Source organism: Solibacillus sp. FSL H8-0538 (assembly GCF_038003525.1).
Taxonomy (GTDB): Bacteria; Bacillota; Bacilli; order Bacillales_A; family Planococcaceae; genus JBBOPI01.
Map to the genome: position 1 here is coordinate 2018158 of NZ_JBBOPI010000001.1, position 230686 is coordinate 2248843.

Consider the following 230686-nt stretch of genomic DNA (forward strand, 5'->3'; position numbering starts at 1 on the left):
ATAACGGATATCATAATCATACTGCGTTAGAAATGTGACGCCCTCTTGATGAGGAATATACTTCCAATAGCCTTTTCCTTCTGCAATCGGTGAAATTCTCTGGTCTGTTCCAAAATGCAATGCTGAAGTTCTCGTACCATTATTTTTATGATGTGTGCCTGTACTTTTTCCCCAGCCTTCTACCGTAATGCCTGGTATGACTTTTGTTTTATAAGTAAATGTTTGTAGTGAATATTCACTATTTTTACCATTATATGTAATCTATGAAAAGCGCAAATCCCACTGCTCATGTAAACGCGGATTTTGGGTATAATCCCAAACCTCTTCAATCGGTGCATGCATCTCAATTTCAACGTATATCGGTTTCTTTTTCATGCTATCTCCTATACTAGTAAGTTTCGTAAAATTAAATAGTTTTTTAAGAATTAATCCCCCCCGCCGCCATCACTTCCTCCATCACTACCATCCCCGCAACTATCCATCAAACCGCACATGTCAAAAAGAAGATCACCTGCATCGACAAATAGATTATCCTCGATTTCAGTAATCTGTGTAGCCGTATAAAGCTGGGCGGCAATGAGTAGTGTATTTTCGTATTTCGGATTGGCCTTTAATAACGTAACAATTTCTTCGTGTAGCGCAAATAATTTAGGAAAGTCATCCTTTTTAAAGTTTGCTAATGCCAGTAAACAGATGACCGCATAATGCCGATCCTGTAATTTCACATTTAGTTGCTGGATAAGCTGTGCTAACTCACGTATACGATCACATAACTTTGCATCGAATGTCCCCCGTATAATAGTCAGCATCAATGTCACATGTTGTAACTGATCACCACGTTTAAAATCTTTTCTCAGCGTGCTGTAATAATGCTCGGTAGCTTCAGCAAGTTGCTCTGGCATTTCTTCTCTTGCGGATAACATTGCAGTCAATTGCAGTGTAGGAGATGCAAACTTATTACTGGATTGCTGTTTAAGCGCACGAGATGTTGCATCCATTTTTTTCGCATGTCCTGCATTCTTTATGTATAGCGCTGCCAAATAGCTTTGTACAGATCGACGAAAGCCAACATCTTTTAGTAATTTTTCAGTAGCAAACAGGTCAGCTACTGCGGTATGTTTATTAGTTGCTGTTACGAGATGCACGTAATAGCTATTCGTAATACTCATATTCATACGTGGTAACTGATACCATTTCGTCTGTTGTTTGATTGCTTGCTGGACTTGTTCATATGCTTCAAAATGAAACCGGTGACCCCGAATCGTTAGCTGCGTAGCCATGGTTCTTTTAAATGGGGCAGCGTTTGTACCGAAAAAGAGTCCAATTTTCTCTAAATTGTCACGAAAAAGTGATATGATTTCCTTCATTGTCTTCCCCCTACCTTTTGGCATTTAATGTATATACGCAATGCAACCCCTTTAGTTTCAATTTTCCGCTTTTTTAATTTTCTACTTTCCTTAGACGAACTACTTTTTCAGCTCCAACGCATTCTTAAGTGCATAATTTATAGAGCTACCTTAATGGATGGATGGTTTGTTAAACTCCACAAAATGCTCGTCATTCAATCCTCTGCATCTATAGTTCTAATTAGTAGTATATCCTTGTTATTTTACCTAGATGTAAATTTGAAAATTCCTGTGTCATATTCCCTATTTCTAAGTTATCACGATTGCATTATATTAAGTCTATCGCTTTTTTAGTTGACCTGTTACTCTCGATGAAAAATTCCATCTAAAGTAGCCTGTTTTTTCTATATAGAAGGCATTTAATTTATAGAGTGCAACATTTTTCTCTCCACTTTTTCTCTACCTTTCTCTATACTTAAAGTAGAAGATGCCGGAACAGAGAGAGCCATGCGTAAACGAATATTCATTCTCGAACAAGAAATACAAGCAGCGATGAAAGAAACAAAAGATGCCCGAATGTATCGACGCTACCAAGCCATTTGCATGATGCTAGAAGGCGAGTCTTATGAAAAAATCAGCTCATACACAGGGTTATCACCTGCTACCATTTTTAATTATCGAAATGCTTACTATGAGAAAGGCTTAGCGGGTCTTGAACGAAAACTTGCCACGGGTCGTCCGAAGTTTTTAACACCTGAACAAGAGCAACAGGTATATTAAACCGTTGTCGAACGCACGCCTGTGGATGTTGGTTTTCCCATGGAAATGAATTGGACAGCACCGTTAGTTCGCAAATGGATTCAACAAACGTTTCAAGTCAAGTACTCCGACCGCGGTACACGTGATTTACTCTATCGCCTAAACTTAAGCTATACGAGACCAACCTATACACCGGAAAAAACCGATGTAGCCAAACAGGAAGCGTTCAAAGAAGCATTTGAAACAGTAAAAAAAGCTCCTTAACGGACAGATGTTTGAAGATGAGTCCATGATTCGCGATTATCAAGTGATTTCGAACACTTGGTTTGCGAAAGGAAAACAAAAAAGATTCCTACATACGGTCGTCATCAAGGCGTGAAACTGATTGGTGTACTAGATTATGAAACAGGCGAAGTATTTTGCATACAGGAGGAACAGTATACAGCCGTTGAATTCTTAGCCTTTCTTAAAAAAATGTGGCGAAATACCTAGGCAAACGGATTGAGATGGTATTAGATAATGCCCGTATTCATCATGCGAAGCTGCTTCAGCCGTTTCTAGACGCGTATCGAGATGTCTTGACACTGATGTTCCTGCCTCCGTATAGCCCTGAATTGAATATAATTGAGGGTATATGGAAATGGCTGAATGCAACAGTAATTCAAAATGTATTTTTTCATAACGTTCAACAAATACGTAAAGCGGTTCAGGCATTTTTTCGCCAGATCAATAATTCGCCTGAGATTATGGTAGAGATCTTTGTCTGTAACTATAAATATTTATCGCCGTATATATAGTTAGAATTAGTGATTCCTATATAAAAAAGGGTTGAAGCGTTTTACAACACTAGAAGAGATGGAGACACCCTATGAAAAAACAACCGACAGTCATTTTAATATTCAGCTTCCTTTCATTAATTATTATTGGGACGTGTTTACTGAAATTACCCTTTGCTGTTGAATCCACTCAGTCGATTGGCTGGTTGGATGCTATATTTACCGCTACCTCAGCTGTTTGTGTGACAGGATTAGTCGTCGTTGATACAGCGGATACCTTTTCATTATTCGGAGAAATCATTATTATCACCCTCATTCAACTGGGTGGACTTGGATCTATGACAGTCGCTTCGTTTATATTTTTACTTTTTGGGCGTTCTATTTCCTTTAAAGAAAAACTTATTTTGAGAGAAGCGTTTAACTTAGATTCGATGAATGAAATTTCACGGCTTATTAAACGGATTGTCATATATGCTATTACAATTGAAAGTATTGGCGCTCTATTATTAACGAGTCGTTTCATTCAAGATATGCCATTTTCAAAAGCAATTTATTATGGCATTTTTCATTCCGTTTCAAATTTTAACAACGCCGGGTTTGATCTATTCGGTCAATTTCGAAGCTTAACATCCTATGTAAATGATCCCGTTGTATCATTAACAATTATGTCCCTCATTATTTTAGGTGGGCTTGGATTTCTTGTATTGGATGATCTCGTGCTTTATAAACTTCGACGCACCCTTTCTCTACATTCTAAAATTGTGTTAAGTATGACTGGGTTTCTCATTACAATTGGGACGCTGGCGATTTTATTTTTTGAATGGAGTAATACGGAAACCATTGGGACCTTTTCTCTGCCCGAAAAAATATTAGCAGCACTTTTTCATAGCGTCACTCCGAGAACAGCGGGAGCGAACACTTTGCTCATGGATGAACTGACGATTCCAACGCTTGCAATTACCATTGTGTTAATGTTTATTGGGGCAGGTTCAGGTTCTACGGCAAGTGGCGTTAAAGTATCCACCGTTGCCATATTAGCTGCAACCGTTTGGAGCCAATTAAAAGGTGAGCCCGAAACGATTTTATTTAAACGTGCGATATCCACAGAGCTTATTTTAAAATCCTTTACACTCGTAAGTTGCAGTGCTTTGTGGGTTTTCTGCGTAACGATTGTTTTAAGTATCACTACAGATGGCTACCCGTTTATCGTCTATTTATTCGAAGCAACTTCTGCTTTTGGTACAGTCGGATTGTCATTAGGACTTACACCTCATTTAACCGATGTCAGTCAGTGGATGATTATTGCGACAATGTTTATTGGACGAATTGGTACATTAACGATTCTCTTTGTCCTGTTACAAAAGAAAAAAAATAGTTACCGTCATCCATCCGGTACGATTTATATTGGCTAAAGGAGAGAACAATATGTCAAGAACATTTGCAGTAATTGGCTTTGGCCGTTTTGGTCGAAGTGTGGCTTACAAGCTTGCTCGTGCAGGAGAACAAGTCATGATACTAGATCAAAGGGCTGAGCTTATCCAAGAAGTAGAACAGGATTTTACACAAGCGTATATTGCAGATGCAACGGATGAACGCGTTTTAAAGTCCCTTGATATTACGTCATTTGACTGTGTTATTTTAGCGATTGGGCATGATATCCAGGCCAGTATTTTAACGGCTATGTCCCTGAAAAACTTTGGTGCTCGTTCCATTATCGCCAAAGCACTCGATGAACGACACGGGCAAGTGCTTCAAAACATTGGGGTCGATTGGATTGTGTACCCCGAAAAGGATATGGGAGAGCGTGTCGGGAATCAAATTTTAAATCCACGTTTGTTAAATTATATTGAGCTATCTGATAAAATAAGCATAGAAGAAATAACCGTCCCTACACGTATGATCGGCCACACAATTAAGCAAATTGGTATTCGTGCCAAATATGATGTGACTATACTAGCGGTCATTCGAAACGGTGACATTTTAGTATCAAATATTATCGATTTACCACTTGCAGAAGATGATCTAATCGTCATTCTCGGTTCAATCGAAGCCCTCCGCAGTATTCAGAAAGTGTAACTATTGATTGCATCTTCATTACAAAAGTACAGGTAGAATCACTTGTGATTCCACCTGTTCCTATCTCATTATTTTAGGCATTGTTAAATTCCATAGTTGATAATCACAAGATTCCTTAAATCCAGCATGCGCGCCTCCCACACCGTATGGCTAGCACGAATGCATTGCAGTAAAATATCAACAGTAAGATATAACAGCACCTTATTTTATTGGCACTGCCTTTATTATCTATTCACAGCCATTCTTCCAAGCGGGCCATCTTCATTAATAATATCCATTAAATCATAGACAGAAATCGGAAACATTGGGAAACCGGACGAATACGGAGTTATTTCATAAAGTTGGAAATAAATCACAAGAGCTTTGTCTGCAATGTAGTAATCTTGATCTGGTCGAATCACCGTAAATTCACCGAGCAACTGAATGTCCCGTTCCTTTATTTGTATGTGAATTAATTCAGAAAGCCTTTTCACATAATCACTTCCCGGCTTGAATAAATCCTTCAATTCACAAATCTTCTGTTTTTCCATATCGAATGTCAAAGACTTGATGTAGGTCATACCATGTGCCGCATGATAATGATACGTGTAATTTGAGAGAGATAGGCTTAATACCTCCCGCTGATTGTTTTTTATTTCATATGAGCCAATCATCTCATCCACAGTTGTTGGCAAATTCCCCATTTGCATGAGCATAAGTTTCTTAGTCTCCATGGCAATCGCGCTATTTATTGTATGTTGCCACGGGAAATTTACTAGCCCCATTACCTGAGGATAAAAGACATTTTTATCCGCACCCCCACTTATTTGAAACGTATTTATACATACCGGAAATACTTGAGCCATCGTTCCCCATCCTCTAAAGTTTTTACTAAATAATATTCATTAAAAAGTTTTATGTACTTAATGAAGCATTAGAAAGACACATCTCGCCCAAAATAGGGCGAGATGCTGTCCTTACTTATGGAGATAAGAAAGTTATACTTTCTTATCTACTGGAATAGGGACGCACCCCTCCTCATTATGTCGCATAGATTAATAGGAACGAAAAACGGAAAGAAGGTATCCGTCATGAATCCTTTTAATCAATCAGATAGCAATATGGATCCATTTTTCAATGTAAACCCACTGCGACCAGGTGGTGGACCGGGTGGACCAGGATTTCCAGGGGGACCAGGGTTTCCAGGGGGACCAGGGTTTCCGGGGGGACCAGGGTTTCCGGGGGGACCAGGGTTTCCGGGGGGACCAGGGTTTCCGGGGGGACCAGGGTTTCCGGGGGGACCAGGGTTTCCGGGGGGACCAGGGTTTCCGGGGGGACCAGGGTTTCCGGGGGGACCAGGGGTTTCCGGGGGGACCGGGTGGACCAGGTGGACCGGGTCATCCAGGGGGACCGGGTGGACCGGGTGCAATGCCAATGGGACCGCCACCAAGTTTCTCACCGCCAATTCCAGCATGGCAAGTGCATCCAAATAATATGCGTGGCTGTTTGTACCGCAACACATATGTTTGGCTAAGAAATGGTGATAGCTACTGGTTCTTCCCCACTTTTGTAAGCAGGTCAATCATCATGGGCTTCCGTTGGGGTAGATTTGGCTGGATATATCACGTAATAAACCCTGATAGTATAAGGTCGTTTCAATGTTTTTAAGAAATCTGTTGATGAATCATTTAGAAAGACACAACTCACCCATAATAGAGCGAGTTAATGTCTTAACTAATGTAGATAGGAAAGTTATCCTTTCTTATCCCCAAATATAATGCGCAAAGCTTACTTTGAAAATTGGAAACTTACTAATAGCCACAACCTAACATTTTATATTGTTCTATACATCTGCAGTTCCCTATTATATATTAAAATATGGTGATGATATGAAAACAAAAATTTATTTTGACAACGAAAAATTCATCTCAGGAATGACTCTTAAAGACGTAGCCGAAAGCGAACAAAATAATATGGCGCTTCATTCCTGTGAAAACCTTGAAGATATTTTGGAAAACCGCAAAAAGTTAGCTACTACCCTACAGTGCGAGCTAGGCAATTTCGTTTGTGCAAATCAAACACATAGCGCAAACTTCTACCACGTTACACTGGCTGATAAGGGTTGTGGTGCAGATCGACTAGATACCGCAATTAAAGATACCGACGCCCTATATACTTATGAGCCAAACACATTATTGTGCAGCTTTACGGCCGATTGTGTGCCTGTCATTTTTTTCAACGAGGTGAACGGTTTGATCGGTATTGTCCATTCAGGCTGGCAAGGGACCGTGAAAGAAATTACGCCAAAACTTATTAACCATTTAACAAAAGCTGAAAAGTGTAATCCGTGTGATTTTAATGTTTACATTGGTGCAGCTCTTAGCCAGGAAAAATTTGAAGTGGACGAAGATGTATACGTGAAGTTTTTAAATCTTGGCTACGCAGATGATTTCATGTATTACAACTACAAAACGGATAAGTATCACATTGACAATCAACAAACCGTGAAAAGACAATGCGAGCTAGCAGGTATCCCCGCTGATCAAATTACGGTTGATGCAACGTGTACGTATATAAGTGAGGATGGTTTCTCCTACCGTCAAGACAAAAAAGCTGGACGGCATATGAGTTTTATTATGAAGAAATGACAATATGTGCTGGCCACCTGCTATACGAATAAGTTTTCTTTTGAAGGAAAAAACAAGCAAGAGAAATCTCAATTGATTTCTCTTGTTTATTTTGTATTTTAAAATAAGGATTATTCAGATTTTTTTCGGTTTCATACTAAGTGAATAATAGATTTGAATGAATAATAAAATGACGCCAATGCCAATAATACTAATTAGTTGAGAGTTTCCCGTAAAAATCGAATAAAACATTAAAGTAAACCCTAATAATATTAACGTCGCAATAATCCAAAAATATAACTTATATAAACTTTTCAGCATGACATACTTTTCACCATCATCATAGCTATCAAAAAGCTCTTGTTGATAGGTTGGTGACTGTGGATCAGGCAGTTTAAACTCTGGATGTGAATAGCGCAATAAATACGTAAGTAACACTAAACCTACGAACGACGCAACAAATAACACCGTTGCATACAATGATATTAAAGGATTCGTATCACGTTCTAGCAACAAGGCAGCTAGAAACGTAACAAATGAAATCGAGAATGAAGCCTGTGCCCACGTAACCGCTGAATATGCTCCGCGTTCAATAGACAATTGCCACGCGTCTTCCAGCTCCACCTCTACATGCTGTTCCCCTTTCACATGTACATAGACGCTATATAGACTAGCAATTAATAAGCTATATAAACCAATTAGAATGGCAATACAAATTCCGTTATACGTAGCAGTTGGTTGTTTTGCAGTGCCTACTAATTCGCTTAGTAAATAAAGAAAAATAGCTTTTATGAACATAGGTATTAAAAGCTTTTTCATGACAATTCCTCTTCAGAAAATCGAAAAAAGTTTTCAATCGGCTCTTGAAATACTTTGGCAATACGTGCTGCGATGAGGAGTGATTGCAGGTACTCCCCTCGTTCGATTAAACTGACTGTCTGCCTTGATATTTTTGCACGTTTCGCAAGCTCCGATTGATTCATCCCATCTCTTGCCCGTAACTCCTTTAATCGATTTTTCATCACATCTTTTAAAAAGAGATGTTTGTTGATGGTTTGAGAAAAGCCGTTATATTCGTCAAACTCACGAAATAAAAATTGCCCGGTATCCGAGGATAGATCGCCTCTATCGTTGGATAATTACAGTTGGCGATTGAAATGAAGTGTCATTTGCGGTAATCAAATTATTAGAAGAATCCTTTCTATTGGTTAATTTTTATTCGATTAAACCTTATCAGAAACGGATACTTTTTTCATTTTTTTAATGAAAAAGAGAATCCCGCCAAAAAGCTGACGTGATAGCTTTTTGGCGAGATTTTGTGTAGGTTGATGAATAATCTAGGTGAATTCATCCAATTTCTATTCCTAATTTATTTTTTCTATCTTTCTTTTAAACGTTTCAACTATAATAAAAGGTATTCGATATTTTTTAGAGATTTCGAAACTATTTACTTTAGGATTTTCTTCTAATTCTTTATTAATCAATTTGATAATATCTTTTTTTTCCAATTGAATCACCTCTATTTGATTGTTTGTTCTTATTAAACTAGATATCACTTAGATAGTAATTGGGGTAATTGCTATCCCATTATTCCCGATAGAAATATTCCCAACTATAAGGGAATCAATGACAGTATTAGTAACAGTATTGATGACGGAAACCGTTCTAGACTCCACGTTTGTTATATAAGCACGAGAACCATCTGGTGTGATAGCAATTCCTGCAGGTCCATTTCCTTCGGGAGCAAGAGGAATGAAAATCAGAGAAATATTTGTAGCCAATATGATAACTGTAACTGTGTCGTTAAGGATATTCGTAACATAGACGCGGGAACCGTCGGGCGTGACAGCAATCCCAAACGGGCCTATTCCCGAAGTGAAGAAATCGATAGTAGACAAAACCGTATTTGTTGTCGTACTAATGACAGAAACCGAGTTATTTTCTGTATTTGCAGTATAAACATGGGAACCGTCGGGGGCGATAGCAATGGCTAAAGAACCTTCTATATCTGGACCGAGAGAAATAGTAGGCAGAACGGTATTTGTTTCCGTATTAATGACGGCAACTCCCCCAAATGCAGTTGATACATAAGCGCGGGAACCGTCGGGAGTGATAACAATTCCTGTAGGAGCCTCAACATCAGAACCGAGAGAAATGGTAGTCAGAACGGCATTTGTTGTCGTATCAATTACAGAAACCGTGTTGTTTCGAAAGTTTGCAGTATAGGCCCGGGAACTGTCCGGAGTAAAAGCAACGGCATTAGGTCCTGATCCATCGGGAGCGAGAGAAATAGTAGTCAGAATTTTATTTGTTTTTGTATTGATGACCGAAATCGTATCTGCGTTAAAATTTGGTATATAGACATTGGAACCATTAGGTGTGATAGCGGGCATAATAGGTAAATCTCCAACAGGAATTAAATCGAAAACCGTGTTGGTAGCTGTATTGACCACATGGACAACATTTTCATTGAAGTCTCCTGTTACATACGCAAACGGACCAAAATCGATGGAGCTAATCGAACAGATGGGGATGATGCGTGTTCCGAATACACCAACGAGAATCAGTTTTCCTTCATCTACTCTGTAAATACGGCCTTCTAGAGTTTCACAACTTTCCGAAAGCCTAACCGAAATAAACTGGCCTTCTAATTCCTGGAGTGTCATCCTTAAATCTTGAAAACATATACTTTCCGGCTTTATTGGTCTTATTCCCAAAATATCACCTCTTTTTTTCTTGTTAATCTTTAACATTGTATGTATTGAAATCAGTAGCGTTACATAAATAAATTAACTTGTTCCTAGATTATTCACCGGCCAACGCAAAATACCTTACATTTCAACCGTCCCATTAAATTATCCAATGATGGAGGCGCACTTTCATCTGATACAGGTGAATTGATTTTCCGTGAGTTTGACGAAAAAATCGGCTTCTCGAATACCATTGCTAAACATCTCCAGTTGAAAGATGAACGTACTTACTGTATTCACAAAAATGAACAGCTACTTCATCAAAAAGTCTACCAAGTAATCACAGGCTATCACGGTACGTGAGTTTTCGCTTTTTCTCTAAACTTAAATGTAAAATTATCGAATTTTTAATAGGTCAAACCCAAGTTATGGTGTTGAACCCATTTAGTATAGAAATATAAAAAAATAGCTTGTGAAAATCACGAAGATTTCACAAGCTATAGGCTATTCGTTCATCATTGCTCCGTCTTTTTCCCTGTAGCCAATTTGTCACGTTTGCCAATACCAAATCCATAATAGCTAAGAACAATGATAGTTAGGAATATAATCCCGACAATGAGCGAGGCACGTGTGTCATCATTGAACCACATGCCGACTAACACCATTAGCAAGAAGGCAATTGTTAAATAATTTGTTACAGGTGCAAATGGCATTTTGAACGGATGGTTTGCCATTTTTGCGCCTTGTTTTTTTCTAAATTTAATTTGACTAATTAAAATTACAAACCATGGCACCATACCAGGTAGTACGCTTGCGCTGTACACATACACAAATAAGTTATCTGGTGCAATATAGCTTAGCACGACACCAATGAATAAACCGAGGATTACACCAAACGTACCAACTAAAGGTACACCATTTTTCGTTAATTTCGTAAAGAATTTTGGTGCCTGGCCATTCACACCTAATGTATAAAGCATGCGCCCTGCACTATATATACCGCTGTTACAGCCAGACATTGCCGCTGTTATAACAACAAAATTAATAATTCCGGCAGCTGCTGTAATTCCAACTTTCGCAAATGTCGCAACAAACGGGCTACCAAGTGTACTTAACTGATCCCATGGGTAAACCGTTACAATAACAAAAATAGCACCAATATAGAAGATTAATATACGCCAAATAGTACTATTGATCGCTTTTGTTAATGTTTTTTGTGGATTGTTTGTCTCACCCGCTGTAATTCCGATTAGCTCTACACCTTGGTAAGCTGCTACAACTAGCGATAGTGCAAAGAAGAACCCAGTCAAGCCACCTGCAAAGAAGCCACCATTTTCCCAGAGATTTGATAATCCAATGGCGATTCCTTCGTTTCCAAAACCGAAGAAAATAATTCCAAACCCAGCAATAATCATTAAAACGATTGTGACAATTTTAATCATTGCAAACCAAAATTCAAATTCACCGAATAATTTAACTGATACTAAATTCGCAGCCCCAAGAATAATCATTGCAATTAGACCTGGAATCCATGTTGGTAAATCTGGGAACCAATACTTCATATACGCCCCAACTGCGATAATTTCTGACATCCCAACGATTACCCATTGGAACCAGTTACTCCACGCTGTTATATAACCAGCTAATGGATGGATATATTTATAGCCCAATGTCGCAAATGAACCGGCACTTGGTTCTACATACAACATTTCGCCCATTGCACGCATAATTAAAAAGATAAATATCCCCGAAATAGCATAAGCAAGTAGTACGGATGGGCCTGTCCATGCAATCGTGCTAGCTGAACCCATGAATAAGCCAACTCCGATTGTCCCCCCCAAAGCGATCATCTGAATATGACGTGCTTCCAAACCTCGCTTTAATTCTTTGTTTTCCACTTGTCTCACTCCTCTTACATTGTTGACTAACACTTAAGCAGTGGATAAGATCGTTTAACTTTCCCATCCACATAAGGAAGGACATCAACTCGCCCTATTTTGGGTGAGTTGTGTCTTTCTAACTAAGTGCTCTAAATTGAAAGACTCATCATCTTTCCTTCGTAACAAAATCTATTTTACTTATATTATAATAATAAATCCTCAAGAAAAACACAAATGTATTTTTAGGAAAAACAGTGTTTATTCAATATTTACAAGGTCAATAGTGATGTTACCGCTATTCAAAGTTAATTTATTTATTATTTTAAAATATTTTTAATGTTACAATAAATCAAATAATATGAACGTAAAATTGAACAGTTTAACTGCATTGGTTATTATTAGGAACAGCAATTGTGAGTGGATCTATTGTCGCGATTATCAACAGTAAACTTTAATAGCGCCAAAAATATAAAGAGCAGAATAGAAAAATATTCCATCCGACTTAGTTTGCACTTAATAAAATCTGTTCTTATTGTTATTGCAATCCATCATTCAAGTGCGGATCTATTACTTTTCCATACTTTCCCCCACCGCCAACCGTGAAGGACAGCTCACCTTTTCTAGCCAGATCAATCATACGTGCTAGTTTTAAAGGCACGACTTCAGTTAATTCCTCAATAGTTGTTCGATGCAAAATATTCATTTCAGTGCCAAATACGTGCAGTAAACGTTCGAATGTTTTCGGACCAATACCTGGAATAAAATCTAGTGGTACTTGATGAATATATGGTGGGCGCACGCGCGGAGGTTGTTCACTATCGGATAATTCCTTAATGCGTGCCGCCACACCTTTAATGAGATTGTGCCTGTTACACGCGGGACACTTCGTTGCACTTTCTTCTACTTGAACGCCGCAACTTGCACATACTGTTTGATAATATTTCCCAAGCAATGGATTTAAACCATAGTTTGCAGCAATTTCCCGGTCGTCTTGTTGTTGGAGTGCTTTTTGCAATTCACTGAAGCTTGCTTGTTGAAGCTTTATTTTTTGGTATTCCCGCGCCATTTTCCCTACTGAATGTGCATCTGAATTCGTCAGGAAGGGATAGGCTTGTAGCTCACTTATGCCACTTACCATATGTGTGTCCGAACTAAGGCCTAGTTCAATTGCATCTATATGCTCTGGATCAAATACTTCGCTCACGCTTGACTTAACGCCTTTGCCATACAAACTTTTAAACGGTGTAAACACATGCGCAGGAATAAATAAACCTCCAAGCGCCTTTACCTTTTGTTGAAGTTCAATTCCCCCGCAATAAATACGTTGCGTGCTTAAATTGATATTTTTCACATGGAGACTCATCCAATTTGAAAAAGCCTTCATACAGTCAAGCGTTGGAAAATACGCTAAAACGTGAATCGGACCGAGACAATACTGATCATAAACTTCAATTTCTGAACCTAGTATTAATGTTGTGTCCTGAAAACGTAAGCCTCCGCCAGCTACTTCCGTCATTTCTCCTCTGCGTAACAAATTTTCAATTTCTATCATTACTTCTGGAGAGTGACAGTCAATAATACCAATCATATCGAGCCCTTTACGATGACTCGCCGCTTGTAATATCCGAAGAAGTGTTAACGTCCTACTACCTGTAATTTTTACAGAACGCCCACCTTCTGTACGTCCGATATGAATATGTAAATCTGCATAATAATCGTTCATCTATTGTTCACTCCAGTTAGAAATTCAGTGTACATGTAGTGTTATGCTAAAGCAGCAAATCCACACCTATTAATTTTCCAGCGCAATTATCTAAAAGAGTGTTTTTACTTCTTAAAATAAGAAAAGTTCATTCTCTTGGGAATGTCTAGACATTACTAAAAAGTTATACTTTATTACCCACAAAAAAAGGTAAGACACTCATCTTTAGACAAGTGCCTTACCCTATTTTAAGCAGCCGTTAATTACATGAAGAAATCCGTTCCTTTGCTTTCTTTTCATTCTTATGTTTATACATATCATTATCCGCTTCGATAAATAGTTGGTCCATTTGCTGTAACGAACTCCCCCGGTATGCTTGGCCAATTGACATGCTAATTTTGAAGTTGCCTGCAGCAGCGTTAAATTCTCTAATTGCTATATGAATACGGGCAAGTAGCTCGTCCACTTGAGCCTGCGTTATATCAGTGAGCACAATTGCAAACTCATCGCCGCCGATGCGAGAAACGCTACCTTCATCATCAACAACGCTTGTTAATAGCCGCGCACTTTCTTGAATGAACACATCCCCCACTCGGTGGCCGCAACTGTCATTCATTTTCTTTAAGTTGTCTAAATCACAGATGATGATGGCAATAGGCGCATTCATTTGTTGATCGTAATATTCAAACTGCATTTCAAAATAATCGTGGTTGTAAATAGCCGTTAAACGGTCATGTGTTGCTTTGTACTCGAGCTTTTTATGGAGCTCCATTGTGGTTTCGATGTTGCGGAAAATGCCCTGAATGGCAACAATTCTTCCATTTTCATAAATTGGCGTGGCGTATTCCTCAAACCAAATATAGTGCCCTTCATTATTTTTCAAACGCAAGCTGATGGGCTTACAATAATCGAGCTGACCGTGTTTCTTTTTCTTTAACGTATCGTAATCTTCCGGGTGGACCATGTCAAAAATCAAATTAGGATTTGCCAAGTGCTCGTTCCATGCATTCGGTCCGATTATATGATTAATGGCTTGACTTAAATATCGGTACTTCATCACTGGATATATTTCGCAGTAATATAGAATGTCTCGCATATTGTCAACCACCTGAATTAGGGGGACTAAACAATTTAGCTGCTTTTGTATGCGGCGACGTGTCACATCTAAATAAACACAAAGCCCCATGAGAACTACTATCCCAACTATTAGCACAATCATCATCCCCCTATTCCCTTCCACTTCCATGCCAAACCAATTAACTTATACATCTAAATTTCCAATTATTTATATTCATTATAACGACTTTTTTACTATTTTCATAGACCAAAATACACATATAGCAATGCTATTATAATTATACTATTTAAAATTTGCCTACTAAGCGTAAATTAAAGCATTAAATAATAAAATTTGGATAATTTTATTATTTAATGCTAATGTTGTTATTTCTATTTAAAAAGGATTCCATTAGTTGAGTAAGGTACTGAAAATGCTTCGTCATTATCAAATGTAAGGTTTTCAATTTCCTTTTAGTTTAGTCCAGTAAATTTCCCGATTTCCATCTCTGTCTTAAAAACTCAGTTGGCGAAACATCGAGAAATTTAGTAGTTGTGCGATGGCTTTTCGTATCCATTTTTTATTCAAACTTTACAATTTAGCTTCATATTTCTTCGCAGTCCTCACTTCTACTGTCAGAACGCCATGACCATAAATTGTTGTTATTAATAAAGGGGCACCACTTATATTTTGAAATCTGAAATCTAATGTGCCATAGGAAACGGTAGCATCTCTTCCTTGTGGCACGTAGCCTACAGATAAAGAATGATGATGTCGTTCAACAATGTTAACTGGGACATGATCAACTGCGTTAAATAAGGTTGAGGACGTTTGGCAAATACCACCACCAATGCCCATGACAAGCTTCTTATTGACTATTTCCGGTGCAGGTTGGTAACCAGTTGCTTCAGTTCTCGGTCCTACCATTGTATTAAAAGAAAAATGATCCCCACTGCCAATGATGACATTATTTAAAGCCTTTGCTGAAAGTTCAATATTTTTATTTCTGCCTACATCAGAGGGATTAAAATAGGTCGTAAAAGAGGCAACAATCACCTCATCTAAAGAAGGAATGTCTTCGGTTTTATAATTACTTTCGGTTACATACAAGGGCAATTCAACGTCCTCACCTGAAATTGATGCCGCCAAAATCTTTTCCACCAGTTCACTTTCTTTTAAAATAACTAATGGGCTTCCGTTAATGACCTGACCATCTTCACCCAGTTTATCAAGAATCATTTTTTGGTCGTATCCTTGTTCTGTTTCTGTACCTCTTGCTAACTCTTTCGCTATTTTCTCAAGTTTCAGTTTATAAAATTCAACATCAGTTTCATAGCCTAACTCTTTCGGTGATAATGTGTGAATTATTTCTAACGTAATTGGATCAACTATCGTTACGACAGCAGGCTTTGTTACTTGAGGAATTTCTTCTTTTTCATCGGGAATTGTTTCCTCTATATGTTGTTCTAGTTCAGCATCCTTTTTCTCTACAGCTGCTTCATCATTCTCCGATTTTTCTAAACAGCCTGTTAACCCCATTAAACTGATAAGAAACAGCGTCACAATCCATCTTTTCATCGCAATCAACCCCTATTTTTAAAATGGGCACTTATTTTCGCTAAACTTAACTAATTTATTCTCGATTGGATGAAAGTGTGTTTGCAAGTTAGAATGTGTCGGTACACGAAAAAAGCCAGGAAGCGTTGATGATCAACGCTTCCTGGCATACTATATATATTCTTATTTTTTGATAAACATTTGTGTCCAGTAGTTGCCGTCCTTCACATAGCCTACTCCCATATGAGTATAGTCTTTGTTAAGAATATTTGCTCTGTGGCCTTCACTGTTCATCCAAGCTTCCACTACTTCAGCAGCTGTTCTCTGACCTTGTGCAATGTTTTCACCTGCAGCTTTATAGTTAATACCAAAACTTTTCATCATATCAAATGGAGAACCATATGTTGGACTTGTATGGCTGAAATAGCCTTTGTCATGCATGTCTTGAGATTTGTACTCTGCCACTCTAGCAAGTTCCCAATCATTTTTTAAAGCAGGAAGACCAGCGTTTGCTCTTTCTACATTAACAAGTCTTAGTACTTCTTGTTCAACAGTAGTGCCTTCTTGTGTAGGAACACTAATCTTTTGTCCCGGGTAAATTAAATCAGGATTTGCGATTTCTGGATTTGCTTCGATTAACTCAGAAACGCCAGTGTGTGTTTTTACTGCAATTTTCCAAAGTGAATCTCCTGAAACTACTGTATATGAATTAGCCGCTAAAGCGGAAATAGGTACTAATAAAGATAATGATAATACAGCAGCACTTGTAACTTTAAGAACTTTTCTAAACATCTAATCAATCCTTCCTGTTTCGTATACATTTATGATAAATAGTTTTGTAGAATAATTCATCACTAAATATATGGATGGATTTTTACAATTTCATTACACAGGGAGGGATTAGATTGAAGAATGTTGAAATACCACAGTTCTTACCATTTAACTTGTTAATAAACTTGTAATATAATTGTAATAGGTAAATATTACTGCATAAAAATATATAAATCTACGTAAAAAAGCAACTCCTCTCTTTAGAAAAGAGATTGAGTTGCTTCATTAAACCATTTTTATTTTGGATAATTGACGTTGAACATAGTATACAAAACGCAGACTTTTTGCTACATATCCGTTATTATTAAAATTCCCTATGATATAAACATCCATAACAGGATTGTACAGCATAAAGGAACCAGTAGATCCTAAATGTCCCCATACACTGTATTTTTTAATAATTGGTAGCATCTGTACCTTCATTAGCCCATAACCATATTCTACACCTATCCACAATTTTCTCCATTGCTTCATTTGCATAAGCGATTGTTGTTGAATGAGCTGGTTTTCTACTAGCGCTTTCATACATTTGAATAAATCCTCAGATGTACTCACCGTTTGTCCCCCGGCATAGAAGCTACTGAAACTACGATGTTGTTCAACATTTATTTTTTTGTTTTTTAGATTAATAGATGCAACAGCAAACTCACTTCGAATAACAGGCGTTGAGTATTGAGATAAATAGCTACTGTTCATTTTTAAGGGTCCGAAAATGTATTCATGCAGTACTTCATGATACGGTTTTGACATGACACGTTCGATAATCAATCCTAACAAATTATACCCCGTATCTGTGTAATGACACTTTTTACCTGGGGGAAAACGAGCATCCATATTCTGCTTGGTCCACTCAATCGTCTCTTGTGCTGTCCAAAAACGTTCAGGCTCATCTAGCAGAAGCTGTAAAAATGACTTTCCAGCATGTGGTTCATCCTCAAAAAAATCAGGTAAGCCAGATGTATGACTGACTAAATGCTCGATGCGAATATCGTTTGTATAGTCCTTGCCTTTATACACATGTAAACCATGTATTAAATCTTTATCTAAATACTTCGAGATCGGATCATCATAGTGAAGCATTCCCTCTTCCACTAATTTTGCAATAATAATAGCGGTAAAAGTTTTGCCAATGCTTGTTGTATGGTACGGTTGCTTTTCATTTGCAGGTGCGTCTTCAGTATGTCCAAATGCCATATTCCAATGAATGTTAAGCTTATCGGAATGTACGAGCAAAAACGCATTGCTTAAATTGGCATCTGATTCCACCATCTTTTGCAGTTTATTTTCTACTGCTAGTTTAACTTCTTCTATTTTCATCATTCGCTCCCTTTCGTCAAACCCCTTCATAACTGAATATTGTATTGGTGAGAATGAATAATAAGAACAAAAGGGCTTTTAGGAAGGTTCCTGTTCGGTTTTTAATTATGTAGAATTGGTAAATACTATTGCGTACGTTAAGTACCTTTAGCAAAAGAAAACAGAAAGTGTAGATGCATTAACTCCATTAATGGATACAAATGAACATAGCTGAGGTACAGTTCGTTCTCATGGTGAAGGTGGGCTTGCTGATTCAATCGTCTTACAAACGTAACCCTCTCCGTCTAAAAAAGAGGATGTGATTTAAGCAATGAACGAAAATCTAGTTGCTTATTACATAGTTTGAGTGAAGATTTATTTAATGCTGTCATTGCAAATAATAATCGCAAAGGACATATCCTAACATACAAGAAACTTCAACACATTTCTACATTATTTTCATTTTAAATCGATAAAAAGCCCCTTTAAAAAGCAATTAGTTCATTACTTTTTAAAGGGGACAAATAAATTTAGCAGCTTGTCGGTGCGTAGCCTAGTAGTACTAGACCGATGTTTCCGTTTTCTTCTTCTGCGTGAATTGTTACGTCTGTTAATTGGGCTTCGATTGTTGGGTCAACCGCTACTGCGATGCCTTCGATTATTTTTACTTTATCTGTTTCTTGGGCAGGATCAAGTGCCACACTTAAATTCATCCCGCAGCAACCTTGTATGCCAAAGAAACGTAATGATTTTACTTCTGACTCTGCTAATACTTGCGTTAAATAAGTTTTACCTTCTGGACTAATTTTCACTTTACAGTCTCTCCTTTAAGTGCGTGTAAACCTGTAACGCCAACTGGGGCTTCTTTCACCCAGGGAATTGCTACAAAACGGTCACCGCTCTTTTGTTTGATTTCTTCTAACCATTTAACCTCAGCAAGGCGCTTAAGTAAAAGTATCTTACTTTTTGTATCAACCAGAGCGAACGATTGATTTACAACCCACCAATCTACATTTAAACCTGCGCGAAGTAGGTCTTGTTGTAAGCGTGTTGCCTCGTATACTGGCGTTGCTTCTGGTAGCGTTACAATCGCGACACTTGTATAGTTTTTATCACGTAATCGCGGTAAAAGCTTGGCAACAGAAATAGGAATGTCGCCTTGTGAACGACTAATTTCACGGTGATAGCTTTCCGTTGCATCTAACAACAGCAGTGTATGACCGGTTGGCGCAGTATCAATAATAATCACTTTATCTTGATGTTCTTCAACAACATTGGCAAATGCACGGAATACCGCGATTTCCTCGGTACACGGAGAGGCTAAATCTTCTTTCACAAAGGCTAGCCCTTCCTCATTCATCGTTTCACTCGCTTTTGCTAATACTTCAGCCTCATAATTGGCAATTTCGACTTTGGGATCAATACGACTTACTGTGACATTTTCAATTTGGTCTTCACCAAGTGTCCAGTTGATATGTGCTGCTGGATCCGTTGTGGTTAAATGCACACGCATCCCTTCTTCTGCCAAACGCAAAGCAATATAAGAAGCTACCGTTGTTTTCCCAACGCCGCCTTTTCCCATTGAGAAAATAATTTTTGGTTTACGAGTTAAATAATCCGCAATCATTTCTTCCACATGTGGAATCAAAAGACTATTACTCCCTTGTTGTACATGTGCAACAGGTTCATCTGTCATCCAAGCTTGCATTCGGTCAATACTTGATAGAGAGTAAGGTACAAACGGTAAGCTATATTGTTTAAAACACTTTAAGTCTATTGACATAGTTTCAAGTGCAGCCGATTGACGACTAATAAACGCTTTTTCAACAGCATCTTCACTGCTAGATTGCATTAAACCATTAACAATGAGTACTTGATTTTCTATGCCTATTTCAAATAACTCACTTGACGCACGAGCTGCTTCCTTTAACGGATTCGTTTCAGGGCGTGTCACAAGCATTAACGTTGTCTGGTCGCCATTCGTTAATTGCGCAACAGCATCTTTATACATTTCACGCTGAGGCTCCAGTCCTTTTAGTGGCCCTAAGCAAGACGTACCTGTTGTGTTTTCATCTAAAAATGTAGACCAAGCAGATGGCAACTGTAATAAGCGTAGTGTATGACCTGTTGGTGCGGTATCAAACACGATTGTATCAAATTCATCCACGATTTTAGGATTCGTTAATAATGAGGAAAATTCATTAAATGCCGCTATTTCCACCGTACATGCGCCAGATAGTTGCTCCTCCATGTTTTGAAGTACAACTTCCGGAAGTTTGCCACGATAAGGGCCAACCATTTGCTCTTTATAGTTTGCTGCTGCTTGTTCAGGATCTAAATTTAAAGCATATAAATTATCCGTGCCTTTCACTTTCGTCGGTGAGTTCAAAAGCGTTTGACCGAAAATATCTTGTAAATTAGAAGCCGGGTCTGTACTAATAAGTAATACTTTTTTTCTTTCACTGGCCATTGAAATCGATAAGCTACACGCAACAGACGTTTTCCCTACCCCACCTTTACCTGTAAAGAACAAAAAAGGTGTATTCGGAAAACGATTTCTCGTGAAACGTTCCATGTTTACGCATCCCCTTTAAACGACAGACGTACTTTCGGTTTTTTCACTAATTCCTCTTCTGAAAGTCCTGACCACTCGGCAAACTGCGCGTTCGTTGGGTAACCGCCTTTTGTCACAAGCTCCCCATCAACAAATGTAGCGGGTAAGCAGTCCATACCTTCTGCCATTAGTAACTCATTGATCGCTTGATGTTCTACAAAGACATTCGGTTCATTCGTTAAATTAAAACGAATCGCCTCGACGTCTGTATTTTTTAAGTTGTTCATAATAAAGGACATTCGCAGTAATTCTGGATCAATTGATGGACCACAAACACCAGTAGAACAGCACATCGCTGGCTCGTAAATATGGATTTTCCCCAACTTATTTCAGCTCCTCAGCTACGAATTGTTCAATACGTTTTCCGATTCCATCACGTACTTGTTGGAATACAGCCCATTTCTCTTCTTCTGATCCAGTTACTTTTGCTGGATCTTCAAAACCCCAATGCTCACGACGAACAGAGGCAGGTGTCATTGGACATTTATCCGCTGCGTCTTCACAAAGTGTCACGACAAGCGTTGCGTTATTTAACGTTTCAGAATCGATAATATCTGATGTGTTATTTGAAATATCAATACCGACCTCATTCATCGCTTTTATGGCGTTTGGATTAACACCATGTGCTTCAATACCAGCACTTAAAACGCGCCAATCAACTGGCAGTAATTTCTTCGCCCATCCGTCCGCCATTTGACTACGGCATGAGTTCCCTGTACATAAGAAATAAAGTGTTTTTATTGTCATAATAATCCTCCTTTAGAAAAGTAGTAATGAGATATAAAGTCCAACTAATGTAATGATAAGAATTGGTATCGTAAGCACGATCCCTGTTTTAAAGTAAGTCCCCCATGAAATTTTCACATCTTTTTGTGATAACACATGAAGCCATACCAATGTCGCTAGTGAGCCAATTGGTGTAATTTTCGGCCCTAAATCAGAACCAATCACATTCGCATAAATTAACGCTTCACGAATGACACCTGTTGTATCCGTTTCAGCAATTGCTAATGCATCGATCATGACAGTCGGCATATTATTCATCACAGAAGAAAGAAATGCTGCAATAAAGCCCATTGAAATGGTTGCTGCAAATAAGCCTTTATCTGCTGTATATTCGATGACACTTGCTAAGCATTCCGTTAATCCCGCATTCCCAAGCCCGTACACAACAACGTACATCCCAATCGAGAAGAAGACGATATTCCACGGTGCACCTTTGACAACTGCTGCTGTATTTACCGCTGCACTACGACGCGCCATTATTAAGAAGAAAATCGCGACAAGCCCAGCAATTAGTGAAACAGGCACGCCAATAAACTCGCTTGCGAAATAGCCAAATACTAAAATGGCTAGCACACCCCATGAAAGCTTGAACATACGATGATCTCGAATCGCTTCATGTGGCTCTTTTAACATCGATAAATCATAGTTTTTTGGAATCGATTTTCTAAAGTAAAAAAGTAATACTGAAATTGTTGCGATAAGCGAGAATAAATTGGGAATAATCATACGAGATGCATATTCAACAAACCCAATACTAAAGAAGTCTGCAGATACAATGTTAACTAAGTTACTGACAACAAAAGGAAGTGATGTTGTATCGGCAATAAATCCACTCGCCATAATAAACGGAAAAATCATTTTTTCACTAAATTTTAAGTTTCGTACCATTGCGAGTACAATCGGCGTTAAAATAAGTGCTGCTCCATCATTCGCAAATAACGCAGCAACAATCGCTCCCAGTATACTTACATAGACAAACATTTTAATACCGTTGCCTTTTGCTGCACGGGCCATATGTAATGCCGCCCATTCAAATAAACCAATCTCATCTAAAATCAATGAAATTAAAATAATCGCGATAAACGATAACGTTGCATTCCAAGTAATATCAACAACTGCTGCGACATCACTAAATCCAACAACGCCTACTATTAAGGCAAGTATTGCTCCGCCACATGCTGACCAGCCAATATTAAGTCCTTTAGGCTGCCAAATCACAAAAATCAGCGTTACAATAAAAATTAACGAGGCTAAAACTAACATATTCACTGGCTACTCCTCCACACATCCGCATTGTATTTTACAATCACATGTTGAAAGTGGCGCAATTTGTTGTAGAATTCCTACCATGAGTGCTGTTTGATCCTCGACAATACGATAATGCTTCCACGTGCCGACTTTGCGTTCTGTAATAATGCCAGCCTCTTTCAATTTACGTAAATGTTGACTGACTGCTGGCTGTGAGATACCTAGCACATCGACAAAATCGCAAACACATACTTCGCCTTTTTTCAAACAGGCAAGTAATTTTAATCGATTTGCGTCAGCAACTGCCTTTAACTGTTTTTCCATAAAATCCAGTTCCATAAAATCCTCCTTGATTGATCGTTGATGTGAAATAACTTGTTCGCATTCAAACATCATTATATAATAATGTACTTATATTATAGCGAAACAGCGTCATTTTCAATACATTTTTGAAAGACTGAACTACGCTTTATTTCATCCGTTTGGAAAAAGACGTTGTACTGCTTCTTGCATTTGAGGTATTTCATTTCATTTTTCACCTTATTAGAATATTAAAAAGCCAAGGAATCTAATCATTCCCTGACTTCTGATCTAACGCATCTTTTAGTTTTCTACCTTCCCAAAAATCGTTAGCCCTGAATTTTTCATTCCATTAATAGTCCTTTTAATTCTCTGCAAATTTTTGCAATATCACCGTATGCCGTATGCTGAAATTCCACTGATGTATTTATTTCTTCGCCATTGATGAGCACGGCATTTGCAGTCTCATTTTTTTCATAGACTAATTCATTAAAAGGTGCTACTTGTAAGGAAGTGCCGACAACGATTAGTAAATCTGCCTTTTGCACAGCTAGAATGGCCTCATCATATTGGTGAACTGGATCTCCAAAAAATACAACATTCGGCCGTAAATTAGATCCGCACTCGCATTTTGGCACATGATGCTTTTTCAATACTTGCACTAATGGATAGGTCATCTGACACTTCAAGCAAATACACTGATGCATATTTCCATGCATCTCAATGACTTTTTGGCTGCCTGCTATTTTATCCAAGCCATCCACGTTTTGCGCAATAATTGTTACATCCTTATGCAGATCGCTCTGTAGCCATTCAAAAAAGAAATGTCCAATATTTGGTTTTATCGCATTGATTGTTGCGAGCAATGCTTCTTGGGTAGGAAATGGTGAAATGGGAGAGAGTGTTTCTTCGCATAAGTGATAAAATGCATCCCAAAATGTTTCAGGTTCATGTTCAAAAGTTAATTGATTTAATTTCTCTAATACAGATGGATTATTTCTCCACATGCTCTCTGCTGATGAACGATAATCTGGGATGCCGCTAATCGTACTCATACCTGCACCTGAAAGTATGACAATGTTGTTCGCGTTTTTAATCAAATAACTCACTTCTTTAACTTCTGAAAGCGTGTTTTCAGTAAGCTTTCTTCTATATTTAAAGGATTTCTCTCTCACACGATTTTCTACAGCAAATTTCATCCCCTTTTCTATGCTGAAAAGGGCATCTTCTGTAAAATCAGCATACGGAGCCCCTTCTTCGTTGTAAGCAGGAATTTTCCAATACGCACTATCTAATGAAGGAAGCCCATCAATTGTCTCGATAAGCCTTGTATGAAAATGATCATGCTGACTAAAGGAAGCTTCTGCATTTCTCGCCCCATCATGGAATACTAATTGCCACGTTTCTTCATACGTCATTCCCGTAATTTCACCGAACACATGATTTTTCACAAAAAATCCAATGCCCCCGAGCAAGTTCCGGTAATGTGGAATATGAATGCTGCCGAGTATTTCAAATGGATTCGTTGGACTAGCTAGAACACCCGAATTTTTTGTCCACATAGTATGACTTTCTCCTTCTCCAACAAATTCACATAAAATAAATGTCCCGAATTCGTTAGTGAAATTCATATTTATTACATGTAGGGACCCTTCAAATACTGGCACATGATCCCCTTCATGTATGTCCTTTTTATAAAAATCCTCCAGCACCTTCAACACCGGTTTGCCCAAATGTTGTCCCCCTTTGTCAAAAAGTTACTTTCTATAACCACTATAAAATAAACAGCGTAATAGCCTGTATTACTTTATCAAAAGCGCAGTTTTCAGGATTAGAAAGAGTATTGTGCTCCCAGACCCACCCGCTCGCTACTTGCTAACGAAATACTGGCATACGTTTTAAAGGTCCAATCTAGCTGTTACACTCTAACTTGAACTTTCACTAAAATTCGGTGAAATATGCTCCTTCGTTAGTTTTTCTAAACCAACTAAACCAATAGTATAGTGATTAAAAAAATCACTTAATAAAACTGTAATTGTTCTATTTTCTAATTGAATACTTGCTTTAAATAATTCTACTTTCTCTTTCGTTAGTGAGTACTCTTCAAACTGCGCATTTGAAAAATATTGCTCAAAAAATCTTCTTTTTGAATCTTTATCGCCAATACCAACAATTAAATTGGCATGTGATTGTTCAATAGCCCGTTTTAAAATGCCTGCTCTCGTATCTCTAAGCTCTTTATAAAAAGGTTTTAGTTTAGATTTCAGATTAAATTTGAATGCATTTAAATATTGTAATTTATCTAAGTTTGAATAGGGCCATTGATCTTTTTCATTTCTGCGAGGAAATGGCCGGAAATCCATTAATGTTATATTAAATTGAGAGTTATTATTATATAAGTTCTTTTGATAGTAATTTTTTATAATGTTATAGTTATCTTTATTAATTCCTTTTTTTACAAACCACTCTTTATCAGGTTGTAGGAAGTGCAGCACTATTCTCGCCTGAAATTCAAGCATTGGTGCAAATAAACTAGTGTCCTCCCGAAGCTCTCCTCTTAATTTTTTCATCACTTTTTTATACTGTTCCTCAATATTTTCTGGAATTTCATAATATCCATCTTTCCAATAATTCGGATTTAAATAACAATCCGGATTATTTCCAAACACCTCACAGTTTGTTTGAATGACATTTTGGAGCTCATATCCACCTAAACCTTCTTCATTACCTAAAAAGATTATTTTACTCTTATTATTATCACCATAACCTACAAAAGCTAAAAGTTTCGCGGTCTCTTCCGTCGATAAATTGTATGTCCCTTTGGAATCGTTGTTGTTATTCGTCTTTTCTTCCTTTTTGTTGCTAAAGACGATATCTTCAACAATTTCATCGCCTTCAAGTAAAATGCCAATATATTTTTTGTCTTTCTTTCTATCCGTTTCTATTTCTCCGAAAGCTAAATTATTTAAATACTTCATATGTTGATAAAGCGCAGAATCCGTACGATTTTCCAAAATACTATACTTATCTAACATAGAGTTAGCAAATTTCTTGCCATGCTTCCCCATCTTTCTATTTTTTGCATTGCTCATATGCTTTCTAAAATCTGGTAACTCTTGGATACATACCTGATTTTCTACTTCTTTCCACGGTCTCTTACTTCCCATTTAATCTCCTCCATTTTTTAGTCCAAAAATCCTTTTTCCCAAACACTATAGTCGGCTTACTAAAAGCATACCCTTTCCTGCGTAAAAGCCCCTATTACGGCCTTTTTATTATGATGTAGTTGTGCTTAAAAATAATGAAAAGGGAGTGGGGTTAATGGTTAATTTATATACAGTCATTGATCAGTATCAACGAGGGTATACGAATGTATTAAACAGATTGATCGTTTTCAGGAAGGAACAAATTTCTTTTAATAATAGCGACTTAAACCATCTTTATAGACAATTCACTTCGACAAATCCTTCTAATAATGCTTCTGATTTTTTACAATTTCTTCAATCGAACTTTTCCTCTCTTTCTCTTTCTCAATATCGAACACATCAACAAATCGTTTCATATTTAAAAGAAGAAATCGAAAAATCTGCTTAACACAAAAGTCTAAATCAGATTTTTTTCTGATTTGGACTTTATTTCTTTTTCTACTTCTTGCTTGTCCGAACAGTGTTAATCTGCCGGTTTGATCAAATAAGTTTCACCTTGAAATGCCCATTGGTACTTATTATTCGAATCCGTTACTAATACTTCTTTCCGAATATTTTCCCGTTTGGTATGCAACACCTGTGCTAATTCTTGTCTCGTATTTAATAAAAAGTTCCTCATATTATCATCGCTTTTGCTTCCCGAAAAACAAGAATTATTAATTTGCTCTAGTGATTTAGATTCGTTGCTTTCAAGCAAATACTCTAAAATTTGCTTGCGATCTTCCGATTTAATCGAACTTGTCTTTTTAGGTCCAATAATTTTCAGATGATCCATATCGCGAAAATCAAAGAAAATTTTCAGTTGTTGAAGCGTACTACGCTTGTCCTCATAGTCACTTATTAGCTGGTCCACCGCTTCTGAATTTAATAACTTTGTTTCATATCCAATTTGATGTACATAGGAATACTTTAAATTACTCCCAATATTCACGTGCACTCTTGCTGAAAAAATTTGTTCCTCAAATTTATTGTCTATATCTAGGGCAATCGCTTTTTTTAGCCACCGCTCTGCCGCTTCTGCTTCGTTGACGTATGCATTTGCTGCTGCATAAATTAAACAAAATTCAATTTTAGCGTCCCTACCACTTATCCTTTCTAATCTGTTCACTAAACTGGATAATAATTGATGCGCTTCGGGCCATTGTGATTTGAGAATATGAATATTTGCCTTTCTTAATACAGCATCAAAATGTTCCGAATTTATTTTTAATACATCGTTAAAAACTCGAAAGGCTTCATCAAGTTGATACGCTGTTTTAAGCGTTCTTCCCCTTGCCATCTTTAATTTTGCTAAAGAATATTTATATCGCTCATTTTGGGGACGGACCTTTACTAAATTCGAATACACATCGTTCAGTTGATCGGTCGCCTCTCTTTTCGTTATTAAACCATCATCCTGATTATCATAAATTACTGCTTCATGCTCTAATAAAATATTTTCGATTTCAGACCTGATAGCGTTATTTGTAGGTTCATACTGAAGTATTTCAAACCCGATTTCGACTCTATTCATCAGTACCTCTTCATGTTGTTGCTGACTTGATAATTCGTTTTCTAATGTTGCCAGTAAATGCAGCCACTCCGTCCGGTAAAGTTCCATTGTCGGGTCAAGTCGAATACATTCCTTATACGAATCTTTTACTCCTTCATATACTTGCAATAAAGGTATGCTCGTATCGTTTACTTCTTTTAGAATGTTAAAATGCTTTAGTTGTGCTAGTTTTCTATTGTAGATTTTTTGCGATGCGTCGGTTTTATTTAAAATTGTTAGATAGGTTTCTAAATCATCAAATTGCTCGCTAGATAAATTTTGTAAGTCAAGCAAATCTTCGGTAAATAAGCGGTATAACCATTCTGCTTTTTTAGGGTAAAGGGCTTTTGCGAGCAATTTCTGTAGCGCTTCAAAGGAATTATTTGGAGCATGCTGCGTATAAATATTTTTCGCTAAGCCCTCCTTAAACCGCATCAGCGTACTTAAGTTGACGAGCTCCATATAAATCTCTGTTTCCTCTTCAAGTGATAATTGTTCACTTGCCAACCTTTTTTGCAGAACATCTGCGAGCGCTTGTTGACATCTTTCATGCGTTGGATTTGCTCTTAAAAATCCACGTAATATTATTTCCTTCTTTACTAAATACTCTTGGTTTGTAATTACTTGCTCATTTAGTTGTTTATAAAAAAGCAATGAATGTTCTTGTATCGCCGCCCATTCCAAAATTTCATTTCCCACTAAACCACCCTTTTTCAAAAATATAGTCCTCTCTTTTTGAAAAACAATTAAACTATGATATGTGCGAAAAAATTTATATATGTATACCGAACAAAAGCGTTGGAGCGTCCGAAGTGAAGGCACGCTCTTTGCCTTCGCCAACAGAACAGACTGCGATCTTAAGAGGCTTGCACTTTTGCTTAGAGGTTGCATGTCCTTTTTTAAATGTTTTCCACATGGCGAGATTTTTTAATTTCTTTCACAACAAAAAAATCCACTCAATTACTGAGTGGATTTTCAATATTACATACAACTAAGGATTTGTGTTAAAGGCTGAGACGTCCTCATCCAATACAAAGCTCGTACCTCGTTTTTTGTGTGCAGCGATGAAGAAGATTGCTGTAATAACTACTGCTACAATCGCTCCTCCAATATAAGAAGCAGTTAATGGCATACCGAAGCCCATTGTTGGTTCATAGAAAATATAAACAAAAACCATGCTAGTTACGAAAACGGCTGGTATTATAGCAATCCAGTGATTTTTATGTTTCAAGAATAAATACATAGCTTCAACCCATAACGCAATAGCCGCTGTCACGCCGTTTGCCCATGAGAAATAACGCCATAAAATATTGAAATCGATTTTTGTTAACCCATATGAAATGACGAATAATGGAATAGCAATCCATAAACGACTAAGAAGTTTCACTTGATTGAATTTGAAATAATCAGCAATAATCATACGCGCTGCACGGAACGCTGTATCGCCTGATGTAATTGGTAATACAATAACTCCTAAAATGGCGATTGTTCCACCGATAGAGCCCATCATTAATAATGATACTTCACTAACAACCGCTGCCGGTCCACCAGCTGCTAACATTTCACTTAAACCCCCGTAGCCATTGAATAAACTCATTGCCGCAGCTGCCCAAATCATCGCTATAATTCCTTCTGCAATCATCATACATTAGAAAATTTTGCGTCCTTGATTTTCATTTTTCGTTGTACGCGAAATGATCGGCGTCTGTGTTGCATGGAAGCCTGATAACGCACCAAAGTATGGATACAGTCGACCAATAATTTTGTCCACTGGTAATAATGTTGCCAAAATGTAGTAAACAAATATTACTCCAACGATCAGTGCAAGCGCTACTTTACCATCTAGTAAATTATTTATTAGCATTGCTGATGATGAAACGAATACCGTTCCAACTAAAATTAATAATAGAAGTGCAAAAATATTTACAATATGCTTCATGACATTGCCTAAAAATTTGGCCGCAAGCTCTGGTAAATGTGCACCTTTGTTACGTATCGAAATCATGCCCGTCAAGTAATCGTGCACAGCACCTGCAAATATACAGCCAACAACGATCCAAATAAATGCTACAGGACCGTATAAAGCACCTGCAATCGGACCAAATACCGGCCCAGTTCCTGCAATATTAAGCAGCTGAATTAACGAGTTTTTCGGTGTAGACATCGGTACATAATCTACTCCATCCGCATTTACATATGCAGGCGTCGGACGCTTATCTTCTTTACCGAAAACTTTCTCTACATACTTTCCATATGTAAAATAACCAACAATAAGTAACACAATACTAACTAAAAATGTAATCATTTGAACACCTCTCTATTAATTTATTGTTTATTCACTATATTAATGATGTTAACACCCTTGTTATAATACAGAAATACTTTTTTATATTTTTGTATAACAGTTTGCGAAAAAATCCTCTAGCTTCGATTAGCTAGAGGATTTTTTATTGTTCTTATCTACTTTTGCAATGAACCGATGTACCTTTACAAGGCAAGGCTACGCTTTTTGTATTGAAACTCACAACATGTTTTTTACAGAATACTCTTGATTGATTTACCGCAATGACAATTGTAGCTACCTCTTGCGGAAAAGTTCTGCAGCAGCAATCTAATTCCCTTACTTTCCCTACTAATAACCCTGTCAAAACAATCCACTATCTTACCCCATTACTGCTACTATTTGGTTGTTAGATCGCATTATCTAGGGGTAAATAGCTAGCAAAAACAAGATGCAACTTTGGGTCTTTATCAAAACATGTCCTTTGCTTTAAAAGAAAGTGTACTATTTTATAGGCACATGGAACGGAAGGCGGCGAGTGTAGCTGACGGCATTCGCCTTTCGCTACAGAGCAAAGCTTCCTGCGGGAAAAGCGTGAGCCTTGAGACCCCGCACGAAGCGTTTAGGAACGAAGGCTAAGAACGCCACGTCCTGTGGCAACGCCTTCGTGACCAACATCGTGTTGGCCCGAGGAGGGTCAAGCCACGCCCGCGGAAAGCGACCACCTGGAGTGGAATGTGCTGTCAAGTTCAGATTTTGGTGTAGTGCCTTAACTTTTACTAAATAAATAATTCGAAATTGAATAGAAGCACCCAACTTAGTATTTCTCAAATAAAGAGGAAAAATACAACACTGAAAATTCTTATTTAGTGCTATGTAATTTCAGTAATAAAAAAACGTTTTGAAGCCATATTAAGAAGGATCCAAAATGAAGGGAGAGATCAATATGGGCAGAGACAATAAACAAGGTAAAAGCAAGAACAAAGGTTCATTACCTCAAACACCTAAAAATCAAAAAATTGCTCCAAATAAGGTGAACGAAGAGTTTTCTCAAGAATTAACTGCGCTTGAAAAACTGGTTGCTAATAATATACCCAAAAAATAGGGGGTCATTATTTTGGAATATCAACGTGCACAAGAAATTGTCGCCTCACGATCAGAATTTGAAGTGACCTACAACGACGTTTCTGTATGGATCGATAAGCTACACGATGATGGCAAAACAGCAACCGTTCATTTAAGACGTTCATTAGAAGAAAGGTCTGAAGTGGATATTTCAGAATTAAAAGAAGAATACATGGCGCATTAAACAGACCATCCCACTGGATTAGTATCCCGTGGGATTTTGTCATTGATACGTTAAAAAGAAAAAACAGCTGAACAAATTATGCTAGACTGATTCATTTCGCAACACTTGCTACTGTTATAGCTAAGTTTATATGCGGGATAACTTTTTAATGTTCATTTCACGAAAGAATTTTCACTTCTCTACTTTTCTAAAATAACTATAAATTTTATCTAACTTTTTCGCTTGTAGTCCCTTTGGATTTTCCATATTACCAAATTCAAAAAATTTCACTTTTTTAATACCCACAAAATTAAATACGGCTCTTTTCATCAATACTTTATGTGCATTATTCAATAGAAATAGCGGATACCTCGCAGGCCCCTTCATAGTAGAGATACACACTACTGACTTTCCCTTCAAAAGTCCCTCTGATAAGTATTTCCCTTTATCCTTGTAAGCGAAATTAGAAGCAAACATTTGGTCTATATATCCCAGCAACATTGCTGGCGGTCTCCCCCACCAAATTGGATAGACAAATACAATCTTATCTGCCCACATTAATTGTTTTCGATACTTTTCCAAGTTCGGATCACAATGCATATCACGTCTTCTTTTTTTCTCATTAAATTCAAGGCTTGGATTAAACCCCTCTTCATATAAATCCAATACCTGTAATTCATTTATAAGTGGATTTTCATTACATCCTTTAATAACTTTTTGCATAAATGCATAACTCAAACTATTATGATTAGGATGCGTGTAAATAACTAGCATTTTCATCATATTCACCCCTTACTTATCATTTGATAAGTAAATAATAACCACATATATTTTAGTTGTCAATTGATAATTGTTTTTTGATAACATTTTTGTTATCTTGTAAATAGGGAGGTGGAAATTGTGAATAAGAAAGAGCTTTTTCTTAAATTTGTATCATTTACAACTTCTGTGCATCATGTTACACATGAACTAACAAAAAACGCAAAATCAGATACAATCACGTCTGTTCAGTATAGTATCCTTGAATATATATTTATAAGTCAGCCCGTTACCCCTAGTCAAATTAGTGATTGTCAGAATATGTCTATGCCAAATACAAGTCGAGAGCTAAAAAAATTATTCGACAAAAATTTAATAGAAAAATCCGTTGATGAAGAAGATCGAAGAAAACAATACATTCATCTATCTAAGGATGGTGAAATAATGATGAACGCCGCCTTTACTTTAATAGAGACTAATTTTCTAACTCGAATACAAGGTGCTTCTAAAGAAGATTTAGTAGCCATTGAACAAGCACTAGATACTCTTCAGAAAAAAATTTTTTATTAAATTACCATAAACTTTTGTCAATTCTAGAGGAAATTCTTACTGTACCTGGATTTAGTTATGAAACCTATAAATCAAAAAGATGACACGTAAGAAATTACTTCTTAATGTCATCTTTTTAGTTTTATGTGAATGGGAAGAGGATACTTTCTTATCCACATAAAAGGAAGTGCTCTATTTAATTTTTAGCAAAATAAAACTACACCGAGATCAGTCAGTGTAGTATAAAACTATAATTGCATGCGGTAAAACAATTTATCCACCGCCACTAAAGGAAATGCTCCCGGTAATTCATTTTCTGCGATTTGCTCAAAGCCATTTTTCTCATAAAAACGGTGAGCTGCTTTGAACTGCGGCGTCGTACCTAGAAAAATTGTCGCCGTCCCGTGTTGCTTTGCCCACTCAAGCGCCGTATTTAATAAATGTTGGCCTGTTCGATGCGGAGCTCCTCGAAATTCAGAGTCAACGAACATTTTCTTTAGTGCGACTTCATCATTCCTAATATTTACAAGGCTAATCGTACCAACGACTTTACCCTCATGTACAGCGACCCAAAAGTTGCCGCTTCCTTGCTGATACACTTCTTCTATTTTTGCTAAATCCGGCTGATCCTCTTTTGTAATTGCTACACCGAACTCCTGCTGCTGAATCGATAAAATAAGATCCAACACTTGTTCTTGATATAATACCTCATATTGCTGTATTGTTATTTCGCTCATGTCATCACTCCCTTAAAATTAGTATGAAGGGATTTTTTGTAATGAACAAGCATTAAATTATTTTAATAGACGCTTCAAATCAGTTGTCAATGATTTCGACAACGCTCCGTTATTCCCGGTTTCCTCATTAATAATTGTCGCCTTGCCGCCATTTTCATACAACACACGATAGCTTTGCACCGCACCCTGTTCTTCCATATATAAGCGAAGCTCTACATTTGCCAAACTAAGTATTTCCTTCGCATCTTCATTCCACTTAATTCCTTCTAAAATATCGCGTAGTTTTTCTAACTCTTTCTCCTGAAGTAGTGTTTTCACTTCATCGCTATCTTCATATACATACTCTACTCGTGTTAGCCCTTCATAACTTGAAGCATTTGACGAGCATGCGACTAATAAAAGTGTCATAAAAATGAGTAGTAAAATTTTTTTCATATTGTTCTCCTTTGCAGTTAGACTACGAGTAGTATCACCCTTTCCATTGTCCTTCCCCTTTTTAGCCTTTTTTAGACGTGCAGGTTACAATATAATTTAGAAGAATCCTTTTTTTGGATATTTCGTTTAGTATAAAAAATGGGGGTGCTGAATGTGAAAAAATGGAGCCTTTATGTAGTTGTCGGTGTTGTCATTGGTGCGCTCGGCGTGTATAGTTGGCTCGGTTCTGAAATTCAACAGGGGCAAAAACCCGTGGCGGACGGTACAAATGATTACCTGATCATTCTCGGCGCCAAGGTAAAGCCTGGTGGAGTTCCTTCCTTGTCACTGAAAAACCGCCTGGATGTGGCGATTGACTATTTAACTGACCATCCGCATGTTCAAGTCATTGTGTCTGGTGGGCAAGGTATGGATGAGGAGCAAACCGAAGCGTCACTTATGTATGATTATTTAGTGGACAGAGGCATTGTGGCTGAACGCATTTTAATCGAAGACCGCTCGACGTCCACGTATGAAAACTTAGCATTTTCAAAAGTGCTATTACCAGACAACGTTTCGGCGATTACAATTGTATCAAATAATTTTCACCTGCACCGTGCAAGTTATTTAGCACACACACTTGGTTTAGAATCGGATGTTGTTGCCGCGCCAACGCCGAAATCGGTACGTTTGAAATCAGGGATTCGTGAACGACTCGCCCTACTAAAAACTTATCTTCTAGGCTCATAATTTTACAATTGAGTAAAACTTCGATACGCTAAATAAAATGGTGTTTTGGGAGGGATTTTAGTTGAAATTAAGTATTTTAGATCAAGTACCTGTCGCAAAAGGTGTTACGTCCACTGAAGCCTTACATAGAAGCGTAAAACTTGCACAACTTGGAGACGAGCTCGGCTTTGAGCGCATGTGGCTTGCCGAGCATCACAACACAACGTCACTTGCAAGCTCGGCACCAGAAGTAACAGCTGCCTATTTAGCTGCAAAAACAGAACGCATTCGTGTAGGCACGGGTGGCATTATGATGATGCACTATTCCCCTTTTAAAATTGCCGAAGTGTTTAAAACACTTGCAGGACTCGCACCCGGGCGAATTGATTTTGGTGCGGGCCGTGCTCCTGGTGGGGACGGAGCTGCGATGAGCGCACTTGCTAGTGGTCGCCGTCCCGAAATGACAGAGCAATACGATAAACTAGAAATTATTTTGCGCCTCATGAACGAACAACCCACGGGCGAGTCGGTATATGATGCAGTCGTTGCGTCCCCTGCGAAAGTCCAGTTGCCTGAAGCATGGCTACTAGGCTCGAGTGGACAAAGCGCGGTTCAAGCAGGACGTGCGGGTATTGGCTATTCGTTTGCACAATTTTTCAACGGTCAAGCGTCTCGAGCAATTTTCGACGCGTATAAAACTGCCTTCCAGCCCTCATATTATATGGAAAAGCCGCAAATTATCGTCACTTATGCAGCGAGCATTGCGGAAACACGTGAGGAAGCAGAGTATTTAGCGCGCCCTATCGAAATTTCACGCCTGAACTTAATGCGAGGCCGTATTGTGCAGGGCATTTCCCCTAAAGAAGCGAAGGATTACCCGTTAACGGAAATGGATAAAATGATTATAGAAAATAACCGTCATCTCATGTTAGTTGGGACTGCTAAGGATGTCGCAGAACAGCTTTACCGCGAGCAGGAACAATTTGGCTTTGATGAAGCCATGCTTAATTGTAACCAGTTCGCACTGGAAGATCGATTGAACTGTTATAAACTGATTGCTAAAGAGATGCTTTAGAGAAGAGGCGGTTCGAGTCCTTTGTTTGGAGGTTACACCAAATGAACGTGAACTCTAGGTACTTTATCTGCAATCATTGTTTTTATCTTTTATAATTGATGATTTTAACAATCAAAGAAGGCAGAGAGCAAGCTCCCTACCTTCTTTAATTATTATTTGTTATTTGATTTTTTATTGTCCGGAGTTGCTTTTTGATTGCATCGCCATTTGAACCAATCGTTTAGTAATCTCTCCCCCAACTGATCCGTTTGAGCGAGCAGATGAATCTGGACCAAGATTTACACCAAACTCTTGTGCAATCTCATATTTCATTTGATCAACTGCTTGTTGTACACCTGGTACTGCAAGCTTATTTGAACTACGGTTATTTGAAGTCATTTCTCTCACCTCCTTATGACATTAGAATGCGCTAGGTTTTTTTATTAATACATTTCGCTATAAGGTAATTATTCAATCTACATACTGTATTATGGAGTTTTGGAACCATAAACCTATCTATGAATCGACTTCCAAAAAAACAAAAGCGGTTCAGAAATTACTTCTGAACCGCTTTTCCATTTTATACTGTTGCCTTTTCACCAATAACTACTGGATTAATCTTCGCGACGACAATGCTATTAATCGCATTAATGTATGCCATTGCAGAAGCTTTTAAAATATCCGTATCCGCTGCTTTTGCGATATACTTTTCGCCTTCATGTTCAACGATGATTTTTACTTTACCTAGTGCTTCTTGGCCGCGTGAAACAGAGCTAATATTATATTCCACAAGCTTCACGGGAATTTGCGTTACTTCAGCAATAGCTGAATACAACGCATCAATTGGGCCTGAGCCAACCGCACTTGTTCTAAACACTTCTGTTCCTTTGCTTACTTTCACACTTGCTGATGGGAACGAAGAGTTTGACACGATTTGCAGGTCATTAATTTCATAAAACTGGTCAGAATAACATTGTGAATTGGGGTTATTTTTTTCTGTTTTTTCATAATAGTTTTCTACAATTACGTATAAATCGTGATTATACACTTCTTTTTTCGAATCCGCTAATTTTAAGAAGCCTTCGAAAATGCCTTCAAATTCTTCTTCAGAAAAATCTTTAAAGCCAAGTTTCGATAATGCATTTTTTACCGCATGACGACCAGAGCGTGCTGTTAATACTAGTTCCATATCATCTAGACCCACATCTTCTGGATGTACAATTTCATATGCATCACGAGATTTCAACAGGCCATCTTGGTGAATCCCTGATGAGTGTGCAAAGGCATTATCCCCTGTGATTGCTTTATTTACCTGTACGTCTAGACCCATGAAGCTTGATACTAGGCGAGATGTGTTCATAATTTCCTTCGTATTAATGCCTGTATAGATGTCATAAATATCACCGCGTGTTTTCATGGCCATGACCACTTCTTCAAGTGCCGCATTCCCCGCACGCTCGCCGATTCCGTTAATTGTACATTCTACTTTATCTGCGCCGTTTTTGATTGCTGCTAGTGAGTTTGCTGTCGCCATACCAAGGTCATTATGGCAGTGAACCGATAGTAGCACAGAATCATCTAGGTTTTTCATACGGTAGTTCAGTTTCGCGATCATTTCACCCCACTGCTCTGGCTCCGCGTAACCTACTGTATCTGGTACGTTGATCATTGTTGCGCCAGCTCTCATAACTGCTTCGATTGTTTTCCAAAGGTATTCAAAATCAGAACGAGATGCATCTTCTGTTGAATATTGTACTTGTGGTAATAAGGATTTTGCATATTTCACGGCATCTACACCGATTTGTAAAATTTGGTCTTTTGATTTACTGAATTTTTTTTCTACGTGGATATCAGATGTTCCAAGCACCATATGGATCATTGGGTTTTCTGCATATTTTACTGCATTGTACACAGAATCAATATCCGATTGCACTGCACGCGCTAACGCTGTAATCATAATATCACCTGTGTTACCTACCTTTTCAGCGACCGCTTTGACGGCTTCAAAATCGCCTTGAGAGGAAGCAGGGAAACCAGCTTCGATAATGTCAACGCCAAGCTTTTTGAGTTGCTGTGCGATCTCTACTTTTTCGTATAAATTTAATTTTGCTCCTGGCACCTGTTCGCCATCACGTAACGTTGTATCAAACACCCAAATTTTTCTACTCATTTCCAAAACTCCTTTTCAATTTAGATTTGAACCCTCGTGAGCCCGCTTTTGACAATTAGAAAGATACCTTTAGCCCCTAAATAGAGTAAGATGATGTACTTTCTTAACCAAAAAAAACTCGCCCCTACGGAAAAAAAATTTCCATAGAGACGAGATTCACTCGCGGTACCACTCTAGTTTGAACGCACATTACTGATACGTTCCCCTTATCAACAGCTATCACTGTCTAGCCCGTTAACGGAGGCAACCGACATCCCCTACTATTATTTCAAGGAGTAGCTCATGGACGAGTTCGAAATACGTGTCTACCGGTTCACACCATCCACCGGCTCTCTTGAAGTACACGGGCATTCTACTATTTCCAATCGAGGCTTCACTGTTCTCTTGTTTGAAAGTTTAAAACAGTTTACCCCGAATTGTCAACATTTTTCAGAAAATAAATACTTTTCTTTATTAACTAATTTCTTTAGTTAAACAAGAATCTCGTTATTAAATACGATCGCCGTTAAAGATCGAGTTTTTCACTACAACATAATCTACATTGCGAATCGCATCTAGTTTTTTACCGCCAGAATACGAAATAGCTGATTGTAAATCTTGCTCCATCTCGATTAATGTATCTTTTAAGGCACCTTTATGCTCAACGAACATTTTTTTACCTTCGACGTTTTTCTTCTCGCCTTTTTGGAATTCAGATGCTGAACCGAAGTATTCTTTTACTAATTTGCCGTCTACTTCGATTGTTTGGCCTGGTGATTCTTCGTGACCAGCAAATAGTGAACCAATCATAACCATAGACGCACCAAAGCGAACAGATTTTGCGATATCGCCGTTTGTACGGATCCCACCGTCAGCAATAATCGGTTTAGATGCAGCTTTTGCACACCAGCGAAGAGCCGCTAGCTGCCAGCCGCCTGTACCGAAGCCTGTTTTAATTTTTGTAATACAAACTTTACCTGGCCCAATACCGACTTTAGTTGCGTCCGCGCCAGCGTTTTCTAATTCACGAACTGCTTCAGGTGTACCAACATTACCAGCGATTACAAAGCTCATTGGTACATGCTTTTTAATATGCTGAATCATATCGATTACTTGATTCGAATGACCGTGCGCGATATCGATTGTAATGAATTCTGGTACAAGACCTTCTTTTGCAAGCTCTTCGATAAATTCGTATTCTTCATCTTTTACGCCAACACTAATTGACGCAATAAGATTTTTTGCTTGCATTGTACGAATAAACTCGGCACGCGTTTTAGGATTGAAGCGGTGCATAATATAGAAATAACCATTTGCTGCTAGTTTTTCAGCAATTGTTTCATCAATAATTGTTTGCATATTAGCCGGTACGACCGGAAGTTTAAATGTGTGCCCACCTAGCGTTACCGAAGTATCGCATTCTGTGCGACTCTTCACGATGCATTTTGCGGGAATCAACTGAATATCTTCATAATCAAATACTGTATCCATAAATAACACTCCTAAAAGACGAATAATATTATATTTTTTTAAAAAAACGTTCGCCATCTGGTAATTTACCGTATATTTATATAATTGTCAACGGGTTTTCATGAATTCGCTTACATTTTCAATAGATATTATTTTCAAAAAGTAATTTTTCCACAAAATGTTAACAATCCCTTATTGAATGCGCTTAAGCATACGAATGTAAACCAGCAATAACAAGGTTTACGAATACTTGATTGAAAATAATGATGCCAAACCCGATGATCACCATCCAAGCTGTCCGTTCCCCTTCCCAGCCCTTGGATAAACGGAGATGTAAAACCACTGCATAAAATAAAAACGTAATAAGCGCCCACACCTCTTTAGGATCCCAGCCCCAGTAACGGCCCCATGCAATTTGTGCCCAAATCATTGCAAACATTAGTCCCCCAAGCGCAAACAGTGGATAACCAATTACTACAGCGCGGTACGATATTTCGTCCATTAATGCGGGATTGACCTTATTCGTGAGCGGCTTCAATAATATGGCCAAGCTTTTGCGGGTGATTAGTCGAATAAGTGCATACAACGCTGTTCCAAAAATAAATGCCCATACAATAGTATTGAGTTTACGTGCCTCAATTGAATTTGGTATTTCAACAAGTCCGATTGCATCGCCTTCCGCTGTCAACGCTCCGTCGTTTACAATCAGTGGAAACATGGAATAAATCGTTTTCTCCTGACCTTGAACCCCTTCAAAAAATAGCGTTCGATCATCCATAGTGACGCTAAAAATTGTAGCCGCGCCAATGAATCCAATTGTCACAACTAGTCCATACAGCACTAACTCTAATGCCCGTGTGCTTGTCGTTTTTTTGTGTACATCTAAAACGCGTAGTAAATAGATAATTCCAGTTGCAAACGCGACGGACAAAATCGCACTTGAAAAAGCAACCGTAATCACATGGATGGCCAACCAATTACTCTGAAGAGACGGAACAAGTGGCGACACTTCCTTTGCAAATACGCCACCATAGCCAATAATAATGAGTGACACTGGTAGCGAAAACAACGCCACAATTGTTTGCTTATACAAATGATACAAAATTAACGTACTGCCAGTGAGCATAATTCCAAAGAACGTCATAAATTCATACATATTACTGACTGGAGCATGTCCAACCGCCATCCATCTAACGAGAAAATACGTAAGCTGCAGTAAAAATGCTGCGTAAGTAAGCGCCAGTCCCACCCGTTCAAAAAGCTTACGAGAAGACTTCACCGCTAGTCCAAACGGAAAAATCGCTATTAATAATAAAATAAAGGCGATAAATAGCACGTTACTACTTAAATTTAATAATTGATCTGCATTCACTTTTATAACCCCCTAAATTGATTGAAGTTTTCACCTCAAGCATTAGAACGTTATCAAATTAAAAAGTATCCTTATATCCCTATAAATTACATTCCAAACAATTATATTGTGAAATTTTTGTTAACTATTAAAGGAACATATTTACTTCCACTCCGAGATAAGTCTATTGTTTTTTCGTTAACTACATAAAATTCATAGTTGACACAAATATATTTATTACTTATTATTTGTGTTAACCTTATTTGAATATAAAGTTTACTTAATTCAATTTTACTATTCATAAGGTAAAAATATTTTTTTCGAGGTGTTATTGTGGAAACAGTATCAAAAGCTAATTCAACATGGCGAACAATCGACTTAGCACATTGCGGACTATTTGCAACGCTAATGATGATTGGTGCCAATATTACTTCGTTTGCACCATTCCTTGTTGTAGGTGGCGTACCGATTACCTTACAAACATTTTTTGCAGTTCTTGCAGGGTTGGTACTTGGCAGTAGAAAAGGTGCCATCGCATGTACGGTTTATATGCTAATTGGTATAGCTGGAGCCCCTGTATTTGCAAAATTTAGCGGCGGCTTTTCTTCAGTCCTATTGCCGACTTTCGGATTTATTGTTTCATTTATTTTTAGTGCATTTGTAGCAGGTTGGATCGTTGAGCGTTATAAAACTCTCCCTTCTTACATAATTGCAGCGCTTGTCGGAACGGCTATTAACTATGTTTTCGGTACTAACTGGATGTATTTTGCGTATACATTATGGGCGGGTGCCCCAGAAGGCTTCACTTACAAAATGGTTTGGCTTTGGATGGTTGCACCAATTCCAAAAGATATCATCTTAGCAATTTTTGCGGGCTTCTTTGCTTATCGTTTACAAAAAGTGTTAAAAATAATCCCTATAAAATAATGGTTAAAATATTTTAGAAAGACACAACTCGCCCAAAATAGGGGGAGTTGATGTCCTTACTTATGTGGATGAGAAAGTTATTCTTTCTTATCCATCAATGAAAAGAGGCAAACATTATGAACTGGCAAACACTAGCCGAAGAAGTTATTACTGGTAAAGAATTAACAAATGAAGAGGCTCTGGCCATTTTAACAACAGAAGATGATGAACTGCTTCCCCTACTGCAAGGTGCTTTTACGATTCGTAAGCATTACTACGGGAAAAAAGTGAAATTAAATATGATTATGAATGCGAAAAGCGGCTACTGCCCAGAAAACTGTGGTTATTGTTCGCAATCTTCAGATTCAACGGCGCCAATTGAAAAATACCCATTCATTTCAAAAGAAGAAATTTTGGCAGGAGCGAAACGTGCATTTGAAAACCAAATCGGCACGTACTGTATCGTCGCAAGTGGACGTGGACCTACACGTAAAGACGTTAATGTTGTCAGTGAGGCTGTAGAAGAAATTAAAGAAAAATATGGCTTAAAAGTATGTGCTTGCTTAGGTCTTTTAAAAGAAGAACAAGCCGAACAACTTAAAAATGCGGGTGTCGATCGTTATAATCACAACTTAAATACATCTGAACGCCATCACGATTATATTACGACTTCACATACATACGAGGATCGAGTGAATACAGTGGAAATTGCCAAAAAACATGGTATTTCTCCATGCTCAGGTGCAATTGTTGGGATGAAGGAAACGAAGGAAGATGTAGTAGATATCGCGCGTGCACTTCGCCGTTTGAATGCAGATTCTATTCCCGTTAACTTCTTACACGCCATTGATGGTACAAAACTAGAAGGTACGAAAGAACTGAACCCGCGCTATTGCTTAAAAGTACTGGCACTGTTCCGTTTTATGAATCCAACAAAAGAAATTCGTATTTCAGGTGGCCGTGAAGTGAATTTAGGCTCGCTACAACCATTGGGACTCTATGCTGCCAACAGTATTTTCGTCGGGGACTATTTAACAACTGAAGGACAAGAAGTAAATAAGGATTATTTAATGCTACAGGATTTAGGTTTCGAAATCGAGCTTGCTGAAAAACAGGCTAAACTGATTAACGTCTAAACTTTGAAACACAACTCGAAATTATTACAGCGCGTATGATGTGGCCCCTTTACTTAAATTCATGTTCGCCATCATTCCAATCCGCCAATATTGAATTAAAGCAGTACATCTTTACGCAAGGCACAAACGATGCCCTTCCCGTGACACGTAAATATATGTATCAATACTAAAACTAAACCTGACTTTTGGCGTATGATGCTGAAGTCAGGTTTTTACAAATGTATGGCTACATTAAAGCTGTTTCGAAATAGAATTAAGCATATTGAGTCACCTTTTAATTTCTGCTGGTAGTTGTATAAAGATTTATATCTTTGAGAGGACCCAGAGATTTAGTGCGTTCGAGACCTGGGTTAGTGCGTTCACACTAAGTTAGTGCGTTCGGGACCTCGGTTAGTGCGTTCACCCTGGCCTTTAGTGCGTTCAGAACCTAAGTTAGTGCGTTCACCCTAATCTCGTTAGCCGGATACCCCAAATTCAATTCATCCACGAACTTATTTAGAGCGCTACCCTAAAAAATTTCACTTTCTTCTCCACCAAAAAACCGCCCCCACTACCAAAATCGGCAATGAAAACGGTCTTTCTAAAACAGATTATTTCTCTGAAACGTGTATAGTCGCGCCTTCTGTAATGGTATTCCCGATTGTACAAGCACGCTCCACAATGACTAATAATTTTTTCTTATACTTTTCTTCCATATTTGCTGGCATTTCAACCGTTGTCTCAAAATGTGTGAAACGATTTGTTACGCCCTCTGCTTTAGAAGCCTTCACTTCGATTTTTAAATCATTTAAATCCACGTTCATTTCATCGCGTTCTAAAATCTTTTCCATTGAAATCGATACACATAAAGCTAATGCTGCTTCTAATAATTCCTTCGGTGATAGCCCTGCTTGATCAGGTGCTTTACTACCGATTATTTGCATGCCTGCACCATTTGAAATTTCATTTTGTCCTTGCTTCCATTGTAATGTTGTCATAACTTCGTCTCCTAATAATCAATTCGAACTTGGCAGAATTTTATTTGCTACTCTATTAAACTAAATGACAGGCTACTTTTTGTTGCGGCTTAATTTCGCGCAATTCCGGTATGTCTGTTTTACACTGTTCTGTTGCAAATGGACAGCGGGTATGGAATACACAGCCTGTTGGTGGATTCAGTGGTGACGGAATCTCCCCCTTTAACACAATGCGTTCGCCAAGCCCAGCATTTGGCACGGCTGAAAATAGAGCCTTTGTATATGGATGCAATGGCTCAGCAAATAAATCATCCGTCAATGCCTCTTCCACAATTGTGCCCAAATACATAATGCCAATACGGTGTGAAATATAACGAACTACGCTAATATCATGCGTGATGAAGAGCATCGTTAAGTTCATATTCTTTTGTAGTGCCTTTAAAATATTTAAAATTTGCGATTGAATCGATACGTCAAGTGCTGAAACAGGCTCATCACAAATCATCACTTTCGGGTTCAAGATGAGTGCTCGCGCGATTCCTAAACGCTGGCGCTGACCACCTGAAAACTCATGCGGATAGCGGAAATAATGCTCCGCCTGCAAGCCGACTGTTTCTAAGATGTGAAACACCTTCGCTTGGCGCTCCGCTGAGTCCCCGATTCCGTGAATGATAAGTGGTTCTTCTAAAATAGAACCGACTTTTTTACGAGGATTCAGTGAAGAAAACGGATCCTGGAACACCATCTGCAGGTCTTTGCGGAACTTACGCATTTCACTTTTAGAAAGCTTCGTTAAATCCTCCCCCTTATAAAGCACCTGTCCCCCACTTGCCTCCGTTAAACCGAGTAGCGCACGTCCAGTCGTACTTTTACCAGAGCCGGATTCGCCTACTAGTCCGTATGTTTCACCTTCATATAGCGTGAGCGACACATCTTTCACGGCACGCACATTTTGCTTCACGCCGCCAAGCTTGCCGAATGCACCGTAAACGGGGAAGTTTTTTTGCAATGAAACGACTTCAACGAGTGCCTTTTGTTCTGTCGTCATGCGCCAAAACCTCCTTTTTCTACATCATATAGCCAGCACTGTACGCGACGCCCTGGCTCCACTTCAACAACTGGAGGCTTTTCCGCACGGCATAACTCCGTCGCAAACGGACAACGCGTCGAGAAATTACAGCCCTTTGGAATATTTGTTAATGAAGGAACGGTCCCCTCAATAACATGTAGTGGTGCATGACGATCTAGATCTAACTGCGGAATTGACTGAATCAACCCTTGTGTATACGGATGCAGTGGCTTGTCAAATAACGCTGTAGTTGGCGATTCTTCGATAATTTGCCCTAAGTACATGACCTTCACACTCGTACAAATATCCGCAACAACGCCTAAATCATGTGTAATAAATAGCACACCCATGCCGAGCTGCTTATTTAACTCCACCATTAAATCTAAAATTTGCGCCTGAATCGTTACGTCAAGCGCCGTCGTTGGCTCATCCGCAATGAGCAATTTCGGACGACAAGCAAGCGCCATCGCTATCATTGCGCGCTGCTGCATCCCGCCTGATAATTCATGCGGGTAATCATCGACACGGCTTTCCGGCGAAGGAATTCCTGTTAACCGAAGCATGTCAATTGTCCGTGCACGAGCCTCTTTTTTCGATAATTTTTGGTGATAACGCAAAACTTCACTAATTTGGTTGCCAATTGTGTAAACCGGATTCAATGAAGTAAGCGGATCTTGGAAAATGATTGAAATGTCATTGCCGCGGATTTTTTGAAGCTTCTTTAATGGTAATGCCAGTAAATCTTCCCCCTCAAACAGCACTTCCCCGTCATATTCAACGGGGTCCGTATGTTCAAGCAGGCGTACAATGGACTGAGACATAACACTTTTACCGCAGCCCGATTCACCAACAATCCCGATGATTTCACCCTTTTCCACTGTAAAACTTAAGCCATTTACAGCAGTTACACGTCCTCGCTCTGTATGAAAATGTGTTTTTAAATTTTTCACTTGTAGTAGAGGCGTCGTTGTCATAAAAGTGCCCCCTTAGCCTTTTAGTTTTTTTCTTTTCCTAGATGGAATGTTTTTCGTACGCGGGTCTAAATAATCTCGCAGTCCGTCCCCTAAAAGATTTAGGCTCAGCACGGCTAATACAATAAATACCCCCGGCACAACAACCATCCACCATGCTTTATAAATCACAAGCTTCCCGGCCTGTAAAATATTGCCCCAACTTGGCTCTGGTGCTGGAATTCCTGCACCTAAAAAGCTTAACGCCGCCTCTGAAATAATCGCTTCGGCAAAGACAAATGTTGCCTGCACAAGTAGCGGTGATAATGTATTTGGCATAATGTGCAACCAAATAATGCGTGAATTACTCGCCCCTTGCGCATGCATCGCTTCAATATACGTTTGCTCTTTAATCACAAGCGCTGAAGCCCTTACGACACGAGCGATATTGGGAGTAAAGACAATCGTTAACGCAATAATTACGTTCAGCGATGACGCACCCAATGCTGCCATTAATGAAATCGCTAATAAAATCCCCGGAATTGCGATTAACCCATCACAAACCCGCATTAAAATATGATCAAGCGGTTTATAATAACTCGCATAAAGTCCGATAATTAATCCGAACAACGATGACAATAATGCCACTGTTACTCCGACAAATAGCGATACGCGAGCTCCGAAAATAATGCGCGTCAATACATCACGGCCAAACTCATCTGTTCCAAAAAGATGTGCTCCACTTGGTGCTAGTAAACGGTCCACAATCGACATTTCATACTGATCATAGCTCGTTACATACGGTCCGATTACGGCCATCAACACAAGCACAAGGAAAATGAAACCGCCGATGAGTAAATTGTAATTTTTTCTGAAACGTTGCCAATTTAACTTACGCTGCTCCGCTTTAAACGTTTTACGTAGCTGGGCAACTGTTTCTTTATCTCGTACTGAAACCATCTGTTACCCCTCCTACTTGCGATCCAGTCGTACGCGCGGATCAACAACGCCGTACAGTAAATCGATTAGTAAATTAATCATGACATACATAAATGTTACCGCGAGAACGACCCCTTGAATAACCACAAAATCACGGCGCACAATCGAGTTCATAATGAGCTGGCCAAGTCCTGGTATATTAAAAATCGTTTCTACGACAACCGCCCCTGTCACCAATGTCCCAAATGTTTGACCAATGACTGTCAAAATCGGTAAAAAAGCATTTCGGAACGCATGCTTCATTAGCACATTCCATTCCTTCATGCCTTTTGCACGTGCTGTTTTAATATAGTTTAAATTGAGCACATCCAACATTGAAGAACGGGTCATCCGTGTAATAAGTGCGGCTTGAATGGTGCCAAGTGAAATCGCCGGTAAAATTAAATATTTGACATGCTCCCATAAACCGTCCTCTAGCGGTGCATATCCGGCAACGGGTAACCATTGCAGCTTCACCCCGACGACAAGCATTAACAATAAACCAAGTAAGAAGCTGGGTACGGCCATCCCAAATAATGACATGCCCATTAATGTAGCGTCTGTCGCGGAGCCGCGTTTATAGGAGGCAATAATCCCGAACGGAATTGCTAACACTAAGGCAATTACTTGTGCGATCACCGCTAGTGAAAAAGTTGGTCCAACATGCTCGGCAATCGCCTCTGTGACCGGCATTTTCATAAAGAGTGAGTTGCCAAGGTCGCCTTGCAGTAACCCTGCTACCCAACTAATATATTGTTCGTGAATTGGTCGATTAAACCCTAGCTCTTCATTGAGCGCCTCAATTTGCTCCTGTGTCGCCTCCATCCCTAATATCGTAGCAGCAGGATCCCCTGGTGTAATATGAATAATGAGGAAAATAACGATCGACACAACGAAAAGAACGGGAATAATCGATAAAAGTCGTTTAAAAATATAAGCAAACATTGACAATTCCCCTTAAATAAATAGTGGTAAAAATAGTATAACTTGCTAGAAAGTAATTGGAAATGGATAAAGAGGTTGTCTTCAAGAGACAACCTCTTTTTGCGGCAAAGGCCTAGTTAAAAGAACAGGACCGCTATTATTTAGCTAATTTTGCATTCCATACAACTGGTGCTTCAAATAGCTCAAAGCCTTCTAAATCTTTATTAATTGCAACAACACCGTTATAGTGGCCGATGACTGTTGATGATGCATACTCATACATATACGTTTGTACTTTTTCCCACTCTGCTTTTGCTTCTTCAGGAGTTGAAGCTGCACGCGCTGCCGCTAAACCAGCCTTAATTGTTTCGTTATCAAGTCCAGCCCAGTCAGGTGTTACTGCTAATAATTGTGCAGGTGTAATTTGGTAACCTGTGCTCGCTACGAAAATATCCCAAGTAGATCGGTCATTTTTCGTTTCTAACCACGTTGGGAAGTCGAAAGTTTCAACTTTAACATTCATGCCGATTTGGCGTAATTGTTCTTGGATTACTAATGTAGCTGTGTACATCTCGTTATAATCTTTTGTTGTTAATAATGTAATTTCTTCACCGTTATAACCCGCTTCAGCAAGTAATTTTTTTGCTTTTTCTGCATCTGCTTGGTTATAGTACTCAGCGCCCGCTTCTGTTGACCACTGTGTTTGGTTTTGGTTTAAATAACCTGGTGCTAATGCATAAAGCTCTGGTTTTGCAAAGCTTGCTAACATAATTTCTTCGTTGTTAAACGCTGCTAGTACGGCTTGACGAATTTCTTCATTTGCTAACACACCTTCATTTGTATTGAAGAAAGCTGTTAACGTACCACCTGGGAATGTTTGAAGTTCGACATTTGGATCCGACGCTAATTGGTCATAGTTTTCGATTGGAATACTATCCGCGATATCATACTCACCAGTTTGAACACCCGCAATACGCGTAGAGTGATCTGTTACGAAATGATAGTAAAGATTTTCTGTTGGTGCTGTAATTTCACCCGTAAAGCCGCTTGCATCGCCTTCAAGTGATACGTAATCAGCGTTACGTACTAAATGGATATACTGATCTTGCTTCCACTCTTGGAATTTATAAGCACCTGTTCCGATATACTCAGAGAACCCTTCTGCAGTAGCTGATTCAACAATTTCTTTAGGCATAATTGCTGGGAATTGTGCTTGAGAAGCCATCAAAATTAATACATCTGAAGTAGCTGTTTTCGTTGTTAATTCAACTGTATATGGATCAACTTCTGTAAAGTTTGCGCCTTCTAAAAGTGCTTTTGCACGAGACGAAGTGACTAACCAACGATTCATTGATGCAACAACGTCCGCTGCAGTCATTTCGTTGCCGTTATGGAATTTAACGCCTTCACGTAATTTGATTGTGTAGGTTTTGCCATCTTCGCTCACTTCATAAGACTCAGCTAATACTGGCTGTGGTTCATAGTTTTTATCCAGTTGGAATAATTGTTGATAAATATTCCCAGCGATATCAAGAGCAACAGCTGATACAGTTTGCGCTGAATCCAGTGTTGGTGGTTGTGCAGTTAATGCAATGTTTAGTGTGTCACGGTATTCTACTGCTTGATCTGCTTGCGATGTTTCATTTGTGCTAGTAGAAGATGAATCTTTGTCGCCACATGCAACTAATGCCGTTGATAATAGTAATGCTGCAAGTGGTAATTGCCATTTTCTTAACTTCATAATCGAACTCCCTTTTCTTGTAATTATTAGCTTATCTTAAAAACATATCAGTTTACTATGTTTTAATATGAATTAATAATATGTTAAATTCATAATGATTGTCAACAAAATCTTAATAATCTTTTTGTAATTTTTGTAAAACGTATTCGAAATGCCTATTCGTGCCCGTTTACACGCGGGCACGCTGCTTGAGAGCCCGAAGTGAACGTAAACGCTCCACCACTTGAGGGCAGATTGCGACTTCGAGCGTGCGGTACGAATGACTAGACATTACTAAAAAGTTATACTTTCATATCCACTAAAAAAGAGCTCTACCGCATGCAGTCGGTACAACCCTCTTCCTAAATTATTCTTCTAGATATGAGCAGCAGTAATCCGTTACCGCATGCACTTTTAGTTGGAACTTATCATTCGCCGGCACGTAAAAAATGCCGCTGCCTTCGATTGTTTGCCACTCGCCATCTGTTAGTTTATATGAGAGATGCCCTGCTGTAATTGCCATTTCTTCCTTAAGTGCTGTTGAAAATTCATATTCCCCTGGCAACATAATGCCTAATGTTTTTTTCGTGCCATCCGGTAAAATGGCAGTTCGGCTCGTCACTTTCCCGTCGAAGTAAATATTTGCTTGCTTGTCTAATGTTACGTTTACTAATTGTGTCATAATTCCCATCCTTTTTGCTTAATTAATTCACTATAGCATATTTACGAAATGAAAATTCAGACTATTTTTAGATGAGATTAATGCTAAATAGGGATGTTATAACAATCCATCCACCTCAGCCAATACATCCCCTACTTTCCCTTGGATGACGAGGTCAAAATCATGTGCATGCTGTGCAACGTCTAAGTTAATATACACTAGCTTGCCGCGCGTCATGGCTGGTAGCTGGTTGACCGGATATACTTCTAAGCTCGTACCGATGACAATAACTAAATCAGCCTGCTGAATTGCCCGCAGTGAATTTGTCCACGCCCTTTCAGGCAACGTCTCGCCAAATAGCACAACATTTGGACGAAGTGGACCACTACAATACGTACAACACGCATCCGCTAAAAATCCACCTAGCTGACCCGGCTTGCCGCATTCACGACAACGTACTGTTTGAATATTGCCATGTAGCTCTTCCACCTGTTCACTACCTGCTAGTTGATGGAAGCGGTCCACATTTTGCGTAGCTACAAGCGCTACAAGCCCACGAAGCTCCCAGTTAGCAAGAATATCATGCCCTGCATGTGGCTTGCAATTAGCCAGTGCCTTTATCCGCATTTGATAAAACTCACGGAATAACGGGTAATTATGCTCCAGTGCGTCAACACACGCTACTGTGCGCGGATCAATATTACGCCACCAGCCCGACTCAGAACGAAAATCCGGCACCCCGCTTTCAGTTGACATCCCGGCCCCCGTTAGTACAACGGTATTAGTTGATGCTAAAAGCCAGTCCTTTAATGTAGATATTGACATCGGTCTCACTCCTTCACGTAAATGGGTGACTATTTCATACCTAATATTTTCCACCATCTAACACGCTAACACAATTAAAAAGATATATCTCACCTAAAGTAGTAATTGTTTAAACAAAAAAAGACCTGAGTCCGGTATTAAACCGGATTCAGGTCTTTAAACAAATTCCGAAGAATTAAAGTTTTACGATGTTTGTTGCTTGTGGTCCACGGTTGCCTTCTTCTACTGAGAATTCAACTTTTTGACCTTCGTCAAGTGATTTGAAACCGTCACCTTGGATAGCTGAGAAGTGAGCGAATACGTCGTTTCCGCCTTCTACTTCGATGAAACCGAAACCTTTTTCTGCGTTAAACCATTTTACTGTACCTTGTGTCATTTGAATGACCTCCAATAATAAATTTAAAAATACTCGTTTTTTCAAGGGATCAAAAAAATTCACTTATTACAAAAAGTACCGAACAAACACGATTACTCTTTGTAATAGGTGAATTCAATTTTTCCTATTGAAGGAATATAATTATTACCCTTATAGTATAACAGCTTAACCAATTTGTCAAACATAATTTCGGGATTTTTTTTGAGTACCTTGTGAACATCGGCTTTTCTTTCTAATTGGGGTGAGCGGATTGTGGATGAGCATGGCGAGATAATATGTACTTCAACGTAAATTACTTGTAATGCTACCTAACCGACTTTTTAGGAAGGACTGCGATGATCTGCCTTTGGAATATATACATTATATAGCCCACGCTGATCATCTGGTAAAGAACGAAGCGCCAAAAACGAAAAGTACTCACCACAGACGCCCTTATTCGTAAAAATTTTACCAAGCGAATTCCCCGACTGTTCGCGGTATGTTGTATGCGCCTTTACTAAATTATTTTCTTTTATTGTCTTAGCAATCTTTTTTTTAAGCTTTTTAAAGAAACTCATGATCTCGCTCCTTACTATATTTTTTTCGGGTTCTCTGTCTCGTATGGAGGGCCGAAATAATTACGTTTAATTAATTTTTATTAAATTTATTATGGCCATTTGTTCAAATAGCCATAATTGATATACGACTTATTTGAAATTAAGCGCCCATGACACATATTTACGGATAAGTTGTATCTAGAATTGGTCAATCCGCACATTTTGTTAAAAAAATTCCGTCAATAATATAACTTTACTTAAAAAAAGATTGAGCAATTTGAATTTTAGAGATGACCGTTTTTTATGCGATTATCCTTTTAGATGCTAAAACACTCATTCTTCTTCAAAATTATGGGTATGTAAGGGAGTGAATCCTGCTTTAGATAGTGAGCAAATGTAAATTTTGTCCTTCCATTTGTTTTATGGATCGCCTTTGATTTCTTGAGTGGTTAAGGGTGTGCCTCTGCATCTTATTAATTTAGTTTCGTATATTTTAAACTTAAAAAGCTAACAATGGAATTAATATGGAGTTTTACCGTTCTTCCAAAAATGCTTTTTTACATATAGAGGTGAGGGATGTACATGTTTTGGAAAAAACAATCAAATGAAAATAAGCATGATTCTCAATCAAACGCAGAATCAGAATTATCAATAGAAGCTCTAAAAAAAGCCCTCGTTCAAATGGATGATGCGGAATTTGTGGAAATCAACATTTCTGAAAATCGAAATGTTGATCTTATCTACGTAAGAACCCTTATTGACCAAGAAAGATTAAATGAAAGCATTGTAAAACCTTTATCTAACTGTTCCAAACAATCCATTCAGGAATGCAATGTTCACTCAACAATAAACTCTATTTCCACTTTTAAAGAAGCAAAAAAGCAGCTGTTTAAAGGAGCAGTCTTGTTATTTGACTCTTCGTCAAACCTTTGGTTCGCTATCCCTTTAGAAAATCCACTTGGACGTGCAATTGAACCATCCGATACTGAAACCATCCTTTTAGGAACAAAAGACAGCTTCAGTGAACAGCTAGAACAAAATATTACGCTCATTCGTAGACGTCTTCCAACACATGATCTGAAAACAGAGAAGTTCACCGTTGGTTCTTTAAGTGAGACAAATGTGGTCTTATTATACATAGAAGGGCTGACCAATCCAGAATTTGTTTCAACCGCCAAAAAGAAGATTTCGGAAATTAATTATGATCTCTTCTTTGATTCTTCTCAAGTAGCGGCATTCATGGAGGAACATCATGACAGTATTTTTCCTCAGTTTCAGCAAACTGACCGACCTGATGTTGTTGCTTATTCTTTGGGATTAGGAAAAATTACGATTTTGGTAGATAATACGCCTTTTGCTCTCGTTGCCCCAATTACTATTTTTCATTTGTTCCAATCACCAGAGGATAATATTAATCGATGGGTAGTTGCCAGTTTTTTGCGCATCATCCGATATGTAAGTTTTATTCTGTCTATCACATTGATACCATTCTACGTGGCATTAACAACTCATCACTATCAAATGATTCCTTTACAAACACTTTTCGTCCTGGTGGAGTCAAGGAGCAAGCTTCCGTTCACTCCTTTTTGGGAAGCATTTATCATGTTGATTTTTATTGAAATTATAAAAGAAGCAAGTTTAAGGATGCCAACAAAGACCGGTCAAACACTTGGGGTTATTGGGGGCATTGTAATTGGTCAAGCAGCAGTTGAGGCTGGTTTGGCAAGTAAGGTGTTAATTGTCATGATAGGGATTTCAACTATCGGATCCTTTCTTGTTCCTAATTACCTTGTGACAAAGGCGAATTCATTGATTCAATTCATTCTTCTTGTATTTTCTTCGTTTCTTGGGATAGTAGGGATTATTCTGGCAATGATTATCATTTTAGCCCACCTTAATAGCTTGTCTTCACTCAAGCAGCCATATTTATCCCCTGTTGCCCCTTTCTACGGAAAAGATTGGCTTGACCTATTCATTCGAGGGCCTTTAGTCAAAATGAAGGAGCGTCCAGAACATCTTAAACCGCTGAAGATGAAGAGATATCAAACTAGGAGATGAACTGATGGAAGCCCTTCAATTATTTAATAAGAATGAAACCTATAATGGGTTCTATGTCATGTTGATGGTAAATCGCCTCCAAATGCTTTACTTTTTTTTGATTATGCCAAGATTTTTGATCCATTCATATATGATTTGGGTGATTATAGCGGTCGGCATATTGTCTCAACTAAACATTCTTCTTTTATCCAAATGGTTTTTAACCCGGTTTTCTAGCGAAGGATACAACGGATTTGTCCAATTATTCGGAAAAAAACTTGTACGTCTCCTCTCATTCATCGGGTTGTTCTTTATCCTGCTTAAACTTTTCGTGATTGTGTTAGGATTCTCAGAAATGGTTCAAATATTTATGTTTCCAGCTACAGATTCAAATTGGCTTATCTTTTTTATTCTGTTGTCTTGTTTGTATGTAGCATGGAAGGGCGTTGAAAAAACTATACGTTTTGTCGTGATTTCATTTTTGTGTACATTTTGGATGTTCTTATTCTTTGCTTTTTTCTTCTTTCCTCCAATAGCGCAACTCAGTGATTTGTATCCGATTATTCCAATGGAATTAAGCTGGAATTCCTGGAAAGGAATATTTTTAATTTTATCTTCATTTTCAGGGCCTGAATTTCTGGTATTTTTGGGACCGTGGTTTAAAACAAATAATAAGACATTTCGCTATTTGTCTTATGGCAATGCTCTAACCGTTATAGAGTATGTATCCTTATATATGGCGTCCTTATTCTATTTCGGTTCCAATTATTTAAGTAAAAGTCAATTCCCAATTGTCACTATGGCCCGTTATTTTCAAAATCCAGTAATTGAACGTATTGATATGGTCATGCTTTCTTTGGAATTATTTAACATCGTCTTTGCGGTTTCAATTTTTCTACTGCTGTTTTATGGAGCATCTAAAATAGCTACTGGGAAAATGGAGAGACCACCGAGTCGAGTAGGCTTTTTATTCAGTGTATTCATTATTTTAATTGGAATGATTCTTGTGAATGAATGGATTTGGAAGTCAGATGAAAAGCAGGTTATTTTACTTAATCTTCAAATTTTAGCAGGAAGCTTAAGTTACTTAGTGGTTCCAATTATTATTATCGTAGTGATGAAGATAAAGGGGTTTAATAAACATGAGACTACGAAAGAAGATGGCTAAAAAATTGTCAATCATATTTATGGCATTATGGTTAACTGGATGTGCCCCTTTTACTGAAAATAACATTATTGAAGAGCTTACTCCAGTCACATTTTTATCACTTAGTAAAGGGGATGAAGGTAAAATAAAAATCAGTACTATTTTGCCTTCCCTAAGCAAAGAAAAAAAGAGTGTAATGACGCAAGAAGTAAGCTTAATAAAGGAGGGATTAAGGAATTTTAATTTAAACTTCTACCAGGAAATGAAATCTGGGCAAATGCGAATGCTGATAATTAATGAAGACCTCGGAAAAGAGGGGATTATGTCCATTATTAATGTGTTCTTGACTGATCCGGATATTTCTTTGAGGATGTATTTAGTTATCGTAAAAGGAAATTTTGAAGAATACTTGGAAAATCAATTGGACAAACAAGAAAATCTTGATTACTCTTTTTACCGAATGCTGAAGCACTATGAGGAAAAAAATCAGGGAGAATTAAGTGTCGTTAATCTACATGAATTTAAAAATTGGTTATATACTCCTTATTCAGATCCTTTCTTACCTGTATTCAATATAGAAAATGACGCAATCAGCTATGAAGGTACAGCCCTGTTTCAAAATGATAAACTAGTTGAAATAATAACAACTTTTGATGATCGTATCTTCCAGCTGTTAAACAACGATCACTACTTAGCAGTTTTACCGATCCCAGAACTAAAAGTTGTTTTAGGTCATGTTAGGTCTAAAACGAAAGTGGATATCAATAAAAGCTTGTCTACAATGACCTATACAGTGAATATAGACTCAAGAATTGAAGAATACCGGGGAGAAAAGCAATTATTTGACCCAAAGGATTTAGAAGATTTGAAAAAAAATATCCAATCCAATCTTGAAAAACAAACTCAAGAACTAGTAAAAAAGATGCAAGAATTGAATGTGGATCCATTACAGCTAGGCATCCATACATTAAAACCATTCTCAAAACCAATGGATGAAAAAAAATGGATTGGACTTTTCGAGAAGATGGACATTAAGATTGATTATCAGTTTAATATTGAGCCTTTGACGGATTCAAACGCAAAAAGTTAATTACAATAAAAGCAAAAAACGCACTCACGTGTATGGTAAAGTCTTTTTATAAAACTAAAGATTGCTTATTAGAGAATAAAAAAAGCGATTTAAATCCCACCGTAAAACCCAATAGAAAATATAATAAATGAAAAATCATTTTCGGTAAAGATTTGAGAAGGACCTTCAACTATAAGATTCTCTTTTACTGCAAGTATTTTAAATTCGGCAGAGTTGAAAGAAATGACGATTAAATAAGTCACGTCAAATACCTATATGTATACATCATAGCTACTAGTTGTCCTGTAGAGGAGAGAAAGCGAAGCGCGGTAGGAAAGATGAACAATATCTACTCTAGGAAAAGAGCAATATGCGTCAACAAATCATTTTTTATCATATCCCAAGTAAATCTTTGCCCCTCTGTCTCTTTGAGTTTTGAATCAACATTAGGTAGCATCATTATAATAAGTGCCGAAAATAATAAAGCCACTACATTCACATGGATGGCAGTATAAGGAGTACCCAACCAAAATAAAATCCCAGCAATGGCGGGACCTATTAGTGAACCACACGAGTTGATAAAACTTCGCAGTGCATTAAAGCGTTGCCGATCTTTTTCAGGTATTAGTTTAGTCATATAAACCATAGATGTAGGTTGAAAAAGGCATTTGCGTCTTCGGTTGTTTTGGATATTTTATATTGCGAGGAGTTCTTTAGTACCCCTCCCGCTCCTCCGCTACTTGTGTCAGCCAAGGTTGCACTTCTCCGTACTTCATTGCTTTTTGCAGTCTCATTTTAATATACTGTTGCAGCTCAGGATCTGTACAGAAGATAAAGCAACCTTTTTGCCCACGTGTCATGAGGGTCCGGTATGTGTTACGAATGATCGGATCAGCTTGGCGCATCGCTTCTTTAGGATTTTCCTTCATCATCTTCTTGATACCTTTGAGGGATTGGTCGGTTTTAGCTCGTTTTGTGTGGTCTGTGATGACTTGTCCATTTTCATAGCGTAAATCGTCACCGATAATCACGCCAACATAGTCAAACTCAAGTCCTTGAGCCGTGTGAATACAGCCCGCCTCTCGAACCGAATTATTTTCGATCGCCCATGTGTTGTGAATGTTCCAGCTGATACTGAAATCTTGTTCAGGGATCGAGATATCAAAATGATTTGCATCAGTGCGCCCTTCTTTTGGCCATTCCCAGCAATAGCCTGCCATAATGCGCGATTTATTGTTACTATTATTGAGCTGTTCAATTTCTTTTAGCAACTCATTCGGATTATCAAATACACGCACATCATATTCCATTCCATAATCATGTGTATTAGCTGTTTCACGAATTTCAAGAACATCGTCAAGCCATGCAATATAGGCATCTGAGCCGTCGCATCTGAACTGAGAAGTCAATTGCCCTGAAATGACCTCTGCTTGAAATTCTTTCGCATACTGTTTGATCACATCAACGCTACCAATATCACTTAGCGTCACCTTTTGATTTTCATCAATGAAGAACAGGCTAAACTTCGCCGCCTTAATAAGCTCCTTCACCTGATTTTCGCCTTTATTTTTGAACATACCGGACTTTTCATTTAGACGGTGCGCTTCATCTATAATAATGACATCTATTTCGTTCAGCTCGGCTTCAGTAAAGCTTCCTGACCCCTTGAACAAATTATCGATATGCGTTTTGCGGAATGTGCCCTTTAGTTTTGTCGCATACACATCACGAGGTGCAGAATTTTTAGACACATAGAGAGTCATTAGCCCTTGATTAATAAGATTCACAAGCAAATTTATCGCCATCACGGACTTACCTGTACCCGGTCCACCTTCAATAACCATCACTTGCTTCTTATGATTCTGCACACAATCCAAAGCCAAATAGAGTGCATCCTCGTAAAACACCTTTTGCTCATCAATCATGATGAATTCCTCATTACCCTGTAGCATATTGCTTAAGTAATCTTGAAGTGATTTCGACGGTCTAATGCGCCCATTTTCAATTTGAAAAATAAGCTGATTTTGATCGCCCTTACGAATATATTTTTTAATAAAATCACGTAATCGCTGAATTTCACCTTTTGTAAATACAGGTGCCTTCTCTAAATGCTCAGCATATATTGCATCCGTTAACGGATCTTCCTCCGTCTTACGGTAATTATGTAAATAGGCGCAGGGATTTAATCTAATATGTTTATCTTGTACGTTTTCATTGAAATCCTCTATTAGCGCTGCATATGACCAAGCCTGATACGATGGATGCGTGACCTCACGCAAACCACGTCCTAGCGCAGTCCGCACCAGCGCATCTTTGCCGCTAACTTTTTCTACTTCCGTCCACTGCTTTAGCTCCACAATAACAACATGATCCTGCGTTCCATCATTGCCCGCCACAATAAAATCTACTCGCTTTGACGTATTCGGAATCTTAAACTCAATCGCCACTGCCGCATCACTCGGAATATCCTGATCCTGCATCACATTCGACATACGCTGCAACGAATTTTCCCACGACAAAATCTCCTGCTTCGACGTCCGGCCAATCTTCTCCTGATACGAGGAATACAAACGCTCTACTAACAATTCATTGGTTACGTCAGATATAAACTCGGTTTTTGTTGATTCGTAAATGATCACAAGTATCACATCCTTTCATTAATATTCCTACGTTAAATGCTCATTTATCTAATCATAACAGAATTAAAATGGAAAATACCCACAAATGCCGTTATATCAACATTTGCGAGTATTTCAATTTGTATTAAAATGATTTTGATTTGTTCTAAGAATACCAGTATTCAGGACATAAAAACCCTTGTAAATACTGAATTTACAAGGGTTTTAGTGGCGTGTGTAAAATTTTTTTAAATGATTTGGCAATGTAAATCTCGAAAGTACATATTTCTCTTTCTTTAATAGTGTCTTGCCTCAAGCATAAATTTTTTCGCTAATTACATCATACTGCTCATAAAGCGAAAGTGTACAATATCTTTAACGATGTGTTCCAAAAGTGCGAGATATCAAGGTTTGTAAAAATCAGAGGTATAAAATTTTTAATAAGGTATTATCGTTTCCCACTGAATTGCGTTAGCAAAATGTTAACAACTAGTTACACACACCACCTGTGTGGAGTGTATGTGGCAACACATGAGATGTCGATGAGTTTAAGTAATTGGCTAGCTACAGTTTTTTTAATTTCTTTATTGTATCGTTTTTGGCTCATAAAACAGACACGTCCTATCTCGGTTTTTATAATACCCGTTAACCAAAATGTGTCTATGAATTTAATCTACATTCACCTGAATTCCCCTTGGTTATTAACGCGTCCGCATCGAATTAGTATTAAAGCATTTTCAAAAAAGAACATATTCATTCATCTTAGGTGTATTCCCATCAACAAACGTTTTTTAGAATACTACATAATAAAAGAACACATCCATAGTCATGAATCCGTTCATAAATGATTTTACTTGTTCAACCAAATGTCGTCCTGCATCTTTCTATCTCTCTCCATTATTGACTCAATATAATTTGCCAATCGCATGACTACTTTGCAATGTGTAAATCCATTTTGCTTAAAAAGGGCTCTATGCACTCCTAAATCTATGATTACTGACCGTTCTTCATGTTTTCTTGTGCTATTTTTACTAGCTCCTTAACCATACTCCCCCCGATTTTCCCACCTATTTTGCCTGCATGAAATGAAGTAAGTTGTCCGTTATATCCATCTTCCAGAGGAATACCTAATCCTTTTGCTACTTCAAATTTTGCATCTTCAGGTTTATTTGTACCGATGATTTCCACTTTTAATGCATTAAGCGCCTGTCTTGCTTCAGGTACAAGAATTTTATTTCGACTTTTCCTTCCCATCGAATCCCTCCCTTACTTTTTAGCGTAACCAGTAAAAGCATAAAAATGTTAAGTAGATAATGTAAGTCATTCATCATTTATGTAATTAGTGTTCAAACTGATTTCAAAAGTAAACCAGTTTTTAAAATCAGAATATTTTTAAAGTTTAGGTAAAAACAGCAGCTTTATTCATCTATCTGTTATATAATAGAAAAAAATAAATTAATTGTTATATATCAAAAGGGAGGGATTTTAAATGATTTCAGAACAAGAGCGTCAAAATATGGTTCATTTTTTAGTTATGTATTTTGGATCAGATCTAAATCAGTTGAAAAATTTGAGTGATTCTATGTTAGAAAGCACATACGAATTCGCCTATACTAGAACATTAATGGAATGTGATTTCTAGAAAAGAACCCAAATAGCAAAAAATAAACGCTGAATTCACAAAAAAAAATGCGTATGGAAAAATAAAAATATTTAATACTATTAAGGATTTCACTTCAAATTCAATGACTAGGAGGGTTAACCCGATGAGTGCGAATGATCGTTATCTCTGAAGGACCATCAAAACTGAATAAAGCTAATGTACAGTTTTCTTAAGTAAATCTTAAGATTCCATGCAGTAGTGAGGCAGTTTGTCATGAAGGAATATAAGTAAGTGGTAATCAAACCCGGAATTTAATTCCGGGTATTTTTTGTTTTGGTACTACTATACAAAGGAAAAAAGAACAAACCCCAACAAAGAAATCTGTTCTAAATTACTCACTATTCTAATTGCAATCACACCACCGCTTCACATGTGGTACCTAGACAGATAAACTATTATTTAAAAAGCACATCCCCTTCTAACCATTCAGCGATAAGAATGCCACAGTCCTTATACTAGTTTTTTATTCAACTAGCACCCGTAAGCCCTCCACGCAGCAAAAAGAATGGAGTTGTTTTTTCGATATATCTATCAACTCAATATAATCACACAGAAGGCTCAGCCATTTTGGTTTTAGCTAATTAATAAATACCTTTAAGAAGCTCTTGATATTCTATACGAAACTTTATTATAACGACTTCTTAATGGTCTCGGTTTATAATATAATTCAAAAAATGCTTTAGGAAAGTAGTATTACGTGGCATCTCTTGCAATGCTTCCATTGCAGTACAGTAATTTTCCCACATCTCCTTTTTGGCACCTTCCTGACCCAATATTGATACGAAGGTTGAGTTATTGTTTTCCGCATCCTTGCCTATGGGTTTTCCAAGTAAGGTTGTATCTCCCTCAACATCAAGCAAGTCATCCTTAATCTGAAACGCAATGCCTGCATGACGGGCAAATTTTTTCAAAACTTCCATTTCTACTTCATTTGCTTGGGCGAGAATTGCTGGCATTATAAGTGAAGCTTCGAAGCCTATGCCTGTTTTATAAAAGCACATCATATTTAATTGTTCCAGTGTCAGTTGTCTCCCTTTAGAATCCAAGTCCATCGCTTGCCCTATACACATATTTGCTGTTGTTTGGGCCGAGTATTTTATTAGCTTAAGAACAGTCTTCGAATCGAACTGATCAAGAGATGTTTGTTCTTCAATAGCCTTTTGAGTTAGAAAAAGACCAGTTATCTCAGATATGGCAATGTTGTACACCTCATGGAGAGTTGGACGTCCCCTACGAGTGGATGAATTATCCTGGGACGGTAGATCATCAAAAATTAGAGATGCTGTATGCATATATTCCAATGATCTCAAAAGTGGCTCGATTGCCGATTCATTTAATCCATACGCTTTTACGCCAATGAACCAAGTGACTATCGGCCTCAATCGCTTTCCATCACCTTCTAGACTGTAATTTGCAGCATCAATTATCGGCACTTCCATCAAAGTCATATTCTCCATTTTAGGGTTATTTAATATGTTGTTGATCTGAAGGCGTAATGTTTTAATTGTATTTATAAAGTCTTCCTGTTCTTTCCGTTCAATTTTCAAAATGGTAATCATATGGTCACGAAGCAGTTTATCAAAGAAATCTACATCATCTGCATTTCGAACCATGTCTTGGATAAGTCTATTAAATTTACGATTTCCTGAAGCAAATATGCCCATAACTTCGTTGTATTTTTCATTACCCACTCGTTCTTTAAATCGTTTCAGTCCGTTTATAGCCCGATCCAAAATTACCTCACGAGTCTTAATGTCTGAGTTATACACGTTATGAATCAAATTGGAGATAACCGTCCAGTACAATTCAAAGGGGTTTATTAGATCCAAACGTTTATCGTGATATTTTAAATAATAGGTATAGGGTGTTACCGCACCATCCCTCATGTCATCAAACATATCTGCAAAATCATCAGCCAGTTGATTGTAAATGCCATAAAAGAAAGTTCGGTTGTTCAATTCCTTATCCTCTGGAGCACCAATTACTGAACGGACAATTAATCTTGAAGAAGAGGATTTTAAAATGACAGGAATATAAAGCTCTTCATTGGTGTAATTTGCATTAGATAAATCCTTTACACGGTCCACTTCCTGGGAATTAAAAAACACATAGGATTGCTCTAAAAAATTATTTTTTGTCTCTCGTCGCTGATGTTCCTTAATATACACAAAGGCATCGCGGAGTTCCGAATGAATATATCTGATCAAGCCCACGTTAATTCCAGTCCACTCTCCCAATTCGGGAACAGATCCTGTGATAAGTGTTGTACGTATTAAATCGGTGTATTGTTTCTCCTCTCTATCGGATAAAATTTTCGCATCTAGAAGATCATCAATAAATGGATAGGTTAGACCATAGGAATAGCCAAGCCTAATAGCTTTATCAAGTCTCCGAGTACGTTCTTCAGGAGATGTTTCATCCTCCATTTCTTCAACCTCTTGCATGATAATTCCAGCAATTATTTTAATGAGTTTTCTCTGGGCTTGCTCAACATCCATCTCCTTTGGAATGTTGGAGGATACAGTCTTTAGTTTGTTTATCACCCAGATTAGGCTCGATTCCACACCTTCCTTCTGGGCAATCCGGTACAACTCGACCATGCTAAACGTCTCGTCTTTGTCTCCTTGATTTGTTGCGGTAGAATGTATTAGGTGATTTTTCAAACTATCAACTACACGGCAAATCCTTTTCAATGTTTCGGGTGAGTCAAGGGCTTTGCCAAAATCTCGCATAAATATATAGGAAATGCTTCGATCTAGGTAATTATCTAGTTTGCCTGTGTAATTTAGCCATTGGATATAATTGTGATATCCCTGAGAATCAGGTTTGCCCTTTCCACGCGAAAACAAGGATAATAATGAAGGATAATGAATATGTTTGTGTTTCCACAATCGTATATCTTCAGTTAGGGTTGAGACATAAGTCTTTTCCATGACTTGCGCATAAAGTGAATTAAAATAGTGAGCAGCCTTCTGCTCAGCTTGCCGATAGCATTCATCGGCATTTATTATTAACTCCTCATTCATTCGATAACACACCTTCACTTTAAGTTCTCTTTTATCCTTTTTGAAAAACAATCTGAACCAATATTAGAATCCTATCTAAAAGATATAATATTTTCCAATTATAACATCTGACATTTTCTCTAACTTGTTTTCTACTTCTCGACTTATGGTCATTATCCTCATACCAATTAATTATCTGATTAACAATCTATTCTTCTTTAAATCCCTAAATTCCTATTTTGCACCCGAAAGCACTTTATATGGAGCTTTTATTCATTGAAAAATAAATATGCATGTCGATTTATGTACAATAGGTTCAACTTAAGACTCTCATTCCCTTTCAGTTTCCCATTGAGCTATCATTTTTACCTCATTCATTAAGTACTCTACAAACTGATCATCCTTTATCAACCATGCTTCATAATTTCGTTTTAAAAACCGTTCGCCTTCTTCAAAACTTGTAACGGCTTGTTCCATTACGGTTTTATTTTTTTAATCCTCCAGTCCTGATCATTTTGGATAAAAAACCTCCGTTTCATAGTGATTAACACAAATTTGATAGGATTTAAAAAATTGGTAAACAATCGGTTTCATTTGACTATTCATTAACATAAGATGTTAGGGTGAGTGGTTGTTATCTACTCAATATATATTATTGGAGAGTGATTCAATGGCGGAAAGATCAAAACTTATTGTGGAAGTAGTTCCATTTGGACCAGACCAAGAAACAATGAATCAATTAAGAAGTATCTGTGACAATCATCCTATTATCCAACCGTTTTTACGTGGAACCAGGCATCTGTTGCTATCGTTTGAATTGCTTGATCTTGAGGATATTCCAGGAAACAAATCCATAAACCACCCCAAAAGTTCTAAACCTACACCACCAAGTAATTTTTTAGCCACATACTATGACTACACCAACAATCGTACAGTAATAGCCACTGGACCCATTCATGATCCTGGATGTATCAGTGCCTCCCAGTTAGATATGCAGCCGTTGCCAAGTACTGAGGAGTTTGAGTTAGCTCTAAATATTGTTCGAGATCACCCTGAGCTCGGCTGCTTAATTCGAGAAAATCTTGTGCGTCCTTACAGAGCAATGCCGGCACTCATCGATACAGAGCTTCCAGACGGCCGTATTGAAAGGACCCTTGCGGTTGGACTTCTTCCTGTTGAGGAAGATTCAGAGGATAGAACACAGAATACCGGAGAACCTTTACATCAGATTGTCGGAGTTAATATGATTAGACGTGAAGTAATCTTATATGAAACTGGTGCACCGCCATTTTCAACAGCAAGTGTTCAAATCTGTGAGCCCCCGCCCGATGCCAATCAACCTACGGCAAGAAGAGGAACTTTGGGCCAATACCAAGTAAGAGTGTTGCAAGGCGATACTGAGGTATGGAGTTTCCTTGCAGTGAGACCGGCTGCTTCTTCAGGTATAGTTGGTTCAGGTATCGAACTTCGAGATGTGCTGTATCGTGGAAAAAAAGTATTATCCCGTGCTCATGTACCAATCCTTAATGTTCGCTACGATAATGATGTTTGCGGCCCTTACCGTGATTGGCAGTGGCAGGAAGGGAGGTTTGAAGCTATTGGAACAGATATTGCGCCCGGATTCCGTATGTGTTCCACCCCTGCAAGAACCATACTAGATACTGGCTTCGATACTGGTAACTTTTTCGGTGTAGCTATCTATGTTGATGGGGATGAAATAGTATTAGTTAGTGAATTGGAAGCTGGCTGGTATCGATATATTAGTGAATGGCGCCTCCACAACGATGGTACGATTCGCCCACGATTTGGATTTGGGGCAATAGCCAATTCGTGTACATGCAACCCTCATACTCACCACGTATATTGGAGATTTGATTTTGATATTCGGACTGAGGGTAACAACTTTGTACAAGAGATCAACGAAAAGCCAAGTACCGGAACTTCGATTTTTCGAACTTTGAATTACGAAATTAGAAGGTCCCGTGATACTTTTCATAATAGACAATGGCTAATTTCTAACAAATCAACGGGTGAAGGATATACTTTGATCCCAGGTAAGAACGATGGTTCAGCAGATAGTTTTGGCGTTGGGGATGTATGGTTTCTTCGCTACCGTAGTTCTGAATTAGATGATGGACAGGGTTTCACAACAAATTTAAATAAAGCAAGAGCTAATTTAGACAAATTCCTTAATAAGGAGAATATTAACGGTCAGGATATAGTGGTTTGGTATGCAGCACATTTCAGACATGATGAAACAAGTGAAGAGAACGTTTCGCACATTCTTGGTCCAGAGTTAAAACCTCGAAACTGGTAGTGATCGATAAAAATCTATTAGTATATAGCTAAATTTAAACTAGAAAAAATAGGCAGTTCAGCGATGACTGCCTCTTTCAGTGGGATGCTCTTGCACCTATACTCCTATACTACGAATATGCGATAAGCTATTGTATAGGAGTTAGGTGCAGATTTTTGATAGAACCTTCTTATTTAAACATTTTTGCCATTTAGGAAGCCCTAATGACCATTCCCAGATATGATTATTAAATTCCATATATTAACTCCCCTGACCATAACTTAAACCATTCAACAAAAGAGAACAATATATTTTTGAAAACCGTAGAAAAATCACACAATTATATACCTTTATAAAGAATGATAAGTTGAATATAAGAATCGAGCTATATACGGGTTTTATTATGGTTAATTTAAATGTGATTGACCTTCTCCCTTACAATTTAGAGCTATACTTCCCCAATCTGGAATATATACTCAACATATAAGATTGTGAAGAAATATAATTATAGTAACAGGTGCTTCGTATTATTAGGTTAACCAGTTTTTAGGTTTGTGGGTGTTTCTATATTTTGGGTAATTCGATTGAAAACGAGGTAGTCGGGATCGAACTGATACACCAAAAGGAAAAAGATTTTTAAATGTACGAGGCTTAGATAAACTCTTCCACTTATTTGTAAACCTCACCCGGCTCCCACAACACCGTATACCCATTGATAATCGAATAATCATACAAATCCACTAGCTTCTTATCTTCATATGTATAAAAATCACTAGTCTCCCCTACCACTGAAACGAGGCTTTCATTTCGTTCCAACATTGACTCTAAAAATAGGCGGGTTGTGATTTTATCGCTTTTCTTTGTGTTACAGTCGCTGCACGCTAGGACGAGATTCCATAGGTTGTCGGTTTGGACGAAACTCCATGGAATGGAATGAAATGGTCAACATGTGTTTTACGGCGGCTTTGAGATAAGTCCCTATTGCAGTAGAAGCAGCGGTTTTGATCGAATTGCGTGAGCACCTTGTAAAAGGATTCTAAGGAACTGCGCTTGGAAATGACTTCAATTTTGGATAGTAGGATCATGGTGTTTGTAGCTTCATTTACTTTTTCAAGATATTTGACTAAGTGATAGTTTGTTAGGTTGATAAGAATTCGTTGATATTTTTTCAAAAATTGATAGACTGCTGGGTTGAAACGAAAATACGCTCGTTTAATATCAAATTCATAAAATACCCCTACTGTATCGCCGTAGAATGCGCCAATGACATTTTGCTTGCAATCACGTTTTACTTCGTTAGCGATCTTTAGCTGCAACGAGTCAGCTAGTTGGTCAAATTGCCAATCTGATGGAATGCCTTGTTCGTTTGCGTATTTCTGCAAAATCGTTTGTGCGCGAGCTGGCTTATTTTTGTTTGGCGATTGTTCCAAGTCATGGTGGATGACCAAATTCCAATATATCGTCGTGAAGGAATAGAAAATCTGGTCATAGCTGAGCGACAAATCATCACCCACATTGTACAAATTCTCCAACAGCGACTTGAAAAACACGTACTTATAAGAAGTAGAGACCGCCGAGCGATAATAAAAATTATTTAAGTGCTGCCAAATGACATCCTCTGTCACATACAGTTCGCGTATTTCACCAATCTTCAAATCATGTGACATGCTCAGTCCTCCACTTCTAATAAATATACCCCTTCAGCAAACCCGCCGCGCTTGTCCTTTTTATGCTGGCGAACAGTTTCCAGTTCCTCGTAAGAAACGCCGTACACCTGAAGTGCCGCGTGAACAAGTTCTAAAATGTCCGCGAGTTCCTCTATTGCATCCTTTTCTGTTGCTGCTTCCTGAAACTCAAGTGCCTCTTCTTGCATCTTTGCCTGTATCTCCTCTAAAAGTTCATTTGATGCTAAAATCTTTGTTGTGCATGTTTTCCCACTTGCTTCGATAACTTGTGGGATGCGGTGTCGGACTAGTTTGTTGTAGGTAGGCATGTGTTTTGGCTCCTTTATTTGTATAAATCAACAACCCTTTTTACCAAATTTATTCCATCATAACAAAAATCCCGTTGTCGTGGCGATAGCGGGATTTGTGTAGAAGAATTTAATTAACCTTTGAATAGTACTTTATACAAATAAATATAGACAAAGGGGTTGATAAAGGACCATGACATTATTTATATTATTCGCTGTTTTTATGGTATCCGTTTATTGGGTAGTAAAACACATTATAAATAAATAGGATTTTAAGGTGGACATCTCTGGCCTGAGAAAAATGGCTAAGAGAGTATAAAATATTTTGTATAAATGAATTAAAAGACAAAAAAGAAGATTTTTTCTTGCTAGAATTACGTCACCACAACCAATCCTATTTATCTCAATGGAGAATTCAAAGTCATCGAGTAAAACTCCGAATGAACAAATAGAATACTTATCCATCTAAGCATGATTGGTTTTAGATGTTATAATCCCCATATATACCATACTAATAACAAGGGCACTGAAAAACCCCGAAGCAGTATTTTTTCATAGTATTTTTATGCTTCTGTTTTATTTTATTCAGAAAGCATTGGTGCGGCGGCGCTAGACTCCTGCGGGAAAAGCGGTACAGGTGAGACCCCGCAGGAGCGTAGCGACGAGGAGGCTCGCCACCGCCCGCGGAAAGCGAGTGCCAGAGCACCAATGACCTATCGCTATTAAGCACATACTTATTAGAATTTTCAGTAGAGATTAACTTTTTCAGTGCGCTCCTAATAACAAAGGATTGATTTGAGATGAAATCACTGAAAGCGAAAGTAAATGATTGGATTGTTTCAATATACGAAGACTATTTAACGAACAATCATGAAAATATAATGATCCGAAATCCTATCTATTTTAAGTTAGATGGATTTGCTGATGAACCAGAAGTATACATACTCGCTACGGATGAGGGATTGGAATTTGGGTATGAAGCAACTTTCTGGGATGGATATATGCCAGCACCATTACCTGGTATTTTTAAAAAGCATTCATCGTCTTGGCAAGAACTGCAGTCATTAAGTACCGCAGAACAGCAAGAAATAATACTCAAACGAGTCATGAAGACGATTAACTCAAGAAAAAGACAGTATCGAAAGTGCCTATTTTGTGGAGAACATGTAGCAGCCGAACATCGATTTAATAATGATACATGCCATGGATGTGCATCAGCGTATTTAGGGGTTGTATATTAAACTTTGCATTAAACATAAGTTACGAAGATCTTGCAGACAATTTATGCAAGATCTTTTTTAATTGAAGCACATCATTTTCACTAAGTAGAGATTACGTCCCGTAGAAATTTTAATACTGCAATTAAATCTTTTTCTTCTGAAGGGTTTCCACAATCGTCTCGATCAGTTGGTGTTATTCTACGTATCATTTCGCCATCCCATTTAATATCTCTTAATCGGTCAACAGCCCAATCAAATTCGTGAAGAGAAAAATTGCCCCCTCTTACATCATAGTTTGCACTAGATGCTAATTGTTTTTTCAGAATGACTTACATTTTTTAAAATGAATGATTTCGATATACAACATATTTTTAAATAAGCGCCATTTTAGATCTTTACTCCCTATTTGGCACATAGTTCTATTTAAGTTGTATATCAATTTTGGCAACTGGGCTTTTCGACATTTCAAAGAATTTTTTTTTTTTGCGAATTCGCTTTTAAAAATGAAAGGACCTCACGATTTTGACGTACTTAGAATTGCTTTAAATATTTTGCAAAGATAGATTTTGATATAATGGCCATTTTTTCAGTATTAAACTTTCTTCCTTTCCTCCCATTTCCCTGCAATGTTTCTTCTATCTAAACAGTATTTAAACACTCATCAAGGAATTTGCGATTCGTTCACTTCCCGTACTTCTGCTGAATCGTTTGGATATGCTGCTTTTTCACTTCGTCTGAGACTTGCATTTGAGGGAGTAGTTGATTATATATTTTTTCAATATCGCCTTGTGTGAAAATTTGCTTTGCCGATTGATTTTGTGCTTTGATAAAACGCTTTAATTTTTCACGCTTTAATACATGCACATTTGGTGAAGTCACCTCAATAGCTTTTAACTGGCAACGTTCGCTAAAGACGATGACCGAATGAATCGCTTCGTTTGGTAGCCCAAGGAAATGTTGAATGGCCCGGATATGTGTGGCATTTTGGCGTATGGGATTATAGAATTTGAATTTTTTCTTATTGGGCATCGTTTGGGTCCAGTTTTGCTGGGCTTCATTGCCATAAATCCAGCCGCTATAGTTTTTCGATTCGATGACATATATACCTGTTCGATCGATGTATAGTAAATCGAGCTCTGTCATTTCTTCTGAATTTCTTTTGGGCACATAGACATTGACTAATTGCTTATGACTTTTCAGTGCATGCTTTTCTATAATACGCGATGTTAAATACTCGCCGTACTTACCTTTATTGAACTTAACTGCAAGCATGTTGCTGTTCGTTAGCTTATAATACGCACTATTCTTGAAATCCTGCTGCTTCACATAAAGGATAATTATCCCCATAAGTAGACAGAGTACTAAAAACATTTACCCACCTCTTTTCCAATATATTGTAACACCTTAATCCCTCCGTATCATTATTGATTTTGATTGCCACTAAGTTTTCCCTTTCTGCAGCTAGTCGTGAAGGAACTGTGTCTTTTCCCTAGTACCTTTCGCCGACTACCTACTCGAAATTTTGGACGCTATTTACTAGATTCCTTATAATGGTAGCAAGGGGGTGCTTTGAGATGAAACAATTAGCTTTTTACCGGATAGTCCGAATTGTGTGGATGTCGGTGAAATTTTTTACGCAAGTGATGCTTTTTCAAAAGCGCCACAAGGGCTATTTCACGCCGGCTGTGCAGGATAAGTGGGAGCGTCTTGTGACCAAGCAGGCGCGGGAGTTTAATAAGACAGCACTAAAACTTGAAGGTTTGCTCATTAAGGTGGGGCAATTTCTTTCGACGCGGGCTGATATTATGCCCCCTTCTTTTATCGCTGAACTTGAAGGGCTAACCGATCGAGTGCCAGCCGTCGCAAAAAAACACGCCGTTTCCATATTAGAGGAAGAATGGAATACAGCGACTAGCGCTCATCTTCTTTCACTATCTGAGACACCGATTGCTTCTGCTTCCATTGGTGAGGTGTATAAAGGGGTGCTGCATAATGGCACAGCGGTTGCCATTAAAATTCAACGACCTCATATTGAGCGCATTATTCGTGTGGATTTTAAAGCGATGAGAATCGTCATTTGGCTTGCAAAAAAATTCACTTCCTTTAGTAAGCAAATTGATTTTGACTTGCTTTACAAGGATATGGTGCAAATTATTGGAGATGAGCTAAATTTTTTGCAGGAGCTTCGAAATGGCCGTAGTTTTGCGGAGCGTTTTGCGACAATGCCTGGTGTAGGCTTCCCTGTTTATGATGAAGAGCTGTCCACACGACGGGTCCTCGTGATGGAATGGATTGAAGGGTCACGTATTACGGATTTAGCATTTTTGGAGAAGCATCATTTAGATCGAAAAGTATTATCGGAACGCGTTTTTCGTTTGTTTTTGGAGCAGGTGCTTGAGGGCGGGCAGTTCCACGCGGATCCACATGGGGGCAATATTCTAGTTCAACCGGATGGAACGGTGGTGCTAATTGACTTTGGGATGGTAGGCAGTATTACGCCGCAGCAGGCAAATGATGTGCTGCAAGTTGTGAAGGGCATCGTTTTAAGACAGTATGACGAGGTGCTGGATGGCCTGGAATCTTTACATTTTTTACTACCAAACGCCAATCGCCAATTACTCGCGGATGCCATTGCACGAATGGTGCGTGCATATGAAACTGACGAGCTCAAGCAGATGAATAGCTTAGTCATTGACCGCTTGCTTGCAGATATTAAAGAAATAGTACGGAAAGAACCTGTCCAGTTACCAGCGGAGTTTGCCTTTTTTGGAAGGGCTATCTCTACATTCGTCGGTGTGCTACATGGCCTTGATCCAAAAGTAGATTTACTGGCCATTGCAAAGCCTCGTATTTTGGAATGGGCACGTTCACGGAACGACAAGGAAGAAGGATTTTTCTCTAAGGAAGAAGCCCTACGATTTGCAGGAAATATCCTGTTGCCATTAAAAGATCTGCCCACTAAGCTTTCCACCTATTTAGAAGAGCCTACCCGCATGCGCCAATACATAGAGCAACGGGATGTCGCGCAACAAAAAGAACATCGACTTTTACAAACACGACTTTTCGCTGGCATGACGTCCATGTTGTCGCTTGGGGTTTTATTTTTTGCCGTATGGTCAGGGCATCAGCCACTAACCCTCGTATCGGGGGCCAGCTTACTTGGCACACTTTGGTTTTACTGGCGTACGTAACTGGACTAATTTAACCTACAGATCGACGTCTAATTTTAAAATGTAGTAGTGGTACATCACTGATTTAGGCAAAAAAACTAGGAACATTAGCGAAAGTCTGCGTCTATTCACATGGTGACAATGCCTTTTTAGAACTCATCAGGCATTGCTGGCGGGTTTTAGTTCGTACTTATATATTTTGAATATAAGGCATATCTTATAGTGGCATGCTCGACTCTTCTCTCTAATAAATAACATAAAATACACATGTATCCAATATTGATATGCTAGTATTTTAGAAATAACTTTCTAGTATCGTTATAATTTTTATGTGTGTCCTAAAAAGGAGGGTTTTTAATGAACTATGATTCTTATAATGGTGAGCTTGATTCAATCTTGAATGATCCAATTGCTGCAGGTTTCTTTGTGATGATTATTTTAATAGGTCTTGTATTCGGTTTTATCGCTTACCTGATTTCGGCACTAATTTATTTCAAAACATCTAAAACAAATGGCTTTGGCGATGTTGCTTATATCGGTTGGATTCCACTACTGAATGCCTACAGTTTATTCCTATTGACAGCCAATAGTGATGATGACACAACAAATCGTGCCATTGCGAAGAAGAACACGCTGATTTATTTCGGGTTATTTATAGCTTCCTTTATTCCAGTAATCGGTTTTATCGCTTCACTCGGATTGGCTGGTTTTATTCTTTATTACATGTATCGATTATTGTATCGTTGGTCAGGCGATACAGGCAAAGCAGTCTTTTACATCATTTTGACGTTTTTCACTAGTGGATTATTCTTTGCGATTTACGGCTTAATGCGCATGAGTAGACCGTTCAAAGCGTAGTTACTTGCTCCAATTTGACTGCATAAAAAAATCCTCTTTTCGTCATCGAAAACGAAAAGGGGATTTTTCGAGTTTTTAAAATGATTAGCAAAATGTCGTTGCTTGTCTTAATGTAGCATGACATAATCCTAGTTCAAGTCACGAAGAGAATCAACACAAGCAAAAGGCAATATCGAAAGCGACAATTTTGTGTTTAGCGACATTAGTAAAAGAACCGGACCCCTCCGATTCTTTTACGTGTGGTTCACAAATATTCTCTGCTATTCATTAAGAAAATAATATCTTACTTTAGCTCTATTTAAGTTTTCACGCTGTAACTAGCGGGAATCTATTCCCACGCATACTGATCCGGTGATTTCCCTTTACTTTGTCGAATACAAGCGTGTGTACCCTCTCTTCCCTCTGTAATTTTTACAACCGTAACAGAAAATTCCCATTCATCACCAAAGTCGAATAAATATAGAAATTTTTGCTCTTCATTTGAACTACTCACTACTTAAAACCCTTACTGGTTGCTTGAAGTGGGAGATTCCTAAGAACACCGGCGTAACCGCCAGTTATGGATTAGGCGATCCCCGCAGTCCCTGCGGTTAGAAGCCTTATCGTTTCCTTTTTAAGATTGATTCCTGCGTTAATATCACGATCGTGCTGAGTATGGCAGTCTGGACATTCCCATTCACGCAATCCAAGTTCTTTAACGTCTTTGTTTTTATAGCCACAACAAGAACATAGTTGACTAGAAGCAAAGTTTTTTGCAACGGTCACCATTTGTTTGCCGTACCATTTCGCCTTGTATGCAATCATGGTTTTGAATTGTGACCAAGATACTTCGCTAATGGCTTTGGCAAGATGCCCATTTTTAAGCATGTTACTTACCGACAAATCTTCCATCCCGATGATGTCGTGGTTTTTGACAATTTCTATTGAAATTTTGTCTAAGTAGTCTTTTCGTGCGTTTGCCATTTTTTTATGGATACGAGCCACTTTGATTTTAGCTTTGTACCAATTCGATCCGCCTATTGTTCGTCTACTCATGATTCGTTGTGCTTTGGCTAATTTTCCTTCTAAAGTGCGGAAAAACACTTTGGATTAGAGTAGATTTTTCCATCTGAGAGGATTGCAAAGTGTTTTAAGCCAACATCAACACCAACAGCAGCGTTTGTTTTTGGTAATTCTGCTACTTCGGTTTCAGTTGCTAACGAAACAAAATACTTTCCTGATGGATTACGTCTAATGGTAGCACTCATGATTCGACCTTCAACTTTGCGGCTTTTCGCAAAACGAACTTTCCCTAGTTTTGGTAACTTAATATGACGATCCACCACAGCGATATTTCCGTTCGTATGTTTAGTTGTGTACGATTGAACAGGATTCTTTTTAGACTTAAATCGAGGTTTCTTGTTTTGCCTTTTGTAGTAGCGATCATAAGAATCGGCTAAGTTTTCTACCGATTTTTGCAACGCAATGCTATCAACTTCCTTTAAGAACTCATAATGTTTCTTTAGTTTAGGAAGGGATTTAACGGTTTCGTTTTTATTGAAGAATTCACCTTTCCAATTATTTGTTGGAAGATGTCCATTCTGTTTCATTTCTTCGCAGATATACCAGTTAGCATCTTTGTCTTTTTGCTTGCCAAGAAAGAAGTTAAACACGAATCTTGAGCAGCCAATAGTTTTATTGATAAGTTCAATCTGTTTTTTGTTTAGATAGATACGGAACTTATAGGCTTTATTGACTAGCATGACTTTCACCTCAATTTAATAGGAACGTTTGTTCTTATTGAACCATAGCGAGGAAAGTTTTGGCTAACGCCAACCGCCATTCATCTCCTACCTACTCACTGGGCTTCTCCCTTCTCATTCCTTGAGGTGGGAGTCTTCTTTCGGAAATGATAAATGCAAGTCACTAATTTTTGTTTTATTGGCATATGGTCCATGAAGATTTATCGGGGAATAATAGCAATGTTTATTGAATTTTTTCCATCTCAAACAAATGATTATCATCAAACTCAACCGATTTTGTAATTAAAGGAATTAATCAACTTAACCTACGCTGACCGGGAATGAAAAAATACGCGATTTCGGTTTAGTTAGTTGTAGGTTGGCGATGCGTTTTGTGTCCTTTATGTAAATAAATAAACAATCTAATTCTCCAAATTTATTCTACCGCCACAAAAATACCACTACCATGGCGATAGTGGTTTACGATCAATATTTAATATCTCAAAACTTTCTTTTTGCAGATAAGAAGGCCAGTGCAGATTCATTGAATCCTTTAACAAGGAGCCATACTGCTAAAATCATTTCATTCGCTGCTATTGGCAGTGCCATAATACCCCACACAGAGATTTGTTCCACTACACCGAACAGTACTAATAAGGCATTTATAAGTTAGAAAAGGGATGGCCTCAAGTATTTAGGAGACAGTCCTTTATTTGTAGTGAAAGCAATTCTCAGCTATAGTTACAATTTCGCTGACGTAAATAAATTATTTATTATAACGATACATGATTCTACATTTTTTGAACCATGTTATAAAGGTAGTAAATTGTAGCGAGGAGTAGATTAAATGCCAGATACACATCGACAAGGTGCTAGTAATAAAAAAGGGTCTTTAGCTAAAAAAACAAAGAACGATAAGGAAGAAATTTCTTTAGAGTTAGCCGAACTAGGTAATTTGCTACCTAAACAAGAACCAATGACTCCAAATCAAAGAGAGAAAAGTGAACGAGAAAAATTTTACTAACGAAAATGGCCGCCCTTTGGAATTCGTCTATTCCAGAGGGCGGTTTTATTTGTGGATCAGAAAGGATACCTTCCCATCCACATCAGTAAGGACATCAACTTGCCCTATTTTGGATGAAGTTGTGCCTTCTAATTTAACGCTGTTATACCTGGCTGTTGAATTTCCTTACTATTATGCATTCGCACAGGTTTCATACTTATCTTCTTGTGGTACGTGAGGCACGAATGCAATAATAGCTTTTCATTATTAATGCAGCCTCATAATTTAACAGCGCCTAATTATTAAAATTCACTAGTTATACTTGTCATAACAAAAATACGACTACCTTGACGATAGTGGAACTAGCTTTATATTTCTAGGTATTGTTATTGTGGCTTTGAGATAAAGGTCGATAATTTATAAAAAAGTTTGAACAAAAGTCCTGTATGATATGCAGGATTTTTTCTTGTTCCACAAACGGGCCAGATTATTGAGAAGGTAGTTTAGCATTAAATGTGGGGAACCGTATCAGAAGTAAATGAGGTTTTTTTAGAAAAATAAAAAGCCAAAAATGAACAAGTTATGAATAGAAACTTGATTATTTTTGGCATTAATAAGGAAGGTCAGCATCCGTTACATTAATAAAGCCTTTCTAATTAAAAATGAAAGGAAAAGTAAATGTAACGAAAGCCGCCCAAAGTCCGTAGACTGGCAAATACTTAGTAACCGCATCTTGAATGAGTAAAGGTCCGGTCTTGTTTTGTAGAAAACGCATATAGGAGACCATAATCCAAATAAGATTTCCCCAGATAAGTATGTTTACACCTAAAACAGCAAGTCTGTTTGGTGTAATCCCATAAGAAGAAAGTCTGAATACTATGGCTGACAAAGCCACACTGTCAATGATAAGAGCAAGAACAATTAGGGCAAAATTTATATAATCAGAAATGTTCTTTTTCTCATCTGTGCCGCTTTCGGTAATTGAAAATATGGTAACGGCCAAGACACCAAGGAGTATTCCGTTAAATGCTATCAGGAAATTTCTGTCCAAGAATGGATTTTTTCCGACCCAAATTACCGTTATAAGATAGACCAACAAAGTGGCCAGGACAAGAGGACTAAAAATTTTAGCGATATATGGTGTAATATTCTTAGCAAGTTTAAGATTCATTGACACCAGGTAGGTAGCCACAATAGCGAGAGCGGCAGCACCAAATAACACAACATTTCTAAAATAGAAGTCTTTTATATCCAAATCGACAAAGCTAAATAACTGCATAGTTAATGCTGCTAACAGTATTCCGCAAATGGCCATGCTGGCGTAGAGTATGCAAAGTTCCAAATTGAATTTAAGATAGGCTAATCTTGTGCTGCCTTTTGAATATTCATTTCCTGTAAATGCAAGCCCTATCAATCCCCATAAGAATATGGGCAGGTGTAAATAAGCAAGGATCGTACTGTCCTTATCATTTAATGGCAGCATATTAAGATACAAACCGGAGATTAGGAACAACAATGCAAGTGTGTAAAGAACCTTTTTTCGGGGTTTATTTTTGTATACAAAATAGACTCCAATGAAGGGAAGAATCCCAAAAGCAAGGTTAATTGGGGCGATTGCTTGCTGTTCGACAAAATGGAAAATGATCCTGGTGCTTACCCCGGCCAAAATGGCTAAAATGCCCATGAATAAGAAACCTTGCTGAAGCAAGGAAGCTTTTTCTGTATGTGCCGTTTCCTTGAAATTCAATCTTTCATACCATACAGCAAGAACCTGCGAATCAGGATTTTGTTCCCATGCGTAAGAGAATGACTTTTTAAAGGCTTTGGGGTCATTACTAAACATTCTCTCCAGCTCATGGGGGTTAGAAATATTTTCAATAATCCAATTGTTACTGTCCACGTTTATACCTCCCCTAATAATTGTTAAATTATCTTTAAATGTATTCATCACTTTTGTATTCTATAATATCCCCAGGCTGACATTCTAAAGCCTTACAAATCGCATCTAGAGTTGATAATCGAATCGCTTTTCCTTTCCATTTTTCAATATAGAAAAATTCGCCATCGTGATTCCAAACTTTTCAGAAAGTTCTGTTACGCTCATTTTCCTTTTCGCCAACATCACATCAATATTGATAATAATTGCCATTGGTTTCACCTCATATCGTTAAATCAATTTCTGATTTTATATCGATGGCATTTTTTAATAGCTTTTGAAGAACAGCAGCAAAGACTACAATCACTATTGAAGTAAAAAGAACGACCAATCCAACAAAGATGACACCTGGGGCATCGTCTTTCTCCGCAAAGAAATAAAAGAGCGGCAAGAGTAGCACATGCAAACTACTGATTGTGATGGCACAGAATTTGATATTTCTCAAAGCATTTACAGATAATTGTGAGAAAGCTTTATTTTTGTCAATTTAGCTTAAAAGTTTAAACGCCTGATACAAAGCAAAGTAAAAAGGAATTGCCGATGCATCAAAAACCATAGAAACGAGGTATCTAATCAAATCAAACTCTGGAAGCAATTTTGCTACAATATTACCTAACTCAGGTACCAAAAAGATGCATAAAGCAAGAACTGGAAAGCCCATAAGAGCAACAGCTAACTTAAAAAAAATAGTGTTTTTGGTTTCATGAAAAGCACCTCTCTTAAGTATTGTTTATTAGATATTAACATGTCGTTTATCGATAAACAATAAATTTTTATTGATTATTATAAGATTATTGTTGTTAATAAGTTAATTTGGGCAAAAATAAAAAGCATTCCTCTTTACAAAGAAATGCTCTATATGGTGTATCTCATGAGCCGCAAATGAGCCAAATATAAATGGAAGCACCTCATTTAGTTGTGTCACGGTGAACCGTATCATAAGGAAAACCTTAAGTGTGGGAAAGAACACCTTAAAAAGAAGGAAGAATATTACTCAGAATAAGAAAATGCTGTTGAAAATATACTTAAGAACAGAAACCAATCTTCCACAATCGGGCGCTTTACTTCAATATGGTTCACTATTTTTCACCCATCCCTAAATCTATTGTAGAAACGAAGCAAGATGTAAAATCAAAAAACTGCATCCATTTGGATACAATCTTATTTTTTTCTAATCAGTGTATCCCCAAGAGGGATTCCAACCACAACAACCAAAACCGTTAGAATTACCAGGGCTTTAAAAATAAAATACGCAACTTGATCGAACATCGTATCTCTCCTTCTTTTCTTAATAATTCTTACCTTATATTCAGTAATTATCCAACTCCTATTGAAGAGTCAAACTAAACTAATAAAGCACAAAGTCAATTGTTCTTTATTAGTTTAGTTTATTTCATTAAAACGTATGTATGCAGTCGTCACTTTTTATATTTTGTGATTTTCAACAATCGGGCCATTTAATTGAGTAATAGGTCGCAAAAAACACACTTTTTTATATAATTTTCTTCTTACTACACAAATGTCATTAATACCAATGCTCCACGTAATGCCGTTCATGTGATAGACGGATTGGCAGTACCACCATTAGAGCTTTTTATTCTAAAAAAGGAAAACGCTATCCAAAATACATCGGATAGCGTCTTGATATTTCGAATAGTTCTATTAAGGGTTCGTCGACCAAAGTCCTGCATGTTTTAATACAACACGTGGATGAAGTTTTAGCTGTGCAACCATTAATTCTGCCAAATCTTCTGCTTGCATCACTTTTTCTGGATTACCGTCTGTTAAACTTAGCTCAACAGCCATATCAGTCGCAACCGTACTTGGCGTTAACGTTGTAACGCGAATATTTTTCTTACGCACTTCAAGCATTAATGACTCACTTAGTCCAATAACTGCAGCTTTTGAAGCCGAGTATGCACTTGTAATTGGTGCACCTTTTTGACCAGCTGTTGATGAGATGTTAATGATATCGCCTGTGTTGCGCTCTATCATTTCTGGTAATACTGCACGTGTTGTGTGGTACACACCTTTTACGTTGACATCGATAATATTTGTCCATTCTTCAGGCGTTAAGTCCATGAAGCTACCGAATTTTGAAATGCCGGCATTATTTACTAAAATATCGATTGCACCAAGCTCGCCACGAATCGATTCAACTGCTGCTGTGATAGAATCTAAATCCGCTACATTGGCTGCAGCGATTGCTACCTTCACGTCATATTGTTTAAGTTCCTCTGCAACTTGTTGTAAATTTTCAAGCGTACGTCCAACAAGACCTACGTGAATACCTTCCTGCGCAAAAGCTATTGCTGTTGCACGTCCAATTCCACGCCCTGCTCCTGTAATTAATGCCACTTTCCCTGTGATTGTTTGCATGTTTTTTGCTCCTTTAGATAAGATAGATTTATTATTAAGACCGTTTGTCAAATTAAGTGCAACAGTTCTTCTTGAAACGCCTCGTATGCAGTTTTCCAGTTAAGGCATTTCCTTGGTCGATTGTTAATAAGATCGAGTGCTTGCTTCATCTCATGGGGTGCGACGTTATCGAAATTCGTTTTCTTGGGGAAGAACTGCCGCAGTAGGCCATTCCCGTTTTCATTACTTCCACGTTGCCAAGAAGAATAGGCATCCGCAAAATAGACCTGGATGTTTAGTTCTTTCTCTAGCACGTTGTAACAGCTAAATTCTTTCCCGCGATCCGTTGTAGCGGTTTGGATCGCACCTTTGGGTAATTGCTGATGTAAAAATTTGACGGCTGCTTCCATTGATTTCGCCGAACGGTCTGGTATCAAAATCCCCTTGTACCAGCGTGTTTTACGTTCAATGAAAGTAGCGACGCAGCCCTTTGCTTGCCCACGTCCGGAAACGACCGTATCGAGCTCCCAATGACCAAATGTTTCGCGTTTACGAACTTCTTTGGGGCGTTTTGAGATAGGTGTACCAATGTTAAAACGACCTCTTGTTTCTCGCGGTTTCTGGCGTTTTCCTTTTTGACGAAGGACCGTCAATGGCACTTCTAATAAGCCCTGATAAATCCAACGATAGATGTTCTTAAAACTCAGCTTTCCTTGATACAAGCGGCCGACAATCTGTTCCGGTGACCAAGTTTTACCCAACTTTTCTTGAACAGCTTCTTTTAACTTGACTGTCAATTTTGACTTCGCACCACAGTTCAATTTATTGGCGTGATAGCGTACCTGTGCTTCTTCAGCTGTACAATTGGCATGTCTTCTTAATTCACGTGAAATGGTAGAAGGCTGTCGATTTAATTGTTTCGCAATTCCTCGGATCGAATAGCCTAGTTCAAGTAACGTCTCTATTTTCGTACGTTCCGATATGGTAAGATGTTTATAGCTCATAACGATTTCCTCCGTTCAAATGTTGGCGTGGTAACTACATTTTACACGAGGTCGTTATGGGCTTCTTTTATTTACTCTTGGGTGTTGCACTTAATATTACAATTCGTCTTAACGAAATAAAGTGTATTAAACTAAAAAAATTAATACTTGAGTAAGGTGTGTTTGATAAAACCGTTCTGATGGTATAATTAATTACGCTGTTTTACTCGGAAATGATTTGTCTTAAGACTAACTTCATTCTACCTACAGTTTTCTCTATTGTGAAGAACGCACTTTTTTGTGCGGAGGTTACCAAACGGTTACTACTATAAGTAAAGGAGTAAATGTCCATGTCAGATACATTAAGAAAAGAGATCCAAGAAAGAATATTAAATCAAGATTATCATTGTGAAAAAGAACTTACCTTATCGATTATTAGCGGGAAATGGAAAGTTGTTATTTTGTGGCATTTAGGTGTAGAAGGGACACATCGATTCAGCGAACTTCAAAAACTTTTCCCGAAAATATCCCATAAAATATTATCAAATCAATTACGAGACCTGATAGAAGATGGAATTGTTCATAGAGAAGTGATTCCAGAAGTTCCTCCGAAAGTCGAATATTCAATGACTGAACTTGGGATGACGTTATTACCAATCGTTGAGATGATGTATGAATGGGGGAAAAAACGAATAGATCAAATTAAACAAGAAGAAAATTATCTCAAATAATGGAAAAACCAAATCATTTACGATGATATAAATCGCCTGTTCTGGCGGAAAAAGTAATATTGAATATAAAAAAAGATGTTTTGTTGTATAAAAAATCTCGGACATATTCTTTACTTATGTTAAAAGGGCAGAAAGAAAATTAAGGTTTATCTTGTTCCATAATCGGGCGCTTTAATGGAGCAAGGGGCACAAAAATAATCAAACTTTTTTATAAAACCGATACTTAAATCTGCCGGATATGAATCCATTTTGATCAATCTTTTTTCAAAATAGATTCTTTTTATTTATCGTAAAATACTGGTTTGTCAGGTATCTTTGATCAAACTTTATTACAAATCAACAGTTGTATCCACTCAAACAAAGAAAGACAATAACTCTTTTGACACTATTACTTTTCGTTTTAAACCCTGATTTAATATTACTATTAATAAATTATCTTAAACCTTTTTGTTAAAAAATCTACCATTTTTAGACTTTATTCTTTCGTGCCAAAAGCAAGCCTGAGCGATTCAAATAAAATTCCGCTCGCTCTCTTTCACTTATGCTACACTAACTTTGAAAGAGGAGGTTTTCACTATGCAACAGCTACAATTTGAAGCGTCTTGGAATAAAGCATTGGCTACTCAGGACCGACATACTATTGAAAAAATCTTTACTGAAACAAAGCAGCCCAACAGTTCCTGCATTCTTTGCTCCCCTATACGACAAGCAATCAACCATAAACAAGAGCTATTAGTTACCGTATTAGTCCATAACTTTACGGATCAACCCCTTACTTTTAATAAAACGCGAATAGTCTACCGCATGCAAGATGAGGTCATTGCAGACGAGAAATTCACTCTTCCCACATTAATAATCCCACCCCAAGTTAGCTTGCCTTGGACGTTTATATTTCCTAGTCTCAGCTATAGTCCGCTTGCTTCTTTTGAGAATGGGCGGTTAGAAATACTTTAAACTCGAACCCAAAGAAAAAAAGCGCTGCTGAGAATTCTCATGCGGCGCCTTTTTGAGTATGGCTTTCATTGGTTAATTTGCTTCTTGGGCGATACTTGTTTTTACATAATTTATAAGTAAATGGAGGAGTTCCGGCATTTCTTCTAAGCCGCTCTTCACGTGGAGCCTTTCTGAAATTTGATGCGGATCTTTTCCAAATGGGCCAACATTTAAAACAGGTGCATTAAATGTTGCAATGCTATCAAAAGGAATACTATACGTTTCTCCCCATACAGGTGTATTTTTTTCATACGTTTCCCACGTAGCATCCGTATTCAATTGACAGTAGCTTAAATCACAAATACCATTAAAATAATGAATTTGCTCGAGAGGAATATTCTTTTTTTTCGCTTCTCCTAGTAATAGCTGAATGGCCCCCTGAATAAGTGGATGATCCGACGAGTTGGCTGGCGGATAAAAAGGTGGCGCAAATAATAGGACAACTGCTGGTGTTAACTCCTGGCAATAAATAAGTAGCTGGTCAGCAATGCGCAACGATTTTTCGCGATCGTCTAGTAGATCATTTGCAATTACTTTCGAGATGATTGTTCGAACCTTTTCGTCGCCTAGCTTATCCAGCGCATATTGATACAACTTTTCAAAACGTATTGTGCGTATTTCCCCTACACCGTCCACCCTTTGCTTTTCACACATACTGTCATAGCGTGCTTGGCATTTTGACATAGCCTCTGTTGCTACTTCTTCAAAAATCATCATAATATCCTCAGCACTACGTTTCATTAAAAAGACATTATACATCGCTGTCGCTCTATAAGGTGTTTGCGTTGAATAGCGGTCTTTTAAATCTTTCAGTTGTAATGAAACCGGTAATGGCGTGAACTCTCCATGTACTTCCTCAGTAAAACGCTCATTCCATTCCATTTCCGCCGTTAAAAATGCACTCATGAATGGTGCCGTTATACCTTTTAGTGGCTCGCCCACATGTGTTTCCTTTCCATAGAAGAGTGCTGCTGGCAAGATTTTACCAATTGAACCTGAATAAATGTATTCCTTTAAATCTCCTGGTCCTTGTGTAAAGGAAGGCTCACTATTTAAAAATAACTTAACATCTAGATCTAGCTTTGTATTTAGTTCTGCAATATATTTTACCGCCTCACGCATCCCTGCTGAATTGACCTCTTCATCTGGGACCGTCACTAGTAGTATATTAATTGTCCATTGTTCATTAATTGCTCGTTCTAGTAATTGCATATGAAGGGCAAGTCCCATCTTCATATCCATGACACCACGTCCGAATAAGTACTCACCCGAAGCAACATCTTTCTGGGCAGATTCATTTAAAATACTCGGATTTTCATAAAAGGCTTTTGTCAATTCTTTTGGGTTTGTCGCAAGCGGCATTAATTCTCCGTATTCCTCAATTTGTACTGTGTCAAAATGACTAATTAGTACAACTGTTTCTCGAACCCCCTCAGTCTTATACAAAGCCGTAAGAAATTGTCTCCCCTTATCTACATCACAAATTGTTAAATACTCTGGGTAGGACTGAAAAAAAGAGAGCTGCTGCAATTTTTGAAGCAATTTTTCAGAAAAAAGACATTCACCTTCTGTTAAAGTCTCACTTTCCCAACTAACAAGCTCATCCAATAGCACACGTAGCTTCTCTGACGTATTCCACATCATAACCCTTCACCTTCCTCACTTGTGATTGATTTAGACAATCTATTTTTATTATTCTAATGTTATCATTCGATAATTATTTCCAGATACCTTTTAATCCATTTATAAAATACCACAGCATTGAGGTTTGGCTCGTTACTGATTCATTGCTATTTTTTTAAGTGGCAACAAACCTTTTATAAAGTGTATTTGAAAGACATCACTCGCTCAAAATAGGGCTTGTTGATGTCTTTCTTATGTGGATGAGAAACTTATACTTTCTGATCTACCAAAAATGAGCTAGTAATTAATTACTAGCTACAAATTGTCTAATTTTATTTATTCGATTACATAGAAAATTTTCAATATGATAGGGAGCTAAGTTCTGAATTTCTTCTGGATACACGAGCGGATCCAGTACAGGATAGTCCAAATCCCCCATAAAGTAATATGCTATTTTTGCAGTATAATCCTTCCCTAGTAATAATTTAGTGCCCTCTTTGCTTCCTGCATGAATATAAACCATTTCAGGATAGATCCCCATGTATACGCCGATTCTTAAAGCGGTGTCATAAACCCCTACAGGTCCAAATCCTTCGATTCTATGTTCATACACCCATTGCATGATTTCTTCAAAAGTAGTGGGCGTACCTAAAGCGGCCCATGATTTTTTTAGCCTCATAATCATTTCATCACGTACTCTGTTTTTGCCTGCATAACTTCGGTGGCATACTCTTAACTTCGGTGTTTTGGTGTATACCGCATATTCAATGACTTCATCAACTGGCCTTTTTCCTGCCTTACATTCGCTTAAAATCCAGTCATAATTATTATTTCGTTGATAAGCAGCGATTTCATATTTTAAGCTTATGAATTCCCCTCCGTTTTAATTTCTCTTATACCATCTTATAAATTAAGTGAAGCAATTATGCCTCAGACCGTTCCGATAAATTCTGTGGATTTCTACGCTACCATCGTCCGCCTACTGAAAATCTGTATTTTTCTAAAAGATATAGGCGTTGATTGAACATTGCGCCAACGAAACGAGGTTCATCCTCACCCAATTTTTTTCACCCCCCTTCTCATAAAATCTATGTTATTATTTTTCTAGCTAATGTTATTTTTAAGGAGGTTCCTCAATTGAAATTAAGAGTGTCTGCTGTACAGTACCATCTACATACGATCAATCGTTTTGAGGAGTTTGAGGCACAGGTGACGCATTATGTGAAGGCTGCGGCTGAGTTTAATACGGAGTTTATTTTGTTTCCGGAGTTTTTAACGACACAGTTATTGTCGATTTCGACTAATGGCGAGGGGCAGCCGATTCACAATCTGCCAAATTATACGGAAGCTTATTTGCGTTTATTTTCTTCGCTCGCTGCGGAATATGGCGTCTATATAATAGGAGGAACGCATGTAATCCGCAGAGAGGGCCGTTTGTACAATGTGGCGCATCTCTTTTCACCGGATGGGCATATTGGCGAGCAGGCGAAGCTTCATTTGACACCGACAGAAGTGACGGACTGGGGCATTACGCCGGGTGAGTCTTTGCGAATTTTTGAGACGGCTAAAGGGAAAATTGCCCTACTAACATGCTATGATATTGAGTTCCCAGAAGTGGTGCGCATGGTGCGGGGTATGGGTGCCGATGTGATTTTCTCTCCTTCTTGTACGGATGACCGTCACGGCTTTAATCGCGTTCGCTTTACGAGTCACGCGCGCACGATTGAAAACCAAGTGTATGTTGTATCGACTGGAACGGTTGGGTCACTTCCGAACGTGGACTTTATGCGTGGCAACTTTGGACAGGCTGCGGTAATTACACCAAATGATGTACCCTTCCCACCAAACGGCATTTTAGCGGAAGGTGAAATTAATAACGATATGATCATCACCGCCGATTTAGATGTGGCGCTTTTACAGGAAGTACGTGAGCGCGGGTCCGTGACGACTTGGCGAGATCGTCGCTTTGATTTGTACCCGGATCTTGGCAAAGTAGATGCAATAACATCAATGACAAAGGAAATTGTGTTCAACAAGGTAAACTAGTTTTTCATACTTATTAGGGGGAGTGTTTGACATGGAATACGTTCAAATTAACAATATTGAGGATCCTTTATTTCCAAAAATGCACAAGCTAATGCAAAATGTTTTTCCTGCGGAGGAAGTACTGGAGTATGAGTTGTGGAGAGAGCCTTTATTGGACCCGACAATTCGTATGTTTGTGGCAGTAGAAGAAGGCGAAGTTGTGGGCGCAACGGAATACCGGTTTTATGCTGACAAAAAGTTGTCCATGACCGACTTTACGATGATTGGTAAAGAAGGCATTGGCGTTGGTCCATTCCTTGCAAAAAAACGACATGAGGATTTAATGCAGCTGTCAAAAGCGCATAACGTTGAGTTAATCGGGGTGTTTGCGGAGATTTACGACCCATATCGCATTGGTAATCATGCATTCGGCGGTATTCAAGCAATGAATCCATTCGTGCGTCGTGAAGTGCTTGCACATCTAGGCTTTAAACGATTGAATTTCTCGTATGTACACCCTTCCTGGACAAATGAAGGCGATGCGGTAACGGACTTAGATTTTTGTTTCCTTCCTTATCAAGAAATAAACGAATTAAGCGGACTTTTTATTGCTAATTTCTTAAAAGGCTATTATGCGATTTTATCTCACAAACCGGACGCATGGCATTTGATGATTGCTGCATTAGAATCAAAAGAAGAAGTTGAATTGCTTCCATTATAATAACAAAGTAGGCGTCTCAGGGAGTACTTTGAAACGTCTTCTTTCGCGATTATTTTGTTAAATGATTTTTTTATCCACTTAAATGTGTTCATTTTTTTCTACTAATAGTTGAATGAACTGCTCTCAGTTTTTTGATGAAATGAGCACCATCAGCATCTAGGCTCGCCCTCAGAAAAGCGTTCGCCACAACGGAAATCAACGACATCTAAAACAAAAGCCAGTGCTTAAACGATGTCTCGTTCAAGAACTGGCTAAACTACTTTATAAACTTTTTCAATGCCCTCAAAATAGCTTGTGATTTTGTATAATCAGAAAGCCGTTTTCATCAAACTTAACGTTATTTAAACGGATTTTTCCACTCCATTAACAAACCGTAATTATGTGATTCTTCATCGTCTAAATAGTTGGGCACGACACATATTGGCGTACGTCCGCATCGCAGTAAAAAGGTAATGACGGGATCTTTTAATTCACCTGAAAGAACACACTCCACATATTGTTCAGGTGTTAGTTGCTCTGCATATTTGTGATAGCCAGGCATTCTTCCCCCTCCTAGGGCCCGGTCGAGTTGGTCATGAACTACACGCTCATACACCGATTGCATTAATAACTTCCCTAGGTCTAGCTTACGGTAGGCCGGCTTTACAGAAATATCGACAATATATAAGGTCTTCCCACTATTCTTATGATTTCGAATGGAGCCGTGATCGGTCGCTTCTTCCCACGTATGGAATGGGTTGTCCGGATCAAAATCAACTAATAAACCGGTAATCGAGCCGACAATTTCTCCGCCTATCTCTACACATAAAGCCCCTTCTGGATAATGCGTAACATGACTTTCTAGCTGCGCTTCACTCCACCAAAGCTCAGAAGGAAATGGCGGAGGAAAACATTGTTGTTGAATCATAATCAAGTCTTTGAAATCTTTTTTCTCATAGTTTCTCACTACTGCTAAAATGGGCTTTCCATCTTGAAATACATAGCCTTCTTTTCGATACACCAACAGCTTCCTCCCCAAGTCATCCCTTTATGATTCGCTTTTCAAATTTTTCATATAGTCATCAAAATCCTTGATATTCAATGGTTTACTAAAATAAAACCCTTGGCCAAATACGCAGCCATCTTTACTTAGTTCATCGACATGTTCTTGTAATTCGATCCCTTCAGCAATGACATTTAGACCGATTGTATTCGCTAAAGTTAATACAGCTTTTACAATTGCGCTGCTCTCTTCATTCGTATGAATATCCTTGATAAAGGAGGCATCGACTTTCAACGTATTAATAGGTAGATGTTTAAGGTAACTGAGCGAGCTATACCCTGTTCCAAAATCATCAACAGAAATATGGACACCCAGTTTTTGGATCTCTCTTAAAACGGGCAACGTACTTTTAACGTCAGCAAAAATACTTTCGGTCACTTCTAATTCTAGCCATTTTGGATGTAATTGAGTTTCTTTTAAAATTTCTTCAACTACATGAATAAAATTCGGCTCCACTAACTGACGGACCGAAACATTAACAGATAACGTTAATGGCGGAAACCCATTTACCTGCCATTGTTTTGTTTGTCTGCAACTTTCTCTTAAAATCCATTCTCCTAACGGGGCAATTAAACCTGTTTCTTCTGCCAAGGGTATAAATTTCCCTGGAGGAATTATTCCTAAATTCGGATGATTCCACCTCACCAAAGCTTCCATACCAAGTAGTTCATTCGTAGATATATTTAGTTTTGGCTGATACTCCAAATAGAACTGTTGCTCTTTAATCGCATTTCTTAAGGCAGTTTCAAGTAAATTACGTTCTAACGATTGATTTTGGATCGTTGTATCGAATAGGATAAAATTATTTTTGCCACGTTCTTTTACATTATAAAGTGAATCATCTGCATTTTTGATTAGTTCTTCTGGAGATTCTCCATGTTCAGGGTAATTTGCTATGCCAATACTGCACGTGATTAAATGTTCCTGACCGTTAAATATTATAGGCGTTTGAAAATTCGTTAAGATGCGCTTAACAATTGAAATTGTATCTTCCTCATCTGGCACATCTTTTAACAGGACAATAAATTCATCGCCCCCTAATCTGGCAGGCACGTCCGATTGGCGAATAGCCCCTCTGATTTTTTGTGCAGCTCCTATAATAACCGCGTCTCCTGCATCATGACCCCATTGATCATTAATTGATTTGAAATTATCTAAATCAATAAAAAGAACCGACATTTTGGATCTCGATAATTTTCTATCCTCAATTTCAGTACGAAGCTGATTCATAAATGAACGTCGATTTGGAAAATTAGTCAAAGCATCATGATAAGCTAAATGATAAATTTTCTTTTCAATTTCTTTGCGACTACGTGTATCTCGTATGACCACTAGTAACAATTCATTCATTGAATAATTAGAACTGCTAATACTACTAATATTTGCTTCAACTTCGAAATACTCTCCATTAACATTCCGAATTCTAAATTCTACAAGCCTTGTTTCTTTTTTTCTTCTAAAATATGAGTCAATTTCTTTTTTGACAATTTCTACATCATCCGGGTGAATCAATTCAAACAAATTACTGTTTTCTAATAGCGCAAGGTTAATCTTTAATAAGGTTTGAAAAGATGGGGATACATATTGAAAAGATCCGTTTCCTTCTATTAAAGAGACAAGATTAACTGTATTTTCGGCAATCAATCGATACTTTTCATTGCTTACCATTACTTCTTCCTCTAATTGTTTTTGCTTCGTAATATCAGTACGGATTGAGATGTATTGATACGGTATTTTCTTTTCATTCAAATATGGGACAATTGTTGTTTGTACCCAATACATGGATCCATCTTTTTTTCTGTTCTTAATTTCACCTTTCCAAATTTGACCAAACCCAATCTGCTTCCACATTTCTTTGAAAAATGACTTCGAATGATAGCCCGAATTCAATATCCGATGATCTTGTCCAAGCAATTCATTTCGGTCATATTGGGATACTTCACAAAAATGATCATTCACATAGGTAATCATGCCTTGTTGATCCGTAATCGCAACAATTGAAGATTGATCTAAAGCATATTCAATATCTTGAAGGGCTTTTATTTGTTTGGTCATATCCTCAACTCGGTTATTATTATTATATTTGTTGTCCATTGGAATTAATGCTCCTTTAAAAAAATAGCTACACATTCCCTACTTTGTATACCTTTAATTAATAAAAACGAATCCTATATCAGATAATTATATCATTTTTAAGGCGAATATATTAACTGTCAGTATTAAAAGTCTTATAAACACAAAAAAAGTACACGACTACAAAATCGTCACGTACTTCCATTCAGTAATATACGAGGAATATTCCCTTTTTTCTTCAAGCGATTCCACAGGAAAATCGTGTATACGAATAGCACACTATTAATCACAAAAGGAAAATCGTGTATACGAATAGCACACTATTAATCACAAACGAGTGCAACACCGAACTTTGGGTATTGTCCAAAAGTTCGAAAAAAACCACGAAAGAACATGTTCATAATAATCGATTGACGATCAATAATTCGAAGTGAAAGCACAATTCCTACAAGCAGCGGTTACACAACTTGGATAATGGTGTGTCCTCAACTGTCTGACCCCATCTAGAACCTCAACTAGCAGGCTCCCTTATTGCCCCCTATTCCATCTCCCCCTCAGACTTGAACATATACCCCTCATACGATTTTTTAATTGATAACACGAGACCGATTAACATCATATTCGATAGCAATGAACTACCACCGTAGCTAAGGAAAGGCAATGTCACACCCGTCACTGGTAATATGCCCATTGTCATGCCGATATTTTGGAATATTTGAAACGTTAGTAAGCCAATAATACCCGCGCCGGTTACGTAAGAAAAGTTGGTTTTCGCATGTAAAACGAGAATGACAATCCTATGTAACAATAAAAAATAAATAAAAATAACGAGCGCTCCACCGATAAAACCCATTTCTTCCGCAATTGTTGAAAATATAAAATCAGTATGCTTCTCTGGAACATATACTTCATTTTGTAAATAACCTTTCCCTGCAAGTTCCCCCGAGCCAATCGACAGAATTCCTTGCCGCGTTTGGTAGGCGGAATCACCATACTCAAAAGGCTGTAACCACCCGTTAATTCTCGAAATTTGATGCGGAGATAGCTGACCCAAAACATTTTCCGTATAAAAGCTATTGAAGTGAACATACATAACGACAATGATGCTAATAATCGTTACAGGAATTAACGTTAACGTCAATAATAATTTTTTATTTAAGTTTGAAAAATAAATCATGGGGATTATCAACGCTAAATACAGCATGAGCATACCTGTATCTGGTTGTTCATAAACGATGAGCATTGGCGGAATTGTAATTATCCCTATTTTAAACAGCAGCCAGCAGCCTTGTTGTACAGTTGCCGCAATGAATTTTTCATCGTGTTTTTCGATGACGATTCCAACAACAAGTAAAAAAGCAAACTTCAAAAATTCAGATGGCTGAAACGTACCAATAAACTTAATCTGATACCACGCTTTCGCTTCATTTATAGGACGTGCAATGCTCTCAGGTGCAAAAATTAAGCCAATTAACAATAAAGTGATGATCGCATAAAAATACCAAGAAACCTTTTTCAACTGGTCTAAGTCAAAAGAAGCTACACAAACTATAAGCACAATTCCTAAACAATAAAAAATGAGTTGCTTTAATACAAATGCCCCTGAATACTGTGAACTCATCACACTACTTGAATAGATAAAAAAGCAACTAATGATAGCTAAAACACATACGTATAACAAAATAGGTCTATCCACTATTTTAAGAAACACGGAATTTTCTCCTCTACTAAATAATTATCCAATATTTAGACGATAATGGTTCAATAGAGTTCCACATAATATGAATATTCCGACATTTCAACTAAGCTCAATAATTATCTACTGTTCAGTTCCTTTCATTCCAAAACCTTCACCGAATTTTATTGAGTGTAATTGTCCGTTTGAAGCCCAATTTTCTCTTTCATACTCATCAAAAATAACGGTCACCCATTCTGCTTTTACATGTAATTTTTCCGCAGCTTCTTTAGTAATCGCTTCAACGAAATTTTGCTTTTGTTCAATCGTTCTACCTTTAGCTATTTTCACTGTGATTATAGGCATATTACCAATCCTCTCTCATTTATTTTTGCTCACTACTGTCCCTGTATTCCCAATAAAGAACCATGTATTTTTTGAATTATTTTATATACTTCCTCACTTCTTCAATGAAACCCTTTTAGTAAAAAAACAACCCAAGAAAATCATGATGATTTCTTAGGCTGTCGCAGTTTATTTTTCTTCAATTTAACCCTTATTTTTTCCCGCTTGCAATCGATAAATAGCCGACGAATAACAGCATAAGTGCAACACCGACGAGCTGCCACGTCTGCATAATCGACCCGAGCCAGATCGCCGAAATGACCATTGCTGTTAACGGTTCGAAGCTTGATAGAATACTCGTTTCCACTGCTGAAATATACTTCATACTACTTAGGAATAAGACAAAGGCAGTGGAACCAAGGAAAATAAGCGCCCCCATCATCCACAACATATTAGCATCCGCGAGTAGTGTCCATTCTGGCGTTGACCAAATTTGTCCCAGGATCGCGAATACAAGGCCACTAATCACCATGCCCCAGCCCACAACGGTTAGTACGCCCCATTCGTTCATTAAACGGACGGGATATAATGTATAAAAGGCATATGTAAAACCTAGTAAAACACCCCACATAAGCGCTTTCTCACTCACAAGTAACGTTGATAGTGAGCCATTCGTTAATAATAAATAAAGCCCCACTAGTGTGCCGACAATGCCAATAACCTGACTTCTCGGCGGTAGCTTTTTCTGCATAAAGGCAACATATAAAATAATAAATATCGGTGCTAGAAATTGCAGAAGTGTGGCAACGACTGCATCACTTTCTTCAATTGCCTTAACAAATGTGTATTGCAAGCCGACCATTCCAATAATACTAAAAACCAGTAGCTGATTGCGCCACGCAGGTATTTTCCATACTTCAAATACCGGTTCCTTACGCACACCGATTAAGCATAGAATAAGCGTTCCTGCAATAATTAACCGCACAGCAAGCATAAATTCTGCCGACATCTCTGTATTGTGAAGCATCCACTCCATCATTGGGCCAGTAGCACCCCAAAACATAGCGCCGACAACAACCATAATAATTCCTTTCAAACGATCCACAAAAAATCCTACTTCCTTTTCATTAGAAAAACCATAATATTAATATTTTTAGGTAGTTTACGAATCTATTTTATCACGTCTCGACCTACTAGGAAAAGTGGATTTCATGCCAAAACATCCGTCTCAATGTAATTTTGTCCCTTCATATTAAAGAAATAGATGATGAGCATTACGTACGCAAAGAGCACTGCAACAAGGAGAAATATGGCTGCCACACCCCCAGCTATTGACGAGGAATGTGTGAATACCTCAGGAGTGATCGCTACAATGAATAAAACCGTTAAAAAAAGATACTTGATTTTCTTTGTATACGCTTCCTGTCCAATAGGTCGTGCAATTTGCAGGCAAACCCTGAATAAATAATAATAGAAACTAAGCGATAACAAGGCATTCCCTAAGCCTAACAATGTCCACCCTAATGATAAATCTTGCTGTAAAGAACTAATAGTAAACATATAAATAATAATAATTGTACCAAGTAAAATCGCTAGCCACTTTGCTACAACGGACCCCTCAAAGTGCTCAAGCTTTCCAAAGGCTGCTGCCATTAAAAAGAACCCAACAAAATCAGGAAGCCAGTCTATACCGATATTGATATCCAAGAAAATAAGAAAATGCCCGATAATTAGCGTTGAAAAAAAGTTTTGCATTCAGTCAACTCCCTTTTTTAGTAGCTCCAGGATGACGTTTTCCGGTGGATAATTTAACGTCTCTCCGAATACGACCTGTGTCAGTGGTTCACCCTTCTGATCCACACCACTTAAAATAATATTGTGAAATGACTCATGCGCAAAACGGTAGTTATGTGTGTATTGAATGACTAGTTTTTCATTTGGTGCTGTTTCATACGGGAGCGTTAGCACTTCACCAGATGAATTTTCTAGAACGAGCTCAGCTGTCTTAATCGTTGACGTCAGTGCTTCAATCTGAATTGATTCCGCAAGCGTCATGCTTAACTCTTTTTTATGTGAATTAATTTCGATTAACAGTTTACTCTCGCTGTTCACGAAACTTATTTGTAAAGGAACTTGTACTGGTGCACTCTTTACGAAATGAAATTCCGCATACTGCAACTCATCCCGATGCTGTTTTAAAAAAGCAACATCCTCCAACGTTAAGTAAAAAACGGCATCCTTTAGCGCAACATATGTATAGTTTTCCCTTACTGGTATATAATCAGGATCCCAAAACTAGATAAACCCATCTCCTAAATGGTAAAAATTACGCCCCCCAACTACGAAGAATTGTAGTACAACCGCGTCGCCACGATTCATTAAATAGCTTATGTCGAGTTGATTTTTTTCATAATCTTCAAATAGGATATGCTCTGTCACATCTAATATAAACGGCTTATCTAACTTTTGCTCTTCTCCATACCAAATACTCACGCAAATAACAATGGCTGTTGCACATAAACAGGCGATAAAACGTTTACTCAACACATCGGCCCCCTTTGCAATAGTGTAGCATAGACGGCAATTATATTGGAAAAATTAACAATATATAGGTATAACAGCACGTGAAAGTTGTTAATAGTATATGGAGGAGTGGATGACATGTATCGAACAATAGATGAACGTTTTGAGCTATTAGAAAAACAGCTTGAGAAGCAGGCATTTCAAATTAAATTAATGCAAAAAATAATTGCGGATCAACAGCAGTATGCACTATATGATTTAATAATTTCAGCGAATATTTCAGAGGAAACATTTAGTGAACTGCATACCTTAACAAAACGCTATGAGCAGAAGCAGGAGCAATTACTTCCTGTTACGCTCAGTGATTTCGTTTATGATTTTCAGCGCATTATTGCAAAAGACGAAACAAACGCATATCCGCGCGATGTGTCGAGTTTGATTCCTCGCTGGCTCGGGGGGAATGCGGGTAATTTCGGCTTTTCTCAGAAGCTGTACGAGCAATTTTATGGAGATTAAACCTTCCTATAGTCAAACCAGACAAAAAATCCCCGACGCACTATATCGTCGGGGATTGCTTGTTTTATTTACGGAGCTTTGCCATTTTTTCTTCAAGCCAAGCCATAAACTCATTTCCTTTAGAGCCTTCATACGCATCATACACATCTAAGCGCGTACGTTTTAATTTGTCTGCAAAATCTGCAACAGTCGAATCTTTCGGTAAGCTTTTTAAAATACGTATTAAAATTTTGTCCGTGCCCTTAATTAAATCGTATTTATGTGGCTGTGGTTTGGCCGCATTTTGACCAAAACCAACTAGTGCTTTATGTGCAGCTTCACGTACGGCTTGCACTGTGTCATTTTCTAGACGATTATTTAGTAAATCGATTACTTTATCATCTTTATAGTTTGACAATTCCTTCACTGCATCTAAACGATCGCGCCAGCTAGAAGTATAGTTTGCCTTCTTTTTTAACTCTACATAGTTTTCTGGTAATTCTGTTTGAAATTTCGTCATTATTATAAACTCCTCATATAGGCCATTTTAGGTTAGCCCAGTCTTTCTATTATAGAGGGTAACAGCCAAAAATGCAAAAGACCCCCAAAACGATGCCTTTCATTCATTTTTTTCTATCTACTATTGTTCACTACGATACCTTATCATGTAGTCATGAAAAATAAGCCTGAGACCATTGTAATAATACACGACACAATATCATGTGCATGCATAGCAAAAATATTTCCCCTCAGTATGGATATAAAGCACGTTCTGAAATATACAACTTACATCATGCAGCAATTAATATAACAAAGGCTTTAATTCCATCTTATTAGAAGGCAGGTTGCTATTTCACATAGATTTTCCGTTGTAAAAAGTCCCCGATTTTATCAATCGTTTCATTTATTTGAACTGTGAACGTATCGTTTTTTGTAAAATAACTATGCACAAGACCTTTTGCAATCGTAAGTTCTGCATCAACGCCTGCACTACGCAGCTTGTTTCCGTACTGAATTGCTTCATCTCGCAGTACATCATTTTCAGCAACAACGATAAAAGCTGGTGGTAAATCCGTAAAGTCCTTTGCGTGCAGCGGAGCCACTAATGGATTTTTCGCATCTTCCTGAGACCGGATGTAATAGTTACCAAACCACACCATTACATCCTTATCTAAACCATACCCATTTCCAAACGTTTTATACGAATTACTGCTGTAGCTCAAATCTGTCACAGGATAAAGTAATAGCTGAGATGCGATTGCGCTCGGCTGCTCTTTTGCCAGTAAAGAGACTGCAATCGCTAAATTACCACCCGCACTATCGCCAGCAACTGAAATAATTTTTGGATTGCCGTTATACATAGCAGCATTTTCTTTTGTCCAGATGAATGCATCATAGGCATCATTAACAGGTGTCGGAAATTTAAATTCTGGTGCAAGACGGTAATCAACCGACAACACAATGCTGTTTGTTTCATTTGCAAGTAACGCACAGCTCACATGGCATGTATTTAAATCATTTAACACCCAACCACCGCCATGATAATAAATAATAGTAGGAAATGGTCCCTCCCCTATTGGAGTATAAATACGAACTGCAATATCCGCACCGTCACGAGCAATAAACTGCGTATCCTCAATAGACGCAAGAGGTGGAAGATCAGGTGTTGCTAGTGGCAAACAAGCACGCATACGACGCGCCTCAGTTGCTGTCATCGTTGTAATTGAAGGAAGTTTATTTGCTTTATATAAATAGCTTATTGTAATGTCCAGTAAGTACGTCATTGTCGTTCACGATCCTTTTGTATGAGAGTTCATATGAATCCCTTTAATTCCAATTAACTTAGTATGTTATTAGTTTAAACTATTTAGAGTGAAATTACAAATGGGGAGTTTACAGTTGTTTTTGACATGATGCTCGCAGTACTAAATCGCTGCCTAGGGGATCAATCTATTATGGTGGGGTGGGTATTTATCTAATCTTCGCGGTTATCTATCAAACTCCAAAATCCGAGTAAATAAATAAAAACACCCCGCGAGTTGCGAGGTGCCATAATTTACATTTTCTTTAATTTTTCATATTCTAGTTGCAGCTGTTCAATGCGTTTCCGTCCTTCTTCACGGTTACGCACTGTTTCGGCTTGAATTTGTTTCGTTTCTTCAATGCCGGCCATAATTGTTTGCCACGTTTGTTCAATCGTTTCAATTTTAATGCTTGGACTACCTGCTTGACGTGCAATGTCCACAGAATTTTTACGGACATTTTCAGCATTGCGAACGAGCATCTCATTTGTACGTTTATCAAGCTCCGCCATTGAGTCCGATACAAGCTTTTGACGTTGCATTGTTACTGCGTGGACTAGCCCTTGCTTAAAAATCGGAATCGTCGTGACAAACGCCGAGTTAATTTTACCGATTAAGTGGTTATTCCCTTGCTGCATTAAGCGGATTTGCGGAGCAGATTGGAATGATACTTGCTGCGCCATTTCTAAATCATATCTACGTTGCTCCAGTAAATCAATCGCGCGATGGAACGTTTCTAACTCTAGAGCTGCTTGTTGATCTCCTGCTTCAGTTCTTGATTTTAGCGCAGGTAGCTGTTGTTGTAGGTGCTCTACCTTCACTTCAATTGCCGCCACATGCTCACTTAATGAATGGAAATAACTTAAGTTCTCGTCATACATTTGTTCAAGCTGCACTGTGTTGCGTTTCATTTCGATTTCGTATTTTTGAATCTCTGTATAAACCGCATCCACTTCTTTATTCATCGTGTCGTATTTTGATAAAATGCGCTCTAGCTGTTCTTTACTTCTCGAGAACAGACGTTTAATGAAGCCGCCCTTTTTCTCCTCAGAAAAATCTTTCGGATCAAAGCGGTCCATAATTTTATTTAAATTATTCAGTAATGACGTCGACTTTTCTAAATTACTTGTTTTAATTGTTGCGAGCATTCGATCTGAAAACGTCGAAATCCCCGTTGCCGTTTCTTTACCAAACTCTAGCACAGCGATTTGATTTTTTATATCAATTTTTTGTGCGAGAGTTTGCACTTGGGGCTCCTGTTTCAACGCTTCTTGACGCTGGCGAATTTGGGAAAGTTCTTCTGTAGATACTAATGCCTGTGGTGCTGCTTCAATAATTTCATTCACTGGTTCTTGTGTGCGTTTATCTAAATCTGCGAATAATGGATTTTCTGACATATAAATCCCCCGTTCAATACTTAATTTGCTCCACTACTGTTACGTATGACTGTGTAAAAGGTTTCACTTTTCGACATTCACTATTATACAATGTATGCCATGCGATCCGGCATAAAATTTATTTAGAGCCCCGACGCCAGCTCATGCCCCAGCCGTACGCATTATCGAGTTGTTGATGACCGTCAAAATATTCAACTAAGCGCTCTACTTTAAATGTTTCATTATTGATATTTTCAATCATCGCGATTGCGCACATCCCTAGTCCTGGACGTGATTCATTTAAACGTACTTCAATATCTTGGCCACCAGGATACGTAACTGTCACGATGCCATCTGCTTGCGCCCAGTTAGCCACACCTTCATAAATGAACGTATAGACGACTAAACGTTTAATTTGCTCTACTTTATTTCCATTTATACGTAAGTTTTCGCCGCCACTCACCGCACCAGTGCGATCATCACCGTCCAGTTGAATAAATGGCGCACTGTTGTATTGGCCAAATGCATTTCCCAACGCTTGCACACAGCCTTTTTGTCCGTTTTTTAATTCATATAAACATCCGAGATCTAAATCAATCCCATTGTTTTTGCCGAGTAGGCTTGATAAAAAGCCGCCCGATTTTTTTTGCTGATTCCAGTTTAAATTCACAACAATTTCACCTAATGCACCTTGCTTCTTTTCTAAACTAATCGACTGCCCCTTTTTCGTTAACTCAATTTTGTTCAGATTTACCATTACATAACCCCCCCTATTTATTGTGTAAGATTTCGATTAAGCAATGCTCCGCAAATGCTGCGCCGCTTTTTTTAATAATTTCCAGTTCTTTGTAGGAGTCTGGATACCTGACAATTTCGCCATGCAAAGGTACAAAGCTGCGATTTGCATTGTAGAGCATCGTTAAATCCATCAATGAATCCCCCGCTGCGTAATGCTTGTCGAACTGTAATTTCCCCTTAACATAATCAACTGCTGCACCCTTTGTTAGAACCTGTGGCAAAACGTAAAATTTCCGCCCGTGAACATAGCTCTCCCAGCCCTCAGAAAGTAAAGCCGTATGTAACAGCTGAATTTCTTCTACATCAATCGTTGCCTCGTCCAGTGCGAACATATAAAATAAATTTTCAACTTTATGTGTCCGTAAAAAATAAGGTTTACTTAGCTCGGTAGCAAAGCGTTTTGGAAGCTCGTCAAACGCAAGCGCCTGCTGCTGTATACGCCCGCGTAAATCCGCATCCCACGCCAAGTCGAGCTTGCCATCTTGTAAAATAATCCCACCATTTGCTACAACGACATATTTTGGTAGGATCTCCTGCTGAAATAGCGTTATGCGATTATACTGTATGAGTGACCTCGTTGTTACCGGAATAAAATGCGTCGTCTTTTGTAGCTCCTTTAAATCGGCAATTGCGGCTGGAGTCATAAACGACTGCTCCCTGCCCTCAAACCATTCAATACAAATTCGCTTTTCGGGCGCTGTGTTAACGGTGCGCTCCGAAAAAATTAAGGTTCGGTCTAGATCCGACGTAAAAAGATTCATTTATTCAGCTCCTTTATAAGCCCACAACACGCGTACGTCATATCAGTATATGTCTCCACCTCTACTCCGCGTTCTTTTGCAAGTAAGTAAATATGCGATAAATCATGTTCATACACTGGATTCACTAATATTTTCCACGGAACACGGCGTAACAGCACACGTGTCGTTTCACCGATTCCGGGTTTAATATGATGACTATTCGCGATGCCAAAATGCTGCTGAATCGTACGCACAGATTCCATCCCTTTCCAAGAAGGTTCTGGCTCATTCAAATCAATTTTATCCCCATTATTCGTTACGTTCGAAAACTGAGCCGCAATAGTATCAATAAAATAATTCGACATGTCTACATTTTGTAGCTCTTTATAATATTTTGCCCCATGGAAATCACCTGACTTAATGAATGCTGGATTAAGTACTGTACGACTGACGAGCCCGGACACAGTTGCATTTAAACATGCGGATGGAATTAAAAAATCATCACGTGTGCCGTAAATTTTCACGCTATGTCCTGGATCTGCAAGCACAGCTAAACTGGGTTCAAGCGTGATGCCATCCGTTTCCTGTAGCAGCGCACATGCCTCCGATAGCTCATGAGTAATTGCGCCTTTTCCTGTCCAGCCATCGACAAATTGTATTTGGCCAGTTGGATGCTGATGCAAAATATAGCGAATGGCCGTTTCGTCGATTCCACGACCACGAATAATGGAAATAGAATAGTGTGGGACCGACACCTCGTATTTAAATAACAAATAGCGCTTAATTAAAATTCCAATTGGCGTCCCGGCTCGCGCTAAGCTAACAAGCACCAAATCATTCAAGTTTTTCAGCGCCATGATTTTTTCGGCAACAGTGACAACTGCTTTTGATAGGCGCTCTGCGTACTGCGTCAAACTATGGTGAAATAGCTGAATATATTCCGCACTTGGCTGATACTCTACGGGGAGCATTTCAGCATAATGCGTACCTGATTGAATCCGTTTTTCTCGTTCTGCAGTTTGTATTTCTACGTTCATATGGCTAATGTCGCGTAGTAAAAATACAACATCTTCTCTAGCATAACTACCTAGTTGATCCGGTTCATATTTCAGCATCTCGTCACTCCTCCTAGTCATTTGTAAACGTAATAATATGAACGGAACGACACTGCTTTTGCAATGCCGCTACGAGCTCACGTAGCGCCCCTTCATCTAAAATCCTTTCAAACATTAGGAAAATATCATCATAGTCATGCGTTCCGATATTGTATAAGTAATTAATAACTCCAGGAAATTCTGGGCTATGAAACACAAATTTATTGTAAATAAGTGACTTTTCATGTGCATAAATCGGGCTTCTCGTCGTCGATTGATAATACACATCCGGTCCCATTTGAGATGCCACATACATCGGGTTATACATAAACTCTCCTGTACCAATAACTAAGCATTTCTTCCCTGTTCGCATTGCCACAAGCTTCGGAATAACAGTCTGTAGTCGCAGCGACATCTCCCCTTGCTCGATAGACGTTAAACTAAAGCGACCACTTCCCATGTAGTACGGAATCTTATACTCCTCAAGTTGTGAACATAATGAACTCTCTTGCACTAGCTCAGATGCTACATAGTCTGCTATTGAAAAATAGTGCAACACATCCGTTTTCTCCCCAATCAAAAGCGACTGTGGCTCAGGTAATGTACCAATATTTTTTGCATCAAAATGGCCGCTCATCAATGCCACGCTATGAATCTTTATATTTAGCTCCTGCGCTAGTTGTTGGACTGCTTCTTGGTGCTCTGCATTGCGCCAATCCAAAATAGCTACTAAAGTAAACACTTTTAAATGTGGAAAACTGGTATGCAGCTGACGAATAATATTCAAATTTGTTTTGCCAGTTGTCATTTCATCGTCTACTAATACGACTTCTCCGTCACCATCAAAAAACGCAGGATTATGCAAATACACACGGTGACTAGAAGCATGGGAGTGCTCTTCTTCAAATGTAATAACTGGTGCCCGACACGCGAGTTGTTCACGTGTCGTATGCACAAACTGTACATCCCCTGTAAATGCATTAAAAAATGCGTGCCCAAGTGCGGTAGCCGTTTCAGCAAAGCCAATAATTTTCAGTGGCGTTGCTGAATTTAGTGGTGAATTTCTAATTTTTTCAATTGTCTCCTGCAACTGCTCTTGCGTTTTTAATGCTTCGACAATAGCTGCTGTCTGTGCGTTTTCTTGCTGCTGTCGTAGTTCTATAAAGCGACGTGCTAGTAACTCACTCGTTAGAATTGGTAGCTGTGGCGCAATCGCTAAATGCTTGCCAAGCACTTTACTAACGAATAGGAAGCGACGTTTTTCATTAATGCGCATCGCCATATCAAATAGCTGATGTTCTTCAAATTGATACGGATTGTTGACCAGTTTTATGGATGCTTCAATCTTATCTAAAATGTTGTAACTACTCACGCTTTCACCTGCCCCATTAGTAAGCTCAAATAATTTACTTGCGGATTATACACCCCGTAAACTTGTGCACGCATTGAGATTCGTTGTGCCCATAACACATGTGGATTCATTTCGTTCATTTTGTTATTGTAGGCACTTTTTTTGACGCCTATTTGCCCATTTGAATGGTGTAAAACTTCAACGGCATCCAAATATTCCTCGTGCGTCACAACATAAAGTGCATTCACTGCCGTAATATGTGTCGGGTGAATGATTGTCTTGCCAATAAGCCCGTTTAACTGATCAAGTTGAACTTCACGGATTAATCCTTGCAGTGGTACATTGGTAGCAATCTCAGAATCCTCACTCGAAAAGTACTCCCAAACTGGACCGGACAACACAAAATCCATATCCGCACGATTAAATAGATTAATTATATCTGTCAAGCAGTCTCGGACAGGCGCAATATCATAAATTGTCGTATTTACTTTGCGTCGTATACCGTATAAACCACTAAAATCTGTCGCACCTACACGAATATTTAAAATATAATCATAATATTCGGTTAATATAGTTTTGATTTGTAACAATGCTTCCAATCTTGTTTCTTTATACATAATGTCTGCTGACTCTAATATCGGCATTGCATACAAACAGTAGCCAAGTTCATTTTGTTGTGCAACTAATTCTAAAAAGGCACGGCCATTAGACGCCGTAAATTTAGGTAATACATAACCCGTGAGAACATGCTGCGAGTCTCCGAGAAGCTCAATCATTTCCTTAAGTTGCTGCGGACTGCGCACACGCATAAAAAGCAACGGTAACTGCTCAATTGTCAACTGTCCATTCTTCATCGCATCGTCTAGCTGACGGAATGTCTTTACTAAATTTTCTTTACCAGCAGCCACTTGCAAATCACCTAACGCATCCTCTAAATCAATGACAATGGATGTTAAAGATGAGAATTTCCGATTTATTATATCTGCCGCAATGGACTGTTTAATTGCAGGCATATAAAGCGCTGCACCTACACAATAACGTAGCTGTTCTTTTGGAGTATATTTTGTAAAATCAATAGGTTGTTTAAAAAATACACGATCCACTTCAATTTGGTCGTCCAGCTGAAAAAGGCGCATATCCTCATCTCCTTAAAGTATTAAAAAACTACTGCTGATAGGGCAGTAGTTTTAGTTTGTGAATTTAACTAGTGTGACAATTGCACTTACGCGACTTTCTTTTTGTTCATATAATGCACAACGAACGTGCCAGCAAATGCTAAAATAAGTACAACGAAAAATGCGTAATGTGATATGTGAACACCAAATACGCCGAGTAGCATTTTCAGTGCAATAATTCCGATTAAAATGAATGCTGTGTTTTCAAGCTCTGGTATACGATCAATCAACGTTACGAAAACACCAGCAATTGTACGCATCATTAAAATCCCAAGCATACCACCGACTAATAGCACCCATACTTTGTCTGAAATTGCAAAGGCCGCTAAAATAGAATCTACAGAAAAGGCAATGTCCATCAGCTCTACTGAAATAACCGTAGCCCAGAACACACCAAAAATCCTTACGAGTGGCGTATTTTTTTTGAATTCCTTTGCATCATCGTCCTGAGCTTTATTTATGAAGTGTGAAATACAAATCCAGCCTAAATAAGCAGCACCAAACAGCTTCACATACCAGAATTTCACTAAGTAAACACCGATACCTATGAATATAAAGCGGAAGACATAAGCCCCAATCATTCCATAAAGTAATGCTTTTTTACGTTGTTTTTCCGGTAGATGCTTAACAAGCACGGCTAAAACAAGCGCATTATCTGCAGATAATAATCCTTCGATAATGACTAATGAGAAAATTAACCCCCATGAAACAGGATCCGATAATACTTCTCCCCACATTTGCCAATCAAAGAACATGGCATATGTTTCAAAAATTTGCTTAATTACGTCCACCTATAGACCTCCGATGATTACGTTAAATTTGATTAAACACTTAGACCATAAGCGTTAACTAAAGCTCCTAGACCACCTTGATAGCCTGAACCGATTGCATTAAATTTCCAATCTGAACCATGACGATAGAGTTCACAAAATACTACTGCTGTTTCAATTGAGAAATCTTCGCCTAAATCAAAGCGCAGTACTTCAGTTCCTAAATCTTCATCTACTAAACGCACGAATGCATTGACAACTTGTCCGAAATTTTGACGACGGCCTTCTGCATCATGAATCGTTACTGTAATTGCAATTCGATGAACATCTGAAGGGACTTTATTTAAGTGGATTTTAATTTGTTCATCATCCCCGTCGCCCTCACCAGTACGGTTATCCCCTGTATGTTCAACAGAGCCCTCAATACTTTTTAAGTTGTTGTAGAAAATGAAATCAAGATCTTGACGACATTTGCCCTGGTCATTTAATAAAAATGCACTTGCATCTAAGTCAAACTCAGCCCCGCCATCAAAGTTTTTCACATCCCAGCCAAGTCCAATAATAATATTTTGTAAAGCAGGATTATCTTTTGTTAAATCAATCCGTTGCCCCTTGCTTAATTGAATCGCCATCAGACATTCTCCTCTCTCTATTTGTATTATTAGCCTACTTGTAAACCAAAGTCATTACATAATGCAGCAAGTCCACCTTGATAGCCTGAGCCAATCGCAGCAAACTTCCACTCGCCGCTATGACGATATAATTCACCTACTACTAACGCTGTTTCAATGGAGAAATCTTCGCCTAAATCGTAACGGATTAGCTCACTTGATTCATTGAAAATACGAATATAAGCATTAGATACCATACCGAAATTTTGACCGCGATTTTCCGCATCATGAATTGTTACGGCAAACGTAATCTTTTCAATGCTTGCTGGGACAGCTGCTAGATCGATTTTTACTACTTCATCATCCCCATCGCCATCACCTGTTAAATTGTCACCTGAGTGCACAACTGAACCGTTGCCACCAACTGTATTATTATAGAAAATAAAGCCTTCTGGTCCAGCTACCTTACCGCTTGCTTCTAGTAAAAAGATTGTTGCGTCTAAATCGAATTCATTACCGCCGTCGTATTTATTGACGTCCCACCCTAAACCTACATTTACCTTTGTCAAACCTGGATTTGTTTTTGTTAAGTCTACTTTTTGTCCTTTTGCTAATGAAACTACCATAAAAAATCCCTCCCTATTTTTATATATTTAATATCTTTTGCAAATATCACTAATTGAAGCATCTTGTGTGCCTGTTCCTACTGCCGCAAACTTCCATTCATTGTCATGACGATAGATTTCACCTGTTATAAGCGTCGTTTGGTCTGAATAATTATCTGACAAATTATATTTTAGTAACTCCTCTTTAGTAGCAGGGTTTACAATACGAATATACGCGTTTTGGAGCATGCCAAAGTGTTGCTTACGACGTACACAATCATAAATATTTACGACAAAAATAAGCTTATTGTAGTTTTGCGGAACTGCATTTAACTCGATGTAAATTGTTTCGTCATCGCCGTCACCATCTCCTGTACGATTGTCTCCCGAGTGTGTCACCGAGTCATTCGCACCTTTTAAATTACCGAAGTATACGACATCCGTCTTATCTTGTAGTCGGTCATTTTGAAGCATAATAACAGACGCATCGCAATCAATGTCAATCGGTGTTTTACTGCCAAGAAGTCCGCCTAATAATCCTCCTGACTTTTGTTGTACTGGATCCCATCCGAGGCCAACTATGATTTTATTTAACCCGGCATTGCCCTTTGTTAAATCAATCCGCTGACCTTTTTGCAAATTAATAGACACCATTAAATCCTCCCAACAGAAAATATTTAACATCACTTCTTAATTTTACATATTTTAGCATCAATTAACAAACATTCATTCCTATCATTTCAACTTTTTTGAAATACGACGGAACATCGTCTTTAAATCGAGCTTTCTTTCGGGTTCCCCCTGCGCAATTTGCACATGTAATACATCACTTAACTTTTCGTCAAAGCTAATTTTCTCGAGCCGGTGCGTATCTAGTAGCTCGCCGGCAATAAAATGTTCAATACTTAACGAGCCACCCGGACTACAAATAATGACATCAAAGCCGAGCATGCTAAGGAACATCAAGAGAATCGCATCCTGCCTTTGCATTTGCCCACTTTCTTCTTCTTTAAACACAAGAAACGTTGGATTCAAATAACTATAATCAAACTGCTGATACAGACGAATCACTTCATCTGGAATGAGCAGGAGCTGACCGAATAAATAGGTTTCATATTTTTTTTTCGATTCTTGCGGTAGGAGCTGGATATAGCCGCTTTCAATTAAACGAATGATCGTTCTGGCGACATTTCGCTGTGCCCCTAGTTGTAAATTTTTAAATGGCCAAACCGATAACCGAATCATCTTTTCAATATCTAGCTGACCATTCGTGCTCGCATCCCGCATATGAAATTGCATATTCCCCTTCTGCAATGGGAGTAGCGGGAATGTTGTAGCAGTATACGTTGTTTTTTGATCGTGCAAGTATTTAATTTTAGTTACATAGTCTTGTCTGTTCAGCGATACGCCCTCAATTTTGGCAAATAATACAGGTAAATACACCGTATCATCTTCATCAGTAAAGCCGTCACGTAAATATAATTGCGCATCAGATAAAATGAAAAGCTCATCGTATGTTGTATTTAATATGCGCGTGCGCGTTTCATAATCTGCATATTTCCACGGGTAATTCAGCGCTGGGTTTGTATAAAGTTGCTGACTCACCTGCTCGGACGCGCGTGATGTAATCGTTTGCACCCGTATCGGCTTATCGTAGGGAAAATCAAACACTTCAGTTGTTGTAGCTAGCTGTTTTGTCGGAAAATCTTGGATGCCGTAAGACGTGAAAATATCTTCACCATTCGGCTCCACTACTACGATGTCACAGCCAAATAAATATAAGAAGTATAAAAAATATACTTCACTTTCCTTAGCAGGACCGTACCAGAAAATCTTTGGCATCTCGACTTCAAACGGAGACTCCTGCAGCCATTCCGGGAAATAATGATTGGACCACTTCACAAAATCCAGTAAAATCCGTTGCATTAGATTACTTTGCAGTCGAGGAAACCGCTGCTCTAAAAATTCGAGCCATTTCCGAAGCGTCTGGGCAAAGTGATCGCGGTACGGACTGTTCATTAACGGCAGAAGTTGCTTGCCTGCAAAAAACGCCATAAAGCGGTTAATAGATAGCGGATTAACTTGATGGATTTGCAAAATATTCACAATCTCTGTGCGTTTTTGCGGGCTAATCAGTTTCGGCATATTGTCAAAAAGCAGCGTCCAATTAATGCCTTTATTTGTTATCGCGTATATATATTCCTGCGCTTCATATTCATTGTCTTCTATGCCTAGCAGTTGTATCGCAACACGCGTATGCAGTAATTCTCCATTTCCTTTTAAAAAAATCGGTCGCATAGACAATTTCAATGCGATCATTTCCTCCCAATGCTGAAGTGCTGTTTCTTCAAAATTCTGCGGTTTAAATAACACGAATGAATTCCCTCCAGTCTATCTCAAAAATGTTATGTAGAAATTTTACCGATGTATTATTAAATTATAAGTTATTTAATGCCTTTTTCACACGAAAGATGTAATTATTGAAGGAAATATCATTGTAAACAGCAGAATTCATCGTTCACTAGTGTAAATATTCCGAAAAATTAGAAACCAAGCAATATGTGTTACTATCAATATTAATCAAAAGTAAGGGGGCAATTTTTTTGAAATTATCTATTCGATGGCGCATTATTGGTCTTGTTATTTTAATCGTCATCGTCGGCTTAGGCAGTTTAGCAACAATCAGTTCCTTAATAATTACGAATAAAACGGAAGAATCCGTTGTAAACCAAAGTGAGACGTTAGTGACACAAGTTTCGACAACGATTACAACCTTTTTATCTACATATGAAAAAGGTATTTCAGTTTTAGCTGCATCTGAAAATATTAAACAATTTTCTAATGCTGATCGTACATATAATAGTGAAGCAGATCAAGTTTATCGACAAGAGTTAGCAAACTTTTTAAAGAGCTTTGATGCTGCTTCGTCAGTTTATTTTTCTGATGGTGTAGAGACAATTATTGAACCGCATTTTGACGGAATTATTGGCTTTGACACGACGACACGTAGCTGGTATCAAAACAGTATGAAAAACCCGGATTCTGTGCATTGGTCAGCACCATATATTGATGAGTCAACGGGCGAATATGCCATTACCGGCTCAATAGCAGTAAAAGAAGGCAATCAAATAATCGGTATTATGGGTGTCGATTTACTATTATCGAACTTAACGGAAACGGTTTCTTCAATTGAACTTGGTTACGGGGGCTACCCGATTATTTTTGATAGCGCTGGTTCAGCAATCGTCCACCCAACGCTTGCTGGAGAAAATATGAGTAGTGAAAATTACGTTTCTAAAATACTGAAGGATCGTGAAATAACGAAACAACTGAAAACAGAAATTGGACAAAAGGATCATATTATCGCCTACACAAAAATCCCAGAAATTGGTTGGACTATTGGTGCGGTGTATAACCAAAAAAACCTTCAAGAAACAGCGAGCAGTATTCAAAAAATCATTTTCATTATTACGGTACTGATTTTAGCCGTGACATTTATTGTACTGTACTTCTTCATTTCACGTATGGTCAAGCCGCTTTATACACTTGGCACATTAATGGAACGCGTATCAGACGGGGATCTAACCGTTCATATTGAAGTAAAGACACAGGATGAAATTGGCCGTCTTGCTCATCATTTCAATGACATGATTGGTCACATGAAAAATATTATTCGTGTAGTGCAGCATTCTGCAACAAACGTAGAGGACCGTTCACATCACTTGAGTGCGATGGCAGAGCAAACGAGTGCATCAAGCATTGAAGTGTCCATGGCAGTAAATGAAATTGCCGTTGGTGCCACAGAATCGTCTGAAAATGCAGATGAGGTAACGGAGCAATCCGCATCACTAGGCAATCAAATTAATCGCATGCATGAACAGACAAGCGCTGTTCAAAAAGTGACGATGGAAGCAGGTCAATTAAATGGTACGGGTCAGGAAAAAATGTCTGCCCTTCTCACGAGCTTTGATAGTTCAGAAAAAGACTTACACGAAATGGCTCGTGTTGTAAGTGCACTTGAGGCAAAAATTACATCGATTGATTCTGTTATGAACGGTATCTCTGCGATTTCAGCGCAAACAAATTTACTCGCACTAAATGCATCAATTGAAGCTGCACGTGCCGGCGACCATGGCAAAGGCTTTGCCGTCGTAGCCGATGAAGTCCGCAAGCTAGCTGAACAATCTGCGGCATCAACAGAGCAAGTAAAAGCAACAATCACAGAGCTTCAAAAAGAATCACATTCCGTTACTTCACAAATGAAGGAAATGGAGGAAACTTTCCATAATCAGGGCAGTGTTGTTGAGGATACTAACGCTGTTTTCAATCAATTGTCATCCTTAATCGATACAATTGAAGACTCGTTTGTCTCGGTTACTGAAGAAATACAAGGCATTATCGGCTATAAAGATCAAGTGGTCCATACTATTGAGCATATGGCGATTACTGCACAATCCTCTGCTGCTGCATGTGAGGAAGTAAGTGCTGCATCAGATGAGCAACTACGTGCCATCCAGTCTGTTGCCGAAGCATCAGAGCAGCTAAATAACTTAAGTAATGAGCTTTCTGTCGCTGTAAGTAAATTTAAATTATAGTTTTAGGAGTTGTGCGGAATATTGTCGCGCAACTTTTTATATTAAAAATATTTCAACGTTTATGAAAATATAGTAAAATAGGGACCAGTCAATAACGAAAGGATGAATACTTTGGCACTTAATGCTTCATTAAAAACAAAAATTTTAGTCCCCCTACTATCCTTACTTGTCATCTCTTTTACCTTGCTTATTATCATTCTATCTAGTTCCAATGGTAAAGCACTAAAAGAAAATACTATTTCACAAAGCTCTACAATGATTGATAGCACGTCTGAAACAATTACTTCCTATTTTGCTCAATATAAAAATGGAATGAATTTACTTTCTCAAAATAAAGAGCTAATAACCGTTGCATCTGAATCGGTTTCATCAGATTCCCTTCAAGTTGACGCACTTTATGAAGCACTTGTGCCGTTTACGGATATTTATAATGGAGTATTAAGTACATATGTTGGTTTGGCAAATAAGCAAACTGTCATTACGCCCAATAACACAATTCCGGAAAACTATGATCCGCATTCCCGTGATTGGTATAAAGATGCTGTACAGGCAAATGGTCCAGTCTGGAGCGAGCCATATATTGATGCATTTACAGGAGAGAAAGTCATTACAATCTCTCAACCGATTTATAAGGGAGATACTTTTTTAGGCGTGATCGCAACAGATTTAAGCCTTTCCTCTTTAATGGAAATGGTGCAAACCATTGATCCGGGCTACAAAGGCAATGTGATCCTTATAAGTTCACTTGGTAATGCAATCGTCCATGAGTCCATTGAAGAAGAAAACTTATTCGAAATTAATGATTACGCCTTTTTAGAAAAATTACAACAAACTGACGAAGACATTCATACAGAAGAAACGACATCTGGAATAACCATCTATAAGCGCGTATCAGATTTAAACTGGATTGTCGGAGCAGAATATGCAGAGAATAACGTAAATGCGCTTTCCAACTCAACAACGAAAACGCTTATCATTACCAGTGTTGTTGTGCTGATTCTAATGGCAGCTTTAATTTTATACATTGTCGGACGCCTCGTAAAACCAATTAATCATCTAGAAAAGCAAGCACAACAAATTGCGACTGGTGATTTAACGGTTGAAATGGTGGCAACAAGCGCAGATGAAATTGGCCGACTGTCAACATCCTTTAATGAAATGGTGACAAAAACGAGCGCTACACTCCACCAAATTCAAGAATCTGTCAACCAGCTTAGCCTTTCCTCTGAAAGCTTAAATGCCTATTCAGAAGAAATGAATGCAGTAAGTGATGAAATTGCTAAAGCAACGTCTTCTATTTCAGAAGATGCGTCGATTGTCAGTCAGGAAGCAGCGAATGCGGCCAGCTCATCTGCTGTTTTACAGGTGCAAATGGAAACTATTAATGAAAATACAGGGGTGCTCTCTTCTACTGCACATAATGTAGATTCAATTAGTCAAGAAGCGTTACAGCAAATTGAACATTTAGATCATGCGAACCATTCAATGCAGCAAAAAATTGGGCATATGCAAGAGGTAATCTCATCATTAGAAACAGGCATGGTAACTATCGAAAGTATTACGACGATGATTACAAACATTTCATCACAAACAAATTTACTTGCACTAAACGCGTCGATTGAAGCAGCACGAGCTGGTGAACATGGGAAAGGCTTTGCTGTCGTAGCCGATGAAGTACGGAAATTGGCGGAGCAATCTGCTGAAGCTGCATCAAATGTTCAGTTAGCTATCCAAGGCATTTTATCGAAAACAAAAGAGGCTTCATATGAAATGCGTCAAACGAATGAGCAATTCGACGTACAGCTACAAGCAGTAGATCAAACGACTACTGCATTCCAGCAAATGTCAGCTCAAGTAACTGATATGCTTCAAGCCATTCATACAATCAATGAAGAAGTGTCAACCGCTACCGCCTCTTCTGCACTAATGCAAAAGCAAATGGCAGAAATATTAAGCGCTAGCGATCAAACCCTTGCCGCAACAGAGGAAGTGACAAGCTCTACTCACGAGCAAAGTCAGGCTACACATACAGTCGCAACAGCTTCTGAAGAACTGCTTGGCATGGCACACGAAATGAAACGCCTTATCGACCAATTTAAAATGAAATAATAAATGGAGAGGACTGCCTAGTAGGTAGTCCTCTCTTCGTCTTTAGAATATTGTAGTATTTAAACGTATGTAGAAAGATGAGAATAACACAACTCGCGCAAACTAGGGCGAGTTGATGTCCTTACATATGTGGAGAGGAAAATTATTCTTTCTTATCCACATAAAAAAAATGCCCTTTTATGCGCAAAAGGACATTTAAATCAAGTCTACTATTAGGGGAAGACTTTATGCCACTCTTTATTAATATAGAGGGGGTTACGTTAGTATTTTACCCAAGAAATTGAAAATGGATACTTTTGTTTTTAATGTAAAAATTCTTTCGGTAATTTTTGTTTAATATGTGCTTTTGTATGTGTAGAGTCCACAATTTTTTTTACTTTTGATAATTATCTTTCTAGTGCGATTTCTACTTTTTTTCGATAACCAAGTCTAATTCGCTTACATCTTGAACACGAAGCCTAAGGAATTTTATTAGTAAAATCGGAGCAATTTTGGAATCTTCTGGTGCCATATCTATGAAATACTTCAACGTCCTATTGTATTATTAACGTTTGTCAATATCAGTATCAGATACTTCAAAAGTACCTTTTAATTATAGGTAATGTAAATTAACTCTGTTGTTTTTATGAAAATAATGATTAGTAGTGAAAACTTACTACAACCGTGCCTTGCACAAAGCGCGAAGACGAACCGTAGGAGACCACTTCAGTGGGATCATGCGGTTTGTGCGCTTAGCAGGGTTGGAATTAGCTAGTACAACAACAGTAGCCTTTAAAAGCACTAAATGAAAAAAGCGAAGTATTCAACGATTGAATCGCCGAATACCTCCCTAAGCTAAATTATATGGACTTTTTCAGCGCCCTCAATACCCATATGGATGGTGACTTAGAAAGTTTTCAATTTAACGGTCCCAACCTACACCCTACGCACAATCTTCACGTGCTCTAAATTCACATACGTATTAGCCATTCTCGCTGATTGCATTTCAATAAATGGTCCATCCATTTTCATGATTTTTCCGATATGATATGGCTTTGTACTTTGATTCAAAATGACAAGCTCGTTTGTCATTTTCGCTAACTGTGCTGCTAATGTTGGTTCCAAGTCGGAAGGTGCTGCATTATCTCTATGCAGTCCGTAAGGCAATTGGTTGTGCGGATATGGAATAAGCGATTTCAAATGCTTACTTGCAATATACATCGTCTTATAAATCGGTGAATGGAATACAAAATAGTCCTGTAATACATGCGTAATATATCCGTGCAGGGACTCGTTACGCATGACATAAAGTTCTGTATAGAACCCTAGTGCTTGGGTAAGGATACCTGGTAAAGTCAATTCGTTTTTATTAATACTTGGCAACTCAGAGGGCTCTACCACAGCCTCATTCTCATTACTTGCTTTTGTAACATGCTGAATATGTTCAACCGGAATATACAAAAAATCAATTCCATTAAACAACACGACTATGTCACGACTTAAATCAATAATTGATCCTTTAATCAATGTATTTCCCGAAAGTTCAAGTGTAATCGTTTCTTTACCTGCATACTGAAGTAAATTGATCACGCTCCCCCTCCCTCTCATTCAAATAGCCACATCGTCCATGCATATAAACTAAATAAACTCACAATTAATCCAATTGGAATAACATAAACCGTAACTTTGAGATATTTCCCCCATGTGATGTGAATGCCGTTTTTTTTCAATATAAACATCCAAATAAGCGTTGCGAGTGTACCAATTGGCGTTAGGAGTGCACCGATATCACTTCCCAATACATTTGCTAAATATGCTATTTGTAACAGTAGTGGGCTTAAGTCCATATCCATAATGGAAAACGTACCAATCATGACAGCTGGAAGATTATTAAATACGTTTGAGAGTACAGTAGAAAGTACGCCAAACGCAATTGCAGCATTCATTGCATCTTGCTCAGCAAAGTCTTTAAGTAAGCGAATAATCATGTCATTGAATCCGACATTTTGTAGACCGTATACAAGGACATACATGTTGAAGGCAAATAAAAAAATATGCCAGGGCGACCCTTTAACTATATCAATTATTCCCGTTCTCGTTTTCATCCACCTGTAAGCAATCAAAATCAATGCACCTACAAGGCCAATCCATTCAATTGATATGCCTAGTGGGGTAAGCACAAAAAAGCTAGTTCTCGTCGCTACGACAATGATTAAACAAATTTTAATCATTTGCCAATCGATCACTTCTTCTTCCCGATTCGTACTAAGTGGATGGGCTGATGGATTCATTGTGTAGTGATGAGGAATAAATGTAATTTTCTTCGGCAGCTCTTTGTGAAAATACAAATATAAAAGCAATGCAATTATACAAATGCCAATCATCGACGGAACGAACATCATATTGACATAACTATTTAGGCTGAGGCCAATCATTTTTAGTGCGATTAAATTTGAAATATTGCTGACGGCGATTGGAGCACTTGCTGCAGTGGCAATGAGAGCACCCGAAATTAAATACGGGAAGATTTGGTGAGGCTTAAATCGGAGAAGTTTGACGATATGAATAATGATTGGTGTTGTAATTAAAATGCTCCCGTCATTATTGAACAGCATTGTTGTAAAGAAACATAGTAAATTCGTATAAATGTATAGTCGAGTGCCCGAATTCTTAGACTTGATAATGATATTATAAGCAATCCATCGAAAAAAACCGATGCTTTCAAGTACAATGGACATCATAATGGTAGATAGAATCGTTATTGCAGGGCCGCTGACAATTGTAACGATGCCCGAAACATCTTGCCACGAAACAATGCCCGTTATTAAAATAATGCCCGCACCAATTGTTGTGGGTATTACTTCATTGATGCCAAACGGTCGCCACAACATGAATAATATTGTTAGCATAAAAACAACCATCATCAATGTAACCGAGCTATCCACCATGCAAATCAGCCGCCTCATGCTTTGGAATTGTTGGTTTTGTAATTGGAATGCTTGGTTTCTTTTCGCGCGGAGTAGTCAAAAACAGCTTATAAAAAACCGCCCCAACTATTGAAAAGTAGAGTAACATGAGCATAAAATCCCCCCTTTCTCTCCAATAGTTGCGAACTTTTTATTTACGTCTATATGAATTTTTTGTTTGTTTACTATTACCTTTTTCTTCGTTTGACTCTTTAGCTTTCGAACCTGCGCTAATGTTGCGAATATGGTACATCGATAGACGAATAACCTCACCATTTGAAATAATTGTGACGTAATCCTTTGTTATTTCATCTAAAATGCCTTCAATCATTTCCGGACCGCCGCGATTTACCTTAATCCAATGATGATACAGGTTGCCTATTACCGATACAAAATCCGCATCCTGTAAATATTCAAGTTTTTCCGGCATTTCCATATTAAATTTCAAGCCTGATTTCGTGTCAATTGTAAGGCTTTTAATATGTTGTGTTTTATAATAAACAACACCATCTTCTTCTGTAATTACTGTAAAATAATCATCCCCTGCAGCAAGGAGCTTTCCAATCCGAGATTCCGGTCCACCACGGTCTACTTTAACCACTTTATCCATTAGCGACAGCAACATTTCCTTGTTCATTTCTAGCCCTCCTGTTTTTATTGTCTTGCTATCTATATGTAACTCTGACTACGGGCTTACTGTCAAAGGCCTATGTTTATCATAATTTGCATGTTGTTAAGACTCAGGGAGGTTTATTTACTATATTTGAGGAATTATTTGGGGCATTGACGACTTTCTTTGTGAATTGTGAAAAAAAGTAGAAAAACACAACTCGTCTAAGATAGGCCGAGTTGATGTCCTTACTTATTCAACAAAAAAAATCTGCCCCCAGCGTCTCCTAGGGGCAGATTATGTAACCAATTTGGTTATTATTACCTATTTTTCACCCTCTGGCTACTCAATAGATAAGGTGCTGCAATTGTGCATCGCTGTACAACGCATATTGAATGCTTTTTGAAAATTGTTTCGGTAATGGGTACCTACAGACAAGCCTTCGCTTTTTCAAGTTGAACCTTTACTTGCTCGAAGCCCGTGCCTCCAAGAGAGTTACGTCGACGAACAGCTGCTTCTGGTGCAAGCACGTCATAAATGTCAGCTTCAAGTAGCTCGCTCTCTTTTTTCATTTCTTCAATTGGTAAATCTAATAAATAGATGCCTTTTTGAATACATGTGAAAACAAGTTTCCCCGTTACTTCATGTGCTTCACGGAATGGCATACCTTTCTTTGCAAGGTAATCCGCTAGCTCTGTCGCATTACTAAAGTCACTATGCACCGCGTCATGCAAGCGTTGCGTATTAACCGTCATTGTGCGCACCATACCTTCAAAGATTTTTAGAGCGCCAAGGATTGTTTGCACTGTGTCAAACATCCCCTCTTTGTCTTCTTGCATATCTTTGTTATACGTAAGGGGTGTACCTTTTAGAACTGTTAGTAAGCCCATTAAATTCCCGTACACACGACCTGTTTTCCCACGAATTAGCTCAGCCATATCCGGGTTTTTCTTTTGTGGCATAATAGATGAACCCGTTGAAAAGGCATCATCTAACTCGATAAATTTAAACTCATCAGTTGACCAAAGAATAATTTCTTCGGCAAAACGCGATAAGTGCGTCATTAGCAATGAAGAATTTGATAAAAATTCGACGATGAAATCACGGTCACTAACGGCGTCCATTGAGTTTGCATAAACGTTCGCAAAGCCTAGTAGCTCAGCCGATTTCAGGCGGTCAATCGGGAAAGTCGTCCCTGCCATTGCACCAGCGCCAAGTGGTAAAATATCAATACGTTTAATCGATTCCGTGAAACGCTGCTTGTCACGCTCTAGCATCCAGAAATACGCCATTAAATGATGTGCGAATGAAATAGGCTGCGCACGTTGTAAATGCGTATAGCCAGGTGCGATCGTTTCAATATGATTCTCTGCTTGTGCTAAAAGTGTTTTTTGGAAGTTTTCGATTAAGCCGATTACTTCTACGACACGTTTTTTTAAGAACAAGTGCATATCCGTTGCTACTTGATCGTTACGTGAGCGTCCGGTGTGTAGCTTGCCACCAACTGGCCCGATTAAATCGATTAACATTTTTTCTAAGTTTAAATGAATGTCCTCGTTTGCCACCGTAAACTCCAGTTCGCCGGCCTCTGCCTTTGCGTTTAACTGTTTAAGCCCGTCAAGAATTTTTTCTACATCTGCAGCAGGTAAAATTTCTTGTGCGCCAAGCATAGTTACGTGAGCAACTGAACCTTCAATATCTTCCATTACTAATTGTTGGTCAAAGCCAATTGATGCGCCGAATTCGTCTACCCAAGCCTCAGCTGATTTTTGGAAACGGCCGCCCCATAATTTCGTCATGAATTACACCTTACCTTAGTTAAAAATGTGAGCGATACGCAACTTGCGCTCGCTCATCATTTGTCATTATTTTTTGTTTACGCCTGCTGCAACTACTGTTGGAAGACCCCATAATTCGATAAAGCCTACAGCTGAGCCATGGTTGAATGCATCATCTTTAGAATAAGTTGCAAGTTTTTCGTTATATAGTGAGTTCGGTGATTTACGTCCTTCCACAATTACGTGACCTTTGAATAGTTTCACGCGAACTGTACCGTTTACATATTGTTGACTTTCGTCAAGGAATGCTTGTAGTGCTGGACGTAATGGAGAATACCATAAACCATCATAGATTAACTCCGATAGTTTTTTCTCGATTACTGGTTTGAAGTGAGCAAGCTCTTTTACAAGCGTGATATCTTCAAGTTCTTTATGTGCAGTTAATAATACTTTTGCACCTGGGATTTCGTATACTTCACGAGATTTAATCCCAACTAAACGGTTTTCAACGTGGTCAATACGGCCAACACCGTGTGCGCCAGCAACTGCATTTAATTCTTGGATTAAGTCAGCAAGTTTCATCTCTTTACCGTTAAGTGAAACTGGTTTCCCTTTAACGAATTCGATTTCGATAACTTCAGCTGTATCCGGTGTGTTTTCGATTGCTACCGTTAAACCGTAAGCTTCTTCTGGTGGTGCAACCCATGGATCTTCCATAACACCCGCTTCGTTTGCACGGCCCCACAAGTTTTGGTCGATTGAGAATGGTGAATCAAGTGTCGCAGGAATCGGCACATTATGCTTCGCTGCATATTCGATTTCTTCGTCACGGCTCCAGCCCCACTCACGTACAGGTGCAAGAACTTCTAAATCTGGGTTTAATGCTTTAATAGAGATTTCGAAACGAACTTGGTCATTCCCTTTACCTGTGCAACCATGTGCTACAGCATCAGCATTTGTTTCGTTTGCAATTTCAACTAACTTTTTTGAAATTAATGGTCGGCTAAGTGCAGATACTAATGGATACTTTTGCTCATACCAAGTATGTGCTTGTAATGATACTAAAGCGAAATCTTCTGCGAATTCGTCTTTTGCGTCGATCATGTATGATTCTACTGCACCTACTTGAAGTGCTTTGTTTTTAATAAATTCTAGGTCTTTACCTTCACCAACGTCTAGGCATACTGCGATAACGTCCCAACCTTGTTCTGTTAACCAAGGAATTGCTACTGATGTATCAAGTCCACCTGAATATGCTAATACTACTTTTTTATTTGCCATGTTTCTTGCCCCTCCGATGTTTCAACTGTATGTTTATACATTTGTTTAAAAGTTTATACACGAATAGTACCATGTTATAAAAATAAACGCAACTGTATTTATATAAAATTTTAGACTTTTTTGTGATATCTAAAAACTTCTTTTTCATTGGGTTTTTTCAATACTCGCTCACGCATTTTTTCGCTATTCTTTACAATTTCGCGCTTTTTTCTATTTATTCATTTACGTGCATAAAAAAAGAACAATCAATAATCTTAGAAAGAACTGTAATGATTTCGTAAGAAGGACACGATTTCTTTATTATGTTCCTTCTTATCAGTACGAAATTGCGCTCGTTGCTTTGACTTTTCATATAAGTAGCGCTCTTCTCTTGTTTGAGGCACAATTTGTGGTACAGTCGCAGGTTTCCTGTCAGCATCAAGTGCGATAAATGTGAAGTACGCAATCGAAGCGACTTTTGATTCCCCTGTTTTCATATTTTCCGCATACACCTTAATAAAAACCTCCATTGAACTTGATCCTGTCCAAATAACAAACGATTCGAATGTTACCGAGTCAGACGGGCGAATTGGATGAAGAAATTCCACCGTATCCACGGAGGCGGTTACACATTCTAAACGGCTATGCTTCGCTGCAGAGATCGACGCAACTTGGTCCATATCACTTAACAGCCTTCCCCCAAACAAGGTGTTGTGATTATTAAAATCATTCGGGAACACCCGACTCGAACGAAACACCCTTGATTCATGACAAAATTTTTCCATTATACTACCCCTCAGTCTAAAAAACTTACATTTCTTATCGATTATACTATTATTTTCTAAAAAAACTATGAAAATCGCTATTTTAATATATAAAAGGACCGCTTAAGTTCAAGCGGTCTTCTAGTTTACTTCTTATTAAAAAATCCTCTACCTACAAATTCAATGAGCCGCGGTGCTACAGCATAAAATTTACTTGTTAACCCCATCACCCGTGGTAAATTCACCTCTCGTACTGGTTTTTGAATCGTTTTTATAACCGCTTCGGCTACATAATCTGGTGTAATAAGAAATCGTTCAATCGAATTACGATAAGCATTCGTCGCATCGGCCTTTTGTAAAAACGGCGTGTCGATTGGTCCTGGATAAATAGCTGTGACAGGAATATGATGCTCTGCTAACTCTAGACGGAGTCCGTTCGCAAAGCCTGTCACTGCATGCTTACTCGCTGCATAAACGCTTGCTTTACGCGTTGCTACTTTACCCGCTTGCGAACTAATGAAAATGAAATGTCCGTGTCCTTGTGTAATCATTCTCGGTGCTAACCGTTTTGTTAAGTAAATCGGCGCTTTGACGTTTACTTCAAGCATTTGGTTAATGTCCTCGTCCTCTAAATCATAAGCATTGGCGAAAATGCCTAGACCTGCATTTAGAATTGCTACATCAATTTTTGGCAGCTCACTTACGACACGGTCAATGTCTTCAGTAACACGCAGATTTGCTTGGATCACATGTGCGCCAAGCCCCTTTAATGTAGCTAATGCACTTTCATTACGGCCTGTCGCATAAACTGTGTAGCCTTTTGCAATGCATAATTCCGTAATTTTACGGCCAATTCCGCTCGTAGCCCCTGTGACAAATACTGTTTTTTTATTCATTTTTGTGTATACCCCTTCCACATACCGTTTACTCTATTTTACAGAAGAGACGGTAATGTTAGTAGGTATGATTTTGTTTTTTAAATAACAACAGTGATAGGACTAAAAAAACGATAATACTGAAGATTAAATAGCTAATGCTCATTGAGGAAGAAAGAATGCCGCCTTGCCATTCAAACACAACACCGAATATTTTTTCGTACTCGGAACGAACAACCGCTTCAGTAAACACCGTCTCCAGTGAATCGCCCATCATTTCCTGACGCAATAGTGACGTATAATGACTAATTGGGAAGGCCGTAATGATTTTTTGAACAAACTCCGGTAGCACGCCAATTGGCACATATACCCCACAGAAAAATCCAATTGCTGTGCCGACGATTGTACCAAGTGTTGAGAACGAAGATTGACGGTTAGTAAACAAAATGAGTACACAGTTCATGGCACTACTAGCCGTCACCCCTAGCGCAAGGAAGCCAATTACCTTCAGCATAGCCGGAAACGCCAGAACATCTCCGCCGGTAGCGACAATAAATACTTCGCACAGCGCGAGACCAATAAGTGAAAAAGCCATACCGATTATCCACGCATTGATGACATAGCTTAGCTGTAGTTGCAGTGCTCGCATCGGTGTTGTTAGTAAATCAAGGAATACCCCTTCTTCACGGTCACGCACATATAATCCGAGGGCACCTAATGTTGTTGTAACACCCATAATGGACAGAATACCTGCGACCATCCATTCATTGACCAGTATTTTGACCCCACTAGTCATTGGAATCATAGACTCGATCGCATCAAGCTGTGATTTTTGTAGAAACAGAATATAAAGAAATAACACAATAAACACAGAGAGCAGCGAGAAAAATACTTGCGTGCGATCCCGTCGAAATAGTTTATTATTACGCTGTAACAGATGTAGCAGTCCGATCATTAGCTGTTCCTCCTTCATTTAACTGAATAAACACATCATCCATCGAGCCCTTGATCACTTCAAAAGATTGGATATATGATTTGATGTCATTTAATATGTCGAGTGCATGCAATGTAGACGGCACAGAAAATGTTACTACATCGCCTTTTTGTTCAAACTCCGACTGAATAATTTGGCTCACTTTTTCAAGCATAAATGGATTTTGAAGTGTAACCCGTACACGGTCAAGTGCATAGCGGTCCTTTAATGCATCCGGAGTCCCCTCTGCAATGAGCTGGCCTTCCTTTATCACAACGATGCGGTCCGCCACTACAGCTTCTTCCATATAATGCGTCGTTAAAAAAATCGTCATATTCGTTTCCTGTTGCAGGCGGCGAATGGCTTCCCATACAAAAATGCGCGTATGTGGATCGAGTCCCGTTGTCGGCTCATCTAAAAATAATATGGTTGGCTTGTGAATAAGCGCTCGAGCAATATCCGCGCGTCTCCGTTGCCCACCTGAAAGCTTTCCGTAATACTTCGCGGCAATATCCTCTAACTGTAAATAGGAAGATACAAATGCATAATTCTCTTCAAATTTCGCTTTTGACAGGCCGTATAACATGCCGCGGTGCCATATATTTTCATAAACCGTTAGCATATTATCAAGTGGATTTTTTTGTGGAACAACACCAATGCTTGAGCGAATTGCATGTTGCTCTTTCGCCCCTGTTAGCGTTACGCCATTCATTTTTATCGTACCGCTATCTTTTTCAATTAGCGTACAAAGCATTGAAATTGTTGTAGATTTTCCAGCGCCATTCGTTCCGAGAAAAGCAAATAAACTACCTTGAGCGACTGTGAATGAAATATCTTTTACTGCTTGAAATGTCCCATAGCTTTTCGTTAAATTTTGCACCTCAATTATTGGCTTACTCATTGTGATCGCTCCTTTAATAAAGAATTAATTTCACTAACATCACGCTGTACAAGTACAAGTAAAATCGCCCAAACGATTACATAGGTAATTAACGTTGTAAAAATAAGTTCGAAAATAGATGCTAAGTTTTGCTCAAACCAGTTTCCAAACATACCGAATAAAAATACAAGACTATTTACTGCGGCATAATGAATAATGAGCAGGACAAGTATTGGTTTTTCAAGCGAAAATATTCGGCTAACTAAACCGATTGCAATTCCAAGCCCCGCGCCAAGCACAGCCTGTTGTAAGAGAAACTTGCCATCAACTACTCTTTCCACCTCATGGTAAACGTTGAGCGACATAATAATATACGTACATGATAACCCTAATAATAAGCCGATCAGTGCGGATTGAACCCATTTAAGCATGCTTCCCCCTCCTTAGCATTAAGCGTTCCTTTAAGAGCTTTAAATATTTTCGACTAATCGGCACCTCTACCCCATTAGATAAAACAGCCACCGTGGAAGAGAGCGCACGAAACTGAATTGACGTTATCCGATTAAGCTGAATGAGTATCGACTTACTCGCACGTATAAAATCATCCTCAAACATAGCTTCAAGCTCGTAAATTTTATATTTCGTTTCATATTCGGCCTCATCAAGTTGAAGAAATACTTTATTGTCCTCGGCATAAATCGTATAAATATCTTGTGGCTTTACTAAAAAAATCCCTTCCACATCATAGCCTTCAATTACTGATACTTTCGGCGTCTTTAAGCTTTCAACAAGCTGCGCCACTTTGTCCGTGTATTCATTCGTATGAATATGTACTTCCAGCTCTGTATATTGTTCTTCGATTTTCAAATGAACCTTCATCTATGCACCTCCCTTAACAATAGTATAGTGGATTAATATCTGATTTTTCATATTTTTCTATAACAGGTTGTTTTTACTAGGTAAGTGGTTAATAAAGCGCCTTAACATCTTAGAAAGGCATAACTCGCTCAAAATGTGGCAAGTTGATGTTTTTGCTTATGTGGATGGAAAAGTTCTTCTTTCTTATCCACAAAAAAAACATGCATCCAGAAAATGGACTGCACTGAAAAAGTCTATAAAGTAGTTTAGCCAGTTCTTGAACGAGACATCGTTCAAGAACTGGCTTTTTTCTTCGATGTCGTTGATTTCCGTTGCGGCGAACGCTTTTCTGGGGGCGAGCCTTGAGCCGCTTGGGGGAAATATAGGAACAAAGGCTAAGTACGCCACGTCCTGTGGCAACGCCTTTGTGACCAACATCGTGTTGGCCTCATTCCAGGGTCTCAAGCTGCTCGCTAATCCCCTAGAAGTCGTCGCCTCCACTCCAATCAACTTGTATCTGTTAAGTATAAATTCGTCATTCACTTATCTAAAATGAGCATTCCTTTTATAATGAAAGGAACGAATACTATCCAAAGTCAAACATACTATTTTGAAATTGAATAGTGAATTGAAAAACGGACATGGGTACGATACCGTATCGGCTACGGGTCTATTTGGTATGGAAATTCAAGGTGCCACAACCATTTTTGCTGTAAGTCTGAAACGAATATTGAAGCTACTAAATGAAATAGAGTAAGGGATAGAGAAAGAAATAAGGCACTTTCCTGTTCAAAATTGAACAGGAAGTGCCTTATTTTAATTTGAAAAAGATTCGTTATAATTAAAATGGGTCTTTACCAAAACATGTGCTTTACTTTAAATGAAAGAGTACTACTTTATAAGCACATGGAACGGAAGGCGGCGACTCCTGCGGGAAAAGCGTGAGCCTTGAGACCCCGCACGAAGCGAAGCGGAGGAGGAGGCTCAAGCCACGCCCGCGGAAAGCGTCCGCCTGGAGTGGAATGTGCTTTCAAGTACTGATTTTGTTGTAGAGCCATTAATGTAAGTTTTTCAGTGCCCTCAGTAAATAGACACATGCCTTTTGGTTAATGGCTATTTTATTTTAAGGCTAAGTGATTTTAATAAAGACAAGATTCCAAAACCCCGTGCAATTACGCCTTGTTTAAGAACGGTTTGCAGTTATAAAAACAATGGCTTTTCAACAACATCTATAAAACGGGTTGGCTCTTCTGTTGGTTTGGCAAAATAATAACCTTGAAACAGTTCATAGCCAATTTTCTTCAGCCATAAAAAATCCGCGTACTCTTCAATTCCTTCTGCAAGTGGCACCGCACCAATTTCACAAGCCTTCAGGAAAAACTTGATTGCTACGCGCTGCTTGACGATATCATTTGAAACACCTTGTACATACTTTTTGTCCAGCTTCATGTAATTCGGTTTCAATTCAACTAATAAATCAATCGTACTAAAACCCTCTCCAACATCATCTAATGCGTAAGCAAAACCTTTTTCGTGATAATATTTTAAAATATTCTTTAAATGCTCGATATCTTCCACATACTCTGACTCTACCACTTCGAAAACAAATTGCTTCGGGTCAATATTTAATTGCTTAGCGAGAGTGACTGTTGATTGTAAGCAAAATTTTGGAGCATAAATAGACGTCGGAATAAAGTTAATAAATGTTCGCTTTTGCAATACAGCCGCATAACGTACGGCTGTCAAACGACATAAACGGTCAAGTGCATACAAGCGGCCGCGTAATTTCGCTGCATGGAACACTTCGTTTGGATACAGCATCGTCCCGTCCGCATTGCGAAAGCGTGCAAGTACTTCATACCCAAATATCCTTTGCTGTGCGTCTACAATTGGTTGCGAGTAACAAATTACCTGTTTATTTCGAATGACCTCATCGATCCAGTCAAGAGCGACAACCGTTCTCGCCTCTGTAATTGGTTGCCACTTGCCATCTTCAACTTTGAAATAAACGTTGTCAGCTTCCATTTCATCTAAACAAAAATCAAGAAACTCGCTCATGCCTGATTCCGATATTCGAAACGTATTTTGATTAAATATTATTGTCAGATTTCGTCTAGTAAAGTGACTTTTTATCGCCTCTTTCATCGCCTCGTTTTTGTCGCCTTCCAGTTTGATATCATATTGTAATTCCGTTATTATGCAGTTTTTACAACCCATCATATTCCCTCCAATATTTCTATTAAGTTATTCGCTATTTTTAAAGGGTAGACTGTTTTCATTTGCAATTGTTGTAATGCTCCGGCTCCGCCCAAATAAAATTTTCTAGCAGGTAACTACACTGCAAACTGATCGAGCTGTAGTTAAAAGTCTGGGTACAGTGTAAATACAACGCTTGTTATGGCCGACAATAATACTACTTTTTGGTTGAAATTTCTCTTCTACTCGATCCATTGAACAGACATTAGGCTAGCTCCAGATTAAAAATATTTGCCAGTCGTACACCATGGCTTGTAGAAGTAAAATATAAACAAGAACCTCAAGCTGTCCATCGCATTGCACCGATTTTTCTAAGTACCTCACCATACATTATTGTGAGCAATTTACCTCAGTCTGCTCCTACACCTCCTCCTTTTTTACATATGCTTAATTGATTGCTTCTATTATCGAACATCCTGTATTAGATAGATTCTTCACTTTTAATATCAATTGGGGATGCTTTGTTTGTTAAATACGACGGCCATTTTCTAAACGCTCTGGTTCAACGACGTTACATCATTCTTTCCATTTACAAATTACTTGTTTCGACGAGCCCCACATTCATGAAACTTGTTAAATTGTATAGGGCTTCACTCTATGTTCTCTATTTCCAAAAATTGTACAAAAACAAAAATTAAGGAGAATCATTTGAAAATAACTTGACTAAACATTGTACAAACATTATACAATAGTTATACAACAAATGAAAAGGTGGAATATAAAATGCTGCAATTTTTCACGAAAAAAAAAGTAAGTATGCCGATCAATAGTGAGTTGATGACATTTCACCCTGTAATAAAGTTACACAATATGCCTGAATTACAAAAACAAATGAAGCTAATCGGAATGACAGAAGATGATTTGCGGCGTTTAAAATCATATCAACCGTTTATTCAAGCGGGTATTCAAGATATTACCAATGTCTTTTATGAACATGTGTTGGCGGTCCCATCACTGAAGGAAATTATTGAACAGAGAACGACCCTTGAGCGCTTAAAAATGACGGTGGGCAATTATTTTATTGCAATGTTTGATGGGGTATTTACTGAGGAAATCGTTGAAACTAAACGTAAGATGGCACGTATGCATTTTAAAATTGGGCTCGCGCCAAAATGGTATATGGGAACATTTCACCATATCCAAAAAATTATGTTTGAGTTAATTGTTAAAGACGTAAGCGATTCAAATGCTCGAATGGAAACGATGCATACCCTATCAAAATTTATTAACTTAGAAATGCAAATTGTACTAGAGGAATATGAACAACAAAATATTCAACTGCGTAACGAGCAGTATAATGCAGTGAAAAATGAATTGAAAAGCAATATTTCAGCGATTAGTGAAGATGTTGCAGAACTAACGGCAGAAACAAATAGCTCCCTTCAACAAATAAATGATTATACAACTAACTTAAATTACAAAATTGAGGAAAATGTTGAAATCGTTCATCATATTTATACGAATGCTAAACTGGGCAATGAGGACGTCAAACATCTTGAACAAGAGATGAAGCACATTGAATCAAGTACGAATGAATTAGATGCACTCATTGTAAAACTGAAGCAATCGTCTGAGGAAATAATTGATATTGTATCAATGGTAAAGTCAATCGCCGACCAAACGAATTTATTAGCATTAAATGCATCGATTGAAGCAGCCCGAGCAGGGGAACATGGAAAAGGCTTTGCCGTTGTAGCACAAGAGGTTCGCAAACTTTCCGAACAGTCTAAACAATCGGTTGAAAGCATTACAATCCTTGCAAAAACGTCTACTACATTAACATCAAAAGCAGTCGTAACGATTGAAGAAGTAAAAGGACAAGTACTAAGCGGCTTGGATGTATCGATCTCTACGCAATCAAAATTCGATCATATTTTATACGAAATCGAGCAAAATGAGTTACGTATAAAAGAAATCGAAAGCGATATTACGAGTTTAAGCCATATTATCCGTTCGATCGGCGATGACACGAGCACCATGGCTGACAAAGCAACGAACTTATACGACACCGCGATGAATTTATAACAAATTAAAAAGGGCTATGTCCAAGTCGATTTTTTCGTCTTAGACATAGCCCTTTATTCTTCAATACCTAAAAGCTTTAACAACGACTCTTGTGAATGCAAGAAATCCGAAAGCGTATATTTATCAAGCACCGCCAAATACGCTTGAAGTGCTTCATATAATACATTTTTCAACTGGCACTCGGACGAAATTTTGCATAAGTTATTTTCTGGATTAAAGCACTCTACTAAATGGAAATCTTCTTCTGTCTTGCGAACAACAGCGCCAATATTAATTTCCTCTGGAGGGAGCGCTAGACGGATGCCACCGCCTCGCCCGCGAATCGTTTCAATGAGTCCATGCTGTCCTAGATCATATGTGACTTTCATTAAATGATTTTTAGATATTTGATACGTATCTGCTATTTCTTGAATCGTCGCTAAATGATTTTGACCACGGATGCCAAGATACAAGAGCATACGCAGTGAATAGTCTGTATAGACGGTTAAGCGCACTATCTCCACCAACTTTCTATTTACTAGTATAACATCTTCCATCGTCACACATAATAAATGTGCCTGAAACTTTAAGATGTATTTTAAATACATCATTTGTGTCTATTTTGTTAAAGATGCATTTTATATATTGCTTTAAATTTCCAATAGATGTATATTTATTACTGAAAGGACGTGGTCAAACATGTTACAACAAAAAATAATTGATACGATTAAAGCAACAGTCCCTGTACTAGAGGTACACGGTGTGGCAATTACAAAAACTTTCTACTCGAACCTATTTAAAGATAATCCAAGTTTACTAAACATTTTTAATCACACAAACCAAAAGAAAGATCGTCAACAAACAGCACTTGCTAACACGGTTTATGCAGCAGCCGTACACATTGAAAATTTAGAGGCAATCGTCCCAGCTGTAATGCAAATCGCACACAAACACCGCAGCCTTGGGGTATTACCAGAGCATTACCCAATCGTTGGTAAATACTTACTTGGTGCGATTAAAGAAGTATTAGGTGACGCAGCAACACCTGATATCATCGACGCTTGGGCTCAAGCATACGGTGTAATTGCGGACATCTTCATTTCAGTTGAAGAAGATTTATACAGAGCATCAGAAGAAAGCGGCGGTTGGAGAATGTTCAAACCATTCAAAATCGCACGCAAAGAAGTGGAAAGCGATGTTGTTACTTCGTTCTATTTAACACCAGAAGATGGTTCTACACTTCCACTATATACTGCTGGTGAATACATTAGCGTACGTGTAGCTGTGCCTGGTGAGGAATATTTAATGATCCGCCAGTACACAATTACAGAAGGAACTGATAATGAATTCCGTATTTCAGTAAAACGTGAATCCGATTCTGAACCTGTTGGAGTTGTATCAAACTTCTTACACAGCGCAGAAGTTGGTACAGTAGTCGAGGTAAGTGCACCAGCTGGATTATTCACACTAGTAAAAAATGATTCACCTGTATTATTCATCAGCGGCGGCGTTGGTGTAACACCATTACAAAGCATGCTACAAACAATCGAAGGTCGTAATGTTTCATTTGTCCAATGTTCACGAAATGAAAACGTGGCTGCATTCACAGAAACAGTACAAGCAAAAGTGGCTGAACTAGGCGGTACGTACAAAGCGTTGTACTCTGATACTGGAGGCTTTATTACAAAAGATATGATTGAAAAATTACTAGTTGCGGACACAGAAGTTTATGTTTGTGGACCAGCGCCTTTCATGGAAGCCGTTATTGCACTTCTTGTTGAAATTGGCGTAGGAGCAGATAAAATTCACTATGAATTCTTCGGCCCTGCAATGGCATTACAAATTAAAGTAACTCGCTAATTCGTAGTCCCCTTGCCTATTTGTGGCGAGGGGATTTTTTGTTGTGCCATAAGTTTGAGAGAGGGCAAGATGATGTCATTTAACAATCCTGTAAAAAAAACCTGCTCAAAACTCACTTTTGAACAGGTTCATTTTAGTTTTATGCTTTTTGATAATAATAAACATCGCCAGACTTTTCATATGTGGCAAGGTTTTCATCCACCAAATAATCTAGCTGGCCGAGCGTTTCAGATAGCGTTAATCCTGGCTGTCTCGTATAAATTTTTGCAAATAATTGCTGTGTTACTTCAAAAACAGATTTTGGCTCTTGTATCATTTCACGTACTTTTAATGCACGCTGCGCCTGACGTTCTAAACGCTCCTGAACGAGCTCCGATACATTGTATACTTCGTCCCCGTGACCTGTATAAACTTTCGATACATTTAAATCGCTCAGTTTTTTCAGCGAGGCATTATATTGCAGCAATGATTTAGGGCGCTCACCGGCTAATTCAAATGGTGGCTCCACTAAAGGATTAGACGAAACCTTCTCTAACAATAAATCGCCGCCAATGCATTCGCGTGTTCCATCTTCAACAAAAATGAGATGACTTTGTGCATGGCCAGGTGTTTCATACACTTGAAGTCCTGGATGCCCCGGCACTTCATCTCCCTCTGCTAAAAACTGAGTTAATGGCGTCGTACCGAATAACTCAATTTCTCCACGCACCTTAATGATTTGATCAATATAGTTTTGCGGCACGCCTTCTAAGATCAACTGTTGGATGTAAAATTTAGTATGATATTTTAGAAAGTCATCCGTTTGGCGCATCCAGTGATCGACGTATTTATGCCCAAGCACCGCGGCATCTGGAAACGCGTCGACCCAACCGGCATGATCCGGATGGTGATGCGTCAATACTACTTGCTCAATATCCTTCATATCATAGCCCGCAGCGCGAATCCCCCATTTTAAAGCCTCATAAGCTTCCTCTGTTTTCGGGCCGGCATCGAACAGCGTTAATGCATCGCCCTTTACTAGAAAAGCATTTACATCGCCAACCGCGTATGGCGTTGGAATAATAATTTTATGTAATTCCATTAAAACATCCCCTTTGTATCTCTAAAAATGAATGGTTGTTCAGTCTATTTTACTCTTTTTTTAAAGTTTCGTCACGCAATAGGTTGACACTTTTTCATTACACTTATATAATTTTCGATAATTCCAAATTAATGCGACGACGAAAACAAGTAAATTAATTGATGGTTGTAGAGAGTGTCGAACTGGTGAAATCGACATAGCCCGCTCAATTAATCGAACCTCTTTCTGAGCAGTTATGACAACATAACCGTATCCTTTGCGATAAAAAGGCTTGAAAGTTGCACATTTATGTGAACTAAGGTGGTACCGCGGAAACTAGTAGCGTTTTCGTCCTTATATAAGGACGAGAACGCTTTTTATTTGTGTTTAAGGAGGATTTTACATGCAAAAAATTGTATTTATCGGTGCAGGATCAATGGCAGAGGCGTTAATTCATGGTTGGGTAGTAAACGAAGTAGTTCAAGCAAAGCATGTGTACGTATCGAACCGCTCTAACCGAGCAAGACTTGAAGAATTAAATGTGCGCTACGGTGTACAAATGTTAGACAATATGGAGGAATTGCATGAAGCGGATTTAATTATTCTAGCAATGAAACCAAAAGATGCGAAAACGGCAATGGCTTCAATTGCACAGTATGTATCAGCGGAAACAGCCGTTTTGTCTGTCCTTGCCGGAATTTCCATCAATACGGTTGAGGAATGCCTTGGTGCCCGCGCGATCGCACGCGTAATGCCGAATACATCCGCAACCATTGGCATGTCGGCATCCGGTATCGCCTTCAATGAGCGCGTAACGAAAGTACAAAAAGCATTATACATGCAAATGCTTGAAGCGGTTGGCATCGTTATTGAAGTAGAAGAAGATAAGCTTCACGCAATCACAGCTCTTTCAGGTAGTGGTCCAGCCTATTTGTATTATTTACTAGAAGCATTCGAAAAAGTTGGATCAGAATTTGGCCTTCCAAAAGAGTTAGTTCGCAAGCTTATGGTCCAAACACTCGCTGGCTCCGCTGAAATGTTAAAAACAGTGAAGGAAGAGCCTGAAATCCTTCGCCGTAAAGTAACGAGCCCAGGTGGAACAACAGAGGCCGGTATTCGCGCGTTAGAATCGATGCATTTTAATGATGCCATTGCGAGCTGCATTCGCAGTGCTGAAACACGGTCACGTGAACTAGCTCGTGGTGAATAAGAATAGTATTCTACTAGTCGAGAGGACCCGAAAATTTAGAGCGTTTAAGGGTTAATTTAGTGCGTTTGGGGACGGGGTTAGTTCGTTCACCCTGGTCTTTAGTGCGTTCGGGTAACCGGTTAGTTCGTTCACTCAAATTTAATTAGTTCGATACACCAAATTCAGTTTATGAACAAATGCTTGAAGCGCTACAACCTACTCCAGCAAAAACAACAAAAAAAAACGAGAAGCGACTTAATTCAAGCTTCTCGTTTTGCTTATTTAAAGTACTCCTGCTTTAATGCGTTTAACGATGGAATATGTAGTATAGACTGCCATTGGACCTAGGACAGCAGCGATAATAAGCCAAACATTTAATGCGTCGGCTGCTTTTAAAGCTTCTAAATTTGTTCTAATATACACGACAACACCAAATAGTAATATATAGCTCATAAGATTTGGAAAAATAACAAGTAACCTTAATACAGCCGGTTTCATTCGTGGTTGGTTCATAAATCCTTCCCCCTTTTTTTCATTATAACGAATATCCGCTCGGTGCATCCATTATTTTCTAAAAAGAATTTCGAACGTATTAAAAGAAGCTGTTCTAAGAAGTGTATTTTTCACTTTCTAGAACAGCTCTAATTATAAATTTATAATTTATATTTACCTGTTGTATTTTGTAGTTCATTCGAAACATTGAATAATGAATCGACGGATGTAGCCATGTCATTCATACTCGTTACTTGTGCTGTCGCATAATTGGCCATTGAGTCCACTCGATTTGTTGTTTGTTTTGATAATAGTGCAACGTCTTCAAAAGATGCGGTAATCTCCTCCGTGCTTGCGGCCATCTCTTCTGATGCGCTTGATACTTGGTCCACTTGATCGGAAATGACTTTAATACCCTCGGCAATTTGATGGAATGAAGACTGCGCATTATTTGCAATGTTGCGGCCTGCTTCTAATACTTGTGATGTTGATGTAATCGCATCAACAATTTGCACCGTTTCATGCTGTACGTCTGATACAACCGCCGAAATGCGCTCTGCTGCGACTTTTGATTCTTCGGCTAGTTTGCGAACTTCCTCTGCTACTACTGCGAAGCCTTTACCTGCCTCACCAGCACGTGCCGCTTCAATCGAAGCATTTAATGCAAGTAGGTTCGTTTGGTCTGAAATGCCTGTAATAACAGTCGTAAAGTCGCCAATCATATCCGACAACTTCACTAATTCCTTGGTACGTTCTACAGATTTCTCTGTTTTGTCATGTAATTTTGATAATTCTATTAATAAGTTTTCTACAACATTTACACCATTAACGGCGTTTTCCTCTGTATCATTTGAAATATTGGAGATTTCCATAATTGATTCTGTAATGTGCTGAATGCCCCTTGCCAGTTCTTCCATTGCAAATGCGCTATCTTCAATGCTTTTCATCTGTGTTTTCGAGTCATTTGCAACCCCTACTGCTTCAGTCTGAATATCTCTCGAGGATACTGTCGTTTGCGATGCGTGATTATGAATTTCATTCGTTGACTGATGGATAATTGTTGAGCGCTCTTTTAGCTCGAGCATAATACTTTGGAAGTTATCCATTACAGCATTACTTGCGGTAACGAGCTGACCAATTTCATCACCCGAATGAAGATCAATTCGTTTTGTTAAATCCGCTGCGCCACGACTAATGTCATTTAATGAATCACGAACACTTGTAATACGCTTAATTTGGCGTGAAATTGTTACATCTGTGATTCCCATTAAAATAGCAACCGCAATAATCGCTGCAATAATTGTTGCAATTAAAATGGTTGTTAATACTTTATTAGAAATTGTAATAGCTAAATATGTACCATCAGAAAGCGGCATCACGTAGTTCATTACGCGTTCACCACTAAATTTTGATTTTTCATACTTCAAAGTCGTGATGTTGAAAGCAGAAGTTGCAAAACCAGCAGCCTCTAATGACAATTCTTTTGTTGCTGCAAGCACTGCACCAGCTTCATCAACGACTGCTGCGTATAAAACCGTTTCATCTAAGTATTGATTTAACTCATTCATGTAGAATTCTTTCCCGATTTTTGCTTCTAAATCCAGTAGCATTTGTCCGTTACGCGCCACTTGGATAATTTTTGGGTTTGCAGGGTCCCAAGAGCCGACACCTACAAATTTGTAGAACTCACCGTCCACATCACGAATTTGTGCAGGTTGTGAAATCTCTGCTACGTCGTTATTTAGAAGCTGCATATACTCGTATGCTTGGCCTGCTGGATCTGATCCAAAGTTAAAATCAATGTTCGGCGCAATTGACGTCACCGTTGTATTTCCCTTATCGTCTGTGCTCCATATCTCGTCAATGCCACCACGTTCAGCTAACGCCTTTAAATCTTCATGTGTGCCACCATTTTCTAATATCCATGAAATAAGTACAGATTCTGAGACCATTTCATCTTCCATAATGTTCTCTGACACTTCACGAGATAAAATGGCACCTTCTATTCCCAGGCGAATCGATTCAACTACTGCCTGGCCTTGCTTTTGAATGCTGTCATTGGTTGTTTTGTAAATAAAAGTTGCAAAAGCTGCGATAATAAAGACGACTGATACTAAAATTGGAAACATCATTTTCCATTTCATTGATTTAAACATATACGATCCACCAACTCTCTCTATTTCCTATATTTTACTTTACAATAGCGAATAAATTAATAAAATATTCAAAATCAAAAGTAAATAATTTAAGAGAAATTGATAATTTTCACAAAAATTTCGCTAACACACCATTTACTAACTTAAAAATATGTGTCTATACCTATTTATCCGATATAAAATAGGTATTTTATCGTATATTTATTCAAAGTAATTATTATAATAATAGTAATTTCCCATGCTTCCAGTCAAACGTACTGTAATCATTGGCGATAAACGTTGACGTGAAAATCGTACGGGCATCGCTTACTAAAGTTTGTAGGTCATGCGCTAGGAAACGTGCGCTAATATGGTTCAGTATGAGCGCTTTTGCATTAGCGTCATGAGCAATCCATGCCGCCTCAGTATTCGTGGAGTGTCCGTATTGAGCAGCAAGATGAATCGTTGCGTGATCAAAGGTTGCTTCGTGGATAACAATGTCTGCATTCTCGCTTAGCTTTTGCGCGTTGACACAATATTTTGTATCGCCTAACACGGTCAGAGTAAAACCAGGCTTCGGCGGAGATGTAACGTCTGTACTATACACAATCGTACCATCATCTAAAGTAATATTACGTCCTGCCTTTAGTTGACCAAGAAGCGGACCTTTTGGCACACCAAGTTCTCTAGCTTTATCAATTAATAATTCACCTGCTAAAGATTTTTGTTCAATACGGTAACCAAAGCATTCAATGACATGCTCCAGCGGCATCGCAGTTACAGTAAATTGCTCATCCTCAAAAATAATACCTTCCTGCACTTCAACGAATTGAACTGGATATGATAAATGTGTTTTTGATAGCGCAAGTGTCATTTCGACCCATTCTTTTAAACCTTTTGGACCGTAAATTGTGACTAGCTCGTCTCCTCCTTGAAAGGACCGAGAACTTAAAAAGCCAGGTAGACCAAAAATATGGTCACCATGTAAATGCGTGATAAAGATTTTATCGATTTTGCGTGGCTTAATCGTTGTATGAAGGATGCGATGCTGTGTTGCCTCACCGCAATCAAATAACCAAATGGTGCCGCGTTCTTCTAGCAACTTCACTGCAAGAGCACTCGTATTGCGCTCCTTTGATGGCATTCCTGCTCCAGTTCCTAAAAATTGTAGCTGCATATCGTTCTCTCCTGTCTGTTTTTCGTATGATTATTATATGAATGAAGGCAGGGGTTTGTCTATTGTTAGTGGTCGTTAGGCTTTTATTCGGCGGTTGGAGCGGTTTATTCAGAGCCTCAATATTTTTATTCAGAACTCCCCTCTCTTCAAACGAAAAGAAAACCACCTCGCATACCTGCGAAATGGTCCATCAAATATTGTTATAGTTAATGATCACCTGTTCAATCGCCCGCGCGACAGTCAGATCTTTTAATTTAAAGTAATCAATTATGGATTCTTCCTTGTGCTCGGCTGCCAACACATTGACCTTGCTAAACTTTTGCAATCCCGCTAATCCTTTTTCCGCTTGGTGGCGACGTTTTTTACCTTCAAACATAGCTGGCATCGTTACTATCGCTTCCATTGAAATGCGATGACGTTTTGCGAGGCGGGCAATAAAAGGTGCTACACCTATACTTACACTACCGCCCATGCAGGCTACAAGTATGACATGATCATACGCACTCATTGCCTCAATAATTTCCTGCTCATAAAACTCTGCTCGCGCTAATGTTTTCTCTGGGCTATTATTACCAAATTGCTCCTCCGCAGTTGTGAAAAATAATATTTTGCCATGAGGGCCTTCTATGTAATCTGGTACGTTGTCATAATAATCTTCAGTAATAGCTGCCGCGTCACCAATACCATGTGCCTTTAGTAAAACATCTGCTGCACTCGTTTCAGTCGGAACTTGCCCAACAATAATGGCACCTCGTTCTGCTTGATATAATGTTTTATGCGATTCAAATAATAATAATGGTACTTTTCTCGAATAATTCTCGCGGTAGCATTCGCCGATATTAATGCCAGCTGAGCCCAATAAAATGACTGCAATGTTCTTCATCTGCAAGTCCCTCCTTCCTCTAGTCTTATCATAGTATACATGTAGCTTTATTGTACAGTTACTGACTATATTATACTCATTCTATGCATCACTCAACACATCGTATATATGGTTTTTGCAATTTTCTTTTTAGGTATCATTAGTCTTATATTTTACTATTTTATTATCCAGATTCAAAAAACACACGAGAAGTGAATTTACCTTTTCTAATTAACTAAAAAACTTGTAAAATCGCTATGATTTTACAAGTTCTTCTTAACTTTCAATATGCAACGCTAAGAGCACGAATGGTTTGTGCCACATGAGCTTCTGTTGTAAACTGCGTGGCATGAGCTTTCGCGATAGCATTATCCCCTACACAAATACTTTCTTTTGCATAATTAAACATCGAAATATCATTCGTGTCATTACCAAATGCGATAAATTCGTCTTCCTGTAAACCAAGCTTTTGGAGACCAGACCATTTATGTATACCAGCCGGGCTAATATCTAAAATGCCCTCATCGCCGTGCTTATGAACCGTTACGGCTAACCGTTCAATACGCTCCTCTATATCCTTACTTTGCGTAAACAACACAATTTTCACGATGCCATCGAGTTCCTCAAGCCTCACATTGCTTGCGGTTTTTTGCGGATCTAAGTTGCGGAAAATCGGATGCGACTTATCTCCGGTAAAACTATAATCCCAGCGGCCATCTACTAAATAAGGAAGACGAAATTCTTCAATAAGTTCTAATAGTGCCTGCTTTGCGTCCTCCGGAAAACCCGCTACGTCAATTTCATTATTTTGATATACAAAAACACCATTGCCACCAACCATTCGAAAGCCGTGAAAGCTTTTCGGAAGAACCGGTAAAATATCACGAATTGGTCGGGCTGATGCAAAAATTACTTCATGCCCTGCTTCAACACAGCCATTTATAGCTGTACAAATATCCGCACTTAACGGCTGTCCTTTGAAGCAAATCGTGCCATCTAAGTCAAAAATAAACTTCATCATCGTCACCTCAAAACAATTATACTTGAAGGGTGTTTTGAGGTGTATGATGAATTGCAATTTCTATTAATATTGTCCTAAGTTAGCGATCGTTTGCTGCCTATTTGTACTTTGACAAATTGTTGAAATAACCGCAACGCCATCTGCACCGGCCGCACGTGTTGCCGATGCATTCGCTATTGTAATTCCTCCAATTGCAACAATCGGAAAATCAGGATAAAGTACACGCGCTTCGTGTAAGAACGTAACCCCTGCTGGAGCTTTCGCGTCGGCTTTAGACTGCGTAGCGAAAATTGGTCCAATGCCTACGTAATCTGCACCACCTTCTACGGCTAAATCTAGTTCTTCCTTTGTATGTACGGACACACCGACGATTTTCCCTAAAAACTGCGCGCGAATTTCCGCAAGCGCCTGATCACCCTGCCCAACATGCACACCATTAGCTCCTAGTTTGCGTGCGAGTTCTACATCATCATTTACGATAAATGGCACATTATATTCCGCACATAATGCCTGGCAAGCGCGGGCAAATGCTTCTAATTCATCGCCAACTAGTGCATGTTCACCCTTTTCCCGAAGTTGGAACATTGTAATTCCTGCCTGTAGCGCATCTTTTATCACGGCTAAAGGGGCATGTTGACAGTTCGGCGTACCCATGATGAAGTACACTGATAAGTTACTGCGCTTCAATGATTTTCACCTCACACATTTGCTGCTGTTTATAAGCAAAGTGATTCGTTGGCCCGTGACCGTGTCCGATATTGAGCGGATTGGCAATCGCTAGTTGGACAAATTTTTTGGCTTCAATTATTGCCTCACGTAGCATCATCCCTTGGCCTAAAAAAGCGGTAATGGCTGCTGAAAATGTACAGCCTGTGCCATGTGTTTGGTTTGTCTCAATACGTTTACTTTGAATGGCTAGTTGTTTACCATCCGCAAAGAAAACGGTATCAATTGCATAATCGCCACTTAAATGACCGCCCTTCATCACGACACAGCCTACACCCATTGCCAAAATTTGCTGAGCTGCTTGGGCAATATCCGCTTCCGTACGAATCGTTAAGCCGGTAATAACCTCAGCTTCTGGAATATTTGGTGTCAGCACTGTTGCTAGCGGTAATAGCTTAGTAGTCAATGCTTGCACAGAATCCTTTTGAAGTAGCGTCGCGCCGCCCTTTGCAATCATAACTGGATCGACAACTAATTGAATATCCTTACCTTCTAACGTTTCCGCCACTGTCCGAATAATATCTGCTGAAAATAGCATGCCTGTTTTCACTGCGCACACTGGCATATCACGGAATACCACGCTAATTTGCTGCTGAATAAAATCGGCAGGTACAGGGAAAATGCGCTCCACACCTAATGTATTTTGTGCCGTTAATGCTGTAATCGAAGACGTTCCAAAAACGCCAAGCTCTTGAAAGGTTTTTAAGTCCGCCTGAATGCCGGCGCCGCCACCACTATCTGAGCCGGCAATTGTCATCACAATGTTCATCCGATGTCACCTCGCGAAATTTTGTATAATGCATTTAACACTTCGACTTGGAACGAACCTAGCTTGCCTACTACAGCTGCACTAGTTGCGACTTCCTTATAGTCCTGTAACACCTGTTGTAAGTTACATAGTGCATCACCTTCTAGCGTAAGTGCCGCTGCACAAATTGCGCTAAGTAGACAGCCCGTTCCCGTTACTTGCGTCATTAGGGCATTTCCACCAGAACTATACAACGTCTTTTCACCATCCGTTAACAGATCTGTTGGACCTGTAACGATGACTAGGCATTTGTACTTGTGTGCTACCTGCTTGGCAATTTCCTCTATATCCATTTCGCCATCGCCGCTGTCAACTCCTTTAGACTGCCACGGTACTCCCGCAATTGCTGCAAGTTCCCCAGCGTTACAACGAATTAAATGAAATTGAACTTTTTCTAAAAGCTCTTGCACCGTTTCTCTTCTATAAGCAGTAGCCCCGACACCAACTGGATCCAACACAACCGGAATACCGCGACCATTTGCGGTTTGACCCGCTATAAGCATTGCTTCTCGCGTTCGTGCATTCAGCGTACCAATATTAATAAGTAGTGTATCGACTATGCTTGCCATATCTTGCATTTCAGCTACTTCATCCGCCATAATCGGCGACGCACCAATTGCGAGTAATCCATTCGCTGAGAAATTCGTCACAACATAATTTGTAATGCAGTGAACAAGTGGCTGTTGCAGACGGATTTTATACATAGTCATAATGCTTCACCTCATCTTGCCAGTTTTCAACTGTCCACGGCATTTCCCAAAATTTCCATTCGTAATAGCAGCTCTTCTCAAAATGCTGTTTAAAAATCGCTAGTTTTCCCGGTTGCTCTAATACATATTGATCCATTTTTACTTTTTGCTTTTCAATCGTCGCTTTAAAATCTTCGTTACTATACATCGCAATCCATTCCTCGTACAATTTCACACCTGGCTTGGCATCACGGTATTTCTCGCCAATTTCCTGATACAGCCACGGACATGGGAACATTGCCGCAAACGCTTCCGCTACGTCCCCATTTTGTGCTGCATTATACATATGACTCACATAATTGTACGCAGCCGGTGCTGGTACAAAATTATCAAGCTCCTCATCTGTCACATTAAGCTCACGGAAAACAGTACGGTGTAATTCAAGCTCTGCTTCATTAATACCACGTGCTTGTCCAAGGAAATACTCGATTTCTTCATTTGTCACAGCTTTTGTCGCTGCAATCGCTAACACCTTTGTATAATGCTTTAAATAATACGCATCTTGCATTATGTAAAATTTAAATTTTTCTAACGGTAATGTCCCGTCAACAATTCCTTTTACAAAAGGATGGTTGAAGCTCCCTTCCCAATAAAGATCTGTTTCTTGTCTTACTTGTTCACAAAATGACATTGATTTGTCCCCCTTTATGATTTCACCTCAACATAGTGCATCGGTGTTTGAATAAGCTGTGCCTTCGTCGTAAGCAAGGTCACACTACAAATGAGTGTTAAAATAAGTGACGGAATCGAATGAGAGGCATTGTAAATAATTGAATACAGCCAAACATTTTGATCTCCTGCATAGGCAGCAAAGAAAATAACACCTGATATAACGTGTACGCTAAACTTTAAAAATCCACTTACAAGTACGCCAATGACAACATAAAACGTGACAACTTTCTTTTTCGCCAAACGATTTGCTTTTAGAATTGGCTGACGAAAAACACCGATTACACCAACAACCGCACTAGCCAAGCAATAATCTAAACCTGCCTGTGCCCAGTGATAAATCGTACCGCCCGTCGCAATTCCGAGTACACCAATAATAAATCCCGTCGTCATCCCAGCGCCTACACCCCAGCGCAAGCTCATGATAATAATCGGTAACATCATCAAGCTAAGCCCACCGCCCTGCGGCATAAACGTAAATGTTAATAGATCAAAAATAAGCCCAATACTCGCAAAAATTGCAATTTCTGTCACCATACGTAGTTTATTATTTCGCAAAATTTCCACCTCCTTTTCGGAGACGCAAGTGCAAATTAGTAAGACACATCTCCTAAAAAATTGTGCGAGCTGATATCTTTTTTTTATGTGGTTAAGAAAGTAGAACTTTCTTAACCACATAAAAACGCTTCTTTGTACATGACAAAGAAGCGTTTTAAATCATTGCTCCCTACGTCAGTATTAACTGTTCCAGGTTCTAAGGGTCAGGTTTTAACCTTCTCAACACCACAGTGTCCCCCCGCAATTAAAATATTCAATAGAAAAATGCAGTCACGCTTCGTTACACAAGAACTAAAAGCAAATTCAAGTCGAACGTGCGAATGCCAAGACAATTAAGTAACATAAAAGGCTCTCCAATAAGTTGGAGAGCCTCATGTACAAAGAATAAGCGTATATTACGCGTATGTACTTCGCTCCCTACGTCAGTATTAACTGTCAGGTTCTAAGGGTCAGGTTTTAGCCTTCTCAACACCGAAGTGTCCCCCCGCAAATATTTTAATATCGTAACTATAGCACTGATTGAATTTTTTAGCAATTAAGACTGGCGCTTCATCAAATTTCTACTTGACGAAAATAATTCTAAAAATAAGACGAGCGATTTTGTCAAATCACCGAAAAGAAGATACGACTTATCCAAAAATAAGTGCAAAATGGATAGGATACTACTTAATGTCGCTTATTTGCGAATAAGTCGTATAGCGATTTGGTCGAATATGCGAATCATGTGTTAAAAATTCAGTCACGTAAAGCTAGACTCCGATTGATTACAACTGTTGAAGATTGGAAACATGAAAAAAAATGATGATCATAGCGAGAACAGATGTCAGTATTGTACCTTCTATTTTTAAAATAAATTAGTGTACCATTCTTTTGCTGCTTCTACTTCATTCATCGTTAATTGGTGGCCAAAGTTTTCCCATTTCACTGATACAGAAGCATTTGCATCTTCTAATAACTGTTGTAAATCTATTGATTCCTGTTGCGGGCAAATCGGGTCATTTACACCAGCAGCAATAAATACAGGCGTACCTTTTAAATCAGGTAATTCAATCCCGCGTCTTGGTACCATTGGATGATGCAGGATTGCGCCTTTTAATGCATTATTAAAATGGAATAACAGACTTGCTGCAATATTCGCACCGTTTGAGTAGCCGATTGCGACAACGTTCCCTCGGTCAAAACCATATTCTACAGCCTTTTCATCTAAGAACGTATTTAGTTCTTTCGTACGCAAAATTAAATCTTCTATATCAAATACACCTTCTGCTAAACGACGGAAGAATCGGGGCATGCCGTTTTCCAACACATTGCCGCGCACACTCAGAACAGCTGCTTCTGGGTCAACGATGTCTGCTAATGCTAGTAGACCATTTTCATCTCCACCTGTGCCATGTAATAATAGTAAAACTGGTTTTTTGGGATTTGTTCCTTGTTTATAAATATGGTGCATTACTCTAGTCTCCTTTAAATTACATTTTATTTAATCCAATGGTGCTAATTGTGCTTCAATTTCTGCACGTTTATTTTCTAAAAATGGTGGTAAATCAAGCTTCTTTCCGAGATTCTCCACTGCTGCATCTACCGTAAAGCCTGGTCCATCCGTTGCGAGTTCAAATAAAATACCATTTTTCTCTCTAAAATATAAACTCTCAAAATAGTAACGGTCTGTTAGTTTTGACATCGTGAAGCCAAAGTCATGAATCCGTTTTTCCCAGGCGCGTAGTTCAGCACCATCTTTTACACGAATAGCAAGATGATGTATGCTTCCTTTACCAGGTTTTTCATTCGGTCCATCCTTCTCAATAACTAAAATTTCACCAAAACCTAAACCTTTCATGGATTGGTAAAGTGCCATGTTTTCTGAACGGCTTGCTAGTTCGTAACCAAATAAGTTTTCTAACGTATTTGCTAAACTCTCTAGAGATCGTACTGTCATTTCAACCGTACCCATTCCTAAAATTCGGTGCTCAGTTGGCACAGTCGAATGTTCCCACGCTGCCCAGTAATCAGGAACTTGCTCGCCGTTTTGATTCAGTAGGACCATTTGTAGTCCCTCTCTATCTTCGAAATGCAGTGCATCGCGACCAGCGTACTTTGTTATTTCCCCATGCTCCACATTTAAAAGCTTAAAACGGTCTTTCCAAAAAGCTAAGCTCGCCAGTGAAGGGACGAACAAACCGATACGTGTAATGGCATTCGTTCCACGATATGTTTTTCCGACCATTGGTATTTCAAAAAATGATAGCTCTGTTCCCGGACTGCCTGTTAAATCTCCGTAAAATAAATGATACATACTCGGAGCATCTTGATTCACCGTTTTTTTCACACGACGTAATCCTAAGATGTCTTTGTAGAATTGATTGTTTTGCTGTGCGTTTTTCGTGATCATTGAAATATGATGATGTCCTGTAATTTGATTCATCAAAATCACCTCTTTCATATAAATATCCTAAAAAATAGTTCGATTTACATTATCTTTAATTCGAGATATATACTTAAAAAAATTTAAACTCTCACCTTATTTATTCCAAATTAATTTATCCTTAATTCGAGATAATAATAGCATGGGGGGGTGTTTACTGTCAATTAACAATGCTTCTCAAAAGTGCCTCTAAATTGTAAAATCCTATTAAATTATTTGGCTATACACCAAAATCTGTACTTGACAGCACATTCCACTCCAGGCTCACGCTTTTCCCGCAGGAGTTGCCGCCTTCCGTTCCATGTGCTTATAAAGTAGTACACTTTCTTTTAAAGAAAAGCACATGTTTTGGTAAAGACCCAATTATTTGTATCGACATTTTTAAAACTTATCTTTTCCGTTATAATTTCCCCTTTTCAAACTGTATGAGCCTCCATTTATCAGCAACCTTCTTCTTATTTAATAATACCCCAGTCCGATTTCTCATAAAAATAAACAACCACTCCGAACATTTGTCGAAGTGGTTGTTTTGGCTATTACATATCCCAAAGAAGGATAAGTAATGTACCAACTATTGTAATGACTACTAAGCCAACGCCGTAACCAATTTTTGTGAAAATCATCCAAGAGTCTTCTGATTCTCTAGCGTGCATGAACACGATAAATTGAAGACCCGCTTGTAAGAATGCTGTAACAAGTAATACAATTATGCCAGTTGAAACTGACATATCTGTGAAATAAACAAGTAATGCTACAGCTGTTAAAACTAATGATGCTACAAAGCCCATTACTTGACCGATAGGAAAGAATTTTGCCATATTACATCATTCCTTTCAAGTAGATGAAACTGAAGATGAAGATCCATACAACATCTAGGAAGTGCCAGTAAAGCGAGAAGATAAACGCTTTATTTGCTGTCACATGGTTTAGACCACGCTTAGAAATCTGGATGATGATTGCTAATCCCCAGAAGAAACCTAAAGTAACGTGAAGGCCGTGTGTACCTAGAGTTGTTAAAAGAATTGAAGTGAAGGCACTAACTGATAAACCTGCACCAATGTGTACATAGTGTTGGAATTCATAAATTTCTACACCCAAGAAGGCTAAACCTAAAACAAGTGTAATCCCCATGAATGTAAGTGTTGCTTTTTTACTTCCCAAACGCATAGCATGGATTGCTAAACCAATTGTAAAACTACTCGCTAATAGTAAGAATGTTTCTGCTAAAACCGGTGTGATTTCAAAAATCTCTGCACCAATTGGGCCTGAACCCGTACGATCAACTAAAGTAAAGTACGATGCAAATAATGTACCGAAAAGCATGATCTCGGCACCAAGGAAAATCCAGAAGCCTAAGATTTTTAGACGGTTTTCCTCTGTACTATACTCCAGCGGGCGAGAATGGTCGATGTGAGCCATTATTTTGCACCTCGCTTTTCATATTGTTTTTCAATTGCTTCTACTTCTTCAGCTGGAATGTAATAGCCTTCATCTTTTTCAAATGAACGATATACCATACATCCTAAAATAACAATGAAACCAATGATTGCAACAATCCACATACTAAAGATCATCGCAAAACCTAGTAAGAAGAATGCACAACTCATGATAAATGGAAGACCAGAGTAGTTAGGCATGTGAATTTTCTCAATTTTACCTTTGAAAAGTTTCGTGCCATTTTTCTTCATATCCCAGAATGCTTCAGAAGTACTTTCTGATACATCCGGAGTAATTGCAAAGTTGTAAGCCGGAATTGGCGTATGTGTTGCCCACTCTAAACCACGTGCGTTCCATGGATCTGAACCAATATCGCGTGGAGAGTTTTTGAAGCTGTACCAAATGTTCCAAACTAACATTATGAATGAAATAGCCATGATTCCAGCACCGATGAATGACACCATGTTTAATGTGCTGTAGCCTGTTGCCTCAGAGTATGTGCTCATACGACGAGCTTGTCCATCTAAACCAGTGATATACATTGGCATGAATGCAAGTAAGAAACCTGTAGACATTACCCAAACTGTTGCTTTACCAATTTTCTCATTTAACATAAAGCCGAATAATTTTGGCCAGTAGAATGTTAAACCTGCTAACATCGCGTAAACAACACCAGGGATGATTACGTTATGGAAGTGTGCTACTAAGAACATTGTATTGTGGTATTGGTAGTCAGCTGCTGACATCGCAAGCATAACCCCTGTTACACCACCAAGTGTGAATAAAGGAATGAAATGGATTGTGTACAACATTGGTGTTGTCATCTCAATTTTCCCTTTATACAACGTGAATAACCAGTTGAAAATCTTAACCCCTGTTGGAACAGCAATTAACATAGTTGTGATCGAGAAGATCGAGTTCGTCATTGCACCTTGACCCATTGTAAAGAAGTGGTGAGTCCAAACTGTGAATGAGAATACTGAGATTATTACCATTGACCAAACCATTGAGTTGTAACCATATAAGTTACGACGAGAGAATGTTGTAATAATCTCTGAGAAAATACCGAACGCCGGTAAAATCAGAATGTATACTTCAGGGTGACCCCAAACCCAGAATAGGTTGGCCCATAACATATCCATACCGCCGTTGCCGATTGTGAAGAATTGTGTACCAAATAGACGGTCCATCGTACCCATTGCTAATACCACTGTTAAAACAGGGAATGCAAATACGATGATTAAGTTAGCGATTAATGATGACCAAGTAAACATTGGCATTTTGAATAATGTCATTCCTGGAGCACGCATTTTCATAATTGTTGTAATAAAGTTGATACCTGTCATTAATGTACCGATACCTGCGATTTGAATCGCGATCATATAATAGTTCGTACCTACTGAAGTACTAAACTCGTTATTTGCTAATGGGAAGTATGAAGTCCAACCCGCGTCAGGAGATCCACCGACAACGAATGATAGGTTGAATAACATAGCACCCATGAAGAATAACCAGAAAGCTAAGTTGTTTAAACGTGGGAACGCAACGTCACGTGCCCCGATTTGTAATGGCACTAGGAAGTTAAAGAAGAACGTAATGAATGGCATCGCCATGAATAAAATCATTACTACCCCGTGCGTTGTAAATATTTCGTTATAGTGCTGTGCATCTAAAAATGTGTTGTCCGGCACTGCTAGTTGTAAACGCATCATAATTGCGTCTACACCACCGCGGAATAACATTAATAGTGCAGTAAGCAAGTACATAATACCGATTTTTTTATGGTCAACTGTTGTGATCCATTCGCTCCATAGGTAACCCCATTTTTTGAAATAGGTAATCCCTACGACAATTGCAATCGATGTTAAAGCGATTAATACCATGGATACGTAAATTAAGAAACTTGGGTGTGGTACCATAAAGCGCTCAAAAAATTCCATATTGTTGTAACTCCTCTCAGACTAGTAAAGTCTTTTTACTACCTATATTAGTGTGAAGAATGATTTTCTTGACCTTCGTGATTACTATGGTCCGTGTCATCTGCGTCTGAGTTACCATGATTGTGCTCAGGAGCTGGTGCAAACTCTAGGTGAGTACCTGTGTAAGTTGAACGACCAAGATGTCCTGGCTCTAATAGCTCTTCAAATTTTTCTTCTGAAAGTGGTTCAGCCGTTTCGTGAACTTCTTTCACCCACTCATCGAATTTTTCTTGTGACATAGACGTCACTTCGAATGTTTGTTCTGCTACACCAGCACCACTAAAGTTTGCATTACGTCCCCAGAATTCGCCTTCAACGTCTGCTGCTAAGTGTAAAGTTGTCACCATGTCACTCATGGCATATTTTTGACCACCTAATTGCGGTACCCAGAAACTTGTAATTGGTCCATAAGAATAAAGTTTGAATTCAACGTTACGATTTGCAGGAATGTAAGCATAATTCACTGTTTCAATTCCTTGTTCTGGATAGCTGAAGTGCCATTTCCAGTTTGAAGAAGAAGCATAAATCACTAGTGGTTCTTGATCTGCGTACTCTTCTGGAGCATTTTCCACTAGATAGTTACTCTTAACTGATTGAACAGATAAGAAAATAACAATGATTACAGGAATCCCGATACAAATAGCTTCTACAAGCCAGTGACCATGGATATGTGGTGGTTCATAATCAGGACTTTGCTTAGATGCGCGGTATTTAATTAACATAAATATTAGAATTGCGAATACAACAAGAACGATTGCTCCCATGATATACATAAGCATGATCGTATCATTTGCTTGAACTTCTGCTTGAGGACCTTTAGGGTCTAATACTAATAGTGGTTCACAACCAACAAGTACAGCAGCACTCATAGCTAAAATCGCTAGAAAAGCCCCTTTAATATTCAATTTCATAATTGAACTCCTTTCAAATCGCGTGTGTATGTTAGAAATGCCATAATAAACTATTTATGGACAAGATATATTTTTATGGAAAATCCACACTACACTATGTAGTGCAACTGCCCAAAAAATTCCATATTCAACCAACTTGCGTAGTTCAATGCATTTACACAGCTGCATATATACATAAAATACAGATTACGCAAAAACTAACACACGAAATAACAGCAATTTTTGCTGGTATTTTGAATTGAGTGTCCATTAATGGATTTAATAAGTACTCAATTCGGTAATTGATTGATGTTTCAGCAAAAGAGACGTACGTAAATGGCATTGCATTTATCTTTTTGATTTTTAACATCTTAATTAACGCACTTCCTATATTGAGAGGCGTTTGTTGTTTTTCTATCGCCCATGCATCCGCAGACAACTCTTCAATGATTCGATATTGTTGTTCAAACCATTTTAGGACAGGTATATAAGGCATCGTTGAAGCAAATAGTGATAATAAAAATAGTTTGAATGGGTCATTTTGATTTTTATGATACATTTCATGAAAAATGACAGCATTCAGTTCTTGTTCGTTTAATAGATTAATCAACGCAGTAGAAATGACAATTTTCGGATTGAATAACCCCATAGTTATAGCGATTGTTTCTGGATAAGAAACTACGATAATATCTTTTTTCTCCGTGTTAAATCGTTTATTCATTGCAACTGAAAGCGTTTTATTTCTATATCTCCACAACAATATTTTCATTCTAATAGAAACGAAATATTGCATACCTATTTTCCAAAAAGAAAATAATATTGCGTAAAGAACAAGTGCATCTAAATAAAAATCAAGAAATGATAAACCAAGTAGTTTTAAAAGGCTTTGGCATACTTCGATTAAATTCAAATTTACATTCCATCCAACTAATCGAGATACGATGTAATGAATCATTTGTATGAAGACGGCAAACCAAATGACTGATGACATGATAAAAATCTTAGAAGCTCGATTTTTTATCATAGATTGTTTTTCCTCTTCAACTCTTCTACTTTACGTTCAAGTTGAATTACTAAATCAGCATCTACTTCCTCTAAAGCGTCTAACATATGACTAACGGCTATATGTCCAAACTCACCAATTAATTCATTTGTCATTTCTTTCGATTGAGTATTTAAAAATTCATGTCGTGATAAAACAGGTTTATATAAGGACGAACGAACCTGCACTCTCTTTTCAAGAATTCCCTTTTCAACTAGTCGATTCATAACGGTCATGACAGTATTGAAATTTGTTGCTTTTTCTAGTTGTAAAACTTGTTGAACTTCTTTAATCGTCATTTCATCACGATCCCAAAGAACATCCATAACTTTTGCCTCTAAAGGGCCAAAAAAGCGCTTTAATCCTGTTTCACGCATTTTGAATTTCCTAATATTTATTATACTAATTCACCTCTTTCAACATTTCGAATTCTAGTCCAACTTATTACCTAAGTCAATATTAATAAGAATTTGCTCATTATGTTGTCAAAATAACAATTTTTATCCGAAATTATCATATAAATTATTTGACTCAGCATTTTCAAAGTGCTAGAATTTCTATATTTCTATACTAAAATAACTTTACAATATATGTTTATTCAAGAAATAAGCGGGATTTTATGTCATATAAAATCCCGCTTGTTTGTTTTTATTCACTGATTTCTAATTAAGTAACTCTTTTAAGAGATTGCAACAAAGCATTAAAAAATACAAAAAGCCATTTGACATTGTTAACTGTCAAATGACTTTCAATTTATTATTCGAATTAACGTATTGTTTTCAAAGCTTTTGACCAAGGAATTACTTGATCTAACATTTGATTTACTGAATCAGCTTGGACTGTTGCTGGTTTGAAATCAGTTCCGTTTTCGAAGTCCGTGAATAATGATAATGCGGGATGTACCCGTACGTCTGCAACTAATAATTCACCAAGGATGCCTCGTAAATGTTCAGTTGCACGTGCACCGCCTACTGAACCATAAGACACGATACCCGCTACTTTATTGTTCCATTCTTCACGTAAGTAGTCTAATGCGTTTTTAAGTGCTCCTGTTATTGAATGGTTATATTCTTGTGCGATAAACACGAATCCGTCACATGCTGCCACTTTTTGTGACCATGCAGCTGCACCTGATGCATCGCCGCCAGGTTCACCTAATAGTGGTAATTTAAATTCTGCAAGATCTATGATTGTGTAGTTTGCGTCACCGCGTTTGTCTGCTAATTCTTTTACCCAGTTACCTACTTGCGGGCTTACGCGTCCTTCACGTGTAGAGCCTAAAATAATACCGATGTTTAATTTTTCCACTGGCAATTCCTCCTGTTGTGTTCCAAATAGTCTCTTAAAAAAACCCATATTGCATACTCCTTACTCGTACTCTTTTTCGAATTCAATTGTGCTACGCACCGTGTTAATTGGTCGAACTAATTTTTCAATTTGTTCACGTTTTGGTTCAAGGAATGGTGGTAATGATAATATTTCCCCTACTGTTTCGTAAGGCTCATCACCCATAAAGCCAGGACCATCTGTTGCCCACTCAAATAATATGCCAGGTGCAACACGCGCGTATAATGACTCGAAGAAGAAGCGATCAACATAGCCCGAAGTACCGAAGCCGAATTCTTGCATGCGTTCAATCCATTCATATAAAACAGCTGTATCTTCTACACGGAATGCGGCGTGGTGTACTGTTCCGAAGCCTTGACGCCCTTGTGGCAAGATAGTATTGTGTTCCACGATTACTTGTGCCCCGTTACCACCCTCGCCTACTTCAAATAAATGTAGTGACCCTTCCTGTCCAATTTCACGGAATAACATTACTTTCTCCAATACTTCTTTAAAATAATCAAATTGTGCGATACGAATATGAATTGGTCCAAGTCCTGTAATTGCAAATTCAAGTGGAATGGGTCCTTTTTGCCAAGGTGTACCCGCTGCTACCCCTACATTATGCTCATCTGACACTAGCATATACTGCTGATCATCGAAATCGACGAATGATAAAGTTTTCTTGCCGAATTGTTCTTTAATATCCGTATGCGCAACGTCTAAACGGTCGAAGCGTTTTACCCAGTATTCAAGTGCTGCATCAGTTGGCACGCGAAAGCCTGTTTTGTAAATTTCGTTCGTTCCATGCGAGCCTTTTTGTATGCCAGGGAAATCAAAGAACGTCATATCTGTACCTGCAGCCCCTTTATCGTCTGCGAAAAATAAATGGTACGTTTGGATATCATCTTGGTTTACTGTTTTTTTCACTAAACGCATCCCTAATACATACGTAAAAAATTCATAGTTCTTTTCCGCACTACTTGTAATCGCTGTTACGTGGTGCATTCCATTTAAATGGTTCATTATTTATTTCCTCCGATTTAGTTCGATTTTAATTATCTTTAATTCGAGATAATTGTGTAAAAAAATTTATAACTTTGCTGCGTGATGACCAATGCGTTTTAACAGTTCAATCACTTCATTCACTTCTCCCGCATTTAGCTCATCAAATATTTCTTCAAGTTTACTTTCGTGCTGCGGGAAAATATTGTCCATTAATTCTTGCCCTTTAGGCGTTATGCTTGCATATATAACGCGTCGATCTGTTGGGCAGCCTTTTCGGACGACATATTCCTTTTGCTCTAGCTTGTCTACTACATACGTAATACTGCTACTTGCGATAAGAATTTTCTTACCGATTACTTGGATTGGTTGTTCGCCTTTATGATAGAGCAATTCTAGTACAGCGAATTCTGTTGGATTCATGCCGTGTTGAGCGACGTCTTTGCGCATAACTTCTTGAATCGCTTGAGAGGCTCGAAGTAAAACGGTCACAGCTTTTAACTTGTTGTTTTCTACTTCCACTCGTATCCCTCCTTTTTATTCCGAATTACATTATCTTTAATTCGAGATAACGATATCATGCTTCTTTACTACATGTCAAAGCTTTTGTTTTTTCTATGACTATTATTCCTTTATAACCAATATTCATAACGACAATGATTTTTTTGTATTTCTAATATACGTCCCACACTGTTACGATTACTTAAAGGGGATGAGGTTATGAGTTGGAATGCAGGATTATACGATGAAAAGCACCAGTTTGTTTCAAAATATGGAGAAAGTTTAGTTGAAGTGCTTGCGCCGTTACCAGGGGAAAAGATTTTAGACGTTGGCTGCGGGACTGGGGATTTAGCTAGTGAAATTGGAAAACTAGGAGCTACGGTTTACGGCATTGATGCCTCTGCCTCCATGATCGAACAGGCAAAGCAAAAATATCCAACAATTGATTTTTCCGTGCAAGATGCGAGCACGTTCAGAATTGACCTATCATTCGATGCCGCTTTTTCTAATGCTACACTACACTGGATTAAAGCGCCGGATGCTGTTGCACAGAGTATCTTTGATGCACTAAAAAATGGCGGGCGCTTTGTCGGTGAACTAGGTGGTGCGGGAAATATTGTAGGGATTACGACAGCGATTAAAGAAAGCTTACTAGAACTTGGCTTCGATTATAATGAGACTACATTTCCATGGTATTTCCCAACGGAAGCTGAATATCAAAATGTTTTAGAACAAGCAGGCTTTACTGTGGAGGAAATAATGCTATACGAGCGCCCTACACCATTAATTGGCAAGGACGGTCTACGCAACTGGCTTAAAATGTTTAGCGAACAGTTTTTCAATGGCTTAACCGAGCAAGAAAAAGAACAAGTGTATGACCGATGCGAGGAGAAATCAAGAGCTGTTCTCCATGACGGCGAACAGTGGATTGCCGATTACTGGCGACTACGATTTATTGCGAAGAAATCTTAAACTTTCTTAAATACTTAGAAAAGCGTGCTAACCGAAATGGGAGATTGATAGCTCTCCCCCTTCAATATTAGCACGCTCTTTAGTTACAAAATAGTATTTGTCGCTCAAATGTCCCTTTTTTCGCAACACAGCGATCAAGAATTTCAAATCCCGCCGCTTCAATCATATGGTCAATTGTATCAATCGTCACGATGACAATCTTCTTCGTAATACGACGAGCTTCTGTAATGATAGCTTGCTGACTATCCGCAGTAATATGCGTAAATAAATTGTACGGCATATCAATGATTGCGACGTCATAATTACCTTCAGCCTCTTCAATTGGCCCAATCGTTACATTGCCTTGCAGTCCGAAATGGGCAATATTTTTTCTTGAGCCGTAGACGACTAGCGGATTAATATCACGCCCTTCTATATCTATGCCCATCGACAATGCTTCAACGAGTACAGTTCCAATACCGCAGCAAGGGTCAATTACTCGAAATCCTTCTGGATTGGGAACCGCAATATTCGCAACAGCTCTTGCCACACGGGTGCTCAGAGCTGTCGAATACATTTCTGGTTTTTGCTGATGCTGTAACCAAACTGCTTCGTTCAGTTCGAGTTTACCAAAATACCATTTATCATCTAATGTAACGACACCAAAGTCGAGTTGTGGATGAATTAAATCGGGCTCACCTTGTATGCATAACCCGATTGTACGCTCGATTTCATTGCGTTTGGAATGCCCAATTTTTTGCGTCGAATTTAGCTCCAGCTTATTTAAACAACTCACTTTAAATGTAGCCCCACCTAAATCGAGTTGTTCTACTAAACGAGCAAGCTGTTCCACATTTTCACCTTCAAAGATGACTTCAAGACGCTGTTTAATAAATGGACTGCGGCTCGGATCAATCTGTACTGAACTTTTCAGCGCGTTTAAAGGCACGTCAAATCCGAAAAATGAGCGCATCTCCATACGAGATAAGTCATATTCATCTTTATGCCATGTATACGTATAAATATATTCTGTCGTGCTCAAATCATTACCATCCTTTACTGCGCTTCATCGGCAGCTTCTATTAGGTTAAAGATGAAGCGGTAAAGAAGCGCATAGCTCTCTTCAAATGTTTGCGCTTCGGTAAAGCCATCGATACAATTTAACGCCACATTCACTTCCCATAAACCATCTTGTCCTGAAAATGACACACTGTAGTTGCCAATCATCTTTGCAACATTTCCTTCAAAGTACGCACGAATCGCATCGCCGAATTTTTTTTGAAGTTTCAGCCCAAATAGAGCTGTATACGCTTTAAACGCATCATCAAACTCCAGCGCCACTGCGTCGATGCGAATAACATCGAATACAGTTGATTCTGCATAAACAAACTCAATAGGATGTTCCTTCAAATAGCTAATCGGCTGTTGTAAAAATTCTTTCGGTTCAGCAGATATCAGGTCTTCTGTTTCTTTATTGCAGCGTTCAAGCACGTCTAGTAGAAGCGCCTTATCAATAACAGTTACCTCTGTCGGCAGTAATTGATGTTTTTCTACAAAGTCTTTTTCAATAGCAAATAACGCGATTTCGTTATTTTGAATATGTTCTTCTATATAATGTTGCAGTTGTTTTTGTAACATTTGCTTTTCGCTCCTTTATGGCTTTAAACCTTTTTCAACTACTATTATAACGCAGATTAAGCGGTCAAGCCTTTATTTATAATTTTGAACTAAAATCAAAAATTTAACCGCCGTAAGCATTGCCATACAGTTCAGCCTTTTAGCCGAGGTCACATTGTTTATAGTGCGATATAATAAATCAATAATTACCTAAGTAAATACCTTTTTAGATAATACTATCAGGGATATCCTGCAACTATAAATGATAGGTGGAAAATGAAATGAATTACCGCGTTTTACTGTATTACTATTACACAATGATTGAGGACCCCGCTACATTTGCTGAAGTGCATTTACAAGCATGTAAAGATTTGAACTTAAAAGGCCGAATTTTAGTCGCCTCTGAAGGTATTAACGGTACGGTTTCTGGAACAGTTGACGAAACAAATGCTTATATGGACTTGATGAACAACAATCCTTTATTTGAAGGTATTGTATTCAAAATTGACGAAGCAGATGGACATGCGTTTAAAAAAATGCATGTGCGTCCAAAACCGGAGCTTGTACATTTAAGTCTAGAGGATGATATTGATCCCCTCCAATTAACAGGCCGCTACGTTCAGCCTGCTGAGTTTTATGAGCAAATGCAGCAAGACGACACCATTGTTTTAGATGCTCGTAACACATATGAATTCGACGTTGGCCATTTTGAAGGTGCGATCCGTCCAGACATTCAAACATTCCGAGAACTACCAGAATGGATTCACGAAAACAAAGCATTACTAGAAGGTAAACGTATTTTAACGTACTGCACAGGCGGCGTACGTTGTGAAAAATTTTCTGGTTGGCTTATTCGTGAGGGCTATGAGGATGTCGGCCAGCTACACGGCGGAATCGCCACTTACGGCAAAGATCCTGTTGCAAAAGGTCAACTATGGAATGGCCAAATGTACGTATTTGATGAGCGTTTAACGGTTCCGATTAATCAAATGAAGCATGTCATTGTCGGTAAAGACCACTATGATGGCAGACCATGTGAACGTTATATTAATTGTGCAAGCCCTGAATGCAATAAGCAAATTCTTGCATCAGAGGAAAACGAAGCAAAACATCTAGGTGGTTGTTCGATAGAATGTACAAAAGATGAACGCAATCGATATGTAAAAAAACATGGCCTTTCTAATGAGGTTGTATCTGAACGTATTGCTGCATTATTAGTTTGAAACGAACAGAAGCTTCTTCCGGGAGGCTTCTGTTTTATTTTGACTTAAGTTTCCCCAGAAATTTCATACTATATTATTACATATAATGTATGGAATAGGGACGGATTTAATCCAACTGAGACCACTATTGAAGCTGCACGTATTCCAAGATAATGAAAAACCACCTCTCGTTGAATAAAAATCAGCGTCGAGGTGGTTTTTACTACTAACTTATTTTGCATAAAGCCCCAGAAACATAAAAAACTACTACATTTAATATTCCTAAAAATCCTTTTCATTTTTAGGCATTCACCTATGTCATTTTTTTCGCATACCTTAATATGAAGAAGCACATCTAGTTATAGAGGAGCGTGTGTTTAAGGTGAAAGGTAAAACAATACATTATTTTTCTGGAGGCAATACTGCACGGGGCTACTTCAGCCTTTTTGATTCTAATTTTGGCAGATTAGAAAAGCTGTTCATTTTAAAGGGTGGTCCAGGAAAAGGTAAATCCACGTTAATCTTAAATATTGCGGAAGCCATTATAGATAAAGGCATAGACGCAGAACTGATTCACTGTTCTTTAGATCCTGATTCCATCGACGGTGTAATTTTCCCTGAACTAAAAGCAGGAATAATTGATGGAACTGACCCACATATCGTTGAACCAAAGATACTAGATGCAGCAGAAGAATATGTGAATTTAGGAGATGCATGGAATTCCGAACAATTAAGCACTAAACGGGATGAAATTATTCAATTAATGCAGAAACGCAAAGAAGCACATAAGCAAGCGCATCAAGCTTATGCCGAAGCGTTGTCGATCCATGATGAATGGGAAGCAATTTATATTGGAAATATGGATTTCGGAAAATTAAATGCAGTAACAGAGAACTTAAAAACAAAATTTTTCAAGGATTTCTTTCTAGATAAGCAGTCAAATGTACAACACCGATTTTTAGGGGCAGCTACGTCCAAAGGGGCTGTGGATTTTGTTCCTAATTTAACTGAAAACATTCAAAAGCGTTACTTTTTAAAAGGAAGACCCGGGTCTGGAAAATCTACTCTTTTGAAAAAATTAGCGTATGCAGCTGAAAGTAAAGGCTATGATGTTGAAATATACCACTGTGGGTTCGATCCAAATAGCTTGGATATGCTCATCTTCCGTGAACTTAGCATCGCCATTTTTGACAGTACCGCACCACATGAATATTTCCCTACAAGAGAAGATGATGAAATAGTTGATTTGTATAAAGAAGCGATTTTGCCTGATACGGATAAAATTTTCGCTGAGCAAATTAACCATATTGCCGCACGTTATCGTCGGAAAATGAATGATGGAACTGCTAGCTTAGCCGCAGCAAAAACAGCGAATGATCAACTAGAAAATATTTACTATGAAACGGTTGACTTCGCGAAGATTACAGAAATACAACATGAGATTGAAAACATCATCCTTGAGATTGCCAAAGGAATGACACAAACCGAAGCGGACAATGATTAACTAAAGGACTTATTCTCACCATTTATAAAGGGTTAGGTTGAAAACTCAATGGAGGTATACGTATGATAAATTTTATTTCTTTCCAAGGTACTGTCACCATGATAAGTGATTTTATGATTTCCCCAAACGATGAAGGCAAAGGTTGTTATAAATTATTCTCCGTTCAAAATAGAGATGGGTCTTTTGTTAATTTTGTAATTTCTCCCACTACTTATTTTGTAAACCATGAAATGATCTCAATAGGCGATAGTGTAACTGGTTATTATGATGGAAATGCACCCGTTCCACTTATTTTCCCTCCGCAATACCGAGCACTTGTTATGGTAAAGGATCGTCCGTATCAAAATGTAAAAGTAGACTTTTTCAACAGCCAGTTAGTGAGTAGTGATGGTCAATTAAAATTAAACATTTCTCAATTTACGCATCTATTATTAACCAATTCACAAGCCTTTACTGGAAATCCCGCCAATCGAAATCTCATTGTTGTTTATGGTCCTTCAACAAGAAGCATCCCTGCTCAAACCACTCCCTCTCAAATCATCGTTTTGTGTTAACGATTTCGAATAAAATTTTGCTCAAATATCGAAAAGGAGATGTGACAATTACGTTATCGCATCTCCTTTTTTTTAATCAACCGAAAATATTTCAGCTTGTTTCCCCTCCTCACGCTTGAAGGCACTGAAAAAGTTGATTTCTACTGAAAATTCTAATAAGTATTTGCTAAATAGTGATAGGTTTTTGGTGCTCTGGCACTCGCTTTTTCGCGGGCGGTGGTGAGCCTCCTCGTCGCTACGCGTCCGCCTGGAGCCCAAATCAACGACATCGAAGAAAAAGCCAGTTCTTCAACGGTGTCTCGTTCCAAAGCTGGCTAAACTACTTTATAGATTTTTTCAGTGCCCTCATGTGATACTCACCTTTTTTAGGAATAGAATGGTACGAGTACGTTTAACTTGTATCGGAGGGAATGACCAATGAATCCATTTTTTAGCTATATTTTATTAGGGGTATCCTTATCTGCGGCTGTTGGCCCAATTAATGTCGCACAAATCAACAGGGGCATTAAATATGGATTCCTAAATTCTTGGTTGGTTGGATTAGGTGCAATGTTTGGTGATGTGATTTTTATGTTTCTGATTTACTTTGGCTTAGCACAGTATTTAACAACACCCTATATGAAATTATTTCTTTGGTTACTTGGATTTTTCGTTTTAGTTTGGACGGGCGTCGAAAGCATTTTAGGTGCAAAAAAACCGATACAAAAAGATCTGACAATAAACGAATCCATGAGTAAGTCGTTTAGAACTGGTTTCGTCATAGCCCTTTCAAATCCACTTAATATTATTTTTTGGTTAGGTTTATACGGGTCAGTATTAGCAAAAACAAGCGATTTATATAGCAACGAACAGTTATTATTTTACAGTAGCGGTATATTTCTAGGCGTGTTCATGTGGGATATTTTTATGGCTGGTGTTGCGAGCAGCTTTAGAAAATTTATGAACTCCCGAGCGTTACAGTTCATCACTATTGGAGCTGGATTATCCCTTATTGGTTTTGGTTTATATTTTGGATATCAGGCATATACCATCATTTTCAAATAACTACATATGATTAGTCACCCATTTGGGCCCCCTTTAATAGTGTAGTACTGTATAGAAGGAGGAGTCTCAAGTGGGAGCAGTTTTAGAAAAGAGTTGGATAGACGAACATTTAGAAACACTTCCTTTATGGCAACAAATAGCGTATAAATCCTTCTCTTCAATAATTGCAGATGATGAAAATACGTATCCATGTGTCCCAGCTAGACAAGGTTTTTTAAAAGATCAGCTGAAGTTTTGTTTTGTCGGAAATCCGCGGGAAGTCAGTTCTATAAAGAATCTTGCAGAAAGCTTAAGGGATTATGGAAAATGCTCACGTGATGCAGGAAAAAATACTTCATTTGCTGTTTTTTTTGAAACACCGGAAGATATGTTTACGGATTATACTGTAGAGGATTATCGGAAGTTGTTTTGGTCTGTTTTAAACCAGGTTACATCATTTGATGACAAGGAGTGGCCAAAAGCAATTCCATCAGATCCTTCACACCATAAATGGGAATTTTGTTTTGATGGAGAACCTTATTTTGTGTTCTGTGCCACACCTGCACATAAATTACGAAAGAGTCGTCATTTCCCTTCTCTTTTAGTAGCATTTCAGCCACGTTGGGTGTTTCAGGAATTGAACAACTCCACCGTATATGGGCGCAAAATGAAAACGCTCATACGGAAGCGCATTGGTGAGTATGATGCCATTCCAAGTCATCCAGATTTAAAATGGTATGGCCAAGAAGACAATCAGGAATGGAAGCAGTATTTTTTAAGCGATGATGCTAGTAGTGCATCCAAATGTCCATTTCTAAGGATGCAAAATAACTTCTCATTACCACAAAAGTAAGAACTGTCATCAAGTGTTCTCCCATTTTTTCACCATTATCAATGTAGCGATTCCAATCATTACTATAAAGAGCAGACTCACATAAAATCCGAGTCTGCTTGTTTTTTCGCCAAACGTACCAGAAATAGTAATGATAATGAGTAACATCCCTAAAGCAATCTTTATTTTGTCCCAAATTGACAATTTCATCAGCTTGGCATATGTCACTAATATAAACAGCCAATTATAAAGAAGCATTAACCCTGCTGCTGTTATCAAATATTCAAAAATCTTTTCTGGTAATAACAGGCCAATAATGATGGTAATGAGTAAACCACCTGTTATAAAAAGGACTGCTGGTAGCGGCACTTTCCGTTTTCCTTTGCTAGCTAGAAAAGCAGGAGCGTCCTTATCTTCAGCAAGGGTAATTAATATTGTCAGTACTGCATACAAAGAGGCAACCATTGTCGAAAAGCCAGCAATGATAAGAATGCCATTTAAAATATCTGTAGCGAAAGGAATTTCGAAATTATTAAGTGCTGTAATAAAAGGACTTTCTTTTACATCGATGTTGCCCCAAAATATAAGAGCCAGGGCCAAACCTAGGGACATAACATAGATGGTGGTCAATGTAATGATCATTATTTTTCCTGCTTTAGGTGCCTGTTTTGGATTTTTTAAATCGATGACTAACAGACCCATTACTTCAATTCCACCGTAAGCATAAAAGGCGTATAGTAGAGCAAGCCAAATCCCTCTAACCCCTTCTGAAAAAAAGTTTTTATAATGAGCCAAATACGAAGTTACTTCACTTGGCTGAGCATTCGTACCTTTTACTAGTAGAACGACAGCAACAATAATAAACATGACAATAGCTGCCGTTTTCAGTACACCAAAGAGATTTTGGAATTTTTCAAACCCCTTCATACCTGGCAAAATAACGAGTAATGCTAGTGCAGAGTACACTGATGTGGCTATCCAAAGTGGTATAGTTGGAAACCAATACTGTGTAAAAATTCCTAGCGCTATAAGTTGACTTCCCATAATGAGCATTTCTGACAATAAATAGATCCATCCATTGCTAAAACCCGCCCATCTGCCAAATGCTTTCTTTGCGTATGAGCGGAAAGACCCTTTATCCGGATCGTCAACAGACATCTTCGCAAGCGCATCATAAACAATGTATGTGCCAATTGCCGCTAAAATAAAGGCAATTAATACAGCAGGTCCACTTTTCTTAATAGCCATACTAGACCCAAGAAAAAAGCCTGTTCCTATTGTGCAGCCCACACCAAGAAATGAAAGCTGCCACCACGGCATACGGCCTTTTTTTGTTTTTGACCTCATTAGGATCACTCCTATACCTTTACGTTTTTCTCCTCAACGGCATTGACATACAGCGAATGCCCCCACCAGATTTCTCTAATTCTGACACTTCAATTTCAATGAATTTCTTCTTTTGTAATTTTGGGTGATTTTTGAGCATCTGTTTATGTGCTTTCTTACTAATTAATAATGTTTCTGGATCTAAATTAAGAAAATTAATATCAGGAATGGTATTATATTTCTCTAGCCAGTACACTTCAAATCCATGGCGGTTTAGAAATGGCTCTGTCATCTCAAATTGAGACCCACTCTCGGTAAAAACGTGGACAGGAAAATAGCGCATAAAGCTCTTGGCAATTATTAAATCTCCGTTTGCTACGTTACAATTCATATCTAAATGAAGTGTATCCGAGCTCCGTGGCAAATCAATAATGCCAATTTCAGAAAAACCTTCCTTGAAGATTTTTTCTTTCACCTTCTCCACGCCTTCTATCGTTGTGCGCATGCCAATATTAATAAACACGGCATCTTTATTAAGAATTAGTACATCACCAAACTCCATTGCTCCACCATAATTATTTTCATCGAATACAAAGGTTTCAGGGAACCACTGTTTTATTAGTGAATGAGCCTGTACATACTCCGGACGCCTAATCGAACTACCTGCTTTTCCTGGAATAATAATATTGCCAAATACACAAGCAAGATCTCGAACAAAAAATCGATTAATGAGCTGCTCACTCAAGCTTCGTGCAACTGGCGGTAGCTCTTTGGAATAATCAATGACTTTTATTCCTGCATCCTCAATTACCCCTTTTAATTCCATGAAATTTTCCATTGCTTTTTCATGTTTGACAGGAGCGCTCCACTGCACATTTTCCGCGGTTTTTAAATCTGGAACATCTAACTTAGATGGTGCACAAAGCATGACAACCTCAAGTTCCCCATTTTCTGACCAACAATTGGGTTGAAATGATAATATGATGTATCCTCTCCTTCTTGTTTTCCACCTTCCTTAGCGTTACCACCCTGAATTGGATTATGCAAAAAAAGCATGAAAGTTCATGGGCTATTTCGCCGCCCCACGTTACGCATCTTTTGCCCTCGAACGTTTTGAACACATAATACTTTTTACGATGTCATATGCTATTGGAGTTTTTAATAAAGGAGAGGTTCGATATGGACATATATGTTAGACGCGGGGATTCGCTTTGGTATTACAGCCAGTTATTTAATATTCCTCTTCAGCTTATTATCAATTCCAACCAAAACGTTAACCCTCAAAGGCTCTCAATTGGTGAGCGCATTCAAATTCCGGGATTTGTTGCCGATAGTTATCAAATTAGACCCGGAGACTCCTTTTGGTCAATTGCTCAGAGCCGAAACCTACCTCTAGATGCCATTCTTCTAGTTAATCCTGGCTCTAACTCAAACAGCCTCCAAATTGGCCAAACCGTTCAAATTCCTCTTAGGATAACGTCAAGAATTATTATCGGCAAAAAGAATTATGACTACGATGCCATGATGAATGATATTAAACAATTACAGACTGTTTATCCCTTCTTGCAAATTTCTTCAATAGGCAATTCCGTGTTAGGGAAGGAAATACCTGAAATAGTAATCGGGAGCGGAAGTAAAAAAGTTCATTACAATGGTTCATTTCATGCAAACGAATGGATTACAACGCCGATTCTTATGACCTTCTTAAATGATTATGCGTTGTCACTAACGAATCAAACTACGATTCGAGGGCTTGTTACAGCGCCCTTATATGAGCAAACTAAACTTTCTATTGTTCCAATGGTTAATCCTGACGGGGTTAATTTGGTCATAAATGGACCACCTGCAGTAGAACCTTGGAAAAGCCGCGTGATTGAATGGAATAATAACAGCTCGGATTTTTCTGGATGGAAAGCGAATATACGTGGAGTGGATCTAAATGATCAATTCCCTGCCGAGTGGGAAAAGGAAAGAGCACGCAATCCTAAAACGCCGGGACCAAGAGATTATGGAGGCGAAAGCCCATTATCTGAACCAGAAGCGATTGCGATGGCAGACTTAACAAGGCAACGGGATTTTGCAAGAGTGCTAGCTTTTCATACTCAAGGAGAAGTTATTTATTGGGGATTTGAAAACCTCGAGCCACCTGAGAATGAAGAACTAGCCAATGAATTTAGTCGCGTAAGTGGATACACGCCTGTCGAAACAGTGGATAGTTATGCTGGATATAAAGATTGGTTTATTCAGGACTGGCGAAGACCTGGTTTTACTGTAGAGCTTGGTAGAGGAACAAATCCGCTACCACTCACTCAGTTTGATGAAATCTACGAACGAACTTTAGGGATTTTTCTGGCGGCGTTATATTTATGAGGAATTGTCTATCAGCCTCTTAATGAATACTCTTGTCATAAATAATTTCCAACTAATGTATTCCTTTAGCAAAAAAGAATAAATGGAATGGAGTCGTGCTAAAACATGTGCTTTACTTTAAAAGAAAGCGTACTACTTTATAAGCACATGGAAGGGAAGGCGGCGAGTGTAGCTGACGGCATTCGCCTTTCGCTACAGAGCAAAGCTTCCTGCGGGAAAAGCGTGAGCCTTGAGACCCCGCACGAAGCGTTTAGGAACGAAGGCTAAGAACGCCACGTCCTGTGGCAACGCCTTCGTGACCAACATCGTGTTGGCCCGAGGAGGCTCAAGCCACGCCCGCGGAAAGCGTCCGCCTGGAGTGCAATGTGCTGTCGAGTTCAGATTTTGGTGTAGAGCCTTAATATTACGTAAAATATTCGAATTTCGCTTGAGGGAAAAATTTGGTCATATAGCCTGATAAATGCTCTTTTATATCTTCTTCTTCTTCTTTTTGATAAACATATTTGCCTATTCCATATTTCCCCCACTTATATCGTCTTTGGGATTCATCCAATTCCAATTTAGTCATAGGGTAGTTTTTTTCAATTACTTTTTTAGCAGGTTTTGTAAAGCGGTGTTGGATAAATTCAAACGTTATATCATCCCGCGCATCAAGCGGTAATTCTGCATGAAGGCGTTCGAACATATGATAGTACCCTTCCTTCCACCCTTCATGAAGGTAAATAGGTGCGACGATAAACCCAAGTGGATAGCCTGCTCTTGCTACTTTTCCAGCTGCTTCAATACGCTTATCTAAAGGAGACGTACCCGGTTCAAAGTTTTTAATAACATAATCTGCATTTACACTGAACCGAAATCTGGTATGTCCGTTATGCTGCGCATCCAGTAAATGATCCACGTGATGAAATTTTGTTACAAATCTCAACCGTCCATATTCCGTTTGACCAAAGTGTTCAATCGCTCTTTTCAATGTATGGGTTAAATGATCAATGCCGACAATATCTGATGTACAAGATGCTTCAAATCGTGTCATTTCTGGTACGCGTTCTTCAATATAACGATCAGCCGCTTCCAAAATTTCATCCACATTTACATATGTACGAATATACGGCTTGCTTCCCATCGTTGTTTGTAAATAACAATAATGACAATGCCCCATACACCCCGTTGCGAATGGAATGGCATATTCAGCTGAAGGTTTAGATGTATCAAATTTAAGCGTTTTCCGAATGCCCACGACAAGTGTAGATTTTGCAATTCGATACTTTTGAAAATCATTGTCACCTGGAAGATTTCGAACTTGATTATGGGAAGTCGTAGTTCGAATTTCTATCCCCATTTTTTCAAATTTGTCTTTCAACTCTTTTCCAAGTGGATAATTAAGCGCATTCGGTTCAAAGTATACAAGCTGGGGAGTAAATGGTTTTTTCATGAATGATCTCCCCCAAAATATTCTTGATACGCTAGTTCAGCCTCTGCTACGTTCGCATAAATCGCTAAATCTGTTGATAACGGATAATAAGTCTCATACAGAAAAAGTGCTAATTCAGTCGGTTTATCCGGGTTATTTACAACCGCTGCTTCTTGTATATTGGCTACATCTTGTATGTGCGGATTGCGATAAAAAATATAAACAATGTCCCCTGCATTATAATCATTCAGCATGTTGTCACCTTCCTCATGTCTTTAGACTTAGCTTGGCATAAAACGAAAAAAATTATGTCCCCCTATTTTTATTTATGATTAAAGGTTAAACGGGCCATCCTTTATATCACACACAATGATGCTCCTCTACGCTAACGGTAAAGAGGAATGCATCTGTGGAATATAAAAATATAAGGGCGGTAAAATGAAAAATAAAATCATTATTCATTATGTTAGTTTGTTAGTCGCTTCTTTGAATATTTTCGATGGTTTTGTTACCCACTATGGATTGAAAAAAAACGAAATCGAAGAATTTAATCCTTTCATGGATCTTTTGTGGGCAACAAGTCCCATCTTGTTTTTATGTGTAAAGATTGCTCTTTCAATGTTAATTTTATTGACCTCCTATTTTGTTTATAAAAAAAGTGCTGAACAATTTCAAAAAATATTTTCCATAATATTAATAGGAACCTTCTCAATGTATTTAGGCATCTTTGGGGTCCATCTTTTTTGGTTATCGTTGCTGTAGTTTCCAAACAAAAAATTGACGAACCATAAAAGGTCGTCAATTTTTGTTTTTAGGAATAAGTGCTGCTTAAATCTTAGCTCTTCTTTTCATCTGAATCTTTTTTATGCGTTTTTTTTGCCTCTGTAAAATCTACTTCTTCTCCAGCCTCCATATCATAACTTGGTTTGCTGTAGATTTGAGTAGTCGTACTTGCTCTGCTATCACTTACGTAATTGGGATCACTCTCATCATCCCCTAATTCTTTAGAAAGAATTGGAATAGACACAAGTCCTGCTAAACCAACAAGAGCATAGACCCATCTCGACAACATGGCAGCTTGTCCACCAAATAGATAGGCTACTAAATCAAATTGGAAAAATCCGATTAGGCCCCAATTGATGGCACCTACTATAACTAAAATTAAAGCAATCCTATAAACTACTCCCATTGATTGACACCTCCTTCATATTTAAAACTCATTAATACCAAAAATTGAACTCGTCATTTTAAACACTCATTATGACGCACTGTTATGTTTTGCAATTAACGTCGGTTTATACAAAGCAAAGAATATAAAAAATTTAAACACACGGAGAATTTAGAACGACTAGTATTTATTCCTCTAAATAATCATATTTCCGTGCTTCATCAGCATACTGTTGTGATATTTGGCCGTTTAAAAATTCATCCTTTGACACGTGTAATCCTTCCAGTGACGAAAACTTTTCTACTTCTTTCTCGTTGTCATACAATTCATTATAATCATCGAAATCACCTTTTAAATCTGAAGGGGTTTCCGAAGTACCATACTGGGCAACGGTTTGAAAGCTATCTTCGTAATCATGAATACCATCTTCTTTATCTCTACCTGCGAAGGAATTATCTAGTGGTGGAAGAATGACTTGTTCCTCTACTGGGCGATCTGTTGGTACCGATCTAGCTTCCGTATGCTCAATACAAAACGCAGTATAAGGTATCGCTCTTAATCGATCGTATGGAATGTCTTCATGGCATTCTGCACAAACTCCATACGTACCATTTTCAATCTTCTCTAGCGCCGCTTTAACTTGTGCTAATTCATCGTCACTATGCACCTTTAATGCCATATCTTTTTCGCGTTCATATAATTCAGTTGCTAAATCTGCAGGATGATTGTCCAGTGTAGATAATTCATCTGTTGAATCACGTAAGCTTTCACGAACGATTACTTCATCCTCATTGTCATCTCCTTTTAATGCACTTTTTTGTTCAATGAGCATCTTTTTTAATTTCGTTATTTGCTTTTCGGTTAGAATGGTCATCACGTCCTTCCTTATGATGATTAGTATGAGCAAATTGATGGGAAGTTATTTATTAGAAAGACACAACTCGCCCAAAATAGGGCGAGTTGATGTCCTTACTTATGTGGATGGGAAAGTTATACTTTCTTATCCACTGATAAAAAACAGTGAAGTGTCTACTTTAAAAAGTGTACACTTCACTGTTTTTACTTTACGGATTTTGTTTATTGTAATTGCATTTCTATAACTTCTCGGTCATTTAATAATTGAACAGGCCTGCTGTTATTTGGAAAAACAGCCTCGAAAGTAGCTATTTGTAATGCTGATATTTCAATCGGTTGTTCTAATATTATCCATGTTACTTCTTCCGAACAAGGTGGTGTTGTTAATGAGCCTTCATATTGAAAAACATTCTTTTTTTCAGGGAATAAGTTAGCAAGGTCTACGGAATTGCTTAACGGCACCTCCTGACTATTTGTTTTCTGAGGAAGCTTAGACCACAATTCGGTCAAGACTATATTTTCACTCCCCTCTCTAATTAGGAATCCAAGAATAGCCAGTTTCCCTTCGCCATTTGTATGCACAAGATGCCCTTCCATATCAAAACTTTGCCCATTTATTTGATGCTCACTCGGGTTATGAAAGTGCATTTGTACAAGCTTATATGCATCCCCACCGATTACTAGAAAATTGTCGCCAGAAGAATCCTTCGCTTGTATCGTATGCCCATTGTTATTGAGTGTAAAAGTTGTTGGCTTATACTTCATTTCAAAATCATTACTATTATCTAGCCTTCTGTTCACTTGGCCTATGTCAATTGGAGATTGTTCCATACCAAGTTCGCACTTAGAAAATTTGGAATCGATACTAGCCCATTCATTTGGTCCATTATCAGCTTCGTAAGACCAATTTGAAAGCTCTGCAACTGTATTTCTTTCGATTCCTAACGTTTTTTGCGTCCCAGGTCCCAACAAACCATAAATGGCAGTCGAAAGTAATATAAATGCAACCAATAATCCAGAATGATATTTAATATTCATAATTTTTCTCTCCTTTGCAGAGGTGCCAGCTCTCTACAAATAACGTAACCAAAAAACATGGATTATTAAACCATCAATTCTTTTTTTCATGGCATTTATAAATTTCCTCACCTAGAGTTTTTTTTAACTAATACACCTTGCTAAGCGCACAAACGGAAGCTATTTATAAAAAGTCACTATGATTTGTTTAAGCACGGTTCTATTTATCAATTGTTTTCAATATATAGTATATATTAGACAATAATAGGGGGGATAATTACATGCTAATGGTAGAATTAACTAATTTCAAACAATACAAAAATGCTACTTTCAATTTTGCTAAACATAACTTAATCTACGGTTCAAATGGATCAGGTAAAACATCAATAATCGATGCACTTAATCTTTTTTTCTCACAACAACATAACTTATATGGTAGTTTAATTGCCCAAGCTAATACCCCTAGTGAAATTAACAATTTATTTCAACACTACCTTTCAAACAAAATAAATGTACATCAAAGCCAACACCAATCACATTTTTCTCAAAAGAAAACAACATTTTCTATTACACTCAACTTCATTGTCAACGAAGAAAACTATTTTGTGAAAAAAAGTTATCATCCTACTGGGACAATCTCTATCTCTTATAATTTCGAGAGTGATAATTTAAAACATGAAATTATTAAAGAGTTTTTTGAATACCAATTTATTTATTATAAAAAACCTTCATTGACTAGGACTAGCCATCTAAGTCAGGGAGAAATGGCAATCAATTTTTTAACGAGTTCGCTGCATGAACTTGCCAATTTACTGAAACAAAGAGATTCAAGTAAAATGATTGTTGCTTTCGATGAACCGGATAGTAAAATTCATCCCGTTTATTTAGAACCTATTTTAAATCAAATAATTTCATTTAATATCATTTCAATTGTTACAACAACTAACGAATTTACATTGGACTATTATATAAAAAACAACTGCAATATTTCTCTTACACATAGAACTTATGAAACGAATCAGCAGGTTTCTATAATAGAACAATTTTTTCTCTCTGAAAGCACTTCAATTATGCCCGAACAGATTTACAGTTCTCCAATATTCCCGAGTATATCCTCTCCGAAAAAGGTCTTAATAGTAGAAGGTAAATTAGAGAAACAATTTTTCGAGGCATTGATTCATGACAAATTGAAGATACATGATGTGGAGATCATATCAATAGATGGGCAAGATAAAGTGTTAAGCGAAGAGGAGTTATCTCCGTTTCTACATGTATTAGGAGCCATGTCTGAGGAAAACTATTTAATCTATGCTATTTTTGATTTTGATTTAGATGGATTAGACTATGCAAAACAATTTTCCCAAATACTAAATAAAGATCAAATATACTTTTTTAACAGAAAAATGCTGGCACATTACATCAATCTCTATGACGAATCTCTAGAAGAACTACAAGCTCTATTTAACACGAACGCCATTTCTACTTATGTCTTAGAAGATTATTTAAAAAATTCGATAAAAACACCAAGGATTAGAAAACATCCTAAAAGTGCAAAAGTGCTATATGAATTACAAGAAACTCTATCGTTTAAACTTAAACGCTATCATCTAACAGAAGAAAAATTAACTACTGTATTAAATGAGTTTAGAGAATGGCTCCCTCAACAAATTAATATGGAAACGGAGCTGTATAAAAACGTACAGCAACGAAAGTTTAGTCCATTATTTGATGCCAAAAAAATTAACGAATCCAATATAAAGTTATCTGAATATACATCCTTAAAGAAGTTAATCATTCAAATTTTCGGTACTGCTCCTAATAAATTTACTCATGAATTATTTAAGTGTCAAAGAAGTTCAGTCCAAATTAAAGAACTTCAAAAATTAAAAGAAAAACTAAATATTCCTGATTATGTTATTAAAATAAACCGGACTACAATTGAATATTTGCCACATTATAATTTCTATGAGTTTAATAATTGTTCTAATGACGGTCTATTATCGAAGGATTTAGAAGACTTATTGGAGATTATAAAAAACTAGTCGCTGTTATTCGAGGCCACTGAAAAATTTGTAAAGTAATTTAACCAGTTCTTTAACGAGGAATCGTTTAAGAACTGGCTTTTTTCTATTAGAAAGACACAACTCGCCCAAAATAGGGCGAGTTGATGTCCTTACTTATGTGGATGGGAAAGGTATACTTTCTTATCCACTAATAGAAGGAACGAATTACACCCTGTTTCAACCCGATTCAGTCACAAACAAGCTCCCGACCGCTGTAATCGTTGTTGCTAAATCCTGACGGTAATGCGGATGTTGTTCTTTTAGGCTATTAATGCTTACTTCATTGCCGCCAAGGGATGAGTGGACGTATAAATCATCACCGATATACATTGCTACATGCTCTGGGAAAAATAATAAGTCCCCCTTTTGCATTAGCTCTCGTGAAATCTTCTTTATTGGGAAACCATCAACAATGCTCGCGTCTCGGTAAATGAGGACTCCGTTTAACATATATGCCATTGAACAAAGGCCTGAGCAGTCAATGCCAAGTGGTGACTTACCTCCCCAACGATATGGCGTGGCTAAATAGCTAAGCGCTGTTTGTACAACGTTTTCTCGTAGCTCGTGTTCGGACAGGCTGTTTTCGGCAATCCTTTTTTGAAGCCATTTACTGCGTGCATAGCCTAGTTCACCTGTCGCTAACTGAACGGTTGCCCACTCTGGATCCAGCTCCTCGTTACGTATGTATCGTACAGTTGAGCCTTTTACAAGTGTTATTAGCTTCGTACTTTGAATAAGTGGCTCCAGTAAAATATCGGCAAATCCTTGGCTAATGACATACGTTGCTTCCTCCTGCCAAATGCTCGTGTTCATATCATCAATGAGGAAATTGCTTTTCTGACAGTAACCTTCATAGCGATACGTTGTTTTTACGCGCACCCATTCGTCATCAACGTTTTCAAGTATTTGCACGGGCATGCCGTACAGTATCTCATCTGCCAGCTCAGACATGACATTGGGTTGCGAATATAAATTGACTATCATTGTTGTCGCAATTGCATTCATATAAATCTCTCCTCATTTCCTACTAGATGCGTATAAACAACTTTCGAAATGCGGCCGATTAGTAGCCTTGCATCGTCATTATTTGTAACCTCTGTGACAAAAACACCGATAATATAATCTTGCGTGTCACTATAGACAATCCCTACATCATGGTCAACCGTATCAAGACCACCTGTTTTATGTGCGATTTTTACATTTCCCACCAAATAACGCTTAAGCTTTTCATGATCTCGTTGGCGGCTCAAAATTTCAATCGCTAGTATACTAAAGGGCTGCGTTAATACGTCCTTCCGATAAATACGGGTAAAAAGATGTGCCATATCACGTGCAGTCGTAACATTGTCAAAGCCGTTCTTTAATCGTTCAAAGTCCATCATTTTACGCTGCAGTCGTGTTTTTGTAAGACCAATTTTCCGGAAATAATCATTGAGCGCCTCCATGCCGATATAATCAATCAGGACATTCGTAGCAGTATTATCGCTCGTAATAATCATCCATACTAATAGCTCATACAGTGCACTTTTTTCTTGGTACTGCTCCGTTAATACACTGAAGTCAACACGGTTCTCTGGATTGATTGCTATGACTTGATTGAGCGATTCATGGTTACGTTCTACATGATCTAGTACTGCAAGCAAAATCGGCACTTTTATCAGGCTCGCACTTGAGAATACCTCATCAAAACACTCACTGAAGATATAGTCATCTGCATTTGCTTCTTTTACAATTACATGCACCTTGTACGGTACTTCCTGTAGCATTCGCTGAATGGATTGCTTCATCTTACGTCACCTACTCAACAACTGTAATCGTCTGTGTTTCTGTGGTAAACGTAATTGTTTTCCCTAATGGAAGCGACATTGTTGGTAAGCAATGTCCACAGGCAATATCCATTAAAATGGGTTTATTTAGCGGCACTAAAATTTCATTAAAAATAGTTGCTAATGGCAAGCTACGTTCAGGATGGTCAGGATTTACTGGTCCACAGTTTGTCCAAGCCCCTAATAAAAAGCCCGCTGCGTCATCAAGCTTGCCCGCTAGCTGAAGCTGTGTCAACATTCGATCTACACGCTGTTCATTTTCATCAATATCTTCTAAAAATAATATTTTTCCCTTTGTATCGATTTCATACGGTGTACCAAGGGATGCTGCCACTAATGTTAAATTCCCACCAACTAGCTGACCTGTTGCCGTGCCTGATACTAGCGTGGTCATAGGCTGGCCTGGTGGATTTTCTAGGCGATATCCGTTCCAGTCAGTCCCCGTGACACTGTTGATAAAGTAATCCCAAGTATAGTCATCCATTTTTGGACTAATAAATTCCGTTGAAGGCATCGGCGTATGGTATGTGACGAATTCGCATTTTTGATTAAAGACGATATGTAGTGCCGTGACATCGCTATAGCCTACAAAAACTTTCGAATTCGCTTTGATCATCTCGTAATCAAGGCGTGCTAGGATTTTTGTCGCACCGTAGCCACCACGGATACAGAAAATGCCGTCAATAGTAGGATCACTAAACATTTGATTAATTTCCTGTGCACGCAGCTCATCTGAACCGCCTAAGTAACCATGTCTGACGCGACACGTTTCACCTACGACAACGTTAAAACCAAGCTTCTCAACACTTTCAATCGCCTTTTGTAAATTTTCTGGTGGCGTTGCGCCGGAAGCACTAATGAGACCAATTGTATCGCCTTTTTTCAATGCTTTTGGTGTAATCATCTGTTATACCCCCATTTTGGATGTGTTTCGGTAGCGTGTAATTTCCTCTTCGTTTGCCAGAACGAAGTGCCCTTTCTCAATTTCGACAAACGATGGTGGATTTTCTTCGTAGTTATGCTGCGTTGGATCATAAATTTCGACTACTTTTTTACGCTCTTTGTACGGATTTGGCTCTGGTACAGCGGTTAATAATGTCCGTGTATAGGGATGAATTGGGTTGGAGAATAGTTTTTCCGTCTCCGCTAACTCCACAATATTTCCCTTATAAATAACCGCAGTCCGATCAGTAATAAAGCGGACAATCGATAAGTCATGCGCGATAAATAAATAAGTTAAGTTGTTTTTCTCCTGTAAGTTTGACAGTAAGTTTAATACTTGCGCACGGATGGAAACATCGAGTGCTGAAATCGGTTCGTCCGCAATAATGAACTCAGGTTCCATTACTAATGCACGGGCAATCCCAATTCGTTGGCGCTGTCCTCCTGAGAACTCATGTGGGAAACGGCTTGCAAACTCTGGTAGTAGCCCTACCTCTAGCAATGCTTGACGAACCTTTTGTTGGCGATCTTGCTCGCTTGTAAAGTTTTTTGTATTCACGAGACCTTCTGAAATAATATAGTCAACTTTGGCACGTTCGTTTAGCGAGGCTACAGGGTCCTGAAAAATCATCTGGATTTTCTGCGTAATTTCGCGGTCCCAGTCCTTTGAGATTTTTCCATTAATCGGCTTGCCGTGGTACAAAATTTGACCATCTGTTACATCATTGATGCGCATAATCGCACGCCCAATCGTTGTTTTCCCTGATCCGGATTCGCCAACTAATCCAAATGTTTCGCCTTTAAAAATCTCAAAGCTGACATCATCTATAGCTATGAATTTGTTTTTTCCTTTACCAAAGACAACCTTTAAGTTTTTCACTTCGACTAATACTTCTCTATTGCTCATTGGCGTATCGTCTCCCTTCTTCAAAAAATGCTTGTAACGCTTCAGGAGGTTCTACTTTTGGTGCATGTGGATCGAGTAGCCATGTTCGTGCAAAGTGCGTGTCGCTCACTTTAAAGAATGGCGGACGCTGCTCGAAGTCAATTTTCAGCGCGTATTGATTACGCGGTGCGAATGCATCCCCTTTTATTTGCTTGAACAGGTTAGGGGGCGTTCCTTTAATTGAATAAAGTTGTTCTCCTTTCGTCCCCAGCTGTGGTAGCGAAGAAATAAGTGCCCAAGTATACGGATGCTTGCCGTTGAAAAACACCTCATGCGTTTGGCCAACTTCAATAATATCTCCTGCGTACATGACAGCAATACGGTCAGCTACTTTCGCCACAACGCCTAAGTCATGCGTAATATAAATGGTTGTTAAGCCATACTTTTTCTGAAGGTTTGTGAGTAGCTGCAAAATCTGCGCCTGAATTGTTACATCGAGTGCCGTTGTTGGCTCGTCACAAATTAACACTTTTGGGTTACACGCAATGGCAATCGCAATTACAATCCGCTGGCGCATCCCACCTGAAAATTCGTGCGGGAATTGCTTATAGCGTTTTTCCACATCATATATTCCAACGTCTTTCAGTAATTTAAGTGTTTCCTCGTACGCCGCTTTTCCCGTTAAGCCTTGGTGCAGGACAACACTTTCCTCGATTTGCTTGCCCACTGTTTTTAGCGGGTTTAATGATGTCATTGGATCCTGTGTGACCATCGCCACCTCTTTGCCGCGAATCTTCAACCAATCTTTCTCTGTTGTAAACTGCGCTAAATCATAATCGCTGTACAAAATCTGCCCGTGATCGATATAGCCGTTTTTATCTAGCAAGCCCATAATCGATTTCACGAGGACGGATTTCCCCGATCCAGATTCACCTACAATTGCAAGACTTTCGCCTTTATAAAGATCCAGAGAAATATCACGAATCGCCGTTAGGACCTGGCCACGTAGTTTGAATTTAATAACTAAATTTTGAATGGATAAAATTCGTTCATTTGTAAGTTTGTCTCCCACCGTAATCCCCCTCTACACATGATTTTTTGGATCTGCTGCATCCGCAAATGAGTTCCCAATTATATAGAAAGCAATTGTAATTACACTCAATACAATACTTGGGAAAATGAGCTGATAGCGTAAATCAGGTGACATCATGAGTACACGGCCTTCGTTAATTAGGTTCCCTAATGAAGGTTCACTAATTGGTAGTCCTAAACCGATATACGTTAAAAAAACTTCTGCGCCAATCGCAAATGGAATAGCTAAGCTCATACGCAGCATAATGACGGAAATTAAGTATGGTAATAAGTTTTTAATAATAATACGATAGCCTGGTGTCCCTAGACATTTTGAAGCTAAGTTATATTCGCGGTCACGCAAAATAACGATTTGATTTCGAATAAACCGCGCCATCTCCACCCAGCCTGTAATACACATGGCAATAATGATGGTCGAAATACTAGGACGTAAAATATACGACATTAAAATGAGCACAATCGTTGTCGGGATATTATCCACAATGTTATATAGCTGGGTAATCGGCATTTCAAGTTTACGCGAAAAGCCCCACAGCGCACCGATTGTAATCCCAACGACTGCCTCAACTAATGCCACCGCAAAGCCAATAAATAATGATGTCCGCGTCCCTGCCCAAATACGTGACCATAAATCTTGGCCAATTGAGTTCGTACCAAACCAAAATTCGGAGTTCGGTGTGATGTTTCGTGCCTGTGAACCAGTCTGCTCATCGATATAAATTTCTGTGGGCGACTTCTGCAAAGGGAAGTACGGCTGAAGAATCGTAAAAGCCACAATAATAAACACGACAACTAGCAAAAAGACTGCCAGACGATTTTTCAAAAACGATTTCCATGTTGAACGCCAATACGAGTAATTAGAATAGGCTGTTTCTTCGGCTTTATTGTCATCCGTTACTGCAAACTGAAACAGCTCTTCGGTCGATTTTTCAGAGATGTTCGTAATTTCTTCTCTATAGATGCCCATTAGCGTACACTCTCCCCTTTACCTAACTTAATACGTGGATCAACAAGTGCCATCGCAATATCGCCTAAAATCAGACCGATAATTCCAAGTGATGAAAAGACAAGTACTAGACCTTGTACAACTGTGTTATCCTGACGCTGAATTGCATCAACTAGTAAGCCCCCCATCCCTGGAATGGAATACAAGGATTCAATGTAGATGGATCCTGTGATGGTAAAAAGAATCGTTGCTGGTAAGTATTGCGCCATAGGAATAAACGCGTTGCGCAGCACATGGCTGAACATTAATGTACGTTCCTTTACCCCTTTTGCGCGTGCTAGCTTAATATAGTCTTTGTTTAACTCATCGACCATATAGCGCCTCATCCACATTGCATACGACGCAATCGGTGCTAATGCCATCGAAATAAGCGGTAACATCCAGCTGATTGGATTGTACTCATCAAATAGCATCGGCAAATGGAAGATATCCGTAATATACATTTGAATGACTAAGTAATAGACCGCTGCAGGTACGGCAACGATGAAGACAATATAACCTGTCCCTAATCGATCGAGCCAACGCCCCTTCAGATGCGCCATCATAATTCCTAGTGGTACACCGATAATCAGTGACAGAGCAACTGCGCCTAATCCGAATAGCAATGAATACATAATTTTATCCCCGATAATTGTGACAACTGGCACATCTGTACGGTATGTAACAGACTTTCCTAAATCCCCTTGCAATAAATTCCCGTAAAAATTCCCCAACTGTACAAGTATCGGGTCACGCAGACCTAAATTCGTTAAATACACTTCCTGTTGCTCTGGTGACATTTTCTCCGCAGCTGCACCTAAGTACCCTTCTTCAGGCATTAAACGCAGTAATGAGAAAACAATTGTGATAATGATAAAAAGTGTTAACACTGACTGCAACAATCGTTTTCCTATGTACCACAACATAATTTAAACCTCCTTACTATTTAGAGAATAAGAAAGAATGAAGGAGATGCCGAATACTAGGTTTCGGTCATCTCCTTCGTAACGAATAATCATAACGAGTAGTTATTTAATTAGCACTTGGCCATGTTCTTTCCTTGTTCTTACTTTGCTAAAGCAGCAGCACGCTCTTGCTCCCACTTCGCTAAAGCTTCCTTGAACTCGTCATTACTCATTGGCTTCTCTAAAATATGTTGACCTTTAAATTTCTCTGCTGTCACGCCAAATGGTGAGTATTGTGCTTCAAATGGATTTAATTTAGAAGCGACATAGCCACTACCCCCTACTGAGTAAGGAATGACAAACGCTTCCTCAATTAAGAAGGCTTCTGCCTGAGCAAATAACTCATAGCGTTCTGCTGGTTCTACTTTTGCTTTTGCTGCATCGACTAAGTTTTGGTATTTTGATTTTCCATTTGCATCTGTGTAACCTTCAGCAAGCTCTGGCTTGTTGTAAGTGCCGCCTTCAGTGAATGGATCTGTATAAGTTGATGGATCAGCAAAATCTGGGCCCCAGTTTACTTCTAGTAACGCAAACTTACCTGGACGACGAACTTCTGATAAGAAGCCTGTTGCTGGACCTGGCTCCACGATAATGTCGACATAATCTGCACCTAATAACTTTTCAACCTGCTGCTCAACAACTTGTGCACGGTTTGCCCAGTCTGGACTACCTGAGTTGTATGGCATTAATACTTTTACCGGGAATGTCGCTTTCCCTTCCAGTTCTTTCATTACTTTTTCCTTGTACTCAGATGCTAAGTCTTTGTTAAATGAATCGCCATTTGTAATGGCTGCTAATGGCGCTAATTGTGTATAATCGACACCATCTACATCCACAAAGTTTTGTGGCGTAATGCTATTGCTAAGCAGATCTTGTGGATTGTATGGCTCCAATGTTAACATCGCTGATACACGGTCAAGTGCATGGTATAGCGATTTACGGAAGTCTTTGTTATTCACTACAATCTTCCAATTTTCTGGATCATACTGTGCATCAAATTGTGGGTCAAAATTTAACGCATAGAAATACGTATAAAAGTCATTTTGACTTTGACGAACAAGAGATTTCTTCTCATCGTCATTAAACCATTCATCAATAATTGATGATGGAATGCTTGCCGTATCAATGTCGCCACGTAAAAATAATTCTGGAGCTACAGTTGCTGCTTCTTTGTTATATTTATAGCGAATACGGTCGATAAACACATTGTCTTTAGCCCAATATGTATCGTTTTTCACAAGTACACGCTCATTTTGTGGTTCGAATTTATCTAAAATATATGCACCGTTATAAAGGAAATCTTCACGAGAAGTTCCGAAGCTTTCGCCTTTTTCAGCTAAAAACTCCCCATTCACTGGGAAGAAACATACATAGTTCAGCATAGAAAGGAAATAAGTTGTTGGTGCTTCTAATGTGTACTCTAATGTATGCTCATCAAGTGCTTTAACACCAACTTCAGCAAAATCTGTAACCTCGCCGTTGAAGAAAGCGTCACCGTTTTTCACAACAGTTGCAATCCACGCTGTTGATGATTCATTTTTTGCATCAAGTACATAGTTTAATCCGTCAACAAAGTCTTTTGCGACGAAATCTGCATACTCCTTACCGTCATGTGTTACCCATTTCACGCCATCACGCAGCTTGAATGTCCAAACTGTTGCATCGTCATTTGAAGACCATTCTTCTGCTAAGCCTGGTTGTACGACACCATACTCATCATACTCAATCAGTCCGTCAACTAAGTTTGCTGCAACCGCAAACTCATTTGTATCAGATGTTTTTAAGTAGTTTAATGTTTTTATTTCTCCAGAATAAACTACTCGGTACTCAGATGCTTTTTCTTTTTCTTCTTCTTTTGAAGCATCATCACTACACGCCGCTAAAAAAACTGCAACCATGCACGTCAAAAGTAATAAATACTTTTTCATAAGAAACCTCCCCCTTGTTACTCTTTTTATAATGAAAACCCTATCCCGGATGCATCCGTCATCGTAATGCGTTCACTTGCGAACACCGGACCACCTACAATAGGATCTTTCATACATAAACTTGGTCCGTCCAAATCCACCATTGTGATATTTTTCTGGGCCGCAGCAAAGTGAGCCGCTGCACTAACGCTAATTTTTGTTTCCAACATGCAGCCAATCATGCACTGAATGCCATTCGCTTCCGCAATTTGGCAAAGCTTCTGTGCTTGATAAATGCCACCCGTTTTCATGAGCTTAATATTGATTAAATCTGCAGCACGCTTTTCGATAATCGTTAGTGCATCCTTTGGTGAGAAGACACTCTCATCCGCCAAAATATTTGTCAACGTATGCGCTGTAACATATTGCATACCGGCAAGATCATCGTAGTGAACAGGCTGCTCGACTAACTCAATATTGGTATTGGCATCTTCAAGAGAACAAATAATACGTACCGACTGCTTTGGTGTCCACCCTTGATTCGCATCCACACGTAATGTAATCGCTGATCCAACGGCTTCACGTATCGCAATCACACGAGCGGCATCACCTTTAGGATCCTTGCCTACCTTCACTTTGAGGATGTGAAAACCTCGCTCTACTGCGGCTAAGCTATCTTTTACCATCTCTGCCGTGTCATTCACGCTAATCGTAATGTCTGTGATTAGTTCCTTTCGATAGCCACCTAATACTTTATAAAGCGGGGTGTCATAGCGTTTCGCAAATAAATCATAAATTGCCATATCCACCGCGGCTTTAGCACTAGTGTTTTTGTAAATACTTTTGTCGAGTCGCTCCATGATTTGTGCGATATCCTCTATGTCCATTCCGATAATGGAGGGTTTTATATACGCTTCGATGGCATGGGCAATCGACGCCTTCGTCTCACCTGTAATAACTGCAGTTGGTGCCGCTTCTCCAATTCCAATCTGCCCGTCATCGGTATGCACATACACTGCTACATTTTGAATACTATGTACCGTACGTAGCGCTGTTTTAAAAGGCGTAATGAGCGGAGCCTCTACTTCGGCAACGATAATGTTTGTAATTCTCATTTTTCCACCTGCTGTCTATTTGTTATGTTAAGAACTGTAAAATGCGTAACACTTCGAAATAGTCATTCGTTACAAACTCCACTGTGTTATGCGGCTTAAATGTCGCGCCTGGATAAAACGAATTACGATATGCACGCGTATGCTCACGGTATATAATTTCTACGACGAAGCGCGTTGGCAATGTCACCTGTAGTGCCTCACGATCCACCTTCATCGACTCTTCAACAAGTCGTTTTGTTTCCTTAATCGTCAGTTGTGGGCTAACGCTGATCGTCGCATTTCCAATACCTTCCTTTGTTGCGAATGTCACGATGTTGTCGTTCACTGACTGAATTTCTTCTGTTAAGCCAACATCCCCACTTACAAACGCAATCGGTACGCCGTGTAAAGCGGCTGCATATGTATTAATCAAAAATTCACTAGCATATTCGCCGTTAATCTTCACATCCGCAAAAACGCAAAGTGTATGCGCTAATGGATTTCGTTCACTACCACCTTTACTGTGATACCCAATGAAAATTGCACGATCAAAGCTTTCATCAAGCCCTGCTACCATACACATTGGTTCATACGTCCAACCACGAATTACCTTGCAGTTCTCCGGTAAGTTCGAAATATCCATATTACGTGCCGAATCATGTGCATCCTTTAGTAAAATTTCCGTCGCACCACCAGCGATTGCTCCTTCAATTGCAGCTTCTACTTCCTTTGTCATTTGCTGTTTAAAAAACTGGCTATCGGGCGCGTTAAGCTCTGTTTCGCTCCACGATGTTGTCCCTGTAATTCCTTCAATATCTGCACTTATATATACCTTCATATGTATCGACACTCCTTCACATTATTGTCCTGGACCTCTGCTACGACCGCACCATAGCGGGCTTGTTGTGCGTCTATACGTCTGGCCCATGTCGCATTTCCAAAATCGTAGTGCCACCATTCCTCCGAATAATTCGTAAAACCAACAGCTATCATACAGTTATATAAAAGACGACGATACTTTAGCGCCTCTTCATTTTCGTTTGGGTGTTGCTCAAAATAACGTGTCGCTGATTTCGGATCGATTGCATCAAAGTCTGTACCGAGATTCAGCGCATTGCCCACCAAATCCCCAAGCGTCAAATCAATCGCTCCCCCGGTTAAATGCGGTATAGAGTGTCCCGGCTCCAAGCTAGGAAACGCCACATACTTTCGTGTTTCTTCCAAAACTTCTTCTTCCGTATAAGTCGGGTACTGCTTTTTAATTTGCTCTGAAAAATGCGTAAACAAATATTGCTGCACTTGAAACGGTCGATACCCGTCATACAAAATAAAACTAGTATTCTCAGGCAATAACATCAACGCTTTCTTTATTCGTTCATAAGCATTCTCTCGCAAATAGATTGACTTTAAGCTATTTGGAATTTTTTGTTCATAATAAATCGGCTTAATAAATATTCTTGGATGGTCCTCGCCAATAAGAATAAGTCGCTCGTTATTTTCTTGAATAGATGGATACTGTTGCCCTACAGGCTTTATTAATGCCTCTATGGGATGAAGTAACTTATGTTGTATAACGATTCACCTCAATATAATAATTATTTTGAAAATTCTATATATTAATATAAAGTTAGCATATTTAGAAAATTTTGACTAGATATAAAATTACTATAAAAAACATTTTATTGAATAATATTACATTTAAGGGATGAATGTGTTCTATTTTGTCTATCAAACTTTTTTGATTAGTGATGCTATTTAATAAAGCTATTCAAGCATCTAGGTGCTCGAATAGCTTTTTAAAATTTATAACATTATTATTTTGCAAATACATAAGCATTTACAACATGCCCATCTCGACCAGTTGTCGTCTCTGCCTGAGAGAGCGAGTTCAAAATTGCTTCCTCTGTAACCTCTGCCGCCGCAGTAAATAGCTGATTCATGACAGGGTGACCCTCACTTAGCTGTGTACGTGTTTCCACAAGTTCATCCGTCGTATGTTGAATAGTGTGTGCCGTTGTAAAGCCAATCACTATATCACCACTCCCATGTGAAAAATGGCTGCCCGTTCGCCCTAGACCGATGCCGCAGCGCTTAATGACACGTGTGAGTTGACGGCTACTAAGAGGCGCATCCGTTGCCAGTACAATCATAATCGAGCCATCTGTCGGCGATAACGTAGACGCATCCTGAGTAGTCGACACAACGTAACGATTTGCTGAAAACTCAGAACTATATCCAAAATTACTTAACACCATACACCCAACCGTATATGATACATTCTGGTCTTCTACCTTCACAACCCGTGATGCCGAGCCGATGCCGCCTTTATAACCGAAGCAGATCATCCCTTTTCCCGCACCAACTGCCCCTTCTGCAGCCACTTCTTCTGAAGCACAATGAATCGCTTCAATCGCATGCTCAGGCGAAACTGGACAAGCACGAATCGAGTTCAGATGACTATCATTACACTCTCCTACGACAATATTTATCGTACCCGTCTTATCACCAATCTCCGCATTCGCGTCTAACATAACTTGCAGCGTCCCCTGTGTCACAGCAGGTACGCCAAATGTATTCGTCAGCATTATTGGTGACTCAATAACACCTAACTCATTAACCTGCACAAGTCCCGCCGTTTTACCAAAGCCATTTAGCACATAACTCGCAGCGGTTACCTTATGCTGAAATAAATTCCCGCCGTGCGGTAAAATTGCCGTTACCCCCGTACATGCATGCTCTCCGCCCTCATCAAGTTTATGATCAAGCGTTACATGTCCAACGCGCACACCTGCTACATCTGTAATACAATTTTTCGCACCCACTGGTAACTTCCCAATCACAATGCCCATTTCTCGTACTTTTTTCTTCACACTATCCACTCCTCAGTGATTAATAAATCCAATACTATTGTATAATAATTCGCACAATTTAAAATTGAGAATAAAATTTACTTTTCAAGATAGTAGATAAACCATACATGAAATACCCGTTACAGCCTGTCAACCTAAAATGGCTATACAAAATACAAATGCACTACCTCTCCAAGCCACCTGCGTTTTGTAGGAGTGAAAGGATGCAGAAGAGGGTGCCCGAAAAATCATTCGGACACCCTCTTCGCTTACTCTTCTAGTTTTCTAATAAATTCACGCATTAGCCCTGGTAAGTCAGGCCATGCATGACCACTGACAAGATTGCCGTCTGTATGCAGGTTTGCGTCAATATACGTTGCACCTGCGACTTGGACTTCCGGCTTGCAGGCAATATATGCCGTTAGCTCACGTCCTTGTAGCACATCAGGAATTGTCGCAAAAATTTGCGCCGCGTGACAAACAGCTGCGACCGGCTTTTCGGCCTCAAAGAAATGACGCACAATTGCTGGGACATGTTCATTTAAACGAATGTATTCTGGCGCACGACCACCAGGAATAATGAGCCCATCAAATTGTTCAGGATTAATGTCCGCAAAGGCTGCATTTGAATCTAAGCCATAAGCAGGACGCTCGATATATGTATCGACCCCGTCGACAAAATCATGAAGTACCGTTTGCATTTTCTTCACTGAAGGTGCTGCAATCGTCACATCATAGCCCGCCTCTAGGCAGCGGTAATACGGATAATAAATCTCCAGCGCCTCAACTGCATCGCCCGCAATAATTAATACATTTTTCGTCATCTTTCCATCCCCTTTATTAGTGAATCTAGTAACTTAATTCAACAATAAAAAGAGAATTCCTGCTGAAGGTCATATTTTTTACAATAAAAGTAAAAAAGAGAAGGCACTATAACACCCTCTCTTAGCAGATTATTATACTTTGCGCATGACAAATTTATTCACTCACTAGTCCTTGTCCTGTAGAATATTCATGGTATAAAGCATGCGATTCTAATAATTCCTCATGCGTTCCTTGCCCCGTTATTTGCCCCTTCTCAATAAATAAAATCCGGTCTGCATGAACAATCGTAGCTAAACGATGCGCAATGATAAACGTTGTACGACCTTTCATTAAGTGATGCAACGCTTCTTGTACTAAAATTTCTGAGGCACTGTCTAAATTGGATGTTGCCTCGTCCAGTAATAAAATTTGCGAATCATACAATAATGCCCGTGCGATCGCAATACGTTGCCTTTGTCCACCCGATAATTTAATGCCGCGCTCACCAACTTCTGTCGAAAAGCCTGCTGGTAATTCCTCGATAAATGTTAACGCATTCGCTGCCCGTGCTGCTTGTCGGACTTGTTCCAAAGCGGGTGCTTCTGTTAGACCATACGTGATATTTTCAAAAATCGTGCCACTAAGTAATGGGCTTTCTTGAGAAACATAGCCTACTTTTCGACGCCATTCCTCTAAAGAAAGCTGTTGTAAATCATTGTTGTCGACCAAAATGGTTCCGTCTGTCGGTATATAAAAGCGTTCCAATAGAGAGAAAATGGTCGTCTTCCCGCCGCCACTTGGTCCAACAAGGGCGGTTACAGTACCCGCCTGCACTCCAAATGACAGGTCCTTGAGTATTTGACGGCTTTCATTGTATTGAAATGCAACTTTATCAAACGTAAGTGTTGTAATTGCTTCCACTGATTTTCCGTTGACTTGTTCACTGTCCATCGCAAAGATTTCTTGAATGCGTTCTGTTGCTCCCGCTGCCTTTTGGAATGCTGTAAAGGACGTGGCGATTTGTGTGAATGGAATAATAATTTGGAATAAGTAAAAGATAATTGCCACCAATTGGCCCGCAGTTAATGCCCCACTTGCCACTTGCGAGCCACCATACCCTAAAATGACGACGAGTAATCCCATCATGATCAGTGTCATAATCGGTGAAATAAACGCCTGTACTTTTGCCTCTTTTAACCCAAATTGAAATAAACGACCGATTGCGGCATTGCCAGTTTCTGTTTCACGTTCCTCTGCGCGATAAGATTTTACTAGACGAATTTCTGTTAAAATCCTACCGAGTAATCCGGAAAAGGAAGCCATTTCTTTTTGTGTTTTGATCGCAATATTATGCATCATTCGCCCAAGAGGTAGGATAATCGCTGTCGAAATTGGTACACTAATGAGTAAAATTAGTGTCATTTTCCAATCAATAATAAGTAATAAAACGATTGCTCCAATAATGGAAATCACACCGGAAATTACTTGCACAAAATGCTGCGTAATGAGTGTTTTCAACGTCGATGTATCTTGCGTGATGCGGCTCATCGTTTCGCCCGTTTCATGTTGATCATAATAAGGAATCGGCAATGTTAATATTTTTGCCCACAGCTGTTCACGCATATTGGCAACAACTTTTTCACCGATATATGTTAGCATATAGAAAGAAAATCCACCTGTAATGGCTTGTAACACAAATACAACGAGCAAGAATCCGATTATTTTCCAATCAAAACTCTCGAGTGTTAAGGAATCTACTAACCTGCTTGTTATCAACGGCACGACAAGACCAGCTATAGTTTCAACCACTGATAAAAAAAGTGCAATTAATGTGATTTTTACCGGCCACTTTACTCGTTTAAGTAGATGCAAAAATGACTTCGCAGATGGTTTGTTCTCTCGTCTTTCTTCCAAAAGCGTTTCCTCCTAACATTATGTAAATACAATAATTGTATCATGTGCCAGTGATTATACCATTTAAGAAGACGGCGTTACGCGCACAACCGTTTAAATAGCTTCACTGACGTAGGCTTACCCCACTCCAGCTGTATATAATTATTTGAACGTTATCCATTAGAAAGACACATCTCGCCCAAAATAAGGCGAGATGATGTCCTTTCTTATCTACCAAGTCAAAATTCCACATTTTCTTGACAAAGAAAATGGCTGTGCCAAAAGTACATTTCACCCTTTTTGGCACAATCCTTTTTTTATTTTACCTGACATTAATTTGTGTTTACTATAGTTTCACACGTTGTAAGCGTAATGCGTTTAAGACAACCGATACCGAACTAAATGCCATTGCAGCGCCTGCTACCCAAGGCGCCAATAAACCGATTGCTGCAATTGGAATACCCATTGTATTGTAGGCAAATGCCCAAAATAAATTTTGTTTAATGTTTCGCATTGTTTTACGACTCATTAAAATCGCATCGGCAATGCTATTTAAATCGCCGCGAATTAACGTAATATCGGCCGCTTCCATTGCGACGTCTGTTCCTGTACCGATCGCCATCCCGATATTCGCTGTGGCAAGTGCGGGGGCGTCGTTAATACCGTCCCCAACCATCGCAACTTTTTTACCTTGTGCTTGCAGTTTTTTCACTTCTTCTGCTTTACCTTCAGGAAGTACTTCTGCGATGACAGCATTTACACCGACTTCTTTTCCGATTGCTTGTGCTGTACGTTCGTTATCACCTGTCATCATAATGACGGTGATTCCCATATTTTGCAGACGTTTGATTGCTTCTGCTGACGTATCTTTAATAGTATCGGCAACTGCTACTAAACCAGCATACTGTCCGTTAATCGCTGCCAACATCGCTGTTTTCCCATCACGTTCAAGTGCTTCCATCATCGGTAATACATGTGTAATATCAATGCCGTAGTGTGCCATTAATTTACGTGTACCGACAACAACCGATTTTCCAGAAACCGTTGCTTGTACGCCAAACCCTGGAATGGCTTCGAAAAATTGAACGGTACCAAGTTTAATACCTCGATCCACAATCCCGGCAACAATGGCATCTGCTAATGGATGCTCCGATTGTTTTTCTGCTGCGCCAATTAAGGATAGGAAATGCTCTTCTTGTCCAGCTACAAGTGCAATATCTGTTAATACCGGTTTCCCATGTGTTACAGTACCTGTTTTATCAACTATTACTGTATCAATACTTTGTGTTTGTTCTAAATGTTCGCCGCCTTTGAATAAAATCCCGAATTCAGCTGCACGTCCAGAACCGGCCATAATTGAAGTTGGTGTCGCAAGACCGAGCGCACATGGACAGGCAATAACAAGTACTGTAATGAACACTTCAAGTGCTTTTGTAAAGTCACTTGGTGTTACCCATAAAATCCATACAAGGAATGTAACAACAGCAACACCAACAACAATTGGCACGAAAATACCTGAAACTTGGTCCGCTAGTCGTTGAATGGGCGCTTTAGAACCTTGCGCATCTTCTACTACTTTAATAATTTGTGCAAGCGCTGTATGACGACCGACTTTTGTTGCGGTCATTTTAATAAAGCCGTTTTTATTAATGGTTGAACCGTATAGGACGTCGCCCATTTTTTTATCTACTGGTAAACTTTCACCTGTTAACATCGATTCATCAACAGCGGTAAAGCCTTCTAATACTTCACCGTCTACTGGAATTTTTTCACCAGGTTTCACAAGGATTGTATCACCTAGTACAACCTCTTCAAGTGGCACTTCTTTTTCAATGCCCTCACGAACTACAATGGCTGCTTTGGCTTGAAGACCCATTAATTTTTTTATGGCTTCCGATGACCGACCTTTTGCTTTTGCTTCGAATAATTTACCAAGTAAAATCAGTGTAATCAGCACCGCACTTGTCTCAAAGTAAAGATGCGGTCCGTGGTGTGTGCCCGCAGTTAAGATCGCTTGGTACACACTGTAGAAATACGCAGCAGATGTACCCATAACAACTAATACATCCATATTCGCACTACCATTACGAAGGGCTTTATATGCGCCGACATAGAACTGTTTTCCGATAATAAATTGTACCGGTGTTGCGAGAAGCATTTGTACCCACGGATTCATTAGGAAATCGGGTACATATAAGAACGAGGTAAATGAAAAGTGTCCTACCATCGTCCAAAGTAACGGTAATGAAAGTATAACTGCAAGAAGAAATTTATTTTGTTGCTGTTTAATCGCTTCTTTACGGTGATCGACTTGTACTGCATCGTCTTTCTTTAGATGCGCACCGTACCCTAATTTTTCTACTTTTGCGAGGATGTCTGCAATCGCAACTTCAGAGGGGTTAAATTCAATCGTAGCTTTTTCGAGCGCTAAGTTGACGTTTGCAATTGCAACACCGTTCATTTTTTTCAAACCTTTTTCGATACGTGTTGAACAGGCAGCACACGTCATACCTGTAATAGCAAATTCGACTTTTAGTTTTACAACGCCGTACCCAAGCGCTTCAATTTTCTTTTCAAAATCAGCTTCACTCAGTTTCATTGGATCATATTTAATTAATGACTTTTCTAGTGCTAAATTGACACTTGCTTGTTCGACACCATCCATTTTATTCAAGCCTTTTTCGATACGGATCGCACACGCTGCACACGTCATGCCCGTAATTTGCAAATTGGCTTCTTTAACTTCTGTACCCATGCTATTTCCACCTCTCCATACCGATTAGGGGTATATATTATTGATTAGTAAGTCACAACTCACCCATAATAGGGCGAGTTGGTGTCCTTACTTATGTGGATAGTTAAGTTATGCTTTTTATTTACAAATAAAAGAGTGCTACTCGAGCACCCCGTTTTTTCAATGTCCGATCTTCGAATTCACGTTAAACAACGTCATAGCCTTGATCGTCAATTGTTTCTTTAATTTGCTCCAATGATACTTGCGATTCGTCAAATACTACTTCAACCTGTGCATCTGCCAAGATTACTTTCACTTCATTTACGCCAGCAAGCTCACCTACGCTACCTTCTACCGCTTTTACACAATGGCCACAAGACATTCCTTGTACGTTTAATGTTACATTTTGCATATTCATATCTCTCCTTTAATCATTTTATAATTTATATCACTATACGGCGACGGGGTATATAGAAACTAAAGAGATACCGCCATTTTCCAGAGGCTCGACTAGCTTATTTTTTCATCAACTTCTGAATAGTCACAATGAGTTCATCTAAAACTGCTTCGTCACCTTCTGCTAATCGATCGACCACGCAACCTTTTAAGTGGCCTTCTAGTAAAATCTTCGCCACACTATTTAAGGCAGACTGAGTAGCAGATAATTGCGTGATTACATCATCACAATACACATCTTTTTCAATCATTCCTTTAATTCCACGAATTTGACCTTCGACCCGATTTAAACGATTGGATAAATCCTTTTTCACTTTTTCAGGGTGATGACTTTTGCGACAAGATGCCTCTTCAGCGTGACAAGTTGCAGCTTCTAATGCGTTTTCCATTTACTCATCTCCTTATCTTGATATCATCATACTATACCCCGTGAAGGTATGTAAAGTGGTGAACCTCATTTTTCTCTGTATTTTCCAAAAGAGCCTGAAACCTTAAGAATATCAAGGCTTCAGGCTCTCACCACTATTAGAATTCATACCGAATCTAGCTGAATAAAACTGTTTAATTAATGTTTTGCATGGTTAATTGCCTGATGCAATAAGCTTATTACATGGTCATCATCACTTGAATAATACATCATTGTCCCTTGACGTCTAAAATTTACTAAACGTAAACTTTTTAATAATCGAAGCTGATGAGATACGTTAGACTGACCTAAACCAAGTATTTCTGCAATATCATTTACCGAATGCTCCTCGCAACAAATCAAATTCAATATCCGAATACGCGTTGGATCACTTAATGCTTTAAATGTTTGCGAAACGACAAATAGGGTTTCCTCATCTAATTCATGAGAGTTAGTTTGTACTTCCTTTACCATGAATAAAACACCTCCAGATAATAACTACTCTTTTTAATGAATACATGTTCATATAACAAATAATATAGTGCCTATTGCATAAAAAGTCAACGTGATAAAGGAGCCATTTAACGCAATAAAAAGACGTATCAGAATTATACTGACACGTCTTTATGTTTCTTATATAAGCTTATTTCTTCATTAATTTTTGAACCGTCACAAGCAGTTCATCTAAAACTTCGTCATCGCCTTCAGCTAAACGATCCACTACACAGCCTTTCAGGTGACCTTCAAGTAAAATTTTCGCTACACTATTTAATGCAGATTGTGATGCCGAAATTTGTGTATTTATATCATCACAATACACATCTTTCTCCACCATGCCCTTTATACCACGAATTTGTCCTTCGATACGATTTAACCGTACAGTCAAATTTTTCTTCACACTATCTGGGTGATGGCTTTTACGGCACGTGGCTGTTTCAACTATCGGCTGATTCCATTGTCCTACGTTTTCTTCCAAAATAAAGCCTCCTATGTTACTACTCCCTATATTATACACAATTACACTAGGCAACCTAGATATTGCCTTTACTTTAGTGGTGATGATGTGCATGGGCATCTGGTGTTTCTGCCTTCACTGTACATAAAACCGTATTAGTATGTTGATGAGCAGCCGTTTCGAGTTGAATCGTCACATGCTGGATATTTTTATGCGCTAAATCATGCTCAATTTTACGTAATAACTTTTCAGCCTCTGCAATTGTTAACTGCCCATCTACCACAACATGACAGGAAACTGCATTTAAACCACTTGAAATCGACCAAACATGTAAATCATGAATATCCTCAATGCCCTTTACTGTTTTTATTGTTTGTACAACGTCGTTTAGCTCTATATTTTGAGGTGTCCCCTCCATCAGTACATGTAGGGACGCTTTGGTTACATAATAACCACTCCGTAATACTAGTGCTGCAACAATGACACTAGCTAATGGATCGGCCCAGCCCCAACCAAAGAACATGATGAGTAAGGCAGCTACTATGGCGCCAACAGAGCCTAACATATCACTAATCACATGAAGAAATGCCCCACGCATATTTAGATTTTCTTTCGTATCACCGCCACGCAGCATAATCCTAGCGACAAAGATATTTACAGCTAATCCGATACTGCTAATAACAAGCATTCCGGTTGTGGCTATTTCTGGTGGATTCGCAAAACGTTCTATCGCTTCATAAAAAATGAAAAGCGCAATTAAAATAAGGGTCACACCATTTAAGACAGCTGCTAAAATTTCAAAACGCTTGTAGCCATAGGTTTTACTCGCATTGGCTGCCTTTTCACCAAATGTAAAGGCGAGCAAGGCAATCCCAAGTGATACCGCATCGCTCAGCATATGCCCTGCATCAGAAAATAGGGCTAAACTGTTCGTCAAATACCCCCCTATTGCTTCGACAATCATATAACTGGTAATAATACAAAATGAAATCAATAATACTTTTTTGTTCGCACCATGTGTATGGGTATGTTCATGATGATCTGCCATAAGAATCCCTCCATATTTTGAATCGTCATTTCAGCAACAACTTTACTATATGTTAACATATTCATATAAACATATTATATTCATGTCCGTATGCTGTCAACAATAAAAAAACGGTGGATGGTATATTTTTCAAGAAATAAAAAACGCCCTATAGTTAATTAAAGGACGTAAATAAAAATTCCCATACCTTACATAGGCATAGTAGGTGATTGTGTTAAGGATGGTTATTTTGTCATTGGATAAAAAATGGGGCAATGCAATGAATAAAAATTCTAATGGGGATAAACTCAATAGCTGCAGAATTTGCACTAACAGCATGTAGCGATAAAATTGACTTGGAACAGTCTGCATATGCCCAGTCAAATTTCGATTCCAATAAGCTACAGAAGGTGTTTTTTAATACCTGCGGAGAAGTTGGGATAATGTCAATACTTCGGCATTTTATTTCTTAAAATCATCTAAAAAGTCTTTACTAAAGCTTGTATTCGCATGATACTTCCCTTGCTTTGGTGCATCTATTCCTCTCTGAACCGCACCTTTTCCAAACTTCTTTTCAAGCGTATTCATTAATTCAATAATAGGCTCATCCTTAACATGCTGTTGGAAATTGAACATGGATAGTTGCTGGGTAACTTCTTTTTTATCAATTACATTTGAAACTGTAACACCTAACAATCGTACTGGTTCCTCATCCCAATGCGTTTTAAATAACTTCCAAGCGATTTCAAAGATCTCATCTTTTAATTGAACGGCATTCGATACGGTTTTACTTCGTGTCTGGTTGTGCCAGCTAGCGTCTCGAATATACAGAATGATTGTTGTACCAGCGAGACGCTTTGCTTGTAAGCGAGCTGCTACTTTTTCTGACAGCATATCAATTGTGTTTTTGAGTACTTGAAGATCCGTCTCATCTGAATGAAGGGTTGTCGAGTTTCCTACACTTTTTGTATCATAGATTGAATCTGGGTCTACTTCTCGTTCGTCTATTCCATTCGCTCTATTTTTTAATCGTTCTCCGTTAATCCCTAATGAAAGGCGGAGCTTATAATCATCTGCAACAGCTAAGTCCCCTATTGTTGTTATCTGAAGAGTATTTAATTTTTCAGCAGTCTTCTTACCAATACCATACATCTCTATTACTGGCAAAGGCCAAAGTATTTGCGGGACATCTCTTTTTCTCAACACTGTTATTCCCATAGGCTTTCTCATGTCAGATGCCGTTTTTGCTAGAAATTTGTTAGGTGCAACCCCAATCGAACACGGAAGTGACAGTTCAGTATAAATACGCTCTTGAATCTCTTTTACTAGTTCAAGTGGATGTCTATTCATGCATAAATGTGTAATTTCTACATAACTTTCATCGATTGATACAGGCTCAACTTTATCTGTATAGGTTTTCAACAAATTCACAAAATGCTTTGAGGCCTCTCTATATCTTTCAAAATTGGGTGGTAAGATTATAAGTTCCGGGCAGAGTTTCCTCGCTTCACCAACTGTCATGGTAGTCTTAACACCGCTTGCTCTAGCCTCGTATGAACAAGTAACGATTATTCCTCTCCGTTCTTGTGGGTTACCGGCAACTGCAACTGGTTTACCTTTTAGACTTTGATTGTATACTTGTTCCACAGATGCATAAAAACAATTCATATCAATATGCAAAATAATTTTACCCTTACGCTGCATTTCTTATCACCTCGTTGCTATCATTATAAAAGAAGTATGTTAATAGTTACACTCATTTCAACTATAACTCTCAAAACAAACCTTCCTCATTTTTAAATTTCCCTGCCCACTTTCATCAATTTAAACTACATTATTCTTTCCGTTCCTATATTACCTAATATCCTCTTTCAAAAATGATGTTGCTTTTTTATTTGAGAACATTTATCATTTACCTATTCTAATAAAAGGTAGGCTCACATAATGAAATTTAATTCATTGAAATTCAACTCTTTAACTGCAATATTACTTGCAGGTAGTATAGTAATGTCAGGCTGTGGATCGGATGAGAAAGCGACAGAAAAAACAGATGTTGTTGTAGAACAAGACGAAGTAGCAGCTGTTGATTTATCACCACAATTAACTGCTTATGGCGATTTTGCTTTAGAACAAATGGATTCATTTTTACTAGAAACACAACGCTTCGTTGAGGCATTTAAAGCAGGCAATATTGAAGAAGCAAAAGCAATTTATCCACTAGCGCGCATGTACTTTGAGCGTTCTGAACCAATTGCAGAAAGCTTTGGCGATTTGGACCCACGTATTGACGGACGCTTAGCAGATATTCAAGAAGAAGGGCTTGGCGAGGAAGAATGGTCAGGCTACCATAAATTGGAATATGCACTTTGGGTAGAGGGGACAACAGAAGGCTACGAAGCAGTGGTAGACCAATTACTTGCGGATACAAAAGAGCTTCACGCTTTAGTGCAAACAGTAGAAGTAACGCCTGATTTAATGATTACTGGTGCGGTTGATTTATTAAACGAAGTATCTACGTCGAAAATTACTGGTGAGGAAGAAATTTATTCACACACGGACCTTTATGACTTTAAAGCAAATATTGAAGGTGCAGAAAAAATCTTCGAAATCCTTCGCACAAAAATAGAAGAAAAAGATGCGGTGCTTGTTGCATCTTTAGATGAAAAATTCGCAGCGGTTGACGAGTTACTTGCACTACACGGTTCAACTGAAGCAGGCTTTAAATCATACGAAGAGCTAACAGAAGCAGATACACAAGCGTTAGCACAAGCAGTAAACCAACTTGGCGAACCCCTTAGCCAAATGGGAATTATTTTACAATAAGGATGAAGAAAATGCCTGAAACAAAAATTACACGTCGTGAAATGTTGAAGTTAACAGGTCTTGGAACGCTCGGTGTAGCGATTGGCGCCTCTGGAATGGGAGGCGTCATAAAACTGCTCAATGATGAAGATAATACTGAAGTCAAAGCAGCTTCTGCGCAACAGATTGAGCCATTTTACGGAGGCCATCAAGCAGGGATTCAAACACCCACGCAGCAGCATGTTTATTTTGCCGCACTCACTGCACTCGTTTCATCAAAGGCAGAGTTGCAGGCATTATTTGAGAAATGGACACCGCTTGCCGAACGTTTAATGAAAGGCGAACCTTTAGAAGATATAGAGACTGCAAATCAATACGTTCCTCCTGTTGATACAGGTGACACACTTAGTAGTAATACAAGCCATCTAACATTGACTTTCGGTGTTGGACCTACACTATTTACAAATGAAAAATTAGGGCTGACTGCGAAAAAGCCAAAAGCTCTAACGGACCTCCCCCACTTCCCAAAGGATCAACTTGATGATGCGATTTCGGGTGGAGATATTTGTATTCAAGCATGTGCCGATGATCCTCAAGTAGCGTTTCATGCAGTGAGAAATCTCATTCGAGCTGCAAGCGGGCAAGTTCAAATAAAGTGGTCTGAAACAGGCTTTAATTCGATACCAACAGATGGTGGCACGCCTAGGAATTTATTTTCGTTCAAGGACGGTACAGTAAATCCTTCGACTAATTCGGATTTCAACGAGCAGGTTTGGGTGGATGATCGTTCTTGGCTTCGTGGTGGGACATATTTAATATTCCGGAAAATTCAAATGCATTTAGAAACATGGGACCGCACAGCACTCTTCGAACAAGAGAACACATTTGGCCGCGCCCGCGTTTCAGGTGCACCACTTGGGAAGGAACATGAATTCGATGAAGTAGATTTGACGCTGAAGGATGAAAACGGCAAGCCGTATATTCCAGAAACGTCACATGTATTTTTAGCCAAACAAGTAAAGGCAAAAATAAAGCGCCGCGCGTTCTCCTATTCTTCTGGAATTGTGACAAAAACAGGTGCTTATGATGCGGGTCTATTGTTTATTTCGTTCCAAAAGAATCCGCAAGCGTTTATCGATATTCAAAATAGTCTCGGTCGCAATGATAAATTAAATGAATATATTACCCACCGAAGCAGTGCTATTTTTGCATGCTTCTCTGGTATTAATAAAGGGAGTTTTATTGGTGAAGCACTTTTTAAAAATTAGTTTTCTCTGCTTTTTCACCTTACTTTTTAGTCAAACAAGCTTTGCCTCATCGTCTTATAGTGAGCTGTATATTACCCTAAGTGATGCCCTTATGAATACGAAACAAGGATTTGAAACAGAAGCATTGGCGGATATTGGAAAATTACAGGAGCTGTGGAATGCTGTGGATTCCGAACAGACAGAGGCGAAAGCAGATGCTGATGCCGCATTGAATGAAGTTGTTACAGCCGCCTCTGCCGATGAACGAAAGGCTGCTCTATCTAACTTTTCGAAAACACTCGCAGCACTTGAAAAGCTTGAAAATCCGGTTGATGAACAGGAACAGCGCGCAGAATTTGGTACAAAGTTCTCCCCTTTCATGACAACCTTTGAGGAAGCACTTGCCTCTGGGGAGTTAGATCAGGTAGATGCTGCCTATACCACGATGAATGTGAAGTGGAATCAGTATGAGCGTCCTGTACGTGAGCAGAGCATTGGCTTATACGGTCAAATTGAAACAAAGCTAGCTTTCCTAAGAATTGCTTTATCAAGTGAGAATGTCGAACTAGCGGACATTGCCATACAATATGCAGATTTCAAGGAAACGATTGATTCCTTTCTCTCTGGTGATGAGGTTGAAGTGATTGCATCGGACTATTCATTGCAAACACTTGTTGATTATATCGATACAGCTGAAGAACAAATTAAGGCAGAAGATTATACTTCGGCTAGTAATACATTAACTGAATTTATCATTATGTGGCCAAATGTGGAAATTGACGTTTCTACGCGGAACGGTTCACTTTATACAAAAATCGAAGGGGATTTCCCTATTTTAGTAAGTGAGCTACGTAAGTCTTCACCAGACGTGGATTCGGTGAAGGCACAACTGAACTACTTTAAAAAGGAAATTCAAATTCTTCAAGAGGACGGAGACTATACATTTTGGGACTCCGCACTAATTCTTCTACGCGAAGGCTTAGAGGCACTGCTTATCATTATGGTACTCGTTTCATTTTTAAAGAAATCCAACCAAGAAAAGATGGTCAAGTGGATTTATTCTGGAGCCGCGCTTGGCGTAGTATTATCAGCTTTAGCTGCTGTTTTATTATCAGTGCTCTTCCAGTCTATTTCTGTAAACACTAGCCGCGAAATGCTAGAAGGCTATGTCGGATTATTCGCAGCCATCATGATGATCGGCATCGGCATTTGGCTACACAATAAATCTAGTGTTACGTCATGGAATAGTTATTTATCAAAGCAGTTGAGCAGCGCCATTTCAAAAAAATCTGTGCTTGCTATGGCCGGAATCAGCTTTTTATCGGTATTCCGTGAAGGCGCTGAAACGATTTTATTTTATGTTGGCGTCGCTCCGAAAATGGCAACATTTGACTTTGTATTAGGGATTATCGTTGCATGTCTATGCTTACTCGTATTCGCGTTTGTCCTATTTAAATTATCTGTAAAAATTCCAGTTCATCTATTTTTCCTAGCCGCTACAATTTTTATTTATGTATTGGCATTTAAAATTATCGGAACAAGCCTGCATACCTTACAGCTTACAAGCGTTATTCCAACGAACATCATTCATGCCCTCCCTGTTGTGAGCAGTATTGGCTTCTATCCAACGATTGAAACGATGATTGGTCAAGCCATTCTACTCCTAATTTGTGGTGTAGTCATTACAATCAAAAAAATGAAATCCACTGCTCTTTAGTTCGTACATGGACAAAGCTAATGGCGGGAACGATTGGCTCGACTTTATCAATTAACAAAAAGCTGACCCACTAGTGAATCTCCACTAATGAGTCAGTTTTTCTAATTATTCACTTTTCTACTCTTCACTTTATAGAACACAAACAGCATGATGAACCAAAGTGGTGTTAGCATTAATGCTGTACGTGTTGCTTCTGAAACCGCCATTACCACTAATAAGAATGCAAAGAATACAAGTACTACGTAGTTAATGAATGGTGTAATTGGTGCTTTGAAAACTGATGTTTTATGTAGTTCTGGGTGACGCTTCTTGTAAATGATATGTGAGATTAAAATGATACTCCATACCCAGATGAAACAGATGGCACTAATTGTTGTGACAACGCCAAATGCATTCTCTGGCATTAATTTACTTAGTAATGCGCCAATCGATACAACAATTGCTGAAACGATTAAACCGTTTTGCGGTACACTGTTTTTATTTAATTTACCGAATGATTTTGGTGCTTGATTATTACTACCTAATGAGAATAACATACGACTTGTTGAAAACAGACCGCTGTTACCTGCTGATGCTGCTGATGTTAACACAACAAAGTTAATAATACCTGCTGCAATTGGAATGCCGATTAACGCAAAGACTTGTACGAATGGAGAGCTTGTTGCGTCCATTGTGTTCCATGGATTAATACATAAAATTACGAATAATGCACCTACGTAGAATAATAAAATACGTACTGGAATTTTGTTGATTGCAGATGGGATGTTTTTCTTTGGATCTGCTGTTTCTGCAGCTGAAACCCCAACTAGTTCTACCCCTACGAAGGCAAAGACAACCATTTGGAAGGCCATTAAGAAGCCGTACATACCGTTCGGGAATACCCCGCCGTGTACCCATAGATTTTCAACTGTTACATGACCTGTATTCGTTTCAAAGCCTGTAATTAACATGAAAACCCCAATAATAATTAATGCCACAATCGTAATAACTTTAATGATTGCAAACCAAAACTCTAGCTCGCCAAATAGTTTTACTGTTAATAAATTTAAAAATAATAGAATGACTAAACAGCCAATTGCCGGTATCCATTGTGGAATATCGAACCAATAATTTGTATATACACCGACTGCAATAATATCTGCCATAGCCGTCATTATCCAGCAGAACCAGTACGTCCAGCCCGTTACATAGCCTGCCCATGGACCAATATATTCTGTTGCAAAGTCAGTAAATGATTTATAGCCACCCTTTGATAATAAAAGCTCTCCAAGTGCACGCATCACAAAGAATAATGAGATCCCGACGATTAAATATGCGAGAATGATAGAAGGTCCTGCTAGTGCAATTGCTTTCCCCGACCCTAGAAACAGCCCTGTTCCGATCGTACCACCGATTGCAATCAGCTGTACGTGTCTGTTTTTGAGTTCTCGTTTTAATTCTTGTTGTTCCAAGCAAATTCCCTCCAAGTTTTCAAATAATCTTACGCAGCTAATATGTATACATTTGCAGCGAATCACTTTTTTTATTTTCAGAAAATAAAAAAAGGACTGGTAGCTCCACCAATCCCTAAAAACTAAGAATAATAACTTCCTCATTACTCCCCTGTCCTTTTGCCTGAGATAGTGAACCCTTCGGCGACGCTTCTACGCGCTCTCTCCAGAAACTGCTCCTGCTATAGTGTAATCCATAGCGATCAAAGCCTGATGCTTATGCAATTGTATTTCCTCACTTAATTCATCCACAAATGAAAACACGAACAATTAATTAAGAAACTCTATTATTATGCGATAATTAATAATATCAACATTTTTTATTTTCTACAACATAACTTTATAATTCTCAAAATGAATTAACTGATTTTATAGAATAAATAGTTCATTACTAGCATTTAAAATGTTTAAACGAGCATATTTTCACCTATTTTTTTTGTGTATTCTTGTATTTTTCAATTATACGTATTAATTACGCATCTTTTCATCGTTCGGATTTTATAGCAATTACGAGAAAATTGAATGTTTTATGACACCTTTTGCTATTTCGGAATTGTATTCTAACCATTCTTTAAATATATTGACATTGCTTTCCTGCGAGATGTACATTTACGTTAACCCGAATATTTCTTTCGATTACAAAGGAGTACTAGAATGCAAACAAAGGTATTTCATTACACATTAACTGCATTTTGTGCAGCGATTATTGCTGTGCTTGCGCAAATTACAATTCCACTTCCACTCGTACCAATAACAGGACAGACACTAGCAATTGGGCTTGTTGTTACAATTTTAGGCTTGAAATTTGGCACATATGCTGTCATTTTATATGTATGTTTAGGCGCATTTGGACTTCCTGTTTTCCAACTGTTTACGGGTGGCTTTGGTATATTAGTTGGGCCAACTGGTGGTTATATACTTGGATTTATTCCTACTGCACTTGTAATAGGCTTGTATTTAAAATGGTTTGGTACAACGTTTAAGCATGCCGTCATTGCAAATTTAATCGGCATGTTCATTACATTGCTTTTCGGTGCAGCTTGGCTAAAGATCGCCGCAAACCTAACTTGGGGAGCAGCATTTTTATCGGGCATTGCACCATTTATCATCGTTGGGATTATTAAAGGCGTAATAGCAGCTTGGCTCGATGTCATCGTGCGTGAACGGTTAATACATGCAAGAATGCTTGAGAAACTTACTTAAATAGAATGCTGTGAAAAGGGGGGATGCCTAAGATAATCACTTAGACATACCCCCTTTAAATTATTGTCTATGATGCTTGGCTACTAATACGCGGTTACGACCAGCTTGTTTAGCAGCGTAAAGTGCTTTATCTGCCATTTCAACTACTTTAGATGGTATATCCCCCACCTCTTGGGCTAGAGCAATTCCACCTGACATCGTAATCGGTCTACCACATGGACTAGTTGTTTGCTCTAAATCAACTCGTAGACGCTCCGCAATAACCAGTGCCTCTTCTTCCGTTGTATACGGCATTAACATAATGAATTCTTCTCCACCGTAGCGACAACAAATTGCCTCTTCACTTTTATACTGTTGCATTTTCTTCGCCAAATATTTAAGTACATCGTCACCTACCCCATGACCATATGTATCATTAATATTTTTAAAATGATCGAGATCAATAAGCAGTAACGCATAACCCACTTTTTCCTTCGTCCAACGCTCAAGTACAGTATCCATCGTACGTCGATTTGTTAGGCCAGTTAGCGGGTCGGTTGAAGACTGTGTTTTGAAAAACGATACTTGGTTATGTAATAGAGATAAACTCTTCACTAATGCGTTTTTCAGCGTATACGTTTCGTAATACCAACTTGATACAGCATTTAACTCGTCTACCTTCTTCGTTTTCAAACTACGCTCGGTTAAGGTCGCCATTTGTTGTAATGGTGTAGCGATTTTTGCTGCCATCCATAATACAATTATTAAGGCAATGAATGCAAAAGGCATCGAAATCATTGCTAAACGTTTAACAAGACTTGCTGCTGGTGCTAGTGCTGCCTCAGTTGGACGCTGTGCAATGACACCCCAGTCCGCTAACTTTATGGGACTATAGCCTGCTAACATTTCGGTACCTTTTGTATTTTTCACTGCTTGTGCACCATGTTCCCCATTGACAACCTTTTGTACTACTTCATTATCAAGAACGACGTCATCTAAACGACTAGGGTCCTCATGGTAAATAATACGCCCGTCTCCGTCCACAACAAATACGTAAGAACCATCATCATAATAATGCTGTCCAAGTAATGAATGGAAAATATTGTCTTCCTTAATATAAATCGTCACTCCGACAAACCCTAAATAATCTCCGTTTTCCGCAAAAATAGGGTGCGATATGAAAATAACGAGCTTACCTGTTACCGCCTCATATGGTTTTGAAATGATGGGCTCTCTTTTTTCCAGCGCTTCTAGGGGCCCCTCCGATGTTAACGTCACACCTTTTATTTCTACTGAAGGTGGTGATATGCCGATGACTACACCCTGGCGATCGGCAATAACAACCGCGTTGAACATATGATCCTGCGTGTGTAAACGTTCTGCCTCATTCGCTAATGCAAGTTCATCATCCATCGAATTGGCAATTTCGTTTGCGCTAAATTTTAATGTATTGAATGTTTCCTCTAAATAAAGGTCCGCCGTTGAAGCGAGCTTCTGAGCATACACACGATTTGTTTCCAATGTATTTTCTGTGAGCGTTTCCGTAATCATGCGATACGCACTCCACAAATTGCTAATCATTGTTGTTAAAAATGCGACAACAACAACGCCCATAATTAAATATTTCAGTTTAATATGCCTTGATTTCATTAATAACTCCCATTTCTTTTATGATGTGTAATATTATAGCACTTAATAATCAAAGAAATTTGCATTATTTATTTCAAAAATTCGTAATAATATGTCGCTGTTGTAAAATGGGTATAATAAAATTGGAGGTGTTTGCATGAGATTATGGCATATTGAAGTCATTCCAATGTTACCAAGGGGGCAGCTCCTTGCACAGTGGCGTGAATTAAATAGTGTTTTTGCAAAAGAGGATCAACATATTTTAATCAATTATATTTATGAATATCCTAAAGAGGATTTACTACTTTATACGGAGGCAGTTGTTGGTGAAATGCAACGCCGAGGCTATAAAATACGCGTCTATGATAAGATGAATGCCTATTTCCACGGTGTGAAGAAGCCTGAGCCTTACAAGCTGTTTGCTCACCATCATAATTTCGTGTATTTAGAAATTTGCTATTTTAATTTAAAGGAAAAATTTATTCGAGGGCAAAAGGATTATGAAAAGGGGCTTTTTGAGCAGCTTGAAGCCTTTTATGAACAGAAAAAGACGGAATTTAGTTGCCACAAAAAACCTAAGACGGATTAGCCTTTCTTAGGTTTAGTCTCTATATTTTTTAGTTTGTGCAACAACTAATGGTTTTTCAAGTAAGGCATTTAACACTTTTTGTTGATCTACCTTTTCTACCCATTGTTCCCCGTATTGCATATAGCCAAAGTTTATGTACAGCACCATATTTTTCGATGAATTAGCACGGACTCTACATTTAATGTAATGCTTGCCATGAGAGATTGCCTCATGCTCTAGTTCAATAAGTAGCTTTTTAGCATAGCCCTTTGCTTGCTCCGTTTTGCGGACAGAGAGCCGGTGAAAATACAAACTATCACCGATAAATAAATAACGTACCATTCCAACTGCTAAATTTTCATCATTTTCTATAATTAATGCTTGTTCTCCAATCTCGGCTGCATTAATAATATCCTGCACAGTTTCTTGAAGCGCACTCGATGGAATTGGGTCATTCTTATATTCGGAAAATGCATCATGCATTAATTCTAGCAATAATGCCCTTTCTTCTATCGTTGCATAACGAATTCTCATAGTTTCCCCCTCCCCTTTAGTATAATAATAGGGTAACAATGTTATTTATTCAATCAAATTTTTTTGAATTTTTAATTAGGTTAAATTTCACTATACTGCAAAATACTCAAATTATATATAGTCTATCACTTGATAAATCTTTATAACTTTGTATTTCTATTCATTTAAACTGGTTTTAAAGCTTCCGAAAAAAACTTCCTTATTTTACCGTTACTCAAACAAATTAGTTGCAATTTGGAACCATTTTACATCATGATAATTAATAACTCATATGGATAAAGGAGAATGTATGATGCCTGCATTTAAAAAAAGTTTCACATTCCGTTCCGGGGCAACAGTCAAAAACTGCGTTGTGATGGCACCTATGACCATTTCCTCTTCACTTTCGGACGGAAATGTATCAGACGATGAACTGAAATACTATGCTAGGCGTGCAAAAAGTGGGATTGGGACGGTTATTACAGGTTGTGCAGCAGTGAATCCACTGGCAATCGGTTTTGAAAGATCGATTGCGGCAGACAGTGACGAGCATATTCCTAGCTTAACAAAACTTGCAAATGCTATTAAAGATAATGGTGCAACAGCTATTTTACAAATTTTTCATGCGGGGCGTATGTCAAATTCGAAGTTATTAAACGGCAAGACACCGGTTAGCGCTAGTACTGTTGCAGCACTACGCCCAAATGCGGAGACGCCTCGTGCATTAAGCACACAGGAAATTGATGACACGATACAACATTTTGCGGATGCTACGCGTCGTGCAATTGAAGCGGGCTTTGATGGAGTAGAAATTCACGGTGCTAATACGTATTTAGTACAGCAATTTTTCTCACCACATTCAAACCGCCGTGATGATTTTTGGGGCGGTGATGTACACGATCGCATGCGCTTTCCACTAGCCGTAGTTAAGGCGATAACAGACACAGCTAACAAAGCCGGTAGACCCTTTATTACCGGCTATCGCCTGTCACCTGAGGAGCGCGAGGAACCAGGTATTACGATGAATGATACACTTATTTTTGCTGAGGCTTTAGCAAATACGAAGCTTGATTATATTCACATTTCTGTAAATAAATTTAACGGTGGCTCATTGCGAGATGCAGAGGATACAACTTCACGTATTGCGCTTATCCAAGAAAAAGTTGGAGAAAAAATAGCAGTGATTGGTGTGGGTGGCTTACAAACACCTAGTCAAGTAGAGGAAGCACTAAATGTTGTACCGCTTGTGTCGTTAGCTCATGCAATCGTTATGGATCCAGACTGGTATAAAAAAGCAGCAACAAACGCGGATGATACAATTTACCCAGCAATATACCGCTCGAAGAAACAGGAACTGGATATTCCAGAGCCATTTTGGAATATGATTATGACCATTCCGGGCTGGTTTAAAGTAGAAGATTAAAAAAGTAGCTCACCGTGCATTTCATTAATGCTAGTGAGCTACTTTTTTATTTACATATACTTTTCCGCGTAAATTTTCACTACTTCCACAACATCTTCCACTGTACTAACAAATACGCCATTACACTTAACCAACCCAATGACAAATAGGCTCCGATAAATTTACCGTCATCAATTCTGTTCCCTATTTCACCATTTTCACATTTACATAGACAACTAGCACGAGTATTACAACGACTAAACCAGCAAATAAAGAAGTCGGATCTTCCACACCAACCATCCCTGCATTGACAAAAATAAGACCAATTGCGAGCAAAGGAAAACCTACTAAACGAGCTAATTTATCTTTATTTTCTACGCGTTTTTCATTGAAGCCTGCTAGTAACCAAGTAAGTTTCATAAAGCCTACCATTGCGCCAAGTACCATTAAAACTGCCCCGACCAATACTAATTCCATCATCATTTAAACTTCACCTCTAAAAATATTTACACCCACCAAAAATTGTAACATATGTAATCCAGTAATCTATTTATTTTTCGGCCGAACCGTATTTTGAACGTTAAAAAGTCATAACTCACCCAAAAAAGGGCGAGTTGATGTCCTTACTTATGTGGATGGGAAAGTTATTCTTTCTTATTCATTAAAAAACGCCCTCGCATATACGAGGGCACTGAAAAAGTCTACAAAGTAGTTTAGGCAGTTCTAGAACGAGACATCGTTTAAAAGCTAGCTAATAAAACAACAGCAGCGTTTGCATTGTGTTTTTTATTATTTAATTTTCACTGACTTAAAAATGCCCCAACCAATTACTACAAATAGCGCAATTAGAATGCTAGTAAAAGGAATCATCCCTAGCCCTTCCACCTGTCCGAGCCCAATAAGCACCGTGCGCCATGTAATATAGGCAAATAAAATATTACAAATATTTTTCGTGTAATTTAACATTTTACGACTATGAGTATAAAATGCTTCAACATTCGATTCATTCAACCGATCTGGGTAATTATGCGTATGAGGTCGTTTTTCAGCGAAATTCAAGATCAGATGAAGAAAACACCCAATGACAGGTAACAATAATAATTCATATTTAGAGCCCCAACGATCTACCTCACCCCCAATTCCGTAATGAGCAGGTACTTCTAATGGTAAACTTGACCATGACATTATCAAGTAGAGAATGGCAATTAGTAGCGCACCAATACCAATAATATCCGCTATTTTTTCAGCAGTTGTTTTTGGTAATATAAGCTTCGGTCTAAAATAAATTAACATAGGCAACACCTCATTATTTTTAAGTTCGAACTTTATTTACGGACTTCGAGTAGAAAAAGATTCTAAAATTTTAAATTAAGGGAATCAAGTACATATATTATGCTTTTACAGCAGTCTTTAGTAAAATGGGAACATGCTTTTTGTAAAGATTGGAGAACGCCTATGTTACTTATGGACATTATCGAATTTCTTCGAATGCTTGATACAGAGCTTTATTTTTATATTAAAAAATTCGGCGTTTACATTTACTTTGTATTGTTTGCTATCGTTTTTTCGAAAACCGCTTTTGTCATTTTAACATTTTTACCTGGCGATTCACTCGTTTTTGCAAGTGGGACACTCGCTTCTATTGATAAATTGAATGTAGCTGCGCTTTTTATATTATACTTTGTTGCAACTACGCTAGCAGATAGTAATAACTTTCTTGTTGGACGTACGATGGGAAAAATTGCAGATGAAAAGAAATTACTGCTTCGCTTTATGCCGGATCAAGTACTTGACCGCGCGCATGGCTTTTTAGAAAGCTATGACCGCATTGCCATTACATTCTCACGCTTCGTGCCGCTTATGCGAACGATGACGCCGTTTATCGCCGGCTATACAGGCTTCTCATACTGGAAATTCGTACGTTTCAATGTAGTCGGGGGGCTTATTTGGACGATTGTTTGGCTCGTATCCGGTTATTTACTAGGAAATATTCGGTGGGTTGCTGAAAATTTATTATTAACACTAAGTCTTATTTCGCTAGCGGTATTTGTACCAACTGTGTTCGCTTATGTTCAACAACTTATGAAAAAAAATCGGTGAGTATATTAGAAAGACACAACGCGCACAAGATAGGGCGAGTTGATGTCCTTACCTATGCGGATGGGAAAGTACTACTTTCTTATCCGCCAAAAAAGCTAGAAAAAGACCGAAATCTCTTTCTAGCGCTATTTTATGCATTTATTTTTTCTTCATTTTCAAGCATTTTGTGTAAGTATGCAATAATTTCGCGAATACCTTCTAGAGAATCTACTAAAATTTTTGGGTCTACACATGTAATCATGCGATCTTCTAAATTAGCAACGGCTGTGAAATATTTTGTTTTTGCATAATTCACTAAGCCCATTTGCTTCAGTTCATTTTCACTAAAATCAAGTATTTCCTTCGCTTCTGTCACAAGCAAACCATAGTTCACGGTATCTGTATTTAACACGACAATACGCGCTAAATCACCTGTGCTTGGTTGGTTATACAATACTCGTTGAAAATCAATGACCGGAACGAGCTCGCCCCGAATACGTGTAAAGCCTAATAAATAATTCGGAAGATGTGGAATAGGTGTAACACGTTCAAGCTTTTCAATTGAAACGACTTGATCCACTGGTACGGCATATTCCTCTTGACCACAACCAAAAACGACTGCTTTTTCAAATGCCATTAAATTCACCTCTATTCATTACTTTGTAGTACACTTAACAACTTCAACTAGCAAATCAGCTAATTTTTCAAGCTCTTCTACCGGCATACGTTCATTGGTTGTATGAATTTCCTCATAGCCAACTGATAAGTTAACTGTTGGGATACCGAATCCTGCAATAACATTGGCATCACTACCACCACCTGAAATCCCTAGCTGCGGTTTACGACCAATTGCCTCTACTGCAGCCATTGCCACTTGTACTACTTTATCCTTATCAGTAACGTTGAAACCAGGATACATAAGCTTCACTTCTACTTCTGCACGAGCGCCTAAATCTACTGCTACACGCTCAAACGTCTCCTTCATATGAGCCGTCTGTACGTTTAATTTCTCTTCATCAATTGAACGAGCTTCTGCTAAAATGTTTACTTCGTCGCATACGATATTTGTTGCTTGTCCGCCTTCAAAACGTCCGATATTCGCTGTCGTTTCTTCATCTAATCGACCTAGCTTCATTTGAGCAATTGCTTTTGCCGCAACCGTAATGGCAGATATCCCTTTTTCCGGAGCCACACCTGCATGAGCAGTTTTGCCGATAATTTTTGCCTGAATTTTCGCTTGGAAAGGAGCAGCAGTTACGATACCTCCTACTTTTCCATCACTATCTACCGCAAAACCATATTTTGCTAGAATTAATGCTGGATCCAATTCTTTTGCGCCAACTAGGCCACTTTCTTCTCCAGCTGTAATAATAAATTGAATTGTTCCGTGCACGATATTTTGTTCTTTTAAACGACGTGCCATCTCAAATAATGCGGCCATGCCTGCTTTATCATCCGCCCCTAAAATTGTTGTGCCATCAGAGTATATATAACCGTCTTCACGGATTTCTGGCTTAATCCCGATACCAGGAAAGACTGTATCCATATGAACTGTGAAGTAAATTGGTTCTACGTCTAATGTACCTTGTAGCGTCGCGATAATATTACCTGCCCCGTGTCCGTTGCGTGTATGTGCATCATCTTGGTACACTTCAAAACCCATACCTTGTAATTTTTTTACGAGAATTGGTGCGATCACTTCTTCATGCTTTGTTTCTGAATCAATTTGCACTAATTCTAAAAATTCATCTACTAAACGGCTATTCATTAAAAAACCCCTCTTTATTAAAAGCTGTATTACTATTGTATTTTACGCCTCTACAATTGGAAAAACAACGATTCATCTTCAATTGCCAAAATCCCTTGTTTATCATTTAAAATTTTGGCTTGTTGCTCTATTGCCAGTGCAAGCTTCGAATTTAAATCAAATAACGTATTGGATACGTCATCTATTACGCGTGAAATTTGATTATTGGAAGTTGCAATTTTCGAATGCACCGACCAGGCTGAAAAAATATCATCGAAGAAATAATCAGCGAATTTAACAAAACCGTCAACTTCAACTTCGACTGCATTTTGCTTCATCTCTTGAATATCTAACAGTTCATTTTGGAAGCGCTGTAGTGCAATTTGCGCTTTATGAATATACGCATTCGATTGATCTAGCTTATCGTGCTTCAACGCTGTTACAATAAATCCACCGCCAAAAAACGTATCCCATGTGGAATAGCTACTTGCACTATTTAAAGACCTAGCCGCCGTTGTTAGTGCATTCACTGCCGTTTTACCTGCTTCAATCGCTTCATTAATTTCAATGATCAATTGCTTCACTAGTAGCTCCTGTTCAATAATGTTCGTTAACTGATTCGCTACATTTGGAGCATTCGCCATTAACCAGAATTGTTTTTTGTTTTCTAGTGTAGCTAACTGTTGTTTTGCATGGCCCTCATTTATTGCGTTAATTTTTTGTATCGTATCAACTAAATCATCTTGTAAATCCTCTTTTGTAAGCTGAGCTTCGATTAATTTTAATTCCTTAATTGCGATAAGATCTAGTCGCTCTTCAAGTAATTCATCATGCTTACCAGACCAAGTCCGAAATAAATTAATAAACGAAAACTTTTCTAATTTATGTAATTGTTTACGTGCTTCCGATAACTGAACATTAAAGTCTTCAATTTCATGGTCTGTATGCCGTACTTGTCGCTCAATGGTTTCCTGCTGCTTCTTTAACTTCTCGATTGTTAGTAACTGTAGCTTTATACTTTCCGACGCTTCCTGTAATTGTACCCAGTTCATTATAACGCCCCCTTGTATACTTAGTGTAATATGTATGCGGGTGAAAAGTCTAAGTGTTTCGAAAATAATTAAAAAGACACACATCATCCAAAATAGGGCGAGATGCTGTCCTTCCTTATGTAGATAAGAAAGGTGTACGTCCATCACCGCACACCCACCTTTTTTCGTTGCCTAACTTCATATTTATGAAGCCTTATGCGTGAGGATGAAGAAGCTTTAGTATTTAAAGAGGGGCGATGACAGCTATGTCATCGCCCCTCTTTTTATTATGGATTTTCTAAAGTTCCCGATAAAGTCCGGTAACCCTTCCCCTCCAAAAAAAAACACCACGCTGAACTTAAATCAGCGTGGTGTTTCTATTCTACTTCTCGATCCACTTTCCAATCGAGCTTTAAAATATTCTTTAATAAAGTTAAGCTTTCTTCTCCAATTTCATTGGCAATTTTCCGCTCCAATTGCTGCGTAAGCTCCGCATATTGCTCAAAACACTGTTCACCAAGTGTCGTTAACTTAATACTTTTTAATTTTTTGTTTTGCTCATGATCTCGCACATCCACAAGCTGTTTGTCCTCAAGCTTTTTAATAACCTTGTGTGTAGCTTGACGTGAAATGTTGACGCTTTTAGAAATACTAGAAATCGTCGTTTCTTGCTTATAAATCCTTGAAATCATATACCATTCAGAATTGGCAATGGGAATTTCACTAAAAGCATCCCATTTATTTTCCATAATGCGTCTTAGCAACATAAGGCGCTCACTTAACAAGTCAACCATATCTAAATGTTGTAAATCGTAGCCCAAATTGCTTCACCTACTCTGTTAATATGCACCTACTATACAAAAGAGACTGTTTTTTGTCAACTTAGTTGACAAAAAAATATTCATTCGATACAATAGAATAAAGTCAACTAGGTTGACAATATATTTAACAAGATAAGGGGCGACTACTTTTGTACAATGTTGGAGACTTAGCTGTATACTCAACGCAAGGCATTTGTCGTATTATTGAAATCTGTGAAAAAACGTTCTCTGACATCACGAAAAAGTATTATGTGCTTCAACCATTAAATGATCCAAAGTTATCCATTAGTGTACCCGTTCATAGTGACAAAACCAATTTGTCCGATGTAGTAAATAAGGCGGAAGCTGAGGAAATAATCGAGTCATTCAAAGCACCTGCTGGGGAATGGATTGAAAAGAACTTACACCGTACTCAGGCATATAACGATATAATGAAAAAAGGGAATCGCCTAGAAATTAGTAACGTGATTAACACACTTATTCGAAAAAAATATGAATTAGAACAAATTGACAAAAAATTCGCGATTCAAGATTCTAAATTTTTACAAAGTGTACAATCTATGCTATTTACAGAGCTTGCCATTTCACTTTCCACAACACCCGATTTAATTGCTGTTCGTGTAATGAAAAATATCGACTTATAATTGTATTGAATAAAAAAAACCTTATTCCTCCAAAGATCTTGGTGGAATAAGGTTTTCTTATTTTTTCTAGTCATACGCGCCACACCCTCGAGCTTAGGTCCCTCCAGCACCAGAAGATGACACGATGCCTAGTTATATAGGCAATGCACCTTTCGATACAGATGTAGACGGTGCGAATACGCTTTTTTGTTTATAGAGGAATATTGCCGTGCTTTTTCGCTGGGCGTGATTCTTCTTTTGTAGAAAGCATATCTAATGCTTGAATTAATTTAATACGAGTTTCGCGTGGGTCGATAACATCATCTACCATTCCTCGAGATGCTGCTACGTATGGATTTGCGAATTTTTCTTTGTATTCTTCAATCTTCTCTGCGCGTGTTGCTTCTGGATTATTTGATTTTGCAATTTCACCTGAATGGATGATGTTTGCTGCACCAGCAGCACCCATTACCGCGATTTCAGCATTTGGCCAAGCAAATACAAGATCCGCTCCGATTGCTTTCGAGTTTAGTGCTACGTAAGCGCCGCCGTATGCTTTACGGACAATTACTGTAATTTTTGGCACAGTTGCTTCTGAGTATGCATAAAGGATTTTCGCACCGTGACGGATAATACCACCGTGCTCTTGTTTTACGCCTGGGAAGAAGCCTGAAACGTCTTCGAATGTGATGATTGGTACATTGTACGCGTCACAAGTACGAACAAAACGTGCTAATTTATCAGATGAATCGATATCTAAACCGCCAGCAAGTACTTTCGGTTGGTTACATACAAGACCTACAGATTCACCTGCGATACGCGCGAAACCAACAACTACATTTTTCGCGAATTCTTTTTGAACTTCCATGAAAGATCCTTCGTCTGCTACAAGCTCAACTACTTTACGAATATCGTAAGAACGAGTTTGGTCGATCGGTACAACGTCTACTAACTCTGAACGATAGTCATCGCCTTCAGGACGCGGTTGTTTTGGTGCTTTTTCTTTATTGTTTTGTGGTAAGTAGCTTAGTAATTGCTGAATTTGTGCAATTGCTGCTTCTTCATTTTCGGCACGGAAATGCGCATTACCACTAATTGAATTATGCACTTTAGACCCGCCAAGACCTTCAGAAGAAATTTTTTCACCTGTTACAGTTTCAATTACTTTTGGTCCAGTAATGAACATTTGAGATGTTTTATCAACCATTAAGATGAAATCTGTGATTGCTGGTGAGTAAACCGCACCACCCGCACAAGGGCCCATAATTACTGAGATTTGTGGAATTACACCAGAATAAATCGCATTACGGTAGAAAATATGCCCGTAACCATCAAGTGACAATACGCCTTCTTGAATACGTGCACCGCCTGAATCATTAATACCAATGAACGGTGTACCGTTTTTAGCTGCTAAATCCATTACCGATGCAATTTTTTTCGCATGCATTTCTCCAAGTGCGCCGCCAAATACCGTGAAATCTTGTGCAAATAAGTAAACGTTACGGCCATTTATTTTACCGAAACCAGTTACAACTCCATCACCAGGTCCCTCTAATTTTTCCATACCAAAATCTACAGTACGGTGAGAGATGAATGGATTAATTTCAACGAAAGTGCCTTCATCTAATAACAGATCGATACGCTCACGTGCTGTTAGTTTCCCTTTTTCATGTTGCTTTTCAATACGCGCGTCGCCGCCACCCTGTTCAATTACACTTTTACGATCATACAGTTCATTAATTTTATCAAACATATCAATTGTCAGTGTCATTATTTTTCCCCTTTTCCACTTTTATCACATAATTCATAAAGTACACCAAATGAATCTTTTGGATGCATAAATGCAACTTCCGCGCCACCTGCACCTGGGCTTGGTTCTTCAGAAAGAATTCGCACACCTTTTTCACGAAGCTCTTGCATACGCTCACGGATACCTGTAACGCCAAATGCGACATGGTGAATCCCTTCGCCACGTTTTTCGATAAAGCCGTGAATCGTACTTTTTTCGCTCATTGGCTCTAAAAGTTCGATTTTTACGTTGCCTGCATCAAGGAAAGCGACCTTTACTTGCTGTGATTCAACTTCTTCTACCTTAAGTAGCTTTAGCCCTAGTGTTTCTGTGTAATATGTAATACGTTCTTCCAAATTTCTTACTGCAATTCCGATGTGGTCTACTTTTTCCAATGTTAAGACTCCCTTTCAACTGGCTAAAAAATTCACTACAATCAAATTTGCCTTGGCGTAGTTGTGTCCAGATTTTGAATTGTGCTTACACAATTAACTCCCTTCAAAATCTGTGACATCCGCTCGAGGCTTTATCTTCATTCAGTTGCCGTTTGAACACCCACTGAAAAAAGATCGAACTGCATTCATCTCATCACCTATACAAGTAGGAGTCTTCTGCTGATTGAAGATAAACGCATAAAAGTCGATAGTACTTGAGAATTTTTTCAGATTTGATAAACTATTTAGAGATAGAATGAAGGAGCGATTTCAATGAGTAATAAAAAATTTCAAAAGATCGTTGTTTATACAATGGTTGCGATTATGTTAATTTCAACATTAGCTATGGGCGTTGCCATGATTGGCTAAAGACTAGAGGGTGCGATTTTGCATCCTCTATTTTTTATTTAAGCCTTTAAACGATTGCTTAATAACTAAATACGCGTCCATTTCCTCAATGAATTGATACAGCGCTGCCATCGCCAAAAAGGTTTGGTGATTTGTTGGTAGCGGCATCTTTGCAAACTCCAACTTTACAATGTTTAGCTTTTCTCTGAAATGACTTGCGGTATTTCCTGAATGAACATGCTTACTCAAATCTTCTAAAAAGTCAGCAACGAGTGGTGCTTGTGCAGTGATGACTGGTAAGGCTGTAATTTGTGGCAACACGCGCTCGATAATTTCTAATTGTTTCTCTCGCATATCAAAATACACGTAATACATATTATCTTTTCGCGTTAAGTGGTTTTGTACATCATTAAAGGCAAGCGCCTTTGCTTTGTTCAATAACTCCATTGCCTCAATTAATTCTTTGCCATCCCACAACGTATCACCGTTTCTTAAATAGTTAGCAATTTCAGAAAATATTTTACGATAAAGTACCTCGATCTTCTGACGATAATGGACGAGCTCGTGCTGCATATCTGGCATATACATATTAACTGCGAGCCCCGTCCCGAAACCAATTGCCATCAATCCTAGCTCATTTTGTAAAAATTCTATAGTAAAGTTTGCCTCTGAGTAAATATGCATCATAATAACTGCACTAGATACAAAACCCTCTGCAACCCCTAGCGATACTATTGTTGGAATAAAGAGCACTAGTACGATTCCGAGTACAACCGGATGATAACCGAATGTTCCGAAAAATACGAATGCAAGTAGCATACCTACCGTACTAGCAACAACGCGTGTATACACTGCGTGAATAGATTTTCTTTTCGTTGGCTGAATACAAAGAATTGTTAAAATCCCAGCAGCTGTAAAAAAGTGTAAATCGAAAAATTGTGCGATTGCTATCGCAATGGAAGCACCCAGCGCCGTTTTTAGCGTACGATAACCGATTGAAAACTTTTTCATATCGGGCCCACTCCCTTTATGTATTAGGAAGTGCAAGTCCCTAGTTAATTAGAACGACATAACTCACACAAAATAGGGTGAGTTGATGTCCTTACCCACTAACTAAAGACTAACACGTTAAAACTACCTGACTATACTTCTTCGCAGTATTCTTCGAAGTTTCCTTGTAGATTTGTTACAACAGACATTGGATCATGTCCTTCAATTTCATAACGTCCTACTTCCCCTACTACTTTACCATCCTTTAATAATATAAATGACGGAGAAGATGGTAAATGGTCTTCACCAAATAGGTAGCGAGCTGCTGCAGTCGCTTCTTTATCTTGACCTGCAAATACAGTTACTAAGTAATCTGGACGTTTGTCATAGTGAACAGATTGTGCTGCTGCTGGACGAGCTATGCCGCCTGCGCAACCACATACAGAGTTCACCATTACTAAAGTAGTGCCCTTACGTTCAAAAGCGGCTTCAACGTCTTCAACTGTGCGAAGTTGTTCATAACCTGCAGCTTCCATTTCAGCACGAGCAGTTGTTGTAATTTGTTGCATAAATAAATCATAGTCCATATTCATAAGCGTTTTCGCTCCTTTCAAAGTACCATTTTATCATAGCAGGACAAGTGTAGAACTGCAAAGAACAGTTACGCTAAAAATCTGTTTTTTGTTACCACTTATGCTTGTCCGTCAGTAAATAATTCATTGACACCTTGCGTTACAGTTAAGCGCCCCTGTAGAATGGCCTCTTCAAGGGAACGTACTTGTAATTTTCGCGTTGAGTTTTGATAAAACGAATCTATTAAATGATCCGTTATCATTGAATGGAACCAATCACGCGTTTGCTCTAGGCGACGGGTTTCCCAGTAGCCCGTTGATTTCGTAGTTTGTTCAAAATCGCCAATCATTTCCCATGCTTTGTCTAAGCCCACCTTTTCAAGTGAAGAGACGGAAATCGACGTACTCATCCAGCCTGGGGTTGCCGGCTGAAGGAAATGAAGAATTTGCTTGTATTCCTGCATCGTTCTACGTGCGATCCGAATGTTATCACCGTCAGCTTTGTGTACAATAATGCCGTCTGCAAGCTCCATAATGCCTTTTTTCATACCTTGTAGCTCGTCTCCTGCTCCCGTCAATACAAGTAATAGGAAGAAATCAACCATGCCGCGCACATATGTTTCACTTTGGCCAACGCCGACTGTTTCAACTAAAATAACATCATAGCCAGCCGCCTCACAGAGAAGCATTGTTTCTCGCGTTTTTTTATGCACCCCGCCAAGTGTACCTGCACTAGGGGATGGACGAACGAAAGCATTCGGTTGCCGAACAAGCTCTTCCATACGCGTTTTATCCCCTAAAATACTGCCACCAGATAACGAGGAACTTGGATCAATGGCAAGCACCGCAACCTTTTTACCTAATGCACATAGCATTGTGCCAAATGCTTCAATAAATGAGCTTTTACCTGCACCGGGTACACCTGTAATGCCTATTCTTACACTATTTCCCGCAAAGGGGAGTAGCTCTTGTAGTAATTTTTGCGCTTGTTCCTTATGATCTGCGTTCGAGCTTTCGATGAGCGTAATTGCTTTTGCAAGTGAAGTACGCTCACCTGCGCGTACTTCACTTGCTAGACTTGGGATATCAAGCTGATGTTGCTTTTTTTTACGAAACTTCTTTGGTGTTGTGTAGCTCATACCATCATGACCACCCTTTACGCCATCCATCACATATAAAGCACTCTCTTCCATCCCTTTTTTTTCACGCATTACTCAGCCACTTCCTCATAGCCTAAACGTTTATAAATTTCTTCGATAATTTTTTGAGCGGATACAGGAATTACTGTCCCTGGTCCAAAGATTGCTACTGCACCGGCTTCGTATAAGAAGTCATAGTCCTGTGCTGGAATTACTCCACCACAAATAACGATAATGTCTTCACGACCAAGTTTTTTCAGCTCAGCTAACAATTCCGGTACTAACGTTTTATGACCTGCTGCAAGTGAAGATACGCCCACACAGTGAACGTCATTTTCATTGGCCATTTGCGCTGTTTCCTCAGGCGTCATGAATAACGGTGAAATATCTACGTCAAAGCCAAGGTCCGCATAACCTGTTGCGACCACTTTGGCTCCACGGTCATGACCGTCTTGCCCCATTTTCGCTACTAAAATACGTGGGCGACGTCCTTCGTTTGCTTCAAATTCTTCCGTCATTTGTTTTACTTCTGAAATTGCTTCGTCATCAGAAAAGTTCGCAGAGTAAACACCAGAAATTGAACGAATGATCGCTTTATGACGTCCTGATACGGCCTCGATTGCATCCGAAATTTCACCAAGTGAAGCGCGTGCACGGGCAGCATCAACTGCTACAGCAAGTAAGTTTTCTTCGCCGTCCTGTGCTGCCTTTGTTAAACGAGCAAGATGCTTTTGCACTTCTGCTTCGTCACGGCTTGCTTTCATCGCTTCTAGGCGCTCAATTTGCTGTACGCGAACTAAAGCATTATCAATATCTAAAATATCAATTGGCTCTTCTTCCGCTAAACGGTATTTGTTTACGCCGACAATCGTTTCTGTTTTCGAGTCAATTTTTGCTTGTCGTTTCGCTGAAGCTTCTTCAACTTTCATTTTCGGCAATCCAGTTTCAATCGCTTTTGCCATACCACCAAGCTCTTCGATTTCTTCGATTAATGCCCATGCCTTATCCGTTAGCTCTTGCGTTAATTTTTCAACGTAGTAGGAGCCGCCCCATGGATCGATTACTTTCGTCATACCTGTTTCTTCTTGTAAAAACAGCTGGGTATTACGGGCAATACGCGCGGAGAAATCAGTTGGTAATGCGATGGCTTCATCCAATGCGTTTGTATGAAGCGATTGAGTATGGCCCATTGCCGCTGCATTCGCTTCGATTAATGTACGAGTCACATTATTGAACGGGTCCTGTTCTGTTAAAGACCAGCCAGACGTTTGTGAGTGTGTACGTAATGCTAATGTTTTAGCGTTTTTCGGGTTGAACGTAGACATCATTTGAGCCCAAATACGACGCGCTGCACGCATTTTTGCGACTTCCATGTAATAGTTCATACCAATTGCCCAAAAGAACGATAGTCGAGGTGCAAAGGCATCAATATCAATACCTGCTTTTAATCCTGTACGCACGTATTCAAGCCCATCTGCAAGTGTGTAGGCCAGCTCAATATCATTCGTTGCACCCGCTTCTTGAATATGGTAACCCGAAATCGAAATCGAGTTGAATTTTGGCATGAATTTCGCTGTATATTCGAAAATATCCGCGATAATTTTCATCGACATTGCCGGTGGGTAAATGTATGTATTACGCACCATATATTCTTTTAAAATATCGTTTTGAATTGTTCCAGCAAGCTTGTCTGGTGTTACCCCTTGCTCTTCCGCTGCAACAATATAGAAAGCTAAAATCGGTAGTACGGCACCGTTCATTGTCATCGATACTGACATTTGGTCTAGTGGAATACCGTCAAATAAAATTTTCATATCTTCAATTGAGTCAATGGCAACACCAGCTTTCCCAACATCCCCTGTTACCCGTGGGTGATCTGAGTCATAGCCGCGGTGAGTTGCAAGGTCAAACGCTACAGAAAGCCCTTTTTGACCCATTGCTAAGTTACGACGGTAGAAGGCATTTGATTCTTCTGCTGTGGAGAAACCCGCGTATTGACGAACAGTCCAAGGACGTGCCACATACATCGTTGGGTATGGTCCGCGTGTATTTGGTGCGATACCAGCAACATCTTGAATATGTTTTACATCTTGAATATCTTCTTGTGTATACACCGATTTGACTTCGATGCCTTCATTTGTCATGAAAGTACTAGTTGAAGTAATTGATTCCGCTTTTAATACGTCTTCAATGACAACTGATTCGAAATTTGCTTTACTCATCGTTGTACCTCCTTCATGCTCGCCGTTACAGAGTTTAGTTTTTCAATGATGTTCTGACCTGCAAATATGAAGCCATTTAAACCATTTTCTGTCCACTCTACGTGCTCTTCTTTATATTTACCAGCTGCATCAAGTACAACACTAGTGCGTTTTCCATCAAGTAAAGCTGGAATCAACGCTTTCGTATCATCATCTGTTGCCGCTACAACAACATAGTCATAATTCGAGCTATTTAACCAAGCTTTCGCTTCAGCAATCGATTTGAACGCTTCTGATTGATCTGCTACAACGCCTGCTGTTGCAAAGAAGCCTGCAACAAAATCTGCACGAGGCTTGAAGTTTTTCAATTCGCCGTAAGTAAGGATTGCAATTTTAGCATTTGCTTGTGCAAAATTACGACGCAAGTTTTCAAAAGGAATAGCTAATCGTTGGACATCTGCAAATTGTGCGTTTTCTTCTGCTGGAAGCTCGTCCATTGAGTTTGCATAAATATTCGTACCAATTAGAGAATGCTTACGAGTTTCTACCGCTTTAATGCGAGTAGCATATACTTCTGCAATTTGCGTATCTAACGCTGTATAAGCATCAATGCCGCCTGCTTGCTCAATTTCTAAAAATAATGCCCATGCTTCCTTCACAAAATCTGCCGTTAATGATTCGATGAAGTAAGAGCCGCCTGATGGATCCAGTACGTTTAATACTTGTGACTCTTCTTTTGTCACTAGTAATACGTTACGGGCAATACGAACTGATTGCTCTGTCGATTTTGTTAATACGTCATGCGGATGAACTGTTAGCACATCTGCACCGCCAATTGCTGCAGCGAATGCTTCATTGCCAGCGCGCAGTAGGTTTACGTATACATCAAGTTTTGAAAAGCTGCGGACAGATGTTTCTGCCACAACTGGGACAGCGCTTGCTTCATTGCCGAATGCTGAAGCAAAAGCTTTCCATAATACTTTAAATGCACGAATTTTTGCAATTTCAGTAAAGAATTGTGTATCAATAGCAAAGTTTACGAAAAATTTCGAAGTAAATGCTTCAAATCTTTCTTCCTCATTTGCAAACTTGCTCGCCTCCGCTAATGCAATGGCTAATTCTTGTACCGCATTGGCACCTTTATTATGATAAGGAACTGTATTGGCTGCGTATGTGCGGACGTTGGGATAGTCCGTAAGTACGATTGTTTCGGGCGCTAGAATAAATCCTTCAACAGCTGAACGTTTTGCTGCTTCGATTTGATTAAATACTGCTAACACTGGGTCATTTGCATTTTGCACGATTAACTTAAACGAATATTCAGTCAAATAATCTGCTAACTTGCCGACAATTTCACCATCCCATGCAAATGGAACACGGCTATCAATAGTCAAAACTTCATTGCCACGCGCTAGGCTCTCTTCCAGATTTGCGATAAATGCATCAGCCGTTTCCCCAATAATTTGCTGTGCTACCTCGAAATCAGACACCTTAGCTAATGTACGAATTGTTGAGACTTGCTTCTCCAACTCTTTGCCTAATTTTTCTACAAGCGTTGCCTGCGTATACAGTGGTTCAAGAGTTACGTTTTCAATCGTCTTCGTAAATAATGATTCAAAAGGTTTCCCCTTTAATGCTTTTACTGCCTGCTCTTGCCATTGCTCATAACTAGCTGCCTGAAATTCAATCTCTTTCATGTTAGTTGACATATGGACGCTAACTAGCTTCCCCCCTCGCTATATTCTAAATATTATTTTACATGAGAAAGTTCAGACAATAAAGAAAAAAAATGAAGGAAGCCTTTATTTATAGGCTTCCTGGGGATATTTCAGTAGACTGACATCGTCTTTTTATTGACATTTTCGAGTATTTCCTTTACGCGATTAAGGAATTTACCGCAAATTAGCCCATCCAAAACTCGGTGATCTAATGACAAACATAAATTAACAATATGCCTTGGAGCGATCATATTCCCTTGTATTAGCACAGGTTTTTTAACAATTTTTTCCACTTGCAAAATAGCAGCTTGCGGATAATTAATAATTCCCATTGACTGAATGGAACCAAAAGACCCTGTATTATTCACGGTAAATGTGCCTCCTTGCATATGCTCCTGTTTTAATTTTCCATTTCGTACGAGCTGCGAAAGGTCAAAAATGTCTTTTGCGACACCTTTTATCGATTTTTCATCGACCTGCTTTATAACAGGAACGAACAAAGCATCTTCCGTTGCAACGGCAATGGATAAATTAATGTCCTTTTTCTGGATGATTTTTTCTCCAGCCCACATCGAATTCATCATGGGATACTCTTTTAAAGCTTGTGCAACAGCCTTCACAAAGAATGCAAAATACGTCAGATTATAGCCTTCGCGTTGCTTAAACTCGCCCTTAATGCTATCCCGGTATTCCACAAGCTCCGTCACATCTACCTCGATCATCATCCAAGCATGCGGTACTTCAAGTGTACTACGTAACATATTATTGGCAATTGCACGACGTACTGGCGTTACAGGAATTTCTATGTCCCCTGATACTGTAGCATGTTTTTCTAGTTCTTTCATTGGCATTTGTATATGATGTTGTGGTGCATGCTGCTCGGATTTAGACTCTAATTTTGGTACACCGGAAGCAATAACTGCCTGAACGTCTTTACGCGTAATCCGTCCTTCCATGCCCGAACCTTCAACAAGTGCTAAATCTATGTCATGCTCTGCTGCTAACGCTAACACGGCTGGAGAATAGCGTGCAGGTGCTTTTGGTGTCTGCGGTTCATTGCCCTGCTTAGGCGATGACTTCGTCTCAAGTGGCTTATGCACTCCTGCATTCAAAATTGCTGAACTAATATTCGACTTCTTTTCTTCAGGCGGTAGTGGTAGTTCTGTAGGGCCTTCCAATTCAATCGTGCAAACGACAGCGCCGACTGGTAGTTTCTCCCCTTCTCTTGCAACTAATTGTTTAATTGTACCCGAAAAAGATGAGGGTACTTCTGCATTCACTTTATCAGTATTGACTTCCGCAATCGGATCGTATTTATTTACACGATCTCCTACTTGAACGAGCCATCGTTCAATCGTGCCTTCTGTTACACTTTCACCAAGCTGCGGCATTAAAATATTCTGAACAGCCATCATCAGCTCTCCTTTCTTTAAAACGCCGCAAGCTCACGCATTGCTCGTTCTACTTTTTCAGGATTAATCATGAAATACTTCTCCATTGTTGGTGCATACGGCATGGCCGGTACATCAGGGCCCGCTAAACGTTTAATTGGGGCATCGAGTTCAAATAAACAGTGCTCTGCAATAATTGCCGCAACTTCACTCATAATACTTCCTTCTTTATTGTCTTCTGTTACGAGTAGAACTTTCCCAGTTCTACTGGCCGCTTCAATAATTGACTCCTGATCAAGCGGATAAACCGTACGAAGATCTAGTATATGCACCTCAATGCCGTCTGCCGCTAAACGTTCTGCAGCTTGCATCGCAAAATGGACAGCTAAACCGTACGAAATGACCGTTATATCATCACCTTCGCGCTTTACAGCGGCCTTGCCAATCGGAACAGTATAATCCTCTACTGGTACCTCCCCTTTAATTAACCGGTAAGCTCGCTTGTGCTCAAAAAATAGCACAGGGTCTTCATTACGAATGGCCGCTTTTAGCAAACCTTTTGCATCATATGGAGTAGAAGGGATGACAATCTTTAAACCCGGTGTCCCTGCAAACATTGCTTCTACTGACTGTGAGTGATAGAGCGCTCCGTGAATACCACCTCCAAAAGGAGCACGCACAACCAGTGGACAAGACCAGTCATTATTCGAACGATAACGGATTTTCGCTGCCTCTGATACAATTTGGTTTACCGCAGGCATAATAAAGTCTGCAAATTGCATTTCTGCAATCGGACGCATGCCGTACATCGCAGCACCAATTGCTACACCCGCAATTGCACTTTCAGCAAGCGGTGTATCGAGCACTCGGTATTCGCCGAACTGATCATATAAGCCCGCCGTCGCCTTAAATACACCGCCCTTACGTCCAACATCCTCACCTAAAATGAAAACGCGTTCGTCACGTTCCATCTCTTCTCTCATCGCTAGATTGATTGCATCAATATAAGACATGACCGCCATTACTCATCGCCTCCTTCTGCATACACAAATTTGAGTGCATGATCTGGCTCTGCATACGGCGCCGCTTCTGCATAATCTGTTGCTTCATTGACAATATGTGCCATTTTTTCATTAATCAGCTCAAGCTCTTCGTCAGTCACAACACCCATTTCTTTTAAATAATTCTCAAATAGTAAAATGGGATCTTTCGCACGGCCTTCAGCAATATCTTCTGCTGTACGATACTGACGATCATCATCATCGGATGAATGAGCCGTTAAACGAAAAGTAACCGTTTCGATTAAACTAGGGCCTTCCCCGCGCCTTGCACGTTCTGCCGCTTCCTTAACAACTTTATATACTTCTAGCGGATTTTTGCCGTCCACTGTTACGCCTGGCATGCCGTAGCCAATCCCGCGGTCAGATACTTTCGCACAACCTAGCTGACGCTCTACCGGTACTGAAATGGCGTACTGGTTATTTTCCACCATAATAATAACGGGTAATTTATGCACACCTGCAAAGTTGGCTCCCTCATGAAAATCACCTTGATTCGACGAGCCTTCTCCAAGTGTCACAAACGTAATAAAGTCCTTTTGCTGTAAACGCCCTGCTAACGCCACACCAACTGCATGTGGTACCTGCGTCGTTACCGGAGAAGAGCCAGTTAAAATCCGGTTTTTCTTTTGACCAAAGTGCCCAGGCATTTGACGACCACCTGAGTTGGGATCTTCGGCTTTCGCAAAGGCTGATAACATTAAATCTTTAGCCGTCATCCCAAAGTGTAGAACAATTCCTATATCGCGGTAATAAGGGGCAATATAGTCCTTCGTAGAATCGAGCGCAAATGCGGCACCAACTTGAGCCGCCTCCTGTCCCTGACACGAAATAACAAATGGTATTTTCCCAGCACGATTAAGAAGCCACATGCGCTCGTCAATCCGGCGGGCAAGTAGCATCGTTTCATACATTTTTATTACATCTTCATTTTTTAAGCCAAGTTCTTCATGTTTTAAAATTGCTTCTGTCATACGAACATCCCCTTTCGTATAGTGCATTAAAAATGAATTGCCCTGCCATCTACAGCAAGTGCGGCTTCTCCTATCACTTCACTCAGTGATGGATGCGGATGAATCGTCGCACCTAGCTCCCATGGCGTAGCATTAAGTAAAATACCGAGTGCCGCCTCACTAATCATGTCTGTAACATGCGGCCCAATCATATGAACTCCTAGCACATCATTTGACTGCTCGTCAGCGATAACTTTGACAAAGCCTTCTGCATTTCCATTTACTAATGCTTTCCCGATCCCTTTAAACGGAAACTTACCAACCTTCACTGTATAGCCCCGCGCACTTGCTTGCTTCTCCGTGAGACCAACGCTTGCTGCTTCTGGATAGGAATATATACAGCGTGCAATATTGTCATATGCGAGCGGTACGGTTTTAAGCCCTGCCATATGCTCCACCGCTAAAACGCCTTCATGTGATGCGACATGTGCAAGCTGCACCCCGCCAATGACATCGCCAATTGCATATATATGGCTTTCTTTTGTTTGAAAGAAGTCATTTACTTGGATATAGCTATTTTCAACAATAATTTCAGTATTTTCGGTGCCGATGCCGCTTGAGTTCCCAGTACGCCCTACAGAAATGAGCATTTTTTGTGCAGTAAAGCTTTTCATGTTGTCATCAGATTCAGCTTCAACTGAGACTTGATCGTTCGTTACTTGTAAAGTGTTGATTTTCAACTGTACTTTCTTCTCGATTTTAATTCCACGTTTTATTAGTAACTTTTCCATTTCACTAGAAATATCCTCGTCTTCTGTCGGCAAAATCCGTTCACCTGCTTCTAGCACCGTCACTTCTACGCCAAAATCAGCGAGCATTGACGCCCATTCTATACCGATAACACCGCCACCAATAATTAAAATGGATGCAGGTAGGTGTTCAAGCTCCAAAATATGATCAGATGTCATTACTATTTGACCATCAACATGAATCCCTTCAATTGTACGTGGTTGTGAACCCGTAGCAATTAGTACATTGGTCGGAATCAGCATTTCATTTTCTGAGCCGTCCGCCATCTCCACTGAAATCGTACCCGGCATTGGTGAAAAAATAGAAGGCCCTAAAATACGTCCAATACCATTATATACATCAATCTTGCCTTTTTTTATCAAACCTTGTACGCCTTTATGTAGCTGCTCAACGATTGACTCCTTACGCTGCTGAACAACTGTAAAATTCAAGTTCACCTCACCAACTTCCACCCCGAAATCGGTTGCCTGTTTTGCCTGCGTATACATCTCTGCACTCCGCAGTAACGCTTTACTCGGAATACAGCCTTTATGCAAACAGGTACCACCAAGTTTGTCCTTTTCGACGATCGCTGTTTTTAGCCCAAGCTGCGTGGCACGAATGGCGGCTACATAACCACCCGTCCCTCCACCTAAAATGACGACATCATACTCTTGTGCCATGAAAAACCCTCCTTTAGAAAACCGGAAGCAAAGTAATTACCCCCTCCGCTCCATACGAACTTAGTTACCTGCCATTTAAAATGTTTTTTTCATTTTGTAAAAATTGACTGCGTGACTTTGCAACTCGCGCAATACGCTGTTCCGCTAGGCGATTTGCAGCTAAATACGTTGGAATGTTTTGTTCCTTAGATATCGCTGAAATTTTTATAATGCTATCGTAAATTGTTTCAACACGCTTCATTGCACGGTCACGATTATAGCCGTATAATTCGTCCGCTACATTAATAACTCCACCCGCATTAATAACATAATCCGGTGCATATACAATACCCATTTCATGTAAAATTTGACCATGTCGCGATTCTTGTAATTGATTATTGGCCGAGCCTGCGATGACCTTCGCCTTTAGCTGTGGAATCGTGTCATCATTAATAATGGCGCCTAGTGCACACGGCGCGAAAATATCAACATACTGGCTATATATTTCATTTGGTTCCACTGCCGTTGCTCCAAATTCGTTAACAACCCGTTCTACTGCAGCCTTATTAATATCCGTTACAATGAGGTGTGCACCCTCCTTATGCAAGTAATCACATAACGTGTAGGCAACATTTCCAAGACCTTGTACCGAAATCGAGCGACCGCTTAGAGAGTCATTGCCAAACGCTTCCTTTGCCGCGGCCTTCATTCCTATATATACACCATATGCTGTAACAGGTGACGGATTTCCTGATGAACCGAATGCGGGAGAGATTCCTGTTACATAATTTGTTTCCTCATGAATTAAATCCATATCTGACACGGTTGTACCTACGTCTTCTGCTGTAATGTAGCGACCATTCAGTCCTTGGATAAAGCGGCCAAGTGCGCGGAACATTTCTTCGTTCTTATCTTTAAATGGATCACCGATAATAACTGTTTTGCCACCACCTAAATTTAATCCTGCTGCCGCATTTTTATACGTCATACCTCGTGCAAGCCTTAGCGCATCTTCAATCGCTTGCTCCTCTGTTGCATACGTCCACATGCGCGAGCCACCAAGTGCGGGGCCTAGTGTCGTATCATGAATTGCGATAATTGCTTTTAAACCTGATGCCTCATCTTGACAAAAAACGAGTTGCTCATAATCATGTTTCTGCATATACTTGAAGATTTCCATAATCGACCGTCTCCTTTTCACAAAAAAGCGTCTACTTTCTCGTTTTAAAAAAAATCCGCTATTTTAAACAGAAATTATAGTGAACGCTACAATTTATTTATTCCTAATTTTACAATACTTTCTAATTGTTCATTAATCAACTATAAACATAAATAATGCTTTTTGTGAGAATTTTCAATTAATTTAATATAGAGTTTTATTTCATAAATATTATACAATTTGGCTTTTCAATAGACTGAAATTGTTTCGTATTCTTGACTTTCCAAATGCCCATTGTAAAATGAAAGTAGTTGTTAGGAGGTATATGCATGGCACGAATGGCCGCTTTTGTTGTACTGTTAATTCCTGGGCTCATGGCAGCAGCGGGAATTAAATTTATGCGCGATACATTATTCGGTATTTTACTTAATCCATTCCCATGGATTTGGCTTCAATTTGTTGTAGGAGTAATCTTCTTCCTCATCGGCTTCTCCTTCTTTGCAGGGTTTCTACTACACCGTGATCGCAAAAAAGGAACTGTTTCCGAGCGTTTTCAAAAATAAGAAAAGGGCAACCTTAAAAGTGTGAAAAACTCACTTTTAAGGCTGCCCTTTACTTTTACCTAATTAAAAGTAAATTACTATTGCTTTTGCTGCTTTCGAACCCGATCAGGATAATCCGTGATCCACCCAATGACTGCAGGATGTGGCTGTTTTAGAAAGTCCTCATTTCCTTGAATGCCGTAAAAACGAATTCCTTTACCTGCATAATCACATGCCTTTAAGTACCGTCGTTTATAATACTTTTTACTCGCATGAACCACATCGATATATGTGCATGAGCCAAGCGTATCCCAGTTAAATTTTTTCGTCACAATTAAAGCCGTCTCCACATTAGGACGTAATACCTTCACTAACTGTAATAACTCCTCATGAAATGAAGAAAAGTGACTATTCCCTGACAATTCAGTCGTCAGAAGTGCTGCAATAAGTGGGGTTGGATCCATTAGGAGTGACTCTTTTATCTCAATATTGACCGCCATTTGCTGTTCATTAGCCCACTTCATTACCTCTTCAAAGGTTGGAATCTTTTTTGACGAAAAAAGACGACTAAATCGATACCCTAGCTTGTACTGCCCTAGTTCCTCAGCTGAACAATCAAAAATAAATTTTTTTACCCCAGTGAGACGGGCTAAATGAAGATCATGAAAAACGACTAAAACATCATCATTCGAACGCTGAATATCAAATTCGATGCCATCTGCGCCAAGTAGCTTAGCCTTTATAAACGCTGTAAAACTATTTTCAAACGCGTACCCGGAAGCCCCACGATGCGCATAAATCGGTACATGAGCCATTATACATTCAGTTCTCCAAATTCTAAAATAAATTTCCCATTTGTCATCTTGGACAAAATGGTAGATTTTTTCCCAATTTGAATGTATGTACCAGAATACGCTTCCTTAGTAACATGGATTTCTTCTTTACCAGCATTGCGTAAATCATTCATCATTTGCTTAATTTCTCGGTCAAGTGTTATGGCTACTTCTTTATCTCTATTTAATTTTTGCTTCGTCTGTTCAAATGCTGCAATTTGTTGCTTAGTCAAATTATTAACCAATGGTATCATTCTGTTAACTTGCGTTTCTAACTGTACAATATCTTCATGTATCGATTTCAGTAACGCTGCTCTATCCTGAATCACAACTAGTCCTTCTTGTTTGTTCATGCTATTAATAATTAATTCGGTTCGTCTTTCGAGTCGATTACCTGAAATCGCTGTCACAATCATACTTTTTGCAATCGCTGTTCCACCAATAATCTTGCCCTTACGCTCATCAACTAAAATGGAGTGCCCTTTTAGATGTGATCCGAGCGCATAAAATCCAATATGAACGTCTTCACCAGCTACTAGATTCGCCTCATTCACATGCTTCACGAAAATATTACCGCCAGCCTCAACACGCGTTTGTCCTAAACCGAAAATCCCTCCACGAATAAACACATCGCCGTCTAATGATTTTATCAACTTGGCTCCTGAAACGCCTTCTGCACCTTCTATTGAGATATCTCCTTTTGCTGTAACGCTATAGCCAACCTGAACCGTTCCACGAATACTAATAGATCCTGCAAAGTCAATATTTCCCGTCTCTACACCAACATCGCCAGCAATGGGTAAATGATGATTAACAGACACCATCCCTTGTACATGCTCTAGAACGCCGCCTATACGAGATCTTAATATAGTTTTTCCGTTCTCTTCAACTTCATAGGCTGATTTTTTATCATATTTAAGCATTCCATCTCGACCAGGCTGTGCAGGCACTAAGTCATTATGCACATTGTAACCAGGTGTCCCTTGCTGAAGGGGGATTTTTTCCCCTAGCCAATCACCTTCACTAATTTCAAAAATAAAACTCATATCATAATAGTCGGCCTTACCATCTTCACGAATAACGGGCTTACGTTCTGGAATTTCTAAATACGTAATTTTCGCATCCTCACCCTTCACAGGCGGAGTCCCTTGTGCTATTAACATTGCCTTACCAGTAACAATACTCTCTAGATTAATACTTAAAACACCATGATTTATACTATTTTCTACTAACAATTTACGTACTATTTCTGAAATTTCTTGTTTATTTTCACGGACATATTCAGCGGTTTCATGTATAAACAATGACACAGACATTTTGTCTCGAGAAATTTCAAGGGCAACTGTCGGTAGCCATTCGCCAATTTCTGTTTTATTTTCATTTACTTTCGATAAGACATTTTTTAAAATTGCAAAGTTCGTTAATTTTATACGAGGATTTAAGCGTATAATGCTATCAAAATCTTTTAATAAAAATCCGGTTTGCATTGTTTTGATGTAAACTTTACCATTTTCTTCGGATACTTCTAAAAATTTATTTTCAAAGATGATCACGCGAATCCTCCTTCCACTTATTTTATAGTATATACAATATTTAGTATTTTGTTTAGAGAATTTTATCACAAAAGGTTAAAATCCTTACTCGAAAATAAAACTAATCAAAATATTTATTTTATTTAGTCCTATAGATTTATTTGCATTAATTCCAACTGTGACTGAAGTTATACGAAATCTTATTAATACTGTTTATACACGATTACAAAGGTAATTATTCCATTGGAAATGAGTAACTCAATTAAAGGAGGCAACGTATTTTTTAGTGGATAAGAAAGGACATCAACTCGCCCTATTTGGGGTGAATGATGTCTTTCTATATGACTGGATCGTCTTCTTAAATAAATTTTGTTAGATCATCGCGTTTTCTGTTCTCAAAAAAAAAAAAACACCTCCAAACGAGTAACAATACTCGAAATGAATGTGTTTCAACAAGTAAATCAATTAAATAAAGTTTATTACTTTTAAAGAGTAGTTTGCTGGTAAAATTCTATGAATTACAGTGATCTAAATACTATAAACCCCGCCAAATCAAGCTTAACTCGCTACCATTTCAATGCGTATTTTATCCGCAATCATCGCAATGAACTCTGAATTCGTGGGTTTTGATTTTAAGTGGTGCACGGTATAGCCGAACATCTCTGAAATCGATTCGTAGTTGCCACGGTTCCATGCGACTTCAATGGCATGGCGAATGGCACGTTCGACGCGGGATGGTGTTGTGTTAAATTTCTTGGCGATTTCTGGATATAAAATTTTTGTTACAGAGCCCAAAAGTTCAATATCATAATAGACCATCTGAATGGCTTCACGTAAGTAAGAGTAGCCTTTAATATGTGCTGGCACACCAATTTCTTTAATTATAGCTGTAATTGTCGTATCTAACTGACGTTGGTCCAATTTTTGCGAAACTTGTGGTTGCAACACACTTTTACGCTTTTCGCCATCGCCCCTTTGTCCTGCGCAATGTAGAATTTTTTGAACAAGTTGATCAAACTCGAACGGCTTGAGCATAAAATACGAAGCCCCAAAATTCACCGCTTGCTTCATTACATCCTCTTGACCAAATGCCGTTAGCATAATAACTTGCGTATTCATATGGCGTTCGTCATTATACATAGCCTCAAGAACCGCTAGTCCATCCAAGTGCGGCATAATAATATCTAGGAGAAGTACGTCCAATTGATGTTCCTCTAACATTTTAATGCATATTTTACCATTCGAAGCAGTAGCTACTACTTCAATTTCTGGATGGTTTTGAAAATACAGCTCCATTGTTTTCACTAGTTCACGATTGTCATCAGCAATCGCTATTTTTACTTTCGTCAAAAATATTCCCCCTTTTTATTCTAATACTTCAAATTTCTTCTACACTCCAAATGTGTCCATTTGACATAGTTTTGATATTTCGACATTCCCCCAAAAAAACCTCTTTACTGCAAAAAAATGAGTAATGAGTAGTATGTTTTCGGTCTAAAACGACAAAATTCATTTCCATTTTTATTTTGTCGAATTATCATTATGTATTATGTTAATAAAAAAACTGAAAAAAGACTACACTTTTACAAAAAGTATAGTCAATATTCCTTAATTAGGCGTTTTTTTCAGCATTTCGATGATCAGTATCCCCGCGCCTTTTGTCGGTTCTTCAACATACATATGTGTTACTGCCCCGACAAATTGACCATTTTGAACAATTGGGCTCCCACTCATCCCTTGTAAAATGCCTCCCGTTTTTTCGAGTAATTCCCGGTCAGTTACTTTAAATTGGATAAGACTTCCTTCTATTTTATCTATTTCGATATCAAATGCGCGGACATCATTTCCTTCTATTGCTGTAAACAATTCAGCTGCGCCCAATTTCAAATCTTTTTCGTGTATAATTTTCATTGGACGTTGCACACTGTGTTGTAACTCTTGCTCCCAGTAGCCGAAAATGCCGTATACATCATTCTTCAAAATGCTACCTAGCCGCGCTGCTGATTTATCAACGACTGAAACCTTATAACCTGGTTGACCTGGTGTGCTTTTCTTAAGTTGTGTAATGGACGCTAAATAAATGGCTCCATTCCTAAATGACGGCGGCTGTTTTAATGTTGAGTCGATAATTTGATGCCCTAAAGCGCCGTATTCCTTTGACTCCGGATCAATAAATGTTAAAGTACCGATGCCATCTGTTTCATCCTTTAAAAACGGTAATAAATTATTGACTTCTTCCTTAGATAATTCAAACGTTCGCTCCTTATTATTGTGCTCAATTGTTAATTGAATTGATTGTTGCTGTTTTTGTAAAACGGCAAGCTTTGAAAGCTTTTGACCATTCAGCTCAGTAACCATATCCCCCTGCTTCAACCATTGACCATCTGGCAAAAGCACGTCATGGGAAATATATACAAATGGTAGCTGTAGTTGAATACCTATCGATTGTCCCATTGGAATGAGCTGTCTCGCATAAATATTCGATGGTGCCAACATGACAAACACTACAATGAATAAAAAATTACGCAAATGGCACTTCATACGTCACCTCCTCCGTTTCGTTTCGCTTACTATGTGGAATTTTGACGGAGTTATGAACGGAAAATATTTGTCGTTTAAACAATAAAAAACGTAAAGGCCATTTTCGTATCCTTTACGTTTTCATTTATTTCATCAATTGCTTTCGTTGATCGGCAATTTGCACAAGCTCTGAGGCATGCTGTAGCGTTAACTTAGTAATTTCAGTACCACTCATCATACGACTTACTTCTTCAATGCGCGCTGCTTCAATTATTTCTGTTAATGTTGTAAATGTTCGATCATGCTCAACCTGCTTTTTAATTAAATAATGCTGATCGGCCATTGCCGCCACTTGTGGTAAATGGGAAATACAAAGAACTTGTGAATGTATGGATATCGTTGCAATTTTTTCTGCAATGGCCTGCGCCACACGACCACTTACCCCTGTATCCACTTCATCAAAAATAATGGATGTTATGCCGTTAGAAGATGAGAAAATTGTTTTTAATGCTAGCATCATACGCGATAATTCTCCACCCGATGCAATTTTTGGTAGTGATTTTGGGGGTTCTCCAACATTTGTTGAAATATAGAATGCCACATAATCTTTACCATTTGCATCAAACTGCTCCTGCTGCTCAAAATTAACAATAAATTTCGCCTTTTCCATATGTAATACACGGAGTTGCTCCATAATGGCATCGCTTAATTGAACGGCGTTTTCTTTTCGAATAGCAGTTAATTGTTCCGCTAGTTTCTCTAATTTTGCCTCCATTATACGAAGTAATTCATCATTTTTTTGAATCGTTTCGTCGCGATTAATTAATTGCATTAATTCTTCTTCAATTTTTGCATAATACACCAAAATTTCTTCAACCGTTGTACCATATTTACGTTTCATCGTTTGGTAATGTGCTAGACGCTGTTCTACCTCGTTTAAACGTTCCGGATCGAACTCTAGCTCATCTAGTAC

The 230686-nt window shown here is 38.7% G+C and carries 218 protein-coding genes, 6 pseudogenes, 3 riboswitches and 1 other annotated feature (2 of these 228 running past the window's edge); of the genes and pseudogenes, 51 read left to right on the plus strand and 173 right to left on the minus strand.

Going from position 1 to position 230686, the window contains the following annotated elements; genetic code table 11:
• Positions 1-120, minus strand: partial view of a DoxX-like family protein gene (locus tag MHH87_RS09515; protein ID WP_340749073.1) — the 5' end (the start) only. 540 nt of this gene lie to the left of the window's left edge; only the first 120 of its 660 coding nucleotides appear in the window; the start codon lies at positions 118-120; the stop codon falls past the left edge of the window.
• 305 nt (positions 121-425) lie between these two features.
• Entirely contained in the window at positions 426-1367 is a 942-nt protein-coding gene (locus MHH87_RS09520; RefSeq protein ID WP_340749074.1) for a DUF4003 family protein, read from the minus strand.
• A gap of 486 nt (positions 1368-1853) precedes the next feature.
• Here MHH87_RS09520 and MHH87_RS09525 point away from each other — a divergent pair.
• The 3 genes and pseudogenes from MHH87_RS09525 to MHH87_RS09535 all read left to right on the plus strand — a co-directional run bounded on the left by MHH87_RS09525 (position 1854) and on the right by MHH87_RS09535 (position 4957).
• Positions 1854-2902 (plus strand): annotated as a pseudogene (locus MHH87_RS09525) (IS630 family transposase).
• Between the two features lie 71 nt (positions 2903-2973).
• Positions 2974-4293, plus strand: a complete 1320-nt coding sequence (locus MHH87_RS09530) for a TrkH family potassium uptake protein (protein WP_340749075.1) — start codon at positions 2974-2976, stop codon at positions 4291-4293.
• A gap of 13 nt (positions 4294-4306) precedes the next feature.
• Positions 4307-4957, plus strand: a complete 651-nt coding sequence (locus tag MHH87_RS09535) for a potassium channel family protein (RefSeq protein WP_340749076.1) — start codon at positions 4307-4309, stop codon at positions 4955-4957.
• A 224-nt stretch (positions 4958-5181) separates the two neighbouring features.
• On the opposite strand, the gene MHH87_RS09540 is transcribed toward MHH87_RS09535, so the two are convergent.
• On the minus strand, positions 5182-5802 hold the full coding sequence (locus tag MHH87_RS09540; RefSeq protein WP_340749077.1) for a DUF3298 and DUF4163 domain-containing protein: 621 nt from the start codon (positions 5800-5802) through the stop codon (positions 5182-5184).
• 1023 nt (positions 5803-6825) lie between these two features.
• Between MHH87_RS09540 and pgeF the strand changes: the two genes are divergently transcribed.
• The gene (gene pgeF, locus MHH87_RS09545; protein ID WP_340749078.1) at positions 6826-7584 is read left to right on the plus strand and encodes a peptidoglycan editing factor PgeF; all 759 of its coding nucleotides are present in this window, start codon (positions 6826-6828) and stop codon (positions 7582-7584) included.
• Between the two features lie 114 nt (positions 7585-7698).
• Here the strand turns inward: pgeF and MHH87_RS09550 are convergent, their stop codons facing one another.
• The 5 genes and pseudogenes from MHH87_RS09550 to MHH87_RS09570 all read right to left on the minus strand — a co-directional run bounded on the left by MHH87_RS09550 (position 7699) and on the right by MHH87_RS09570 (position 10280).
• Positions 7699-8382, minus strand: a complete 684-nt coding sequence (locus MHH87_RS09550) for a DUF3169 family protein (protein WP_340749079.1) — start codon at positions 8380-8382, stop codon at positions 7699-7701.
• Positions 8379-8585: a helix-turn-helix transcriptional regulator gene (locus MHH87_RS09555; RefSeq protein ID WP_340750954.1), complete on the minus strand. Its 207-nt coding sequence runs from the start codon at positions 8583-8585 to the stop codon at positions 8379-8381. The genes MHH87_RS09550 and MHH87_RS09555 overlap by 4 nt, the downstream gene beginning before the upstream one ends.
• Positions 8580-8732, minus strand: a pseudogene (locus MHH87_RS09560) (IS1380 family transposase); the annotation flags it as partial. The gene MHH87_RS09555 and the pseudogene MHH87_RS09560, both read right to left, overlap by 6 nt.
• A gap of 195 nt (positions 8733-8927) precedes the next feature.
• The gene (locus tag MHH87_RS09565; protein ID WP_340749080.1) at positions 8928-9071 is read right to left on the minus strand and encodes a hypothetical protein; all 144 of its coding nucleotides are present in this window, start codon (positions 9069-9071) and stop codon (positions 8928-8930) included.
• A 48-nt stretch (positions 9072-9119) separates the two neighbouring features.
• The gene (locus tag MHH87_RS09570; protein ID WP_340749081.1) at positions 9120-10280 is read right to left on the minus strand and encodes a YncE family protein; all 1161 of its coding nucleotides are present in this window, start codon (positions 10278-10280) and stop codon (positions 9120-9122) included.
• A 90-nt stretch (positions 10281-10370) separates the two neighbouring features.
• Here MHH87_RS09570 and MHH87_RS09575 point away from each other — a divergent pair.
• Positions 10371-10604, plus strand: a pseudogene (locus tag MHH87_RS09575) (transposase); the annotation flags it as partial.
• A gap of 164 nt (positions 10605-10768) precedes the next feature.
• Here the strand turns inward: MHH87_RS09575 and MHH87_RS09580 are convergent.
• The 14 genes from MHH87_RS09580 to MHH87_RS09645 form a co-directional block, all read right to left on the minus strand.
• Entirely contained in the window at positions 10769-12151 is a 1383-nt protein-coding gene (locus MHH87_RS09580; RefSeq protein ID WP_340749082.1) for an amino acid permease, read from the minus strand.
• A gap of 517 nt (positions 12152-12668) precedes the next feature.
• Positions 12669-13856, minus strand: coding sequence for an endonuclease Q family protein (locus tag MHH87_RS09585; RefSeq protein ID WP_340749083.1), 1188 nt, complete (start codon positions 13854-13856; stop codon positions 12669-12671).
• 238 nt (positions 13857-14094) lie between these two features.
• Positions 14095-14931, minus strand: a complete 837-nt coding sequence (locus MHH87_RS09590) for a sensor domain-containing diguanylate cyclase (protein ID WP_340749084.1) — start codon at positions 14929-14931, stop codon at positions 14095-14097.
• 552 nt (positions 14932-15483) lie between these two features.
• The gene (locus MHH87_RS09595) at positions 15484-16470 is read right to left on the minus strand and encodes a VanW family protein (protein WP_340749085.1); all 987 of its coding nucleotides are present in this window, start codon (positions 16468-16470) and stop codon (positions 15484-15486) included.
• A 162-nt stretch (positions 16471-16632) separates the two neighbouring features.
• On the minus strand, positions 16633-17241 hold the full coding sequence (gene safA / locus MHH87_RS09600; protein WP_340749086.1) for a SafA/ExsA family spore coat assembly protein: 609 nt from the start codon (positions 17239-17241) through the stop codon (positions 16633-16635).
• A gap of 264 nt (positions 17242-17505) precedes the next feature.
• Complete coding sequence (locus tag MHH87_RS09605; RefSeq protein WP_340749087.1) at positions 17506-18597, minus strand: serine hydrolase domain-containing protein; 1092 nt, start codon at positions 18595-18597, stop codon at positions 17506-17508.
• Positions 18598-19106: 509 nt separating this feature from the next.
• Complete coding sequence (locus MHH87_RS09610) at positions 19107-19388, minus strand: Fe-S cluster assembly protein HesB (RefSeq protein WP_340749088.1); 282 nt, start codon at positions 19386-19388, stop codon at positions 19107-19109.
• Positions 19385-21151 (minus strand): arsenical pump-driving ATPase, encoded by a 1767-nt coding sequence (gene arsA, locus MHH87_RS09615; protein ID WP_340749089.1) that lies wholly within the window; start codon positions 21149-21151, stop codon positions 19385-19387. The genes MHH87_RS09610 and arsA overlap by 4 nt, the downstream gene beginning before the upstream one ends.
• A 2-nt stretch (positions 21152-21153) precedes the next feature.
• Positions 21154-21513: an arsenite efflux transporter metallochaperone ArsD gene (gene arsD / locus MHH87_RS09620; RefSeq protein WP_340749090.1), complete on the minus strand. Its 360-nt coding sequence runs from the start codon at positions 21511-21513 to the stop codon at positions 21154-21156.
• Between the two features lies 1 nt (position 21514).
• On the minus strand, positions 21515-21937 hold the full coding sequence (arsC, locus tag MHH87_RS09625) for an arsenate reductase (thioredoxin) (RefSeq protein WP_340749091.1): 423 nt from the start codon (positions 21935-21937) through the stop codon (positions 21515-21517).
• A gap of 12 nt (positions 21938-21949) precedes the next feature.
• Positions 21950-23239, minus strand: coding sequence for an arsenic transporter (locus tag MHH87_RS09630; RefSeq protein ID WP_445683123.1), 1290 nt, complete (start codon positions 23237-23239; stop codon positions 21950-21952).
• Between the two features lie 9 nt (positions 23240-23248).
• Positions 23249-23563: an ArsR/SmtB family transcription factor gene (locus tag MHH87_RS09635; protein ID WP_340749093.1), complete on the minus strand. Its 315-nt coding sequence runs from the start codon at positions 23561-23563 to the stop codon at positions 23249-23251.
• A 305-nt stretch (positions 23564-23868) separates the two neighbouring features.
• Positions 23869-25257 (minus strand): Sir2 family NAD-dependent protein deacetylase, encoded by a 1389-nt coding sequence (locus MHH87_RS09640; protein WP_340749094.1) that lies wholly within the window; start codon positions 25255-25257, stop codon positions 23869-23871.
• Positions 25258-25449: 192 nt separating this feature from the next.
• Positions 25450-26691 carry a hypothetical protein gene (locus MHH87_RS09645; protein WP_340749095.1) on the minus strand — a complete coding sequence of 414 codons (1242 nt, stop codon included), beginning with the start codon at positions 26689-26691 and terminating at the stop codon, positions 25450-25452.
• Positions 26692-26845: 154 nt separating this feature from the next.
• On the opposite strand from MHH87_RS09645, the gene MHH87_RS09650 reads away from it, so the two are divergent.
• Entirely contained in the window at positions 26846-27118 is a 273-nt protein-coding gene (locus MHH87_RS09650; RefSeq protein WP_340749096.1) for a hypothetical protein, read from the plus strand.
• Positions 27119-27193: 75 nt separating this feature from the next.
• Here the strand turns inward: MHH87_RS09650 and MHH87_RS09655 are convergent, their stop codons facing one another.
• Both MHH87_RS09655 and MHH87_RS09660 read right to left on the minus strand, forming a co-directional pair.
• Positions 27194-28978, minus strand: coding sequence for a tetratricopeptide repeat protein (locus tag MHH87_RS09655; RefSeq protein ID WP_340749097.1), 1785 nt, complete (start codon positions 28976-28978; stop codon positions 27194-27196).
• Positions 28979-29252: 274 nt separating this feature from the next.
• Positions 29253-30566: pseudogene (locus tag MHH87_RS09660) on the minus strand (carbon starvation CstA family protein).
• A 904-nt stretch (positions 30567-31470) separates the two neighbouring features.
• Between MHH87_RS09660 and MHH87_RS09665 the strand changes: the two are divergent.
• Together MHH87_RS09665 and MHH87_RS09670 are read left to right on the plus strand one after the other, a co-directional pair.
• Positions 31471-31647: a YfhD family protein gene (locus MHH87_RS09665; RefSeq protein WP_445683086.1), complete on the plus strand. Its 177-nt coding sequence runs from the start codon at positions 31471-31473 to the stop codon at positions 31645-31647.
• 12 nt (positions 31648-31659) lie between these two features.
• Positions 31660-31851: an H-type small acid-soluble spore protein gene (locus tag MHH87_RS09670; RefSeq protein ID WP_340749098.1), complete on the plus strand. Its 192-nt coding sequence runs from the start codon at positions 31660-31662 to the stop codon at positions 31849-31851.
• Between the two features lie 171 nt (positions 31852-32022).
• Here MHH87_RS09670 and MHH87_RS09675 read toward each other — a convergent pair whose 3' ends face one another.
• On the minus strand, positions 32023-32610 hold the full coding sequence (locus tag MHH87_RS09675; protein ID WP_340749099.1) for an NAD(P)H-dependent oxidoreductase: 588 nt from the start codon (positions 32608-32610) through the stop codon (positions 32023-32025).
• Positions 32611-32730: 120 nt separating this feature from the next.
• Between MHH87_RS09675 and MHH87_RS09680 the strand changes: the two genes are divergently transcribed.
• A complete protein-coding gene (locus MHH87_RS09680; RefSeq protein ID WP_340749100.1) occupies positions 32731-33159 on the plus strand; it encodes a MarR family winged helix-turn-helix transcriptional regulator in 429 nt (142 codons plus the stop codon).
• 227 nt (positions 33160-33386) lie between these two features.
• Here the strand turns inward: MHH87_RS09680 and MHH87_RS09685 are convergent, their stop codons facing one another.
• A complete protein-coding gene (locus MHH87_RS09685; protein ID WP_340749101.1) occupies positions 33387-33875 on the minus strand; it encodes a GNAT family N-acetyltransferase in 489 nt (162 codons plus the stop codon).
• Positions 33876-33932: 57 nt separating this feature from the next.
• The gene (locus MHH87_RS09690) at positions 33933-34310 is read right to left on the minus strand and encodes a hypothetical protein (protein ID WP_340749102.1); all 378 of its coding nucleotides are present in this window, start codon (positions 34308-34310) and stop codon (positions 33933-33935) included.
• Positions 34311-34463: 153 nt separating this feature from the next.
• On the opposite strand from MHH87_RS09690, the gene MHH87_RS09695 reads away from it, so the two are divergent.
• Positions 34464-35039, plus strand: coding sequence for a YdcF family protein (locus MHH87_RS09695; protein WP_340749103.1), 576 nt, complete (start codon positions 34464-34466; stop codon positions 35037-35039).
• A 61-nt stretch (positions 35040-35100) separates the two neighbouring features.
• Positions 35101-36093 carry an LLM class flavin-dependent oxidoreductase gene (locus MHH87_RS09700; RefSeq protein WP_340749104.1) on the plus strand — a complete coding sequence of 331 codons (993 nt, stop codon included), beginning with the start codon at positions 35101-35103 and terminating at the stop codon, positions 36091-36093.
• 171 nt (positions 36094-36264) lie between these two features.
• On the opposite strand, the gene MHH87_RS09705 is transcribed toward MHH87_RS09700, so the two are convergent.
• From MHH87_RS09705 to ccsB, 4 genes are all read right to left on the minus strand, one after another.
• Entirely contained in the window at positions 36265-36471 is a 207-nt protein-coding gene (locus MHH87_RS09705; protein WP_340749105.1) for an alpha/beta-type small acid-soluble spore protein, read from the minus strand.
• 181 nt (positions 36472-36652) lie between these two features.
• The gene (locus tag MHH87_RS09710) at positions 36653-38242 is read right to left on the minus strand and encodes a 2-isopropylmalate synthase (RefSeq protein WP_340749106.1); all 1590 of its coding nucleotides are present in this window, start codon (positions 38240-38242) and stop codon (positions 36653-36655) included.
• Between the two features lie 142 nt (positions 38243-38384).
• Positions 38385-38620: a binding site (T-box leader), on the minus strand.
• Positions 38621-38731: 111 nt separating this feature from the next.
• On the minus strand, positions 38732-39712 hold the full coding sequence (gene guaC / locus MHH87_RS09715; RefSeq protein WP_340749107.1) for a GMP reductase: 981 nt from the start codon (positions 39710-39712) through the stop codon (positions 38732-38734).
• Between the two features lie 184 nt (positions 39713-39896).
• Positions 39897-41063 carry a c-type cytochrome biogenesis protein CcsB gene (gene ccsB, locus MHH87_RS09720; RefSeq protein WP_340749108.1) on the minus strand — a complete coding sequence of 389 codons (1167 nt, stop codon included), beginning with the start codon at positions 41061-41063 and terminating at the stop codon, positions 39897-39899.
• A gap of 312 nt (positions 41064-41375) precedes the next feature.
• Between ccsB and MHH87_RS09725 the strand changes: the two genes are divergently transcribed.
• Both MHH87_RS09725 and bioB read left to right on the plus strand, forming a co-directional pair.
• Positions 41376-41969 carry a biotin transporter BioY gene (locus MHH87_RS09725; RefSeq protein ID WP_340749109.1) on the plus strand — a complete coding sequence of 198 codons (594 nt, stop codon included), beginning with the start codon at positions 41376-41378 and terminating at the stop codon, positions 41967-41969.
• A 116-nt stretch (positions 41970-42085) separates the two neighbouring features.
• Positions 42086-43084, plus strand: a complete 999-nt coding sequence (gene bioB, locus MHH87_RS09730; protein WP_340749110.1) for a biotin synthase BioB — start codon at positions 42086-42088, stop codon at positions 43082-43084.
• A 590-nt stretch (positions 43085-43674) separates the two neighbouring features.
• On the opposite strand, the gene MHH87_RS09735 is transcribed toward bioB, so the two are convergent.
• The 10 genes from MHH87_RS09735 to MHH87_RS09780 form a co-directional block, all read right to left on the minus strand.
• Entirely contained in the window at positions 43675-44061 is a 387-nt protein-coding gene (locus MHH87_RS09735; protein ID WP_340749111.1) for an OsmC family protein, read from the minus strand.
• A 55-nt stretch (positions 44062-44116) separates the two neighbouring features.
• Entirely contained in the window at positions 44117-45088 is a 972-nt protein-coding gene (locus MHH87_RS09740; protein ID WP_340749112.1) for an ABC transporter ATP-binding protein, read from the minus strand.
• Positions 45085-46083, minus strand: a complete 999-nt coding sequence (locus MHH87_RS09745) for an ABC transporter ATP-binding protein (protein ID WP_340749113.1) — start codon at positions 46081-46083, stop codon at positions 45085-45087. The genes MHH87_RS09740 and MHH87_RS09745 overlap by 4 nt, the downstream gene beginning before the upstream one ends.
• 12 nt (positions 46084-46095) lie before the next feature.
• Positions 46096-47019, minus strand: coding sequence for an ABC transporter permease (locus tag MHH87_RS09750; protein ID WP_340749114.1), 924 nt, complete (start codon positions 47017-47019; stop codon positions 46096-46098).
• A gap of 12 nt (positions 47020-47031) precedes the next feature.
• Complete coding sequence (locus MHH87_RS09755) at positions 47032-47982, minus strand: ABC transporter permease (RefSeq protein WP_340749115.1); 951 nt, start codon at positions 47980-47982, stop codon at positions 47032-47034.
• Between the two features lie 136 nt (positions 47983-48118).
• Complete coding sequence (locus MHH87_RS09760) at positions 48119-49702, minus strand: ABC transporter substrate-binding protein (protein ID WP_340749116.1); 1584 nt, start codon at positions 49700-49702, stop codon at positions 48119-48121.
• Positions 49703-50048: 346 nt separating this feature from the next.
• Complete coding sequence (ppnP, locus tag MHH87_RS09765; RefSeq protein ID WP_340749117.1) at positions 50049-50363, minus strand: pyrimidine/purine nucleoside phosphorylase; 315 nt, start codon at positions 50361-50363, stop codon at positions 50049-50051.
• Positions 50364-50459: 96 nt separating this feature from the next.
• Complete coding sequence (locus MHH87_RS09770; protein WP_340749118.1) at positions 50460-51167, minus strand: NAD-dependent deacylase; 708 nt, start codon at positions 51165-51167, stop codon at positions 50460-50462.
• A gap of 175 nt (positions 51168-51342) precedes the next feature.
• Positions 51343-51543 (minus strand): cold-shock protein, encoded by a 201-nt coding sequence (locus MHH87_RS09775; protein ID WP_340749119.1) that lies wholly within the window; start codon positions 51541-51543, stop codon positions 51343-51345.
• Positions 51544-51863: 320 nt separating this feature from the next.
• Complete coding sequence (locus MHH87_RS09780; RefSeq protein ID WP_340749120.1) at positions 51864-52100, minus strand: hypothetical protein; 237 nt, start codon at positions 52098-52100, stop codon at positions 51864-51866.
• 561 nt (positions 52101-52661) lie between these two features.
• On the opposite strand from MHH87_RS09780, the gene MHH87_RS09785 reads away from it, so the two are divergent.
• The 3 genes from MHH87_RS09785 to MHH87_RS09795 are packed head-to-tail and all read left to right on the plus strand — an operon-like array spanning position 52662 to position 56353.
• Positions 52662-54137 carry a spore germination protein gene (locus tag MHH87_RS09785; protein WP_340749121.1) on the plus strand — a complete coding sequence of 492 codons (1476 nt, stop codon included), beginning with the start codon at positions 52662-52664 and terminating at the stop codon, positions 54135-54137.
• Positions 54138-54141: 4 nt separating this feature from the next.
• Positions 54142-55284 (plus strand): GerAB/ArcD/ProY family transporter, encoded by a 1143-nt coding sequence (locus tag MHH87_RS09790; RefSeq protein ID WP_340749122.1) that lies wholly within the window; start codon positions 54142-54144, stop codon positions 55282-55284.
• Positions 55259-56353 carry a Ger(x)C family spore germination protein gene (locus MHH87_RS09795; protein WP_340749123.1) on the plus strand — a complete coding sequence of 365 codons (1095 nt, stop codon included), beginning with the start codon at positions 55259-55261 and terminating at the stop codon, positions 56351-56353. Before MHH87_RS09790 ends, MHH87_RS09795 begins: the two co-directional genes overlap by 26 nt.
• Before the next feature lie 328 nt (positions 56354-56681).
• Here the strand turns inward: MHH87_RS09795 and MHH87_RS09800 are convergent, their stop codons facing one another.
• The 3 genes from MHH87_RS09800 to MHH87_RS09810 form a co-directional block, all read right to left on the minus strand.
• Positions 56682-57023, minus strand: coding sequence for an MFS transporter (locus tag MHH87_RS09800; RefSeq protein WP_340750959.1), 342 nt, complete (start codon positions 57021-57023; stop codon positions 56682-56684).
• 22 nt (positions 57024-57045) lie between these two features.
• Positions 57046-58971: a DUF2075 domain-containing protein gene (locus MHH87_RS09805; RefSeq protein ID WP_340749124.1), complete on the minus strand. Its 1926-nt coding sequence runs from the start codon at positions 58969-58971 to the stop codon at positions 57046-57048.
• A gap of 972 nt (positions 58972-59943) precedes the next feature.
• Positions 59944-60204, minus strand: coding sequence for an alpha/beta-type small acid-soluble spore protein (locus MHH87_RS09810; RefSeq protein WP_340749125.1), 261 nt, complete (start codon positions 60202-60204; stop codon positions 59944-59946).
• Between the two features lie 235 nt (positions 60205-60439).
• Between MHH87_RS09810 and MHH87_RS09815 the strand changes: the two genes are divergently transcribed.
• Positions 60440-60592: a BH0509 family protein gene (locus MHH87_RS09815; RefSeq protein WP_340749126.1), complete on the plus strand. Its 153-nt coding sequence runs from the start codon at positions 60440-60442 to the stop codon at positions 60590-60592.
• A gap of 662 nt (positions 60593-61254) precedes the next feature.
• Here MHH87_RS09815 and MHH87_RS09820 read toward each other — a convergent pair.
• Positions 61255-63639, minus strand: coding sequence for a polyprenyl synthetase family protein (locus MHH87_RS09820; protein ID WP_340749127.1), 2385 nt, complete (start codon positions 63637-63639; stop codon positions 61255-61257).
• 649 nt (positions 63640-64288) lie between these two features.
• On the opposite strand from MHH87_RS09820, the gene MHH87_RS09825 reads away from it, so the two are divergent.
• Entirely contained in the window at positions 64289-65935 is a 1647-nt protein-coding gene (locus tag MHH87_RS09825) for a copper amine oxidase (protein ID WP_340749128.1), read from the plus strand.
• 648 nt (positions 65936-66583) lie between these two features.
• Here the strand turns inward: MHH87_RS09825 and MHH87_RS18905 are convergent.
• The 3 genes from MHH87_RS18905 to MHH87_RS09835 are packed head-to-tail and all read right to left on the minus strand — an operon-like array spanning position 66584 to position 67907.
• Positions 66584-66844 carry an HNH endonuclease domain-containing protein gene (locus MHH87_RS18905; RefSeq protein ID WP_445683124.1) on the minus strand — a complete coding sequence of 87 codons (261 nt, stop codon included), beginning with the start codon at positions 66842-66844 and terminating at the stop codon, positions 66584-66586.
• Positions 66796-67581: an HNH endonuclease gene (locus MHH87_RS09830; protein WP_340749129.1), complete on the minus strand. Its 786-nt coding sequence runs from the start codon at positions 67579-67581 to the stop codon at positions 66796-66798. Before MHH87_RS09830 ends, MHH87_RS18905 begins: the two co-directional genes overlap by 49 nt.
• A gap of 2 nt (positions 67582-67583) precedes the next feature.
• A complete protein-coding gene (locus tag MHH87_RS09835; protein WP_340749130.1) occupies positions 67584-67907 on the minus strand; it encodes a nucleoside triphosphate pyrophosphohydrolase in 324 nt (107 codons plus the stop codon).
• 779 nt (positions 67908-68686) lie between these two features.
• Here MHH87_RS09835 and MHH87_RS09840 point away from each other — a divergent pair.
• Positions 68687-69127: a hypothetical protein gene (locus MHH87_RS09840; RefSeq protein ID WP_340749131.1), complete on the plus strand. Its 441-nt coding sequence runs from the start codon at positions 68687-68689 to the stop codon at positions 69125-69127.
• Positions 69128-69787: 660 nt separating this feature from the next.
• On the opposite strand, the gene MHH87_RS09845 is transcribed toward MHH87_RS09840, so the two are convergent.
• The gene (locus MHH87_RS09845) at positions 69788-70477 is read right to left on the minus strand and encodes a nuclease-related domain-containing protein (RefSeq protein WP_340749132.1); all 690 of its coding nucleotides are present in this window, start codon (positions 70475-70477) and stop codon (positions 69788-69790) included.
• A 203-nt stretch (positions 70478-70680) separates the two neighbouring features.
• Here MHH87_RS09845 and MHH87_RS09850 point away from each other — a divergent pair, with 203 nt between their 5' ends.
• Together MHH87_RS09850 and MHH87_RS09855 are read left to right on the plus strand one after the other, a co-directional pair.
• Positions 70681-72297, plus strand: a complete 1617-nt coding sequence (locus MHH87_RS09850; protein WP_340749133.1) for an ABC1 kinase family protein — start codon at positions 70681-70683, stop codon at positions 72295-72297.
• Between the two features lie 336 nt (positions 72298-72633).
• Positions 72634-73134, plus strand: coding sequence for a hypothetical protein (locus tag MHH87_RS09855; protein WP_340749134.1), 501 nt, complete (start codon positions 72634-72636; stop codon positions 73132-73134).
• 328 nt (positions 73135-73462) lie between these two features.
• Here the strand turns inward: MHH87_RS09855 and MHH87_RS09860 are convergent, their stop codons facing one another.
• The 3 genes from MHH87_RS09860 to MHH87_RS18915 form a co-directional block, all read right to left on the minus strand.
• Positions 73463-73627: an IS1096 element passenger TnpR family protein gene (locus MHH87_RS09860; protein WP_340749135.1), complete on the minus strand. Its 165-nt coding sequence runs from the start codon at positions 73625-73627 to the stop codon at positions 73463-73465.
• Positions 73628-73698: 71 nt separating this feature from the next.
• Entirely contained in the window at positions 73699-74169 is a 471-nt protein-coding gene (locus MHH87_RS18910; protein WP_445683087.1) for an RNA-guided endonuclease TnpB family protein, read from the minus strand.
• Positions 74170-74198: 29 nt separating this feature from the next.
• Complete coding sequence (locus MHH87_RS18915; protein ID WP_445683088.1) at positions 74199-74876, minus strand: RNA-guided endonuclease TnpB family protein; 678 nt, start codon at positions 74874-74876, stop codon at positions 74199-74201.
• Between the two features lie 826 nt (positions 74877-75702).
• On the opposite strand from MHH87_RS18915, the gene MHH87_RS09870 reads away from it, so the two are divergent.
• Complete coding sequence (locus MHH87_RS09870) at positions 75703-75879, plus strand: hypothetical protein (RefSeq protein ID WP_340749136.1); 177 nt, start codon at positions 75703-75705, stop codon at positions 75877-75879.
• 631 nt (positions 75880-76510) lie between these two features.
• On the opposite strand, the gene MHH87_RS09875 is transcribed toward MHH87_RS09870, so the two are convergent.
• From MHH87_RS09875 to MHH87_RS09895, 5 genes and pseudogenes are all read right to left on the minus strand, one after another.
• Entirely contained in the window at positions 76511-77758 is a 1248-nt protein-coding gene (locus MHH87_RS09875; RefSeq protein ID WP_340749137.1) for a DUF4153 domain-containing protein, read from the minus strand.
• Between the two features lie 34 nt (positions 77759-77792).
• Positions 77793-78007 (minus strand): annotated as a pseudogene (locus MHH87_RS09880) (helix-turn-helix domain-containing protein).
• Positions 78008-78017: 10 nt separating this feature from the next.
• Positions 78018-78455, minus strand: a pseudogene (locus MHH87_RS09885) (DUF2975 domain-containing protein).
• A 1001-nt stretch (positions 78456-79456) separates the two neighbouring features.
• Complete coding sequence (locus tag MHH87_RS09890) at positions 79457-80173, minus strand: 3-ketoacyl-ACP reductase (RefSeq protein ID WP_340749138.1); 717 nt, start codon at positions 80171-80173, stop codon at positions 79457-79459.
• 47 nt (positions 80174-80220) lie between these two features.
• Positions 80221-81156: an IS30 family transposase gene (locus MHH87_RS09895; protein WP_340749139.1), complete on the minus strand. Its 936-nt coding sequence runs from the start codon at positions 81154-81156 to the stop codon at positions 80221-80223.
• Between the two features lie 329 nt (positions 81157-81485).
• Between MHH87_RS09895 and MHH87_RS09900 the strand changes: the two genes are divergently transcribed.
• Together MHH87_RS09900 and MHH87_RS09905 are read left to right on the plus strand one after the other, a co-directional pair.
• Entirely contained in the window at positions 81486-81866 is a 381-nt protein-coding gene (locus MHH87_RS09900; protein WP_340749140.1) for a winged helix-turn-helix transcriptional regulator, read from the plus strand.
• A 576-nt stretch (positions 81867-82442) separates the two neighbouring features.
• Positions 82443-82820, plus strand: coding sequence for an SLAP domain-containing protein (locus MHH87_RS09905; protein WP_340749141.1), 378 nt, complete (start codon positions 82443-82445; stop codon positions 82818-82820).
• Positions 82821-82892: 72 nt separating this feature from the next.
• On the opposite strand, the gene MHH87_RS09910 is transcribed toward MHH87_RS09905, so the two are convergent.
• Together MHH87_RS09910 and MHH87_RS09915 are read right to left on the minus strand one after the other, a co-directional pair.
• Positions 82893-84503: a M20/M25/M40 family metallo-hydrolase gene (locus MHH87_RS09910; RefSeq protein WP_340749142.1), complete on the minus strand. Its 1611-nt coding sequence runs from the start codon at positions 84501-84503 to the stop codon at positions 82893-82895.
• Positions 84504-84786: 283 nt separating this feature from the next.
• A complete protein-coding gene (locus MHH87_RS09915) occupies positions 84787-85161 on the minus strand; it encodes a hypothetical protein (RefSeq protein WP_340749143.1) in 375 nt (124 codons plus the stop codon).
• A gap of 458 nt (positions 85162-85619) precedes the next feature.
• Here MHH87_RS09915 and MHH87_RS09920 point away from each other — a divergent pair, with 458 nt between their 5' ends.
• Positions 85620-86528 carry a carbon-nitrogen hydrolase family protein gene (locus MHH87_RS09920; RefSeq protein ID WP_340749144.1) on the plus strand — a complete coding sequence of 303 codons (909 nt, stop codon included), beginning with the start codon at positions 85620-85622 and terminating at the stop codon, positions 86526-86528.
• 31 nt (positions 86529-86559) lie between these two features.
• Complete coding sequence (locus MHH87_RS09925; RefSeq protein ID WP_340749145.1) at positions 86560-87228, plus strand: GNAT family N-acetyltransferase; 669 nt, start codon at positions 86560-86562, stop codon at positions 87226-87228.
• A 337-nt stretch (positions 87229-87565) separates the two neighbouring features.
• Here the strand turns inward: MHH87_RS09925 and MHH87_RS09930 are convergent, their stop codons facing one another.
• From MHH87_RS09930 to MHH87_RS09965, 8 genes are all read right to left on the minus strand, one after another.
• Positions 87566-88228: a GNAT family N-acetyltransferase gene (locus MHH87_RS09930; RefSeq protein ID WP_340749146.1), complete on the minus strand. Its 663-nt coding sequence runs from the start codon at positions 88226-88228 to the stop codon at positions 87566-87568.
• A 27-nt stretch (positions 88229-88255) separates the two neighbouring features.
• The gene (locus MHH87_RS09935) at positions 88256-90364 is read right to left on the minus strand and encodes an EAL domain-containing protein (protein ID WP_340749147.1); all 2109 of its coding nucleotides are present in this window, start codon (positions 90362-90364) and stop codon (positions 88256-88258) included.
• 517 nt (positions 90365-90881) lie between these two features.
• A complete protein-coding gene (locus MHH87_RS09940) occupies positions 90882-92054 on the minus strand; it encodes an FtsW/RodA/SpoVE family cell cycle protein (protein WP_340749148.1) in 1173 nt (390 codons plus the stop codon).
• 108 nt (positions 92055-92162) lie between these two features.
• Positions 92163-92384, minus strand: coding sequence for a tautomerase family protein (locus MHH87_RS09945; protein ID WP_340749149.1), 222 nt, complete (start codon positions 92382-92384; stop codon positions 92163-92165).
• A gap of 190 nt (positions 92385-92574) precedes the next feature.
• The gene (locus tag MHH87_RS09950; RefSeq protein WP_340749150.1) at positions 92575-93468 is read right to left on the minus strand and encodes a DMT family transporter; all 894 of its coding nucleotides are present in this window, start codon (positions 93466-93468) and stop codon (positions 92575-92577) included.
• Positions 93469-93572: 104 nt separating this feature from the next.
• Complete coding sequence (locus MHH87_RS09955; RefSeq protein WP_340749151.1) at positions 93573-94118, minus strand: hypothetical protein; 546 nt, start codon at positions 94116-94118, stop codon at positions 93573-93575.
• Entirely contained in the window at positions 94119-94418 is a 300-nt protein-coding gene (locus MHH87_RS09960; protein ID WP_340749152.1) for a hypothetical protein, read from the minus strand.
• 240 nt (positions 94419-94658) lie between these two features.
• Positions 94659-94907, minus strand: coding sequence for a hypothetical protein (locus MHH87_RS09965; protein WP_340749153.1), 249 nt, complete (start codon positions 94905-94907; stop codon positions 94659-94661).
• Positions 94908-95024: 117 nt separating this feature from the next.
• On the opposite strand from MHH87_RS09965, the gene MHH87_RS09970 reads away from it, so the two are divergent.
• Entirely contained in the window at positions 95025-95402 is a 378-nt protein-coding gene (locus tag MHH87_RS09970; protein WP_340749154.1) for a hypothetical protein, read from the plus strand.
• Positions 95403-95466: 64 nt separating this feature from the next.
• Here the strand turns inward: MHH87_RS09970 and MHH87_RS09975 are convergent, their stop codons facing one another.
• The 13 genes from MHH87_RS09975 to MHH87_RS10035 all read right to left on the minus strand — a co-directional run bounded on the left by MHH87_RS09975 (position 95467) and on the right by MHH87_RS10035 (position 108076).
• On the minus strand, positions 95467-95901 hold the full coding sequence (locus tag MHH87_RS09975) for a HEAT repeat domain-containing protein (protein ID WP_340749155.1): 435 nt from the start codon (positions 95899-95901) through the stop codon (positions 95467-95469).
• Positions 95902-96229: 328 nt separating this feature from the next.
• On the minus strand, positions 96230-97165 hold the full coding sequence (locus MHH87_RS09980; protein WP_340749156.1) for an alpha/beta hydrolase: 936 nt from the start codon (positions 97163-97165) through the stop codon (positions 96230-96232).
• Between the two features lie 272 nt (positions 97166-97437).
• Positions 97438-98580, minus strand: coding sequence for a toxic anion resistance protein (locus tag MHH87_RS09985; protein ID WP_340749157.1), 1143 nt, complete (start codon positions 98578-98580; stop codon positions 97438-97440).
• Between the two features lie 118 nt (positions 98581-98698).
• The gene (locus tag MHH87_RS09990) at positions 98699-99316 is read right to left on the minus strand and encodes a TerD family protein (RefSeq protein ID WP_340749158.1); all 618 of its coding nucleotides are present in this window, start codon (positions 99314-99316) and stop codon (positions 98699-98701) included.
• A 13-nt stretch (positions 99317-99329) separates the two neighbouring features.
• Positions 99330-100118, minus strand: coding sequence for an HAD family hydrolase (locus tag MHH87_RS09995; RefSeq protein ID WP_340749159.1), 789 nt, complete (start codon positions 100116-100118; stop codon positions 99330-99332).
• The gene (locus MHH87_RS10000; protein WP_340749160.1) at positions 100115-101212 is read right to left on the minus strand and encodes a cysteine protease StiP family protein; all 1098 of its coding nucleotides are present in this window, start codon (positions 101210-101212) and stop codon (positions 100115-100117) included. Before MHH87_RS10000 ends, MHH87_RS09995 begins: the two co-directional genes overlap by 4 nt.
• Before the next feature lie 13 nt (positions 101213-101225).
• Positions 101226-102563 (minus strand): phosphoribosyltransferase family protein, encoded by a 1338-nt coding sequence (locus MHH87_RS10005; protein ID WP_340749161.1) that lies wholly within the window; start codon positions 102561-102563, stop codon positions 101226-101228.
• Positions 102560-103678, minus strand: a complete 1119-nt coding sequence (locus MHH87_RS10010; RefSeq protein ID WP_340749162.1) for an HpcH/HpaI aldolase/citrate lyase family protein — start codon at positions 103676-103678, stop codon at positions 102560-102562. Before MHH87_RS10010 ends, MHH87_RS10005 begins: the two co-directional genes overlap by 4 nt.
• A gap of 86 nt (positions 103679-103764) precedes the next feature.
• Complete coding sequence (locus tag MHH87_RS10015) at positions 103765-104508, minus strand: TerC family protein (RefSeq protein WP_445683089.1); 744 nt, start codon at positions 104506-104508, stop codon at positions 103765-103767.
• A 32-nt stretch (positions 104509-104540) separates the two neighbouring features.
• Positions 104541-105119 (minus strand): TerD family protein, encoded by a 579-nt coding sequence (locus MHH87_RS10020; RefSeq protein WP_340749163.1) that lies wholly within the window; start codon positions 105117-105119, stop codon positions 104541-104543.
• A gap of 29 nt (positions 105120-105148) precedes the next feature.
• Positions 105149-105724 (minus strand): TerD family protein, encoded by a 576-nt coding sequence (locus tag MHH87_RS10025; protein WP_340749164.1) that lies wholly within the window; start codon positions 105722-105724, stop codon positions 105149-105151.
• Between the two features lie 27 nt (positions 105725-105751).
• Positions 105752-106354 carry a TerD family protein gene (locus MHH87_RS10030; RefSeq protein WP_340749165.1) on the minus strand — a complete coding sequence of 201 codons (603 nt, stop codon included), beginning with the start codon at positions 106352-106354 and terminating at the stop codon, positions 105752-105754.
• Between the two features lie 84 nt (positions 106355-106438).
• Entirely contained in the window at positions 106439-108076 is a 1638-nt protein-coding gene (locus MHH87_RS10035) for a YceG family protein (protein ID WP_340749166.1), read from the minus strand.
• Positions 108077-108306: 230 nt separating this feature from the next.
• Here MHH87_RS10035 and MHH87_RS10040 point away from each other — a divergent pair, with 230 nt between their 5' ends.
• The gene (locus tag MHH87_RS10040) at positions 108307-110298 is read left to right on the plus strand and encodes a methyl-accepting chemotaxis protein (protein ID WP_340749167.1); all 1992 of its coding nucleotides are present in this window, start codon (positions 108307-108309) and stop codon (positions 110296-110298) included.
• Positions 110299-110409: 111 nt separating this feature from the next.
• A complete protein-coding gene (locus tag MHH87_RS10045) occupies positions 110410-112407 on the plus strand; it encodes a methyl-accepting chemotaxis protein (protein ID WP_340749168.1) in 1998 nt (665 codons plus the stop codon).
• A 915-nt stretch (positions 112408-113322) separates the two neighbouring features.
• On the opposite strand, the gene MHH87_RS10050 is transcribed toward MHH87_RS10045, so the two are convergent.
• The 14 genes from MHH87_RS10050 to MHH87_RS10115 all read right to left on the minus strand — a co-directional run bounded on the left by MHH87_RS10050 (position 113323) and on the right by MHH87_RS10115 (position 125567).
• Positions 113323-113976 (minus strand): DUF2642 domain-containing protein, encoded by a 654-nt coding sequence (locus tag MHH87_RS10050; protein ID WP_340749169.1) that lies wholly within the window; start codon positions 113974-113976, stop codon positions 113323-113325.
• 14 nt (positions 113977-113990) lie between these two features.
• Positions 113991-115334 carry an arsenic transporter gene (locus MHH87_RS10055; RefSeq protein ID WP_340749170.1) on the minus strand — a complete coding sequence of 448 codons (1344 nt, stop codon included), beginning with the start codon at positions 115332-115334 and terminating at the stop codon, positions 113991-113993.
• Positions 115324-115467 (minus strand): hypothetical protein, encoded by a 144-nt coding sequence (locus tag MHH87_RS10060; RefSeq protein ID WP_340749171.1) that lies wholly within the window; start codon positions 115465-115467, stop codon positions 115324-115326. Before MHH87_RS10060 ends, MHH87_RS10055 begins: the two co-directional genes overlap by 11 nt.
• Positions 115468-115503: 36 nt before the next feature.
• Positions 115504-115989, minus strand: a complete 486-nt coding sequence (locus MHH87_RS10065; protein WP_340749172.1) for a hypothetical protein — start codon at positions 115987-115989, stop codon at positions 115504-115506.
• A gap of 401 nt (positions 115990-116390) precedes the next feature.
• Entirely contained in the window at positions 116391-117761 is a 1371-nt protein-coding gene (gene argH / locus MHH87_RS10070; RefSeq protein ID WP_340749173.1) for an argininosuccinate lyase, read from the minus strand.
• A 66-nt stretch (positions 117762-117827) separates the two neighbouring features.
• A complete protein-coding gene (locus MHH87_RS10075) occupies positions 117828-119021 on the minus strand; it encodes an argininosuccinate synthase (protein WP_340749174.1) in 1194 nt (397 codons plus the stop codon).
• 254 nt (positions 119022-119275) lie between these two features.
• On the minus strand, positions 119276-119785 hold the full coding sequence (locus tag MHH87_RS10080; RefSeq protein WP_340749175.1) for an acyl-CoA thioesterase: 510 nt from the start codon (positions 119783-119785) through the stop codon (positions 119276-119278).
• A 125-nt stretch (positions 119786-119910) separates the two neighbouring features.
• Entirely contained in the window at positions 119911-120660 is a 750-nt protein-coding gene (locus tag MHH87_RS10085; RefSeq protein ID WP_340749176.1) for an SDR family NAD(P)-dependent oxidoreductase, read from the minus strand.
• A 58-nt stretch (positions 120661-120718) separates the two neighbouring features.
• The gene (locus tag MHH87_RS10090; RefSeq protein ID WP_340749177.1) at positions 120719-121594 is read right to left on the minus strand and encodes an ABC transporter permease; all 876 of its coding nucleotides are present in this window, start codon (positions 121592-121594) and stop codon (positions 120719-120721) included.
• Complete coding sequence (locus MHH87_RS10095; protein WP_340750963.1) at positions 121563-122519, minus strand: ABC transporter ATP-binding protein; 957 nt, start codon at positions 122517-122519, stop codon at positions 121563-121565. The genes MHH87_RS10090 and MHH87_RS10095 overlap by 32 nt, the downstream gene beginning before the upstream one ends.
• On the minus strand, positions 122510-122923 hold the full coding sequence (locus MHH87_RS10100) for a DUF3021 family protein (RefSeq protein WP_340749178.1): 414 nt from the start codon (positions 122921-122923) through the stop codon (positions 122510-122512). Before MHH87_RS10100 ends, MHH87_RS10095 begins: the two co-directional genes overlap by 10 nt.
• Entirely contained in the window at positions 122916-123371 is a 456-nt protein-coding gene (locus MHH87_RS10105) for a LytTR family DNA-binding domain-containing protein (protein WP_340749179.1), read from the minus strand. Before MHH87_RS10105 ends, MHH87_RS10100 begins: the two co-directional genes overlap by 8 nt.
• 183 nt (positions 123372-123554) lie before the next feature.
• Complete coding sequence (locus tag MHH87_RS10110) at positions 123555-123788, minus strand: hypothetical protein (RefSeq protein ID WP_340749180.1); 234 nt, start codon at positions 123786-123788, stop codon at positions 123555-123557.
• 762 nt (positions 123789-124550) lie between these two features.
• A complete protein-coding gene (locus MHH87_RS10115; RefSeq protein ID WP_340749181.1) occupies positions 124551-125567 on the minus strand; it encodes an EAL domain-containing protein in 1017 nt (338 codons plus the stop codon).
• A 762-nt stretch (positions 125568-126329) separates the two neighbouring features.
• On the opposite strand from MHH87_RS10115, the gene MHH87_RS10120 reads away from it, so the two are divergent.
• Complete coding sequence (locus MHH87_RS10120; protein ID WP_340749182.1) at positions 126330-127631, plus strand: globin-coupled sensor protein; 1302 nt, start codon at positions 126330-126332, stop codon at positions 127629-127631.
• 53 nt (positions 127632-127684) lie between these two features.
• Here the strand turns inward: MHH87_RS10120 and MHH87_RS10125 are convergent, their stop codons facing one another.
• Positions 127685-128125, minus strand: coding sequence for an RrF2 family transcriptional regulator (locus tag MHH87_RS10125; protein WP_340749183.1), 441 nt, complete (start codon positions 128123-128125; stop codon positions 127685-127687).
• 184 nt (positions 128126-128309) lie between these two features.
• On the opposite strand from MHH87_RS10125, the gene hmpA reads away from it, so the two are divergent.
• Positions 128310-129470 carry an NO-inducible flavohemoprotein gene (gene hmpA / locus MHH87_RS10130; RefSeq protein WP_340749184.1) on the plus strand — a complete coding sequence of 387 codons (1161 nt, stop codon included), beginning with the start codon at positions 128310-128312 and terminating at the stop codon, positions 129468-129470.
• A gap of 139 nt (positions 129471-129609) precedes the next feature.
• Here hmpA and MHH87_RS10135 read toward each other — a convergent pair whose 3' ends face one another.
• On the minus strand, positions 129610-130551 hold the full coding sequence (locus MHH87_RS10135) for an MBL fold metallo-hydrolase (RefSeq protein ID WP_340749185.1): 942 nt from the start codon (positions 130549-130551) through the stop codon (positions 129610-129612).
• A gap of 382 nt (positions 130552-130933) precedes the next feature.
• Here MHH87_RS10135 and proC point away from each other — a divergent pair, with 382 nt between their 5' ends.
• Positions 130934-131740, plus strand: a complete 807-nt coding sequence (gene proC, locus MHH87_RS10140; protein ID WP_340749186.1) for a pyrroline-5-carboxylate reductase — start codon at positions 130934-130936, stop codon at positions 131738-131740.
• Positions 131741-132001: 261 nt separating this feature from the next.
• Here the strand turns inward: proC and MHH87_RS10145 are convergent, their stop codons facing one another.
• The 21 genes from MHH87_RS10145 to MHH87_RS10245 form a co-directional block, all read right to left on the minus strand.
• A complete protein-coding gene (locus MHH87_RS10145; protein ID WP_340749187.1) occupies positions 132002-132232 on the minus strand; it encodes an acyl-phosphate glycerol 3-phosphate acyltransferase in 231 nt (76 codons plus the stop codon).
• A gap of 140 nt (positions 132233-132372) precedes the next feature.
• Complete coding sequence (locus MHH87_RS10150) at positions 132373-134367, minus strand: methyl-accepting chemotaxis protein (RefSeq protein WP_340749188.1); 1995 nt, start codon at positions 134365-134367, stop codon at positions 132373-132375.
• A gap of 217 nt (positions 134368-134584) precedes the next feature.
• Entirely contained in the window at positions 134585-135523 is a 939-nt protein-coding gene (gene rnz, locus MHH87_RS10155) for a ribonuclease Z (RefSeq protein ID WP_340749189.1), read from the minus strand.
• Between the two features lie 190 nt (positions 135524-135713).
• Positions 135714-136406 (minus strand): hypothetical protein, encoded by a 693-nt coding sequence (locus MHH87_RS10160; RefSeq protein ID WP_340749190.1) that lies wholly within the window; start codon positions 136404-136406, stop codon positions 135714-135716.
• 262 nt (positions 136407-136668) lie between these two features.
• Positions 136669-137403 (minus strand): HAD-IIB family hydrolase, encoded by a 735-nt coding sequence (locus MHH87_RS10165; protein WP_340749191.1) that lies wholly within the window; start codon positions 137401-137403, stop codon positions 136669-136671.
• Between the two features lie 66 nt (positions 137404-137469).
• Entirely contained in the window at positions 137470-138093 is a 624-nt protein-coding gene (thiE, locus tag MHH87_RS10170) for a thiamine phosphate synthase (protein ID WP_340749192.1), read from the minus strand.
• The gene (gene thiD, locus MHH87_RS10175) at positions 138080-138901 is read right to left on the minus strand and encodes a bifunctional hydroxymethylpyrimidine kinase/phosphomethylpyrimidine kinase (protein ID WP_340749193.1); all 822 of its coding nucleotides are present in this window, start codon (positions 138899-138901) and stop codon (positions 138080-138082) included. The genes thiE and thiD overlap by 14 nt, the downstream gene beginning before the upstream one ends.
• The gene (gene thiM / locus MHH87_RS10180) at positions 138898-139650 is read right to left on the minus strand and encodes a hydroxyethylthiazole kinase (protein ID WP_340749194.1); all 753 of its coding nucleotides are present in this window, start codon (positions 139648-139650) and stop codon (positions 138898-138900) included. Before thiM ends, thiD begins: the two co-directional genes overlap by 4 nt.
• Complete coding sequence (tenA, locus tag MHH87_RS10185) at positions 139637-140320, minus strand: thiaminase II (RefSeq protein ID WP_340749195.1); 684 nt, start codon at positions 140318-140320, stop codon at positions 139637-139639. Before tenA ends, thiM begins: the two co-directional genes overlap by 14 nt.
• Positions 140321-140334: 14 nt before the next feature.
• Positions 140335-140916: an energy-coupled thiamine transporter ThiT gene (gene thiT / locus MHH87_RS10190; RefSeq protein WP_340749196.1), complete on the minus strand. Its 582-nt coding sequence runs from the start codon at positions 140914-140916 to the stop codon at positions 140335-140337.
• A 149-nt stretch (positions 140917-141065) separates the two neighbouring features.
• A riboswitch (TPP riboswitch) is annotated at positions 141066-141166 on the minus strand.
• A 147-nt stretch (positions 141167-141313) separates the two neighbouring features.
• Positions 141314-141412, minus strand: a riboswitch (TPP riboswitch).
• Between the two features lie 348 nt (positions 141413-141760).
• On the minus strand, positions 141761-142366 hold the full coding sequence (locus MHH87_RS10195; protein ID WP_340749197.1) for an alpha/beta hydrolase: 606 nt from the start codon (positions 142364-142366) through the stop codon (positions 141761-141763).
• Between the two features lie 30 nt (positions 142367-142396).
• Positions 142397-143338, minus strand: coding sequence for a ring-cleaving dioxygenase (locus MHH87_RS10200; protein WP_340749198.1), 942 nt, complete (start codon positions 143336-143338; stop codon positions 142397-142399).
• 536 nt (positions 143339-143874) lie between these two features.
• Complete coding sequence (locus MHH87_RS10205) at positions 143875-144156, minus strand: cytochrome C oxidase subunit IV family protein (protein WP_340749199.1); 282 nt, start codon at positions 144154-144156, stop codon at positions 143875-143877.
• Between the two features lies 1 nt (position 144157).
• Positions 144158-144757 carry a cytochrome aa3 quinol oxidase subunit III gene (gene qoxC / locus MHH87_RS10210; RefSeq protein WP_340749200.1) on the minus strand — a complete coding sequence of 200 codons (600 nt, stop codon included), beginning with the start codon at positions 144755-144757 and terminating at the stop codon, positions 144158-144160.
• Positions 144757-146715, minus strand: coding sequence for a cytochrome aa3 quinol oxidase subunit I (gene qoxB / locus MHH87_RS10215; RefSeq protein ID WP_340749201.1), 1959 nt, complete (start codon positions 146713-146715; stop codon positions 144757-144759). The genes qoxC and qoxB overlap by 1 nt, the downstream gene beginning before the upstream one ends.
• A 47-nt stretch (positions 146716-146762) precedes the next feature.
• The gene (gene qoxA / locus MHH87_RS10220; RefSeq protein WP_340749202.1) at positions 146763-147665 is read right to left on the minus strand and encodes a cytochrome aa3 quinol oxidase subunit II; all 903 of its coding nucleotides are present in this window, start codon (positions 147663-147665) and stop codon (positions 146763-146765) included.
• 154 nt (positions 147666-147819) lie between these two features.
• Positions 147820-148635, minus strand: a complete 816-nt coding sequence (locus MHH87_RS10225; protein ID WP_340749203.1) for a M56 family metallopeptidase — start codon at positions 148633-148635, stop codon at positions 147820-147822.
• Between the two features lie 29 nt (positions 148636-148664).
• Positions 148665-149084 (minus strand): BlaI/MecI/CopY family transcriptional regulator, encoded by a 420-nt coding sequence (locus MHH87_RS10230; RefSeq protein ID WP_340750965.1) that lies wholly within the window; start codon positions 149082-149084, stop codon positions 148665-148667.
• A gap of 367 nt (positions 149085-149451) precedes the next feature.
• Positions 149452-150042: an NADPH-dependent FMN reductase gene (locus MHH87_RS10235; protein WP_340749204.1), complete on the minus strand. Its 591-nt coding sequence runs from the start codon at positions 150040-150042 to the stop codon at positions 149452-149454.
• Between the two features lie 12 nt (positions 150043-150054).
• Positions 150055-151038: a ring-cleaving dioxygenase gene (locus tag MHH87_RS10240; protein ID WP_340749205.1), complete on the minus strand. Its 984-nt coding sequence runs from the start codon at positions 151036-151038 to the stop codon at positions 150055-150057.
• Between the two features lie 66 nt (positions 151039-151104).
• Positions 151105-151539, minus strand: a complete 435-nt coding sequence (locus MHH87_RS10245) for a MarR family winged helix-turn-helix transcriptional regulator (RefSeq protein WP_340749206.1) — start codon at positions 151537-151539, stop codon at positions 151105-151107.
• Positions 151540-151737: 198 nt separating this feature from the next.
• Here MHH87_RS10245 and MHH87_RS10250 point away from each other — a divergent pair, with 198 nt between their 5' ends.
• Positions 151738-152490 carry a class I SAM-dependent methyltransferase gene (locus MHH87_RS10250; protein ID WP_340749207.1) on the plus strand — a complete coding sequence of 251 codons (753 nt, stop codon included), beginning with the start codon at positions 151738-151740 and terminating at the stop codon, positions 152488-152490.
• A gap of 79 nt (positions 152491-152569) precedes the next feature.
• Here the strand turns inward: MHH87_RS10250 and MHH87_RS10255 are convergent, their stop codons facing one another.
• Complete coding sequence (locus MHH87_RS10255; protein ID WP_340749208.1) at positions 152570-153511, minus strand: TRM11 family SAM-dependent methyltransferase; 942 nt, start codon at positions 153509-153511, stop codon at positions 152570-152572.
• A gap of 14 nt (positions 153512-153525) precedes the next feature.
• A complete protein-coding gene (locus MHH87_RS10260; protein WP_340749209.1) occupies positions 153526-154107 on the minus strand; it encodes a branched-chain amino acid aminotransferase in 582 nt (193 codons plus the stop codon).
• A gap of 260 nt (positions 154108-154367) precedes the next feature.
• Here MHH87_RS10260 and trhO point away from each other — a divergent pair, with 260 nt between their 5' ends.
• The 5 genes from trhO (at position 154368) to MHH87_RS10285 (ending at position 159222) form a co-directional block, all read left to right on the plus strand.
• A complete protein-coding gene (trhO, locus tag MHH87_RS10265; RefSeq protein ID WP_340749210.1) occupies positions 154368-155309 on the plus strand; it encodes an oxygen-dependent tRNA uridine(34) hydroxylase TrhO in 942 nt (313 codons plus the stop codon).
• Positions 155310-155670: 361 nt separating this feature from the next.
• Positions 155671-156792: a PRK06851 family protein gene (locus tag MHH87_RS10270; RefSeq protein ID WP_340749211.1), complete on the plus strand. Its 1122-nt coding sequence runs from the start codon at positions 155671-155673 to the stop codon at positions 156790-156792.
• Positions 156793-156854: 62 nt separating this feature from the next.
• Positions 156855-157346 (plus strand): hypothetical protein, encoded by a 492-nt coding sequence (locus MHH87_RS10275; RefSeq protein WP_340749212.1) that lies wholly within the window; start codon positions 156855-156857, stop codon positions 157344-157346.
• A gap of 417 nt (positions 157347-157763) precedes the next feature.
• Entirely contained in the window at positions 157764-158390 is a 627-nt protein-coding gene (locus MHH87_RS10280) for a LysE family transporter (protein WP_340749213.1), read from the plus strand.
• 70 nt (positions 158391-158460) lie between these two features.
• Positions 158461-159222, plus strand: a complete 762-nt coding sequence (locus MHH87_RS10285) for a YqcI/YcgG family protein (RefSeq protein WP_340749214.1) — start codon at positions 158461-158463, stop codon at positions 159220-159222.
• Positions 159223-159231: 9 nt separating this feature from the next.
• Here MHH87_RS10285 and MHH87_RS10290 read toward each other — a convergent pair whose 3' ends face one another.
• Together MHH87_RS10290 and MHH87_RS10295 are read right to left on the minus strand one after the other, a co-directional pair.
• Positions 159232-160548 carry an amino acid permease gene (locus MHH87_RS10290; RefSeq protein ID WP_340749215.1) on the minus strand — a complete coding sequence of 439 codons (1317 nt, stop codon included), beginning with the start codon at positions 160546-160548 and terminating at the stop codon, positions 159232-159234.
• Between the two features lie 19 nt (positions 160549-160567).
• Positions 160568-161455, minus strand: a complete 888-nt coding sequence (locus MHH87_RS10295) for an arginine deiminase family protein (protein ID WP_340749216.1) — start codon at positions 161453-161455, stop codon at positions 160568-160570.
• A gap of 251 nt (positions 161456-161706) precedes the next feature.
• Here MHH87_RS10295 and MHH87_RS10300 point away from each other — a divergent pair, with 251 nt between their 5' ends.
• On the plus strand, positions 161707-162897 hold the full coding sequence (locus MHH87_RS10300; protein ID WP_340749217.1) for a M14 family metallopeptidase: 1191 nt from the start codon (positions 161707-161709) through the stop codon (positions 162895-162897).
• Positions 162898-163300: 403 nt separating this feature from the next.
• On the opposite strand, the gene splB is transcribed toward MHH87_RS10300, so the two are convergent.
• Entirely contained in the window at positions 163301-164329 is a 1029-nt protein-coding gene (gene splB / locus MHH87_RS10305; protein WP_340749218.1) for a spore photoproduct lyase, read from the minus strand.
• Positions 164326-164562, minus strand: coding sequence for a transcriptional regulator SplA domain-containing protein (locus MHH87_RS10310; protein ID WP_340749219.1), 237 nt, complete (start codon positions 164560-164562; stop codon positions 164326-164328). Before MHH87_RS10310 ends, splB begins: the two co-directional genes overlap by 4 nt.
• Positions 164563-164746: 184 nt before the next feature.
• Here MHH87_RS10310 and MHH87_RS10315 point away from each other — a divergent pair, with 184 nt between their 5' ends.
• Complete coding sequence (locus tag MHH87_RS10315) at positions 164747-165070, plus strand: DUF5658 family protein (protein ID WP_340749220.1); 324 nt, start codon at positions 164747-164749, stop codon at positions 165068-165070.
• Between the two features lie 73 nt (positions 165071-165143).
• Here MHH87_RS10315 and MHH87_RS10320 read toward each other — a convergent pair whose 3' ends face one another.
• The 3 genes from MHH87_RS10320 to MHH87_RS10330 form a co-directional block, all read right to left on the minus strand.
• Positions 165144-165497, minus strand: coding sequence for a DUF378 domain-containing protein (locus MHH87_RS10320; protein WP_340749221.1), 354 nt, complete (start codon positions 165495-165497; stop codon positions 165144-165146).
• A 166-nt stretch (positions 165498-165663) separates the two neighbouring features.
• Entirely contained in the window at positions 165664-166350 is a 687-nt protein-coding gene (locus tag MHH87_RS10325; protein ID WP_340749222.1) for a TraR/DksA C4-type zinc finger protein, read from the minus strand.
• Between the two features lie 203 nt (positions 166351-166553).
• Positions 166554-167369 carry a carbonic anhydrase gene (locus tag MHH87_RS10330; RefSeq protein ID WP_340749223.1) on the minus strand — a complete coding sequence of 272 codons (816 nt, stop codon included), beginning with the start codon at positions 167367-167369 and terminating at the stop codon, positions 166554-166556.
• A gap of 260 nt (positions 167370-167629) precedes the next feature.
• Here MHH87_RS10330 and MHH87_RS10335 point away from each other — a divergent pair, with 260 nt between their 5' ends.
• Complete coding sequence (locus MHH87_RS10335) at positions 167630-169390, plus strand: AAA family ATPase (RefSeq protein WP_340749224.1); 1761 nt, start codon at positions 167630-167632, stop codon at positions 169388-169390.
• 198 nt (positions 169391-169588) lie between these two features.
• Here MHH87_RS10335 and MHH87_RS10340 read toward each other — a convergent pair whose 3' ends face one another.
• The 21 genes from MHH87_RS10340 to MHH87_RS10440 all read right to left on the minus strand — a co-directional run bounded on the left by MHH87_RS10340 (position 169589) and on the right by MHH87_RS10440 (position 191936).
• Positions 169589-170416 (minus strand): C40 family peptidase, encoded by an 828-nt coding sequence (locus MHH87_RS10340; RefSeq protein ID WP_340749225.1) that lies wholly within the window; start codon positions 170414-170416, stop codon positions 169589-169591.
• Entirely contained in the window at positions 170413-171198 is a 786-nt protein-coding gene (locus tag MHH87_RS10345) for a serine hydrolase (RefSeq protein WP_340749226.1), read from the minus strand. The genes MHH87_RS10340 and MHH87_RS10345 overlap by 4 nt, the downstream gene beginning before the upstream one ends.
• Positions 171199-171208: 10 nt before the next feature.
• Positions 171209-172141 carry a S66 peptidase family protein gene (locus MHH87_RS10350; protein ID WP_340749227.1) on the minus strand — a complete coding sequence of 311 codons (933 nt, stop codon included), beginning with the start codon at positions 172139-172141 and terminating at the stop codon, positions 171209-171211.
• 3 nt (positions 172142-172144) lie between these two features.
• Positions 172145-173086 carry an ATP-binding cassette domain-containing protein gene (locus MHH87_RS10355; protein ID WP_340749228.1) on the minus strand — a complete coding sequence of 314 codons (942 nt, stop codon included), beginning with the start codon at positions 173084-173086 and terminating at the stop codon, positions 172145-172147.
• Positions 173076-174137, minus strand: a complete 1062-nt coding sequence (locus MHH87_RS10360) for an ABC transporter ATP-binding protein (RefSeq protein WP_340749229.1) — start codon at positions 174135-174137, stop codon at positions 173076-173078. Before MHH87_RS10360 ends, MHH87_RS10355 begins: the two co-directional genes overlap by 11 nt.
• A 12-nt stretch (positions 174138-174149) precedes the next feature.
• On the minus strand, positions 174150-175124 hold the full coding sequence (locus MHH87_RS10365) for an ABC transporter permease (protein WP_340749230.1): 975 nt from the start codon (positions 175122-175124) through the stop codon (positions 174150-174152).
• Positions 175124-176068 carry an ABC transporter permease gene (locus MHH87_RS10370; protein WP_340749231.1) on the minus strand — a complete coding sequence of 315 codons (945 nt, stop codon included), beginning with the start codon at positions 176066-176068 and terminating at the stop codon, positions 175124-175126. Before MHH87_RS10370 ends, MHH87_RS10365 begins: the two co-directional genes overlap by 1 nt.
• Positions 176069-176208: 140 nt before the next feature.
• Entirely contained in the window at positions 176209-178035 is a 1827-nt protein-coding gene (locus MHH87_RS10375; protein WP_340749232.1) for a peptide ABC transporter substrate-binding protein, read from the minus strand.
• Positions 178036-178061: 26 nt separating this feature from the next.
• On the minus strand, positions 178062-179129 hold the full coding sequence (locus MHH87_RS10380) for a dipeptide epimerase (RefSeq protein ID WP_340749233.1): 1068 nt from the start codon (positions 179127-179129) through the stop codon (positions 178062-178064).
• A gap of 22 nt (positions 179130-179151) precedes the next feature.
• Complete coding sequence (locus MHH87_RS10385) at positions 179152-179946, minus strand: M55 family metallopeptidase (protein WP_340749234.1); 795 nt, start codon at positions 179944-179946, stop codon at positions 179152-179154.
• On the minus strand, positions 179943-180464 hold the full coding sequence (locus MHH87_RS10390) for a M15 family metallopeptidase (RefSeq protein ID WP_340749235.1): 522 nt from the start codon (positions 180462-180464) through the stop codon (positions 179943-179945). Before MHH87_RS10390 ends, MHH87_RS10385 begins: the two co-directional genes overlap by 4 nt.
• Before the next feature lie 458 nt (positions 180465-180922).
• Positions 180923-181978 carry a DmpA family aminopeptidase gene (locus MHH87_RS10395; protein ID WP_340749236.1) on the minus strand — a complete coding sequence of 352 codons (1056 nt, stop codon included), beginning with the start codon at positions 181976-181978 and terminating at the stop codon, positions 180923-180925.
• 248 nt (positions 181979-182226) lie between these two features.
• On the minus strand, positions 182227-182781 hold the full coding sequence (locus MHH87_RS10400) for a DJ-1/PfpI family protein (protein ID WP_340749237.1): 555 nt from the start codon (positions 182779-182781) through the stop codon (positions 182227-182229).
• Between the two features lie 154 nt (positions 182782-182935).
• Complete coding sequence (locus MHH87_RS10405) at positions 182936-184675, minus strand: ABC transporter ATP-binding protein (RefSeq protein WP_340749238.1); 1740 nt, start codon at positions 184673-184675, stop codon at positions 182936-182938.
• 325 nt (positions 184676-185000) lie between these two features.
• Positions 185001-187409, minus strand: a complete 2409-nt coding sequence (locus MHH87_RS10410; protein WP_340749239.1) for a heavy metal translocating P-type ATPase — start codon at positions 187407-187409, stop codon at positions 185001-185003.
• Positions 187410-187593: 184 nt separating this feature from the next.
• On the minus strand, positions 187594-187800 hold the full coding sequence (copZ, locus tag MHH87_RS10415) for a copper chaperone CopZ (RefSeq protein WP_340749240.1): 207 nt from the start codon (positions 187798-187800) through the stop codon (positions 187594-187596).
• A 103-nt stretch (positions 187801-187903) separates the two neighbouring features.
• Positions 187904-188233, minus strand: a complete 330-nt coding sequence (locus MHH87_RS10420) for a metal-sensitive transcriptional regulator (protein ID WP_340749241.1) — start codon at positions 188231-188233, stop codon at positions 187904-187906.
• Between the two features lie 176 nt (positions 188234-188409).
• Positions 188410-188724: an ArsR/SmtB family transcription factor gene (locus tag MHH87_RS10425; RefSeq protein ID WP_340749242.1), complete on the minus strand. Its 315-nt coding sequence runs from the start codon at positions 188722-188724 to the stop codon at positions 188410-188412.
• Between the two features lie 169 nt (positions 188725-188893).
• Positions 188894-189226, minus strand: coding sequence for a metal-sensitive transcriptional regulator (locus tag MHH87_RS10430; protein ID WP_340749243.1), 333 nt, complete (start codon positions 189224-189226; stop codon positions 188894-188896).
• Between the two features lie 73 nt (positions 189227-189299).
• The gene (locus MHH87_RS10435) at positions 189300-190253 is read right to left on the minus strand and encodes a cation diffusion facilitator family transporter (RefSeq protein ID WP_340749244.1); all 954 of its coding nucleotides are present in this window, start codon (positions 190251-190253) and stop codon (positions 189300-189302) included.
• A 441-nt stretch (positions 190254-190694) separates the two neighbouring features.
• Positions 190695-191936 carry a DNA polymerase IV gene (locus MHH87_RS10440; protein WP_340749245.1) on the minus strand — a complete coding sequence of 414 codons (1242 nt, stop codon included), beginning with the start codon at positions 191934-191936 and terminating at the stop codon, positions 190695-190697.
• 255 nt (positions 191937-192191) lie between these two features.
• On the opposite strand from MHH87_RS10440, the gene efeO reads away from it, so the two are divergent.
• The 3 genes from efeO (at position 192192) to MHH87_RS10455 (ending at position 195998) form a co-directional block, all read left to right on the plus strand.
• Positions 192192-193055 (plus strand): iron uptake system protein EfeO, encoded by an 864-nt coding sequence (gene efeO / locus MHH87_RS10445; protein WP_340750967.1) that lies wholly within the window; start codon positions 192192-192194, stop codon positions 193053-193055.
• Positions 193056-193066: 11 nt separating this feature from the next.
• Positions 193067-194302 carry an iron uptake transporter deferrochelatase/peroxidase subunit gene (gene efeB, locus MHH87_RS10450; protein WP_340749246.1) on the plus strand — a complete coding sequence of 412 codons (1236 nt, stop codon included), beginning with the start codon at positions 193067-193069 and terminating at the stop codon, positions 194300-194302.
• A 91-nt stretch (positions 194303-194393) separates the two neighbouring features.
• Positions 194394-195998 carry an FTR1 family iron permease gene (locus tag MHH87_RS10455; protein WP_340749247.1) on the plus strand — a complete coding sequence of 535 codons (1605 nt, stop codon included), beginning with the start codon at positions 194394-194396 and terminating at the stop codon, positions 195996-195998.
• 101 nt (positions 195999-196099) lie between these two features.
• On the opposite strand, the gene MHH87_RS10460 is transcribed toward MHH87_RS10455, so the two are convergent.
• A complete protein-coding gene (locus MHH87_RS10460; protein ID WP_340749248.1) occupies positions 196100-197449 on the minus strand; it encodes an amino acid permease in 1350 nt (449 codons plus the stop codon).
• 141 nt (positions 197450-197590) lie between these two features.
• Positions 197591-197668: riboswitch (glycine riboswitch) on the minus strand.
• A gap of 474 nt (positions 197669-198142) precedes the next feature.
• Here MHH87_RS10460 and MHH87_RS10465 point away from each other — a divergent pair.
• Positions 198143-198691 (plus strand): biotin transporter BioY, encoded by a 549-nt coding sequence (locus tag MHH87_RS10465; protein WP_340749249.1) that lies wholly within the window; start codon positions 198143-198145, stop codon positions 198689-198691.
• Positions 198692-198751: 60 nt separating this feature from the next.
• Here the strand turns inward: MHH87_RS10465 and MHH87_RS10470 are convergent, their stop codons facing one another.
• Entirely contained in the window at positions 198752-200320 is a 1569-nt protein-coding gene (locus tag MHH87_RS10470; RefSeq protein WP_340749250.1) for a sensor domain-containing diguanylate cyclase, read from the minus strand.
• 136 nt (positions 200321-200456) lie between these two features.
• On the opposite strand from MHH87_RS10470, the gene MHH87_RS10475 reads away from it, so the two are divergent.
• A complete protein-coding gene (locus MHH87_RS10475) occupies positions 200457-200888 on the plus strand; it encodes a pyrimidine dimer DNA glycosylase/endonuclease V (protein WP_340749251.1) in 432 nt (143 codons plus the stop codon).
• Between the two features lie 12 nt (positions 200889-200900).
• Here the strand turns inward: MHH87_RS10475 and MHH87_RS10480 are convergent, their stop codons facing one another.
• Positions 200901-201401, minus strand: a complete 501-nt coding sequence (locus MHH87_RS10480; RefSeq protein WP_340749252.1) for a GNAT family N-acetyltransferase — start codon at positions 201399-201401, stop codon at positions 200901-200903.
• Between the two features lie 292 nt (positions 201402-201693).
• Here MHH87_RS10480 and MHH87_RS10485 point away from each other — a divergent pair, with 292 nt between their 5' ends.
• Positions 201694-202803, plus strand: a complete 1110-nt coding sequence (locus MHH87_RS10485) for an NADH-dependent flavin oxidoreductase (protein WP_340749253.1) — start codon at positions 201694-201696, stop codon at positions 202801-202803.
• A gap of 183 nt (positions 202804-202986) precedes the next feature.
• On the opposite strand, the gene MHH87_RS10490 is transcribed toward MHH87_RS10485, so the two are convergent.
• A complete protein-coding gene (locus MHH87_RS10490; protein ID WP_340749254.1) occupies positions 202987-203265 on the minus strand; it encodes a DUF3784 domain-containing protein in 279 nt (92 codons plus the stop codon).
• A 306-nt stretch (positions 203266-203571) separates the two neighbouring features.
• Positions 203572-204075 (minus strand): DUF1648 domain-containing protein, encoded by a 504-nt coding sequence (locus MHH87_RS10495; RefSeq protein WP_340749255.1) that lies wholly within the window; start codon positions 204073-204075, stop codon positions 203572-203574.
• Between the two features lie 162 nt (positions 204076-204237).
• Here MHH87_RS10495 and MHH87_RS10500 point away from each other — a divergent pair, with 162 nt between their 5' ends.
• Positions 204238-204882 (plus strand): DedA family protein, encoded by a 645-nt coding sequence (locus MHH87_RS10500; protein WP_340749256.1) that lies wholly within the window; start codon positions 204238-204240, stop codon positions 204880-204882.
• A gap of 130 nt (positions 204883-205012) precedes the next feature.
• On the opposite strand, the gene MHH87_RS10505 is transcribed toward MHH87_RS10500, so the two are convergent.
• The 4 genes from MHH87_RS10505 to MHH87_RS10520 form a co-directional block, all read right to left on the minus strand.
• Positions 205013-205498, minus strand: coding sequence for a chemotaxis protein CheW (locus MHH87_RS10505; protein WP_340749257.1), 486 nt, complete (start codon positions 205496-205498; stop codon positions 205013-205015).
• Between the two features lie 18 nt (positions 205499-205516).
• Positions 205517-206629: a M20/M25/M40 family metallo-hydrolase gene (locus MHH87_RS10510; protein ID WP_340749258.1), complete on the minus strand. Its 1113-nt coding sequence runs from the start codon at positions 206627-206629 to the stop codon at positions 205517-205519.
• Between the two features lie 50 nt (positions 206630-206679).
• On the minus strand, positions 206680-207660 hold the full coding sequence (locus tag MHH87_RS10515) for a hypothetical protein (RefSeq protein WP_340749259.1): 981 nt from the start codon (positions 207658-207660) through the stop codon (positions 206680-206682).
• Between the two features lie 356 nt (positions 207661-208016).
• On the minus strand, positions 208017-208460 hold the full coding sequence (locus tag MHH87_RS10520) for a MarR family winged helix-turn-helix transcriptional regulator (protein ID WP_340749260.1): 444 nt from the start codon (positions 208458-208460) through the stop codon (positions 208017-208019).
• A gap of 149 nt (positions 208461-208609) precedes the next feature.
• Between MHH87_RS10520 and MHH87_RS10525 the strand changes: the two genes are divergently transcribed.
• Positions 208610-209104 carry a CarD family transcriptional regulator gene (locus MHH87_RS10525; protein ID WP_340749261.1) on the plus strand — a complete coding sequence of 165 codons (495 nt, stop codon included), beginning with the start codon at positions 208610-208612 and terminating at the stop codon, positions 209102-209104.
• Positions 209105-209294: 190 nt separating this feature from the next.
• On the opposite strand, the gene MHH87_RS10530 is transcribed toward MHH87_RS10525, so the two are convergent.
• The gene (locus MHH87_RS10530; RefSeq protein ID WP_340750969.1) at positions 209295-210842 is read right to left on the minus strand and encodes an acyl-CoA carboxylase subunit beta; all 1548 of its coding nucleotides are present in this window, start codon (positions 210840-210842) and stop codon (positions 209295-209297) included.
• Positions 210843-210853: 11 nt separating this feature from the next.
• The gene (mce, locus tag MHH87_RS10535) at positions 210854-211267 is read right to left on the minus strand and encodes a methylmalonyl-CoA epimerase (protein WP_340749262.1); all 414 of its coding nucleotides are present in this window, start codon (positions 211265-211267) and stop codon (positions 210854-210856) included.
• Positions 211268-211579: 312 nt separating this feature from the next.
• Between mce and prli42 the strand changes: the two genes are divergently transcribed.
• Positions 211580-211675, plus strand: a complete 96-nt coding sequence (gene prli42 / locus MHH87_RS10540) for a stressosome-associated protein Prli42 (protein ID WP_340749263.1) — start codon at positions 211580-211582, stop codon at positions 211673-211675.
• A gap of 27 nt (positions 211676-211702) precedes the next feature.
• On the opposite strand, the gene MHH87_RS10545 is transcribed toward prli42, so the two are convergent.
• The 10 genes from MHH87_RS10545 to MHH87_RS10590 form a co-directional block, all read right to left on the minus strand.
• Positions 211703-212665, minus strand: a complete 963-nt coding sequence (locus MHH87_RS10545; RefSeq protein WP_340749264.1) for an aromatic acid exporter family protein — start codon at positions 212663-212665, stop codon at positions 211703-211705.
• A 131-nt stretch (positions 212666-212796) separates the two neighbouring features.
• Positions 212797-213237 (minus strand): BrxA/BrxB family bacilliredoxin, encoded by a 441-nt coding sequence (locus MHH87_RS10550; RefSeq protein WP_340749265.1) that lies wholly within the window; start codon positions 213235-213237, stop codon positions 212797-212799.
• Positions 213238-213335: 98 nt separating this feature from the next.
• A complete protein-coding gene (meaB, locus tag MHH87_RS10555) occupies positions 213336-214427 on the minus strand; it encodes a methylmalonyl Co-A mutase-associated GTPase MeaB (RefSeq protein ID WP_340749266.1) in 1092 nt (363 codons plus the stop codon).
• The gene (gene scpA / locus MHH87_RS10560; protein ID WP_340749267.1) at positions 214427-216577 is read right to left on the minus strand and encodes a methylmalonyl-CoA mutase; all 2151 of its coding nucleotides are present in this window, start codon (positions 216575-216577) and stop codon (positions 214427-214429) included. The genes meaB and scpA overlap by 1 nt, the downstream gene beginning before the upstream one ends.
• Complete coding sequence (locus MHH87_RS10565; RefSeq protein ID WP_340749268.1) at positions 216574-218265, minus strand: methylmalonyl-CoA mutase family protein; 1692 nt, start codon at positions 218263-218265, stop codon at positions 216574-216576. Before MHH87_RS10565 ends, scpA begins: the two co-directional genes overlap by 4 nt.
• Before the next feature lie 119 nt (positions 218266-218384).
• Positions 218385-219686 (minus strand): dihydrolipoamide acetyltransferase family protein, encoded by a 1302-nt coding sequence (locus MHH87_RS10570; protein WP_340749269.1) that lies wholly within the window; start codon positions 219684-219686, stop codon positions 218385-218387.
• Between the two features lie 17 nt (positions 219687-219703).
• A complete protein-coding gene (locus MHH87_RS10575; RefSeq protein ID WP_340749270.1) occupies positions 219704-220687 on the minus strand; it encodes an alpha-ketoacid dehydrogenase subunit beta in 984 nt (327 codons plus the stop codon).
• Complete coding sequence (locus MHH87_RS10580) at positions 220687-221697, minus strand: thiamine pyrophosphate-dependent dehydrogenase E1 component subunit alpha (protein WP_340749271.1); 1011 nt, start codon at positions 221695-221697, stop codon at positions 220687-220689. The genes MHH87_RS10575 and MHH87_RS10580 overlap by 1 nt, the downstream gene beginning before the upstream one ends.
• A 26-nt stretch (positions 221698-221723) precedes the next feature.
• Positions 221724-223148 (minus strand): dihydrolipoyl dehydrogenase, encoded by a 1425-nt coding sequence (gene lpdA / locus MHH87_RS10585; RefSeq protein ID WP_340749272.1) that lies wholly within the window; start codon positions 223146-223148, stop codon positions 221724-221726.
• Positions 223149-223212: 64 nt separating this feature from the next.
• Complete coding sequence (locus tag MHH87_RS10590; protein WP_340749273.1) at positions 223213-224307, minus strand: Leu/Phe/Val dehydrogenase; 1095 nt, start codon at positions 224305-224307, stop codon at positions 223213-223215.
• 308 nt (positions 224308-224615) lie between these two features.
• Between MHH87_RS10590 and MHH87_RS10595 the strand changes: the two genes are divergently transcribed.
• A complete protein-coding gene (locus MHH87_RS10595; protein ID WP_340749274.1) occupies positions 224616-224849 on the plus strand; it encodes a DUF2627 domain-containing protein in 234 nt (77 codons plus the stop codon).
• A 77-nt stretch (positions 224850-224926) separates the two neighbouring features.
• On the opposite strand, the gene MHH87_RS10600 is transcribed toward MHH87_RS10595, so the two are convergent.
• The 5 genes from MHH87_RS10600 to recN form a co-directional block, all read right to left on the minus strand.
• Positions 224927-225643 (minus strand): glycerophosphodiester phosphodiesterase, encoded by a 717-nt coding sequence (locus MHH87_RS10600; protein WP_340749275.1) that lies wholly within the window; start codon positions 225641-225643, stop codon positions 224927-224929.
• Positions 225643-227214, minus strand: a complete 1572-nt coding sequence (locus MHH87_RS10605; RefSeq protein ID WP_340749276.1) for a DUF342 domain-containing protein — start codon at positions 227212-227214, stop codon at positions 225643-225645. Before MHH87_RS10605 ends, MHH87_RS10600 begins: the two co-directional genes overlap by 1 nt.
• Before the next feature lie 537 nt (positions 227215-227751).
• Positions 227752-228543, minus strand: coding sequence for a sporulation transcription factor Spo0A (spo0A, locus tag MHH87_RS10610; RefSeq protein ID WP_340749277.1), 792 nt, complete (start codon positions 228541-228543; stop codon positions 227752-227754).
• 258 nt (positions 228544-228801) lie between these two features.
• On the minus strand, positions 228802-229734 hold the full coding sequence (locus MHH87_RS10615) for a SpoIVB peptidase S55 domain-containing protein (protein ID WP_340749278.1): 933 nt from the start codon (positions 229732-229734) through the stop codon (positions 228802-228804).
• Between the two features lie 124 nt (positions 229735-229858).
• A protein-coding gene (recN, locus tag MHH87_RS10620; RefSeq protein WP_340749279.1) for a DNA repair protein RecN crosses the window boundary here: on the minus strand, positions 229859-230686 show its 3' end. Its footprint extends 864 nt past the window's final position; 828 of the gene's 1692 nt are visible here — the last part of the coding sequence; its start codon lies beyond the right edge, outside the window — the gene reads right to left on this strand; the stop codon is at positions 229859-229861.

Coding starts and splice junctions, on each gene's coding strand:
- MHH87_RS09520 (WP_340749074.1), bottom strand. CDS start 1,367: ATGAAGGAAATCATATCACTTTTTCGTGACAATTTAGAGAAAATTGGA.
- MHH87_RS09530 (WP_340749075.1), top strand. CDS start 2,974: ATGAAAAAACAACCGACAGTCATTTTAATATTCAGCTTCCTTTCATTA.
- MHH87_RS09535 (WP_340749076.1), top strand. CDS start 4,307: ATGTCAAGAACATTTGCAGTAATTGGCTTTGGCCGTTTTGGTCGAAGT.
- MHH87_RS09540 (WP_340749077.1), bottom strand. CDS start 5,802: ATGGCTCAAGTATTTCCGGTATGTATAAATACGTTTCAAATAAGTGGG.
- pgeF (WP_340749078.1), top strand. CDS start 6,826: ATGAAAACAAAAATTTATTTTGACAACGAAAAATTCATCTCAGGAATG.
- MHH87_RS09550 (WP_340749079.1), bottom strand. CDS start 8,382: ATGAAAAAGCTTTTAATACCTATGTTCATAAAAGCTATTTTTCTTTAT.
- MHH87_RS09555 (WP_340750954.1), bottom strand. CDS start 8,585: ATGAAAAATCGATTAAAGGAGTTACGGGCAAGAGATGGGATGAATCAA.
- MHH87_RS09585 (WP_340749083.1), bottom strand. CDS start 13,856: ATGAACGATTATTATGCAGATTTACATATTCATATCGGACGTACAGAA.
- MHH87_RS09590 (WP_340749084.1), bottom strand. CDS start 14,931: ATGCGAGACATTCTATATTACTGCGAAATATATCCAGTGATGAAGTAC.
- MHH87_RS09595 (WP_340749085.1), bottom strand. CDS start 16,470: ATGAAAAGATGGATTGTGACGCTGTTTCTTATCAGTTTAATGGGGTTA.
- safA (WP_340749086.1), bottom strand. CDS start 17,241: ATGTTTAGAAAAGTTCTTAAAGTTACAAGTGCTGCTGTATTATCATTA.
- MHH87_RS09605 (WP_340749087.1), bottom strand. CDS start 18,597: ATGAAAATAGAAGAAGTTAAACTAGCAGTAGAAAATAAACTGCAAAAG.
- arsA (WP_340749089.1), bottom strand. CDS start 21,151: ATGGAACGTTTCACGAGAAATCGTTTTCCGAATACACCTTTTTTGTTC.
- arsC (WP_340749091.1), bottom strand. CDS start 21,937: ATGACAATAAAAACACTTTATTTCTTATGTACAGGGAACTCATGCCGT.
- MHH87_RS09630 (WP_445683123.1), bottom strand. CDS start 23,239: ATGTTAGTTTTAGCCTCGTTAATTTTTATTGTAACGCTGATTTTTGTG.
- MHH87_RS09635 (WP_340749093.1), bottom strand. CDS start 23,563: ATGGAACTGGATTTTATGGAAAAACAGTTAAAGGCAGTTGCTGACGCA.
- MHH87_RS09645 (WP_340749095.1), bottom strand. CDS start 26,691: ATGGGAAGTAAGAGACCGTGGAAAGAAGTAGAAAATCAGGTATGTATC.
- MHH87_RS09650 (WP_340749096.1), top strand. CDS start 26,846: ATGGTTAATTTATATACAGTCATTGATCAGTATCAACGAGGGTATACG.
- MHH87_RS09665 (WP_445683086.1), top strand. CDS start 31,471: ATGAAGGGAGAGATCAATATGGGCAGAGACAATAAACAAGGTAAAAGC.
- MHH87_RS09675 (WP_340749099.1), bottom strand. CDS start 32,610: ATGAAAATGCTAGTTATTTACACGCATCCTAATCATAATAGTTTGAGT.
- MHH87_RS09685 (WP_340749101.1), bottom strand. CDS start 33,875: ATGAGCGAAATAACAATACAGCAATATGAGGTATTATATCAAGAACAA.
- MHH87_RS09690 (WP_340749102.1), bottom strand. CDS start 34,310: ATGAAAAAAATTTTACTACTCATTTTTATGACACTTTTATTAGTCGCA.
- MHH87_RS09705 (WP_340749105.1), bottom strand. CDS start 36,471: ATGACTTCAAATAACCGTAGTTCAAATAAGCTTGCAGTACCAGGTGTA.
- MHH87_RS09710 (WP_340749106.1), bottom strand. CDS start 38,242: ATGAGTAGAAAAATTTGGGTGTTTGATACAACGTTACGTGATGGCGAA.
- guaC (WP_340749107.1), bottom strand. CDS start 39,712: ATGGATACAGTATTTGATTATGAAGATATTCAGTTGATTCCCGCAAAA.
- bioB (WP_340749110.1), top strand. CDS start 42,086: ATGAACTGGCAAACACTAGCCGAAGAAGTTATTACTGGTAAAGAATTA.
- MHH87_RS09735 (WP_340749111.1), bottom strand. CDS start 44,061: ATGACAACATTACAATGGAAGCAAGGACAAAATGAAATTTCAAATGGT.
- MHH87_RS09740 (WP_340749112.1), bottom strand. CDS start 45,088: ATGACGACAGAACAAAAGGCACTCGTTGAAGTCGTTTCATTGCAAAAA.
- MHH87_RS09745 (WP_340749113.1), bottom strand. CDS start 46,083: ATGACAACGACGCCTCTACTACAAGTGAAAAATTTAAAAACACATTTT.
- MHH87_RS09750 (WP_340749114.1), bottom strand. CDS start 47,019: ATGGTTTCAGTACGAGATAAAGAAACAGTTGCCCAGCTACGTAAAACG.
- MHH87_RS09755 (WP_340749115.1), bottom strand. CDS start 47,982: ATGTTTGCTTATATTTTTAAACGACTTTTATCGATTATTCCCGTTCTT.
- MHH87_RS09760 (WP_340749116.1), bottom strand. CDS start 49,702: ATGAAGTTAAGAAAATGGCAATTACCACTTGCAGCATTACTATTATCA.
- ppnP (WP_340749117.1), bottom strand. CDS start 50,363: ATGACACAATTAGTAAACGTAACATTAGACAAGCAAGCAAATATTTAC.
- MHH87_RS09770 (WP_340749118.1), bottom strand. CDS start 51,167: ATGTCAATATCTACATTAAAGGACTGGCTTTTAGCATCAACTAATACC.
- MHH87_RS09775 (WP_340749119.1), bottom strand. CDS start 51,543: ATGACACAAGGTACAGTAAAATGGTTTAACGCAGAAAAAGGTTTCGGT.
- MHH87_RS09780 (WP_340749120.1), bottom strand. CDS start 52,100: ATGAGTTTCTTTAAAAAGCTTAAAAAAAAGATTGCTAAGACAATAAAA.
- MHH87_RS09785 (WP_340749121.1), top strand. CDS start 52,662: ATGTTTTGGAAAAAACAATCAAATGAAAATAAGCATGATTCTCAATCA.
- MHH87_RS09790 (WP_340749122.1), top strand. CDS start 54,142: ATGGAAGCCCTTCAATTATTTAATAAGAATGAAACCTATAATGGGTTC.
- MHH87_RS09795 (WP_340749123.1), top strand. CDS start 55,259: ATGAGACTACGAAAGAAGATGGCTAAAAAATTGTCAATCATATTTATG.
- MHH87_RS09810 (WP_340749125.1), bottom strand. CDS start 60,204: ATGGGAAGGAAAAGTCGAAATAAAATTCTTGTACCTGAAGCAAGACAG.
- MHH87_RS09815 (WP_340749126.1), top strand. CDS start 60,440: ATGATTTCAGAACAAGAGCGTCAAAATATGGTTCATTTTTTAGTTATG.
- MHH87_RS09820 (WP_340749127.1), bottom strand. CDS start 63,639: ATGAATGAGGAGTTAATAATAAATGCCGATGAATGCTATCGGCAAGCT.
- MHH87_RS09825 (WP_340749128.1), top strand. CDS start 64,289: ATGGCGGAAAGATCAAAACTTATTGTGGAAGTAGTTCCATTTGGACCA.
- MHH87_RS09830 (WP_340749129.1), bottom strand. CDS start 67,581: ATGTCACATGATTTGAAGATTGGTGAAATACGCGAACTGTATGTGACA.
- MHH87_RS09835 (WP_340749130.1), bottom strand. CDS start 67,907: ATGCCTACCTACAACAAACTAGTCCGACACCGCATCCCACAAGTTATC.
- MHH87_RS09840 (WP_340749131.1), top strand. CDS start 68,687: ATGAAATCACTGAAAGCGAAAGTAAATGATTGGATTGTTTCAATATAC.
- MHH87_RS09845 (WP_340749132.1), bottom strand. CDS start 70,477: ATGTTTTTAGTACTCTGTCTACTTATGGGGATAATTATCCTTTATGTG.
- MHH87_RS09850 (WP_340749133.1), top strand. CDS start 70,681: ATGAAACAATTAGCTTTTTACCGGATAGTCCGAATTGTGTGGATGTCG.
- MHH87_RS09855 (WP_340749134.1), top strand. CDS start 72,634: ATGAACTATGATTCTTATAATGGTGAGCTTGATTCAATCTTGAATGAT.
- MHH87_RS18910 (WP_445683087.1), bottom strand. CDS start 74,169: ATGAGTAGACGAACAATAGGCGGATCGAATTGGTACAAAGCTAAAATC.
- MHH87_RS18915 (WP_445683088.1), bottom strand. CDS start 74,876: ATGCTAGTCAATAAAGCCTATAAGTTCCGTATCTATCTAAACAAAAAA.
- MHH87_RS09870 (WP_340749136.1), top strand. CDS start 75,703: ATGCCAGATACACATCGACAAGGTGCTAGTAATAAAAAAGGGTCTTTA.
- MHH87_RS09890 (WP_340749138.1), bottom strand. CDS start 80,173: ATGCAAACAATCACAGGGAAAGTGGCATTAATTACAGGAGCAGGGCGT.
- MHH87_RS09895 (WP_340749139.1), bottom strand. CDS start 81,156: ATGAGCTATAAACATCTTACCATATCGGAACGTACGAAAATAGAGACG.
- MHH87_RS09900 (WP_340749140.1), top strand. CDS start 81,486: ATGTCAGATACATTAAGAAAAGAGATCCAAGAAAGAATATTAAATCAA.
- MHH87_RS09905 (WP_340749141.1), top strand. CDS start 82,443: ATGCAACAGCTACAATTTGAAGCGTCTTGGAATAAAGCATTGGCTACT.
- MHH87_RS09910 (WP_340749142.1), bottom strand. CDS start 84,503: ATGATGTGGAATACGTCAGAGAAGCTACGTGTGCTATTGGATGAGCTT.
- MHH87_RS09915 (WP_340749143.1), bottom strand. CDS start 85,161: ATGAGGCTAAAAAAATCATGGGCCGCTTTAGGTACGCCCACTACTTTT.
- MHH87_RS09925 (WP_340749145.1), top strand. CDS start 86,560: ATGGAATACGTTCAAATTAACAATATTGAGGATCCTTTATTTCCAAAA.
- MHH87_RS09935 (WP_340749147.1), bottom strand. CDS start 90,364: ATGGACAACAAATATAATAATAATAACCGAGTTGAGGATATGACCAAA.
- MHH87_RS09945 (WP_340749149.1), bottom strand. CDS start 92,384: ATGCCTATAATCACAGTGAAAATAGCTAAAGGTAGAACGATTGAACAA.
- MHH87_RS09955 (WP_340749151.1), bottom strand. CDS start 94,118: ATGCAAAACTTTTTTTCAACGCTAATTATCGGGCATTTTCTTATTTTC.
- MHH87_RS09960 (WP_340749152.1), bottom strand. CDS start 94,418: ATGACGCTTGCGGAATCAATTCAGATTGAAGCACTGACGTCAACGATT.
- MHH87_RS09970 (WP_340749154.1), top strand. CDS start 95,025: ATGTATCGAACAATAGATGAACGTTTTGAGCTATTAGAAAAACAGCTT.
- MHH87_RS09975 (WP_340749155.1), bottom strand. CDS start 95,901: ATGACGAAATTTCAAACAGAATTACCAGAAAACTATGTAGAGTTAAAA.
- MHH87_RS09980 (WP_340749156.1), bottom strand. CDS start 97,165: ATGACGTACTTACTGGACATTACAATAAGCTATTTATATAAAGCAAAT.
- MHH87_RS09985 (WP_340749157.1), bottom strand. CDS start 98,580: ATGTCAGAAAATCCATTATTCGCAGATTTAGATAAACGCACACAAGAA.
- MHH87_RS09990 (WP_340749158.1), bottom strand. CDS start 99,316: ATGGTAAATCTGAACAAAATTGAGTTAACGAAAAAGGGGCAGTCGATT.
- MHH87_RS09995 (WP_340749159.1), bottom strand. CDS start 100,118: ATGAATCTTTTTACGTCGGATCTAGACCGAACCTTAATTTTTTCGGAG.
- MHH87_RS10000 (WP_340749160.1), bottom strand. CDS start 101,212: ATGCTGAAATATGAACCGGATCAACTAGGTAGTTATGCTAGAGAAGAT.
- MHH87_RS10010 (WP_340749162.1), bottom strand. CDS start 103,678: ATGCGCCTTTTTCAGCTGGACGACCAAATTGAAGTGGATCGTGTATTT.
- MHH87_RS10020 (WP_340749163.1), bottom strand. CDS start 105,119: ATGGCGATTCAATTAAGCAAGGGGCAACGGATTGATTTAACAAAAGAT.
- MHH87_RS10025 (WP_340749164.1), bottom strand. CDS start 105,724: ATGGTAGTTTCATTAGCAAAAGGACAAAAAGTAGACTTAACAAAAACA.
- MHH87_RS10055 (WP_340749170.1), bottom strand. CDS start 115,334: ATGGTGGATAGCTCGGTTACATTGATGATGGTTGTTTTTATGCTAACA.
- MHH87_RS10060 (WP_340749171.1), bottom strand. CDS start 115,467: ATGCTCATGTTACTCTACTTTTCAATAGTTGGGGCGGTTTTTTATAAG.
- MHH87_RS10065 (WP_340749172.1), bottom strand. CDS start 115,989: ATGAACAAGGAAATGTTGCTGTCGCTAATGGATAAAGTGGTTAAAGTA.
- argH (WP_340749173.1), bottom strand. CDS start 117,761: ATGACGAAATTATGGGGCGGCCGTTTCCAAAAATCAGCTGAGGCTTGG.
- MHH87_RS10075 (WP_340749174.1), bottom strand. CDS start 119,021: ATGGCAAATAAAAAAGTAGTATTAGCATATTCAGGTGGACTTGATACA.
- MHH87_RS10080 (WP_340749175.1), bottom strand. CDS start 119,785: ATGGAAAAATTTTGTCATGAATCAAGGGTGTTTCGTTCGAGTCGGGTG.
- MHH87_RS10085 (WP_340749176.1), bottom strand. CDS start 120,660: ATGAATAAAAAAACAGTATTTGTCACAGGGGCTACGAGCGGAATTGGC.
- MHH87_RS10090 (WP_340749177.1), bottom strand. CDS start 121,594: ATGATCGGACTGCTACATCTGTTACAGCGTAATAATAAACTATTTCGA.
- MHH87_RS10100 (WP_340749178.1), bottom strand. CDS start 122,923: ATGCTTAAATGGGTTCAATCCGCACTGATCGGCTTATTATTAGGGTTA.
- MHH87_RS10105 (WP_340749179.1), bottom strand. CDS start 123,371: ATGAAGGTTCATTTGAAAATCGAAGAACAATATACAGAGCTGGAAGTA.
- MHH87_RS10110 (WP_340749180.1), bottom strand. CDS start 123,788: ATGTTGGTCACAAAGGCGTTGCCACAGGACGTGGCGTACTTAGCCTTT.
- MHH87_RS10115 (WP_340749181.1), bottom strand. CDS start 125,567: ATGGGTTGTAAAAACTGCATAATAACGGAATTACAATATGATATCAAA.
- MHH87_RS10120 (WP_340749182.1), top strand. CDS start 126,330: ATGCTGCAATTTTTCACGAAAAAAAAAGTAAGTATGCCGATCAATAGT.
- hmpA (WP_340749184.1), top strand. CDS start 128,310: ATGTTACAACAAAAAATAATTGATACGATTAAAGCAACAGTCCCTGTA.
- MHH87_RS10135 (WP_340749185.1), bottom strand. CDS start 130,551: ATGGAATTACATAAAATTATTATTCCAACGCCATACGCGGTTGGCGAT.
- proC (WP_340749186.1), top strand. CDS start 130,934: ATGCAAAAAATTGTATTTATCGGTGCAGGATCAATGGCAGAGGCGTTA.
- MHH87_RS10145 (WP_340749187.1), bottom strand. CDS start 132,232: ATGAACCAACCACGAATGAAACCGGCTGTATTAAGGTTACTTGTTATT.
- MHH87_RS10150 (WP_340749188.1), bottom strand. CDS start 134,367: ATGTTTAAATCAATGAAATGGAAAATGATGTTTCCAATTTTAGTATCA.
- rnz (WP_340749189.1), bottom strand. CDS start 135,523: ATGCAGCTACAATTTTTAGGAACTGGAGCAGGAATGCCATCAAAGGAG.
- MHH87_RS10160 (WP_340749190.1), bottom strand. CDS start 136,406: ATGAAGAACATTGCAGTCATTTTATTGGGCTCAGCTGGCATTAATATC.
- MHH87_RS10165 (WP_340749191.1), bottom strand. CDS start 137,403: ATGAAGTTTATTTTTGACTTAGATGGCACGATTTGCTTCAAAGGACAG.
- thiD (WP_340749193.1), bottom strand. CDS start 138,901: ATGAACATTGTGATGACAATTGCCGGCTCAGATAGTGGTGGCGGCGCC.
- thiM (WP_340749194.1), bottom strand. CDS start 139,650: ATGACTATGTATAAAATCCGTCTGCAACAGCCACTTGTTCACTGCATT.
- tenA (WP_340749195.1), bottom strand. CDS start 140,320: ATGTCATTTTGTGAACAAGTAAGACAAGAAACAGATCTTTATTGGGAA.
- MHH87_RS10195 (WP_340749197.1), bottom strand. CDS start 142,366: ATGCACCATATTTATAAACAAGGAACAAATCCCAAAAAACCAGTTTTA.
- MHH87_RS10200 (WP_340749198.1), bottom strand. CDS start 143,338: ATGAATCAAATTACAGGACATCATCATATTTCAATGATCACGAAAAAC.
- MHH87_RS10205 (WP_340749199.1), bottom strand. CDS start 144,156: ATGGCAAAATTCTTTCCTATCGGTCAAGTAATGGGCTTTGTAGCATCA.
- qoxC (WP_340749200.1), bottom strand. CDS start 144,757: ATGGCTCACATCGACCATTCTCGCCCGCTGGAGTATAGTACAGAGGAA.
- qoxB (WP_340749201.1), bottom strand. CDS start 146,715: ATGGAATTTTTTGAGCGCTTTATGGTACCACACCCAAGTTTCTTAATT.
- qoxA (WP_340749202.1), bottom strand. CDS start 147,665: ATGAAATTGAATATTAAAGGGGCTTTTCTAGCGATTTTAGCTATGAGT.
- MHH87_RS10225 (WP_340749203.1), bottom strand. CDS start 148,635: ATGTCATCAGTCATTTGGTTTGCCGTCTTCATACAAATGATTCATTAC.
- MHH87_RS10235 (WP_340749204.1), bottom strand. CDS start 150,042: ATGGGTTTTTTTAAGAGACTATTTGGAACACAACAGGAGGAATTGCCA.
- MHH87_RS10240 (WP_340749205.1), bottom strand. CDS start 151,038: ATGAACCATTTAAATGGAATGCACCACGTAACAGCGATTACAAGTAGT.
- MHH87_RS10250 (WP_340749207.1), top strand. CDS start 151,738: ATGAGTTGGAATGCAGGATTATACGATGAAAAGCACCAGTTTGTTTCA.
- MHH87_RS10260 (WP_340749209.1), bottom strand. CDS start 154,107: ATGTTACAAAAACAACTGCAACATTATATAGAAGAACATATTCAAAAT.
- trhO (WP_340749210.1), top strand. CDS start 154,368: ATGAATTACCGCGTTTTACTGTATTACTATTACACAATGATTGAGGAC.
- MHH87_RS10275 (WP_340749212.1), top strand. CDS start 156,855: ATGATAAATTTTATTTCTTTCCAAGGTACTGTCACCATGATAAGTGAT.
- MHH87_RS10280 (WP_340749213.1), top strand. CDS start 157,764: ATGAATCCATTTTTTAGCTATATTTTATTAGGGGTATCCTTATCTGCG.
- MHH87_RS10290 (WP_340749215.1), bottom strand. CDS start 160,548: ATGAGGTCAAAAACAAAAAAAGGCCGTATGCCGTGGTGGCAGCTTTCA.
- MHH87_RS10295 (WP_340749216.1), bottom strand. CDS start 161,455: ATGCTTTGTGCACCATCTAAGTTAGATGTTCCAGATTTAAAAACCGCG.
- MHH87_RS10300 (WP_340749217.1), top strand. CDS start 161,707: ATGGACATATATGTTAGACGCGGGGATTCGCTTTGGTATTACAGCCAG.
- splB (WP_340749218.1), bottom strand. CDS start 164,329: ATGAAAAAACCATTTACTCCCCAGCTTGTATACTTTGAACCGAATGCG.
- MHH87_RS10310 (WP_340749219.1), bottom strand. CDS start 164,562: ATGCTGAATGATTATAATGCAGGGGACATTGTTTATATTTTTTATCGC.
- MHH87_RS10315 (WP_340749220.1), top strand. CDS start 164,747: ATGAAAAATAAAATCATTATTCATTATGTTAGTTTGTTAGTCGCTTCT.
- MHH87_RS10320 (WP_340749221.1), bottom strand. CDS start 165,497: ATGGGAGTAGTTTATAGGATTGCTTTAATTTTAGTTATAGTAGGTGCC.
- MHH87_RS10325 (WP_340749222.1), bottom strand. CDS start 166,350: ATGACCATTCTAACCGAAAAGCAAATAACGAAATTAAAAAAGATGCTC.
- MHH87_RS10330 (WP_340749223.1), bottom strand. CDS start 167,369: ATGAATATTAAATATCATTCTGGATTATTGGTTGCATTTATATTACTT.
- MHH87_RS10335 (WP_340749224.1), top strand. CDS start 167,630: ATGCTAATGGTAGAATTAACTAATTTCAAACAATACAAAAATGCTACT.
- MHH87_RS10340 (WP_340749225.1), bottom strand. CDS start 170,416: ATGAATGCAATTGCGACAACAATGATAGTCAATTTATATTCGCAACCC.
- MHH87_RS10345 (WP_340749226.1), bottom strand. CDS start 171,198: ATGAAGCAATCCATTCAGCGAATGCTACAGGAAGTACCGTACAAGGTG.
- MHH87_RS10350 (WP_340749227.1), bottom strand. CDS start 172,141: ATGATTACACCAAAAGCATTGAAAAAAGGCGATACAATTGGTCTCATT.
- MHH87_RS10355 (WP_340749228.1), bottom strand. CDS start 173,086: ATGAGCAATAGAGAAGTATTAGTCGAAGTGAAAAACTTAAAGGTTGTC.
- MHH87_RS10365 (WP_340749230.1), bottom strand. CDS start 175,124: ATGGGCATCTATAGAGAAGAAATTACGAACATCTCTGAAAAATCGACC.
- MHH87_RS10370 (WP_340749231.1), bottom strand. CDS start 176,068: ATGTTGTGGTACATAGGAAAACGATTGTTGCAGTCAGTGTTAACACTT.
- MHH87_RS10375 (WP_340749232.1), bottom strand. CDS start 178,035: ATGAAAAAGTATTTATTACTTTTGACGTGCATGGTTGCAGTTTTTTTA.
- MHH87_RS10380 (WP_340749233.1), bottom strand. CDS start 179,129: ATGAGAATTACAAACATTATCGTTGCCGAAGTAGAGGCTCCGCTCATT.
- MHH87_RS10385 (WP_340749234.1), bottom strand. CDS start 179,946: ATGAAGGTATATATAAGTGCAGATATTGAAGGAATTACAGGGACAACA.
- MHH87_RS10390 (WP_340749235.1), bottom strand. CDS start 180,464: ATGTTATTGCCTGAGAATACTAGTTTTATTTTGTATGACGGGTATCGA.
- MHH87_RS10400 (WP_340749237.1), bottom strand. CDS start 182,781: ATGACGAAAAATGTATTAATTATTGCGGGCGATGCAGTTGAGGCGCTG.
- MHH87_RS10410 (WP_340749239.1), bottom strand. CDS start 187,409: ATGGGTACAGAAGTTAAAGAAGCCAATTTGCAAATTACGGGCATGACG.
- copZ (WP_340749240.1), bottom strand. CDS start 187,800: ATGCAAAATGTAACATTAAACGTACAAGGAATGTCTTGTGGCCATTGT.
- MHH87_RS10420 (WP_340749241.1), bottom strand. CDS start 188,233: ATGGAAAACGCATTAGAAGCTGCAACTTGTCACGCTGAAGAGGCATCT.
- MHH87_RS10425 (WP_340749242.1), bottom strand. CDS start 188,724: ATGGTAAAGGAAGTACAAACTAACTCTCATGAATTAGATGAGGAAACC.
- MHH87_RS10435 (WP_340749244.1), bottom strand. CDS start 190,253: ATGGCAGATCATCATGAACATACCCATACACATGGTGCGAACAAAAAA.
- MHH87_RS10440 (WP_340749245.1), bottom strand. CDS start 191,936: ATGCAGCGTAAGGGTAAAATTATTTTGCATATTGATATGAATTGTTTT.
- efeB (WP_340749246.1), top strand. CDS start 193,067: ATGCCTGAAACAAAAATTACACGTCGTGAAATGTTGAAGTTAACAGGT.
- MHH87_RS10455 (WP_340749247.1), top strand. CDS start 194,394: ATGAATACGAAACAAGGATTTGAAACAGAAGCATTGGCGGATATTGGA.
- MHH87_RS10465 (WP_340749249.1), top strand. CDS start 198,143: ATGCAAACAAAGGTATTTCATTACACATTAACTGCATTTTGTGCAGCG.
- MHH87_RS10470 (WP_340749250.1), bottom strand. CDS start 200,320: ATGAAATCAAGGCATATTAAACTGAAATATTTAATTATGGGCGTTGTT.
- MHH87_RS10475 (WP_340749251.1), top strand. CDS start 200,457: ATGAGATTATGGCATATTGAAGTCATTCCAATGTTACCAAGGGGGCAG.
- MHH87_RS10480 (WP_340749252.1), bottom strand. CDS start 201,401: ATGAGAATTCGTTATGCAACGATAGAAGAAAGGGCATTATTGCTAGAA.
- MHH87_RS10485 (WP_340749253.1), top strand. CDS start 201,694: ATGCCTGCATTTAAAAAAAGTTTCACATTCCGTTCCGGGGCAACAGTC.
- MHH87_RS10490 (WP_340749254.1), bottom strand. CDS start 203,265: ATGATGATGGAATTAGTATTGGTCGGGGCAGTTTTAATGGTACTTGGC.
- MHH87_RS10495 (WP_340749255.1), bottom strand. CDS start 204,075: ATGTTAATTTATTTTAGACCGAAGCTTATATTACCAAAAACAACTGCT.
- MHH87_RS10500 (WP_340749256.1), top strand. CDS start 204,238: ATGTTACTTATGGACATTATCGAATTTCTTCGAATGCTTGATACAGAG.
- MHH87_RS10505 (WP_340749257.1), bottom strand. CDS start 205,498: ATGGCATTTGAAAAAGCAGTCGTTTTTGGTTGTGGTCAAGAGGAATAT.
- MHH87_RS10510 (WP_340749258.1), bottom strand. CDS start 206,629: ATGAATAGCCGTTTAGTAGATGAATTTTTAGAATTAGTGCAAATTGAT.
- MHH87_RS10515 (WP_340749259.1), bottom strand. CDS start 207,660: ATGAACTGGGTACAATTACAGGAAGCGTCGGAAAGTATAAAGCTACAG.
- prli42 (WP_340749263.1), top strand. CDS start 211,580: ATGAGTAATAAAAAATTTCAAAAGATCGTTGTTTATACAATGGTTGCG.
- MHH87_RS10545 (WP_340749264.1), bottom strand. CDS start 212,665: ATGAAAAAGTTTTCAATCGGTTATCGTACGCTAAAAACGGCGCTGGGT.
- MHH87_RS10550 (WP_340749265.1), bottom strand. CDS start 213,237: ATGAATATGGACTATGATTTATTTATGCAACAAATTACAACAACTGCT.
- meaB (WP_340749266.1), bottom strand. CDS start 214,427: ATGCGTGAAAAAAAAGGGATGGAAGAGAGTGCTTTATATGTGATGGAT.
- scpA (WP_340749267.1), bottom strand. CDS start 216,577: ATGAGTAAAGCAAATTTCGAATCAGTTGTCATTGAAGACGTATTAAAA.
- MHH87_RS10565 (WP_340749268.1), bottom strand. CDS start 218,265: ATGTCAACTAACATGAAAGAGATTGAATTTCAGGCAGCTAGTTATGAG.
- MHH87_RS10570 (WP_340749269.1), bottom strand. CDS start 219,686: ATGGCTGTTCAGAATATTTTAATGCCGCAGCTTGGTGAAAGTGTAACA.
- MHH87_RS10575 (WP_340749270.1), bottom strand. CDS start 220,687: ATGGCGGTCATGTCTTATATTGATGCAATCAATCTAGCGATGAGAGAA.
- MHH87_RS10580 (WP_340749271.1), bottom strand. CDS start 221,697: ATGACAGAAGCAATTTTAAAACATGAAGAACTTGGCTTAAAAAATGAA.
- lpdA (WP_340749272.1), bottom strand. CDS start 223,148: ATGGCACAAGAGTATGATGTCGTCATTTTAGGTGGAGGGACGGGTGGT.
- MHH87_RS10590 (WP_340749273.1), bottom strand. CDS start 224,307: ATGGAAATCTTCAAGTATATGCAGAAACATGATTATGAGCAACTCGTT.
- MHH87_RS10595 (WP_340749274.1), top strand. CDS start 224,616: ATGGCACGAATGGCCGCTTTTGTTGTACTGTTAATTCCTGGGCTCATG.
- MHH87_RS10600 (WP_340749275.1), bottom strand. CDS start 225,643: ATGGCTCATGTACCGATTTATGCGCATCGTGGGGCTTCCGGGTACGCG.
- MHH87_RS10615 (WP_340749278.1), bottom strand. CDS start 229,734: ATGAAGTGCCATTTGCGTAATTTTTTATTCATTGTAGTGTTTGTCATG.